Source organism: Bacillus cereus group sp. RP43 (assembly GCF_040459645.1).
GTDB classification, from domain to species: Bacteria; Bacillota; Bacilli; order Bacillales; family Bacillaceae_G; genus Bacillus_A; species Bacillus_A mycoides_C.
Genome location: NZ_JARVHQ010000002.1, coordinates 1 through 230,686 on the forward strand (window position 1 = coordinate 1; position 230,686 = coordinate 230,686).

Below are 230,686 nucleotides of genomic sequence, written 5' to 3' on the forward strand. Positions count from 1 at the left end.
CTTAAATTTGAGTTAGAATACCTCTCTTTTTTTATACACTTCTATACAAAATTCCTAAAATATAATCAGTAATTCACAATTTCACTTTTCTTTTTTCTGAACATTCGTTCCATTACTGGCATTTAATCTACTAAAAATCGTAAATATATATATTAATTCAGTGGATATCTTAATAATATTGTCCAAATGTGTACAATAAAATAGCTCAAAGCTTTATATATAAACGTTTTATATATAAAGCTACTTAAAATCAGAATGTTTTTTGTTAATAATGTTGATTTACTGAATTATGTCTATAACTTACTTCTAAATGTTAATAAAATGTGGATTATTTTATAGCGTATGTGGAAATCATATTATTAATTTAAGCTAGACTACCATTAATCATATATACACTTTTACGCATCAAAATGATGCTGATTATATGTAGGTTAAGTAATTCAACTTTATGATATTTTGTATATTTAGAGCGACGTAAAACGCAATAAATACATTTCCAATAAGTGTTTTTTTCGATTTTTTATGGTTCTATAACTTTGCAGACACTGTTATTACTGAGTTTGTAGGCCATTTTTCATAAGTATAATAGTTTTATCTTTATATTCTTTTTATATAAAAGATATATATTATATTAGGTTTTAACGTACTGTCTGAAAAATGCGCATCTCTTGATTATCTAAAAGGTAAAAGTCTTTCACTAAGTAAAAAATAAATTTAAATACTTGAAGATATTGATGGTGTTATTTTACAAAAGATGTGTAATCAGTATGAAAAGGAAAATTAGCTCAAATAGAAGCACTATCAGTATGAACTAAAGGGAGGAGATGTATTAATTGCTCAGACAACAATTATACGCTGAGTTTATCCATATAGGCCTTAATTAGAAGAGACAATACAAATATCATCTTAAATGAACAAACAACTCGTGAGGAGTCGATAAAGCCTATATTAGAGTAAAAAGAAAACTTATTTTGTCGAACAAGTCTGTCTAAGATCAAAAACACTTTATGAATAAAGTGTTTGGTTTAGCTTCATGAGCTAGAAATTTACAGGATTCTTTTTATATATTTAGAATATGCTAAGCTTCCTGAAAAAATGACAAAAAATATAGAATACTATATTTAATAAATCTTGTTTTAGAAATTAAAATAAATAAAAACATTAGAATTAATTTTTGATCTTTCATACTTACTACAACAAGCTATTGAAGATTTAAGCTTAGTAAATTTCAAAGTTAATCCATTGGTAAATAAATGAACATTCAGTATCTATTAAATGTAATTTCTATAGTAGAGTTACCTGGAAACTGATAACAGTTCACAGAAAACGAGTACGGCTATTGAAGATTTTTGTGTTGAAAAATACTAAGATTCTAGAAAACTATAAGAGGACATGACAAATAACGGTTCTGGTGCAAAAACTTCAGGACAATTGCAATGAATCTATAAATCTTGGACATACTGTTACTATTACTTTAGAAAGTGTGCGTGATTGGTATGGAAAAGGAAAATGTATTCAAATGGAAGCATTATCAGCCTGATATTATTTTGTTAACGGTAAGATGGTACCTACGGTACAACCTCAGTTTTCGTGATTTGGTGGAAATGCTAGAAGAACGGGGTTTATCCATTTCTCATACAACGATTATGCGTTGGGTTCATCAGTATGGTCCTGAATTGGATAAACGAATCCGTCGTCACCTCAAACAAACAAATGATTCTTGGAGAGTCGATGAAACCTATATGAAAGTAAAAGGTCAATGGATGTATCTGTATCGTGCTGTTGATTCGAAAGGAAACACAATTGATTTTTTCCTAAACAAAACAAGAGACCAGAAGGCAGCAAAGCGCTTTTTCAAAAAAGCTTTGCGGTCTTTTCATGTTTCAAAGCACGTGTTATAACAGTCGATAAGAACCCGGCTTATCCTATAGCAATTGAACAGTTAAAAAAAGAAAAAAGCATACCTGATGGTATGCAACTTAGACAACAAAAGTACTTGAATAACATAGTAGAACAAGATCAGCGCTTTATAAAGAAGCGAATCCGTTCCATGCTAGGGTTCAAATGTTTTGACACAGCTACATCCATTCTTTCTGGAGTAGAAGCCATGCATATGATTAAAAAAGAACAGCTTAATTTACGGGACCAGTCTGTCCAAAATCAGAAAGAATTCATCCATCAATTGTTTGGACTTTCAGCATAAGATACGATTTCGTTAGGAATATATGCGCTTTATTCTCTTTTGTTTTATTTTTGCACCAGAACCAGTTTGTGTACAAATAAATTCCCGCCTCTTTCCTTTTTACTCTATGATTTAATATCTATAGATATATGACTTCTATAGTGCAGTATGCACAAGCAGAAAACATGATAAATATAAGATGTTTAAAGAAATAAAAGCTGACTAATTAAAATCAGCTAATCATTAAAGAAATAGTAGATATCAAATATAAATAATTTGTACATACTATCTCATGGTTAACAAGTTAATATTTGACTTATAATATTCTGCTTGTGTAAATTTTACTTTTCATACTGATTACGTTATCTAGAATATTAATATCAGTATGTCGAAGATTTAGAGGTTATATGCAAATGTTTACTAACCAACTTTGTTACTTTAGCTTTGCTCTATGAGTTTATTCGATGAAAGGATAGATATAATTCTATTTAGGACTTCTAATTCATCTTCACGAATAAAAAAGTGACCGCCTTCAAAAACGTGTTCTTCAAATTTTCCAGTTGTATGTCGTGACCACTCTTTTCTGAGATAGTAGACTGGGTGATCATTCTTCCCCGTAAATATATGCAAATCAGTTTTCGTTCTATCTGCAGGCTGGTATTCATAGTTAAAGACAGCTTTATAGTCACAATATAAGATCGGAATGAAAAGGTTGTACAAGTTGGAATCTTCAAAAATTGAGGTGGGAATATTTCCGTTTTGCGCCATTCTTTTAGCAAATTCATCAATTGGTAAAAGGTGAATGTTGCCTTTCAATTTAATATCAGGAGGTTGAAATCCTGAAACAATTAGGCTGTTCGGTTGCGGCAAATTCAATTCATTAATTTTTCGACAGAATTGGTATGCTAATAGTCCCCCCATACTGTGGCCAAATATAGCATACGGTCGCCCCTCGTTTAACATATGGGATGTTTTTTCGATAAGGTCTGTCACCATTTCGTCAACTGACTGCAATAAGGGTTCTTTGATTCTTTTTCCCCGGCCAGCTAATTCAAGAGGAATAACTTCCACTTGTTCCTTCAATTTTCTTTTCCACGGCAAGTAAATGGAGGCTGCAGATCCTCCTGCATAAGGTAAGCATAAAAGTCTCATTTTTTCCATGTTTTCACCTTCCTAATTTTTGATTACTAAATTGATTAACTTAAGTTTTAATCTATTTAAAGATTTATGAGGTATTTCTAGGTGAAAGTTATATAAACTCTTTTGTTAGACATTAAATGATTAGCTCATTTTGTAGAGAATTTACAAAGAGTCTATACAGATGCTGACTTGTTAATATGGTTACATCTTGGGCCAGTTGAGTGTTATAAGAACCCAGTGCCATTTTGTATTGAGGGTCTATGTTATATGTTTGGAAAAAAACCGATTTTTTTCCTGTTAAAGATTGATATTGGTTTTCTTTCGATTTTTCAAAAGTAAAAGAGTTAAGGGGTATGGAAAGCCCTTTTCCGATGGTCTTTATATAACTTTCCTTTAGTGTCCAAAGTTCATAAAATAAATTAGCTCTAGCCTCACCTTCTAGTTGCATTAGTTCTAAATATTCTCTTTGTAAAAAGAAGTTTTTAGCTACATTCATGTCAACTTTTCCAATTTCCTGTACATCAATTCCATTTTCCTTGTGATCTATTACAGCTACTACCCATTTCCCTGAATGTGAAAGGTTGAAAAAGGCGGGATCCTCCTCTATGTAAGGCTTCCCATATGTATTACATTGGAGTATTACCCTATCAGGCTTTATATTCAAATAATGACTAATCATATAGCGTATCAAGATTTCCCCAATTAGGGTTCTTTCTTTATCATCATCATGATGGAAAGACTGAATCCTATACTGTTTTTGCGAGCCTAAACATTCAAATAGATGTTGAAAATATTTTCTATCTAGATGATTACTAACATCCACTGCATATATTTTCAATTATTCACCTCCTTGTATACTCTATTTTAAGAAATATTTTTAAGTATTTTATCAAAGTTGATTACAGAGGATTTAATGTTTTGTCCTCATATTAATACAAAAAATAGTTGACGGAAAATTATTCACCCCCTAAAATTTTAAATGCATAGGGTTTCAATTAATCCCCTTAATCGGTAATTATTACAAAAACAATGAGGAAAGGAAAGATAATTTTTAAAATTTAAAAAATAAGAATACAAAATTATTTTTCTAGCAACAGACTAATGCGAATTTAATAACAGGTACCCTACCACTTTGTAACTAAGACTACGACTTCTATGTAAATGCATCTTTATCCGAATCTTTATAATTAAGAGATTATTGAAATAAAAGCACTTATAACGTTATCATTCTATTACAATGTCATATATCTATTCATGTTCTTAGGTAATACTTTCAACCATTAAAATTTCTTACTATCCATTAAGGAGGAAGCTTATCACCATGCTAAAAAATAAAATTAAGCCATTTTGTAACTCTGAGAATGGGACTTTAAAAGAGGTCTTATTATGTGCACCAACAAAATATAATGTCTTGGGATCCGAAGTGCCAGCTGTTGGATTTGTACATGATTTTATAGCTGAATTAGCACTTGAACAGCATCATCTTTTGAAAACGAAGTTAGAAAATTTTGGCTGTAAAGTACATGATGTAAGTAACGAGTCAAAGGATTCGTTGTGGGACAGGCTCGTGAATCGTATCTTCGTAAGGGATGTAGGAGCTGTATATGGTGACAAACTATTGATAGGAGTCTCAGGCAACGAAATTAGGCAAGCAGACTTCTTTTATACTCAGTCTGCTTTAGTGGATTGGTTTGATGCGGATCATACCTATTTTGTTCCTTCTTGTGTTTCATTAGAGTTTGGTGACTTTTTAATTGTTAGTCCGGAATGCGTTTTGATTAATACAGGACATCGTTCCAATAATAAAAAGGAATTGGCACTTTTTTTATTTGAGCTAGGAGTAGAAGAAGTTGGTTTTGTTTCTCTTCCTAGAACTATGGAATCCCTTCATCTAGATGTGGTATGTAACATTCTAGGCGAAAATTTATTTTTGGCTGCTCCATTCCTGAAATTTACTACTGTTTCGGTTTATAGAAATTCAAATGAGTCTGAAAAGTTGGAATTAAACACGATTGATGAGTTCGTAGGCCGTCACGGTTACTCTATTTATTGGCTTCCTGATAAAAACTACTTAATTGATTATACTAATTTTATTAACCTGGATAAAAATACGGCTTTAGTCAATGAGGAAGTAGTTTCGTTTTATCAAAGGCAGTTCACGGATATGAATTTTATAGGCGTTCAAGTAGATCATCTACAACACGGTGCGGGGAGTATTCGTTGTATGACTATGCCCTTTGTTAGAGATTCTGAATAATATATAATACACTATTCTATGAGATTTATATTAATAGAATTATGGAGTGTACACCTTTTTCTATACTACTGCCTTATATATATATTGATCTAAGAAAGGGTCTTTACCAATTATGGTAAAGATCTTTTTATTTTAGTGAAAACAAGCTGTCATATTGAGAAAATTTCGTCTTAACTTTCTGATTAAGAGACCAAAAAACAATAGATTTTCTCAATAGACGATAACTGAAAATTCTATTAATATAAAAATAGGATAAGGATATAGGACTACGATAACAGACAATCCTCTTTATAAACTTATAAGGAGGAGAAGAAGGAACTTAGTACACGCTAAGAAAGAAGTCAGTGTAGTGAAAGGTATAGGTTTTTTTTCAAAAATGAAAATGAATTATTTGATTATAAAGAAAGAAAGTGTTTTTTTATTGTTGAAACCGTCAAGGAAAAACAAGCTAACACGGTAATATTTATATGTAAAGAACAATCCTATGTAGATGTAAAAGGCTATAGAAAGCTGCCTTCAATAGGCACAGATTATATTTACTTTAAAGAAGACAAAGTGGGTGACGCAAAATGAAAAAATACGATGCTATTTTCATAGGAGCAGGCTTAGGAAGCCTTTCAGCTGCAGGGAAATTAGTGCATTCGGGAAAGAAAGTGTTGGTAATAGATCAGCATTATGTAATAGGAGGCTGTGCCAGCACGTTTAGAAGAAAGAAATTTATTTTTGATGCAGCCGTACACTTAATGGGTGGGTGTGAAGAAGGTGGATTAATTGAAAATTTCCTATCCAGCCTTGGGTTAAATCAGAAAATCAATTTTATTGAAATAAATCCAATGTACGTTGCAAGTATTGGGGAAGATAGGTACAGTATCCCCTCAAACCTTTATGAATTAGAAGAAAAGATGTGTGAATGGTTTCCAGACGAAAAGGAGGGAATCAAGCAGGTCATTTCCAAAATTATAAGAATTGGTGGACTTCTGCTTCAAGTAAGCTCAACCCAAACGCAGGAAGAGGTTGCTCGAAAAGAAATTATTAAAGAACTATCTGGCATTCGTAATGTTTCTTTTACGGAATTTTTAGAACGTTACTTAAATAATCCAAAAGCTATCGCAGTATTAAGTACATTGTTTTTATATGCTGGAGAATCGCCAGATAAATTATCCGCACAGTATATTATAAGTGTTCTCATGTCTTACCACAACGGTGCGTTTTATCCAAAAGGTAGCACACAAGCTTTTGCTAATCTCTTGGGAGACTATATTAAAGCGAACGGATCAGACATCGTTTTACGTAGGAAAGTTGAAAAAATTCGGATGTCTAACGGACAAGTAACCGGGATTATAGACCATAAAGGTAATGAATATTATTCCGATGTTATTGTATCAAACGCTGACATGAAAAGTACCTATATGGATTTGTTGGGAGAGGAGCATCTCTCTTCATTGTATAAAAAGAAATTTGAAAGATTGACACCATCATGCTCTGCTATTGTTTTGTATGCAGGAATAAAAGACGATGATAATTGGAGCAAGAATATACCACATGAACTATTTGTTTTTCCACAACATGTGCACCATAATCCTCATTATTTATATCATCCTCAAGAGAAGTCAGTTACACCAATGTCTATTTGCTGTCCAAGTCATGTTGATCCCAGTCTAGCACCTCCTGAACATGCAATAGTAACGGTCACAGCACTTTGTAATTACGATGAGATAGAAAATATTCGTTTAGAACGAGGTAAAGATTTTCTATTGGATGATTTCTTAAATCGAATCGAAATGCAACTTCCGGGCTTCAAGGAACGAATCGTCCTACATGAACTAGCTACACCTAGTACAATACTAAGATATACGCGAAACCAGAATGGAGCGATGTATGGGTGGAGTAAAGTGAAAGAGCAGCCATGGCTTGCAAAAATGGGTCCAAAATCTCCTGTAAAGGGGCTTTATTTTACAGGCCACTGGACAAATAATATACACGGCGTTTATGGAGTTATCAAGTCCGGTTTGATGACATCACAGCAAATTATTAATGACGTAGGCTAAAGTCCATAAATAAATGAATTAAAAGGAGAATATTTATGATCGAAGAAGCAGGTAACCATAATCCTTTATCACCAAATCAAGAGGATTTGTGGCGATCTCATTACTTATCGCAAAATCAGAACCATCTAAACATGTTTTCAGCCTGGATACTACCCGAAGACGCCAATATCAAAGTAATAAAGGAAGCCTTCCAAGGAGTTATGGATCAGTATGAAACTTTAAGGACAAATTACACATTAGTAGATGGACAACCTAAACAGTATATTCATCCTGAAAAGACTCTTGATTTTAAGTTTTATGATTTTTCCTTACTATCAAAAGAGGCATTTGATCAAAGATTAGCAGATGAAGCTCATGCACCTTTCGAACTGGAGAGAGGGGCGGTTATAAAGATTAGAATCTACCAAAATAGCTGTAATCAAAAGATTCTCCTTTTCATTGTCCATCATTTAGCAATCGATGGATGGTCCATTATGGTGATGATGAAAGAATTTGGACGAATGTATGATGAGCTATTGAGGGGAGAAAAACCAAAAATTCACGCATCCACGGGATACTATGCAGCTTTTGCTCGAGAGCAAAGACAAAAAAATAGGGGTGTTAGGAGTGAAAAGGAGCGGAGCTATTGGTCTGAGAGATTAGTAAACGGAGAGGGTATTCATCCTGTTAGCCTTCCGGCAAAGAATTCTTTACCGCATTCTTTTAACGGTGAATCTTCGTTTTTAGTTATTGACGAAATACTGAAAAGCAAATTGTTAGAAATAGCTAAAACAAATAACACAACTTTATATACTGTGTTATTAACAGGTTTTAAGCTCTTGTTACATAGATATAGCAACCAAAAGCATATATGGATAGCTACTCCTGTTTCGAGAAGAAATACCAAGATACTGAATCATGTAGGCTTCTATGCGAATACCTTATATATTGATGGTGATTTTGAAGAACATAATGTATTTACAGATCTTTTAAAGCAAGTTTCTGAGACACTCCAAGAGAGCATTGAAAACCAGGATATTTCCTTTTCTCAATTAACAAAACTTATGCAAGAAAACGGGCTGCATGATGCTCAAAACCACACCAATGTAATGTTCAGCTTTCAAAATATGAGAAGCATAACAAAGAACAATCTTGGTGCCGCTTTTCTAGGGATGGGAGGGGCAAAAGGGAAACTAGGTTCATTAGAAATTGAAGTCTACCCTCTTAACAGAAGCATTACCCAATTTGAAATAGAACTAGAAGGCGTGGAATATAACAAAGAATTACACTTTCGATGGCTTTACGACCCTGAGAAATATGACGCTGAACTTATTAATAGGTTTATCGGTCATTATCAACAATTGTTAAAACAAATTGCTAGAAATAACCAACTTAGAATAAGAGATTATATCCTTTTGCCGGAAAACGAAATAACAGAACAATTGACTATTCTAAACCGTTCTCAGTTGGTAAAAGAAAGCCAAGCCCCATTTATTATTAATGAAATTGAAAAGTGTGCGAAGAAGAATCCGGACGCAATAGCTGTGTCTATGGGCAGAGAATCATTGACATATGCTGAGCTTTTAAAGAAGTCTACGATGCTGGCTGCAAATTTGCAGATATTGGGTATTGCGCCGGAAGAAAGAATTGGGTTAGCGGTCAAGCAAGGAGTAGAAACAATTGCAGGGATCCTAGGAATTTTAAAAGCAGGAGCTGTATATGTTCCTTTAGATCTCAATTATCCAATGGAACGCATTAAATATATGATTAATGATGCAGGTATCTCGTATATATTAACCGACGAAAAGCTTAAACTCAATCAGTCAGAGGCTAAGGTAATTGAATTAAAAGATCTCTTTACTGAAACAGGTGAAATAGATAAACCGATTCTTCCTAAGCAGCTTGCCTATATTATCTACACCTCGGGTTCTACAGGTAGACCAAAAGGAGTCATGGTGACTCATGAAAATATTTATTATTCTATGATGGCCAGAAAAGAATCATTCGAATTTTCTGGTTGTTGCAACTTTCTTTTACTTTCATCCATTTCATTTGACAGTTCAATGGTAGGGATTTTCTGGACGTTGGCTGTTGGAGGGAAAATTGTTCTAACAGAGGTAAGTAAACGATTGGATGTCAAACAGCTCATAGAGATAATGGAGAATCAGCAAGTTACTCACATCTTAAGTGTACCATCGTTTGTTCAATTGCTGCTGAATCAAGCAAATAAAAAGCAAATTAGATATTTACAAACTGTAATTGTAGCTGGAGAGCAGTTCCCGCAAAGTTTACATTCTTTTCAGAATGAGCATTTTCCATCTCTTACTATGTTTAATGAATATGGCCCGACGGAAGGTACGGTTTGGGCTAGTTGTTATCAATTAGAAGATGGACAGCATTCGGTAGTACCAATTGGTTTTCCTTCTGCACACGCAAGGATATTTATACTTGATAGCTCATTAAATCTTGTACCGAAAGGGACAGTAGGAGAGATTTATATAGCAGGTCAAGGGATAACTCGCGGATATAATAATCAGCCGACAATGACAGCCGAACGCTTTATACCTAATCCATTTGGGAACGGAGACAGATTGTATAAAACTGGTGATTTGGCTAGATACAATGAAGATGGTAGTATCCAATTTTTAGGTAGGATGGATGGCCAAGTAAAAGTAAACGGTTTTCGTATTGAAGTGGCAGAGATTGAGGCTGCAATTGAAGGGCACCAAGAAGTTTTTAAATCAGTAGTATTAGTTAAACAAGAAAATAAAAAAGGGGCCCGACTGGTTGCTTATATTGCCACTTCATCTATAGATTTTTCAATAGGAGAACTGAAAGTGGAACTAACAGATAAGTTGCCTCATTATATGGTGCCACATCAATTTGTCGTTTTGCCTGAACTTCCATTGACTCAAAATGGAAAGGTGGATACAAAAAAACTGCAGGAAATGAAAAATGAAATTTCATCCAAGACGTTCACAGCTCCGAGAACAAGCCGTGAGATTGAACTTACTACTATTTTTCAAGAAGTATTGGGCGAATCAGTTGGGATAGAGGATAGTTTTTTTGAAATGGGTGGAGACTCTATACTTGCCATTCAAATTTCCTCCAAAGCTATGGAAAAAGGATGGAATTTAAAGCCAAAGGACATCTTTGATAAAAGGACCATTGCTAATATGGCCATTTGTATGGAAAAGGTTAAAGAACAACATTTGAAAAGAGGGAAAGCGGAAGGTGTAGTACCGTTAACACCAATTCAAGAATGGTTCTTTGAACAACAATTTTTATACCCTAATCATTGGAATCAGGCTCTTCGCCTGAAGGTCCGCCATTCTGTAACTTTTAATTTCTTTAAGCAGGCCATGGAATGTCTCGTGGAGACTCATGAGTCTTTGCAATTGAGATTTTCAAGGGGAGAAACGGGCTGGATACAGGAGTACATGAATGACAACCAATCCTTGGATGTGACGTACATAGACTTCAGTAAAACACAGGAACAAAATAAAAAGGTTATAGAATATGCAACGAATTTACAGAAATCTCTGGACATTACAAAAGGGCCACTGATATCGGCAGCTTACTTTAATATGGGGAATTACCTTGATAATGAAGTGGTCATTATCGCACACCATCTTGTTGTGGATATGGTTTCTTGGCAGATATTGCTGCAAGATTTAGATGTGCTCATGGATCAGCTTTTATCCGGACATGAATTGAAGCTTCTTCATGAAGCTACTTCCTATAAAGAATGGTCTAATTCTTTATCTAGTGTGCCTCAAGAGATACTAGATAAAGAGAAAAATTACTGGATTCAACAGAAAAGCATGAAATTCAATCACTTATCTCATTTAGAAAAAGGAACAGAAGGGACCAGGAAGCAACTAGAGAGCTTCTTAGATGAAAAGGAAACTAGAGGGCTCCTGAAAGAAGTACCTAAGTATTATGGGACGAAAGTAAACGAGACAGTTTTAGCCGCTATTGCTTTAGCATTGAAGAAGTTCACTCAAGATGATGGTGTTCTAATAGATATAGAATCACATGGTCGTAAGCCGTTTCAGCAAGAAATCGATCTTTCTAGAACTGTTGGATGGTTCACATCTGTTTATCCTGTGTTTTTAAGGGATTCTAATCTTTTAGCACCGGATGGAGACCTATTAAAGTATGTCAAAAATATAATACGAGAACTGCCGAACGAAGGTATTGGATATGGTATAGCTAGGTGGATAAACAAAAGTCCGGCCGTGATGTTTCCTGATGCATTATTCAGTTATAACTACTTGGGGAAAATTGATCAATCTTTCTTTCAGTCAGAGTTTTTCTCTTTTCATAGCTATCTCAGTGAAACAGTTAAAGACTATCGAGAAAAAAGAATTTATTTATTGGAATTTGAACCGTATATATTTAGAAACAGATTTTGTCTAAGAGTCAATTACAGCTCAGTTTTTTCAATGATAGAAATTCAAGGTCTTATAGATAACATTTTGGATAATATTAAAGCCCTCATCTCGTTTTGTTCTGAAACAGAAGAGGTAGGATTTGTAGCAAGTGATTTTCCAGAAGCGAAATTAGACCAAGAGTCTTTAGAAAAATTCTTATCAACTCTAAAACACAGTTAGAAGTAAGGAGCATCCTAAATGGATATTAAAAATATAGAAAATATTTATGAATGTTCTCCTTTACAAAAGGGAATGTTGTTTCATGCCATACATCAGCCTGATACTAGTCTGTACATAGAGCAGATAAAGTTTAAGCTATCTGAAAGTTTGGATGTTCACTGTTTTCAGGAGGCGTGGGAAAGAACCATAAATAGGCATTCTGCATTACGAACAACCTTTCATTGGAAAGAGTCGGAGAAGCTATTGCAGGTGGTTCATAAAAAAATGGGCATCGTTTGGAAAAATGAAGAATGGAACCAGCACGCTGAACATTCTGGCCTGACGATTGACCAATATGCGGAGAAACTGCAAAAAGAAGGATTTGATGTCTCGAAGGAATCTCCGATGAAATTTCATTTAATTCATCGGAATAATGGTTACCAGTTTATTTGGACTTTTCACCATCTTTTAATGGATGGTTGGTCAATGCCATTAGTTCTCAGAGACGTAATTCTTTGCTATCAATCTTTAAAAAGAAATGAATTGCCTGTACTTCTTGAAGCGCCTCAATTCCATGAGTACATATCTTGGATTGGTAGGCAGAATATGGAGCATTCAAAGGTGTTTTTTAAAGAGAAGCTAAAAGGTTTTGTGGAACCGAGTTACCTATGCGGAAGTCATTATCAGCATAGACAGGTTACACAGGATCGACATAAAGATATCATCATTTCAGGTGAAAAGAGAAAAGCATTGGAGGAACTAGCCCGTAAGCAGGATGTAACTCTTTTTTCAATCTTGCAGGGTTTATGGGCAATTTTAATAAACAGTTACACAGATCAAGAGGATGTGGTTCTTGGAAGTGTAATGTCTGGCAGACAGCCGGAAATAAGAGGAGCAGAAAGTATTGTGGGTCCGTTCATTAATACCTTACCAATTCGAGTTAGAATGAAATCCAGCAATACTCTGTTGTCGGTAATTAAAGATGTCCAAAAGGAACAATCGGAATTGTCTCAATTTCAGTATACTCCATTGTATGAAGTACAAAAGGTAAGCGAATTAGATTCAAATAAACCACTCTTTGACAGTATTATTGTTTTTGAGAATTACCCATTTGATTTTAATATGTTCAAAGAAGGAAATATTGGATTTTCTATTAGTGATTTTCAAGTTGAAGAAAAGTCGAATTTCCCTTTAAGTCTAGCCATTATTCCTTTTGAAGATGCTCTTGTTTTACGATTGCATTTTGATTCTTCAGTTATCACAGTAACAGAAATAGAAAAAATGCTGGACAGGATGGCGATATTTGTGGAGGCGGCTCTGCAGAACATCCACCAAACTTTGGATTCCCTAAACCTATTAAATGAAAGGGAGCAAAAGGATGTTGAAGCCTGGGGAAATGGTAAGGTGCCTTCTCTAGTCACTTCGGCGGGCACTTTACACGGCAAGTTTGAACAACAGGTTCAATTATGTGAAGAGAAGGTAGCGGTCCGAAACGAAACGGTAACCTATACATATAAAGAGCTTGATGAACAGGCAAACCAATTAGCCAGTCATTTGCAACTGTTAGGTCTGAAACGAAAACAGAGTGTTGCTGTTATGATGGAAAAATCTCCAAATTTCATCATAGCGATGCTAGGGATTCTAAAAGCAGGGGGAGTTTACGTTCCGCTCGACACACATATGCCAGAAGAACGTATACAATACATTCTTAATGATTCAGAGGTTCAGTTTATTATAGTGGATGAAAATATACCAGAAATCCCCTTTGGAGATGTGGACATAGTTAATATTGATGCTATTCCTGATGGGAAAATGCACTCTAGTCTTGTTATCTCTCCTGAACAGCCAGCATATATCATGTATACATCGGGATCTACCGGCTTGCCAAAAGGGGTAGCGGTTTCTCATAAAGCAGCTTTTCTACATTATGTGTCCTTTATGGAGAAATTCCATCTTAGCGAAACTGACCGAGTCTTACAGTTCGGGACTATAACATTTGATCCGTCTCTTGAACAAATATTCCCGACACTATTTAGTGGTGGAGAAGTGTTTGTAAGGGGAGGAGGCCTATGGGATTCGGAGGAATTTGTTGAAAATATCAATAACTATGGAATTACGATTGCTAATCTTCCCACTCCGTATTGGAATGAGATCGTCAATCATTACAGTGTTGTTGGACAGCCTATTATAATGAATAGCTTGAGAATACTTGCGGTAGGAGGAGATAAGCTTTCTACTGTTCATGCGAATAAATGGAATGACGTACATAAAGGGAAAACGAGTTTATATAACTTTTACGGACCTACCGAAATTGTGACGACTTGTACCCATTACCTAGTCCAAAATCAGCTGCATGATACAACGTCTGTTTCCATTGGATACCCTTTTTCAAATAGAAGGCTTTATATTTTAGATTCAATGGATAGACCTGTGCCCCCTGGAGGAAAAGGTGAATTGCATATCGGCGGACCCATACTTGCAAGAGGATATATTAATAAACCGGGTCCAACGGCAGAAAAATTTGTTCCAGATCCATTCAGCAGTGAACCTGGAGCAAGAATGTACAGAACAGGAGATATTGTCCGTTATTCCCCTGACGGTGACATTCAATTCCTTGGTAGAAATGATGATCAATTTAAAATACGCGGGTTCCGTGTGGAGACTGGGGAAATCGAAAAGGCATTATTGTCACTTCCTGAAGTAAATCAGGCATTGGTTATGGTAGATTCTACTTCTGAAACTAAAGTTTTAATTGCTTATATTACAGTTATAGGTGAAACATCATCAAAAGAAATAAAAGTTGCACTTGAGAGCAAGTTACCTAATTATATGATTCCAAAATTTATTCACGTTATGGAAGAACTGCCTCTGATGACGAATGGAAAAGTTGATAGAAAGGCATTACCTAGATTTGAAAGTTTTGAAAATGCAGATTTTTATCACCCTCCTATTAATGACACGCAAAAGAAGCTAGTCACAATATGGGAACAGGTACTGCAAGTAGAAAAGTTGGGGATACAGGATAATTACTTTGAATTGGGTGGGGATTCAATCCTGGCTTTACAGATTATAGCAAAATCCCAAGAGGTTTCCATTGATATAACTACAAGAGATTTATTTGAACATCAAACAATTAAAAAGATTGATGACTTCCTCTCACACAAAACATCTCAGTCAACAGTAGACTTACTAGAAGAAAATGATGAAGAATCCTTGATATGGGATATAGTCCCATTCACACCTATACAACAATGGTTTTTTGAGAAAGAGTTTAATAACCCACATCATTGGAACCAATCCATCCTGTTAAAGGTAAAAGAAGACTTGGATATTAGTTCGTTGGATAAATCTATAGAAGCAATAACTAAGTATCACGAAGTCTTTAATATTTCTTTCGTTCATGAGGAAGGAAAGTGGGGACAAACGGAAGAACTGGAAAACCGGTACGTATTAGATGTGATGGAATTTGATAACCAATCGAGTCACGATCAGGAGCGTAAGAGGCAAGTTATTCTACAGGCACAAAAATCATTGGACATTGAATGTGGCCCTTTACTAAAGGTTGTATACTTCAGAAACAAAAAAAATGGGGAGAACCAGCTGTTTTTAACCATTCATCATCTAATTGTAGACGGTGTGTCCTGGCGAATCCTGTTAGAAGATTTACAAATAGCATATAACCGAATTCAAGAAAGAAAGCCGTTGAAATTTCTACCGCAAACTACTTTGTATAAAGAATGGTCCTTTGCTCTACAACATTATGCAAAAGGGGAAGAAATACTTAAAAACCTTCCTTACTGGAAGAGAATCAGTAAAGTAGAAATGAGAATACCAGTTGACGGGGAAAAAAATGAAGCTGTTAACACTGAAAGTTCTCTGAAAAAGAAGACTGCTAGATTCTCAAAAAAAGAGACTGAATTTTTGCTTACTAAGGTGAACCGAACTCTCAATGCTAAAATTCAGGAAGTCCTCATCTCCTCATTAATGATTGCTATGAAGAGATGGACCCATGGCCAAAACATCAAAATTGATATAGAGGGTCATGGTAGGGAGGCTATTAGAAGGGGAATCAATTTAAGCAGAACAGTGGGGTGGTTTACAACCTTATTTCCTTTCTCAGTTAAGCTTCAAGAACGCTCTTCGCTGTTAGAGGATGTAAATGAAATCATTAGGGCCATGCAATCCATTCCTGATAACGGAATAGAGTTTGGAGTTCTTAAGTATTTAAGAGGCGTTGCATTTGAAGAGCATCCTTCGGAGGTTAGTTTTAATTATCTAGGTCAAATAAACACAACTTTTGAAAATTCCATTTTTGAGATAGCAGATGAGAGCGTTGAGCCAATTAGAGATGCAGCTGCTCCACGGGCTTACCTTCTAGATGTAGAAGGAGCCGTTTACAACGGTGAGCTTTCTTTAGATTGGATGTACAGTTCTCACCTTCATAAAGATGAAACTATAGAACTGCTGGTATCAGAGTTTTGTAGCATTGTGAGGGAAATCATTAAGCTAGGGATGGATTTCGAAGGGAAACCATATTTACCTAAGAATTTTAATAAAGTTAATTTGAACGAAACCGAATGGAAATTGATTAACCAACATACTGCTACCATCGAAGACATGTATCCTCTTTCTCCAGTACAGGAAGGAATCTTGTTCCATACTCTAATGCATCCTGAAACAGGAATATATATGGAACAGATGGCCATTGGAATAAAAGGAGAGTTTTCCATTGAGGCTTTTTGTCAAGCTTGGCAGCATATGCTGGACAGAAATAGTATCTTGAGAGCTAATTTTTTATGGGAGGGTTTTACAAAGCCAATCCATATTATCCACCAATCCAGAAAAGTAAATGTAAATGTTTTGGACTGGACCGATAGAGGTTATGATTTTGATGATCTTAGACAAAATCTAGAAAGAATAAATGAATCTCAACGTTTAACCGGATTTGATTTGGAACATGATTCTCTCATACGGTTGACACTTGTGAAAATAGAAAAAAACACGTATCACTTTATTTGGACTTACCATCATCTGCTTCTAGATGGATGGTCTATGCCGATGGTATTGATGCAATTGTCCGAAGCCTATGCAAAGATAACAAAAGGAGAAAAGCTCGACGTTACAATTACAAGGTCGTTTGGAGAGTACATTGATTGGCAAACAAATCAGGATTTTTCCAAGGATCGTGATTTTTGGATAGAGTCTCTAGAAGGCTATCAGGATAGAGCTATGTTAACAATGGATAGCGGACGTATAAGTGATCGAGAGCAGTCACATCTCGAAATTAAAAGAAAATTACCAAAGGTATTGACTGAAAAATTAAAAGTAGTAGCTGCCGAGAAAAAAACGACGTTAAATACGATGGTGCAAACAGCGTGGGCTATTTTTCTAAACTTTGTAAGTGAAAAAGAGAAGGTGATATTTGGTTCTGTCTTTTCAGGAAGATCTGCACCTGTTGAGGGAATTGAGGAAATGATCGGTATGTTCATCAATACCTTGCCGATGAGTCTAAAGGTTTCAAGTGATAAGAAATTAAGGGAACTTCTTTTAGAGATGCATTCTTTCCAGCTAAGGGTAAGTGCAATTGAAAGCACCCCACTTACAGAAATTAAAGAGTGGATTGGATATAAATCAAAAGAATCTCTGTTTGACACTTGTTTGATCTTTGCCAACTTCCCTAACTTGATTTCTCCCGAGGGTAATCAAGCGTTTTTTGAGAAGGCAACCATTTTCGATGTAGACGTAACCGAACAGACCAACTTTCCTTTAACGCTGTCTATAGCTCCAGGTGAGCGGCTCTCTCTTGATATCAATTACAGCTGTGTAGCGTTTAGCAGTGAAACCATTGAGTGTTATCTACATCTCCTTGAAAACATCTTAACAGAAATGACAGTCTCTCATGAACAGTCTGTGAAGGAGATTCATCAAAAGCTGCAACGTGTCTTGATTAAACACAACCAAGAAATGTTTAATAGGCAAAAAGAGATTAATAGAAATCAGCTTAACGGAAGGATTCGAAAGTCGGTGAATGTTCCAAATTAGGTAAGGAGGATATGTAAAATGGTTAAATCACTAAAAATGGATCGAATAAGAAGAAAGTCTGTTCAAGTGAACCAAGAGTTAACTAAAACAAGGTTACTAGAGGAAGGCAAAAACCTTCCCCTAGTAATTGAACCCAATATGGATGGGGTTAATATCTGTGAGTGGGCCAAAGGGAACCGAGAGGAATTAAATGCTTTACTTTCTAAACATGGCGGTATCTTATTCCGAGGTTTTAAAGTGGAAGATACAAAAGACTTTCACTCATTTATACGCCAGGTATCTGGCGAGTTATTGGAATATAAAGATCATGCTACTCCAAGGAGTGCGGTGCAAAATCAGATTTATACCTCGACCGACTTTGCAGCAGATCAATGGATTGAATTGCATAATGAAATGGCCTACGGTCAAGAATGGCCTATGAAAATATTTTTTTACTGTGATATACCTGCTTTTTCTGGCGGTGAGACACCGATTGCAGATAGTCGCCGCATCTATGAAAGAATGGATCCAACAATCAGGGAGAAGTTTACTGAGAAAGGGGTCATGTATGTAAGAAATTTAGGGCTTTCTCTAGGGATGAAATGGCAAGATGTTTTTCAAACAAATGATAAAGGTCTGGTAGAAGAAATTTGTCAAAAGAATGGGATGAACTATATATGGAAGTCAGATGAGCATCTAAGAATTGAGCAAGTCCGTCCTGCTGTTTCATTACATCCTATTACAGGAGAAAACATTTGGTTTAACCAGATTACAGCTTTTCATATTACGACTTTGGCAAGAGAAATCAGAGAGGAAATACTTCATCAATATGATGAGCAAGACGTTCCTAAAAATTCTTATTATGGGGATGGGACCTCCATTGAACCAGAGGTATTGGATCAAATTAGAAAAGTATATGAGGAAGAAATGGTTACATTCCCTTGGGAAAAGGGAGATATCCTCATGCTTGATAACATGATGACGGCTCATGCGAGAACCCCATACGAAGGAGAACGAAAAATACTAGTCGGCATGACAGAGTCAAATAGCTGGAAAATATAATTTTGGGGGAGTTGTTTGTGAAAACGGTAGAAGGATTTTCTTTATCTAGCCATCAGAAAAGAATTTGGGAATTACAAGATGTCTATAATATCCCGTTTTATAATCATTTAACTTTGAAAATACAAGGGAAACTGTCAATCCCAGATTTAACGGACTGTTTTATTAATACTATCAATCAATATGAAATTTTACGCTCTAGACTTCAAAAAGTGGAAGGAATGGAATACCCGATTCAGGTTATTCTCGAAAAAGCTTACTTTAGTTTTTCATACAACTCAAACCTTCAGGATGAGGAAGAGCTACAAGTTGAAGCTTTGGATATTGTACGTCAAAAGCTCCAAGCCGAAAATGGTGGAACAGTTCATATTAATATAAGTAAAATCAGTGAATACGAACATGAACTAAATATATATGGCCTTAGTCTCAATACGGATTTTATCTCTCTTCAGTTAATTGTTAATCATGCTTTTAAATTATATACCACTAATCAATCGGTAGCAGAAGAGGAAATTATTCAATATGTGGACTTTAGTCAGTGGCAGAATGAGCTTTTGGAAAATGATCGTATTTCCTATAAAACTCAGATAGTGAGAAAAGCCCTTCCTTTTGAAAGGCTAAAGGAATCTTCAACAGAAAGTAATAGACAATCTATTCGAAATTTATTACCTGAAGAGCTGTCGATGAAGATAAGAGAGCTAGCGCAATTATATAATCTTGATGTCCCTACATTCTTTTTTGCAAGTTGGAAGGCCTTCCTATCAAAAGTGGCTTGTCACAATCTTCCGGTAGGTCTAGTAGTAGATGGAAGAAACTATGAAGAATTAAAATTAAGTATAGGTCAATTTGAGAAAGTCATTCCAATTGAAGTTTATGATGCTCAACAAACTTTTATACAATACAATAAGCAAGTCCAAGAGCATCTAACAAAATCTATGGAGAAAGTGGAGTATGTTGACATCTCAACTCTTTTTTCAGGGAGTGAGGATTATATTCCATACCAATTTCGATATCTGGATAACCAAGTAATAGCTCAGCAGGGAGATATTACTCTGACAATGAAGGACTTCAGATCGGAAAATGAAAAGTATAAGCTCTTACTATCGGTACTGTGCACAAATGGAAATTTCGAACTATTCCTTCAATTTGATGGCTCCATGTATCTAATGGACGATGTAGAAAGGTTATTTAGTCAGTTTCTATTTTTCTTGAATCAATGTATAAAAAAACCACATAAAGAATTAATGCATCTTTCTTTTCTTACTAAACAAGAGGAAGAAAGATTAATAGTCAAATTGAACACTGACCGTTACAGCCAACTAGAGTCTCTGCAAAAAAATAATATCCTTGATTATATTGAGGAACAAGCTGAATTAAACGGAGACCTTTTAGCTATCGTTTCGGAAGACAAGTCTATTACTTATCGGGAATTACAGTCAAAGACTAACCAGCTCACTCGCTATTTAAAGCGTTTTTTGGAACCAGAAGACCGTGTTGTCTTGTGTATGCCAAGATCAGCAGAAGCTATCATTTCTATGCTTGCTGTTCTAAAATCAGGAGCTAGTTTTGTTCCGGTTGATAGTAAGTGGCCTATAAATAGGATTCGTTACGCTATTGAAGATAGTGCAGCTAAGATGGTTCTTACTAATAAGCAAAGTATATTGGATGAACTAAAGCAGATTCCAGTCCAGCAAGTTAATCTGAGTAAAGAATGGAAAGTAATCGAGAAGGAAAATGAAAGTTGCCTGCCTTCCGTTTCTCTTTTACCTCAACAATTAGCTTATGTTCTTTATACTTCGGGTTCGACCGGTTTGCCAAAGGGTGTCTGCATCCAACACAACAGCTTACTGAACTACCTCCTATGGTTTGATCAGCAATTTTTAGATAAAGAAATAGAATTGCCTTTCATGGCAGAATTAGGGTTTGATGCGTTCTTAAAACAGGTATTTTACCCTTTGATGAAAGGAAAACGAGTTACTTTATTTTCAGAGGATGAGGTATTGCAGCCACTGACTTTTCTAAATAGATTTTTAAAACATCAATTAAATGCTATAAATTGTGTTCCTTCACTTTGGGCAGCATTTATCGAAGAAATCCGAAAAGATGACCGAGTAATAGAAAGTGTGAAAGCACAATTAAGGCTATTGTTAATTGGTGGAGAGAAGATTAGTAACGAGCTTCTTCAAATGACGTGGAATATTTTCCCGGATTTAGAGGTAGTAAATCTGTATGGACCAACGGAAACGACTTCTAATGCAACATATGCGTATATCAAAAATGAATTGTTTATCCCTATCGGTATTCCTGTCCGTGAGACTCAAACCTATGTATTTGATGAAGAAATGCATACAGTAGCTATTGGTCAAATTGGAGAGCTGTATATCGGTGGAATTGGTGTAGCGCGCGGATACTTTGGTAATTCAGGGATGACAGCGGAGAGGTTTATTCCTAATCCATTTGAATCTGGAGAACGACTTTATAAAACAGGTGACCTTGTACGTCTTATGGCGAACGGCGAACTTGAGTTTATAGGACGCAAAGATGAACAGATAAAAATGAATGGAAAGAGGGTTGACCTCAACGAAATTGAGACAGTTATTCGGAAGCATCCGTCTATAAAAGATACTGTAATTATACCTATGGATGATCAAGGACTTTCCTTATTAGCCTTTTGTGTAGGGGAGATAGTAGAAGAAGACATTAGGGAGTTTACGAAAAAATGGCTTCCGCAATATATGATTCCTACAAAATTCATTCGGTTGAATGAGATTCCCCTAAATAGTAATAGAAAAATTAATCGAGCATCTTTAATTCAGTTTTATGAAAAGTTAGAGGTAGAAAAGTATGTGGCTCCTCGTAATGAATTTGAAGAAGTCATTGTAGGAATCTGGAAAGAAGTATTAAAGAAGAAACAGGTATCAGTAGCGGATAGCTTTTTTGAACTTGGGGGGCACTCTTTAAATGCCACTCAAATAATCTCAAGAATCCGAAAAATTTATGAACTGGAGATACCGGTAAGTTTACTTTTCGAAGCAGAGACAACTGAAAAGCTATGTCAAGGAATAAATAGGTTGTATCCGCAAGAGAGTGATTATATAGATCTAGTTTCTAAGGCTTATTTGGAGGCAGAAAAATTAGCGATGGAAGAAGTAAGTTTTTGAAAGGGGGTTGAAATGTGAGTTTGGATAAAAAGTTAGAGATATTAGAGAGATTAAAAAAAGAAATGGGATTAAAGGCGACTAATAGTATTCCTAAACGAACAAATCAGCAAGAGTACCCACTCTCTTATGCACAAGAAAGAATGTGGTTTGCAAGTGAACTTAACCCAACGAGTGCAGCCTATAATATTCCATTGGCTATTAGAATAGTGGGAAATGTTGATTTAGAAAAACTAAGCCATGCTTTCAACTCTGTCCTTGAAAAGCACGAGGTACTAAGAGCTCAATTTATGAATGAAAGTGGGGTACCAATTCAGCGTATCTTCCCTTTTCAGTCGGTAAATATGAATGTCGTGTCTATGGTGGATAAGTCAGTAGCAGATCGAGAAATAATTGTGAAAGAACTAGTAAATAAAACAGCATCTACTCCTATCAATCTACAATCAGAGCAGTTATTTAATATAACTGTGTTCAAATTGTCTGAGGAAGAACATATTCTGTTGATCGTAATGCATCACATTATTTTTGACGGTTGGTCAACTGGATTGTTGATGAAGGAACTATCTGAAGTGTATCGCACTGGAAAAACTACGGAGGATGATCTCGTTATTCAATATGCAGATTATTCTGCGTGGCAAAAAGAGAAGATGGAAAACGGAGGTTATCAGAGACAGGTGGAGTATTGGAAGAATAAAATTGGTTCTAACCCACCAGATCTCAATCTTCCCTTAGATTATTCAAGGCCTAAAAACCAGATGTTTGAGGGAGATATCTACCGATTTGAATTACCTGGTATTTTGGTAGACGCTGTTAAACAAATGAGTAGGGAGAAAAGAGTATCACCATTTGTCATCCTTTTGTCAGCTTATTACATATTTCTATATAAATACACAGGTCAAAAGGAACTTATTTTAGGTGTACCTGTTTCAAATCGTCAGCATGTTGAAATTGAACCCTTAATAGGATGTATAGCTAATACGATTCCACTCAAAGTGATTATCGGGTCTCAAAAAACAGTAGCTGAATTAATTCAGCAAGTGAATAAAGCAACGCTTGAAGCTCAGGATAATCAAGAACTGCCTTTTGACAAGCTAGTGGACGAATTAAAAATTAATCGTACGTTATCACTCAGTCCAGTTTTTCAATCGATGTTTGTCTATCAGCAGAATCAACAGTCCATTTTAGAACTTGATGACTGTGTATTTATCCCATACGATGTGGAAACTAAAACGAGTAAATTTGATTTATCAGTTTCTATTATGGAAACAGACGAACGAATTGAGGGGTTTTTTGAATACAGCGAGCTATTTGAGCAGACAACGATAGAAAGAATGGTACGTAATTATATTTACATTCTAGAAGAATTAATTTATAAACCGAATGAGTTAGTATCGAAAATAAAAGGAATGATACCAGAAGAGGAGCAGAAAATTATCAGTTCTTCGGAGCCTATGAGCTTTGAAAAAGCAGAATCCATCCATCAACGTTTTGAACAGCAGGTACGTCAATTTCCTGACGCTGTCGCCCTGGTAAGTGAAGGAACGCAGATTACTTACAGTGAATTGGATAAAAGGGCTAATCAGTTAGCTCGATACTTGAGGGGAAATGGAGTGGAAACAGAAACTAAAGTAGCTGTTAAGATGGATCGTTCCAGTCATTTTATCATTAGTATTTTAGCGGTTCTAAAAGCGGGAGGCACATATGTCCCATTGGATCCTGAACAACCGCGTAGCAGAATAGCTTATATAATAGAAGATTCTAGTTGTGAAGTGTTGTTGACCCAAGAAAAATATATAGATGCCCTTTATCCAGGATTAAAATGTACCATTATACAATATGAAGAAAATCAATGGGCGCAGGAGAAAGATGAGGCACTAAATGTTCCAGTTTATCCCGACCAGGTAGCTTACATTATTTATACTTCTGGTTCAACGGGAAAACCAAAAGGCGTCTTGAATACCCATCATAACGTTAGACGTTTATTTGAGAGTTCCGAAAAGCATTTTCAATTTACAGAAAAGGATGCTTGGACATTATTTCACTCCACGGCATTTGATTTTACTGTATGGGAGATATGGGGTGCCCTTTTATACGGCGGTAAGTTGTTTATTATTCCTGCTGAAATGAGACGTAAACCGGAGTTGTTTTGCCGCTTTTTACATGATGAAGGAATTACAGTGTTAAACCAGACACCGTCTGCTTTTAAAGAATTGTTGAATTCCATGGATCAACACAAGTATTCACTTAAGCTGAGATACATTATTTTTGGTGGAGAGGCCTTGCATTTTCAAGATCTTTCGAGGTGGTTTGAGAAGTATGGAGACCAAACCAAGCTTATTAACATGTATGGTATTACCGAAACAACTGTTCATGTTACTTGGCGGGAGGTAAAAAAGGAAGAAATAAAAACAGCTGCCCGAAGTTTGATTGGGAAACCGCTTCAGGATTTGAACATTTATATATTAGATGAGGACTTAAACCCAGTACCTATCGGAGTTCCAGGAGAGATTTATGTAGGTGGAGAGGGACTTGCACGTGGCTATAACGAGCGATACGCCCTTACAGCAGAGCGATTTATTCCGAATCCTTTCTCGGTAAATGGAAATAGGCTGTATAAAACAGGAGATGTCGGAAAATACATTTCTGATGGGGATATCGAGTATGTCGGAAGAATGGACGATCAAGTGAAGATTAAAGGACATCGGATTGAACTGGGGGAAGTAAAAAGTTTTATTGCACAGTACCCAACAGTCAAAGACTGTACGGTTCTAGTCAGAACAAACGAGAAAAAGGAAAATGAATTGGCTGTATTTGTTGTATTCAGTGAAGAAGACGAGTTGAAAAAGCTAAGAAAAAGCCTTCTTTCTAATTTGCCGAAGTACATGTATCCATCACATTTTATAGCGGTTGAAGCTATTCCCGTGACGTCGAACGGTAAAGTAGATAAATCTTTATTGCTGAAGCTTTGTGAAAATACTAGAGTAGGAGAAAAGCGAGAGCCTGAGACGCAAATTGAAAAAGATTTAACAGCAATATGGAAGACAGTACTAAACAATCAGGAAATTTATCTTAATGATAATTTTTTCTCGCTTGGAGGGGACAGTATCCGCAGCTTAAAAATAATTTCTGAAGCTGAGGAAAAAGGATATTTCTTTACTCTTGAGGAGTTATTTCAACATCAAACGATAGAAGATCTTGTACAGCTTCTTGAGCAAAAAGTTTTGCCGACTGAACGTGAGGGCACGTTAAGTCCGTTTGCTTTAGTGCCAGAGGAAGACCGCATTTGGATTAAAGAAGGAGTAGAAGATGCTTATCCTTTAACAAAGGCACAGGAGGGTATGTTCTACCATATGGAACAGTATCCGGAGGAGCCACTCTATCACAATATTGATAGTGTGCTGCTAAAAGGGAAGTTCGATTATGGATTGTTTAGAAACGCTGTTGAGAAAGTGGTAGCTCGTAATGTGATGCTACGTACCTCGTTTGATTTAAAGAATTTTAGAGTGCCAATGCAATTAGTTCATCAGACAGCAAACCTGTTTGTTGGCTATTCGGATATAAGGCATTTAGAGCATAATAAGCAAGAAGAGATTATTGATCAGTACATTCAACAAGAGAAAAAGAATACATTTGATTTAAAAAGTCCAAGTTTACTGAGATTTTTTGTGCATCAGAGGAGCGATGAAACGTTCCAATTTAGTTTAACAGAATGTCACCTCATTTTTGATGGATGGAGTTTGACCTCTACCCTTGCAGAGATTTTTGATGTGTATTTCCAATTACTTGAAGGGAAGTATAAAAAATCTGAAAAGGTATTATCAGTTGACTTTAGGGATTTTGTAAAACTAGAACAAGAGGCCATTCAAAGTGAGGAACATATAGCTTTTTGGAAAAGCTTTTTATTAGATTGCCAAGCTTTACAGCTTCCAATCTATGAATCTAAAAAAGCGTTGGATCAAGCATTTAGGGTCCGTAGAAGAATTGTAGAACTCTCGAATGAAACATCGAGGCAGCTAAAACAAATATCGGCCTCTTACCAAGTTCCGGTTAAAAGTATCTTGCTTGCTGCTCATATAAAAGCTCTTCAGGCGATAACTGGTCAATCGGATGTGGTTACGGGTATGGTTTCAAATGGAAGAATGGAGACAAAAGATGGTGAGAAAGTCAAAGGTTTGTTTATTAATACATTGCCTTTCAGGCAGAGTGTGAGTCCTGGAGAATGGATAGAATTTATTAATAAAACATTTGAAATAGAACAGGATATTCTTCCGTATCGGAGACTACCTTTACCGGAAATTCAACGACACGTAAATCAGTCGACATTATTTGAAACAGCCTTTAATTATGTGTATTTCCATTCCATGGAACCTTTGCTTACATCTAATAAAATAGAATTTTTAGGTTTCAATCGGAATTCTGCAAATGATACACACTTTAAGTTAATGGCGACGTTCTCAAATCATCCGCCGGATTACGAAATTAGATTGACGCTGTCTTATGATGAGGGAACATTTACAGAAGAACAAATGGATATCATCGTGGATATTTATCATAATATTTTGAAATCAGTAACTGATAATCCATTGGCTAGTCATGATGATCAGTCTTATTTACCGGAACAGGTTTACACGCAATTGGTTCATAAATGGAATAATCATCGTGAATCCTTCTTAGATGAGTCCTTGTTGCTACATGAACTAATTGAAAAAGAAGCAGAGAAATCTCCAAATTCAATCGCTCTCATTGAGGGATCAAACAAAATAACGTATGAATCCTTGAATAAGGAAGCAGAAAAAGTAGCAAGTTTCCTTAGGAGAGAAAGAATAAATGGTGATTTTGTCGGTATCTATATGGACCGTTCAGCTGAAATGATAATTGGATTACTTGGAATTCTTAAAGCAGGGTGTGCTTATGTACCTCTAGATACTTCTTACCCTTCAGAAAGAATTCAATTTATGATCAGAGACTCAAAAGTGGAATGCATTTTAACCTCTAAAGAGCAATATTATGACCTTGATGACCTTTGTGAAAATCGTTATGTAGTAAAGGAGATTTTAGATACTGGCTCAGTAGAAATTGATAGAATTCGAGAAAAATCTGCAGACCAGCTTGCTTATATGATCTATACATCAGGGTCCACCGGCAGGCCGAAAGGCGTGATGGTTCCACATAAAGGAGTAGTAAATCGTATTCTTTGGATGAAAAATTACTATGGAAAAATTAAGAATGAGCACGGTTTGCATAAAACACCGCTAAGTTTTGATTATTCCGTGTTTGAAATTTTTAGTGCTTTGTGTACAGGTGCTTCACTGGTGATTGCGAAGCCGGAAGGACATAAAGATAGCTACTATCTTGCCGACCTTATCAAGCAACATGATATCACGACTCTTTATTTTGTACCAACTATGCTTCAGGAGTTCTTAAATGTATCCGGTGTGGATTCGTGCACATCGATTCAGAGAGTGATGTGCAGTGGTGAACCTCTTACATCTCAAATTAAGGAGAAGTTTTTCGCTCTTTTTAGTGGAGAGCTTTATAACCAGTATGGTCCAACGGAAGCATCAGTTGAGGTCACTTCTTATAGGTGTGAAAGCCGGGAATCCAATGTTCGAATTGGAAGGCCTATGGCGAACACAGAAATTTATATTTTAAATGAGGACCTCCAGCCTGCTGGAATTGAGGTAGTGGGAGAACTCTATATTGGGGGAACAGGACTAGCAACAGCATACCATGGAAATGCGAGTTTAACCGCCAAGCACTTCATCCCAAATCCTTTTTCTAAAGTAGAAGGGGCCCGTTTATATAAAACAGGAGACTTGGCAAAATTTAACTCAGAAGGTGAAATTCAATACATTGGTAGAAAAGACAGTCAAATTAAAATGAGAGGCATCCGGGTTGAATTAAGAGAAATTGAGTCTGCTATTCGGGAGAATCCTCAGCTTAAAGATGGGATTGTTATCTATAAAAAAGATGAAAAAACGCCTCAAGGTTTGCTTGTAGGCTATGTGATTCCAGAACACGGGACTCTATTAACAGAGAAAGAGGTAAAGAATCTTTTGAGGGAGCGCCTGCCGAGGTTCATGATACCGGAGTTCATTGTGCTAATGCAAGAATTCCCTGTTAGTCCAAATGGTAAGCTTGATAAAAAAGCTTTACCTGAACCGAGATTCACTCGAGAGAGAATGCAAAGTGCATACGTACCGCCAGTGACAACTTTGGAGAAAAAGGTCGCGAGGATTTATCAGGATGTCCTTAACTTGGATCGAGTAGGAATAGATGATGACTTTTTTGACTTGGGCGGGGATTCGCTTTCCGCTGTACATCTAATGAACAGAATTGAAAAAGTACTTGGACAGAAGGTTTCATTGGATGTCATTTACGACAAACCAACCATTAAACTTATTCTGGACTATATTAGTGAAGAACCAGGCATGGAGGCTGTGCTTTTCAAGAAGAATCGAGAGTGATATCAAGCTTTTTTCCATAGAAAATCGAGAGTTTTCTCACTGGTTACAGGTAACGAAGGGACAAGTTAATATTAAAACTTTTCCAAAAAATAAGAGAGCTAGCTCTTTTCTCATCTGTTCATTATGAGGCCATAAGAGAAAAAATCGCCGAAATAAATAATACTGAAGAGGGATTGATGAGGTGACATGAAAATCTTTGAATTTTTGTTTAAGAGCTCCAAGACAAATGTTATTTTTGCCATTATGGCAGGGATTATTAGTGGAGCATGTAGCACTGCTGTGATTGCAATGATTAACTATATTTTGAACCTGGATAATTCAAGAACTTACCAAACAATTTTAGCGTTTGTCGGGCTTTGTTTAATGACGCTTCTGAGCAGCTTGTTATCAGGATATCTTCTCATTCGTCTCGCACAAGGGTCCATTATCCAGTTAAGGTTAGATCTCAGCAAGAGAATTTTATCTACTCCATTGAGAAAGTTGGAAGAACAGGGTGCTCCACGTTTACTGGCTGTTTTGACGGACGATGTAATGTCTATTATGAATGCCATCACGGTGAGTCCTATGCTCATTATTAACCTTGTTATCGTTTTAGGCTGTTTAGGATACATGAGTTATCTTTCGCTTCCTGTCTTGGGGATTGGGCTCGCTTTTATGATGATTGCCTTTCTAACCTATCAACTATTGATGAAATTTGCTAACAAACATTTGCTTAACGCTAGAGAGAAGCAAGATGAGCTATTTGGACATTTTAATGCTTTGACCAGAGGAACAAAGGAATTGAAGACCAACAGTAGGAGAAGGAAAGCTTTTTTTGATAACCAACTAAATCCGACTGTACGGGGATTGTATCAAAGTACTGTCAAAGGAATGACGATTTATACATTTGCTGGGAATTGGGGCCAGCTACTATTCCTTTTCTTTATTGGAATTGTCCTTTTTCTGGGTCCGACAATGAGTATGGTGAATTCTAAGATATTGGTAGGATATACATTGGCAATTTTATACATGATAACCCCACTGGTCACTATCTTGAATATTCTACCGAGCTTTGGAAGAGCCAATATCTCACTGAAAAAGATAGATAGTATTGGGCTGTCTTTAGCTGAGAATGAATTAAATGAAGAAGAATCATATGAAACTCGTTTTCAAAAGCTAGAATTTCAGCAACTTACACATCAATATTATCGGGAAAAAGAGGATCTTAATTTTACACTTTCTATTGATAACCTAGTCTTTAAGCCAGGGGAACTGATTTTTTTAGTAGGTGGAAATGGAAGTGGTAAAACGACTATGGCCAAAATGTTAACAGGATTATACCCTCCAGACAGTGGAGTTATCTTATTAGACGGTAAGGAAATAAATAGCAGTAATTTGGATCAATATCGACAACTATTTTCCATTGTATTCAGTGACTTTTATCTATTCGATAATCTTCTAGGGATTGAAGAGTCCAAACAGGAAGCGGAGGCTAAACAGTATCTGGAACTATTGCAGCTTAACCACAAAGTCAAATTGGAAGATGGGAAATTTTCTACTACGGACTTGTCACAGGGGCAAAGGAAAAGGCTTGCTCTCTTAACTGCTTATTTAGAAGACCGACCTTTTTATGTGTTTGATGAATGGGCAGCAGATCAAGATCCAATCTTTAAAGAGATTTTTTATACCAAGTTACTACCTGATTTAAAAAAGAGAGGGAAAACAGTTCTTGTTATCTCGCATGATGATCAATATTTCCATCTAGCTGAAAGGGTTATAAAAGTGGATTATGGTCGTATTGCTAGTGATATTAGAAGAGTGGAGGTTCCTTCACAAACGAAAGAACTAGTTAGAGAACATTAAAGATAAAATAGAACCTTTAAAGGAGGTGAGAATATGAGTCAAGATAAGCTTCTATACAAAGTAGTTTTTAATCATGAGGAGCAGTATTCCATTTGGCCTGCACACAAGGAGGTACCAGCCGGATGGAATGAAGAGGGAACCATTGGTGAAAAAGAAGAATGCCTTCAACAAATTGATAAAATTTGGACTGATATGAGACCTCTAAGTTTACGACAACAGCTTTCTCTACAGTAAGCTAATGTTAAGAATATGATAGTTGATTATATGGGGGATCATGTATGTTCAAAAAACAGAAAATCATTGTCACTGGAGGGTCTAGGGGAATAGGAAGGGCAACGGTTGAAGCACTGGCGAGAGAAGGTGCGGATGTTGCTTTTACTTATCACAGTAACCACCAGGCAGCGGAAGAAGTGTATGAAGCAACAAAAGGTTGTACAGGAAAAGTTCAAGGGTTTCAGTCTAATGCGAAATCATTAATTGAAACCAAAGAGGCCGTTGCGGAAATGAAAGCATTCTTAGGGGGGATTGACTCATTAGTCATTAATGCAGGAATTGTCAGGGATGCCCCCCTCCTGATGATGAAAGAAGAAGACTGGGATGACGTCATCACGACAAACTTAGGAGGTACGTTTAACTACGCCAAATCTGTAATTTTTGAAATGATGAAACAAAAACGAGGAAAGATTGTCTGTATAACATCTGTTAGCGGGCTTAAAGGGATTCAAGGGCAAACTAATTACGCCTCGTCAAAATCAGCACAGATTGGATTCGTACGCTCTTTATCTAAAGAAGTTGCTAGATATAACATTCTAGTTAATGCTGTGGCGCCTGGATTTGTTGAAACTGATATGTGGTACCACATTGAACAGGCTAAGAGGGAAGAACTACTCAAAGAAATTCCTCTTGGAAGACCAGGAACACTTGAGGAGATTTCAGGCACTATCAAATTTTTGTTATCTCCTGCTGCTGGATACATGACAGGAAGTATCCTAGTTATGGATGGTGGAATTAGTTCGTAACCACTTTTGTAAAAAACGAACATTTTAAACTAAAAAATTGGAGGAATTGTAAATGAAAAACTTAAAAGAAGAATTAAGAACGATTATTGCAGAGGTCATTGAAGAGGAGGATTTCCAAGATACTGATGATTTTGTAATGAATTTAGGAGTCGATAGTATGATGGCTTTGGAAATTATCGCACAAATTGAACAGAACTATCAAATTACAGTAAATGAGGAGTACTTAACAAGAATCCGCTCTCTAGATGCAGTTCATGAACTGGTCGTGCAACTGTTAGAATCACAAGCGAAAGAAGGAGCGACTAATGTCTAAAAAGGTGGTTGTAACGGGTATTGGAGTTATTTCACCAATCGGTTCCACGAAGGATGAGTTTTGGTCTAATCTATGTGAAGGAAAGATTGGAACAAAAGAAAATATTGAGACTTTTAACACAGACAAATTCGATGTGCATATTGGAGGAGAAGTAAAGGATTTTGATCCTTCTCCATTTTTTGAACATCTAGATCCCAAGCAATTTGGACGGACCACACAGTTAGTAGTGGCAGCCGCGAAAATGGCAGTGCAGGATTCGGACATGGATCTCCATTCCTTAGGAGAAGAGACAGCGGTTTGTATTGGTACAACTATAGGGAATAACTCCGTTTTGGAGACACATCATGACATGATGTATCAAGAGAATAAAACAGCTAACCCTGAATTTATTTCTCATTATCCTTTAAATATGATTTCAGCAACAGTAGCAGAAGAACTGGGTTGTGAGGGGTCATGTACTGTCATTCCAACTGCATGTGCAGCTGGAAATTATGCGATTGGTTTTGGGAAAGATTTAATCGAGGATGGTCAAGCAAAAGTGGCCATTGTAGGGGGGGCAGATGCAATATCGAGGGTAATTTACTCGACTTTTCATCGCTTAGGTGCCCTGTCTCAGGAGCCCTCAAGACCTTTTGATAAAAATCGAACTGGAATTAATGTCAGTGAAGGAGCAGGGATACTAGTACTGGAAGATTATGAACATGCAGTGAGTAGAGGGGCAAGAATTTATGCAGAATTGAAAGGTTACGGTCTGGCTTGTGATGCTCACCATCCAACAGCTCCGCATCCGGAAGGAGAAGGAGCTGTTCATGCCATTAAGGAAGCCCTTAGGGATGCACGAATTTCAGAAGAGGATATTTCCTATATTAATGCCCACGGTACTGGGACGAAAGCAAACGACTACACAGAATCAATTGCTATTAGAAGAGTATTCGGTGAAAAAGTTGAAGAGATTCCAGTTAGTTCTATAAAATCGATGCTCGGTCACACAATGGGAGCAGCCAGTGCTATTGAAGCGGCGTGCTGTACATTGGCTATCTATCATTCGGTAATTCCTCCTACTATGAATTTTGAGGAAAGGGATCCAGAATGTTTGCAAAATGTTGTTCCTAATGAAAAAATTTCCATTCCAGTAGATTATGCACTAAGTAATTCTTTCGCGTTTGGAGGAAATATAGCGAATATCATCCTAGGGAGGTGCAGTCATGATTGAAAAAGATCCGATTGTCGTTACGGGGATAGGGACGGTTACGCCCTTTGGTTTTAATGTTAATCAATTTTGGGATATGTTACTTCACGATAAGGGTGGAGAAGTAGAACTACAGAAGATTCGAGAACAAAAAGCATGGATGTTAGGTGATGAGTGGGATCCAAAGGAAATCCTAGGCCAGCGGGGATTACGGTATATGATTCCGGGTACTAAATATCTTTTAGGAGCTACAAAATCGGCCTTAGCGCATGCAAAATTACTTGATTCTATGCCGGATCCAACTGAAGTTGGGATTGTGGTAGGTTGTAACTTTACAGCAATGAATTCAGCTATGGATTATGATCTCATTACGGTTTCAAAGGGACCACGATATGTTAGTCCGATGCAAGCACCTAACGCTCTTATGAATTCACCGGCATCTCAGCTTGGTATCAAGCTAGGGGCAAAAGCTTGCAACACTACTATTTCTACAGGGCAAAATGCAGGACTAGATGCACTAGGTTACGGGATGAATTTGATTAAAAAGAACAGAGCGAACTATGTGATTGTAGGTGGAGTAGAGCATCTAGATGAACATATCATTTGGCTTTATGAACAAACTGGATTGTTTCCTTCCAAATACAGTGATCAGCAGGGGCGACCTTTTTCACCGGATTCACACGGCATAATTGCAAGTGAAGGAGCTGGCGCAGTAATTCTGGAAAGAAAATCAAATGCTTTAGCTAGAGGCGCAGTCATTTGGGGAGAGATAGAGGGATGGGAAAACCGGTTTTCACTCAATCGGAAAAAAGATCATCGCGCACAAACATTTAAGAAAACAATCTCTAAACTCCTTAATAAAGGTTCACTTTCTAAGGAAGAGGTACACTTCATTGTTTCAGGGGCAAATGGATGTAAGGAATTTGACTTAGTTGAAGAAGAAGTGTTGGAAGAAATGTTCGGCCATGAACAGATACCTGTGTATCCTGTCAAACAAAAGATTGGTGAATCTTTTGGAGCAGGTGGAGTACTTCAATTTATAACTGCCCTAGGAATAATGGCGAAACAAAAAATTCCAGAGGGAATGAATGTGAAGGAATTGCAGGCGCAATCTGCGTTTGGTTTGAGAGTTAATAACAACTGTAAACAAACGATGAACAGAGCTCTCCTAACTTCTCAGAATTATTCAGGAGAATTGAGTGTGGTTCTTGTACGTAATGTCTAACCAAGGGGGAAACAATGAATTATATTTTAAACTATGACCAAATTAAAGAACTATTACCGCAAAAATACCCTTTTATCTTTATTGATCAAGTCAAAGAATATGAGACTGGTAAAAAGGTAGTGTGCGTGAAAAATCTAACAGGGAATGAACACTTTTTTCAGGGTCATTTTCCGAATAATTCGATATTTCCGGGTGTTTTAATCATTGAAGCTATGGCTCAATCAGCTATATTACTTTCTAAACTGAGTATGTCTAAAGAAGATGGAGATCAAACTTTTATGTTAGCGGGGGCTAAGAGCCGATTTTTTCATCCGGCCTATCCAGGAGATCAAATCAGGTTTGAAACGGAATTAATTAAGAGTACCAGTAATGGTGGAATTGTGAATTCTTCAGCATGGGTCGGAGAAGTGATGATTGCAAAAGCCGACCTTACATTCTCGATTACCAACCAAGAAAAAATATCTGTCTAAAGGAGGAGTAGTATGAGTTTTGTTAAGATTAAAACTGAATTGCCAGGTCCAAAATCTATTAAAATACTTGAAAAACAGGATTCTGTCGCACGAGCTTTTGGAACGTTCGTTCCCTCGATTGTGGACTACGCAAAGGGATCACGAGTTTGGGATATGGATGGAAATGTATTTTTGGATTTAGCTGGAGGAGTAGGATGCCTAAATGTAGGACACAGCCATCCAAAAGTAGTGGAAGCAATAAAAAGAGAAGCTGAACGCTTTACTCATACGGACTTTACAGTGATTCCCTATGAATCTTATATTAACTTGGCAGATCGATTATGTTCCCTAATGCCGGGTAAGGAAACAAAAAGAGCTGCTTTCTTTAACTCTGGCACAGAAGCTGTGGAAAATGCAATTAAGATTGCCAGAAAGGCTACTGGGAAAAGAGGCATCATTTGTTTTGACGGGGCGTTCCATGGTAGAACGATGCTCGCGCTTTCCCTAACAAGCAAAGTGAAGCCATACAAGGAGAATATGGGGCCTTTTTTCAATGATATTTACCGAATTCCTTTTCCAAATATGTACCGTTGGAATGGAATAAAGAATCCTGAGATAATTTTAGAACAAGCAATTGAAAACCTTCGTAATCTATTTTTAACTCAAATACCTCCAAGCGAAGTGGCAGCTTTAATTATTGAACCGATTCAAGGAGAAGCAGGGTTTATTGTGCCTCCGAACAATTATTTGAAAGCTGTGCAGGAAATTTGTAATGAAAATAACATTATTTTTATTGTCGATGAAGTTCAAACTGGTTATGGACGAACAGGAGAGTTCCTTGCATCGGATTATTTCGGTATTGAGCCTGATATTATTACTTTAGGAAAATCTATTGCAGCTGGCCTTCCTTTATCTGCTGTTATTGGAAGAAAAAGTGTTATGGATAGTGCTGGTGATGGAGCAGTGGGTGGAACATTTGTCGGTAATCCAATTTCATGTGCTGCAGGAATTGCGGTATTGGATATTTACAAAGAAGAGAGACTAGGAGAGAAAGCCCAGCAGATTGGCCTCCAAATTGGGCAGAAAGTACGTGCTTTAAAGGAAAAATCTAAACTAATTGGGGACATCCGGGGAGCTGGAGCAATGCTAGCGTTTGAGCTTGTTAGGGACCATGAGACTTTGGAGCCTGCTGATACTGAGACATTGGAAATTATACAGCGTTGTTTACAAAAAGGTGTCATTCTCTTTAAAGCAGGTCTTTACAACAATGTCATTCGATTTTTAGTACCCCTTGTGATTTCAGAAGAGGAGCTGACGGAGGCCCTAAATATTATTGAAGAGTGTGTAATAGAAGTGACAGAAAAATATGAAACACAAAATCTAGTTGGAGCAGAGAGGTAAGATATGATGATAGAATGCCAAAATTATATAGGTGGAAAATGGTTAAAAGGAACTGGTGGAACAACCTTTGAGAATCACAACCCAGCTACTTGTGAACAAGTATCAAAAACGGAAACTTCCTCGCATGAAGATGTTTTGGATGCAATTGAGCAAGCACAAACTGCTTTTTATAAGTGGAAAAGCATCCCTGCTCCCAAAAGAGGAGAAATTATATTCAAGATTGGAGATGTCATCAAAAATAGAAAACAAAGTCTTGCAGAACTCCTTACAAAGGAGGTTGGAAAGACCAGAATAGAGGCAGAAGGAGAAGTGCAGGAAGCTATTGATATGGCCTATTACATGGCCGGTGAAGGAAGAAGAATGTTTGGTCATACAATTCCATCTGAGCTTCCGAATAAATGGGCCATGTCGGTTCGGGAACCAGTTGGGGTAGTCGGAGCCATAAGTGCTTTCAATTTTCCAGTTGCAGTCCCTTCTTGGAAGATCCTTCCGTCCCTTATTTTAGGGAATACAGTGATTTGGAAACCATCTCCAGAAACATCAGCGATTGCTAATGAATTTGTTCGTTGTTTTGAAGACGGTGGTCTACCTTCGGGTGTGTTGAATCTAATTTTAGGAGACAAAGAAGTGGGGGAAATACTTGTGAAAGACCCTAGGGTTACCCACATTTCATTTACAGGTTCAACAGAAAGCGGTAGAAAGGTTTACGAGCTTGCAGCTAGGAATTTAAAAAGAGTTTCACTTGAACTTGGAGGGAAAAATGCTGTTATCGTGCTGAAAGATGCCAACCTGGACCTTGCCACAGATGGTGTAGTATGGGCGGCATTTGGAACAAGTGGACAACGTTGTACATCAGCAAGCAGAGTAATTGTAGAAGAAGAAGTATATGATAGCTTTATTGAAAAACTTTTAGAAAAGACTAAGAATTTGAATGTTGGAGATGGAAGTGTAGAAGGAGTGAACGTTGGACCGCTAATTAGCGAAAGCGCCGTACAAAAAATGGAAGCATACATTTCCCTGGCAAGGAAAGCTGGTTCACAAATTCTTTGTGGAGGAGAGAGGTACAAAGATAAGGAAGGACATTTCTTTCAGCCTACTATCATTGGGCCTGTAGATCCTCAAAATACACTGGTTACAGAAGAAATTTTCGGTCCCATCCTTTGTGTGATTAAAGCGGAGAATTTTGAACATGCGCTACATATTAATAATTCCAGCAAATATGGGTTGTCAACTGCATTATTTACCCAAAATGTAAATAAGTCATTTAAGGGGATACGTGATGTGGATACAGGGATTGTTTATGTCAACCATGGAACCACAGGCGCCGAAATACAGTTACCATTTGGTGGTACAAAAGATACAGGAAATGGGCTCAGGGAAGCTGGCCAAGCGGCACTAGATGCTTTTAGTGAATGGAAAAGTATATATATAGATTACAGTGACCAACTTCAACGAGCGCAAATAGATACAGATAATCTCTTTAGCGATTTAATTGAAACTAATTAAGGAAAGAAGGGGTGTCATTCTGACACCCCTTTAAAGAAATAATGTTTAGGATAATCGATAGCGCTTACTAAGTAATTTCATTGTTAAACCACTTAGAATTAAAGCTACAGTAACATTAATAGAAATGAACAACAAATTCCACCACAAGTAATTAGAAATATTAAATAGATGGAAATCAAATCCATAGTCCGGAGCGAGTACCGGTGTAAAAAGTAAAACAGTAAGAAATTGCAAACCAGCATAATATATGCTTGAAAGAAAAACAAACGCAAGAGGACCCTTAAAAGAAAATATCTTTTTATTCTGATGAGTGATCTCTGCATGGTCTATTCTTTGAGCTATACTATCTTCTTTTGTAACAGCAGTGTCCATAAAGTGAAGGGCAAAATTCTCTGGTGTACCAAGATCAGCCTGGAAGTCTTCATTACGGATTCTTGCTTCATTAATATGTTCAATAAGCTGGATTTTTGCGTCTTCTCGATAAGATGGATTGACCCCACTTGCTTTTAAGATATCCATTATTTGATTTAGATATTGTTGTTCTTTGTGAGTTAAATCAGATTTCATCTTTTAATTCTACCTCCTTAAGGTCCATGGCATTGTCCGTTAAAAGGGTGTGAATATCGTGCTGAATCTCATACCATTGTTTAATTTCTTGTTTTAAAAACTGAATTCCTTCTTCATTTAATTCATAGTAGATACGTGGGCGCTCATCTATACCAAACTCTTTTGTTACATTAACAAGCTGTTTTTCTTTGATTCGAGTTAGTATAGGATAAATACTTCCTAATCCTTTCAATTTAATATTGTATTTTTCTAGCTCTTTCATGATTTCATAGCCATAACTTCGCTTTTTGTACAAAATACTTAAAACACATATTTCGAGACTGCCTTTAATAATTGTTATTCTATCCATGATTTGATTATATCGAGCGCTTATACTTAAGTCAAATATATATTTCTAAAAAAAATATATTTTTTTGAAAAATATAATTGTTTTGAGTATTATAAAAGGTGTAATATATTTACATAACATTAAATTTTTTGAACGGAGGAAGGGGAAATATGGGTTGGCTTAAACTTTTATTAGAAAGAAAATTGATTGTAGGTTTTTCATTGTTGCTGTTACTTGCGATGAGTCTTGTTTTTATTGATAAGCTTGAAAATCAGTTTTATCCAGAAGTTAATTACGACACAGCTACCATTTCCGCATATGCTCAAAGCATGCCCGCAGTAGACGTGGAGGAGAAGGTAACATATCCAATTGAAGAAAAGTTAGCTGGTCTTGAAGGAATCGCGTCTTATGAATCGACTTCGACTGAAGGATTGAGCTCAATAAAAGTAACATTCCAAGAGAAAAATGGTGATCAAGCCTATGAAAAGTTAAAAGAAGCGATGGGAGAAATTAAAAATGATCTTCCCATTATTGATGAGGTGAAAACGCTTAGGAGTACAACTTCACAGCTTTACGAAATGTTCTTAGATCTTCATGATGGTGAACTTAGTACGATGACTTCTTTCGTTGAAAACACATTAAAGCCAAGACTAGAGTCGTTACGGGAAGTGCGAGAAGTAAGGGTTGTCGGTCAAAATGAAAAAAGAGCTTTGATTGAATTAGATTATGAAAAGTTGAACCAATACGGGATAAAGTTTAGCCAAATTGAAGACATTCTTAACCAACAAAATTCAAATGTTTCCGTTGGGAAAGTTGATGATAGTGGTAATCAGTCTTCTATAAGATGGAATACTAGATTAGACAGCGTGGAAGAAATTAAAAATATTACAATCCCAGCTAATGGAAATTTGGTCCTTCTTTCAGATCTTGCAGATATAAGTATTGTAGAAAGTCGCAATAATCAAGAGTTATGGCGAGATGGCGACAGTAATTATATATGGGTATCCATCGGCCGTACAAATGATGTGACGCAGGCTGAAATGACCAAAGCAGTTCGTGCAGAGTTAGATAAGATAAAAAAAGAGGGCCTTAACAAAGGCTTCACAATGGAAGAAACTATTGTGCAGTCAGATTTTGTAAAAGATTCTATTGGTAGCTTGCAAGACAATGTAGTATATGGAGGAATTTTGGTTGTTATCGTTCTTTTCGCCCTGCTCCGGAACTTTGGTGCAACAGCTATTATTGGTGTATCTATTCCGATAACTGTACTGCTTACTTTTATGTTGATGGCTCTTTTTGACATGAGCATGAACTTAATTAGTATTCTGGCACTTGGTATTGGACTTGGAATGATTGTAGACTCGTCCATCGTTATACTTGAATCTATCTATAAGAAAAAAGAAATGGGCCTTGATGACAGAACTGCTACACTGCAGGGGACAAAAGAGGTGTTTACGCCAGTCTTAGCTTCGACGCTAACGACTATGACAGTCTTCTTACCAATTGGTCTTATTAGCGGTCAGATTGGGGAGTTTGCGAAAGTATTGTCTATCGTCATTGTATTCAGTCAGATCACCTCAGTCATCATATCTTTTACATTTATCCCGGTTTTATCGGAAAAGATGCTTAAGGTGAAAAAGAAGAAAAAGATAGAAAAACCAAACAAAATACTGACTAAATATAATCAGTATATAGATTGGATGTCCAAGAATACACGAAGAAAATTAGGTGTGATGGCTATATTCCTTACAGTTGCAGCAGCTTCTCTCTTGTTATCGTTTGCTGTACCTGCGAGTTTGATTCCGGATTTTTACAATCGACAGGCGGAATTTTATGTGGGACTTGAACAAAACACAACAGTTAAAGATAGAGAGAATGTTGCGAAAGGGATATCAGAATTTTTATCTAAAACACAGGATGTAGAAGCATATAACGTCCGCAAGCTTGATGGAAACCGCATGTATGTTTATGTGAAAATGACGCCTGAAGATAAAGCGACTAAGACACAAGATGAAATCAATGCTATGATTCATGAAAATTTACAAAAAATGTCTAAAGATTACCCAGTCACAGCTTCAGGATCTGTTACTTATCCAATACAGGTTTCCATTAAAGGGAAAGAATTTGATCAAATTGAAAACATAACCGAGAATTTGAGCAAGGAAATCTCTAAAATTGAAGGTGTCCAAGGGATTACTAATACACTCAATAATAGCAAAAAGGAAAATATTGTAACGGTGAAAAGGAACCAATTGATTCAAGATGCTCTCACGCCTTCGGATATTAAGAGTCAATTAGATTTACTTTCTCTCAATAAACAACTTGGTAACATAAAGGGAAAAGAAGGAGTACTACCAATCTATCTATCTTTTGGAGCCAACCTGCAAGATCCTGCTACACTTGAGAAATTGACCATCAATACACCTAGCGGCAATAAACCGTTAAGTAAGTATGTAACATATGATGAGTATACATCTCCTTCTGAAATAAAGCATCAAGATGGGGAACGTACTATTCAAATCCTGGGGGATATTAAAGGGAGAGACTTAGGAGCGGTCAGCAATGAAATTCAAAAAGTCGTCGATCGTTATAAATTAGATCCAGGGTATTCTATTGCTGTAGGTGGTGACATAGAGCAGCAACAAAATACATCTAACGAGATGTATCTCGTTCTACTAATTGCCCTGTTGCTAGTGTTTGCTATTATGTCTATCCAATTTAATAGTCTTATTCATCCGGTTGTCGTGATGTTTGTAATACCATTAACATTAACAGGTGTGTTAATAGGCCTTTTTGTTACAAATACAGAACTGAATCTGTTGTCAGCCATGGGTATGCTTATCTTAATTGGGATTGTAGTAAATAATGGAATCTTGTTAATCGATAGAGTTAAGCAGCTTCGCCTATTACAACAGCCACGCTATGAAGCGATTAAAAGAGCTTGTAAGGAACGTATTCGCCCAATCCTTATTACCTATATCACTACTGTATTTGGGGCAATACCTTTAGCAATTACAACTGGACATGCAGGACAGTATCAAAAGCCAATGGCGATTGCCCTTATCTTTGGCTTATCATTCTCTGTATTAGTGACACTTTTGTTTGTGCCAGTGGTATATGTGCTCTTTGAGGATGCCGCTAATAAGCTGAAACGTATGTTTAAGAAAAAAAATGCTAATCTTGATGAGGATGAGCGATCATCCTTCTAAAAAACACCCACCTTACTTTTGAAAATAAGGTGGGTGTTTTTGATTACATAAGCTAAGAAGTTCTTCATTTCCAATCTTGAACTATTGTTTCGCATAAATTACGGTTAAATTCGCTATAAAATCATACTTAAATAGAAGGAGGATTCTACTCTACAGACCTGGCCATGTTGATAAAATATCAAAAAATAAACTTAGTATTTCACGCTTTTTTGTTATCGGTTTTTCAATATCTCTCCAGAATGAAGCCTTGTAGAATATAAGTAGATGAGTTAGTTATATTTATAACTTCCTTAATTAATGAAATAAAAAGAAATGGGGGACAGGGAATGTTCAAAAAGAAAATGTTGAATGTAGCTATGACAGCAGGTTTATTAGCAGGTGGATTTGTTCCTATGACAGCATATGCTGAAAAATCAGAGGTTGAAATCTATCTTGAGGAAATCGTGAAACTGCAGCCTGATGTGGCTTCTGAACAAGTATTAAAAGAAGCGGAAACATTGGCCGAATCTCAAAATATGAAAGTTGAGGAAGTTCTAAAGGCATATCTTAAAGAAGCGACAAATAATACGATACAAGGACAAAAAGAGACTGAAAAGACAAATGAAAAATCAGATTTCCAAACACTTGGTGGTTCAGGAGGGGTGTATACCATCACCAATAGTACAAAAGGAAATATTTATTACACACCTTCACAAACAGCTTATTTAGACCATGGACATGTTGGGATGTATTACTTGCCGGATACAATTGTTGAATCTGTGCCCTCTACAGGGGTACGGACCATTAAAACATCTAATCGATTAGTCGATGCCGGTGCCGTAATTCAAACTGTCAGTACATCTACTCAGAATAAAGAAAATGCTGTAAATTGGGCTTATAGTGAAGTAGGGGAACCGTATTCCTATAATTTTATGAACAACCGAAATACTGGTCATGATGGAGCAAAAAACTGTTCGAAATTAGTATGGTCTGCCTTCTTGTTAAAAGCAAATATTGATTTAGATAAAGACGGTGGTTTAGGGGTGTACCCACGTGATATTAGAGATTCAAGTTATACGTCCACAATAAAGACATTTTAATGAAATAAACAGTAGAGAGATAGGTAAAACTATTCGCAGTTTTATCTGTCTCTTCATTTTATTTAACTAATTAAAAAGGTTATCAAAGGTGTGATAAGGAGGAGTCCTTTTGAAAAAGGCTATGTTAGTTATAATTGGTGCAGTAAGTGTAATAGTGTTCTTTATCTTTGTTGTAAACCATATGTTTGGGCCAGAGTATGAACGTATGAGTTCCGAAATTAAGAAAGAAGAGTTGGCAGGAGAGTCTATTAAGGATGTATGGTCTGTTGTTTATTTTTCTACCACTGCAGATCAGGATACAGGAAAAGGTGAAGGAACGAGCTACGCAGTCTTTATCGATAAGGACGGTAAGGCAAAGAGTATGAAAATGAAGGGATTGGAGCTTGGAAAAGTAGCTAAAAGTAAGGGGCGAGTTTTCCTAGAGGAAAAAGACAAGATACATATTGTCGGGGAGAGGCATAAGGAATTTAAACTGGAGAAAGAGCAACATACTGGTGAATATTCAGGATACTTGGAAAGTGAGGGAGTATTCTTTAGCATTTTTAATTCTGGATTCACGAAAAACGGTAAGTATAGTTCCGATGTATACTGGGGGAATGAAAAAGGCTTTAAGAATGATAGTATCCCTTACTATATAGATTCATCTAATCTGGTTAACGATCGAATAATAATGGTGACAAGGAATCTGGAAAATACCAAAACTGATGAATATCAATTGATGGAGGGAAAGTTAAGCGACAATACTCTTAAAATCAGCCAACTTACTGAATGGAAACAACCAGAAAATATAATTATGACTACCTCATCAATTGAAGCAGATGAAAACTATTACTACTTAATTATTAGTGACATGAAAGATGAAAAAAACATGGATGTCTCGCTTATGAGAATTGATAAGAATACATTAAAGAGAGAAGTATTTCCATTCATACAATATACTAATGTAGAAGAATTGGGTCCGGAAAGACCATTCAGCAAAAAACCCATGAATATTTTTGAGGGTAGTCTGTATTACATAGATGGACTAGGAGACGTCTATACGTTTGATACTCGAACAACAAAAGTCGAGAAGGCTTTTTCTTTTATTGATACCGACAAGTCCACCAAGTATTTTGATGAACAAATTTATTTTAAGGACGACAAAGTGTATTTTTTTAGATACAATCATTTGAAAAATAAATATATGATACAGTCGTATCATCTTGGTACGGGGAGACAAGAAAAGAATCTAGAAATTAAAGGTTTAGAAAAAATAAAGCAGGACATTAAAACCAAAGGAAAGTATGCTCCTTCATATGATTTTATTATCGTAGATGACCAATAAAAAATGATAAATCTAACTATTTATAACTATTATTTCTATGTATTCCAGATCTCGTTGCATTGGATTTTTATATTCATTATATATCGTTTTATTTTTTAATATCATACACGGTACTTCTTTTTCAATGTGTGTGACTTGTTGGTTCATTTTTTAGCCACTATATGTCACATGAATATATAGAAAAGTAAAAAAATTATGAATTCAAACAAAAATACATAGAAAAAACACACTGTATTTGCTAATATGGGAATATGGTGATTATAAGGAAATATATTGTAATTTGTGTTGAAGGGGGAAAGTGGTGAGAATCCAAAGCAACAAAGTCGACTATGGAAAACTATTATTTTATTTCCGAACGAAAAAAAAAATGACCCAACAAGAACTCTCTGCTGGTATATGCTCAATTCCATACCTTAGTAAAGTTGAAAATTCCAAAATTACTCCTAGTAAAGAAATTCTTGCCTTGCTTTTAAAAAGAGTCAATATTTGTATTGATAATCTGAATTTAGATAAGGAAAATATTATAATTAATTTAGAGAGATGGTATCAAGCAATAATCAAGCGTGAGGAAAGCATAGTTATCGACGAATTAAAAAATACTATTGACTCTAAGATAGATAACGTTTACTTAACAGATATAATTTTTTACTACGATCTTATCAGCCTTCGATACTTCATTCATAAAAAGTGCAAAAAAAATATTGTATCTATAATAGATACGTTACTTAAAAACAAAGATAAGTTAAATAATTACCAAAGAACATATCTAGAATATTTTTTGGGACTCTATCATTGCACTATTAACTACGACTTTCTTCAGGGGATAGAGAATTTTGAAAAGGTTATCCATTTCTTTAATAATCCTGAGAACGAAGATCCCGAATTTTTTTTTCATCTAGCCTTAACTTACACTAACATTTTCAATACTAAGATGGCACTAGTTTATGTGAAAAAATCTTTGACTATATTTAATAATAAATTATTTTTTAATAGGAGTCTTGAATGTCATCTTCTTTTAGGTGTCAATTATGGACGACTTAAGGAATATTCAAAAGCCATTGAAATTTATAATCGAATAATTAATGTAGCAAGTAGTTTAGAATATCGGACCATTTATATTAAAACTCTTCACAATCTTGGATATATCTATAGTAAGTTAAAGAATTACGAGGAATCAATAAGCTATTATACTCAAACTCTAAATTACTTAGATTCTACCTCTGAATCATATTTAAATGTGTTAGTAGAACTCGCTACGGTATTAAAAGAGCATGGACAATTACAGACTGCATTGAAATGGATTAATATTGGTCTTGAACAATCTAGTAAGAACTGTTGGACATCAAACAAAGTTATACAACTAGAAATAATTAAGTATCAAATTGAGAAAACAGATGTTGAATTCATAGAATTTTTAGAAAAAAATGCAATTCCTCGTTTTATCGAAACAAATGATATAAAATTGCTATCACACTTTTATGAAGTTATCGGAAAGGAATCCAAAAAAATACACCAATATAAAAAGAGTAGTTATTATTATGAACTATGCTTTGATTTAAGAAAAAAAATGCATTAGGAGGCATATTTATGAAAAAATTAGTAAGTGGTCTTTTATTATCCACAGTATTTATTTTTAATGTTTTAGTAGGTACATATGATAATATTGATTTTTTTGCAGAAGAACTACCTGATTACGCACAGCAATCAACTACGTACGCAGAAGAACTACCTGACTACGCACAGCAATCAACTACGTACGCAGAAGAACTACCTGACTACGCACAGCAATCAACTACGTACGCAGAAGAACTACCTGACTACGCACAGCAATCAACTACATACGCAGAAGAACTACCTGACTATAAAAACGTTTATTAAAGTACATAAAGCTAAAAAACAAAAAAGGGCTTCTATCTCGAGGTCCTTATATTAAAGTGAAAATAAGATTATTGCTATTCGTTTAAGGGTTCTGGTAAAAATATTTAACAAGGAACAAACTAACAGCAGATTTCTAATGAAATCATACCTTATGTTATTAGTCCAAACACTTGATGAATGAAATTCTTCTAATTTTGGACAAACTGGTTTTGTAAATCAATCTGTCCCCTTTTCATCATATGCATATCTCCAATATTAGAGGGAACGAAGATACATGACAATTGATTAAAATATTATACTAGATCATGAACTATGAAATAAATGTTTAGATAAACCAAAATAGCAGGAGAAAAGTCCCTTTAAATGTTTGAAGTGCACGCCAATTGTGAGACACAGTCTAACAATTGGAGGTGCACTTTTTTTGACTAAATTTTCTTCAAATGACAAAATACAAGCAGTCAAACGATATGAAATTTCAGGTGAAAAAGCTTTTGAAAAACGCTATACATCCTACTCTTTCGAGTTTAAACTAGATGTACTTCATTCTATGAATGAGCAAGGAACATCTATCAGGGAAACGGCGGCACTTTTCAATATTCCTTCTTGCGAAACACTTCGAAAATGGAAAGTAGCTTATGAAACAGGAGGATTGAATGCCCTAAAATAAAAGAAAAAGGGGCGTCCATCCATGGAAAAGAAAAAAACAAGTACAACTAAAGGACAAAATCTAGTAGAAGGTTCAATAGAGGCACTACAAGCGGAAAATGAACGTTTACGCATGGAAAATGCATATTTAAAAAAGTTGAATGCCATAGTTCAAAACAAGAGGAAATCACAAAACAAAACAAAACAAAGCACAAGTAGTCTACGAGTTAAGGCATGACTTTCCTGTAAAGGAACTACTTCAACTAGCAGATATTCCACGTAGCACGTACTACTATTGGGTAAAATAATTTAATCGTCCGGATAAAAACGCCGGAGCTCAAAGAGCTCATTCAAGCTATTTACGAGGAACATGAGGGTCTTTATGGTTATCGTCGTATTCGCGGTGAGCTGATAAACCGAGGGCATAAAGTAAATCATAAAAAAGTATATCGTTTGATGAACGAATTAGGTTTAAAATGCCTCGTTCGTATGAAAAAATATCGTTCTTATAAAGGCACAGAATGAAGAAAGTAATTTCTTAATACAAAAGATTTACAGAGCATAGTAAAGAAATAAGGAAGTCCTCACATTTTTTTCGTAAGCTAATTTAGGTTATTGTGACATAAACATGATGACTTCTCCGATAGGTAAGGCATTTTAAAATATCTAATAGGGATTCAAAGGGACAACTCCTAATTAACTTTGAGGAATTGTCCCTTGGGTTATTGAGTTCACTTAGGATTGTTTAAATGAAATATATATTGATAATAAACCATTCAAAGTTAAGAAGGTAACCATGATTCTAATAAGTAGTGCAATATCAGCAGCAAATATCTTTATTGAATACCATGGAGATCCTGTACTATAAATTAGTAATGGAATGATAGTAATAGATATAACTAAAAATATAATTCCGGAGATACGCCATAAGCTTCTATTACGAATCTTTCCTGATTTGACCTTTACTAATTGATAAATAAACTTTATAAAAAGTAAGCATAATATTCCTATCATAGTCAGTTGTATAATAGGGGGGGATTTAGGTACATTAACAGGCTCTTTCCCAGTTAAAATATTGATAATCCCTTGCTTCAGGTGTATAAGTGGCTCTTCCTCTAAAATATGATTTTTATTAGTAAGAATCACACCTCCCCAACCCGTTTCTGGTATAAAGAATACTTCTGCATGTGAATCAGAAGTTGATCCTGAATGCCATATTATTTCTTCTTTAGAATTTGGACTTGAGATTCTTACACCAAGACCATAATATCGATTTTCACCAGTTTGAACATAAGGCGATAAATAAAGATTCATAGTATTTTCACTTAAAAAATTGTTACTCTTGCGCTGACTAAGTAATTTAATATACTGGAACATATCTGTCGTACTTGCAGTTATGTATCCATATGGTGCGCCTCCATTATCATATGTTACTGAACTTTTTCGAGGAATCCCTAACCAAGACTGATATCCGGCTAAATATCCTTTTTCATATGCGGCATCATTTTCAGCTGCGGCACTCCTCATACCTAATGGCAGAAACACTTTTTGTTTCATATATTCAGAATACGGTTGATTGGAAACCTCTTCCATTAGAGCACCAAGAATCAAGTAATTGGCATTACTATATTGATGCTTTTCTCCTGGTATGGCAGTCAGCTTAACTTTCGATAAACTTTCTACATTTTTCTTTATAGCACCCAAATCTTTAGATTCTCTATCTGATATAGATAAGCCAGAATAAGTACTTATCCCGCTTGTTTGCGTAAGTAAATGTTTAATTGTTATTTGGGATGCTGCTTTTTTATCTTTAAGCGTAAACCACGGAATATACTTTTGGACAGGATCATCTAAATGAACGGTACCTTCTTCAATTAATCTCATTATGGCTAAGCCTGTTAATGATTTACTTATCGATCCTATTGTAAAGGGAGTTTCAGCGGTTACTTTTTCTTCAGATTCTCCCGTTACACCCCATGACTTAGAATAAAAAATATCATTCTTATGAACAATAGCAATAGAAGCTCCTGGAATCCGATGTTCTTCTAAAAAATTTTCGACATAGCTGTCTATGGTACTTTTAATATCTTGTTCGGCGAATACATGCGAGGTTGGTAAAAACAAAATAAACACATTAAATAATAAGCACACAATTGTAGCTTTTATCATTTTCATTTTATTTCACCTGTTTAAATTTATTTTTCGTATATAAAACATTACAAATATGGAGACTAACAAGGAAGTAGAAAAGCTAATGAACATTAGTAAGAAGTTCCACCATGAATTATCTGATATCTGATAAAAGATATTATAATCGAACGAACTGTTAGTATTTAGTGGATTAAAGGACTCTGTTAAAAACATTGATAGTATTAGTTGCAAACCGTGATAAGTAACAATTGAAGTAAATAACCCTATTAGAAATAAAATTCCCGTTCCATCTTTGGATTTCCGGATGTTTTTTATTTCAGAATGAAGGTCTATTCCAATAATCTCAAAAAAAACTTTGAAAATTGTTTTTTTGATGGTCGATTGGATATTTGTTTCAAATCTTCTCCTTTCGAACTATTTTGAAGTAAGGATTTTATATCCTTTTGTAATTCTAACCACGCTCTGATTATTTTTTGAAGATACATTTTTAAAATTTATTTCATAATAAACTCTAACCTTGCCGTTTTTCGTCATTTCACGATAAGTATTAACGCACTCTTGGTCTTTGAGATTAATTAGAATAGGATAAATGTTGCTCATTCCTTTCAATTTTAAATTGTGTTCTTCTAATTCCTTAATAATTTCATAACCATCGCTTTTTTCCTTTGACAAAATAGATAATACAAACATTTCTAAATGACTTTTAATTAAACTTGTTCTATCTATAGGTTAAATTTAACAAAAGTATATATTTATTTCAAGTATATACTTTGAATAAAAGTAAAATAGAATAAGTACCAAATTCTAACAAAAGAGTTAAAAACTCATCCATTACATATTTAATAGAGGTAAAGAATGGTGTATACAAGCCAAAAGTTATGCATAATTGGAAAATTACTGGTGTAGATACACATTCTTCAGAGCATAAGGCTGTAGTGAATCTTATAAATAAAGAAATTTTAGAAATTCCAAAAACAGAAGATGGAAAATATACAAATATAGCATCTATAAATACTAAAGATTCAATTACAAAAGAAGAGATTGTAGCACTCTCTCAAAAAGCTAATATTAATCTGAATCAGTTTAATCATGTAAAAACAAAAGGTGAATTTTACAAAAAACTTAATAAGATTATTAAAAAAAATAAGAAAAATGGTTTTGGTGCAAAAAATCTATCAACCTTAGACATACTGCTACTCTACAAAGGTGTGTGATCGGTATGGAAACAAGTTGGGTTCTGGTGCAAAAACTTCAGGACAATTGCAATGAATCTATAAATCTTGGACATACTGTTACTATTACTTTAGAAAGTGTGCGTGATTGGTATGGAAAAGGAAAATGTATTCAAATGGAAGCATTATCAGCCTGATATTATTTTGTTAACGGTAAGATGGTACCTACGGTACAACCTCAGTTTTCGTGATTTGGTGGAAATGCTAGAAGAACGGGGTTTATCCATTTCTCATACAACGATTATGCGTTGGGTTCATCAGTATGGTTCTGAATTGGATAAACGAATCCGTCGTCACCCCAAACAAACAAATGATTCTTGGAGAATCGATGAAACCTATATGAAAGTAAAAGGTCAATGGATGTATCTGTATCGTGCTGTTGATTCGAAAGGAAACACAATTGATTTTTTCCTAAACAAAACAAGAGACCAGAAGGCAGCAAAGCGCTTTTTCAAGAAAGCTTTGCGGTCTTTTCATGTTTCAAAGCCACGTGTTATAACAGTCGATAAGAACCCGGCTTATCCTATAGCAATTGAACAGTTAAAAAAAGAAAAAAGCATACCTGATGGTATGCAACTTAGACAACAAAAGTACTTGAATAACATAGTAGAACAAGATCAGCGCTTTATAAAGAAGCGAATCCGTTCCATGCTAGGGTTCAAATGTTTTGACACAGCTACATCCATTCTTTCTGGAGTAGAAGCCATGCATATGATTAAAAAAGAACAGCTTAATTTACGGGACCAGTCTGTCCAAAATCAGAAAGAATTCATCCATCAATTGTTTGGACTTTCAGCATAAGATACGATTTCGTTAGGAATATATGCGCTTTATTCTCTTTTGTTTTATTTTTGCACCAGAACCCAAATAACCTTGCTGTATATGATTATTTTGAGCAAGGCTATTTGTCATTGGATTTTTTTAAAAATTTAGCTGTTCTCTTCTAAAAAGTTAAAGAAAATAAACTTACGATTATTATTTGCACCCAAAAGCGAGCTTGTCCTTTGGGTATTACGTTTTCTACGTTCTTGATTCTGTTTAGATTTTTGATTAAACATCTTTATGAAATGCGCAGGATTGCTGATTTCAGCTTTATTAAATTGAAACCATTGCATGCATTCTTCTATATCCCATCTTGTGTAGCGATCGATATCAGGTGGCAGTCTTAAAGCAATAATATATGCATCATTTTCGGAAAGATATGTTAGTTCTTGACTCAAAATGTAATAATATGCTTTTTTCTGATCATCACTTAAGTAATCGTTTAAGTCATTTAATCTGTTATTATCTTCTTTTGATTCAATACTTGAATTTGGTTTGACTTGCTTTTCTATGCTGAAAAGGTCTATAGAAGATGAAGATTTTATAATTTTCTTGATATCTTTATGATTAGATACAACACGCTTCTTACTGTACTTGTTTTTTAAAAAGTTAATAAAAGTAGAGCAGACATCAATTGTTAAAGCCCATTTTACCTTAAAGTATTCAATAATCTTCAAATAATTATTATGTATGGTTAAAATGTAAATGGAAGGGGCAATCCTACCATGACGTCTTACTTTAATTTGCTGGCATATATCAAAATCTTGCAGCCAATTTAACACATAGTTAATAAGGGGCTTTGAAATACCCGATTTTTTGCTGATATAATCTTGCTTTACCTGAGAATACCCTTCTTGTACTAAATATGATAAAACTGTTTCTAAAGCTTCATACTTACGTTTGGTGAGGTAATCCTTTGTAGTGACACCTTTATATTCTAGGACTATACTATCAATATAAGTAATAACTTTCTTAATTGATTCATTAATAGCTCCAGTTTTTTTAGATAAGTGTTTGATATGGGGACTTAGTTCCACTTTTGCTCGACTGAGCAAAAAGTTGTGTAATAACACAGAAAAACCCTCCTAAATTCCCACCACAAATAAAAAGGAAAACGGAGGTTTTATATTCACATTGTATGTACCTTATGATATAATTTTTACATCAAGTATGGCATTAAAGAAAAATACATACATGTATAATGTGAATTAAAAACCCTATCCAGAAGAGTTTTTAATTAGTTCGAAGTTTGCCGACCTAGACTAATTAAAAACCGTGAGGTGGGGTTTTATTTTTTTATATAAATTTAATATTGGTATCATTAATTGAAGCAACTTTGTTATAAGTAATTTATCATGTCTCTGTTAACTATTTTACACATATTTTTTGGTATTTCAACTGAATTTAGGTTAGAAATCCGGAAAGGGAATGCGTTTAATTAATTGATAATTCAGAAAAATATATATAAATATAGAAAAGTATATATTGGAACGAAAGTTTCACTAGTATCTGGTAGAATGTATTTACAGAATATTCTACATATATAGGTTTTCCTATATATTAGCATTTCAAGAGGATGTGAGAATATACCATGATTTTAGAAAAAATCCATAAAGATCTAAATAATAGGGGTATTACTAATAGACAACTTGCAGCAATGTTTGATACCAGTCATTCTAAAATAAATGAGTCATTTACTAGGAAACGAGAGTTTGATTTTTACATTTACACTGAAATATTGAATATGCTATATCCACATGATTACGATTTTAGGAAAACAGAAGTACTGAAATATTGCGAAGAAGCAAAGCGTAAGGTGAATTTGAGAGTTGCCTTTGAATATTTAGATATGTGTGGAGAATTAGATGTACTACAGTATTTAGTTGATAAGGAGAAAGAATCTAATAACATACTGAATCGTAAATTTGCAAATGCTTATGAACTACTTCATTTAAGAAATGCTGGAAAGATAAATCCGCAAGATTTTTTGAAAATAGTAAAAAAGAAAATGGAACAAAAAAAGAGTACAGATGATATAAGCAAAATTCCAATGGATTTTTCACTAATCTATGCTTTTTTTGATTATCGAAATTACGATTTGGTAAGTGAATATACAAATGATTTGTTATCACAAATAAAAAAATTAAAAAATCCATTTTTACGTTCTTCTTATGAATTACGAACTATGGAATTGCTGGCTACAAGTTTTCATAGGAATAATGAGCTAGAAAAGGCAAGAGAATTATGTAATGAAATGATCGCTAGGCAAGGAAGAGTGGCTTTATTACCAAAAGCAACAGCATATTGTATCATGGGTGAGACATATATACTAAGCGATTATGAATTATCTAAGTATTACCTAGATAAAGGATTGCAACTAATGATATCACCAAACAACAAAAAGATGTTCAAGAAAAAACAAATGATACAAACAACTCTAGATTTTCTAAACATACATTTTGAAAAGAATCTAGATAATATAGAACCAAAAAACCCCGCAGAACTTGCATACTTGTATGTCAACAGGGGGCTGAATCAACAAGCAGTTAATCTTATTGAAGAAATCAAAAGGAAAAATGGTTTCTTGACACCTTTACAAGTTTTTATTCAGGCTCTTGCAAGAGATGACATGAATTTAATGAGAGAAGCATTATTGGCGTTTGAGAGAAATAATGACTTGTTCTATGCAGAACTTCCTAAAAATGTACTAAAATTGAAGTAGGGGTGGTGCAAGTGAAGAATTGGATAAAGGAAACTTATTTGTTAATTACAATAACAGCATTAGTAATGCTTCCGATGCAAGAGAGTATTGCTAAAATTATTCAATATATGATGGTAGATCCTGGTGGAGGTGCTGGGTGATAGGCTTGTTAAAAGATGACACTACAAAAAGTTGTAGTGTCATTTGTTATTTAAGGGGTGGAACATTTGTTGGTAATTTGTAATGTTTCGTTCCATTGATGCGCAAAAATAGGAATTTATAAAAGAAAATTCATTTTACAGGAGAGTGCCTATTTAATGAAAAAGAAAAATATATGTAAACGAGTTGATTATGATTTCTTTGTATCAGTGTTATCACAAGCAAGTAATTATGTTGAACTACATAGTAAATTACAAACTTATATACAACAAAATAAAAATTTAAAGTCTAGTTTAAGAAAGAGAGCAAATTAAAAGAAAAGAAGTTATTTCTTTGTTTTTTTAACTTTATATCCAAGGAATTCTATGTATTCTAGTAATCCTTTTTCTATTTCTTGACGTTCATCTTCGGAAACTGAATTCAGGTCTTCATATAACTCTTTTGCTAATCTATTTATTTCATTTTTATTAGAATCATGGTCATTTCCAATTAAATAGTCAACTGATACACCAAAAAAACGTGAGATTTTTACTAGCATTTCATAATTTGGCTCAGCTCCTGAATTTTCCCAGTTGGAAATTGTTGTTTGAGCAATCCCTAATACTTTTCCCAAAGCGGTAGCACTTATGTTTTTTTTGCTTCTTAATTCTTTTAATCTTTGTCCAAACATGGTTTTTAGCTCCTCGTAACTGTATTTATGTTAATTTCCTATATAAATAACACATATAATGTTGACTTTCGGCTTGAGGACGAATAGACTGCAAATAAGGGGGTGAGATATTTGACAGTTCTAAGGGAAATTCGTGAGTCAAAGGGTTATACAATTAAAGAAGTTTCAAGAGGTTCCAAAATTCCCATAAGTACTTTATACGATGTAGAATCAGGGAGAAAAGGTTTGATTTTTAACAGAGCAAAAAGTATTTCAGATTTTTTTGAAGAACCAATTGAGAACCTTTTTTTTGCAACTTATTATCGAGCAAAGTTTAAATAAACAATTTTCACAAAAAATAATTATACATTTATATTGTAAATGAACTATGTAGAAAAGGTACAATTTTATTGTTATTATTTCAAATTTTTCAATCTGAAATTTCAACCTGATCATATTGCATGAATAACCAGATGAAGAATATTTGTATCAGATGGATGCTTAGTTAACGAAAAAACTTTTTTGAAATTTAAGAGGTTAGTTAAATTATTAAGCATAGTGAAGGGCAAAAGAAGCAGATACGACATCAACCGGAACAACCACAAAAACAAGAAATACCACAACCACAGGTAACGGACCAAACGAGAGTAATCGAAAAATCTGTTATTCCACAACTAGAGAAACCACAACGAATTGTTACTAAACCATAACAAGAACAAACACCTAAAAAGTAGAAGATAACCGTCTAACAACAGGCGATAAAGCTGAAAATCCATACATCAAATAGAAGTAAATTGAAAAGCAGTTGTGTATATGAGTGTAGAAACGGAAGTAAGCACATACCAAGATAGAGGAGAAGAATTATCAAACTTTCTTCAATATTTAACAGAATGTAAGAATATAAGAACGATTCACCTTGTATTTCATCAATATGATTTGTACCCGATCCCTCATATGGAGCAATTTTTAAAAGAGAGCGCAACGTACGACATTCATAATTCAATTGTAGTTGAATCTCAATCCACATTACAGTACATATACGGAAAAGAGGCCGCACAACGCATCATAAGCTCGTATAACACAACAATTCTAGCATGATATTAAGCACTCAACCACTACTTCTCCCTATATAGATGGCTAGAAAACTATACAAGAGAGGAGCGTTTTTCTCCTTTCTTTATCAAAAATAGGAGGAAATCGTATGGGAAAGGAAAAAAGACTCACATTTTATGATATTGCAGCATCACAAGCTCATAGTATCAAAACCTTTGATGGGAAAACATATGAACTGAAAGGTGCCATTGCAATTGAAAATGGAACAAGAAGTATCAAAAAGGTGGCTCAAATTTATTATCAAGTTCGCTCAGTCAGGGATGAACATCAAAATATAATTGCAAAACGAAAACATAAACAAGCTGAATTAGTAGCTGTAAAACAAAAGTGTAAATAAAAAAAGCGATTTTGAAGTGTGCTGAGAAAATGGCGCAAAGTAACTTGCTCTTTGACAAAGTAAGATCTATTTAGCGTGCCTCCCTTGAAACGGTCACTAGAGGGGTTAGGTATACGATGATCGTTGGATGAGTGAGATCGTAAAACTTATCTGTGACTATTGGGAAATGTAATGTATCAAAGATCTGTATGTGCCAGTAATCGTGAGGAATATCCCATTTTGACATTCTAAAGAAGCGGTGAACAACACCAATAGTAGATACATAAGGTTCTACGTTCACACCAAAATACGTAGTGCGGTATTGGGCTAAAGAGACTAAGTCGGGGTTAGTCTCTTTATGCATGCCAATACAGGGTTCGTCATTCCAGCCATAAATGACATTTTTGTTTTCGATCTTACTTTCCTTTAAATATTTTGAAATAAAGACAGATGATGAAGTATAAATATGTCTCACCACACTTGAAAATCGCTTATAAAAATATAGTAATAGCAAAGGGAGGGATATGTATGAGTCGTAAAGGGTGGATCATTTCAGCTGTTGTTGGCCTATTAATTGCAATTGGTATTGGTTCAACATTTGTCTTTAGCTCTGGAAAAGGGGAAGTAATGGAACTTAGTCCGTTAGAAATGAAGAAGTTCATGAGTGAGGATGGCACAGGTTTTGTTATGCTAAATTCCACCAAGAAAAAAAGAGAGGATTGGCTTCATGCTGTAAAAAAAGTAGCACAACAAGAAAAAGTCCAGGTACAAGAATTAGATGAAGAGGGTAAAGATATACCGGGTTCAAGTAACCCGTATGATTGGGGATTATCTCAAAAAAGAGATTCACTAGCATATTATGAAAAAGGAAAATTAAAAAAAGATATTAAAATCCCACAAATTAAACCATCAGAACTTGAAAGTGAACTTAGTTTTTTTGTTAAAAATTGCAAAGAGCAATATCAGAAGTAATCACATAACCATTGAAAGGTGGTGATACAGTGGCGATTACACAGAAGGAATTAAAAAAAGAAAAAGATATGGTAGCAAACCTATTAAGAGCCAATGGTCAGGATTATAACCATTGGCTTCATTTACATCATCAGAAATACATTGAAGAAAATCAAGATCTAGTAATGAAAGCTTTACAAGCTTATAAAGCAACATCAACAGAAGTAAAAGAAGACAGCAAGCCAAATGAGTCAAGTCAGCTTAGTAACGTGTAAGCATCTAAAAATGAAAAGGGAGTGAATGTATATGTCTATGTTGGAAACAGTAGCTCAAATGTTAGTGTTAGGTGATGCGATGGATGGTCTAATTAATACGGGTAATTCATTTATTACTTGGATGCAAAGAGGAGCAATGGTTAGTACAGCGATTGTATTTTGCTGGGGCGCTTATCTCTTAATTTGGGGCGGTGAACGAGGAAGACATAAATGTATTTGGTGGTTTCTTGGTGGGGCAGCCGGACTTGTTATCGTAATGGGATGCCAATACTTAGCAGAGAGTGTAAATAGTAATGTTAAATTTGGTCAAATCGTATTTCCATTTCTTTGGATGAAATAGTGAATAAATATGAATAGGGCAATGAGGAAGCTATGCAAAGGGTATGGCTTTTTTTGTTGCCTTTTTTCATGGAATTTAAAGTAAATGTGAGGAAGGAGAAGCCATGTTTGTCATTTTTAATAGTAGTAATGGAACAGAAATTGAGTCGGGTAAGCAATATTCGTTTCATGAAGCTTACATCTTAACCAAACGATTAGAACGTGTTTATAGAGAAGCAGGACACCAAGAACATATTGATTTTGATTTGTTAGATGGTCATTCTAATGAAATTTATAACGGTACGCTATCACTTGGTTCGAGATATGCAGAGCATATTTTTGATCACATTTCTAAAAAAATGAATGTGATGCAATTAGATCCAGAACAAGAGGAACAAAAAAAGGAGCTGTTAGAAACGTTAGAAAGGGAAATCAATGATTCTCCTTTTCATGAAGAATATGAATATCAAGAAGAATTATCAGAAAGAAATGAGGAATCCTCCTATAGTCCATCGGATGAAGTGAAAACACAAGTAAAGCCTGAAAAGGAAAATAGAAAAGGATTCAAAATTATTGCGAGTGTTATAGGAAGTGTGGTGTTAATTGGAGCTGGTGCCATATTTGCCTTTAAGTTATTCTCTTCCGAACCAGTTTCGAGTGCAAATGCTGGTTCGGAACAATATGTGGTAAAAGGATTACAACAGGCAGCCATTCAACAGTATGGAGAAGCCGTTAAATACTTTGATAAGGTCAATTACACAGAACTAGATAAAGATAGTCAAAAGGCAGTTTTATTTACTTATTTATTAAATGGAAAGGCAAATAAGGCATTACAGTATGAGCCGAAATTTGCAGAAAGTGTGGTTGCTTATTTTATCGGGATAGACAACATGAATAAAATCAATGAAATAGATGTCAAAAATGATGTGATCGACTTTGAAAAGGCAGCGCTTGATAAAAAATATGAAGAGGTAATCAAGCTCAAAGGGAAAGTCAATATGGATGGTAGGCGTGAAAAACTCATTGTTGAAGCCTTTGTAAATCTAAAAAAATATGAAGATTGTTATTCTTTTGCCAAAACGCAAGGAAACAAAACCTTGATGAAAGAGGTCAAAGAATTAGAAAAACGGGATATTCAACAATCTACGATAAGCGAAGAGGAAAAGAAAACCAAGATTGAAAAGATTGATAAAGATCTAAAGGACATCTAAGGGGGAAAAAATAACATGCCATTAAATTATGAGAATCTGTATAAAAAAATGGGAATTGTTTTTCTTGGTGGTTCATTGATATTGGGAACTACAGGGTGCAGTTGGTTTGGAAGTAAGGAATCTTCAAAAAATAAGTCAGCTATTACAAAAAAAGTAGATAAAAATAAGCCGGAGGAAAAGAAAGAAAATCTGAACAAACAAGATTTTGAAGCAATTACAGAAAACGCAATTCAAAGTAAAGATAATGAAGTTGCTTATGTACTCGAAGAATTGGATAAATCAAAAATTAATTTTAAAGAAAAATCTATTGTAAGTAATCTTCAAAATGGGGATGAAACCACTTCTCGTGTTCTAGTACTCTTTGATAAAGAAACAACAGATAAATCAATTCAAGATACAGCAAAGGATAATGTGATTGCAGCTATTACAGATAATAAGCCACAAGTCACCGTGAATGGAGATCATTTTGCATTTGGCGATCAAAATATTGATTCTTCAGTAGCGAGTATAGGAGATATTCTTCCACCAGAGAAGAAACCAGATGCAATTGTGAACCCACCAATTACACCGGAGGGTGAGAATGGTAATACGGAAAATATAGGGATAGAAAAACCAAAACCACCAATAGAGCCGGAGAAACCAACAAATCCAGAGAAACCGACAGAACCAGAGAAACCAACAGAACCAGAGAAACCAACAAATCCAGAGAAACCAACAAATCCAGAGAAACCGACAGAACCGGAAAAACCAACAGACCCAGAAAAACCAACAGAACCAGAGAAACCAACAGAACCAGAGAAACCAACAGATCCAGAAAAACCAACAGAACCAGAGAAACCAACAGATCCAGAAAAACCAACAGAACCAGAGAAACCAACAGATCCAGAAAAGCCAACAGATCCAGAAAAGCCAACAGATCCAGAAAAGCCAACAGATCCAGAGAAACCAACAGATCCAGAGAAACCAACAGATCCAGAGAAACCAACAGAACCAGAGAAACCAACAGATCCAGAAAAGCCAACAGATCCAGAGAAACCAACAGATCCAGAAAAGCCAACAGATCCAGAAAAGCCAACAGATCCAGAGAAACCAACAGATCCAGAAAAGCCAACAGATCCAGAAAAGCCAACAGATCCAGAGAAACCAACAGATCCAGAAAAGCCAACAGATCTAGAGAAACCAACAGATCCAGAAAAGCCAACAGATCCAGAGAAACCAACAGAACCAGAGAAACCAACAGATCCAGAAAAACCAACAGAACCAGAGAAACCAACAGATCCAGAAAAGCCAACAGATCCAGAAAAACCAACAGATCCAGAGAAACCAACAGAACCAGAGAAACCAACAGAACCGGAAAAACCAACAGAACCAGAGAAACCGACAGATCCAGGTAAACCAACAGAACCGGAAAAACCTACAGAACCAGAAAAGCCAACAAATCCAGAGAAACCAACAGAATTAAATAAACAAGAATCAAAATCAGATATAACGGTTTAAAGGGGGATTTACTTACCCATGTATAAAGATGAAATATCAATTAAATATAAGTTAGCTGAAAAAAAAGTACTCATTCCATTGAGTACTTTTTTGTTTGTTGGAATGTTTTTAGTCGCTAATTTTTTACTCAATTTGACTTTAGAGTTAATAAGAACAACATTTAGTGATTTATTACATCCAAAACCATTTCATATGGATATAGGATTTCTTTTTCGAATGCCGATTGCAGAGCATCCGATTTATTACATGCTTGTTTTCCTTGTAGTAATTGGAACCATAGTAAGAACAGTGTACAAATTGAAATCTTCCTTTAAAAACTTAAATAATCATCAGAAAGGATCTAGTCGTTTTACAACAGTTGAAGAGCTGAAAAAGCAATATCGAGCCGTACCAGATCGAGAGAAATCATTTAAAGGTGGCGGTGGTGTTGTTATCTCTCGACTAGGTGACAAAGTATTCATTGATGATAGTCCTGTAAACAATTTAATCATTGGTACAACTCGCTCTGGTAAAGGGGAAACATTTGTTTTTCCAACGATAGATGTTTATTCCAGAGCGGAGCATCAGCCTTCTTTAATTATTAATACACCAAAAGGGGAACTATTTACGGCATCGAAAGATACCCTGGAAGAAAGAGGGTATCACTTTGAAGTTTTGAACTTGTTAAACCCGCTTGATTCTATGAGTTATAACTTATTGCAGCTTGTAAAAGATGCTTATAAAGATGGAGATTATTCAACAGCTCAAGCACTATGTAAAACACTTTCTCACACTTTGTATTACAACCCAACTGTCAAAGATCCTTTTTGGCAACAGTGCGCTATGAGCTTGTGCAATGCCATGATATTAGCTGTTACGGATAAATGTATTGCAGAAGGAACAGAAGAAAAAATCACAATGTATGCAGTAGCAAATATGTTATCAGAACTTGGTTCAAAAGAGGTAATCGTAGATCCGGAAGCAGATCCACAAAATGCATTAGATTTATACTTTGAAGGTTTGCCAGCAGATAGTGTTGCGAAAATGCAATATGCAACCTCAAACTTCTCGAAAGGAACGACACGAGGCGGAATCTTCACCCAAACAATGAACGGACTCTCAATCTTTACGTTCGATGAAATTGCAAAAATGACAGCAAAAAACAGTGTAGACTTAAAGCGTGTAGGTTTTGGGAAAACCATTAAAGGAAAAGCAATACCTAGAAAACGAGTGGAAATTATATTCCCGGATGGTTCAAAAGAATCTGTAAAAACAGATGTTATAGGACGTTTTGTATTGGATTTCAAACAAAAAATAAAAGTGAAGGACACAATACAAATTATTGAAAAAGGGAGTGATAAAGAAATAATAGTTTCTATTACGAAAATAGATGATAAGACAGGGGATACAGAGTTTCAATTGTTAAAGAAACATGAAGATATACAGGTAACAAAGATTGACTTCTTTGATAAACCAATTGCTATCTTTATGATTACACCAGACTATGATTCTTCGAATCATGTCATTGCTTCTATTTTTGTAAGACAGCTCTATTTCATATTAGCGAAGGGGGCATCGCTTGCTCGAGGGGGAGAATGCCACCGTGAAGTAGTATTTTTACTTGATGAATTTGGCAACATGCCGAGTATTGAAGGAATGGCGAATATTATTACGGTTTGTCTCGGTAGAAATATACGCTTTAACCTTGTTGTTCAAGCGTATGCACAAATAAAAAATAAATATGGAGATGATGCAGATACCATTGATGGAAACTGTGGGAATACCATCTACATTCTAACAAACGATCAAGAAACAGCCGAAAAAGTGTCCAAAAAGCTTGGGAATCAGACAATTAACCTACCTTCCCGAAGTGGAAAAGGTCTTTCTACTGATAAAAATAAAACGGAAGGTCTAGATCAACGACCGTTGTTAATATCAAATGAACTGATGAGTTTTAAAGAAGGAGAAAGTGCTGTTATTCGTGTTATAAAACGTCAAGATAATGAGCGGAAACGAATTAGACCACGACCAATTTATAATACAGAAGAAACAGCCTTAAAATACAGATGGGAGTACTTGGGAGTAGAGTTCGATACAGATAAATCTATTTTAGATATAGATATTGATTCCCTACATGATGATGTAGATCCGAAAAAACTCATTGTAGATTTTTTAGGAGAGAGAAAGGCAGAACAAACCAAGAAAGAAGCACCAGAGCCAGAACAGGAAACTTCTTCACCAGTAGAGCCACCGCAGCCAACAGAAGAACATAAAATGATGGGGATTGATGAAGACATTCCAGAAGAGGCGTTTCAGCAAGAAGATAATCCATTTGATTCACTCACTATTGAAAATTGGAAATCGAAAACGGTTATTGAATTTTTTGAAACTGATTTAGCGGTTTTGAAACTGGTTGATAAGTTCTTTTTAGCACAGTTAGGGAAAGCCATAGATGAGGTTGAAAATCAAAAAATGGGCGAGTTTTACAATGAATTTCAAATGTTGGCTCACAATGACCATATCGACAAAGGTGTTTATCAAGCAGTTGAAAATAAGATGAATCGAATTTTACGTGATTTAGAAGAAAAAGAGCACGTAACAAGTTAGAAAAGCACTCAATTATTTGAGTGCTTTTTTGAATCCAAACATAAAGGAGGAAGAGAGAATGAGTGTACCGATAATAACGGATAAAATGCAATTGATTTTAGATAGTTACTCGCCATTCGTAACAGAAGAAAATGAGGTCATTCTTGGGCTAGAAGATGCGGTTCTTTTCCTTTCAGTAGATCGGGAACAAAAAGGGAAACTGATTATTCGTATTGACAGACTGAATGAAAGGGTGAATTGGACAGCAAAGGAAGTATTAGGGCAGTAATAAACAAGAGAGGAGGATAAATGGTGAAAGATGAAGAGATTTTAAAAACTATAGAAGCGTTCTCGGATTATCTTCAAGTAGGAGACATCGTGAATTATGTATTTCGTTGGATAGGATGGTTCCTAATTGTAGGCTTATCTTTAGTTGTAGATGCTTTAGAAGGTGTCACAGATGCCATACTGGGGATTAAAGGATTCTTTAATTTACCAGAAATACAAAATTTTGTTGATATGTTATATCCATTGTTTGTCGTTCTTTTAGCCATATCGTTTTTATATATTGGCTACATGTTCATTATGAACAAACAAATGAACCGTTCTCAAATTATCATTAATATTTTCATTACTTTGTGTGTACTTTGCTTGCTAAGTACTGGTATGACAAAGGTCGATAAGTTCACAGATGATGCAATTGCGTTTGTGAAATCAGAGCAAAAAGGCTCTTTGAGCGATGAGATTATTAAGAAAAATATAACGGATGTTGCAGTAATAGATCAAAATAATTGGAAAAAGAAAGAAGATATGAGCCCGAAAAATCATATTCCGGAAAAAAATATTAGGTGGATAGATATTACCGAAAAAATTGACTCGGATTTTGAATTCGCAAAAGATAAAAAGTTAACAGATGATGGACAGAAAATATTGAAAAATAAAAGGGTAATGGATGGGTTAGGAGTTGCATCTTTAGCTGAATTGAAAGATGGCTGGTTTGATTTCTTTCCAGAAAAGTATTATCGCTGGCATTGGAACTTTTGGAATATCTTCTTTACTTTACTGATAACAGGTGCAACTTTGTTATTAGTAAGTATTAAGTTAGCTAGATTATTTTATGAGTTGGCATTTAACTACTTGTTAGCCAATATTTTAGCGCCAGCAGATATTGCAAATGGTCAAAAATTGAAAGCAGTACTATCGAATATCCTCAATATATTTATAGCAACAATTATGATATTCCTATCTTTAAAGCTATATATAATGGGAACGGCGTTTCTCCATGACAAATTAAATGGTGTACCTTATCTTATTGCATTAGCGGCATTTAGTATGGCAGTTCTAGATGGCCCGGCAGTTGTAGAAAGGTTATTCGGTATAGATATTGGATTGAAAAGCAGTTGGGGCTTGTTAGCAGGTGGTTTAGCAGGTGGTTTCGCACTTGGTAAAGGAATTGGTAGTCTTGCAAATTCAAAACCAATGAAAGGTCTAGGAAATATGATTGGAAAAGGAGCAAAAGGTGCAGCAAAAGGGGCTGGTGTTGCAGCAACAAAAACCGCAAATGCGGCTGGAGATATGGCAGGTATCATAGGGGGCTTGAAAAAAGGGAATGAATCCGGAAATAAAGAGTCTTTGCAAGATCAGATGAAAAAAGCGGATCAAAAGAAAACACAAGGCAATGATGTAGCGAATAAAGAAAAGGAAAAAGGTAACTTAAATAAGGAAGAAGATAAAAAGAATGGTGGTAATCCATCTATTCAAGAAGATATGAAAAAAGAAGGGAATGAAAAACCAGAGGTAGCAAGTGGGCAAGAATCAGGAACAACAAGTCTTCAAGATGAAATGAAGGAAGCTGGAAAAGTAAGTGGAGCAAGTGAAGAAAATCAAGCAGCAGGAGGAGTAAGACAAGGAGCGAGTGAAGGAAGTCAAACAGCAGGAGGAGCAAGTGAAGGAAGTCAAACAGCAGAAGGAGTAAGACAAGGAGCAAGTGAAGGAAGACAAGGAGCAAGTGAAGGAAGTCAAACAGCAGGAGGAGTAAGACAAGGAGCAAGTGAAGGAAGTCAAACGGCAGGAACAGTAAGACCAGTAGCAAGTGAAGGAAGTCAAACGGCAGGAACAGTAAGACAAGGAACAAGTGAAGGAAGTCAAACGGCAGGAACAGTAAGACCAGTAGCAAGTGAAGGAAGTCAAACGGCACCAATGGAAACATCAAGACCAGTAGCAAGTGGAAGTAGCCCGACACCAATGGAAACATCAAGACCAGTAACAGGTGGAGGAAGCCCGGCACCAATGGAAACATCAAGACCAGTAACAGGTGGAGGAAGCCCGGCACCAATGGAAACATCAAGACCAGTAACAGGTGGAAGTAGCCCGGCACCAATGGAAACATCAAGACCAGTAGCAAGTGGAAGTAGCCCGGCACCAATGGAAACATCAAGACCAGTAACAGGTGGAGGAAGCCCGGCACCAATGGAAACATCAAGACCAGTAACAGGTGGAAGTAGCCCGACACCAATGGAAACATCAAGACCAGTAACAGGTGGAGGAAGCCCGGCACCAATGGAAACATCAAGACCAGTAACAGGTGGAAGTAGCCCGGCACCAATGGAAACATCAAGACCAGTAGCAAGTGGAAGTAGTCCGGCACCAGCCGATATCGTAACGGTGACACACAGTAGCCCGATTATTCCTTATGAAAGTGATAGAGAAGTGGCAGCAAGTAGTAGTCATGAAACACGGACATTAGGACAATATACAACGGATAAAGTTAAAAATACGACATCATCCATGAAACAAAAAGTAAAAGGAGTGCAAGAACGAATTAATAATACTGAAACGGTACAAAATACAAAGCGTTTTTATCAGATGGGTCAGAATACAGGTAAAAGTTGGAGAGATATTGTAAGCAAAAATAAAAATAATACAGATAAAAAATAAGCGTAATCGTACGCTTATTTTTTATTGTCGAAAAGGAGGAAATCCCGATGAGAAGCTATCGGATTCCGAAGGAAATCAGTACAGAATTACGGATTAATAAAGTGCTTTATTTAATAGACTTCTTTTTATTAATTGGTTTATTAGTTGTAACGATGATTCTTAGGAATTTCGTACATGATTCCTTTCAGTTACCATTTGTTATTTTCATGGCAGCTATTGCAATAATTATGATTTGGCGACCAAGTACGAATCCTCAAAAACGAATGTATGAAGTGTTGATTATTACATTGTTAAGAAGAAAAGGTGCATATTGTGCCATTGATAACGATCAATAAGGGAGGGATCACATATGGCGTTATTCAGTGAAAAAGATGTGGAAAAAGAGAAGCCAAAACAAATAGAAAGACCGGTTAAAAAGGCATTTCATTTTAACGAAAAAAATGTAGAAAAAACACTTTCCGAACCCAAAGAAATTGTTAAAGTGTTACCTACAAAAAAGAAAGAGGAAGAACAAACAAAGGCAGAAAGCAAAGTGAAAAAGCAGAAGAAAGAAAAGCCAAAGAAAGATGTTGTGAAAAAGAAAAATCCAAAACTTTTAGGCTTTTTATCTAGAAAAAAGAAAGAAGCACCACCAAAGGTGAAGAAAAGTATTGTGGATATTATGCAAATCGTAGATATGACGGAGGATGGCATATTTGAACTGAAAAATGAGGAGTTTTTAGAAATCCTTCAAGTCGAAGGTGACGATATGTTCTCTAAGAATAGCGAAGAACAAGCATTTGTTATTTTCTCACATGCTTATTTTTATCAAGCCTACAAACAGTCAATTAAACTCGTTTTTTTAAACTTCCCATGTCAAACAACCGAACAACAACGGTATATAGAGAAAAAAATCAAAGAATGTACCAGCCCTTTGTATGAACGGATTTTAAATCAGAAGTTAAAAGAACTTCAATTTTTAGAATGGGGACGAACAAATCGTGAAGCTTTCTTATTTATTTACGGAGAAACGGAATTAATCGTAAAAGAACGTGTGGATGCGGCTAAACGGTATATTAAACGCTCTACCGAACTATTGGAGGTGGATGAAGAGAAAAAGTTAGAACTTATGTTTAAATTGTTTAATCAAAATGCGAAATTGGGAACGAAAAATATATGGTAGTGAGGGGGAAATAAGATGTTTGCGTTCAAAAATAAAAAATCCAAAAAGGAAAAACAAAAAGAAATAAAAAAGAAGAAAGGTTACAATCCTTATTTAGTAGCTAGGGTTCAGCCGCAAGGGGGTGTAAGTTTTAAAGAAAGTTATGTGCAAACAGGTGATGGATTTGCTACTTGCATTCATATCTATGATTATCCAACAGAGGTAAATGATTTTTGGTTAGAACAAATTATGAATATGCCTAATGTGATTACAACACTAGATGTAATGAGTGATGACCGAAAAGAGGTCGTTGAATCCATTAATAAATCCATGAGTGAACAAAGTGTTCGTCATGATACAGCGAAAGATAATATAGATCGGATTGATGCGAAAAATGAATTCTTAGAGCTGGAAGCTCTTTATACGGACTTAAAACAAGGTGAAGTCATGAAGCGTATTCACATCCGTATCTATGTTTCCGCTAGAACATTAGATGAGTTAGAAAAACAAGTAAAAGAAATCATGGAAACATTAGAATCCTATAACTTTCGAGGAGCTGTCTTTTTAAATGAACAAGAGTATGAATGGGATGCACTTGTAACGAGCTTTGATACACAAAAAAATTATGTAAACCGAAGAAAAGGGAAAGAAATTCCGGCAGTCAGTTTGGCTGGTGGATGTCCATTTCACTATTCTTATTTGCACGATCCATACGGTACGTATTATGGAACAACGAAAACAAAAGGAAATGTTATTTTTGATATTTTTCATAAAGACAAACAAAGAAAGAGTTATAACGGTGTAATGGTTGGAAAGCCTGGTGCTGGAAAATCAACCTTACTCAAAAAGAAAGCCGTGGATTATGCAAGTAAAGGACATTTTATCCGTATTTTTGATATTGTAGGTGAATTTGAGGAAACAGTACGTGACTTGAATGGAAAAACAATTGCATTAGATGGATCACAAGGTCAAATTAACCCACTTCAAGTATATAAGACAGCAGAAAGTGAGGAAGTTAGTTTCATTCAGCATTTATCTAAAATGACAACTTTTTATCGCTTTATTGCACCAGAAGCAAAAGATGATGAAATTAAAGAGTATGAAAATTTGCTTCGAAAATTATATATTCGTATGGGATTATGGAATGATAAAAAGGGAGCAATAAATGAAATTACAACAAGAAAACCAAAAGAATATCCTATTTTCTCTGATTTTTTAAATTTTGTTCGTAAAGAGTTATATCAAGATGTAGTAAGTAAAAAGCACCATGAAAATTTAGGAGACAGTAGAATCCATCGTTTAGAATTAATTGAATTAAATCTTATGAATCTAGTAGAAGTGTATGCACAATTATTCGATGGGCATTCTACAATTGAAGATTTCAAGAAAGAACAAGTTGTATCTTTTTCTTTACGGAATATATCCAGTTCTAAAGCAGAAGTGTTTCAAGCGCAAATCTTTAATGTGTTAAATCTCCTATGGGATGAAATGATATCAAATGGTGCACCTCAATTAAGAGCCTTTAACAAAAAGCAAATTGCTTTTGAAGATGTCATTCGATATTTCATTATTATTGACGAAGCACATCATATAATTAACACACGAAAAGAAAGTGCTCACGCTTTACAATTTTTAATTAAATTTAGTCGAGAAGACCGAAAATATTTTGCAGGTCTTTTATATGCAAGTCATACGATCCGAGATTTTGTACCGGAAGGATCTTCACAAGAAATGATTGATGAAATCAAAAAGCTCTTTGAACTTACACAGTACAAATTCATCATGCAACAAGATAACAATAGTTTAGATATGTTACGAAAAGTATTTGCAGGACAGTTAAGTGAAAGTGAAATTGCAGCGATTCCACATTTGCCAACAGGGGATGTCATCTTAAGTATTGGGGCTGTAAAAAACATTCATTTTCATGTAGAAGTAACAGACGAAGAATTGATGTTATTCGGGGGAGGTGCTTAATACCATGCATCTAGTTTTGAAGGTTATACCAAAGAAATGGCTCATCACTTTAGCGCTACTTGTGATGGGTCTTTTTTCTTTTCTTTTACTTGGAGTTATGAGTATTTTTATTGCGGCAATGGGTGGCGAAAGTGGAACAGATGCAGGGGATATTACGTATACAGGTGAAGGGCAAGTCATGAATGTTTCGCCTGAAGTTTTAAAATGGGAGCCAACGATTCGGAAGCATGCGAAAGCCTTTGGTGTGGAACCATTTGTTGCTTTAATGCTTGCTCAAATGATGCAAGAAAGTGGAGGTCGAGGTAGCGATCCGATGCAAAGTTCGGAAGGTGCATTTAATACGAAATATTGTAAGTCACCAAACTGTATTACTGATCCAGATTATAGTATTTGGGCTGGTGTACAGGAATTTAAACATGCGATAGAAAGAGCTGGTGTAACGAGTCCAGGTGACATGGATCATATTAAAACAGCACTTCAAGCCTACAATTTTGGAACAGGATTTTTTGATTTTGTTAACTCAAATGGTGGTAAATATACAAAGGAATTAGCGATAAAATTCTCACAGGAGCAATACAAAAAAGTAGCCCACACGGGTATGTATCATTGCCTTAGACCAGAAGCCGTACCGTATCAAGCGTGTTATGGCGATATATTGTACGTTGATGCGGTTTTAAAATATTATCAGCCGGGTTCTGTTGTTTCTGGTGGAGGAGGAAATCCAGGAAGTGGAGGAAGTAGTGGTTCAAAAGTTGCCGATGTAGGTCGTCAATGGATAGGGCGTTCTACCTATGTATTTGGTGGAGGACGTAACACAAATGACATTGCAAGAGGGATTTTTGATTGTTCAAGTTTTGTACGTTGGGCATTCGAACAAGTAGGGATGTATACCAGTCCAATTGGAGCTGTAAGTACGGAAACATTAAATAAAATCGGTACAAAAGTATCAGCAAATGATATGAAACCGGGTGATGTTATTTTCTTTGATACCTACAAACATGACGGACACGTTGGCATTGTAATTGATAAAAATACTTTCATAGGATGCCAAACAAATAAAGGTGTTTCTATTGAAGATTTAAATAATCCGTATTGGAAAAAAGTCTTTTCTGGTCACGTAAGGCGATTCTAGAAGAATAGGAGTGTGAAAAAATGTTGTCATTAGATAGATCGAAAGTATATCTGTTCTTAGTGGTTATGGCTGTCAATTTAGTATTAGGTCTTGTAAGTGTAGATATTGATTTAATCGTTGCGGTTCCGTTCTTAGCATTTACGGTATTTATTGCAGTGAATGATGAAATTTTAGAGGAAGCTACAAAAGGTAAAGTAACCACATTATTTAAAAAGAAGACAGAACTAATACTATTAATCTTGTTATGCCTTCTTTGTTTTTGTTCAGGGTTTTTAATTTATAGAATCATGTAAAGGAGGAATTGATATGAAGGATAAACGAAAATTCTTGTTTATTGTGTTTGTCATTTTAGTTGTAGGTGTGACAGCTTTTAATATCTATTTGAGCAAAAAATCAATGAGTGATGGCAAAGAAAAACAGTTGAAACTTTCAAATGAATTACTAACAAAACAAAATGAAGACTTAAAAAAACGACTGGATAAGGTGCTTCCTTCCGCACAAGAACAACAGAGAAGGGCGTACTTATCGACAGCCGAAACGTTCATTCAATTATCATTTCACCGAGAAAAAGAAGGATACAGTGAGCGAAAAGAAAAAGCAAAATCCATTATGAGTGAAGAACTTTTACAACAATTTTATCCAACTGGTAAATACGAATTAGGAGATACGTATAAAACGAAACCAATAGAAATGAAATTTTATTTACAAGAAAATGAACCCGATAAAGAGGAGGTAAATGTGCTAGCTGAATTTATAAATGTCACGACAGATTCATCGCAAAATCGAGAAGAAAAAGTAAACAATGTGTTGCGAATCATCATAAAAAAAGAAAAAGAAACATGGCGAGTTACGAGTGTAGAAGAACTCAATATGAAAGTCTTATAACGAAAAAAGGTGGGGTGAGAGTGTGATAGGTGCGATTGGTAAGAAAAGTGAAAGAATCAATCTAAGAAAAAATAAGTCGTGGGTCTACCTAACAATTATCAGCTTTCTATTTTTGGGTTTTTTCGCTTTCTTGACATCTAAAATTTACATGCCAAACGATGAAAAACTATTCCATACAGAAACAAATAAAGTAATTAAGTTGTCGGGTATGGGGAAATTGATTGTAGAACAAAGGGAATACAATCCACACAAAAACTTTATACAAATTCGTTTTCGAATAGAAGGGTATGAGGAAACAGGATTTACGTTTAAAGCACAAGAAAAAGTAAAGTCTGGTGTTCAATTACCTGTCAAAGTGTTGTATGAAGAGAACGGGAATTATGTGGTGGAAGTAACAGAGTTATCTCCGAATTGGGGAGCATTAGCTTTCGATATTTACAATAAAAACGGTGAAAAAGAACAAATGGATATTCGTAAATTCACGCAAGATGTTAACGAATATGAAGAAGAAAATGCATCAACAAAAAGTCCGAATAAATTAGTTCAGACGATTTTTACCGATCAAAGAAAAACAAAAGCAAATGATGAATTGTTAGCTGAAGATAAAAAAACATATGAGCTAGATTTTATAGAAAGAGACAAAAAAGATATCGAAACAAAAATAAAAAATTATGGAAAAGCAATCAAAATGGAAGAAGAAAATGCGAAGACAGTTTATGAAAAAGTAAAAGAATTAAAAGATGAAATGAAGTATCAAACTGAAGCGGAAAAAACGGAAACACAATCAAAAATAGCATCCTTAGAATCTAAAATAAAATCATCAGAAAAGAACGTTGAATTGTTTAAAGGAGAACAAAAAATTGCACGAGATAAGATCAAAAAATTAGAAGAAAAGTCACTAGAAATTAATAAAAAGTGAAAAAAGTCATGTCGTGAGTGAGTCTACATCAAGGGATTTCGTATCGTGAGTGAGTCCACATCACGAAAAAATGAGTCGTGAGTGAGTCTACATTAGAGAGTTTTGGGTCGTGAGTGAGTCTACACCTAGAAGCTTTTCTTGCCCCCATCGTTTCGCTAGGCTCCGCCTAGCCCCACACCCTCGGTGGGGGCAGAAACCCCTTATGCTCTTCTCACTATTTTTGGTTCTCTACCCACAATTGCAGAAAGGAGCGGAAATTGTGCATCTAAAAATAAGAGATATAGATCCAGTTGCCTTAAAGAAAATAGATGAAATTGCAAAGGAAAAGGGAATATCCAGGCAAAAGTTTTTGAAAGCACAAATTGAAATGTTGGCGTTTTTTCAGCAACAAAATAAAAGGGAAATGGAATTAGAAAATCTTATTGAAAAGAACATCCATATGATGAGTGATTGTTATAGCGCAATGGAAAAAATGAATGAGTTTATTCAAATGATGATGCAGGATGTTGAAAATGAGTAATGCGGTTCCTGTTCAGTCTTCAGTCACACCGGGTGTTGTTTTAAAAACGAAATTTGTGTTGCCAAGTTCGGATGCTTTTCAAAACTATATTGATTATGTAGATCGGGAGGAAGCGAAAAGTGAAGTGAAGCTGAATCCGAAAATGTTCGAAACGTATCAAGACTATATGGGAAATTCAGAAAAGACATCGGCACTATTTACGGAACACGCAAATCGTTTAACAGAAAGTGAAAAAAAGTCCTTAAAGGAAATGTTTAAAACCGCTCATGAGAATGGAAGTATCATGTGGCAAGATGTCATTTCTTTTCATAATCCCTGGTTAGAGAAACAAGGAATTTATGATGAGAAAACAAAAACGTTGGATGAAAAAAAGTTAATGGATGTAACACGGCTTGCGATGAAGGAAATGCAAAAAAGAGAGGGGTTGGAAAAAAGCTCTATCTGGTCAGCAGCGATTCACTTTAATACGGATAATATTCATATTCATGTAGCAACTGTTGAACCATTCCCAACGAGAGAACGTGGTAAAAGAAAACCCAAAACATTAGATGCGATGAAGGGTAAAGTCGTAAATAATTTGTTAGATCGTAAGCAGGAACAAAAACAAATTAATGATCTGATTCGAAAGAATATGGTGGGAAGGAAAAAAGAGGATTCGGTTTTTGATTGGCGTAATCAACATCTGAAACCGTTGTTTTTACAAATCTATAAACAGTTACCAAGTGATAAAAGACAGTGGCAATATAGCTACAATACGATTCAACCATTAAAGCCGGAAATTGATAAATTAAGCAGTCGATATATTCAACATCATCATAAAAAAGATTACGATCAGTTTCTCCAAAAGTTAGATAAAGAAGTGCAAGTTTTTAAAGAAGCATATGGGGAAGGAAAGTATGATAAGAAGCAATATGAAAATTACAAGACGAATAAAATTAATGACTTATATAAAAGAATGGGGAACGCCTTTTTACAAGAAATGAAGGCATATGATAAGGAACAAAAGAGAATCCATCACATGAAGAAGTCAAAGCCGTTTCAAAAATTTCAACAGAATGTATCTATTCAGTATTCTATGAGAAAAGTGGAACGTGCTTTTAAAAGTGAATATGAGAGTTGGAAGAACCAAAAGTATTATGAGCGTATGCAAAAAGAAAGTGCATATCAAAATGAGAGGGGTTATTAAATGAAGGACTTTCGCATGCAAATTACATTGGATGAGGAAACAGATACGTATATTAAAGATTACATGGAAGAACACAACATAAGATATAACGGTGAAGCAATTGTTAGGATTTGTAGAGAACATCAAGCATCAAAAATTTCAGAATGGTCATTGAATTATATTTCTGAAGTTGTATCAAAAAACTTACACGATGTATTGAAAAGTGAACTAACAAAAATTCGTCTTGGTGCAAATAGTGCGGATAGAAATACGCAAATTTTAATTGAGTTATTAAATGGTTATTTCTTTTTAGAGGGCGTAGATAGCCTTATTACGACTGATAAACAAGAGATGGGAAGTGTGAAGATAGCAAAAGAAGTCGTAGCGGAACGAATTAGTCATGCAAGACAAAAACGTATAGATCATGAGGCATCAAAGAACAATGTAACGTAAGCTACATTGTTTCTTTTTATAAAAAAACAGGAGGTTATTAGGATGTTATTATTTCGTGATGATATCGCATTAGGAGTCATTAAAGAAATTGGAGAAGATGATATTGTGTTACTTGTAAAAGATGAAGAACTAACAATCAAAATTACACGAGAACAAGTGAGAGAACTAGCAATTCATGTCATGAATCAAGAAAATATGTTAGTTCCGGTTAATGTAAAAACTCATGAGCTTTTCTTTGATACAGCGGAGAGATGGAATGAAGAAGAAATGGAGGAATTGCAAAGAGCGAGTGACAGAGTAGGAGAAGATCATGAATAAAAATTATAAGAAAAAGTATCAAACAAAATCACCAGAAGAAAAGAAAGAAGCGGTGCAAGCTTTAACAAAAAAGATGGAAAAAAGCGTAGAAGGTTATTTTCGTACACCGGGTGATTTAAAAGAGTACTTAACGTTTATGGCAAAGTTTTATCACTATTCACCATCTAATATTTCATTAATACAGAGTCAATTCCAGGGAGCCAGTGCAGTTGGTTCCTTTTCTTTTTGGAAAGAAAAAGGCTTTCCGGTTAAGAAGGGTGAGAAAGGAATTAAAATTCTTGTTCCAAACCGAACTGTAGCAAAATTTAAAGACAAGGAAGGCACTTGGAAAACAGTAACTAAAGCAAATGAGGAAGAGAAGAAACAAATTGAATCTAAAAGCGTAGAAGTGATACCAGGTCGCTTATATTTTGCTGTCGGTCATGTGTTTGATGCGGCTCAAACAAGTGCAACAGCAAAAGATCTACCTCGTATTTTTCCGAATCGTTGGCTAGAAGGGAGCGTTACAGATTACCAGAGTTTGTATAAAGGAATGGAAGCCATTGCGGAAAAAAATGGTGTAAAAATTATTGAGCCGAAGCAAGAACTTGGGGTCGCAAAAGGGGTTAGTTACACCTTAACAAAAGAGGTTGCTTTGAATCCTAGAAACAGTGAATTACAAAATGTAAAAACACTTCTTCACGAATTGGCGCATGCCAAACTTCATACAGCAGAGACACATATGAATTACACAACACCAGAAAAAGAGTTTCAAGCAGAAATGACGGCTTATGCCGTATCTTCTTATTTTGGGATTGATACAAGTGAATATTCCTTAGGCTATTTAGCAAACTGGACACAAGGAAAAGAAATGAAAGATAAAACGAAGTTGTTGAAAGAAGTACATGAAACTTCCATTGAATTCATCGAAACGATTGAAAGTAGTTTAGAAAAAGAAAAACAACAAATAAATGAAAAAGAGGTGGGAAGTATGGCAAAAGGAAATGAAAAACAGGATGAAAAAAATATCTTATTGGTGGAATACATGAGTTTAAGTAACACGACACAAGAACTCGTTTCTGTTAACCATTTAAGAGAACAAGCAGATAAAAATCGAGCGTTTGAGCCTGTAGAAGGTGCAGAAAAATTGAGTGATAAAGAATTTATTGAAGCATTTAACAAGGCGAATCAAGAAAAGTATGCAGCATTAAATCAGGATGAAATTACTCGTCCAACTATGTTAATTCAATGGAGTGAAAATGAAAATTTTACAGGTAATCAATTGATCCCATTTGGAGAAGCCAATGAAAAAATGTCTGAAGTCATTTCAAATATTGAAAAAGCAAAAGAGGAAGCAAAAGAAAGAGATGATTACGTACCATATGATAAAACCCGTTATCATATAGCTATTCCCAAAGAAGTAGATAGAGATTTTGGGAGAATGGAGCTTGTGAGTATGGATCGTTTGGATATGGGGGATGGAGATTACAAGACACCATATGAACAAGTATTAAACGAGAAAAGGTATCTATCGGATGAAGTAAAACAAGCGTTACGAAATGAGGTAGTGAATCATAGAAATAACAAAGAAATACCGATGGAAAAAGTACAAGAAAATACATTAGAAAAATCGAAAGAGACACCCAACCATTTAGTAACAATTGAAGTATTAGCAAACGGTATACAAAATGAAGAACTGGCAAGAATCCACATGATGGATGCTGTTACGAAAGATATCAATTATTTGTCTGTATGGAATCAAGATAAAACAGATCGGGACGATTTATATGTTTCCTTAATGGAAAAGAACGGGAAACGAGAAAATGTCTATCTAGATAACATTTTGAAACCAGATTTATATGAAAAGGTGCAAAGTTCTATATTTGATGGAAGAGGAAATTTGTCATTTGTTGTTTATGAAAAAGATGCAAATATGAGTCTAGATGAAATCGTAAAAGATGAACGATATGGACTCTTAGTTGATAAAGCGGAGGCGCAAAAAGATTACTCATTTAATGAAAAAGAAGTGGAAATATATAAAGAAATGAAGACGGAGGGATATGCACCTATTGCTTCTCTAGATCAACAAATTCAGCCTTTAAAAGAAAAGGAGCCAACTACGTTAGATAAGGATTTAAGCCGAAAATTCGAGGCATACAGACGTTCACAATATGAAGAAACACCAGATAATATTGATAGTATTGTCACTCGTGTAAAAGCTGAAGAACGGTATTATACAACGAAATATGTTTCGATTGATAATGAGCTGGTAAGCCAGGAACACGTAGTAAAATTAGAAAATCAGGTGGATGAGAAGCTTGGGAAAGAAGGTATAGCGATGAATCAGTCTATAACTTCAAAAGAAATAGATGTAGATAAAAAATTTCAGCCATTAACCGGAAAACAAACGAATGGTAAAGAAAAAGACAAGGAGCCAGATCCTATTACTTCAGGTAATGTAGACCAGTCAAAGGCTACAAAGAAATCAAGTAGAAAAAAAGAAACAATGGAAATGGAACTATGAAAAATTTTATAACAGGAAAACCAGATTAAATCATTTTTTGTTACTCAATTGAGAAAACGGAAAGTGATTTTTTTTATATCTAAAAAAGAAAGAGGGTAAAAGGAAAAGCCCTCTTTCTTTTTTGTAGAAAGAAAGGAGTGAACGTCATGAATGTATGGCTGTTTGCAGGCTGTATGTTCCTTGTAGCAGTCTTTTTGAACATGTTGTTATTATTTGGTCACAGAATGGTGAAAAAGCGGAGAAATAAGAAATGGAAGCGTGAAACTGAAATTGCAGATTAATAGGAGGTATTACGTATGGGAAAAACATTGTTTATTGCAGAAAAGCCGAAGGTAGCTGTTGAATTATTAAAATCACCTAGATTTAGAAACTCGCAAAAGCATCCAGGAAGTAAGCCATATTATGGCTACTATGAAAATGAAAATTACATTATTAGTTGGTGCCGAGGGCATTTATTAGAACTAAAACATCCAGAAGAGATGGACGAGAGATACAAAGAATTTAAATTTGAACATTTACCAATTATTTTGGAGCCGGAATATAAAGTGAAATCGGATAGTCTCGAACAAGTTCAAATATTGGTTAAGTTGTTAAATCGCCCCGATGTAGACCATGTGGTCAACTCCTGTGATGCAGATAAAGAGGGTGAGCTTATCTATCGAGAGATATATCAACATGCAAGTGTTAACAAGCGAGAATCCCGTCTTTTTATCTCTTCTTATGAGGCCGCAGAATTAGAGGGGGCTTTGAACCGATTAGAACCAGGAGCAGACTATGAAGGACTTGCTCAATCCGCTAAAGCAAGGCAATACCTAGATTACATTCTAGGAATTAATGTTACGAGAGGTTGTACATCCAGACTAGCAAAAAATCAATTTTTATTGGCTTCTGGTCGTGTTCAAATGTGTATCTTAAATGAAATCCGTCAAAGGGAACTTGCTATCCAAAATTATAAAGAACAAACCTACTACAATTTGAAGCTACTAACCGAAAACGGTTTATCACCGGTGATGAAAACAGAAGAACAACTTATAGATCCATCCCCACTCCAAAAACTTGGAGATAGTTTGAAAGAAACCAATGTAATCGTAACGGAATTTAAAGAAAGTACGAGAAAAAAGAAACCAAAATTATTATATAACTTAACAGACATCTACAAAGATGCTCACGCCAAATTGAAGATAAATGCGGAAACAGCAAAAAAACATATTCAGAGTTTGTATGAAGAAGGCTTTATCACATATCCTCGTTCTTCATCCAGGCATTTACCTACAGAACAAGTGGAACGAGTGAAAGAAGTAATGGGAACACTAGAAAAAAGCGCCTATGCAAATCTCGTACAACAAGTAATCCCATCTTCTATTACAAAAAAACACACTACATTTAATGATGAATTAGTCAGTAGTCACTTTGCCATCATCCCAACAACAAAATTATATGTCGGGACCAGCCGAGATCTATTAGAAAAACAGTTATATGACTTAATTGTAAAACGATTTATCGGGAACTTTATGAAACCAGCAATCTACCTGGTAAGAGAAGTACATTTTATAGATCAAGAGGGCAACACATACAGTACAAAAGAAAAGATCCTACAAGAGAAAGGGTTTCTAAGTGTGTTTCAAGAGGATATAGAAGAGGGATCGGTTGAAGCATTTCAGATACCTATTTTACGAGAAGGAGATTCTTTCAGAATCGTTCAGTATGACTTGATTGAGTCCCGAACAAAGAAACCAGCCTTTCATACGGAAAGCTCCATTTTAACCTTTATGGAGACAGCAGGACGTAAATTAGATGATGAACATTTGAAAGAACTTATGAAAGGAAAACGGATTGGGACAGTCGCAACGGAAGAAACGTTTATTCCGAAACTGTTAGAGCGAAGCTATATTGATGTTACCAACAGTCAGATTCGAACCACTAATATTGGTCGTGCGTTTATAGATGCTTTTCCGGTAGATGAAATCAAAAATCCATCTTATACGGCTGAAATGGAAGGGATGATCTACATGATCGAAAAGAATGAAATGAAATATGAGGAATTTGTAGAGAAAACAAATACGTTTGTAAAGGATACGGTAGAGCAATTAGGCGCAATGGATGATAAGGTGTCCGATATTATCATTAATACCTGGAATCAGCAGATTGAGGTGTGCAAATGCCCTTGTAGAAAAGGAAAAATCCTTCATAAAGGTAATTTCTATGGGTGCAGTAATTATCCAGAATGTAAAATTTCCTTACCAAAGAAAATTAAAGAAAAAGCGATTCCGGAGGCGCAAGCGAAAAAGCTGTTTGAGGATAAGAAAACAGATCTTTTAAAAGGGTTTAAGTCCAATGAGAAAGAGTTTTCCGCTTATCTAGTATTACATGAGGGAAATATCAAATTTCAGTTCCCCACACAAGAGGAGCTATCATTTGGTAAATGCCCAAAATGTAAAAAAGGTGAGATCCTTCATCGTAAAACATTTTATGGATGCACGGAGCATAAAAACGGATGTGATTTTATGTTACCAGCAAAGATGAAAGGGAAAGCGATCCCTGGTAATCAAATGAAAAAGCTGATTCAGTATAAAACGACTGATTTTATAAATGGCTTTGAAGGGGAAAAGGGAGAATTTACAGCAGCTATCTATATGGAAGCGGACGGAAGTTTAAAATTCCGTTTTCCAACGACTGAAGATCGTACCATTGGCAAATGTCCATTATGTAAAAGTAGAGTTCTTGTAGGGAAAAGTAATTACTTATGTGAGAAATACAAAAAAGGCTGTGACTTCATTATTTTTGGTACATTCTCTGGTAAAAATCTAAGTAGTAACCATGTGAAAAAGTTATTAGAAAAGAATGTAACGGATCAGATTAAAGGGTTTATCTCGAACAAAAACGGGAAAAAATTTGATGCTCGTTTATCATACAGCGTACAGGAGAAGCGATTAAAATTCTTATTCGGCAAATAAAAATTGAATGTATGTAAAAGAGGACTAGGAAACGGAATAGTCCTCTTTTTTATTTCATTTTATAGAGTAAAGGGGGGATTCCGTAATGGCACGTGTCAGTACGGAGGATGCGATGAAAGCAAGAAAAGTTGACTTGATTTCATATCTGGAAGCAAAAGGAGAAACGTTTAAGAAAGAAGGAAACTATTATCGTCATACGGAGCATGACAGCCTCATCATTAAAGGGAATCAATACGCCTGGAATAGTCGAGGGGAAAAAGGATATGGAGCGATTAGCTTTGCGATGATGTACTATGACATGACATTCCCACAAGCCGTGATGGACATTCAGAAGGGGGACTATAAAGAGCTTGATCGTTCTAAAGCTGAAGAGGAACGCAAAAAAGAGCAGCAGCCCTTCATCTATCCCAAACACTTAGAAGTAAATAAGCAAACAGAGACTAAAGAATATCTAATTCATGAACGGAAAATAGATCCTCGCTTGGTGAACTGGCTGATTAAAAAGGATCTCATCGCCCAGGATAAGAAAAATAATGTGGTGTTCAAATGGAGAGAAGAGGGTGGCAAAGGGCAAGTAATTGGAATGAACCGTCAAGGTACTGTGAAAATGGAGAATAAAAGAGGCAGCTTTAAACAAATCGTCCCGAATTATGAAAAAATCAATGCAGGTTTTACGGTTGATGTGGGTAAGCCGGATAAGATCTATTTTTATGAAGATCCAATCGACATGTTATCACATTGGAGTATCAAGCAAAATAAAATACAAAACGCTCGCCTGGTCTCTATGCATGGATTGAAGTCAAAAACGGTGATTCAATCTTTAATGGATGCGAAAAAAGAAGGGTACGATATTAAAGAGGTCATAATGGCAGTTGATAATGATAAGGCTGGGAAAGACTTCATTCAGACGATGAAATGCTTTGTAGATCTTAAAGAGGATATCCCAACGCATGAAAAAGATTGGAACGATGTCCGGAAGAAACAAGTGAATGAACAACAGCCAAAAGAAACAGCACAACCAAAGAAAATGAAGCCAATCAAAGAGGTGGAAAGAAGTGTCTAATATACCATCTATGCCAAACATACTACAGGTTTTGATTTACGGTTTTATCATTTATGTTCTTTTACGTATTTGTAAATTTGTGTACCGAAAGATCCAGGAGCGAAGAATACTGAAGCGAATAGCTAAGTCCGGTATTCGCTATATAGACAAAATGGACGGAAATCAATTCGAAGTATATCTAAAAGCTCTCTTTCGAGAGTTGGGTTATTCTCCAACAGTAACAAAGCAGTCAAATGATTTCGGAGCGGATCTGGTATTGAAGGGGAAAAATCGTATTGTAATCCAGGCGAAACGCTACGGGATGAAAAATAGAGTTGGCATCAGTGCCGTACAAGAGATATATGCAGCACAAGCCTATTACGAAGCACATGAGGGCTGGGTTGTAACAAACAGTGTATATACAAGACAAGCAAAGGAATTAGCGGAAGCTTGTAATGTAAAACTAATAGATCGTGTAGAACTTCAGAAATTGATTAATAAAATTAATCCCGAATATTCGGCTGAAGATGTATATCAAGGGGTAACACCTGCAGAACGGAAATGTCCAACATGTAAACATGATTTAGTCATTCGAAATTCGAATAAAGCAGGAAATAAGTTTTTTGGCTGTTCTCAATATCCCACATGTACACATACAGAACCAATTAATACATGAGCTGTGATGAAAATCCGGCTCTTTTTCATTTGTTTAAAGAATACATGAGAAAAATCAGTTTAACACAAAAATGACTCTTCAGATTTGATTGTATGAGACTTTTAATTAGTTGTTAATATAATAAGTCGTATTTGTCATAAAAACGTATGTAAAGGGAGAAACGGACTTTACATGCGTTTTTAGGTTTTTTAGGGAAAATAAAAAGGGCAGTCATTATTTACGACTTAACCCTTTGTCTACGATCTGACGAATTGCTTCATTTCGATTCTTCAGCTTATTTTCATGCCAATAATTTTCTATTTGTTCTACTTGTTCTTTTGTAAAAGTAACTAAAATTTGAGTGTACTTGTCTTTATTAACAGCCATATAACAACCTCCTCTATAAAAAATATTATAAGTTATATAACTTATATTGACAACCAGAAAAATGAGTAATAGAATAGTTATATAAGTTATATAACTTTATTGAGGAGGTTATTACATGGAACGAAAAGTTAAAAAGATGATGGCTGATCTTCAATTTATTATGAATCATGGTCAAATCAGTGTAGATTTTATGGATATAGGATATAAAAGAATGCTTTTTAGTGCATTAGAAGCTACCGGAAAAAGGTTTAATGTGCATACCAATGAACATAATGAAACAGCCTTGTTCTTAGAGTTAGTTTAGTAAATTTACGCAATGAGGAGCTGTTAATGATGGAGCAGTTAACTATTTTTGACGTAATGGATGAAACTAAAAATAAGCTTTATGAGGTATTAGAGAAAAATGGATTAGATTATAAAATTCATAAATACTATTTATATTCAAATTATGAGGGAGCTGTTCAATATTACTATATAAGAACAACTGATAATACAATTATTGATTTGTGTATCTCTGATTTTCCAGAAATCTTCGCTGTCCATGAAGGGTTTAGCGATAAACAAATTAGAAAGATTTACAACTGGAACTTATAAGCTATATAAATAACAAATTTAATTATTGGAGGAATGAAAAATGAAAATTGGTGTATCTGAGTGGAAAGCATTGAAAAAAGAGACAAAGTTAAAGCTATTGCGCTATGCGATGTTAGAAAGCAAGTATAAGTATGCAAAATAAAAGCTCTTCATTTGCAAAAGCAAACAAAGAGCAAAGTCATGAGTGACCGTCTGGGAAAGAAATTGGCAGGTTTCTTTCCTCTATATTTTAACATATAAAAAGTTGTAGAGAAAAGGGGCATGTAGAATGGAAGAAGGGCGTATTTCCTTTCAGCAAGGGTTTAAAGAATTTCTTATTATGATGGTCTGTTTTTGGTTCATTATGTTTCTCATGTATGGTGAAAGCCTGTTACAATAGAATGGAGTCGAAAGTCTAAATACCCTTAGGTAGTTCTCATAGGTGTACGATCTATGGGGGCTTTTATAATAAAGAAATATAAAATTTCACGTACCGTAATGTTTAATAAAAAATAAAATACATAATCAATAGTCTACATTTAATTTTGTGCTTAGTTAATCCGCTTAATGGATTCGGTCTCGTTTGTTTTGGATACTATCTTATGTGAAATGGCGATATTATTTTTATATCGGATAGATTTCTTGCGAAATATGTACCAAGAGCCGTATTTCAATTTAAATATGATAGTATTACACTTAGTATGAGCCTTATATTTTATTATTTTGTACTAATCATGGGGGTATGTATATGCGTAAATTGTTCAGTGGAAAACGTGTACTAGAAAGAGAAACAAACGAAGGTTCATCTTATTTTGTAGTACCAGAAGAGAAATTTCAGAAGTATGTGGTGCTATGGGGATATTTAATCCCACACGGAGTTTTCAATCAGCCTAATAAATGGGTAAATACATATACGATAAACCCTTTGGATACATATGTTTTAGTAACAGAATTCAATCCTAAAGAGTATGAATATATGATTTATGAAGAAACAAGGGTTGCTAGACAATTGCATCAAATATTAGAACCTTATGGAATAGATATTAATAATGAATTCGAAAAGTTCGTAGAGTTAGAAGAGATTCCTGAAGCAGCCATAAGCAAAGTAAAGGATTGCTTAATGGAAAAAAGGTGTATGAATGATTATCCAGAAGACTTTCCAGTAGTCGACGGCTATGAATATATAATTGAGGGCGAGAAAAAGAAACTCATTATTGAAACTGAAACTTATCATGATGATGATACACTATATGACCAAACGGGGAATTTTGATCGCAGTTATATCGTTGAAACTTATCGTAAGACAGTTACAAATGAATTTATTTATGTATTTAAAACGCATGACAATAGCTGGTATCAATATTATGCAGAAGGCGCAAGTAAAGACTGTTGGATCATGAAAGAAATATATGATGATGAATTAGACGATTTACCAATTTCATCTTATGAACTTATTGAAACAGAGAAACGTGAAATTCCAGAAGAAGATTTAAAGGCTAATATTAGTTGGGAAGAATTACTCGATCCGAATAGAGAATGTGATTTCTATTACTCGGATAAAATGTTTGCAATGAGTTTCTTAGCAAATGAGGGAAGATATAATGTAGTGAACATTAATGGGGAATGGAAAAGATATAGTGAAATGGTTTTTAAAGGAGAAGCACCGTTTTCCAAATGGGATGATTTAGTATTTATTGGGACGGCTAAACAAGGGGAAACTCAAGGAAAACAATTTACCCAAGAAGAAATGATGCAATTTGCAGTGTATATGCGAGAAAAGAGAGGGAATTCATCATTGCATTAATTAAAAGAAAAGCTATTATAAGGGTACAGCCGATATACATGTAATTTTGAGTCATAGGCTTACTTTTACAAGTATCTCGGTCGAACCCCAATTACACATAAAGTATTAATAATTTCTGGTGTAATCCTGTGTTGTATTTCTAGTGTAATCCTGTGACGCATTTCTGGTGTAATCCTGTGTTGTATTTCTAGTGTAATCCTGTGTTGTATTTCTAGTGTAATCCTGTGACGCATTTCTGGTGTAATCCTGTGTTGTATTTCTAGTGTAATCCTGTGTTGTATTTCTAGTGTAATCCTGTGACGCATTTTTGGTGTAATCCTATGACACATAATTATTGTTATTTATTAACGTGTATGATAATATTGGTTATGTAGAATAATTAGTATATAAGTAAAAACCCCTTCCCAGCCAAGGAAGGAGTTAATCGTGCAAAAAGGTCAGCCAACCTTAAGCACTTAACTTGTTACTATTAGTGTTTTCTTCTCTTTTCTTTTGGAAATAGCCAGCCAGCTGTCCCAAAAGAAATAACCCAAATTGACATAGAAATAAAAAAAGTTGAATCATTAACGTAGCAGGCATACTCAAATACACATAAAGACTTAAAAGTAACACTATTGTTAAAGAAAATATCACAGCTGAAATTTGGAATCTTGCGTTTTTCCAAATTAGAAAAGATGTAATCGGAATCCCTGCATTCAAAGAGGGACATAATACTATGAATATATTAAGAAGCAGTCCTGGGATTGCATTCTTAAGAAGAAATGTAATTATACTTGTAGTTAACATTTTAATCTATCCTTTCGTTTTTCATTTTTAAATGACTACGTTCTTACATAAGTTAGTGAATTATTGTCTTACACATCCTTTCCGTATGTAAAGTATTTATATTAAACGGGAGCCACCCGTGAATTTTAGCAAAACAAAAAGCACTTAAGAGAACTAGTATTTCTAAAGAGTGGTTTTTGAATATATTTAAAAACCAATATACATCTACTTAATTAGCAATATTGAGTATGTAGAATTTAGCTAATCCTGGTTAGGATTATTTTTTTTGGTTAAGTAATACCCCATATATTAATTATACCATATAACCGAAATACACCCGGTCTAGGAGCCCATATATGTTTAAAGCAAGATCCAATGCCTCTACTTCTTTACGGACAATCCTGGTCTAGGTTAAGTAATACCCCATATATTAATTATACCATATAATTGAAATACACCTGGTCTAGGAGCGCATATATGTTCAGAGTAAGAAAATTCCTCTACTTATTTACGGACATAAACAGGGGGTTAATCGAGAAGCGTGTAAAAACGTCCATATTTTAGATTTCATCTCTTCTAATCAAACTTACCATCTTTTCCTTAAAATATTCTACATCATTATTTGTTCCAGATAACTCAAATTTTGATACAATAGGCACTTCATATTTAGCAGAAATTTTGTCAGCACTTGCACCAAACATGTCTCCCCAATTACGATTGCCACTTGCAGATACGCCTTTTAATTTTTCATTATTGCGTTCTAAAAAGTCTAAAACACGTTCCGGTACATTTCCAAAACCTGTTGTATACGTAATAAGAATAAAGTCTTCATCTAATACTAGAGCTTCATCAATTTGAACGGCCGGCATATTTAATTTGTGAATGAAACGCTTCACGTTTCCTGTCATAGAATCATATGCAACTAACATTTCCGACCCTCCCTCTCCAATCTATATTCTCTGTATGTCGTTTCTTGATTTCTCTATATATTGTATTACGTTTCAAAATAAGACACAAGATATATGTATAAATTCTTTCTTTTTTTAACTTTTACTTTTCGACATGACCGTCGATTTTTTTCAATACAAAGACTATGAAACAACATTCTAAAACTCATGTCAATAAAGTGCTTTTCAAAAAAGTTGTCAACGAACTTAACCTTATTTTTAAAAAAGTTACCAATATTTTTTGTCATAAAACAGTAAATGCTGGAGTAATATATTTCTCCAGCATCACGCAAAAAAGAACAGATATTAAACGATAATCTGTTCTAACAAACGATTACATTTATCAATTTTACTTTATTAAATATTATACATATACTTTCGTTGCTCGTTACATACAAAAAGATAACTATTATAGAAAAAGATTATTATTATGGAGTTTCAATTTATGTATGAAAAGTTTATTCAGAGTGTTCAATACGAAAAATATCTTTTACAAATTTATCAATTATCGTGCATACCAGAGCTACAATTGTTTATATTTTGTTATTTCCTGTTGCAGAATCCTTATACTAAGGATTCTATTTTTTTGCATTAAATTTCTACAAACAAAAAAAGATAAGATCGAAGAATACGATCTTATCCTCAGCACAAGGAGTAAACATAAGTGATAACCATCATATTTTTATTATACTTTATTTTTTGTTAATTTTGAGTATTAAAACCATAATTAACAAGTATATCTATATTGAGAAATTTATTACAAAAATTAGCTATAAATGATTCAAAATCCGAATGTAAACTTTTAGCCAAAAGTTTACATTCATTTCCCCTTAAACATTGACTTTTAGCTAATTCCATTGATATTATAAAAATATACAAAAAAGTATACATTCAAATCATTGAAAATAAAGGGATTGAAAAGCAGGTGGATAAAAAGCAACATTTAATTGATGTACAACCAATTCGGAGCATTGAACAGATTAATGACATGAAATGGTCACTTAAACGTCATTGTTCAGATCGTGATTACATTTTATTCCTGATTGGGATCAATACAGGATTACGTGTCAGTGATTTACTTAAAATGGAAACAGGGGAAATTTTAAAACTGAAGCGAAAAAAACGAAAAGAATTTAAAGTAAGAGAAGGAAAAACAGAAAAGGAGCGTATCATAAATATTACATCTATTTTTGAAGAAGTATTTCCATACGCTGAGGGTTTAAAAAGTACCTGGTTGTTTCCTTCTCGAAAAGGTGATAAACCTATTAGTAAAATTCAAGCATATCGACAGTTACAAAAAGCTGGGGATTTTGCCGGAGTAGAATCTTTAGGTACTCATACCATGCGTAAAACATTTGGATATTGGTTTTACAAGCAAACAAAAGATATTGCTATGTTACAAGAAATATTGAATCATAGTACACCACAAATTACACTAAGATACATTGGAATTAATAAAGAAGAAAAAGATAATGTACTTGATACATTCCGAATCTAATTTGAATTTGGGTGTTTTTGCTTATCCTCCGAAAAAGGGGAATAAGACAAAATGTAATAAAGCTATTCTATCTCTATGGCTTCTTCAATAAATGGACATTATTTTTGAAGAGGAAATTTCTGGAGTGACAAAGGATCGCGAACAACTCAAAAAAATGCTAGGAGAACTACGAGAAGATGATACCACTTCTGCCCATCAGGTAACATAGCGAAAAATTTGAAACCCGTCAGGGTTTATTTGATGTACCTACTTTTATGCTATCTATAAAAGATAATAAAAGACTACGTGAAAAAACCACATTTTGTATAAAAAGATACCTTAAGTTGATGGATGTGGGGTAGCACCACATGCACATCAAGCTAATATTGTAACGTCCCCCCAAAACGACAAAAATACTACTTTTATCTTAAAACCACTAGGAAATTCGGTTTTTATAAGAATATAGAATGTATCTTCGTTCGATGATAACGGGGAAGCACCTCAATCCGGTATTTAAAAATGGAGATTTGGTATATAATGTTATTGTATTATTTTAAAAGTGAGTGATCCACCATGACAATCAGTTTTTTCCATTCATCAATTAAATTCGAGGTACGGAAGGATTAATGAACAGTAGAGATTTCTTTTATTAAAAATCTTCCGTGCATAAAAATTGAGGAAGAAAATATATGTTTAGTTATTACAGTACACTTTGTACCAAATTCTATGATTTTACAAAAACTGTGGGATATGCTTTAAGGAGTATTATATAATAAAGTATCAATAATGGAGGTTTAAATTGTTATGGCAGAAAGAACTAAGATGGTTGTAATTGAAAAATACAATCCAAAGTGGAAAGATGATTTTTTTCAAATATCCAAAATGATAAAGAATTATATTGGCGATTTAATTACAGATATTGAACATGTTGGTTCCACATCAGTTGAAGGACTACCAGCTAAGCCAATAATTGATATTGATGTGGTTGTTGAAGATATTAAGTTACTTCCACAAATTATAGAAAGATTAGAAAGTTTCGAATATATTTATCAAGGTGAATGTGGTGTTCCAGGTAGACACGCTTTTCAAAGGGAATTTGAAGAAGATATAAAATATCATTTATATGTTTGCCCTAAAGATGGTATTGGCTATATAGAACATATTGCACTTCGTAATTGTTTAAGGCAAAATAATAAGTTAAGAAATGAATATGCACAATTAAAAATAGATTTATCTGAGAAGTTTAAATTTGATGTTGATAGCTATTGCGAACATAAATCACCATTTATAGATAAGGTATTAAAGAAATGTGGTGTGCGATAAGCTATATGCACACCACTAGGTTAAATGTGCATAATCTGTAGTTGTGAATATTTTTTTGAATTGTGTACTTAATTATACTTATAAAACAAATAAAATATAGACTACATAGATTATTATGTAGTGCAAGAGTCCAATGCGCTAGTTGAAGAACGAAGGACATTACATATTAGTCATATAAAATATGTAATGTCCTTTAGTTTGTCAATCTTTTTTTATTTTTGGGGTGATTACTTTTCTTAAGTTGATGGCCATGTGGCGTGACCCTATCGCTATCAAACTAACAAAATAAAATATCCCCTAAAATGAAAAAATACGCTATTCTTTCTGTAGAATCATAGGAAAGGATGGCGTTTTTTATGTCTGTTTCTGTGTCTGATGAATTACAACTATTTGCTCAAGAGATTCAAAGTTTTTTATCTCCAAATACCTTACGGAATCTTGCTAGAGATGTTGGTTTCGTACAACGAACCAGTAAGTACCAAGCAAAAGATTTAGTCGCTTTATGTGTATGGGTGAGCCAAAATGTAGCTATGACTTCTTTAACTCAATTATCTAGCTGTTTAGAAGCAGCAACAGCAGTACTTATTAGTCCTGAGGGACTGAATCAACGATTTAATAAGGCGGCCGTCCAACTTTTACAACACCTACTAGCCGAACTATTAAGCAAAAAATTGACCTCATCTATGCCGATTTCTTCTCCATATACTTCTGTTTTCAAGCGTATTCGTATTTTAGATTCGACTGCATTTCAACTTCCAGATCCTTTTTCATCCGTTTATCCAGGTGCAGGGGGATGCAGCCATACAGCGGGAGTAAAGATTCAGCTTGAGTATGATTTATTAAGTGGACAGTTCCTTCATATTCATACGGTTCCAGGGAAACAACATGATCGAACCTACGGTTCCCTGTGTGTTCCAACTGTGACAGCGAATGATTTATGTATCCGAGATTTAGGGTATTTTCATTTGAAAGATCTTCAACACATACAAGATAAAAAGGCTTACTATATCTCTCGTATTAAATCAAATACACGTATTTATCAAAAAAATCCCACCCCTGATTATTTTCAAGATGGAAGAATCAAGAAAGGTACAGAGTATATACAGATAGATATGGAGGCCTTAATGAACTCTCTTCAACCCGGACAAACATGTGAAATATCCGACGCTTATGTAGGAATGACTGATAAAGTACCAACTCGCGTGATTGTTCATCAGCTAACAAAAGAACAACAACAAAAACGATTACAAGATCAAGCTGTAAGAGAGAAAAAGAAGGGAATGAAGTATTCCCCTCGTAGTAAACGTCTCAATGGTATCAATGTATATATGACAAACACCCCTACAGATATTGTCCCGATGGGACAAGTACATGATTGGTATTCTTTACGTTGGCAAATCGAGATTTTATTTAAAACGTGGAAATCATTCTTTCATATTCAGTATTGTAAAAAGATAAAACGAGAAAGATTGGAATGCCATTTATATGGGCAACTGATCGCCATTCTACTCTGTTCTTCTACTATGTTTCAAATGCGACAATTACTTCTTATGAAAAAGAAACGAGAACTGAGTGAATATAAGGCCATATATATGATTAAAGATTATTTTCTTCTTATTTATCAAGCCATACAGAAAGACACCCAAGAACTATCAAAAATTCTCATTCGCCTGTTCAACCTCCTACAGCAAAACGGGAGAAAATCTCATCGGTATGAGAAAAAAACAGTCTTTGATATATTAGGTGTCGTTTACACTTGTACCGTGTCTGATGATCAAGCGGCCTAATTCAAAAAATGACACCCGATAGGGTTTATTTCGTATGCAAATCTTTCAAGTCCCTACACCTAGCCTTTAGAAAAAAGAAACACCTTTTACTATAATTGACGTTGTATGAGCTTAGCTTGATAGCGATGGGGTAGCACCACATGTCCATCAACTTAAGAAAAGTAATCATCCCCAAAAAGAAAAAATGAGCTGAATTCTCAAAATAACTAACTGTAGAGAAAGAGAATTTCCATTTAAGGTGTACTTGGGGTACAGCCGAGATACGTGTAAAAATAGGTTATAGACTTACTTTTATTTCCAAATAAACTTAAACTCGGGTCTTCTCTATTATTTTTCAACTTAATGTCATACAACCTAATCATACAATTGAAACGAAGTGTTTTCAGTAGCTAACCAATGGATGATTAGGGTTAACCCATAGTAGACAAATGTAGCCTTGAATTAAAGTTTGATTAAAAAGTGTGCTCAAACCCTCACTTCACAATAAACAAATAGAAGCCATTTTGAAAAAAGATTTATTAAAATGACTTCTATATTTGTGCATACATATTGTGTTTTTTTAAAAAATTTTGATAATTTTAGCAAGCGAATAGTGACGATTCGCTCTTATTTCAGCATTATCTACATTTACTACATAAAATTTCGTTTGCTCTCTTAGCTAATACTTTATCTAATTGTCCAACAGGCATAGTTTTTTCTTCAGGTAATACTAAAGAAACTGTAAATCGTTCACCATGTTCGACTGTTTTACCACATTGTGAACATACTAAATTTACATCTTTAAAATGCTCTTTTAATTTATCTAACATATCATTCATTCCTCCTATTTGATTGTTTAATATAAAATATATAAATATCATTATATTTATTATACAAGATTAAAAAGAAAACATGGAGTAGAATTCCAATTCACACCATGTTTAGCAACAACTATTTTATAAATCCGCTATAAAACTTTTTTCAAAACTTCGCGATTTTATTACAAACCAACAACAAAGGCAGATTTTTCATTGCAAATAAACGAATTGATACCTAGTTATAAGGGGTCACCATATCAAAAAAAGAAAATTGTACGTTTAGACACATTTTAGAAGTAAATAAGGGCTCTTTAACCTTTTGTAAAATAATAGGAATCAGAAAAAACAAAGCAGTGTGTCCATGCTATACGGATGTCTTATTTACTAACATCGGTTGCACCTCACTTTTTAGTATGATGATATTCAATGTGGCTATCATACATTTTTTAAATTGATCCTACTCTGTAGTTCTAGCTGTTTTATTATCATATAATCTGTAAGTGTTTTGCACCCACACTATTGCATATAAATATTTTTTAAATTTTGTCCGATCTATATTTGTTAGACATAAAATTTGATATTTTCGCACCAAAACTGGAAAAAAACCTATTTATCAACTTGTTTCTATTTTTTTAACCTTTACACAAGAACCAGATTAACTCCATATCACCTACAGATTACTACTTTAGGATAAATCTTAAGGAGGTTAAAAAGCATGAATTTTATCAAGCGATCATTTTTAAGTTTAAAATCAAGAAAGGGAAAGTCACTTATATTACTTGCTATTTTTCTAGTTGTAATTAATTTGGTGTTTGCTGGTTTTACCATTCAAAGTGCATCAAGTAAAGCTACCGACTTGGCCAGACAACAATTAGGAGCGAATGTTAACTTAAAAATAGATATAAACAAATATATAAACAGTGATCAAAATACTGGTGGAGCAAGAACGGTACCTGCTATCGAAGAGAAAGAAGCTGATAAATTAAAGAACTCTAAGTATTTAGACCACTATAATTATCTAAAAAGTGCTAATGCTGAGCTGAAAGAGCTCCATTATGTCGAATCACTTGGAGGAGCTCAATCATTTGGCCCAAATAATAATTTAAATTTCACTTTACAGGGTGTTAGAGATTTTTCTTTATTAGAAGCTGCTCAAGACAGAAAATTAAAACTAGTTGAAGGAAAGGGAATTACGCCAAAAACAGTAGGGAAAAACGTTGCTATGATTGAAAAAAGGCTAGCTGAAAAAAACAATTTAAAAGTGGGTGATAAACTGCAAATAGGTGAAGTAATGGAAGAGGAACTTACCACGAAAGATCTGGAAATTATAGGAATATATAAGTCTGAAGAAGACTCCTCATCTTTTGGAGGACAATCTTTTGCTTTATTAGAGCCTGCTAATCAAATATATGTACCGTATTCTGTTATGAATTCATTGGAAAATGCAATGTATTCATTAAAGGACCCTAAGGATATTGCTGCATTTAAGGAGGAAGCAAAAAAATTAGGATTACCAGATTACTATGAATTGGATGCACAAGATATGGTATATAAACAAATGATTGGTCCAATCGAAAATATTGCATCTTTTTCGAAAATGATTGTAATTATAGCCTCCATTGCAGGTGCAACTATTTTAGGATTAATTATCATGTTATCTATTAAGGAACGAAGAAAAGAAATGGGAATTTTGTTATCTATAGGCGAGAAAAAGTGGAAGCTAATGGGCCAATTACTAGTTGAGATAGTGTGTATTGCTATATTAGCATTTGGTTTATCTTTATCAACAGGAGAGAAAATTTCTCAAAAAATCGGTGATAATCTATTATCTAATGAAATAGCAAAGAATGAATATAAATCGGAAGACCCTATAGCACTACTTAGTGGTAATCCTACTGTAGAAGTAGATCCAGTAGATAATATCGATATAAGTATTTCAACTGAGGGTATAGGAAAAATAGGGGGGCTTGGATTAGGGATCGCTATGCTGGCAACGCTTCTTCCAGCATTATCTATTCTACGCTTAAATCCAAAACAGATCCTTTTAAAAGATGAATAAGGAGGCCCGATATGGAGACGATTTTACAATTTAAAAACTTAAATTATTATTATGAAAGTAACGGAAAAAAAGTAACAATACTAGATAATGTTGATTTTTCTTTTCAAACAGGACATTTCTATACCATTTTAGGTCCATCTGGATCTGGTAAAACCACAACGCTTAGCTTAGGTTGTGGGCTGGATATACCTAAAAATGGTTATGTACTGTATAAGGGCAAGGATATTCGGAAAATTGGTTTGGATCGATACCGTAATCAATATGTATCTGTGATTTTCCAATCTTATAATTTGATTACCTATATGACGGCTCTTCAGAATGTACTAACGGCAATGGAAATTACAGGTGTTAAAGTACAGAATAAAAAAGCAAAAGCATTAGAACTATTAGAGAAAGTAGGACTCACAGAAATAGAAGCGAAACGAAATGTCCTGCAACTAAGTGGTGGACAACAACAACGTGTAGCAATTGCTCGAGCACTATCCTGCAATGTTGAATTGCTTATTGCTGATGAGCCCACAGGAAACCTTGATGGAGAAACAGCAAAAGAGATTATTGAGTTGTTTCAGGAGCTCGCCCATCAAGAGAATAAATGTGTAATTGTTGTTACGCATTCACAAGAAGTTGCAAAAAAATCGGATCGAGCAGTTTATTTAAGTAAAAAGAAGTTAGTAGTAAAAGATATTAATAATAATGTGATTCCTGTCATGTAGTCAGAATTCAAAAAACACAACTAAGCGACCTGGGTCCTATATTGAAATGGACTCAGGTTATTAAATTTTTTTTGCAACCTTTGATGATTATACAAGGGGGATGATATCATGTTTCATTTATGGAGGCCTTCCACTTCATTGCTAATGGTCAGGCAGAATCTCCAAGGTTTTTAGAGAGGAATATGAGATATGAGACTGGTTCAGCTCTTGAATTAAGCGTGGATAAAGCAAATATTCCATGGAAAGAAGCTATTGAAGATAGTGGAACTAAACAAGGAAAGACACCATATGAAGTATTAAATACGTACTTTAATATAAATAATACGCCCACAATTGAAAATAAAAGAAAAGAAATTAAAGAGAACAATGACTATGAAACACTTTTAGAACAAGGAGAAAAACTGGTGAAAATAAGTAACGAGTAAAGAAAACTTGGTTTTGATAATTTATTTTGAACCTAACGTGCAGGTAACTAATTAATTTGTGTCCAAAATGTGTCTAAACGTACAATTTTCTTTTTTTGATATGGTGACCCCATGCCCATCAACTTAAGAACAGAAACAAAATGAACTTTCGTTCATATGAATGAAAAAACTCTTAAAACACTTTGTACCCTTAAAAATGAACATGCCAAATAAACCTCAATCGGCCAAATTTCAAAAATTATGCAGATTTCTTTTGTCTTCTTAATCCATTATACTCATAGACAACACCCAAAATATCAAAGACTGTTTTCTTCTCATATCGGTGAGACTTTCGTCCATTCTTCTGTAGAAGGTGGAACAGACGGATAAGAGTCTTTGTTACTTCTTGGGTGTTTTGTTGTATGGCTTGATACAAAATGTATAAATGATCTTGAATCATTCCAATTGCTTTATATTCGCTTAATTCCTTTTGTTTCTTTTCCAAAATCAATTGTCGCATCTTAAACATAGTAGAAGAACATAGAAAAATGGCAATGAGCTTTCCATAAACATGGCATTCTAATCGCTCTTGTTTGATATTTTGCCAATGATGAATTTGAAATAAGGATTTCCAAGTTTTAAAAATGATTTCAATTTGCCAGCGGAGAGAGTAAAAATCATGTATTTGTTCCATCGGAACCCATTCCAAAGGTGTATTAGTAACATAAATGTTCATACCAGTTAATCGTTTGCTTTTCTCTGAATACGTAATACCCTTTTTACTTTCCGTATACACTTGTTTTTTCTTACGTTCTCGAAGTTGCTTTTCAGTTAATCGATATATAATAACTCGTGTAAATAGTTTTTTATCCTTTCCAATATAAGCTTCTGTTATTTCATGGACCTGTCCTGGTTTTAACGTATTCATAATGTGTTCTAAATCAACTTTGATGTACTGAGATTGTTTTTTTACTGTCCCATTTCGAAAGTATTCAGGAAACTCATTTTTGATATACACCATATTATTTAGTTTAAGCCGCGATATATAATACACGCCACGTTGGTCCATTTGATCTAAATCATCCAGTGAATAATAGCCTAAATCCCGAATACATAGATCGCCAGGTCGTAATGTCGCTAAACATTCTGTTCCAAAGGTCTTATCATTGTTCTTCCCCGGTTCAACTTGAAAATTTAAAAACTGTCCGCTATGTAAATCATATTCTAATTGAATCTTTATACCCGCTGTTTGTGCACAACCACCTGACCCAGGATACACATTAGCTAAATGTTTTGGTACTTGAAAAATCGTTGCATCTAAAATACGAATCTGTTGAAAATAGGTGGTTGAAGAGCTTGGAATCAATGATGTTTCACAAATTTTATTTTTTAATAATGTGGAAAAAATATGCTTTAAAAAGCAAACTGCCTTCTTATTGAAACGTTTATTGAGTCCTTCTGGACTCATAAGAGTTCCTGTAACAGCATGCAGTTGACTACACAGTCGAACTAATGAATCACTCGCAACACGTTGACTAACCCAGACACAGATAATAGCTAAATCATGACCTGAAAATTTACGCTTTCGTTTTACAAAATTTAGTTCCCTAGCAAGATTCTCTAAAAATGAAGGAGTAAGATGTTGATGCAACTCTTCAGCAAATAATTGTAATTCATCAGAAATTGATAGATACATACAAAGACGCCATCCTCTCTTTTTGAATTTATACTGAAAGAATAGCGTTTTTTTTCACTTTTAAATAGTCTATTAAGAGATACAGCCGAGATATAATAAGGATTATGAAGCATTGTACTTAAAGTAACCTTAGTTCGGGTATTCGCTGAGCTAAGGTTTTTTTATTTAAAGTTTCTTGCAACCATTTTAAGGCATATACAGTCTAATAGTTATATAAAACATAAATGGTAGATTTCTAAGGGGGAATTTAAAATGGAGCTGCTCATAAAGCGAGCTCAAAAAGGTGATGAGGAAGCCTTTATTGAAGCAATTGATATATTAATGCCACAAATGTATAAGGTGGCAAAAGCACGCTTGAAAAATGAAGAAGATATAGGTGATGCAATACAGGAAACGATTTTGTCTGCTTTTACAAATTTAAAAAAGGTAAAAGAACCAGGGTATTTTAAAACATGGATTACAAAAATATTAATGAATAAATGTAATGATATAGTACGAAAAAATAAGGTTTTATATGTGGACGATTATGGGAAAGTGCAGGGAGAACAAATCGTAAAAGAAAATATCGAACAAAAGCTTGAATTTGATAATATGCTTAGTTATTTAAGTGTGGAGTATCGTTTAGTAATCGTACTCTATTATGTAAATAAATTTAAAACAAAAGAAATTGCAGAGATTTTAAATGAAAAAGAAGGAACGATTAAATCAAGACTACATAGAGCAAGGCAACAGTTAAAAGAACAATATTTAAAAGAAGACTGGGAGAATGTAAATAATGGGGGGAATTTAAAATGAATGAACAATTCGAGCATAAATTAGAAGAAGCATTAAATGATACTGTAACAATTCCTACTAGTGTTTTGAAGAAAAAAGAACTTGCTTTTGAAGAAATTAGAAAAAGTAAGAAACAAAAACAAACATCTTCTCATAAAAAAATAATTGCAGCGATGATAGCAGGGTTAACGATTGTTGGAGCAAGTGTTGGAGTTGGCGTGTATGGTGATTCAGCATTAGCTGTAGTAAAGAAATTCTTCTTTGCGAAAGATCAGGGAGTTCAAAAGGCGGCAGATAATGGATATATGCAAAAAGTAGATGAAAATAATGTGATGAAAGATAATGGTGTTACAATCCAAATTAAAAATATACTCTATGATAAATCTAAAATAGCAGTTTCTTTAAAATTAAAATTTGAAGATAAAAGTCTAATAAGTAAAGTGACAGATATAAGAATGAAGTATGATTTAACGGATGATAAAGGACGATATATAGAGAAGGCGGAATACACAGAAGGATTAACAAGTGAAAATAATAAGATTTTAGCAGGTAGCGAATGGAGTATTCAAGCAGGTGAAGAAGAGGGAGAAATAACTTATAATTTAATATTCCATCCTATGAATTCAATTGATAACATTGATAGTCTAAACTTTAATATTAGTTCTATATCTTTGTTTGCGCCATTAGAAAATAAAGATATTTCTTACAGGACAGAAGCAGAATCTCAATCAAATACTGTAAAAGAAGATATAGAAGTTTTGCATAAGAATGGTATGCAACTTAATAAGGAAATTCAAGGGAAGTGGCAAGGGGGAATAAAATTAGACTCGAAGTTTAAAGGAAATCAAGAGATTCATTTTGTGCCTAAACAACAACCTGAGTCTGTAAAAATAGTGTCTGCTGAAGTACTACCAACAGGGACGAATATCACATTTGAACGTGATTCTTCTGGTGATGATGAAGAAATAAAACGTCAGATAAAAACAATTGATAGTGTAATTCTTATGGATGAAAAAGGGAAAACATATAAGTCAACGTTGAAGGGGTACTCAAGTGCTGGGGATAATGGGAAAACAATTAAAGTAAAAACGTTTGATGTTACTACTTTTGATAATGTGAATCATTTTAAAATATTATTAAAAGATGTTGATGGAAAAGATATTGTAATCGATTTAGCTCGTGAAGAGAAAAAATAAAGTATATGTTAAAAAACGCAAACTTCTAATCAAAAGAGGCTTGCGTTTTTTTAACTAACATTTTTCCACTTTTCCTCATTAACCAATAGAAAGAAAACCGTTTTTTCGTTTTGGGGTGTTATAAAATGCTTAAGTTGATGGGCATGGGGTCACCATATCATTGCGGGAAAATTGTACGTTTAGACACATTTTAGACACAAAAAACAAGTGTGTAAATTTAGATGATGGTTATAATTTCAAAAGTGGATCAGATTTTTTATTATAACTAAAAAATCTGATCCACTTATTTGTGTCCTTAAAAATAATCATATTTGAAAAAAGTAATAAATGAACTTTCATTCATCGTTTAATAGATTTTAACTTTTTCTATTCTATATAGAAATATTTGTTTACTTTTCTGTAATATTTACAAAATTAACAGCTCTTTTGTTCTCTATGCCTAAAGCTGTTTTTACTTTATCTATTTCCTTACTTAATTCTGGTGCTTTCCCTTGATTGACTAAATTAAGATTGCCAAAAGATTTATTAAAAGATAGAATCTGTCTAGTTTTTTCTTTCCCATTTATTTCTTTAAATAATGTATCATCTACAATTAATAGGATTACGTTGGATCCACCACGATATGGAGATAGCCATACATCCCCTTTATATTGAACATTCATTTTTTTCTCATCAAATGTTAGTTCTTTCAAGTCTTTATATTCTTTATTTGCAAATATGATAGTTTCATCTTTTTCTATTTTTGGTAACGAATCAAGAGGGACTGAAGATAGGAGCCCCTCGTTATTATCCCTTTCACGAATAAGTCCCTTTTTATTCATTTTTTCAGCAGTTGTTCTACTAATAAATAGTAAATTACTAGTAGCAGTATCCATAGAATCCCCAAATTTAGTCGGTAGCTTTATGTCAAGCTTATTATTATCTATAGTCCCTTCTTTTAATTGATATAGGTCTTGTGAGGTTGTTATATCTTTGTATGAGTCAATTATAGAATTTCTTGTTTGTTCATTTAACTGCTCTACCTCTATTGAAAGCCCATTTGCTGGAGAGTCTTTTGTACCAAATAATGAACATGCTCCTAACATGGTAATCGAAATGCCAGCTACTATTAATAATCCAAGTCTTTTTTTCAACCTATATTCTCCTTCTTTTAATTATATTTGAATTAAAAAATCGTTTTATACATTTTTTTCAAGTATTGAGAACGAACAAAGTAAAAGTATATAATTTGCAAAATTAAGAAACAAATTAATACCATAACTGAACTACCCAAGACTGAAAAATCGGCTAACTCTTGTAAGGCCGTAAAAGCTACTGCACTATGTGTAATTGCTATTACAATGGGTAAAAAGAATAGTAATGCAAGTTGACGTGACACAATTTTCTTTAATTCAGGTTTACTTAAACCAACTTTTGCTATCATTTTATATTGTTGCTGATTTCGTTCTAAGTCTGTGTATAATCGGAAATATAAAAAGCTTGCGGCAAACGTAAAGAAAACAATGCCTATTAATACACTCATAATGGATGCAAGTCCAAAACCTTGTTTCATCATTAACCATGTAGAGATTAAAGAAGAAAAATTATATTGTTCGTTATATAATACAGGCTCATGTATACCTTCATTATCTTTCTGAAGAGTAGTCACAATTTTTTCAGCAACTTTTTTTGTTTTCTCCATGAATTAATACTTCTCCTGATGTTGGAGCATCTATAGTAGAAACCATATTTAATAGCGTTGTTTTACCACTCCCAGATGGTCCCATAATTCCTACAAATTCACCTTTGTTTATTTTTAAATCAATATGGGATAATGCTGTATAAGAAATTTTCCCAGGATAAACTTTCCCTAAATCTGAAACATGTAGTATCTCCACAAGTATTTCACCTTCCATTTCTCTTTTCGATACATGAAGTGTAACCTATACTTAGTATGTCTCATATCGATTTCCCTAACATTTATCTAACAAGTTTGTAAGATTCAAAAGAAAAAACCGATGAAAAGTATACCTTTCATCGGTTAACGAGATGCATACGGGAATACGATTCTAACTTTTGTTCCCTTACCTACCTCAGATTCTAGCTCAATCTTATGATTTAATTTTTCACATACTTCTTTAACAGGTTTTGTTTTCTTTAAAATTAGAATCTTTCGCGAATGAATCTACAATTCGAACTTTCTTCCAATATATCCCCATACGCCATATCCATTCTAAAGGTCCCATTCTGAAGTACTTTAACCATATGTTACTATAAATAATTTGTATAACAATAATGGATAGACCGATACCTAAATAGGTTAAGAATGCGAATTTCCCATTTTCTAAATAGTCAAAAACAATCGATGTGTGCACAATAAAGTTTGACATAGACATTCGGCCAAATGCGATTAAACATGAGAACATACTTCTTACCATGGGAATCATACTTAAAATGGTAAAGCATACAATATAAAATAGGGGCAGTACGAAAGAACTAAAATTATTCATCCAGCCATAAAAATAGTATGTTAAAAAGAATAGGAGGACTAAACCTGTTACAAGTAATACCTTACATCTTTGTAGGTTATTGAAAAAAGATACTTGTCCTAAAAATATCCCTAAAATAACCATTGAAAATCCGCTTAACGTGCTTACTAAAGATACAATTTGATTATTAGTTGATTCACCTTCAATTAAAACCATGTCACGTGTGAACCAAATCAATATTGCAATAGCGATAAAAACGACAATGTTAATCATCGGTGGTATATACTGAAATACAAATCCTATTAGCCCATAAATTGCATACATAATAAATAATCCACCGGCAGGGACCCCTACAAATGTACATGTAACACCAATTAATAACAGGATAATAAAACGCCGGATATATATTAAATTTGCCCTTTCACCCCTCTTCTTTAAATTTGACATTAATAATGCAGAAGATAAGCCTAGAAGGAACATAAATATATAAATAAATTTGGATACCATGAAAGTGTAAACGAAAGTGCTAAAATAAGGATGGGCATCAGTGCTCACCATACTCGTGTTTTGAAATATATTTGTAAAAGTAATGCCTATAAGCGCAAATCCCCGTAAATAATCAACTATTTCTATACGTTGCTTTTGTATCATAATTCCTTTCTCCTTTCAGTTTTGATTCTACATACAATGTACATATTGCATAGGATTTTTCCTATCGATTTCCCTAACATTTATCTAACAAGTTTGTAAGATTCAAAAGAAAAAACCGATGATTAATTATTCTTTCATCGGTTAACGAGATGCATACGGGAATACGATTCTAACTTTCGTTCCCTTACCTACCTCAGATTCTAGCTCAATCTTATGATTTAATTTTTCACATACTTCTTTAACAAGGTATAATCCCATTCCCGTAGACTCTTTAAATTTCCTACCATTTTCTCCAGTATAAAATGGATTGAAAACACGTGGTAAATCAGCAGTAGGAATGCCCACTCCATAAGCTCTTACTTCCAAAATAATTGCTCGTCCTTTTGATATGTGGGTTGTAGGAAGTAAACAATATAAGGATTTTGAAGAGTATCTCTTACCACAAGAAAAATGGTATGAATTGAAGAATAAAAAACAAGTTCCCTTAACAATCTCAACAAATATCGATCAGTATTTACAGGAACGATTTCAGTTAATGGAAGAGCAACTTTCTAAGGTGACTCATTTAATTCAGAATCAGTTACTGCGAGATGTTGAAATCTATGCAGATAAAATACAAATTGCATCTTTAAAGAAAATGATCCCAGATGAGGTCGAAGATCTAACTAGACTTATTTATAGTGTATTACCACGTATTAAATTAACAGAACTATTGGTAGAAGTAGATAGCTGGATACATTTTAGCAAACATTTTGTTCATCTTCATACTCAAACTGAGCCGAAGGATAAATCCGTATTGTTCGCAGCTATTTTGGCTGATGGTATTAATCTAGGTCTCTCTAAAATGGCAGATGCTTGTCCAAATATATCTTATACACAATTGGCTTGGATATCGGATTGGTATATAAGGGATGAAAATTACTCCAAATCCCTTGGAGCAATCACTGATTTTCAGCATAAATACCCGTTCTCTTCTCATTGGGGAGATGGTTCGGCTTCATCTTCTGATGGACAATTCTTTAGAGCCGGTGGTCAGTCTAGTCCGTTGGCACAAGTAAATGCAAAGCATGGTAGGGATCCAGGATTAAGTTTTTATACACATATCTCAGATCAATACGCCCCATTTTATGTACAAGTGATTAGTTCTTCAGAAGAAGCACCACATATTATTGATGGCCTTCTGTATCATGAAACAGATTTGAAAATTGAAGAACATTATAAGGATGCAGCAGGCTTTGTTGATCACGTTTTTGCCATGTGTCATATGTTAGGATTTCGATTTGCTCCTAGAATTAAAACGTTTAGTAAAAATAAAATTTATACTTTTGAAAAACCCGTAAATCATCCAAACCTAGAATTCATGATTAGTGGAACAATTCAGACAAAGAAAATAAGAGAAAATTGGGATGACTTATTACGATTAACTAGCTCTGTTCGTAATGGAACCGTCACGGCTTCTCTTATTCTCAAAAAGCTTGCGGCCTACCCAAGGCAGAATAGCTTATCTGTAACTTTACGCGAAATAGGAAGGATTGAAAGAACTTTATATACGTTAGAATGGTTGCAGAGTCCTGAACTTAGAAGACGGGTACAAATTGGTTTAAACAAAGGTGAAGCAAAACATGCTCTTGCTCGAGCGGTATTTTTCAATCGATTAGGAGAAATTCGTGACCGTTCTTATGAGGACCAATTACATAGAGCGAGCGGTTTGCAACTTCTTATTTCAGCAATTTTATTATGGAATACGGTATATATATCACGTGCAGTAGATGCTTTACGTGCAAAAGGAGTGGATATTCCAGAGGAATATTTACAACATATATCTCCACTTGGTTGGGAACATATCACATTGACAGGTGATTATGTGTGGAATTTAAACCAAAAAACAAATTTCAATAATCTAAGACCATTACGAGAAAAAAACTCTATAAAAAAGCGATAAAATGAATAACCGATTCCTTAACGTACAGGGAATCGGTTATTCATTTTACTGTTTAATGATTGTGATTTAGTCTCTTTCTAATCCCAAAATTATACCTATACCGTCAGTGGAAAATTTAAGGTCCTTACGTTTGAACTCATTCATCTCGTATTTCATCCCACTTTTAAGCGACTTCTTCCATTGAATAGAAGCGGTAAAAGGATAAATAGACTAATCAATGTGATTATCATGAAAAAGACTACTGCAACAAGATTTATTATTAGTGGAAGTAAGTAAACTATAATTGATATACACGAACCGTATAGAAAAATCCCTATTCCTAAAATATAACGTCTCGCACGAGCTTTATTCATTGCAAAACGTTTGCTTGTCTCTTTTATTAATAATCTATAAATAGTTAACAACACAGCTGGAACAGTGAAAAGGAAAAAGGTAATCAAAAATAATCTTGATCCAAATAAATAATATACTATTGAGGGTGTGAATATCCCAAATAGAAATAATAATATTCCACCAATCATTCCTTTTGTTGAAATATGTTGCGCTTCTTTAGAATCAATAGATTGGTTCATTTTATCTCGCCCATACAATTGCATTTCTTCCACTAGGTCACTCAAATCTCCTATTGAAATGACTCCCTTTTTAAAGGCATCTTCTTCCGTATAACCCTCTTTAATCATATCTGAAATTCGTTCTTTTAAATTTATAAACAACTCTACTTTCATATCAAATAGTTGTTGTGTTTCTTTTACATTCATAAACTGCTTATCGATGTATTCTTCTATTCTTTTATCTAATTTTTTATTTCTCATTAACACTTGTAATCACTCCTTTAATTAGACGATCTATAATCTCTTTCGCAATATTCCACTCTTTTTTACCATTTTCGTAAAAACGTACACCAGATTCTGTAATGTGGTAATATTTTCGTCTTCCTCCTTGAGTTTCATCTCCCCAATAAGAAAAGATATAGCCTTCTTTCTCTAATCGACGAAAAGCTGTATATAAAGTAGCTTCTTTTAATTCATATTGCTTGTCACTTAATTCAATAATTTTTTTGTATAATTCATATCCATAACTATCACCTTGACGAAGAACATTTAAGATAATCATATCCGTATGTCCACGGATTAAGTCTGTAGATATAATACTCATTTCATATCACCTCTTGAATTACACAATACAGCAAATTACTTTGTCTGTCAAAGTAATTTGCTGTGAATAGTAGTAAGCTTTAATGAATGATTAACGCCAACATTTCGATAGAATATATATGATTATCTATGTTTCATGTTCATCAAGTTAAGTTTTAACATTATAGTCTTTTATATGTGTCCAGAAAATTGTATGTTTCTGGACACGTTAATATGGAACAAAAAATTATAGGATTTCTCCTTTTTTCATGTTCAAAAACCCTGTAAACTTATCTATGTTCAGATAAATATATAGAATTAAGTTATTGAACAAAAGGAGAGAAAAAGGAATGAAGGTTGGATATGTTCGAGTATCTAGGGGTACGGAAACGATTCGAGGAATGAAGTGCCACTCTGGGGTTTTATTACAAATAATAAAAGAGTAGAAGTAAATTCTACTCTTTTAGAAATGGAGTTCCAAAATGGAACTTTGTAATATTGAATTAGCTTATTGGTGATGATTTCCTGTTGCAGAATCCTTATTATAAGGATTCCTTTTTTTGTATCAAAAATCTACAAAGAAAAAAGATAAGATCGGGAACACAATCTTATCTTTAGCACAAGGAGTAAACAAATGTGATAACCATCATATTTTTATTATAATTTAATTTTTTCTAATTTTGAATATTAATACCATAATTAACAAGTATATTTATATTGAGAAATTTATTACAAAATTAGCTATAAATGATTCAAAAGCCGAAAGTAAACCTTTATCCAGTAGTTTACTTTCATACTATTGATTTTTATACGTGTTTGGTAAAAAAACAATGAGTTGAAAATAAAAACTATACGGAAATCTAGTTCAGTATAGTAAAGTTCATATGATAAATCCCTCTTTGCTATCTTCCCCAAAAAAGAATTATTGCTTCGAACCTTATAAACTGTATTTTCAGAAATATTGCAAGCGTGTAAGCAAAATGTAAGGCAATTCAATATGAGAAAAATAATCTTACTACTACAATGAATAACAGATACATTCATGAAGAATCTGTGGGGCTATATGAAGTTATTTTAGTGCTTATAACATTCTACCAAGTATTACAGTTTAAATAAGGAAATACGAAACTATACCATCAATTGTGACAAGACAAATGATGATACTATTTTTCTTACCGATTGTAGTGGCTATGATTCACAGTAGTTTTGCATTTCTAACTTTGCACCAATTAGGACAAAAAACAAAAAGGGAAATGTCCGTTATTCAAAGCTCAATTGTTGTATTATTAAGCTTAATTTGCATGCAAATTATTTACTTTCTTATTATTAGAAATCAATATATAAAACGCATATATACAAAATTATATTCATAAAAAAGATAACCCCAAAAATGAAAGTGCATACGTATTCAATAGAACATGGATACCAATATATAATCCTATGTTAATTATTATTAGGAGTAACAATCTATCTAGAATAGTATATAAAAACTATTAAATATTTAATTCATAAAAACAGAGGTGTAAAATGAACTTTATTTTCAATCTAATCGCTAGTTATGCGATTCCTGCGATACTACTCACATTCTTGTTACTACTTGTATTTGTTTTTAGCTATTTTGTAGTATACAAAAAGATATGTAAAGGAGAAAAAAATCTTACTGTACAACAAATTATATTGTTTGTATTAATAACAGGATACTATTCCTTTGCATTATCAGCTACTTCATTTGGTCGTTCAGATGATATGGTTTTTGCAAGAACGTTTGACTTCGATGTACTTAGTGTTTATAAAAAAGCATGGAATATCTATTCGTTTTCTTCTTTTTTCCATATTATTTTAAATATAGGTATGCTTTTTCCGTTAGGAATTTTATTCCCTTTATTTAGTAAGGTTTTTCAAAAAACAAAATGGATGTTCATCATCTCAATTATAGCAAGTTTATTGATTGAAATTCTTGAATTCACACTGCAACGCGGAAGTATGGAACTAGCCGATTTACTTCATAATACTTTAGGCATGATGCTAGGATATTCTGTGTTAAACATAGTTCTTATATTTTTGAAAAAAAATGAAACAGATACAAAAATAATCAAATATTTATACCTTCCCATTACAGTAAGTTTCGTCGCAATCGGGATAATGATTTCGTATCAAATGAAGGAATTTGGGAATTTGCCTATTGATCCCATTACAAAAACTGATATGTCTCAAGTTACTATAAAAACATCAATAGAGTTAAAAGACGAAGGGAAAAAAATGCCTGTTTACAAAGATTACGTTACAAAAAAATCACCTGTTCGAGATGTTGAAATTCTTTCTCCAAAGGAAGCAATTCAAAAACTGAAACAAGGAGAATTTGATCCTATAGGATCTTTCAAAGCAGGTGATACATTATTCATTACAAAATATAATATAGATTACTACACTGATACAAAAGGTTTCTCTCAACCTATATATGTTTTTGAAGTACATTTAAATGATAATGACGAATATATTTGGTCTCAACCTATTTCCGCAAGGAAATAACGTAAATTTGGTTCTGGTTCAAAATTTTTCAAGAAATAAACAGAGACATGAATGTATGAGGAAATATTATGAGGAGGAATAGTACTTGCTATAATTCATGATACATCGAAAAGGCGGAGTCCGTTTGAAGACTTCGCCTTTGTTTGTATAGTGCATGCACAGGGGATAAGGGGCATTATCCATCAACTCTCATACTTAGTTTGTAAATTTGGAGGGGATTTCTCATATGAAAATAGTAAAAATAAAAGATCTTAGTAAAGAATACAAAGGGAAAGTTTCACATACAGCACTTTCAAATATTAATTTAACAATGACAGAGGGGGAATTCGTTGGGATTATGGTCCCTTCAGGTAGTGGGAAAACAACATTATGGAATATGATTTCTACAATTGACTCGCCAGCATCAGGCAGTGTGTTCATTGATAATCAAAATCCGAATCAACTTTCAGCCAATGATTTGGCTTTATTTCGTAGACAGGAATTAGGGTTCGTCTTTCAATCCTTTAACCTACTGCATACATTAACAGAAAAGAGAATATGGTTCTTCCGCTTACATTAGATGGCATGAATGTGAAAAGAATAAATAAACGAGTAGAATCTATTTTGAAAAAATTAGGAATCAACGAAATTTTAAATAAGCGAACATATGAAATATCAGGAGGGTAAGCACAGCGAACAGCGATTGCCCGTGCACTCATTCACTCTCCTAAATTGGTTCTTGCCGATGAGCCGACAGGCAACTTAGATTCTAAAGCCTTTCAGGACGTAATGGAGATATTAACACTATTAAATAAAGAAGAAAAGGCAACAATGATGTTAGTAACGCACGATCCAGTTGCTACAAGTTACTGTGATCGTATTATTTTTATTAAAGATGGGCAGTTATACAATGAAGTTTGCTACAATGACTATCGTCCAGTATTTTATAAAAATATTATGGACAGTCTTTCTATATTAGGGGGGAATAAACATGACTTTTCGACAGCTCGCATTTAATAATGTTATACGGAATCAACGAATATATCTTGGTCATTTTTTTAGTAGCACATTTGCTGTAATGATTTTTTTCACCTATGGACTACTTATCTTTCATCCGAACCTACAAGGCGAGCTGACTAATGCAAGCACCATCATGAGTACATTTGGGAAAATAGGCTTCCTATTATCGTATTACTTAATCTTTCTTTTCTCTTTCTTTTTGATTTTCTATTCTGTTAGTGCATTTTTAAAAAATAGAAAAAAAGAGTTTGGATTATTAATGTTACATGGAATGTCTTATAAGCAGCTTCATCAATTAATTTTTCTCGAAAACATGCTGATTGGAATCCCTTCTATACTAGCAGGCATCGGGCTTGGGATGGTTTTTTCTAAATTAGTTTTACTAATTAGTGGCTCCTTATTGGCAACAAAGCATACTTTAGCATTTTACTTCCCATTAAAGTCTATGGGGATAACAGCTATTTCCTTTTTTGTTTTATTTCTACTCATTTCATTGTTTACATCAAAAATGGTGAAAATGAATGTGCTTGTAGAACTCATTAAATCAGAGGAAAAACCAAAACCTGCACCCAAAGTGTCCGTTTGGATATCCTTTTTGGCAATTATCTTAATTGGAACAGGTTACTTTTTCGTCCACCACAGTATCGTCGCGTTGGATTACATGAGTTGGAATCAATTATTCCTACTCGTAGGAGTAGGTGTCTTATTAATTGTATGTGGAACCTATTTTTTCTTTACTCAATTGTGTGTATATGTGTTATCCGCTTTAAAAAATAGAGAAGCTACATTCTTTAAAAGAATTAATCTACTTGTTATTTCAGAATTGATGTATCGAATGAAAGATAATGCGAGAACGTTCTTTATCGTTACAATTATATCAGCAGTATCTTTTACAGCAATTGGAGTTTGTACGGCTATCGCAAATCCTGAATTGGCAAAACATGAGACCCCATATGCATTTACCTATCAATCGGATAAGGGGAATACACTAGAAGAATCCCATATTGAAGAGATAAAAAAACAATTAAAAGAATCTGGATTTTCTTATAAACTTGTAGCAACAAAATTTAAAAGGGCACAAAATGGGCCGAGTTTAATTAATCTTTCTACGTATAATGAATACGCTAAAAAATTAGGGTATGAAATAGAGAAATTAACAAATGAAAATGAAAGTATCATTATAATATCACAGAAAAATCAAAAAACTGCAGAGTATCTAAATCCTTTTGAATTAAAATATGGTGAACTAGAAGTATCACTTTCTGTTCAAAAAACAGTTTATATCCCAGAATTAACGACTACATTGGAAAGCCCTTATATTGTCTCTGATGCTGTTTACAATAAGGTCCTAAATGTTCAACAAGAAGGCGTACTCCGAGATTACACCATATACGGTTTTATCGTTAAAAATTGGCCTGAAACAACTGCAATTTCTACAAAACTTATGAAGTTCATTGGTACGAGTCAAGATGATTATTATACCTTTTCATCTTTGAATTTAAAATGGCTTGAACTGAAACAACAAAACGGATTATTTTCTATTACAAGTGTATTGGTGGGAATTTTATTTTTCGTATTTACACTAAGTTTTTTATATTTTCGTCTATTTACTGATCTAGAACGTGATCAAGAGCAATATCAAATGATTTCAAAATTAGGTTTAAGCCAAAAAGAGTTAAAGCAAATTGTGACAAAACAAATGATGATTCTATTTTTCTTACCGATTGTAGTGGCTATGGTTCACAGCAGTTTTGCATTTCTAACTTTTCACCAATTAGGACAAAGAGTAAGTAAGGAAATGTCCGTTATTCAAAGTTCAATTGTTGTATTAGTAAGCTTTACTTGTATGCAAATTATTTACTTCCTTATTATTAGAAGTAACTATATAAAACGCATATGTACAAAAATATATTTATAAAAAAGATAATCTAAAAATTGAAGGTGCAGACTCAATCACTAAATATGATTGAGTCTGCACCTTCAGTATGTTGAAAAATATAACAAGATTAATCTGTGTTTGTTCCGATTTTTCTTGACTTAATAATTTATGAGTGGATCCAAAAAGAAGGAATGGTTGCTGTACCCATTATATTTAAAATACAATATTTATTTTAAAATCCAAAAATTGTCATTCTTATATTATTTACTTTTATATTCGGAATTTCATTCCAGATGTAAAATTCCAATCATAATAACAAGGCATTGAAAAACAAAAAAGGAACGTATCATAAATATTATATCTATTTTTGAGGAAGTATTTCCATACGCTGAAAATCTAAAAAGTACCTGGTTATTTCCTTCTCGAAAAGGTGATAAACCCATTAGTAAAATTCAAGCCTATCGACAGTTACAAAAAGCTGGAGATTTTGCCGGAGTAGAATCATTAGGTACTCATACTATGCGTAAAACATTTGGATATTGGTTTTACAAGCAAACAAATGATATTGCTATGCTACAAGAAATATTGAATCATAGTACACCACAAATCACATTAAGGTACATTGGAATCAATAAGGAAGAAAAAGATAATATACTCGATACATTTCGCATCTAATTTAATTTAGTGTTTAGTAATACTAAATAGGTTCTCCAATAATATATGAGTAGGTTATGTTTTTGATATTTGGTGAAAGCTTGCTACCTGTTGAAGAATACGTGGAGATAGATATCGCTGCAGTTCTTCAGCGTGTCCAGAGATAATATAGTTGTTTAATTTACAATAAAGTTGTTTAAAAAGCGCCAGTCATGTTATTCAACAATTGGGCCATTTTCTGGAATAAAGCGATTGCTAAAAATACAGAATTTTGAAATAATTGTTATTAAGTTAAATGGCAGGATTTTAGAATATGACCGAAACATATTGTATATAAAAAAATTAACATTAGTTTCTTAATTCTTTTTATGGGGAGGAAGAGTCGGATGGAAATAAAATGGATAGGTGTTAGCGTCCTCACCGGATTCTTTCTACTGGAGCTTGGTGCAATGGCTGCGTTCAGTTACTGGGGTTATCATATCAAGACAGGGGCAGCGGTCAAAATTATACTCGCGGTTGCCACGCCACTAGTCATAGCCACTCTATGGGGGATGTTTCTCTCCCCGAAGGCGTCGCTCCCCATCTTCTCCTTCCCCATTCGAACTACGCTTAAGCTGGTTGTGTTCATTGTTGCTTCCGCAGCTTTGTACGCAAGTGGGCAAAGCGCGTTCGCAGTTACTTTTCTGACGGTGTCCCTTCTTATCGTGGCAGCAGTCTTCATCTTGAAGCTTCATAAAGTAAATATGTGAAGTGGATTAGCCTAAAACCGAACTTCAATAATCGGGCGCTTTAATTGAGCAAGGATCACAAAAATCAACAAACTTTATTCAAAAGCTACAACAAAGCATATAAATTTCGTATCTATCCAACGAAGGAACAAAAAATATTTATTGTTAAAACCATTGGGTGCAATCACTTTGTATTCAATTTCTTATTGAGCGAATGGGGCAGTTTATTTAAAGAAGTAAATCAAATTGTATAGGCTACAAAAAAGAAAGCAAACTAAAATCGTGGGTGCTGATGACGAAAAAACACAACTCCGCTATCTGTATATAGTGTATTTATTATAGTTGGCATCCTTGAAGGAATAACTAAATCAAGCTACAAAGGTGGTGAAAAAATGGCTAAAAATAAGAATAATCAATTGAAGAACAATAAAAATGCTGTACCAAAAGCAGATGTAGAATTTGCGGGAGAAAATGGACTTGAAAAAATCGCATTAAGAGCCCAAAAAAAATCAAAATAAGTAAACAATAGGGGGCAGTAAATCTGTCCCTTTGTTCCTCAAAATTAACATAGTTCTTCAAAAAAATAAGCATCTTTTGTTAGCATAAAACCAATGTATTGCAAACCTGGAAAGTCCCCTCAGAAGTTCTGAAAGTACTTTCCATTCACATAATTAGTGTTATCGTAAGTCAATGTTATTGTTAGTTTGGATTCGACTTTTGTATAGTTGACGAAATTTGATGAAAGAGATAATTCTCCAAGGTAAGATATATCCCAGTGCTACAGTCATAAATAGTGCTGCTTCTGTTTGTGGACCTAGCCATTTTAAATAATCACGAAGTAAAAAACGGATAATAAGTACGATGAGAAAGGTAATAATAAAGCTCTTGTTTCTTACAGCATAAATATGCTGATCGAATCGGAGTTCATAGTGAGTGGTCCAAATAAGTGGAATTGACAAAAGAAATCCAAAGATAGCTGCACAAATCCATTCCCAGCCAGCGGCATGTGCTTTTGGATTTAAGATGATGTGAATGCAGGGGAGTAACAAAAATAGTATGGGTAAGAGAATGCGGGTTCCGTTCCCTTTAATAGGGCGATACATTGCCAAAGTTCTACGCCATATGACTAACGCAGCAATTATGATCACAATAGAGTAAAACGAAGAAGAATCCATGATTTCACCTCGACACATAGAATATTTCAATTATATGGAAAGTACAGATGGTTGGATAGTGGTATTCATCCTGATTGGGGAAATATAACATTAATTTATGATATCATATATAGGTATTTGCCATTACATACTATCGCAAGAGGTAAGCAAAGAGGCTTATCCCTTATGTATCAAGGATTACGCCTTTTTTTCTTTTGAAAGATTTATAGAAAAAAACATACTTGTTTTATTAAGTATGCAGTCTCAGAATTGTCCTTATTTCCAATATGAAAATCGCATATTTGCTAGTTAGTTTAATACTTTTTGTAATGGAACAGCTGTAATCTAAAATTATGATTTGAGTATATACAATACCCCTGGCATATAGCTAATAGCATATAGCGCGCTTATAGCTAAACAACAAGTCCACTGCCAAAATAGGGCTATTTTTTTCTGCCTTTTGTGATAATATCGGTGTTGCCGTTTCACGCATTAGTTTATATTCAAGCTGTGCAGTGATAATAAAGCTGTTTAATTGTAAACGTAAAAGAGCGATATCCTAAAAACTACGATAGACGGTATAATAAAAGCAATATATATAGAAATACGTTTGCTTTCGAAAGGGAGTACATATAGGAAAATAAAAAAGGGCAAGTTGAAAAGGAAGCTGTCTTTTATTCGAATCCATTATTTGATCCTGTTTATCATAAAATAGTTTTATATAAGTGGAAAAAGGATTCTGTTGCAAAGTAGTTGAAATGTAAGAAATCTGTGGTTAATGAAGACGAATTTTATGCCAGCATTAACAATCTATGTAATTCATTATACGCTGAAAAAAAAGCTTGGTTGCAAACTTCGTTTTTTTTATAGGGCATGAATGGTTTCTGTCCCTTTTGTTGTAACAATATTAAATTTGAACCTTTTGTTACAACAAACATAATTATTGAGGATTAGATATAACCTATAATACAAAATTACATGTATTTTGCTCGAATCCCATGCTCATCAACTTAAGAAATTAATTGTTCCCCGAAATGAAAAAGTGAACTGAATTTTCATAGACAACTATGAAGGGATAAAACTTTCATTTTGGAGATACTCTAAAATATCAGCTTGATAGTGATGTAGTGAGCCACTGTATACAAATTATAAATAGATAGGATTTTATACCAAATCTATATAATTAATGTGAAAAGATCTTCCTTTATCTTTGAATGTAAGTTCTTATATTAGAGTTTAAAGTGGTTAATAGAAGTAATAAAAAGGAACTTGTAGTTTTCTATAAGTTCCTTTTTTAGAATCTATGTAGAGTCTCATAATAGTAAAAAACAATATTTCTTTTTAACTAAACGTGACATTCAGCCTGAAATGATAGGAAGGCAAGGAACATACAACAAAAACGAATAGAAAGAAAAGGGCCTAGGCTTTCAAAGTCTTTACGAGTTAGTAAACCATTTGTAAAAGGAGCACCTGAGTTTTTATATCATAGAGATGGTCTAGGAGAACATTGGGTAGAGATGGATTATAGGGTTCTGTTGCAAAGTTTCTCAAGAGATAAACAAAGGCGAAGACATCAAACAGACTCCGCCTTTTCGGTGTATTATGAATTGCAACAATTACTAGAAGTTTCTTGTCTTTTCTATTCAAATGTTCCCTTCGCTATCGGAACTTTATTTTCTACCATAAACTTGCCTTTTGCAATGACGCTGTGAATATCCAACGTTTCTTTTTCCAACAATACGATGTCAGCATCCTTCCCGGTTTGGATACAGCCCTTACTTGAAAGCTTCAGCAATTGTGCGGGATTCATGGTAATGACTTCCAGTGCCGTTTCTAACGGAATACCTTCCACTAAAACAGATTCTCGTACTTCGTGAAATAGCGAAGATACTTTTCCGACTTGAAGGCCTGCATACTCTCCATTATTGTCAAAGAAAGGGAGGCTGGCCTGTCCATCTGAGGAGAAGGTGATGTGTCCGACTGGGACCCCATCTTCAAGCATTATACGTAATGCCTCACTGCATTTCACTTCTCCGTTCTCCAAAAATTGAGGAGTAGTACTTGTGGTAAAGTCTACGTAACCGCCTCGTTTTGCGTAATCAATACCCGCTCTGAATAATTCTTCGTTTCGGTTTATATGTGTTGGATGGAAGTGCCGAATCGGAATGTTGGTTTTATCTGCAATTTCATGCAACAATGAAAGTTTTCCCTCTCCGTCCCCTACATGAACTTCTAATAGGCCAGCTTTTCCTGACAGAATGCCGCCATTGCGTGCGGCAGTGGCGACTTTAACTATCTCCTCAAATGTAGGTTCTGATGATCTATGGTCGGAGATAGCAATCTCTCCAACACCGATAATTTTGTCAATTAAAATAATATCATCTTCGATTTTTCCCGTCAGCGTTTTTACTGGCACTTGATAGGAGCCTGTGTGAATGAAACAAGAAACTCCCTCTTCTTCAAGTGCCCGCGCCTTGGCAAGCAGACTTTCCATTTTACGTGTTGTCCCGTCAGTACCGAGTAAACCGACTAGTGTTGTAATACCTGCAGTTGTAATATCAGTGAGCATCAGCTCAGGTGTGCGGGTTTTGAATCCGCCTTCTCCGCCTCCACCAATAATATGAACGTGTGAATCGATAAATCCTGGAACAACCAAAAGATTTGCCGCATCAATGACTAGAATAGGAGCAAAGTTGTTAGGAATTGCGATTCTATCATCTATGAATGCGATTTTATCATCTGCAATTAATATGTCTTTCCGTCCTAGGTAGTTGGGTCCGTATACTTCTCCATTTTTTATTAAGGTAATCAATTCTTTTTTCCTCCTGTCAATACTTTTCGTTTCATATCAGAATGGACCATATCCTATGAAGTGAGCTATGATAACAGCTACTAATCCGATGAGATAGTGAATGAACACAAGTGGCAGAATCCACTTTGCCCACTTTGTCCAAGAAATTCCTGCAATCGCCAAGCCTGCCATTAAGGTCGTAGCGGTCGGAAAAATCATATTTCCGATTCCATCAGCAAAAGAGAAAGATAACACTGCAGTTTGGCGTGTAATACCCAATAAGTCTGCAAGTGGCACCATAATCGGCATTGTCAGCATCGCATGACCGGTGCCAGATGCTAGAACAAAATGAATAAGAGCTTGGAAATTGTACATGCCAACAACGCTTAAATAGTCCGGAATATGCTTGATTGATACAGATAATTGATGCAGCATAGGGTCAACGATATGTCCCTCATTCAATACAACAAGAATGGCGCGCGATACACCAATAATCAAAGCACCGCCGAGCAAGGATGCAGATCCGTTTATAAAGGAGTTAACAATCTGATCTGCAGATAGTTTGCCGATGAGTCCAATTATTATTGTCAATAAAAGGAATAAAGATGTAATTTCTGTAATATACCATTGGAATTTGATTACACCAAACGCCAAAACGATATAATTAATTACAAAAGCTCCTAAGATGAACTTATGTCTTGTTGTTAACTTCCCACTTGATTGCAGTAACTTTTTCGCGTCTTCTTTTGTATACTTTCCGTAGATTCCTATAGAAGGGTTTTTCTTTACCTTCATTGCGTAACGATAGATATAAAGAACTGAAACAAGGTAGACGATAACAAATAAAATAAGGCGAAACACTATGCCTGAGAACATCGGTAATTCTGCGATTCCTTGGGCAAGTCCTACTGTGAAAGGATTCATGATGGCAGTTGTAAAGCCTGACAATGCTCCTACTATGACGATAGCAGTTCCTGTAATTGCATCAAATCCCAGAGCCAACGCCAGCGGAATGATAAGAGGAAGATAAGCCAGTGTTTCTTCCGCCATTCCCATTAAAGAGCCACCTACAGCGAAAAACAGCGTCACGACAGGAATCAATAGTTTTTCACGCGTCGCCAACTTCCTAGCCATTGTAGCGATAAGCATATCAACCGTACCTGTTGCTCTTAAGACGCCAAAAAATCCTCCGATAATCAATAAGAAAAATATAATATTGCCGGCTTCTACCATTCCTGTATGAACAGCTTTTATCATATCGAAAAATCCGACCGGAGCTGATTCTATCAATTTAAAAGAATTTGGGTCTACAGTTGTTCGGTCATTCACTTCAATCCGTGCATATTCTCCGGTCGGCAAAAAATAAGTTAATAGAGTCGCTATTACGAGAATGCCGAATAACAATACAAAAACATTAATTTTTTTCTCTTTTTTTCTAAGCGAAACAGCCTGTTCTTGTAGTTGGCTCATATGTGTTCCTCCTTTGTATTTTAAATAAATGGATTGAAATAGAATACTTACAAAAATACCGCTAATAGACTATGTTCTTTTTCTCGTATTCTGCTGTTTACCTCCTTTTCATAACCTTGGACACTTCATCGATTTATATATGCAATATCTGTGCCAGTATTAATAGATTGATTTTTAAGGGGATTTTTATGATAAGATTCGAGTTTTTGGTTTTTATTGTTCTTTTTTGGCGATATAATAGAACCAATTTAAACGTAGGCAGGTGTTTTAATGTCAAAATTTTCACTTACACTCATAGCTGGAAGCTCAAAAACAAAGCAAGCCTTACAGGAGCAACTGGAACAATTGCTTGGGGACTATGTTCATATTAAAAGCTATGCTGCGGATGAGGGAATACCGCAGTCCCTTGAAGATACAATTATCTTGTATTCATCAGCTTCTGTTTATGATCAAACAAATGATATGTATAGTGTGAATGCTGAGGAAATAATTGTGGGAAAGAGAACAGTTCATCATGAATATATTGATAAACTTTTAAGAATACCTGAAGATTCATCAGTTCTGGTGGTGAATGATAATGATGATGCAACTATAAATCTTATTGAATCCTTATATCAACTTGGTATCGATCATATTCAATTTATCCCTTTTCGGAAGGGGGTATTGTTTTATGATGATGTTCGAATTGCCGTTTCGCCAGGAGAAACACATCTGTGCCCTTCTTACATAAAAGAAGTAATCGATATAGGCGTACGTCTTTTTGATATGACAACAATCCTGGAGGTTGTAGAATGTTGCGGTTTGAACAAGGATATATCCTCGAAGGTTTCAGAAAGGTATATTAGCAATATCATTGAATTACAACGTAAGCTATTACATGCAGAGCGGGATGCTAAGCAGATGAGCGAGCATATCCAAAATGTGTTGGGAACTGTCGATGATGGAATATTGGTCGTTAACCAAGAAGGACGGATTACGGTAATCAATGAACGTCTTACGGCATTGTTTCATATTGTGGCACAAGATGTGGTTAATGAGTATATAGAACATGTGATGAGTCGTCGGGATATTACCGATTTCATCATGAATGGAAAGGATGAAAGCAAGTTCTTCAATATAGATGGCGTGGATGTCGTAATTTTTCGATTGCAAATGGTGCAAGAAAATACAATTGTCGCAACTTTTAAGAGTGTACATCAAGCCTTTGAAATTAAAAAAACAGCGCAAAGAGAAATGCGTAATAAAGGATTTCATACAAAATACGGATTTCAGGATATTATCGGCGAACATATTGTAATGAAAGAGCGTAAGCGAATCGCCAAGAAACTTGCCTTATCAGAACATCCGATTTTAATTCAGGGTGATACAGGAACAGGAAAAGAACTGTTTGCCCATGCTATTCATGAGCATTCATTGCGAAAAAAAGGACCGTTTCTGGCTGTAAACTGTAGCGCATTAACAGAGAACCTACTTGAAAGTGAATTGTTCGGTTACGAAGAAGGGACATTTACAGGAGCACAAAAGGGGGGCAAGAAAGGTCTGTTTGAATTAGCCGATAATGGAACTATCTTTTTGGATGAAATCGGCGACATAAGCCTTACAGTTCAATCACATCTGCTGCGCGTTCTGCAGGAGGGAGAAATCCGAAGAATCGGCGGTGTAAGAATTATACCTGTTAATGTTCGAGTGATTACCGCAACAAATAAAGATCTTCAAGGAAAGATACGTGCCGGTTCATTCAAAGCCGATTTATTTTACCGACTGAATGTACTTAATCTCTGTATTCCACCACTCATTGAGAGAAGGGCGGATATACCAATTTTGATTAAGCATTTCATCACAAAAAGCGGAAAATGGGTAAAGATAGAACAAGATGTACTGGAGTATTTCATGCAATATGAATGGCCTGGAAATATACGAGAACTAAAAAGCACAATTGATTATATGCTAACGATTTGTGAGGGAAATATCGTGACGAAAGGAGATCTTCCGTCAATGCTGGGACAAGAGGGGGGGAGCATGACATCCGAATATTCCATATGTGGAAGTATACTGGAAATGAAGGAGCATATTTTTATCTTGGAAGTAATCAAGCAATGCAACGAAAAAGGAAAAGCGGCAAGCAGAGATCTGCTTTCAAGTAAAAGCAAAGAATCAGACTTTGTTTTATCCCCGCAGCAAATCCGTCGTCGCCTGGATATTTTAGAAAGTGAAGGATTCGTCGTAAAAGGCAGAGGACGGGCAGGTACAAAAATCACTAATGCCGGAATAGAGTATTTGTATTTTCTTAAGTCAAAGTACGCTGTGTATTGCTAAAGAAATCATTCCTATATTTTAATTGTGAATGGAAATGATGGAGGAACGGGGCTTATCCGTTGCTCATACAACGATTATGCGTTGGGTTCATCAGTATGGTCCTGAATTAGACAAAAGAATCCGTCGTCATCTCAAGCAAACCAATGACTCTTGGAGAGTCGATGAAACATATATCAAAGTAAAAAGTCAATGGATGTACCTGTATCGTGCTGTCGATTCGAAAGGAAATACCATCGATTTTTACCTAAGCAAAGCAAGAAATCACAAGGCTGCAAAGCGATTCTTCAAGAAAGCTTTGCAGTCTTTTCATATTTCTGATCCTCGTGTCGTGACAGTCGATAAGAATCCAGCTTATCCTATAGCAGGTGAAGGATTGAGAAAAGAAAAAAAGATGCCATTAGGCATCCAACTAAGGCAAGTGAAATATCTCAATAACATAGTGGAACAAGATCATCGATTTATTAAAAAGCGAGTTCGTTCGATGTTAGGATTGAAATCCTTTCGCACAGCTACATCCATTATTTCTGGAATAAAAGCTATGCATATAGTAAAAAAAGGTAACTTATTTTACTGGACAAGTCTGTCCAAAATCAAGTGAAGTTCATCCATCAACTATTTGGAATTGTTGCTTAAGACTAGATTCCACTAGGAAACTTTTCGCCTCTTTATATCTTTCCTAAGTATTTGCACCAGAACCAATAGCAGCTAGAGATAAAAAGTTTCCGTAATTCGAGTGGGGGGAAGAATTTGAAAGTGTAAAAGGATTTTATTTTCTTTTGTGGAATGTTATTCATATTTATCTTATTAAAATTTAGAAAGGAGAATATTTATGAAACATTCCTTATTGGAGACAAATACAGATCCAGGAAAGAAAGAATCATTGCTTACACGGTGTGCAAATGTATTTTCGAGATGGTCTCAGAAATATGTCCCGGATGCTTTTGTAATAGCTGTGCTGCTCACTTTATTTACTTTCATTATAGCTTTGCTGATGAATCCCTCAAATCCGTACAAAATCGTAAAATCCTGGGGGGATGGGTTTTGGACTTATTTAACTTTTACAATGCAAATGGTATTGCTAATGGTTACAGGGATGACGTTAGCTTCCGTCCCATTTGTTAATAGAGGCTTGCAGTCAGTTGCTAAGCTAGCCGATACACCTCAAAAGGCTTATACGATGACATTTTTGATTAGTGCAATTGCATACTATATCAATTGGGGACTCGCGGTAGTTGTGGGAGCGATCATTGCGAAGGAAGTAGCGAAAAAGAATCCGAATGCACATTTTCCATTACTTGTCGCAGCTGCTTATGCTCCGACTGCCTTATATAGCGCGGGTCTCTCCAGTTCTATTGGCTTGACAATTGCCACAAAGGATCATTTTCTTGTAGATATGATTGGAATTATTCCTACCTCACAAACAATCTTTAGTTACTCTACTCTAATTATTTTTTTCACTCTATTCATCACGATGCCAATTATTATTGTACTTATGGCTCCAAAAAGCGGGATTATTAGGTATAAAGCACTCGAAACAGATACAAATTCTTTTGCAAAACCTCCTCAAAAGGATTTAACTGCTGCGGAAAAACTGGAATGGACACCGGTTCTAGGAATAGTATTAGGTGCAATCGGCACGTTGTATTGTGTGTATGAATTCATGAACGGTCATAGTTTAGATTTAAATATTATTAATTTGTTTTTTTTATCACTTGGCTTGCTCCTGCATGGTTCTCTTGGAAACTTTGCACAAGGATTCAAAGAATCTGCGCAATCCATTTCTCCAATTATCCTACAGTTTCCGTTTTATGCGGGGATTATCGCTGTTTTAGGCAGTTCAGGATTGGGAAGCTCAATCATTGAATGGATGGCATCCATTGCGTCAAAGGATACATTTGATATATTTACATATTGGTCAGCGGGATTGGTGAACTTATTGGCGCCATCTGGTGGGGGGCAATGGGCTTTACAAGGGCCACTGCAGGTCCCGGCAGGATTGAAGTTAGGTGTAGATCCGGCTACTATCGCAATGGCGGTAGGCTGGGGGGACGCATGGACAAATTTGATTCAGCCGTTCTGGGCACTACCTCTTTTAGGAGTGCTGGGATTGAAAATTAAAGATATCATGGGTTATTGTTTCATTCTCTGTATTTGGGTCGGGATTGTTACCAGTTTATTGATGTTATTTGTATATTAGCTTTCATAGGAATACGCATCACTATCAAGTCAAGAGCTTGAAATACCCTCCTTAAAATGAAAGTAAAACGGATCTAGAAGTACAGACGGAGTATTTATGAACACCCTAGATTTCAGTATCAACTTTCCAGATATCTATGGTATTCCATGTAGGAAAGGCGATTTTTAATTTCAAGGAGGTTATTTAGGTGGAATCTAGTAAAGCCATAGTGTGGATTAATGTATTTAATGCCAAACCAAGTAAATTAGATGAATCAGTTGCTATCCAAGCTGAAGAACTACTTAACTTTAAGAGAAAAGGTGCAGCTTCAGAACAGAAGAAATCGTTTATTTGGTAAATAAATTAAAAATTGAAGATTAGAAAAAGCTAACTCTTTTAAATAAAGGGTTAGCTTTTTTACCGATAATGACGGATTACTGTAATTGAACATGAGTTTTTTTACTTTTAATCTTTTGATTTTGATATTATGCAGGAGTAATAAGTGATGTGCCTGTTGTTACTTATAGCGCTCCTGGTATTTATGATATGTTACCAAAAGATATACAAAAGAAAATAGATGAAGGAGAATATAAAGGTAAAATAACGAATTAAATAAATCCACAAAATTCAATTAGTAGTGGTGCTTTAAGAGTAGATAAAAAACAAATTGGTGATACATATATGGTAATTGACATCACTCCAACCGGTTCTGGTGCAAAGATTGTATTTATTTGAAAGAGGTAAATAGATTCCTAATAGTATCAGTATGTCCAAGTCTGAAAGACTTTTTTTAGATATTTTGAAGTTTTTGCACCAGAACCTGGGAGGGTAGGTCCAATCGAACCCGGATTAAGTGCAGCGGAAGATAAAAACTCGTCCAATATAATTCACCTCTAAAAAACTCGTATTGCTAATAGTAAATGCAGGATTAGAGCGAAGTGAAATGGACAAGCGAGGAAATAGATAATGGAATTTTAATAAAAGCGTTATTTTAACTAAAAGAGTATCCAACCTCTAGTTAAACGCTCTTTGATCTTAATTTCAGATGTGTCTCTAATTGAATAGTTTTCACTAAAATTTACAACAGCAGAAACTTTTTGCTTTTTATTATCTGCGGCATGTCCGTATAGATGAATTTCATGTGTTCTATATTCTTTTGATGGATTAATTTCGTCAACTACAATATCAAGGTTCATATTTTTTTTAAAGTAACCAATAGTTACTAATTCAGCAGTTGTACTTACTTCCGGCCATTCTTCACTATATTCTTTTGGAACGAATTGGGATGAAACCAAGTGTATAAAGAGGATGGGGAAAGTAATAAAAGCTATACTCACAATGCCATAACGTATTAAGGATCTTCTCATAAAGTATCACCTACCAATGATGTTTTGTTTAATCAAGTTAACAATTTACATATTAAACCAATATTAACCAAGCGACTATTCATTTAGGTGACACCAGCATTACAAATTTGTAAGGTTTATTTAAAAAATAGCTTAATAGAAAGTCGAACAAAATAGTTATTTTAGTAGAAAGCGAGGTGGTGATATGATCCGGTGGGACAAGCAGATATTCGCCTTTTACCAAGGTGATAACTTCATTGCGGAAGGGACGATTTTAGAAATCAGCAAGAAAACAAATAAGGCATTATCTTTTCTTAGATGGATGAAGACACCAAGCTATTCAAAAATACGTGGGGATAGCAAAAGATGCCTCCGATTAATTCTGTTGGATGAGGAAGATTAATATAAAAATTTCATTTTTTATGTATTTGAAAAACAAAAAGAGCACTTCATAAAAGTGCTCTCGTGGCGAGTTTCGTTTTCTCAAAGAAAGGAATACACCGTATTATACGAAGCTTTTCTGAAATATGCTTGTGTTAATTAATTAGTATTTGTAAAAGAGCAGTTAGCAAAAGCTAACTGCTCGGTTCTCCAAGGGGGAACAAGGAGAAAGTAACTTAATGGGTTGTCTACAGTATTGACGGAATATTGAGTTTTATTCAGTGGATTTACTAAATATGTAGGTTACATGAGAAGCCCTATTAACATCCAAGCTGCTCCGATTAGAATTAAAGTTTCAAATGTAATCCAAAATTTTCTTTTTTCTGGTTTTTGAAATTCTTTAATTACAGAGAATACGGCACTGATTCCTACAAGAGTGAATAGAACAATTCGAATTGTATCAGTCATGTGTATCACCACCTAAGATTTGAATAGTTTAATTATATATTAATTACCATTTTGTAGAAACTTAATAAAATAATCCTTTGAATAGAAAGCGAGGAATAACAATGGGACAAGGAAACCGTAGAATGGCTTTTGAAAAGCTTATTAATCTAGTGAATGAAATGTATCAAAGAGGAGGAGTAGCGCTTATAAACAAGCATCCTACTCCCGTGAAGGTGTTAAAAAGTAAAGGTGGCCGTGTATTAAATGGATTCTATGAAGCTAAAAGTACAGTAGACTATGATGGCGTGTATAAGGGACGAGCTATAGCATTTGAAGCGAAATTTACAGAGAATCCTACACGATTTGATCTGAAGAATATTGCGCAACACCAATTGGATTACCCGGAGAAAGCAGAGAAGATGGGAGCGATTTGTTTCTTCCTTATTGAGTTGAGTAAGGACAAGTCAGTATTCGTGATACCACTGGCAGTTATTCAATCTTACGTAAGGATGTCGCAACAGCCAAAAGGCAAAGAAGTCGATACCAAGAGCAAACTTTGATATTTATGGGCACTTAGTAGCTCAGACAGAACGAGCGCCAGTGGATTACTTACAATACATCGATGAGACTGAATTAATTCCAGTAATAGAGGGCATGATTCAGATAGATCAGGACCATAGAAGGATAGCGGACAACATTGAAGTAGCGAAAGAAAAAATGAATAACAAGAAACGTAAATTATTAAAGGCTTAATGGATAAGGGCACCATGCAGAGTGGATGGTTCCCTTATTCAAAAATGAGATAATAAAATTTCGCGTACTTAATGTGAATATAAAAATCAAAATGCAGAAATAGGGGATTTCTTCATGGGGAGACAACTAACTTTATTACCGGATATCGATGATCAGAAAGTACAAAAGGAAGTAGTAAGCGTATTAAAGGAGTACAGAGCACTTAAGATGCGATTCAGCAATGACGTGGGGCAAGAAGGGATCAGTTTGTTTCCTGAGTTACGCGATTCAAGGAATATGAGTAAATGGAAGGTGCAGCAGGTTGAAAAGGCACTTAATAACTTATTAGATGAGGATGAACGTAAAATCGTTGAGCGTAAGTTCCTGACAAATGAGAGAGTAAAAGACTCCGATGTTTATCATGATCTACTACTCAAGAAAACATACTTCTATGAGAAGAAGCAAAGTGCGGTTAAATTGAGTGCTACAGCGCTTGGGATCATCTAAAAAACGCGAACTTTTTGTGGGACTAAATAATAACGTTACTCGGTGACGCGGAGGCTAGAGGGAATAAGAGCTTCCCGAAATTATTTATATTTACTATTCAGCTCGGAATGCGTCCTCTGGGTTGATAGTAAATATAAGTCTATTTCTCTGTTAAGTCGTCTCTTGAAAATGGAATGGGGGTGGTTGCTCATGATTGAGTGACACTTGCGTTCTAAAATTCTAAAAATGTATACGTAATCTTGTTCATTAGTAATTACTCACGATTCTTATTAATGACCAAAACGAGAGCAAAGAGCTTCCGCTCTTTGTTTGAGCCAATACAGCTGAACCTTCCCCTTCAGGAGCTGTCACCTTTCGGTGATGGCTTTTTGTTTTGTAGGATATTTTTCTATTCTGTCAAATAGATAGATTGAGAGAGGTGGAGAATAAGAAAATGAAAAAATTTATAATAAGCATAGAAGCAATCGATGGTAAACAACACGAATTTGAAATTGAGTATAAAAAGACAGTAACAGTTATTGCTATAGAAAATTCTATACAAGCTAGAGAAGCTAGATTCTTCAGATTTGGAGATCGTATGATTAATTTGGATAATGTATTCTCTTTGGTGGTAAAAGAGAAGAAAGATTAAATAAAAAAAAAGCATCCATAACGGGTGCTTTTTTCTTTGTTATATAGAAATTACACATTAAACGTATTTAAAGAACGTTCTAGGTATAAAGATAATCGATAATCATCATATAATGATATGGAAGGGTCTTTTCTAACGTGTTAGTTACCTCAAAGTATATATATCTTTTGGCGCCTGGGTGAGGGTGCTTTTTTTATTGCACATTATGATAGGGACAAGCATATGTTAAAGTGTAGGACAAGTTCACTCGCTTGTATCCTATTTCAATACTCATTAGAAACTCCTTATCACACATTTTAGCATCTACTGACGTGGATGCTCTTTTTTATTGAACAAAATGGACATTTGAATAGATAATGCCTTCCTTAAAATAACCTTAATTAAAACATAGTTTTGATAATATATGGAAAATAAATGGTACAATTTTCTGGTATAACCTAAATAAAATTTATTTTAGAAAAGGGGTAGAAGGGAAATGTTCCAGAAGTTCAAGTTTTATTTAATGAGCATTTTAATTAGTTCAATGTTAGGCGGAATTATTATAGGTGTTAATTTCTTGGTCCATAACATATATAATTTAGTTGCAGGTAAAGAATATCATTTTAATATGTGGTCTTCTATTATTATATTTAGTGTTGTATTTATTTCGGGTTTCTCGTACGCGTTGAAGAAGGGGCCAGATATATTTGTTAATGATTAAACCAATAGCAATTATCGTAGGCGCTGCCGTGATCTGGGTGGCGTCTTGTTTGTTGTTAAGGGATGATAATTGGTGAAATAGACTTGCAATTTGAAGAGTAACTACGAGTATTATTATTCTAAAATGCAAAACATAGACTAGTAAACAAGCTGTTTTTGTTTTTTAGCATAGAATATGATGAATCCTAGAGTTGAGAGGAGGTAATCATATTTATGGGATGTAATTGTAATTTCAGACATTGCAGAGATTGTAATAGATTTTGGGATGATTTAATGTTTTGCAGACGCAGACATAGAGATTGTGATGACCGTCGTTGTAGACGTGACCGTGACTGCGATTGTGATGAATGTCGTCGCAGACGTAATCATGATCGTGACTGCGATCGCGATAATCGTCGAGATTGGTAAAGTCCTTTGAATGAGTGCGTTTCTTTACAGCGCTCTTTTTTTTGTTTATGGGTTTTCTAAATTAATACTTATTAAATAAGAAGGGTTCTGGTGCAAAAAATCTATAAAACTTGAACATACTGATATTACTACTCTAGAAAAGGTGTGTGATCAGTATGAAAAAGGAAAATTTGTTCAAATGGAAGCATTATCATCATGATATTATTTTGCAAACAGTAAGATGGTATCTACGGTACAACTTGAGCTTTCGTGATTTGGTGGAAATGATGGAGGAACGGGGCTTATCCGTTGCTCATACAACGATTATGCGTTGGGTTCATCAGTATGGTCCTGAATTAGACAAAAGAATCCGTCGTCATCTCAAGCAAACCAATGACTCTTGGAGAGTCGATGAAGCATATATCAAAGTAAAAAGTCAATGGATGTACCTGTATCATGCTGTCGATTCGAAAGAAAATACCATCAATTTTTACCTAAGCAAAGCAAGAAACCACAAGGCTGCAAAGCGATTCTTCAAGAAAGCTTTGCAGTCTTTTCATATTTCTGATCCTCGTGTCGTGACAGTCGATAAGAATCCAGCTTATCCTATAGCAGTTGAAGAATTGAGAAAAGAAAAAAAGATGCCATTAGGCATCCAACTAAGGAAAGTGAAATATCTCAATAATATAGTGGAACAAGATCATCGATTTATTAAAAAGCGAGTTCGTTCGATGTTAGGATTGAAATCCTTTCGCACAGCTACATCCATTATTTCTGGAATAGAAGCTATGTATATGGTAAAAAAAGGTAACTTTTTTTTACTGGACAAGTCTGTCCAAAATCAAGTGAAGTTCATCCATCAACTATTTGGAATTGTTGCTTAAGACTAGATTCCACTAGGAAACTTTTCGCCTCTTTATATCTTTCCTAAGTATTTGCACCAGAACCTTAAAGTTTGTGCGCCAAAAAAAATTTTAAAATATTTTAAAATTTTTTTTGTGAAAACCTGTACTTTTTGGTCAGATTCTGTACTTTTGATTATAAATTAAAGATACGTTTCTATTAGTTTAGGCTTGAAAGCGCTTTAAAGGATGGTTTTTGAATTTTTTACCTAGCCTATATTATTTTACTTACAGGCTATTTATATATATTAGTAGTGAGAAAGGGAATATATTCATGTTCTTAAGAAGATTAGCAAAAATTTGTAGACAAGTGAAGAGAAAGAAATCTACTAATCTTATGTGTTAATTTAGAAGGGAGTACGAGAGCAGTCCAGTGCTTTTCTAAGAAGCATTAATTATGAACTAAAGAAACTATATTATAGAACAAATGTGAGAGAGTATATAATCGTTTTCGTTTTTTGATAATTCAATTTATATACCTGTGCAAATAATAAAAAGAGACAAAAAGGATTAATATAATTTCAATTTAAAATTCCGGCAAACGAAACAAGCATGATGGTGCAACCACATTGCTGGATAAAGACTATTTGTTTGCAGGAGGAATTAGAGCATCCATATGTAGAAGCGTCAGGTCCTTCAAAATATCAATTGTACGGTTACATGTTGTGGATATTCGTGTAAACGAGGAAATAGCATTATTATAGAAAATTTTTGTCTTTGTTGCATGTGTATATGAAATGAAGTTATTAATATCAGAAAATATAGGTGATTTTATATAGATTATGTTATATGAATTTATGATATGAGGTGATAATATGGAAAAACTTTTAATGGATTTAGTCGGATCAATGAATGATTTTTTATGGTCTAAATTGTTAATTATTATGCTTGTTGTTTGCGGAATTTATTTCACATTTAAATCGAAATTTGTACAGTTTCGAATGCTAAAGGAAATGGTCCGTGTGTTAATGGAAGGGAAGGATAGTTCTAAAGACCAAATTTCACCTTTTCAAGCGTTTTGTATTGGTATGGCAGCTCGCGTTGGAACAGGAAATATCACAGGAATTGCGATCGCGATTGCACTAGGTGGTCCTGGAGCGGTATTCTGGATGTGGATTATTTCTATTATTAGCTCAGCATCCAGCTTTGTTGAAAGCACATTAGCACAAATATATAAAGTAAAAGATAAAGCTGGTTTCCGCGGCGGTCCATCCTATTATATGGAAAAAGGATTGAACAAACGTTGGATGGGAGTATTATTCTCTATTTTAATCACGATTACTTTCGGTCTTATATTCAATTCTGTACAATCAAATACCGTTACAATTGCTTTTGAGAACGCATTTGGGACAGATCGTTTAACTCTTGGAATTATCATGGCAATTGCTTTCGCCGCAATTATCTTTGGCGGTGTACAGCGTATTGCAAAAATGGCTGAGTACAAGGTGATGTTTCTAGCGGTGTTATACATTGGAGTTGCATTATTTGTTGTAGTTACCAATATAACAAAAATGCCGGAGGTTATTTCACTTATTGTCCAAAACGCATTTGGTTTTAATCAAATAGCAGGCGGTTCCATTGGCGCAGCACTCATGCATGGAGTTAAACGTGGTTTATTCTCAAATGAGGCAGGTATGGGAAGTGCGCCAAACGTTGCTGCAACGGCAACAACAAGTCATCCGGTGAAACAAGGACTTATCCAAGCATTTGGTGTATTAACGGATACACTGATTATTTGTACTAGTACCGCATTTATTATTTTACTCTCTGATGCATACAAACAACCGGGGTTAAATGGAATTGCACTTACACAAGCAGCATTAAGTGAACACATCGGTTCTTGGGCATCGGGTTGTCTAGCTATCTTTGTTTTCCTATTTGGATTCGGTGCATTAATTGGTAACTATTATTATGGAGAAACAAATATTCGATTCTTACACACAAGTAAAATATGGTTAATGGTATACCGAATTGGTGTGTTAGCTATGATTGTATTCGGTTCAGTTGCAAAAATCCAGCTTGTATGGGATTTAGCAGATTTATTCATGGGCTTTATGGTTATTATTAATTTAATTGCTATTACCTTACTATCAAAAATAGCTTTTGCTGCGCTACAGGATTATATGAAACAGAAAAAAGCTGGTAAAGATCCTACTTTTTATAAAGGAAGCATTAAAGGACTTGAGAATATTGAATGTTGGGAGCAGTATCAGGATACTTCAACTTCAAAAAAGAAAAGTATGTAACAAAATAGATATTCGGACTGTAATATGTCTGAATATCTTTCTTGGTTCTAGTGCAAAAATAATTGATTACATTAAAAAATAGTTTCGTAACTTAAGAACTTTGGAACAGGTTCTTTCTCAACTAATTGTTGCAGGATAATAAAATATTTTAATATATATCAACTATATTTAGAGGTTACAAAGTGAGGGCTGAACAATAGCAAAAGTAATGGCATATTTCCGTGAACTACTCGCCACTTAGCAACGCTTGAAGTGAGAGCTTCTCGGTTCCACAATGAAAGCAACCTTTCGTCTCCCTGAGCGTTACTTCGGGGTGTTCCATCCCTAGATGCCCAATGCTTAGACGCTCTTTTGGTACGGTTGATATTTTACGCAGGAACCGAATGGCTTGGTTTTAGCACTCTATTTTCTTCCTGCAACCTCATATATCAAATTATCAAAGAACTTTATATAGCTTATAACTAATTAGGCTATGGGATGAAAATCAAAAACTTGAATATGTTATATCTGTAGAACATTGTCTATTAATCTATAGGAAAAGAGAATAGCCTTGACGATATTTTTTCACTTTATTGTCTATTATCCATTAAGAAAAATTCATACTGTATTAAATTAATGGGATGGAGGAATATGGTTAAATGATAAAGGAGTATAGCTTTCAGGTTAAGAGTGAAGAAAAAACTTGCTTAGATCTAGATCAATGGGTAACTCAGTATAGATCTTATGCTGCAAAAGGGCAAAGCGCCAGGTATATCCCCGCTTTGGAAAAGATAAATTTATTTCAATTAGGGATTTGTATAATAGAACCGAATGGAACAATGATAAAATCAGGGGATTCGGAGGTGCTTTTTACTCTACAAAGTATATCAAAAGTACTCGGTTTTATAGCCGCTTGTTTAAACAGGGGTATTTCTTATGTATTAGAGCGAGTTGATGTTGAGCCAACTGGAGATGCCTTTAATTCGATTATTCGTTTAGAAATGCATAAACCAGGAAAACCTTTTAACCCTATGATTAATGCTGGAGCAATTACAGTAGCTTCCCTTCTACCTGGAACGTCGGCACAAGAAAAATTAGAATCTATTTACGCATTAATCGGAAAAATGATTAATAAACGCCCCGCCATTAATGAAAAAGTATTTCAGTCTGAATGGCAAACCGCACATCGAAATAGAGCTTTAGCATACTATTTAAAGGAAAATGGTTTTTTAGAGTCTAATGTGGAGGAAGCACTGGAGGTTTACTTGAAACAATGTTCTATAGAAATGAATACAGAGGATATAGCCCTAATAGGACTCATACTTGCCCATGATGGATATCATCCTATTCGTAAAGAACAAGTTCTCCCAAAGGAGGTTGCTAGATTAACCAAAGCCCTAATGCTTACATGTGGTATGTACAATGCTTCTGGCAAATTTGCTGCTTTCATTGGATTGCCAGCTAAAAGTGGGGTGTCCGGAGGGATTATGACACTCGTTCCATCAAGGTCCGGGGGAGAACTTATGTTTCAAGGTGGGTGTGGTATTGGTATTTTTGGACCAGCTATTGATGAATGCGGTAATAGTTTAGCAGGATCTATGTTATTGGAACGTATTGCACAAGAATGGGATTTAAGTATATTCTAAATAGTATCATGGATGTTTTAGTGTCAGAGCGAATACAAAAATGTTCAGACCAAATAATGTGTCTGAACATTTTTGTATTGCATAGCATTTTCCTGTTTAAAGTAGAGTAATATCGAGAATAATCGCAATATTCTATGCTTTCGTTTATATCTTGTGAAAAAAATAAAGCAAGTATTGTATTAGTGTTAATAGATTTGTATACTGACTTTTAGGCGAAAGTGGGAAGTGATTATTTTGAATCTTAGTAATTTAGTAAAAAAAGACATCTATATTCTCGTTTTGATGGTATTTACAGTACCCTTAGTAGGTGAAATAAAGTCTTTTCCCTTAAATGAGACGTTTCGAATGAGCTTTGGTGCACCAACATTTTTCTTTTTTTTGTTATTATTTCGGCGAATGCCAGCATTTTTACCGGGTCTTTTAACTGCAATAGTGGTTGTAATATTTCGTATTCTGATAGAAGTCGTCAAACAGGAAAATATGGATTGGACAGCTGCTTTCCATATCCACTATCCTAGTTTTTTCTTTTATTTTACTTATTCTTGTCTCTTTTATTTAGCGAAAATCAAACGATATCATCATCAACCATTGATGATTGGGTTTATTGGCTTCATTATTGAAATATTATCGGATTGTGTGGAATTAATGATTCAATATTTTGTTTTAAAAACTACTATTACACCAGTGGCAATAAATGAAATAATCGTTATCGCATTTTCCCACAGTTTTATAGTACTAAGCTTTTTCAATATGATGAAACTATATGAAGCACAGTCAAGGGAGAGACACATAAAAAAACAAAATGAACACATGCTTATGCTTATCTCCAATTTATATGAAGATGCTGTTCATTTAAAAAAAACGTTACAAAATGCTGAAAATATAACAAAAAAATCTTATGATTTATATAAGAGTTTAGACTCTTTAGAGTACAAGCAGTTAAACTTTCAGGTTGAGGATTTACGGCAGCAGGCATTGAGAATTGCTGGTGAAGTCCATGACGTTAAAAAAGATAACCAACGAATTTTTTCTGGACTTTCAAAGCTGATTTCTGATGAAAGTTTTACAGATTATATGTCCGTATATAAACTGGTAAACATCATTGTACGAGCAAACGAGAAATATGCCCGGTTACTAAAGAAAGATATTCAATTTGTGTATAAGATTGATGGTGTGCATCCTCAATATCATATTTACACAATTTTATCAATTATAAACAATGTCGTTGCAAACGCTGTAGAAGCTATCAAAGATAGGGGAACCATTACGATTGACATAAATAAAAACCTTCATTCCGTTGAATTTCGAATAGGAGATAATGGTCCCGGTATCTCTTCGAAGTATAAAGAGGCAATTTTCGAACCTGGGTTTACTTCTAAATATGATGATGCAGGTAACCCTTCGACAGGTATCGGACTATCGTATGTAAAAGAAATGGTCGAACAATTTGAGGGTGTTGTTACGTTTGAGGACAGAACCGAAGGAAAAGGATCAATTTTTATAATCAGATTAGGGATTGATCATATAATTGCGAAAGGGTGATTCTATGTATTTTTATATAGTAGACGATGAGAAAGCGGTTCGCTCAATGTTGGCTCAAATTATCGAGGATGAGGATCTTGGAGAGGTTGTAGGAGAAGCTGAGGATGGCTCGTTGTTAGATCAACAAATACTCATTCTCAAAAACATAGACATTTTATTTATCGATTTGTTAATGCCGATTCAAGATGGAATAAAAACAATTCGTCAAATAAAACCATCCTTTAAAGGGAAAATCATCATGGTTTCTCAAGTAGAATCAAAAGAATTGATTGCTGAAGCGTATTCACTTGGTGTGGAATATTATATTATTAAACCGATTAATCGGATTGAAGTATTAACAGTTGTTCAGAAAGTCATCGAACGAATCCGATTGGAAAAATCGATAAAAAACATTCAAGAATCGCTCAACATGGTACTTAAATTGGATAGTGATCAAAGTGAACAGGAAAAACATGGTAATGAAAAATATATAAGAACTTCCAACCATTTTCGAAATTCCATTCATTTTCTTCTATCCGAATTAGGGATAGCCAGTGAAAGCGGAAGTAAAGATTTAATGGACATGCTGGATTATTTATATAAATATGAACAAGATAAAACGTTTGAACAAGGTGTTCCCTCTCTAAAGGAAATTTTTATGAATTTAGCGCAAAAAAGACTTGGAGAATCAACCGAAGATGTCGAATTAAAAAGATCGATTGAAGCCTCCAAACAACGGATCCGAAGGGCGATTTATCAATCATTAAACCATTTAGCATCCCTTGGACTTACTGACTTTTTAAACCCGAAGTTCGAAAATTATGCGTCTAGGTTTTTTGATTTTACTGCAGTAAGGAGAAAGATGACAGAGTTGAATAATGAGCCAACACTACCTGCTCGTATCGATACGAAAAGATTTATTCAGGTTCTTTATTTTGAAGCAAAACGAATACACTCGGAATTGCGATGACGAACGCTAACTAACTCTCAATCTCAAATGATGGATTTATCATTGCTTTTAATACAATTTAGCGTATATATTCTGCCTAAGAGAGTGTACCTTTCGTTCACTCTAACTTAATATCTGATTAAAAATCAGAAAATTCCGTATCAAGTGACCAAGATTTAACTAACTTAGAGTAAGAAATGGGTATTTTGTATTTTTTACATAAATATTAATTGATGAATTTATCATTTTAGCCAAGAAGACTCCTTCCTCAAGGAACGTGAAGGGTGAGTAGGTGGGAGATGAATTGGCTTCGGACAAGGGGTGGCAGAAAGCCATCTTAATTTTTCGACAGGTAGTAAAGTGTTGCTTGAAAAATTGTCATGATCACTTCACTATCTATCGAATGTACGTTCGGTGTATAATAGACATATATCGAAATGGAGGTGAAACTTATGATTATCAATAAAGCATATAAATTTCGTATCTATCCAAATAAAGCACAAGCAACTCTAATCAATAAAACGATTGGTTGTTCTCGTTTTGTATTCAATCATTTCCTATCTCTATGGGATAACGCGTACCAAGAAACAGGAAAAGGTTTGACATATGGTACATGCTCTGCCAAACTTCCTGCCATGAAGAAAGAATTTTTTTGGCTAAAAGAAGTGGATAGTATTGCTATTCAGTCGTCTGTTCGCAACCTTGCGGATGCTTATACACGTTTTTTCAAAAAACAAAACAGTGCCCCACGTTTCAAATCTAAGAAGAATATTGTACAATCTTACACCACAAAACAAACAAATGAAAACATTGCAGTTGTAGGAAACAAAATTAAATTGCCAAAACTAGGTCTTGTTCGATTTGCCAAAAGTCGTGAAGTAAACGGACGTATTTTAAACGCTACGGTTAGACGGAACCCTTCTTGTCGTACACACCATGATAGGGATATTAACGCAAGTATCAATCTAAAGAATGAAGCGATAAGGCTTCTAACCGCAAGGACTGCGGATATAGCCTAATAAATTAGAGTTCGATAGAACTCTTTACTTAGGAATCTCTCACTTCTAAACGAAGTGAAAGTGGGGGTAGTTCAAGAACTATTAATACTTCATAAAAGTTATTGTGAATTTTGTGAATGAGTGTTTTTGGCTTTCTACTTTAATAAATCCATGATGAGCTTCGATAATTGATTTTGCTAGTGCTAAGCCAATTCCAATGGACCCTTCTTTATTAGAATTTTTTGTTTTGTAAAATCTATCGAATATATATGGCAAATCTTCTGATGCAATACCTTCACCAAAATCTTGAATTATAATTTCAGTATGAATAGGAGAGTTTGTGACTTCAATATAAATGGACCCTTTCTCATTTGAATGTTCAATAGAATTCTTTAAAATATTTAATAAAGCTTCTTGCATCCAAATACTGTCATGGAAAAGTGATATTTTTTCATTGGTTTTTAAATGTATGTTCATATTTTTTTTATTTAATTTACTGTTCAAACTAGCAATGACCTCATAAATTGTATCAATAATATCAGAGTTTTCTTTTTCAAATAGTATTGCCCTAGCATCTATTTTTGAAACTTTTAATAAATTATGTATTAAAAAGCTGATTCTTGAAATTTGAACATCATTATTGTGTAAAAAATGATGTTGCTGTTCATTTAATTTACCTTGTAATAAGATATCGTTGTTCACTGTTAGTGTTGAGAGTGGTGTTTTAAGTTGATGAGAAATATCTTGTAAAGTTTGAATTAAAAATTGTTTCTCTTCCAATAAATTATGCATACTTTTTCTAATAACATTTTTCAGTTTATGAAAAGAATTAGCAAGTTTAGCTAAATCTCCTTCTCTATTTTCCTTGATATCAATGGTGTAATCACCTTCAATAATTTTATTCGCTGCAGCTGTTACATTTCTAATTTTTAAGAAAAAAGATTTATATTGTAAGTAATTTAGAAAAATTAGGATTAAACTGAACCCTATTACTCCAAGGAGCATGTATATATTGTTTTGGGATATATGTTTATTTAAATAAGGAAAAAGTCTTGAATCCAATTCAGCAGATAGACCATATTGATTTAATAGCATTTCTCCATCACTGGAATAATCTTTTTTATTCGCTGTATCATTTGTAAGTGCTTGTATTATTTCGTATTCATTTTCTGGGTTTTGTGCAATAAGTTTCCCGGTAATTTCACTCCAAATAGTAATATAATCATTTTTTAAATGGTCATATAGAATGTGAACTGTTATAACTTGATATATAATAAATAAAAAAGAGATTAATGCTAATGTAAGTATATTAATTTTTATTTCTCGATTTATCATTAAATTACTCCTTACTGACGTCTTTATTCCAATAATATCCGAGACCTCTTTGTGTGATTATGCAGTTAGGGTTTTGTGGAGTATCCTCAATTTTACTTCTTAATCTTTTTACATAAACAGAAAGAGTATTTTCATCGAAAAACACTTCACTTTCATCTGCTATTTTTTTCAATATCTCATTTCTTTGTAATACTTTATGAGGATTTAGCATTAACGTTAATAAGAGTTTGTATTCTAAATGCGTTAAATTTATACTTTTCTCATGCTTAAAAGCTCTGGCCGCTTCAACTTCAAGCTGTATATTTCCAGACCTCAATATAGTATTAGAAGCTGTTTTAATTTTTTTTCTTAATTGTACCTTTACTCTAGATAATAGCTCTTTTACCCTGAAGGGTTTTGTTATATAATCATCTCCACCAATTTCAAGGCCCATTACTACATTTGCCTCCTCATCTAGTGCTGTGAGAAAAATAATAGGTATATCACCTTTTCTTTTAAGATAGGTACATAAATCATACCCATTTCCATCTGGGAGTCCAACATCCAATATAGCTAAATCAAATTTATTATTTTCGTATTGCTCTTTTGCATCTTGTACAGTAGAAACTCTTATAACCTCAAGTCCTTCTCCTTTTAGAGTAAACTCAATAGCCATTCCTAGATCGTTATCGTCTTCAACGAATAATAATTTATTCACAGTCTCTCTCCTCATTTGTCTTAGATTATGACAGTTATTTTACACGTTGATTGGCTAATTTAAAATAGTTTAGTATGGAAATGGACTTTTAGAGGCTTTTCTGAGTATAAGCATAATACCCAAATCGGCTTTCAGCTTTTCAGCACATAATTAGATACAACAATTACTTAAAGCATAATATTTACGTAATTCATACATATTCTTGCTTATATTTTAAAAAACCTTGTAATAGAGTCCTGTTGAATTTGTACGTCTTTTTGAACTACCCCCACTTTCACTTCGTTTAGAAGAGGGGGATTCCTAAGTAAAGAGTTCTATCGAACTCTAATTTATTAGGCTATCTCCACAGTCCTTGCGGTTAGAAGCCTTATCGCTTCATTCTTTAGATTGATACTTGCGTTAATATCCCTATCATGGTGTGTACGACAAGAAGGGCAGTCCCATTTACGTAGGTTTAGATTTTTAACGTCTTTGTTTTGATATCCACAACAAGAACATAATTGGCTTGAAGCAAATGTTTTCGATACAACAATGATTTGTTTGCCGTACCATTTTGCCTTATATTCCAACATAGTTCGAAACTGAGACCATGATACCTCACTAATTGCTTTTGCTAACTTATGATTCTTTAACATATTCGATACTTGCAAATCCTCTATACCGATAACATCGTGGTTTTTGATGATTTCAGTCGAGATTTTGTCCAAGTAATCTTTTCTAGTATTCGTCATGTATTCATGAATTCTAGCTACTTTTACTCGTTGTTTATTCCAGCGAGAAGATCCTTTCATTCTTCTAGAAAGAACACGCTGTGCTTTTGCCAACTTCTCTTCTAATGATCGAAAAAACTTCGGATTTTTATAGGTAGTTCCATCTGACAAAATGGCGAAATCTTTTAGTCCCACATCCATTCCAATGTAAGAGTTTGTTTTCGGAAGTTCTTGCACTTCTGTTTCAACTAACAATGACACAAAGTATCTGCCAGAAGGGTTCCGTCTAACTGTAGCATTTAAAATACGTCCTGTTACTTCACGACTTTTGGCAAATCGAACAAGACCTAATTTTGGCAATTTTATTTTGTTTCCTACAACGGCAATGTTTTCATTTGTTTGTTTTGTGGTATAAGATTGTACGTTGTTCTTCTTAGATTTGAAACGCGGGGCATTGTTTTGTTTTTTGAAAAGGCGTGTATAAGCATCCGCAAGGTTGCGAACAGACGACTGAATAGCGATACTATCCACTTCTTTTAGCCAAACAAACTCTTTCTTCATGGCAGGGAGTTTGGCAGAGCATGTACCATATGTCAAACCTTTCCCTGTTTCTTTGTATGCATTATCCCATAGAGATAGGAAATGATTGAATACAAAACGAGAACAGCCAATCGTTTTATTGATTAGGGTTGCTTGTGCTTTATTTGGATAGATACGAAATTTATATGCTTTATTAATCATCATTCATTTCACCTCCATTTCGGTATGTTTCTATTATACAACAAACATACATTCGATAGGTAGTGAAGTAACAGTTTATGTATGTCGAACAATTAAGATGGCTTCCTGCCATCCCTTGTCCGAAGCCAATTCATCTCCCACCTACTCACTAAGCGTTCCTTGAGGAAGGAGTCTTCTTGGCTAAAATGATAAAATCAGTAATGTTTTATTTAAGTTATCTTATACAAAAATGTTAAATAAAAATTGGATTCGCATTAATTATGTATATGAATTTTAAAAAACAGATTATTGAGAATAAGAGCTGAATGGCAGTGGATTTTCGAGAATTTGAAAAGTATGTGTGTACTTAAATAAGTGTATAAAAGCCATTTAATTGTAAAATTTTAAAATATATCTTGATCAGAGTTACGAGTATATAAAAAGTTAGATTTAGTAATCTTACTAAACTGTAAGATTAAAGTATATATAGTAAGACAGGAGTTATTCAATTAGCAATTAAAGACGTCTATACTGAAGGTAATCATTCTTTATTAAGACTTGTAGCATTTTAGCCACTGTTTATATAAAGAAAAAACCTACTGTTCTAATCCCAGATTAAACATAGTATATGAGGAGGAAGAAAATGAAAAAGATAATAGGATTTCTAGTAGTAACAGCAATTTTTATAGGTATAGGGTTTGCTGTAAATCGTTATATAAATGGTCCCTCACAACCAGTAAACGGTATCATGGTATCGGGAACGAAAGAAAATATATCAGCTGTTAAAAATCTGTATAAAGATCAAAACGTACAAACAGCAGATTATAGTTATAAATTGGTCACAGAATTAATAAAACAAGAACTCACTACCGAACAGAAAGAAGAGATTAAGAAAGAATGGAAAGAAAAAGAAGAAAATATGACTGAAGAAGAGATGGACAAGGAACTTGATAAATCATCTGTTAGAAAGAAACAATATGCGGTAATTACAAAATCTACAGCTGAAAAATTCTTAAAAAAAGGAATTGTAAGAACGCCCTTATCAAAAGAAGACAGTTCAATGACTTCAGCCCCGGTAAAAGAAATAAAAGAATTAGCAAGTGAAAAAAACTTATTTTATAGGAAAAATGTAGAAGATGAGGAAATAAAGGATGGGAATTTAAATTTAAATGGACAAATGATACCTGTTCAACATATTGAACAAAATAATTGGATTGGTTATTTTTCATCACCGATAGTAATTGTTAATGAGGAAACATATAAACAATTAAAAGAAAAAGAAGTAAGCCTTTCGTTAATTCAGTTTGTAAAAGAAAATTTTGATTATAAAAATAAAAACAAGGTAAAAAAGGTGGTTGAAAACATTTCAAAAGTGTATGAAGTGAAAGACGAGAATGGTGACTACGATAGGGATAAAATCTATTTTGTAGAGATTCAAAATTAATCTGTGAAAAGGATGGGTTGTATGGAGGTTGTTAGATTAGAAAATGTAGTAAAAACATATGGAGAGGGAGAAACGCAAGTACAGGCGTTAAAAGGAATTAATCTTTCCATTCATAGGGGAGAATTCGTAACCATAGTTGGAGCGTCAGGTTCTGGTAAAAGTACGTTATTGCATATTTTAGGAGGTCTGGATCGTCCGAGTTCAGGAAATGTGTTTATAGGAGGTGAAAATATCTACAATTATAAAGATAATGAACTTTCTATTTTTCGCCGAAGAAAAGTTGGCTTTATATTTCAGTTTTTTAATTTGATTCCTGTATTGAATGTACAAGAAAATATTGCTTTGCCAGCTCTATTGGACGAGGAACAGGTAGATGATCATTACCTGGATGAAATTATACGAACTCTAGGGTTAAATGAAAGACGAGATCATTTGCCTTCTGAATTATCGGGTGGTCAACAACAAAGGGTATCTATTGGTAGATCTCTTATAAATAAACCGGATATTATCTTAGCGGATGAACCAACCGGAAATCTAGATACAAAAAATACAAAAGAAGTTCTGAATTTATTAAAAGTAACGGCTAAAAAATATAATCAGACGGTGATTTTAATTACCCATGACCCTGCTATCGCATCAAACTCTGATCGAATTATAACCATTGCAGATGGCATGATTATTTCAGATAAACAATTAGTGCAAAATCAAGCAAAATGTGGAGGGGAGGAGTATTGATTCGTAGTTACAAACAGTTAAGTCAAAAATATCTCAGAAGTAATATAAAACGTACACTGCTAACATTAACAGGTATTATTCTAGCATTGGCGCTAATAACAACGATTGGACTGTTTTTTAATAGCGGATACACTTCGGGAATTGAAAATGCTAAAAAAGGTCCTATGGGTTCCGCAAATATTTCAGTTGAAAATTATAATCAAAAGCTTTTCAATATGATAAAAAGTAATCCGAATATATCTTCTTATGGCATCATAACTCCAGGAGAGACGCTCCATGTTGATGAGATAGCTGTCTCTTATATGTATGCAGATCAACAAGCATTAAAGCTGTTGAATTCTGATATTCTTGTACAAGGTAAGCTACCTTCAAATGAAAACGAGGCTGTTTTGGAAAAATGGATGCTACCTTACTTCGGGCCCAATCTTAAATTAGGCGGTATGTTTACTATTCATGAAAAAAAATATAAACTTGTTGGTTTGCTAAATAAGTCTAGTAGTACTCAGGAAAATAAAACAGGTCAATTATTGACATATAAAAATAAGTTTAAAGTTGGAGAAGGTAGCGTATTGATTGAATTCCATAAGTACGCAAACTTTGATGAAGTTGAAAATCAATTTAAATTATTGACGAATAAAGAAAATATCAAAGTGAATGTCGAATTAAAGAGAGCTTTAAAGCCTAATGTGGAGATCATGGTGGCAGCCGCTATTAGTATTGGGATTGTTGTGATTTCTACGATTGTTATTATTTACAATGCATTTCAAATTAGTATAGTAGAGCGAATGAAACAGTTTGGGTTATTGAGAAGTATAGGAGCTACCAAAAAACAAATTAGAAAAATTGTGATAAGAGAAGCAACATTTCTTTCTATTATTGCTATCTTTTTTGGGATTTTGTGCAGTATATTAGTAGTCTTTTTACTTAATCAAGTACTGATAAACGTACTTAAAAACTCTATGGGATATACAATTAAATTAGATTGGTTAATTATATGTGTAAGTTCTTTAATCACATTGATAACTGTCTATATTTCAAGCTATTTTCCTGCTTTTTTTGCAGGTAGAATTTCACCGTTACTGGCCGTAAGTAGCCGATTAGCCATAAAAAAAGATAAAATAAAGAAAAAAAAGGGAACAAAGCTAAAGAAACCACTATCTTTTCCGTTAAGTATGGCATTAAAAAATATCCAAAGGAATCCCAATAGATATACAGTTACAATCTTGTCTATTATTATAAGTAGTGTACTGTATATCACGTTTACGTTTCTCATAGATACTGTCATTCAGCGTAAACAACCGGAAATTCAAGCTCTAAAGTCGGACATATCAGTTACGGTTAATTCGAATTTAGACAGGCCTAGCATAGATCGTATGAGTCGAAATATTTATAAAGTTAATAACGTAGAGAATCTGTACAAGCAATATCAGGCAAATGATTTTTATACGAAAGTACCAAAAAATAAACAAATTAAAGAATTACAAGGAAATGAATCGCTGTATCAAAAAGTACAATATAATAATCAAACTGTAGAAATTATGAAAACACAAATAAAAGCATATGATGAGAATAGTTTAAAGAAACTAGCTGAAAATGTAACTAGTGGAAGAATTGATATTTCAAAATTAAATCGTGAAAAAGAGGTTATTTTAGTAAAACAAGCTGCATCAAATGATATGAATACAAGTAAAAAATATATAGGTTCTCTAAGCACTTTTCAGGTAGGGGATGAAATCCAAATAACAAGTCAGCAGGAAAGAAAATCTACAGAGGAAATCTCCTACAATGAAGAAAAACTAGAAACTTTAAAAATAGCTGCAATTGTAGAATTGGATATTTTTAATATGAGCAGAGTGATGGATACCATAACTTTTATTACTAGTGAACAAATAGCCGAATATATTACACCATCTCCACAAAAATTAACAGGTTTTGAAATTGATTTACGGAATCAATCTCAGGCTGATGCTACAATTTTAGATATACAAAAGAAACTCGGTGGAGATGCATCTATAGATGTAAAAAATAATATTGTTCATAGTAATTTCCATAAAGACAATATACTTTATATAAAAATATTAGGGTACGGATTTATAGCTGTTATTACACTAATTGGTTGTGTAAATATTTTAAATACCATTACAGTCAGCATCATTATGAGAAGAAAAGAATTAGCTGCTTTAAAATCGATTGGTATGTCGCAAAAGGATTTGAAAAAGATGGTTATATATGAAGGACTCCTGTACGGTTTCTTTGGAAGCATACAAGGGATCTTTTTCGGCTGTATGCTGTCGTATATTCTTTATGTAGCACTGTCAAATACGGTGTCGTTTGAATGGATTATTCCTTATCAATCTAGCTTTATCACATTTATAACTGCACTGTTGATTAGTTATGTATCGGTACTAATTCCGCTTCGGAAAATTAAGAGGGATAACGTTATAGATGTAATTAGAGAAGAATAGCAGTAGTCATAACAATATGTGATTCTGAGATTCAGCCGAGATACGTGTAAAACGGTTCGTAATCTGTATTATATTTCTATTATTGGTTTTTTAGCTAAAAATATCTGCCTCACGATTAACGAATAGCTGATTACCTAAATGCTATAAGGCCCGACACGACCGAAAAAAGAAAATTGTACGTTTAGGGGTTCAGCCACATCGCTATCAAGCTAACAAGACAAAATACCCCCTAAAATGAAAAAGACGTTATTCTTTCTGAGAAATCATAGGAAAGGATAACGTCTTTTTATCAATGTGACGGTATCCTATATGAAAAATTAACATCGTCAAAATGTATATATTGTATATATTGTGCATAGTGTGTATAATGTGTTCATAAGCATTTAAGACGCAAGGAGTTGAATCATGAGAATCTTACTATCTAATAAGTCTAAGTCTCCTATTTATCAACAAATCATTGACCAAATTATATTACAAGTATCAAATGGGACATTGAAAGAAGATGATGCATTACCTTCCATGCGTTCATTAGCTAGAGACTTGAAGGTAAGTGTTATTACTTCAAAAAGAGCATACGAAGAACTTGAAAAAGCAGGTTACATCTACTCTATAGTGGGGAAAGGCTCCTTTGTTGCAAAAGAAACAAAAAAGCAACAAGTAGATGAACCAAGTGATCCAATACGTGAAAAGTTCAGTATAATCGTTCGAGAGAGTAAGGCTAATCATTTATTTAAGGATGAGTTAATACAGATTATTCATCGTATTTATGAGGAGGAATAGAAGTGGAAAACATTGTAGAACTGAAAAATGTTTCAAAAACATATAATGGATTTTCTTTAAAAAATGTATCGTTCAACATAAAAAAGGGGTTTGTAACGGGATTTGTTGGCGGAAATGGCTCAGGAAAAAGTACAACAATTAAACTAATTATGGATCTTATTAGTAAGGATAGTGGAGATATCAAAGTTTTTGGTAAGGATTATCAAAAGGATCAAGTTTCTATTAAAGAACGTATTGGATTCGTATATGATGACAATATCTTTTATGAAGATATGACAGTTCATCAACTAAAAAAATTTATTGCTCCAGCTTATAAAAAATGGGATGAAAATCGCTTTCAATCCTACATACGAAACTTTGAGTTACCGACTAACATAAAAATGAAAAAGATGTCTAAAGGGATGAAAATGAAGACTTCCCTAGCGTTTGCACTTTCACACCATGCCGAATTTATTATTATGGATGAACCGACTTCTGGGCTTGACCCTGTATTTCGAAGAGAAATTTTAGACATTCTTTATGATTTAATGGTCGATCAAGATAAAACAATCTTTTTTTCTACGCACATTACAACGGATTTAGACCGTATAGCTGATTATATTGTATTTATTCATAATGGAGAAATTGTGTTCGAAAAAGATATGCATAGTATTTCTGAAGAATATGCAATTGTAAAAGGGGATACAGCTTTACTTACACCAAAAATCAGGGAACAATTGATTGGGATTCGTGAAACAAACATTGGATTTGAAGCACTTACAAGTAATGCACTCCATACACATACTAAACTAGGGAATGATTTTTTAATTGAAGAAGCGACATTAGAAGATATTATGTACTATACAAAAAAGGGGAATATTCAATATGTATAATTTAATATTAAAGGACTTTCGATTGCAAAAATTAATTATATTATTGTATTTGATTATCATATGCTTTTTTATTATGACATTTGGAAGCTTTTACTTAATGGTCGTTTTACCAGTTGGCTCTTATGTGATAAATCTACATTATTATGACGCAAAGAATAATAGTCACAAGTTTATTAACAGCCTTCCTTATAGTAGAAATTCAATTATTATGTCAAAATATATAGGTACAATGATTTTTATGCTTATAGTGGTGTCATTTTCTTTATCGATTCAAGCGATAATTCAGTTTGTATCTCCCACTTATGTTCAAATTGCAACTCCACAGGAAATTGTGATTAGTATTCTTACTGCAATGTTGTTTACATCTCTCTACTTACCATTTTTCTATCGCTTTACCAATAAATATTTGATAGCCGCTGTCAGCATTATTTTTCCCGTATTTGTTGTTTTATGGAGAACAATTGAGGCATATGTAAATATTACTGACCTTGCATATAGCGTGACTACACAATTTACTATTAATCAACTCATTATACTTGTTTCAATCGTTACCATTCTTATATTTATCGGTTCTTACTTCTTAACGGTGAGAATTTATAAACGCACTGATTTTTAGGAGTCTTGTTTAGCAGAAATATAGAATATCTAATGAGTCACTGTTATACAGATGTGCTCTTAAACGCTGTGGTGCTACTCAATCGCTATCAAACTAATAAAACAAAGTTCTCCCCCAAAATGAAAAAATGCGCTATTCTTTCTGTAGAATCATAGGAAAGGATGGCGATTTTTTATGGGTTCTGGTGCAAAAACTTCAGGGAAATTGCAATAAATCTACAAATCTTGGACATACTGATACTACTAATCTAAAGAAGGTGCGTGATTGGTATGGAAAAGGAAAATGTATTCAAATGGAAACATTATCAGCCTGATATTATTTTGTTAACGGTACAACCTCAGTTTTCGTGATTTAGTGGAAATGATGGAGGAATGGGGCTTATCTATTTCTCATACTACGATTATGCGTTGGGTTCATCAGTACGGTCCTGAATTGGACAAACGAATCCGACGTCACCTTAAACAAACAAATGATTCCTGGAGAGTCGATGAAACATATATCAAAGTAAAAGGCCAATGGATGTACCTGTATCGTGCTGTTGATTCAAAAGGAAATACAATCGATTTTTACCTAAGCAAAACAAGAGACCAGAAGGCTGCAAAGCGCTTTTTCAGGAAGGCCTTGCAGTCTTTTCATGTTTCAAAACCTCGTGTTATAACAGTCGATAAAAATCCAGCTTATCCTATAGCAATTGAACAGTTGAAAAAAGAAAAAAGCATACCTGGTGGTATGCGACTTAGACCACAAAAGTACTTGAATAACATAGTAGAACAAGATCATCGTTTTATAAAGAAGCGAATTCGTTCTATGCTAGGGTTCAAATGTTTTGACACAGCTACATCCATTCTTTCTGGAGTAGAAGTCATGCATATGATTAAAAAAGAACAGGTTGATTTACGGGACCAGTCTGTCCAAAATCAGAAAGAATTCATCCATCAATTGTTTGGGCTTGCGGCATAAGATACGATTCCGTTAGGAGTCTATGCGCTTTATTATCTTTTATTCTATTTTTGCACCAGAACCTAAAAAGGTATATCGTCTTTTAAGAACCAAATAAAAATAGTAGCTCAAGCTAAACAATCAGCTCATGCTACTATTTTTATTTATATTGAATCTCTTAAGAATCTTAGTGTATGGATTAAATCATCTGTCGCAAATGATTTTTTCGAATAATTAAATATAAAGCATTTACAGTAAAACATCACATTCTAATTACTTTTTCAGGAAGAACAATTCTTTTATATAATTGAACTGTAATAAAGTAATAAATCGAATAGATAACTACGAAAATCAAGATTGGTAACCAAATACGGAAATATGGGTCAATTAAGATGAAACCAAAAATCTTCATACCCAATAATACATGAATTATACCTACTATCCCTGGAAATAAAAAGACTAAAAATAGCTCTTTATAAATGGATTTTGCTAATAATTCATGACGGACTCCAATTTTTCGAAGCATTTCGTAGCGTACAATATCTTTTGATGCACCAGAAAGAATCTTAAACATTAAGCAGCTTGCCATCATCGCAAGGAAAGCAATACCTAAGAAGAAACCCATAAATACTGTTCCGCTGGCACTGGCGTAAATCATAGTGTATATTTGATATTTGCTGAAGATATCTTCAGCTGTGACATTTTTATATTTAACTAGTTGCAACTCGTCAATTTTTTTCCATTTATCTAAATATGTTACAAAATCCTCAGTTTTTCCAATTACAACAATGTTTTCTTTTTCTTGTATGCCATCGTACATTTTTTGATCTATTATTTTTTTTACTTTTTCCATGTAATTTAAATAGGTTGGTTGAAGAGAGCGTAAAGCGTCATCCCACTCTTCTGGGATAATATTTGTATCCTCCATATTCTCCTCACCATATTTTGAAAGTGCTCCTACAGGAAGATTTTCAGAAACTCGTTTTACTTTCCCTCTATCTTTTTTTTCTGTTACAGCTTGCATAAGTGGACGGTTTTTCTCTAGATCTTCTTTCAAGTAGTAAACATATTTGCCATCAACTTTATAGTGATATTCATTCTTTTCTTTAAATGTAATACCATCTAGAATATTCTTTTCTTCTGCTGTTGGATTATGAATGACTGTATCGTATATTTCAAGTTGATCCGTCGATTGAATTACGTTATTTTTGAAAGCCATCCCACCTGAAATCGCCCCCGCACCAAGTGCTACTAACATTGCTACTGTTGCGAGCACCTTTGTTAAACTATTAATACGAAAGTTTAATTGAGCAAATGTAAAAGCATTAAGACCTTTCTCACTACGCTTTTTATTAGTTTTTAATTTTTTAATAATAAGCGGAAGGACAGAATTAAATAACATATACGTTCCCGCTGTAGTTGTAAGCATCGCAATCATAGGACCCTGTTCTTTTAACTTATTCATATAAATCATTGAAGCATATCCAATTCCTAATAAAATAATAGCTAAAAATGAAACAATCCCGGTCCACTTACCTCTAATCATTGTACGTTCTGCTGAAGCATCTGCATGTACAAGTTGCAGAACGGAGATACGTGATAATTTCAAACTATTCATAATGGCAGATAACACAAATAATACCAAGAAGAACATACAAGTAACTAACATCGATGGTACATAAAACCCTTGGTAACCACTCGCAGTAAAATCTAGTTGCTTCATGAGGAGTTTACCAATCCCTTGTGAAAGTCCTATTCCTACTGTAATTCCAATTACTAAGGATACTGCGCCAATAATAATCGTTTCCAGAAACATAAGTAATGTAACCTTATGTTTTTTTGCACCTAACATCATATACATCCCAAATTCTTTTTGTCGAAGAGACATCAAAAAAGAATTTGCATATAGAACATAGAAGAATGTAATGATTGCTAATAGAGCTGAACCTGTTTGAAAAACAGGCGCAATTGACCGAATAGTAGTATTTGCTTCAACAAATGCTTTATTTAATGCTAGCGTTTGAAACATGTAAAAAATTGAAATTGACATAACAAGACCAACTAGTAAGACAATATAATCTTTTAGCTTACTTTTTAGCCCTGAAATAGAGAGTTTAAATATCATGGTGAACGTCCTTTCCTATCCTTTTTGTGTACCTAAATCCGCAAGTACATCTAAAATTTCTTTATAGAACGCTTCACGTATACCACTACGATGAATTTCTTTGTATAGCTCACCATCTTGAATGAATAAAATACGCTGACAGTAACTTGCACTATATGGATCATGAGTAACCATCATAATCGATACACCTTGTTCTTTATTTAAGTTTGTCATCGCATCCAGTAAACTTGTTGCATTTTTAGAATCAAGAGCTCCTGTTGGCTCGTCCCCTAAAATAATTGCTGGTTCATGTACAAGTGCGCGTGCTGCTGCGGTACGTTGTTTTTGTCCACCAGATACCTCAGATGGATATTTTTGAAGTATTTCCGAAATCCTTAACATGTTGGCTACTTTTTTTACTTTTGGACCAATCTTACGCGAGGGGACTCCTTGAAGTGAAAGTGGGAGTGCAATATTTTCATAAATAGATAGATTTTCTAATAAATTGAAATCTTGAAAGATAAATCCTAATTTTTGAGAGCGAAAATCTGAAAGCTCTCCTTGCTTCATTTTAGTTATATCGATACCAGCAATTTCAACAATGCCGCCAGTTGCTACATCTAATGTTGAAATTACATTTAATAATGTTGTTTTTCCTGAACCAGACGGTCCCATGATTCCAACAAATTCTCCCTCTCGAATCGAGAACGATACATCTCTTAAAGCGTGTGACTGATTTTCACCTTTTTTACCGTACACTTTTTGAACATTTTTTACATTTACAACTGAGTGGTTCATAATATTCTCCTACCTTTGTTTTTAACTCGATAAATTCATTATTTATTTTTTTAGTTTTTCTTTTGTTTTCTCAGGAACTTCTTTTTCCTGCACTTCCTCAAATTTGTAAACGTACTTTCCTTTTACATGAACCTTTAAATAAGAATCTGGAAAATCATCCTTACCAGAAACCCCTACTTTAATGGTATTTTCATCGCCTGATTCATCAACTCCGTTTAACATGTAAAAATATCTCTTACCATCAGGTTGTGCTTCCCCTTTTGTAAGGACATACACATCTTTTTCTTTCACTAACGGATTAAATCTATCTACTATATCTCCTCCTGCATAAGTTAATAATCCACCTCCTACAACAACTAATCCTGAAACTGCAATCAATGTTTTTTTCATCTTTCATTTCCACCTTTCTTTTTCTTATATGACTAAGTGTGATTTTATTCATTTTTTAAGTTTAAATAAGAATGACCTTTAACACATTTCCAAGTATAAAGAGCATTTCTTAATAAAAAGCGGGGGAGCTTCTTAAGATTTTCTTAACAAACAGTTTCACATTGTAAAAAAGACCCCTTCCTTTAAGAGAAAGACTTATATCCCTATATAAATCATAGGGGATTGTTTGCATATGGACTTTAGTTTTATGTACAATAAAGGTAAATATATAGTCTGAAACAGGAAGAGGAAAACCATGTCCAATTCATTAGTAAATTTACGTATCGATTTTGCATTTAAGCAGTTATTTGGCACAAATGGGAATGAAGATATTTTAGTTGCCTTTTTAAATGCCATATTAAAAGATTCTTTAGAATCACCTATTGTTGCCCTACAATTAGAAGATCCACATTTGCATCGAGAATATGAAGAAGATAAATTATCGATTTTAGATATTTCGGCTACATTAAATACAGGAACAAAGGTAAATGTAGAAATACAATTGAATAATAATCACGATATGATCAAACGCAGCTTGTATTATTGGGGAAGGTTATACACCTCTCAATTGCAAAAAGGAATGCCTTATAGTTCGCTTCATAAAACCATTACCATAAACTTGTTAAACTTTGTGATGTTTCCAGAATATGAATCATTTCATACAACAGGAATCCTTTGGAATCAGCAACAACAAAAGTTATTAAGTGACGATATAGAAGTTCATATTGTAGAGATTCCAAAGTTACTACAGCAATGGCGTGAAGAGAAAGTTAATCCGTGGGAAGACTCGTTTGTTCGTTGGTTATTATTATTACCAGCGAATGAAGATGAGTATCTCACACAAACATTGGAGGACATTGCCATGAACCAAGATCCGATTTTACAAAAAGCAATGAATAAGTGGGAACGTATGAGTCAAGATTCTTCTTTCCGTCAAGCATATGAAGCAAGAGAAAAGGCCTTAATGGATGAGGCTGCAAAGTTTGCTCATGCTCGTAATGAGGGAAAAAAAGAAGGCATTCAAGAAGGGGTTCAGCAAGGGGAAATACAGATGATTAAAGGTATGCATGAACTTGGTGTACCACTTGAAACGATTGCTAAAGCCAGTAAATTAGGAATAGATGAGGTTGAACGTATTTTAGAACAAAAATAATCAACATCAAAAAAAGAACCTCTTAATTTTAAAAGAGTAATCCCAACCGTTATAAAAACAACAAATTAAATTTTTACAAAAGAAAACAACCTGTATAAAAACAGGTTGTTTTCTTTTATAGGGGTGCCGCCACATGCCCATCAACTTAAAAATCTTGGTTCTGTTTCAAAGTTTTCTAAACGAAATTAAAATGGAAAAAATGATTCGAGGAGCATGATGCATGAGTTATTTTAAAGGAAAATAGTTCAAGAAAGATATTATTTTGGTAGCCATCGGCTACGACTGTCGTTTTTCTTTAAGCTATCGTGATGTATCTGAAGTCTTGAAAGAGCGTGGAATATCAGTTCATCCAACAACTATCATGCGTTGGTTTCATGAATATGGCAATCTTATTTATCAAATCTGGAAAAAGAAAAATAAAACTGCTCAATTATCATGGCATTTAGATGAAACTTATATCAAAGTCAAGGGGGAGTTGCGTTATCTGTATCGTGCGATTGATCGAGACGGATACACCTTGGATATCCAACTCCGTAAAACAAGAAATCATCAGGCTGCCTATATGTTTATGAAACGATTAGTCGAAATTTTCGGAGAACCAATGGTTCTTACAACAGACAAAGCCCCAACGCTACTTTGCACGTTTAATAAATTAAAAGAACAAGGTCTTTATAAATGTACAACTCATTGTACCGTCAAGAATTTGAACAATCTCATCGAACAAGACCATAGGCATGTCAAACGACGTTTTTCTAAATCCGCAGGATTTCAAAGTCTTCGTCATGCTTCACGTAACTTGAAAGGAATTGAAACCATTCATGCTCTATATAAACGAAAACGAAGTTTGCAGCCAAACTTCGTTTTTTCGATATACAATGAATTACATCAATTACTAACGATTGCATAAAATCCACCTGCAATCATGCCAATTTTTTATCTGTGAAGAAACTTTGCAACAGAACCTAAAAAAAGATAAACAATGGAACAAATGAAACTTGTATCATGTCTATATATTGAAACTATATTAAAAGTGAGGGCAGTTTTATGTTTATTCAAATAAGTTCGAGGTGTGGAAATGGAACAAAAGTTTATTGAAAAATGTAATCATGATGAGCTTGACTATGTTATAAAAGACTATTGGCAAGATGTATGGAATTATTCATTTATTATTACGAAAGATCCACACTTATCAGATGATATCACACAAGATGTCTTTATAAAGGTTTTTAAACATTGGCATTCGTTTCGAAAGGAGTCATCTATTAAAACGTGGATATTAAAAATCACAAGAAATACGGCAATAAACTATTTGAAATCCTCTTATTTTAAAAGGATATCTTTAGTGGGATTTTTTAGTGACGACAAGCAGTCTTCCTCGGCAGAACAAGAGTTTTTTAAGCAAGAGGAACTGAATGAAGTGTGGGATGTTGTATTAAAACTACCTAAAAAACACCGTGAAATACTAATATTGGACGCGAAATATGAATTATCTTATGAAGAAATGGCTGAAACATTAGGTGTATCAATTGGAACAGTCAAATCTAGATTAAGCCGAGCGAGAAGTAAAGTTTCAAAACTAATAGGGGAGGGTAGAAGTGATGAACAGTAAAAAGAATCCTGACTGGTATAGTAAATTGAAAAAAGGCCCAATGGAGCGTCGTAAAGATGAAGAAGAATTTATTAATAAAATAAAGCAATCGGTATACCAAAATAGTGAAGTAGATTCTGTAATATATAAGAGACCACCTCGTAAAAAAGCATTGCCTGTTGTAGTTGTGTTGGTTTGTACAATGTTATTTTTTATTGTTCAACAACCTGGGCTTGATGATAATAAATCACCGGTACAAAGTAGTACACAAATTAAGCTGAAAACAAAAGATGAGTCTGCTCAAGAGCCATCATTAAAACAGTTTATGAATGATTTATCTCGAAGTACAAATTCAAGAAATGAAAATGATTTGTATAAAGCATTAAATGATGAAGTTCTATTTAAAGGGAATAGTTATAAGAAGGATGAATTGAAATTTGATGAAGATTTGTTTCATGAGTTGCAAGTCGCTCTTACAATGGGGGGAGAATTTGCAAATGATACAAAGAAAGTGTATAAAGTACCAAGTGGAATGACAGAAAGTAACCAATCAAAGCGAGAACATTTTATATATGTAACTGTTACTGGAAATAAAACGAAAATTTTAGCTGAACCAAAACGAGAATCACAAGTTTTATATGAAGTATCTAATGAAATGGTAAAAGCTTGGATCCCGGAAAAAGTGCAAAATGATGGATATATAAAAATATCGACTATTAACGGTAATACTACTGGATATGTACAAAAAAAGTATGTTTTAACTGATATTAAATATTCTTTCATGTTCGAAAAGAATCATGAAGGTATATGGAAAATAACGAATATAGAATCTATATGGTAAAAGAGGAAGGTTCACTTTAATGAACCTTCCTCTTTATCTTTATCCTCCTTTTGAAGTGTATTCCAAGACTTTAAAATTTCTGATGTAACGAGAGCAGCGATGTTTTTTTCTGAATTACTACCAGGAATAACGACAGAAATGGCGATTTGTGGATCTTCGGTAGGAGCATATGCAATGAAAAGAGAATGATTTATCATTCTTTCTTGCTCATTCGGAGAACCTGTACTACCCGTTTTACCTGCGACATGAAAGGGGAAATTTTTAATCTCCTCTATATTTTGACTCATTCCACCGTGCACGACACTCCAAAATTCTATAGGATAACGATTTGAACTTTCTAAAATTGGTTTAAACTTTTTTGTTTCCTTACCGTCCTGACTCATAATAGCACTTACGATTTGAGGTTTATATTTATCACCTTTACTTGCCAAAGTTGCTGCATATTGAGCGAGTTGAAGAGGGGTATGCACTTCATTTCCTCCCCAAGAGGCATTTAATAAAGCGGAGATTCCATTTTCAAACTTATTAGATGGATGGAATTCATATTGTCCGTCTTCTTCAAAGGGTAAATCAATCCCGGTTTTAGAACGTAGGCCGAATTGCATTAAATAATCTGTCCATATATGTGCCACTTTTTCTATATTCCCATTATTTTGGTTGAATAAGGGCAGAGCTACTTTTGCTGTCATAAATGTGTTAGATGAATTAATGATAGCCTGACTCGGTGTAATCTCACCTGTTGGCGTTCCAGGTGCATTAGCAATGTTATTTTGATTATCATACTGAAAAGTACCCTTATCTAAATAAGTATCTTCAGGCTGAAAAAGCTTTTCGTTTAATCCAATTAAAATAGTAAGTGGCTTTATAATAGAGGCTATATTTACATAAGATTCACCATATTTTAATTTTTGAATTGCTTTATTTTGCGAAAGTGATTTAATGTTTTCATTTTTAGATGATACATGTGTATGTAATGTATTTGGATTAAAAACTGCCGAGTTGGCCATAGTTAAAATTGCGCCAGTTTTTACATCGGTTACTACAGCATAACCAGCTTTAGCATCACGTATTTGCTTAATTTGAGATCTTAATGCTTCCTCTGTTTTTTGCTGCAATTTCGAGTCTAAAGCTAGCTGGATATCTTTTCCTTTTTGTGCTTTTTGAATGTTCCATAAGAACTTTTTATTATTCATTTTAAAAATCAGAGTTTTTCCGGGTTTTCCTTTTAAATCATTTTCATATTGAAGCTCAATCCCACTTTTCCCAACAGGTCCATACTTAGAATTAAGATCATTTTCTACATATCCAATTACTTGTGAAGCAATTTCGTTCTTTGGATAATATCGAATCCATTCATCTTTAATTATTACATTATTGGGTTTGTTTTTGTTTATGAATGTAAGTTCACTCTCATTTATTTCAGAGTATAACGGTATATCATTCATAGTCTGCTTTTTACAAGATTGTTGTAATTGTGATTTTACGTCCTCTGTAGAAAAATCATGTTGAAACTCGTTTGAAAATTGATTGAAAAAAGCTAATGTGTTTGATGTATCTTGATTCGATAGCTTTTCATCATTAGAAGTGCAATATAGAGACTTAACTTGCTTATTTGTAGCTAGTATGACACCATTTTGATCAAAAATTTTTCCTCTTTCAGCTGAAGAAGTTGCGATAGTAATTGAAATGAAGTTGATTTTTACTAAAATTAGTAAAATCAAACCTACAATAGAAAGAACCGCAAAAAATCTCCATTTTTTTATATGTAACATATAACCCTCCCTTATGTAGCCTATTTCATCTTATAGTTAATTATTTTTTTTGTAAATGTGGAACAACTTTATTACTTAGGTTGTCTATTAAGTATTACAGCATGAAGAAAGGAATAATTAGCATGAAAAGTTACTAGCAAGTCTATGTGTAAGTTTAATATGGGTCAGTATACAGTTTAGTATTTCTAATATAAGCGACAAAAAAATAGAGAGAACAACAGGAAAGGAGGGTTATTAATTACGTGGCTAACCAAAAGGAATGCATTTAGTATTTGTATTTACTAAATATTGATAGCAATTTCTGAAAGAATTAAATGGAGGATTTATGGAAAAACAAAAAGGAAAGAACAAGACATATATATCTATTCGATTAAATATAATGTTCCTTTGCATATTTGTACTATTCTCAGCTATTATTATGCAGCTAGGAAAAGTACAAATCGTTGAGGGGGAGGATTATAAGAACCAAGTGGAAAACAGTCAAAATGAAACAACTAGTATACCAGTTCCACGTGGACAAATTCTAGATCGAGAAGGGAAAACGGTCGTTAATAATAAATCTCTTCGCACAATTACGTATACAAGGGTGAAGGGGATAAAGAGTGAAGATATTTTAAAAACAGCAAAAGACTTGGCGAAAGTACTTGAAATGCCTGAACAAGATATAAATAAGTTAACAGATATCGATAAAAAGGATTTCTGGATGCAATTGAATACGAAACGTGCGGAATCAAAGATTACTAAAAAAGATATAGAAAAGTTTAAAGAAAAGGGAATAGAGGGAAAAGAGTTAGATAAAAAAATTGATGACTTAAGACGAAGTCGCGTTACAGAAGTAGAATTGGCAGAATTAACAGCACAAGATTTAAAGGTGTTAGCTATTAAAAGTAAAATGAGTTCAGGTTATCAACTGACACCACAAATTATAAAAAAAGATGTAACAGATCAAGAATATGCAAGGATAAGTGAAAACCTTGCAGAGTTTCCAGGAGTAGATACAACAGTTGATTGGGAACGTAATTATGTAAATGGTAATTTATTTCGTTCCGTGATAGGTAATATTACAAGTAGTGAAGAAGGACTACCGAAAGAAAACTTAGATTCTTATTTGGTACGTGGATATAACCGTAATGATCGTGTAGGAAAAAGTTATATTGAACAACGATATGAAGATGTATTACACGGCACAAAAGAAGAAGTGAAAAACATTACTGATAAATCAGGAAACATTATAAACACAGAAATAATCTCTAAAGGAAAAAGTGGTAATAGTTTAATATTAACGATTGATATGGAATTACAAAAGAAAGTGGAAGAAAGTATTGAGAAAAATTTGAGAGCTTTTAAGAGTTCAGAGCCACTGTTGGACCGAGCTTTTGTCGTCATGACGAATCCAAATAATGGGCAGATTTTATCTATGGCAGGCAAAAAGATTGTAGAAAAAGAAGGGAAAATAGAGATTGAGGATTTAGCATTAGGTAACATGACAACTTCGTATGAGCTAGGATCAGCTGTAAAAGGTGCTACTTTATTAACTGGATATGAGACAGGGGCAATACATCCAGGAGATCAATTTTATGATGCACCGATGAAATTTAAAGGTACACAAGCTAAGAAATCGTGGAATGTATCCGGATTTGGTAATGTAAATGATTTAAGAGCTTTACAAGTATCTTCGAATGTATACATGTTCCAGACAGCTTTACAAATCGCAGGGGTTAATTACGTACCAAATGGTAAGTTGGATATTAAACAAGAAGCATTTGATACGATGCGCTATTATTTCAAGCAATTTGGTTTAGGTGTCCCAACAGGTATTGATTTACCGAATGAAATAATTGGACAAACGAGAAAAATAGATAGTCAACCAGGGTTTTTATTAGATTTTTCTATCGGTCAGTATGATACGTATACACCACTGCAATTGGCGCAATATATTTCAACGATTGCTAATGGCGGTTATAGAATGCAACCGAAGATTGTACAAGAAATACGAGAGCAATCAATAAAAGAAGAGGTTGGCAAAGTTATACGCTCCATAGAGCCTGTCGTATTAAATCGAATTGATATGAAGACAGAACATATTGATCGAATAAAAGAAGGGTTTAGATGGGTATTTCAAGAAGGTGATGGAACTGGCGTGAAGTATTTCAAAAATGCTCCATATAAACCAGCAGGAAAAACAGGGACAGCTCAAACTGTATATGGTGGAGATGATCCAATTGGTAGAAATGCAAAAGGAGAACGTATGGAATGTTACAACTTAACATTAGTTGGATATGCTCCATATGATAATCCAGAAGTAGCATTTTCTATAGTAGTCCCGTGGCTTCATGATGATCATAATGGAATTAATTCTATAATTGGAAAGGAAGTTTTAGATGTATACTTTGATTTAAAACAGCAACGTATACATGGTGAAGCTACTAGTACAGATAGTTCGAATCAAAATTAGGAAAATTGGTGCACTTTTCTCAGGGGAAGAGACCCTGTTTATATAAAAGTCTTTATAAGCGAAAGAGAAAGTAAGATTGGAAATAAGAGATAGCAGCTATCATAGTGATATGATCCCCTTATATTAGACAGGAAAATGAAAGCACATTAACCTGTTTACTATGGAGGGGGTTTTTTTATGGGGAAAATTAGAGTCACTTACGATGTAGAATTTAAGAAAAAAGCTATAGATTTATACTTAAAAAGAATTTTTAAAAATCAGTACGTTTATAAATTCTCACCGTTAAGAAGTAAGAACCAATAAATATAAGCATGGTAACGATTGAAACAAGTATAATGAGTTGATTAATAGTAAATTGTGTAGTAACGCTATATACAAGGTCGGTAATATTTACATATGCCTCAATTGGTCTCCATAAAACAACACATACAGGGAAAATAATGCTGACAGCAGCCATCAAATATTTATTGGTGAAGCGATAGAAAAATGGTAAGTAGATAGACGTAAACAACATGACAGTAAGAACACTAACCACAATTGTGTGTGGAGTTTCAATTTCAACTCCATAAGTCGGGGATGCAACTTGAATTACTGCTTGTATCAATAATGAGAATAGAACTACTAGAATTGTAAACAACACTGTACCAATATATTTTGACATAATAATTTTATTTCTACTATAAGGCAGGCTATTAATAAATTTGTGACTATTATTCTTTTCGTCGTAATAATGTAGATTTATCATATAAGAACCAGCCACCAAAACGACTATGAACCCAAAACTTCCAAACGTCCCTATAAAAAAGCATATACCAAGTAGATAGAGTAAGATCAATAATTTTTGCAATCTAAAATCCTTTAATATTAAATTATACATATTGAACATTCCCCTTTTTTGTATAGTACATAATATCTTCTAATGTCGCTTCTTCAATTAATACATCATTCCCTAATTGCGTACGTGAACGGCTGGCGTTACTTGTGAGTGCTTCAAACCCCATGTTTGTTTCACGAATCCCGATTAATTGTTCTCTGATTTTAGGCGTAAGCAAGGATTTATCCCCTTTTACAGTTGCATATTCTTCAGAAATACTATGTATATCTTTTTCAAACACAATCTCACCATTATGAATAAATACAATATAATCAGCAATACGATCTAAATCAGTGGTAATATGTGTAGAGAAAAAAATTGTTTTATCTTGATCGACCATTAAATCATAAAGGATGTCTAAAAGTTCTCTTCGAAATACAGGATCGAGTCCAGATGTCGGTTCATCCATAAGTATAAAATTGGCATGGTGTGAAAGTGCAAACGCTAGGGAAGTCTTCATTTTCATCCCTGTAGACATCTCTTTCATTTTTATGTTAGTCGGTAACTCAAAACGCTGTAAGTAGGATTGGAACTGATTTTCATCCCATTTTTTATACGCTGGAGCAATGAATTTTTTCAGTTGATGAATTGTCATATCTTCATAATAGATATTGTCATCGTATACGAATCCTATACGCTCTTTAATAGAAACTTGGTCCTTTTGATGATCTTTACCGAAAACTGTGATATCTCCGCTATCCTTGCTAATAAGATCCATAATAAGTTTAATTGTCGTACTTTTCCCAGCACCATTTGCGCCAATAAATCCCGTTACAAACCCCTTTTTGATGTTGAACGATGCATTTTTTAAAGAAAATCCCTTATATGTTTTTGAAACATTTTTCACTTCTACAATGTTCTCCATTTTTATTCCTCCTCATAAATATGATTAATAATTTGTATTAACTCATCCCTTAATAAATGATTAGCCTTACTCTCTCGAACGATTGTACTGAACTTTTCACGTATTGGATCACTTGGTTCATCCGCTCGTTGTTTCTTTGTTTGTTTTGCAACAAACGAGCCTTTCCCTACTATAGAGTAGATGTAACCCGCCTTTTCAAGTTCTTCGTACGCTCTTTTTGAAGTAATAACACTTACCTTCAAGTCTCTTGCTAATGAACGCATAGAAGGTAACGAATCATCTACTTTCAATGTTTCATTTGATATTTGTAATATAATCTGATCAATGATTTGTTGATAAATAGGAGACTTAGACTTATTAGATAGTAAGATTTTCATGATTCAACTCCTTGCCTTTTAAATGCATATGAACACAATATATACATTTGAAACGATGTTAATTTTTCATATAGGATACCGTCATATTGATATAAAGGCGTTATCCTTTCCTATGATTTCTCAGAAAGAATAACGCCTTTTTCATTTTAGGGGGTATTTTGTCTTGTTAGCTTGATAGCGATGTGGTGCTACCCCAAATACAGGCATGTCTTACAGCAACCTGCCAAAACATGAAAAAGTAGCCCTCCACCTGGCCAAAAAGGATAAGATGAAGGGCTATTCTTTATACTTCTATCATTTCTTACTATCTTGTACGAATTTCAGTATTCATACATTACAGAGTGCTTGATTAATCGTATGCTTTTACATCTGTTAATGATGGAAGGGAAGCAATTGCTCCGTAATTTGTACATGTTACAGCACCTACTTTATTTGCAAATGAGATAAACTCTTTTAAATCTTTGAAGTTATGAATAAGAGTTTGTTCACTTTTTGCAATTTGGTATAACATCGCTCCGACGAAAGCATCACCAGCACCAGTTGCATCTACTTGTTTAATGGAAACAGAAGGTACAATGATTTGAGAGTCTTGTGTTGCGAGAAGGGTGCCGTCTTTTCCGAGTGTAATAGCTACAACTTTAGCCCCGTATTGTAGTAATTTCAGTGCTGATTGTTGTAAATCAGTTTCTTTAGAAAGCATTGTGGCTTCTTCTCGGCTTACCTTTACGAAATGTGCGTGTTTTATAATGGATAGGCAATCTTGAGAAAATTGCTCTATATCTGTAATCAGTGCATCTCGATAATTTGGATCAAAAGAAATAAAATGATTATTGTCTTTCGCAAATTGTAATAGTTGAAAGTATGTTTCCTTTAATGGACTTGATAATAAGGCAGTTGCCGAACCGAAATGTATTAGATCATTACGTTTTATTTTCGATAAATCAATTTTATTAAAAGTGTATTCACCATCAGCTCCGCGCATAAAAATAAAATCTCGTTCGCCATCTTTATCGATGGATACGAAAGCAAGCGTGGTTTGTTTATCTTTTATGAGCATTGAAATATCAACATGTGCACGCTGTAAAGTTTGCTCTAGAAAATCACCGAATGGATCATTTCCTACTTGTCCCATAAATGTAGCGTGTCCACCTAATTTTGTAATAGCGGCGGCAACATTAGCTGGAGCCCCACCAGCTTTTTTTTCGAAATCTGCACCATCTACTAAAGAAACATTGGAATTTCGACAAACGAAATCAATTAATAATTCACCTATACAAAATACATTTCTCATACAATCCCTCTTTTAAGTTTATATTGTGTAATTGTAAAATGTAGTTTTGCATCTGAAAAGATTGCGATATGCTGTTTCATGTCTTTTCGCGGAAATACTCTAGACGTAAAGACAGTGGAACCATCATATAAGAAAATTTCTACGATGCTATTATCTACAAATATTCGCAGTTCTATCGTATCGCGAATATCAATTTTTTTACAACGTTCGCACCCATATTCTCCGCCGAATTGGTGATGGAAATTGCGTCGATCTACGGAAACAGTTCCTTTTTCGCGGTTAAATGTAATCGGTAAAGATTCCTCTTCATTATGGAAGAGGGAAAGGCCAAATTTGTTCGCATCATCTGTTTTAAGAGTGACAATTAATTCATATGAGTATTCATGGCCAAGAGTGGTTAATACGTTTAGCCCAGTTAGTATGTCACCTGAAATCTCTTTTTTGGTTGTTCTTAGCTTGGTTAGTTCTGAAACTGGTTTTTGTTTTAATATATTATTTTCTAACGCTAGTTCTCGCGGAAGTGTTAAACAATGAGCCCACATATAATCGTCAGAAGGATATGTTATTTCGCTTGAGCCCGCCCAAGCAAATAAAAGGCGGCGCCCAGACGGATCTTCTAAAGTTTGAGGGGCATAAAAGTCGAATCCTTTATCAACTTCGTAATACGCATCAATATGGAAATATAAATTTTCGATATCAAAATGTCCAATTGCATATACGACATTATATACATTTTGAAAACTTTCCTTGTCTCTTTCGATTCCTTGTGGCGAAAAGAGTAACACATCTTTTCCTGATAGTTGGAAGTAGTCGGGGCATTCCCACATAAATCCAAATTCTTTTAAATTTGTTTGAACCTCACCTTGGAAATGCCAACTGTATAGGTCTAGTGACTTATATAATAATAGAGTCCCCGTTTTATTTTCACGTTGTGCTCCGAGTAACATATAGTACGTATCGTTATTTTTCCATACTTTTGGGTCACGTACATGCTTCGTATATCCATCAGGGATCATATCAATAACAGGATTATTACTATATTTAGTCATCGTATATTGAGAATCCATCGTTACCATACATTGTTTAGCATCGCGAGAATCATCAGTTTTTTTTATATTTCCTGTATACAATAAGTGAAGGAGCCCATCTTTTATAATAGAACTACCGGAATATGCGCCATGCGATTCATAGCTTTCAGTCGGGATGATGGCGACTGGCATGCGCTCCCAGTTAATAAGGTCTTTTGATTTTACATGTCCCCAATGTTTCATCCCGTGTATCGGGCCAAATGGATACCACTGATAAAAAACGTGATATTCATCATTGTAGTATGATACACCGTTAGGGTCATTCATTAATCCATATGGTGGATGGATATGATAAATAGGTTTCCATGAATCTTGATTTGCAATTTCATTTAAAGAATGTAATTCTTCTTTATTAGATTGCAGTATTGTTTTATATTTCGACATAGGTTTTCACCTCGTTGTTATTTACTTTCTTTATATAAAATGAATGTGGCAACAAAAGCAGTGATAACTGCAATAGCGAAGCCGATTACATAGTGAATCACATTCATCATGCCAAGAGGTGCAACAATTGTAAGCATTGGAATACCTGTTAAACCATATGCATTTGCTGCAACTTGCATCCAAACAACGTAAGCGCCTCCAATTGCGCCTCCAATTGCTGCTGCAATAAATGGTTTACCAAGTTTTAAATTGACACCAAAAATAGCTGGTTCTGTAATTCCTAAAAATGCTGAAGCTGCTGCTGGAATTGCAATTTCTTTCGTTTTTTTGTTTTTTGTTTTGAAATAAACTGCTAAAGTAGCCCCACCTTGAGCAACGTTCGCCATTGACCAAATAGGGAGTAAGAAATTGACACCGATATCTTTATTAGCGAGTAAGCCCGCTTCAATAGCATGGAAGCTATGGTGTAAGCCAGTAAGAACGATTGTTGAATATAGCCCACCGAATATAAGGCCAGCTACTGGTCCTGCAAATTGATAAATAGTATTTAAAAGGTACGTAATACCGTCACCGATTTTATATCCAATTGGTCCGATAATAATAAGTGATAAAAAGCCAGTTATAATAATTGTTAAGAACGGTGTAACTAATAAATCTAAAGAGTTCGGAACGCGTTTTCGGAGTTCCTTTTCAATTGTACTCATAACATATACGCATAATAAAATAGGTAGAACAGTGCCTTGATAGCCAATCATATCAATATCCATACCAAGGAAATGTAAAACAGTTGGTTTTGCATTTGAAAGAGTCCAAGGATTCGTTAAGCTTGGGTGAGTTAATATGCCGCCAATAACTGCACCTAAGAAAATATTTCCGCCAAATTCTTTAGCAGCACTAACCCCGATTAAAATAGGTAAAATAATGAAAGCTGCACTTGAGAACATATCAAGCAATTGGATAAGTGAGTGATCGCCAGGAACTAATTTAAACGCTTTCAACATTCCGAGTAGACCCATAAGTAAACCGCTTGCGACAATAGCTGGAATAATTGGAACGAAAATATTGGATAATGTCTTTGCAAGTCGAGCGAACGGATTCATTTTTTTCTTAGGAATATCGTTTGATACTGGGGAATCAAACGATATTCCAATTAGTTTTGAAAATTCATCATATACTTTGTTTACTACACCAGTTCCAAAAATAATTTGATATTGCTCAGACGTTGCAAAAGCACCTTTAACCCCATCGATGTTTTCGATTTCTGCTGCATTTATTCTTGTTTCATCTTTGAGTATAAGACGAAGGCGAGTAGCGCAATGTGTAGCGCGAATAATGTTTTCTTTTCCGCCGATGTTCTGTAAAACTTGCGTTGCGATTTCTTTCATATTCATAAAAATTCCTCCTTACTAAAACACTTTCTATTTATGGAACCGGTTCCGTTTTTGGTTAAAATAAAAAACAGGGTGTGATGTAAAAATCCTGTTTTTAAAATGTGGAACCGGTTTTATCTTTATTATAGAGCGTCTTTAAATTTTGTCAACGCTTTCTTGGATTTTTAATGTATAGCGAGAATGTAATATTTTAGGTATTGTTTTGTTTTCAACAAGCTGTGAAAGGGAAGTAGCAGCAAGCTTACCAGCATACTCATAGTCAAATGCGATTGTCGTTAAGCTAGGGTGTACCATTTCCGAAATATCATATCCACCGAATCCTGCTACAGAGATATGATTTGGAATAGAAAGATGATTAGAATGAATTACTTTCATTGCTCCAAGGGCGATATTATCTGTAGCACATACGACAATAGTAGGGCGGTTGTGATCTAAAATATGCTGTACTTGTTTCATCGCATCTTCTATTTTGAAAGTTGTTTCGTAATAAGAAACGGTACAAGTAGGATCTAAATTTTCAATCGCTTTTTGAAAACCATTTTTTCGATTTAAACCAACAGAAATATCATCTTTTTCTACTCCTAAATAGGCGATATGACGGTGGCCTTGTGATAATATGTATGCTCCTAGCTCATAAGCAGCATCAAAATCATCATGAACGAGGCAATATTGATCCTCATATTCTTGACCAACAAATAAAATAGGAGTAGTAGAATTAGCGATAATGTGTTTATGCTCTTTTGTTAAAGTTTTTGTTAATAAAATTATGCCAGCTACTTTTTGTTTTATAAAGTTTTCCATTGCTTGAATTTCCGTTTCGATTTTTTGATTCGCATTTGCAACAAGCATTTGATAGTTATTTTCTCGCAAAGTATTATCAATCCCGATAAGTGTTTTTGTTGTAGCGAAGGAATCTAATCGGGGGATAATGACACCAATTAAATTTGTTGTTTTTGCTTTTAAACTTTGTGCAAATGTATTGGGAGAGAAATTAGTCATTTCAATAATACTTTCAATTTTTTGTTTTGTTTTATCACTTACATATCCACCATTTAAGTAACGGGATACAGTACTTTTTGCAACACCTGCTAATTTAGCGATATCTGCAATTGTCTTAGCCATAGTATTCCACCTTTGTATTTAAAAGAAATGTTAATTTTATTATATGAAGAATTGAAGGTTACGTAAACAAGACAAAGAAATTAAAAAGTCTATTTCATTTTACTGGGTTCTGGTGCAAAAAACTGAAGATGCTTGCAAGGAATCTCTGAACTTTGGACATACTGATATGTACTGGACCCAAAATTTGGACATATATTTAAGCAACGAATAAGGATTGTACTCTGTATTTCACAGGGGGAAATCCTTTTAATTTTTTTTTGATTCTTTTGTGGCCGTAATAATGAATATAATTTTCTAATTCACTCTTAAAGTGTTCGATACTTTCAAATTCTTTAAGATAAAGTAATTCAGACTTTAATAAGCCAAAGAAATTTTCAATGACTGCATTATCTAAGCAATTTTCCTAACGGGACATACTTTGATTTATATTGTATTCTTTTAAGATATGGTGGTATTTATCCATTTGATAGTGCCAACCTTGGTCTGAGTGAAGAATAGGGATATCCCCTTTCTTCAAGCGTTTTCAGGCTTTATCTATCCTTTTTTCTCATAAGAAAAAACAAAAAGAATTAAGTGAATATAAAGCAATTTATATGATTCAAGATCATCTATACTTAGTATATGGAGCTATATAAAAAGACACCCAAGAAGTATCAAAAATTTCCCTTCGTCTGTTTGACCTATTACAGAAAAATGGACGAAAATCCCATCGATATGGGAAAAAGACAGTCTTTGATATTTCGAGTGTCGTCTATTAGTGTACTATATCCAATCTCAAGCAGAAAACTGCATAATCTTTATAAATACACCGTATCAAGGTTTAATTGGTATGCACATCTTTAATGTGGTCGTAGAAATTTCAAAAACACATTCAAATATACTCTCATGGCACCCTTAGCTTGATAGCGATGGGGTAGCACCACATGCCCATCAAGTTAAGATTATACAAGTTTAATTTTTGGTGAAGTAAATGTGCTAAGAGTTGTTGTAACAACTGTACAGCTCGAGAATTAAAGCGTTGATTGAGTCCTTCTGGACTCATAGAAATACCTGTGTTAGCTTCTAATCGACTACATAGGGATACAGCCGAGATACGTGTGAAAATAGGTCATAGGCTTACTTTTATTTCTAAATACGACCTATTGAGCTTATAGAGGGATCGTTTCTTCTATTGATTGGGGTGGGGGATTGTCTGTAAATCAATTACAAAATAACCAAAGGGTTCTGTTGCAAAGTTTCTTAACAGCCAGAAAGTTGGATTGATTACAGTTAAATTTTATGCAACCAGTACTAATTGTTGTAATTCATTGTACGTTTTTGTTTATATAGAGCATGAATGGTTTCGATTCCTTTCCTAACTAGCTTGTTTAGAAAGAATAATGTTTTTTGACACTTGAGGGTAGTGAAGATTTTTAAGTTGATGGGTATGTCGGGTGCCCCTATATGAATAAAATATGGAGCATGGATAGCTCTCCATACTCCGTTTTTCTTACTTTGCGTTATTGCTACGAATGCGAGCTTCAGTAGCTGAATCGAAGAAATGGACTTTGTTCATATCTAAAGCAAAGGTAGCAGTTTGAGCTGACTTGAAGCCAGAACGTGCATCTACACGAGCTACAAAGCTTTGTCCATTAATTTGAGAATATAGCATAGAATCAGCACCTAATAATTCAGCTACTTCAACTGTTACATTAATTGTAGAGTCTAGTGCAGATTGGATAAATATTGGTTCATCATGAAAATCTTCTGGACGAATACCCATAATAATGTCTTTTCCTACATAGTGTTGTTCGCGTAAATATTTCATTTTTCCTTCTGGAACCTTCACTTTTGCATCACCAATTATGAAAGTATCGTCCATTAATTTACCTCGTAGGAAGTTCATTGCTGGAGATCCGATGAATCCGCCAACGAATACATTCTCAGGTTTTTCATATACTTCTTTTGGTGTACCCACTTGTTGGATTATGCCACCTTTCATAACAACAAGACGTGTTGCCATTGTCATTGCTTCTGTTTGGTCATGTGTTACGTAAATTGTTGTTGTTCCTAAGCGTTGGTGAAGTTTAGAAATTTCTGCACGCATCGATACACGTAGCTTTGCATCAAGGTTAGATAATGGTTCATCCATTAAGAATACCTTTGCATCACGAACGATTGCACGACCTAACGCTACACGCTGACGCTGACCGCCTGAAAGGGCCTTTGGCTTACGAGTTAAGTATTGTTCAAGACCTAGGATACGAGCTGCATCGTTTACGCGACGATTAATTTCGTCTTTTTGAAACTTACGAATCTTTAATCCGAAAGCCATATTATCATATACACTCATATGAGGGTATAATGCGTAGTTTTGGAATACCATTGCGATATCACGGTCTTTTGGAGCTGCATCGTTTACTCGCTTTCCATCGATATAGAAATCTCCCTTTGAAATTTCTTCTAATCCTGCAATCATGCGAAGTGTAGTTGATTTGCCACAACCTGATGGCCCTACAAATACAATAAATTCTTTGTCTTGAATATGAAGGTTAAAGTCGTGAACTGCTGTTACGTTGCTATCATAAATCTTATAAATATGATCTAATTTTAATTCAGCCATGAAAGTGTTCCTCCTACCAAAATATGGATTCGTTTCTTTCCGCAAATGCACTCCATAAGAACTAAATGGCAAATGTAAAGAGTGAATAGAAAGTGATTTCATTTGTTTAATACGTACAAAATTACTATATTGGTTGTGAAATAATGGTGTAAGAAAAACAGTGCGGTTCCTTTATAGTTTTTAATATCACTTTCTGTTTTTTTGCTAAACTTATTAACTCAATGAGGGTGGATGTTGCAAATTTAACATACACATGAAATGTTAAATTTGTCTATTAAGCTAGCATAAATTGTTCTTTAATAGTCTCTGTATTTAACTCAGCAGTAGATGAAAGCACGAGGTTGGCATGTCCTAAAATACTAGGATCGCCAATTGCGACAGAGAACATATTTGCTGAATTTATTGCTTCCACGCCAGCAGCGGCATCTTCAACACCTATACAGAATTCAGGAAAGACATGGATAGCTTCCGCGGCTTTTAGGAATACTTCTGGATCTGGTTTAGAGTTAGTTACTGTGCCTGCATCTACAATATGGTTAAAGTAATGACTGATTCCAAGAGAATTGGCCACCATAAGCGCATTTTTAGAGGCAGATGCCATTGCAATTTTAAGACCAGCTTGTTTGATTTGTTGTAAAAAGGCTTCGACACCTGGTAATAAATCTTTTGCTGTAATATCTTGAATTAAATCGACATAGTGAGCATTTTTCTTCGTTGCTAATTTGATTTTTTCTTCAGAAGTGAAGTCGTGTTGGCGATTTCCGAGTTGTAAAATTCTTTCTAAAGATTCTGTGCGACTAACCCCTTTTAAGGTTTCGTTAAACTCACGCTCAAAGGGAATACCTAAGTCTTCGCCAAGCTTTTTCCAAGCAAGGTAATGGTATTCTGCTGTATCTGTAATGACTCCGTCTAGATCAAAAATGAAAGCTTCAATTTTTTTTGTCATGTGAAATCCCCCTTTTATTTGTCGCCACCAATTCTAAAGCCTTGCATAAAGTAGCGGTTTAAGACGATGTAAATGATAATAATAGGAATAATAGAGATGACCGAAGCGGCCATAATATAATTCCATTGAGTAGCGTTTTGACTTTGGAACGATTGAAGACCGAGTGTTAAGGTATACTTCTCTGGAGAAGTAATATAGAGTAATGGTTTTAAGAATTCATTCCAAAATGCTAGAAATACAAATACGGCTTGTGTAGCAACAGATGCTCTTGCCATTGGGAAAACAACTTTCCAAAACGTTTTAAATCGACTGAGTCCCTCAACTTGAGCAGCTTCTTCAATTTCTTTCGGGAAGTTAACAAAGAATTGCCGCATCATAAATATATAGGCAAAGTTAATAGCGCCAGGCAAAATTAATGCTGCATATGTGTCAAGGAATCCTAATGATTTCATAATAAGGAAATTAGGAATTAATAAAATTTGTCCCGGTACCATCATTACAGTTAGGATTAATAAGAATACATAGTTACGTCCAGGAAAACGTAGTCTAGCAAGAGCGTATCCTGACATCGTATTTAGAATAACGTTTACAATTGTTCCTAATGTAGCAATGATAAATGAGTTAATAATCCACTTTGTAAATAATGGATCTCGAGTGAAGATATATTTAAAGTTATCGAGCGTTGGTTCCTGTGGTAGTAAGGATAATCCGCCACTTACAATTTCTTTATATGGTTTGAATGCCGCAAGTACTGCCCAAAGGAATGGATAGAGTGTAACGAGACCGTACGTAATAAGCACAATATACATAATGACTCGTGGCCATTTTTTTTGTTTCATCGATAAATCACTCCCTTAATAATTTGCTTCTTCTTTGTTCAGTTTGCGGGCGATCATAGAAACAATGAAGATAATAATTGTTAAAAGAATCGCAAGTGCAGATGCATATCCCATTGTTCCAAGTGTTTTAAAAGCATATTGATAGATGATTAGTGAGAAAGTAAGTGTTGCATTACTAGGTCCTCCTGTACCACCTGAAATGATATAAGCTTGATCGAATAATTGGAAGCTTCCGATAATACCCATTAATAATACGTAATTCGTAATAGGTGTTAGGTTAGGAACAGTAATCTTTATTAATTTTTGCCATGCATTTGCACCGTCTAAATCTGCTGCCTCGTATAAGGAGTGGGGAATGTCTTGAAGCCCCGCGAGATAAATCGTCATGAAATAAGGAACCGTTGACCAAATGTTCATTACCATAATGGTTGTCAAAGCAAAGTTTGTCTCATTAATAAAGTTAATTGGTTCAATTAATATTCCAATGTTAACAAGAAAATTATTTAACGGTCCATTAAGACTAAACAGGAACATAAAAATCATGGTTAAGGCAGAACTAGATGTTAATGTTGGTAAAAAATAAATAGTCCTGAATGTCGATTGGAATTTCACTCCTGAATTAAGTACGGCTGCAATAACGAGTGCAATAGCTGTTTGAATCGGAACAACAAAAATTACGTATCGGAATGTATTTTTGAAAGCCGTCCAAAGTCGCTCATCTTGAAAAGCATTTATATAATTCTTAAGCCCAACCCACTCATAACTTATGCCGCCGAATAGATTTACTTTTGTAAAAGATAAGAATAAAGAATATAGAACTGGTACCAAAGTGAAAATGAATAAGATTATAAGTGTTGGTAACATGAAACCATACCCTTGAATGGCTTCGCGAATATGTGATTTAGATTTTGTTTTTTTCAATGGACTACTAGGAGGCATTGATTGTTTCGGTGAATTGAACTGAGTTGTATCCACCATTTCTCACTCCTTTTTATAAAAGCAGAATGTTTTAAAAATGAAAGAAATAACTCGATGAAAAGGGCTGATTCCAAGAAGAGTTATTGTTCCTTGAGCGAAATGTTTCTTTAGATACCAATCGCCTGCCCCTTGCAAGTTGAGCTATTGGTTTAGGTTATTATTTATTTAATTGTGTTTTAATATCTTTGTTAGCTGCATTTTCTGCTTTTTTCATAGCTTCTTCAAGAGAAATATCTCCTTTTAAAGCAGATGGAAGAAAATTATTATATTCACGTGCCACGATTGAAAGGGTATCACCTTTTTGCCAAGGAGTTGCATATGAACCAGCTGCAACAAATGGGGCAAGTAGTTCGTTATCGTTAAGCTTTAATTCATTTGAAACTGATTTGCGGGATGGTAAAGTGCCCGATCCTTCAGCCCATGTCTTCATTCCTGTTTTTCCAGACGCATATGTAATGAATTCCCAAGCGGTGCCTTTTACTTTTGAATTAGTATTTATGGAATAGCTCACTGTAAACATCGTAGATCCTTGACTTCCGTTAATTGTAGGCGTTTCCTTCGTACCAAATTTTACATCAGGGAAGTTTTGTTTCAGGTGTGCAATTGCCCAGTTACCTTCAATCATAATCGCTGCTTTTTGTGCGCCGAATGAATCTCCAGACCAATCTTGTCCAAGATCAGCTGGACGTTTGATAAGGCCGTCTTTGTATGCATCAACAAGTGGCTGTAAAGCAGAAATTTGGTCAATTTGACTTAGTACAGCATAGCCTTTGTCATTCGTGATGCTTGTTCCGTTTGCTTGCAGAATAAACAAATGACGAGCTAACTCTGAGCTTGTAATCCCAGCTGTTACCCCATTAGGTAGTTTATCTTGTAAGTTTTTTAGAAATGCTGGAAGTTTTTCTGCTTCAGTCGGAATATCATTTGGTGTAAAGCCCGCTTTAGATAATAGATCCTCATTATAGAAGAGACCTAAAGTAGAAAAATCCTTGGGTATGCCATATTGTTTACCATCTTCACCCGTAAATGCGTTGTAAGCAGGTTTAAAGAAGTCGTCTTTATTAAAGCCCTGTGTATCCCCGATATAGTCATCAAGTGGTTCTAAAATTCCTAGTTTTGATAGCTCTGGAGTTATCAAAGCATCTACATAAAATACATCAGGTGCAGTGCCTCCAATAAGGTCTGTTTGTAATTGAGTCGCGTAGTCGTTGTATACTTTCTTTTTCACTTTAATACCAGTATCTTTCTCGAAGTCTTTAAGAAGCTTGTCCCATGTTGTAACCTCAGCCTCTGTTCCTTTCCAAGAACCTACAGTAATCGTTTTTCCGTTTAAATCATCACTACCTTGGTTTTTATCATTTTTGCTACACCCTGCAGCTAGTATAAGCATAGAGGATAGAAGTACGGTTGTTGCAGGTTTCCAAAATTTCATTAAGAATCCCTCCTAAATTGTCATGTTACATAGTAATGGTAAATAGCCATTAAGATGTTCTTTTGAAATCGCTATCATTTTTCTTTTGCATTCTCATTTTAAACCCGAAACGTTTCGGAATCAAGTTGTTTTTTTTTTTACTATTTTCCCAATGAAAATATAAATGATTGAATAGTCTTATTAAATCCTATATTCTATAGGTGTGAATAAGAAGTGGAATATTATCGAAACCTTTAAGTTTTTGTTCAGAAAGGGAAGTAAAAGAATAGGCTGACATTGCAATTCGATATCTTAAGAGTTTGCTTTCTAGAACGATCAAGAGGAATTTGTGTTTTTAGGAGCATTCACTTGGTTTTTTGAACAACTTCTTTTAGTACATTATATAAGTGAAAGAAGAGTGATGAATTGTGGCAGTTACTTTAAAAGACATTTCAAAAGCTACGGGTTTTTCTGTAACAACAGTTTCTCGTGCGTTAAACGGATATTCTGATGTAAGTGAGCAAACAAAAACAAAAATTTTTCAAGTTGCTAATGATTTAGGGTATAGTCCGAATATCCTTGCACGTAGCTTGGTGATGAAGCAATCGAAGACAATAGGGTTGATTGTGACAGATCTGACACGAGAAAGTGTAAAGGATAATTTTATGTTTGAAACATTATGTGGTATATCTGGTTATTTAGCGGAAACAGACTATGAAGTAATCGTCCTAAGTATGACAACATCTAAGCAACGCAATAAAACTTATAAGCAAATTTGTGCCGAGAGGCAGTTGGATGGTGTGATTATCCAAGGATTGAAAATGGATGATCTCTATTTACAAGAAGTGGTGAATAGTGAAACGCCTTGTATTCTTATTGATATTCCGATAGAGGGAAAAAAACTCGGTTATGTTACTTCTGATCAATTTGAAAGTGCAAAAAATGCTGTGAAATATTTAAGACGGATTGGTCATGAGAACATAGCTTATCTAAATGGTACAGAACACGCCCATGTTAGCAAAGAACGAGAGAAAGCATACAAAGCTGCCTTGAAAGAAACAGGTATCGAATGTCGCGAAGATTATATAATAGCTGGAAACTTCGTCGAAGAGGATGCGAAACAAGCGATGATTCCTTTGCTTTTGAATTATCCAGAGATTACAGCTGTTTTCTGCGCAAGTGATGTAATGGCACTTGGAGCATTACAAGCAGCGCACGAATTAAAGCTACAAGTTCCTGACCAATTATCTATAATTGGTTTCGATAACATTCTGTTATCGAAATATGTCGCACCTAAATTAACAACAGTGGGGCAATTTCCTTATGAAATGGGGAGGAGAGCTACAAAAATGCTCATCGAAATCATTGAAGGAAAAGAAACGCTAAGAGTGGTGGAAATAAAGAATGAATTAATTTTACGAGATTCTGTTGCACCTGTCATAAAGAGAGGGTTGCAAAACCCATAATTATTCAAAAATAGATGCATAAAAAAATCCGTTTTCTTGGAAGAATGATAGTAAATAGGATTTGGTGAAGGTAGATGTCCCTTGTTGTTTTGAGTCATCCTATTACTAAAAGTTGTTCGAAAAAAAATCGTGAAAATAGCTTTCGGATAAGTATTTAGCTATTTTTTAGTATAACCCATCTTACTGCGCGGTTAAAAACCAAATCATGCAGTAAGATGGGTTATTTACGTGAGGCTAATCAAAGTAGGTTCACTTTTTAAGTGAGTTTGCTCCTTTGCTTTTCGTGCATTCATTGTATACACTTCAGGTTTGGAGGTTGCGTTTCTCTTGAATTTTTTAGCTCTTTTCGTCCAAACACTACTATTAGGAACTTAATTTTGCGCTGCAATTGTTATATAACGAATGGTCCAAATAGAAAAGAAGGCAATGACCATCCAATAAAGTATTGTTAAACTAGGAATTGTAATACCTAGAAGTTCTATTAGCGTACGAACGAGTATTGGTGCAGTGATTCCAAAAGAGGTAATAATCCAGGCCTCTTTATACGTAATCGAAAGCATTTTCTTAAAACTCAGTCCCGCCAGAGCCAATAAGCTTATCAAGACGGTATGTACAATTAGATCGAGCAAGACACGAACGTATTGATAGAAAGGACTAAACATTGTGATTGTTTCATCGATTTCTTCACTTAATTGAAGAAGTTTGTTTTTAGATAGAGCTTTGCTCTCATTAAAGAAGGGGAAACTTGCATAATCAAATTGTTTCGCTGGGTATCCCACTCTACCGAAAGACCATTTTGCTTCGCCTAATCCAATAATATTCTTTAAACCTTGTGTCGCCCCTTCTGGTGGTTCAGTTGCTCCGACAATAAGAATTGTATCAACTTGTGGTAGGCGGATTGCTAGTGTTTCTTTTAAAGGTGTTGCACCATTGGTACTGATCGAGTAGTTGTCAGGCAATGAAGATAGTTGTTTTGATATAGATCCTGAATTTGAAAGTTTAAAGGCGCTGACAATAACGCCGGTTAGTAAAATTAGCATCACCATATAAAAAATGGATTTCCAAACACTTTGTGAACGAAAGGTTGCTATTTTTTTAAATTGAAAACCTAGACTAGCCATGAATTGATCGATAAAGTTCATATTAAACCACCTTTTCCCATAACGTTAAACTTAAGTACGGAACTAGTATATCACGTGTTTAAATGAAAAATATTATATTTTTTTATTGATTATCCGAAACGTTTCGTATAAAATGAGCTTGTCATTGAAAACGGTTTATATTTTGAAGCGGAAGGAAGATTCCAACTATGAAAAATCAAATCATGAAATATGATGTAGACTCTGATCAATTTAAAAATTGGCTAGTAAGTGAAACACAGTTTAATCCTGAATTATTAGGGAAATGTGAAACTATTTTTTGTTTAGGGAATGGCTACATGGGGCAACGTGCTGCAATGGAAGAACGATATGTGAAAGAAACACGTAATTTGTTTGTTGCAGGAACGTTTAATAAATTTGCAGCAAATGAAGTTACAGAACTTCCAAATGCAGCAGATGTCCTTTGGATTGATTTAAAGCTAAATAATGAATTGTTTAATTTAGATCATGGGAAAATCCTTGATTATAATCGTACATTGCATTTAAAAAATGCGGAATTAACGCGTAAAGTGACCTGGGAATCGCCATCTGGTGATTTATTTGAATTAATATTTAGACGCTTTATTTCTTTAGATGACCGTCATGTAATTGCTCAGCAAGTTGAAGTAACACCTTTAAGTGATAGCGCTGAGATTGAAGTAACTTCTGGGATTAATGCACAGATGACAAACAGCGGTGTGCAGCACTTTATTGAAGGTGAGAAGCGTCTGTTTGATGGGAAATTCATGCAGCTCGTTCAAACAACAACAGAATCTGAGGTGGATTTCGTCTTCAATACTGTACATGCTGCTAAAAAGGACAATCAAGCAATTGAAACGGAAGGGTTAATTTTAATGGACCGCCGTACGATTTACTTTAATTATAAGCCAATTAAGATAGAAAAAGGTGAAACGCTTGTTTTTGAAAAATTAACAAATGTATTCACTAGTCGTGACAATGATTATAAAGGAGACGCGTACAGTTTAGAACAATTACGTGAAAATTCTCTTAGCCATATAAAGCAATTATCAACAAAAAACTATGATGAATTATTCACTGCACATGTGAAGGCTTGGGGGGATAAAGTATGGAATTTCTCACCGATAACGATTGAATCGGAAAATGATTTCGATCAATTAGCGATTCGCTTTGCTCAATACCATATGACTGTGATGACTCCGGCGCATGATAATCGTATGAATATTGGGGCGAAAGGTTTATCAGGAGAAGGGTATAAAGGACATACATTCTGGGATACAGAAATCTTCTTATTACCTCATTTTATTTATACGAATCCGAAGACAGCCCGCAGCTTGCTTGAGTACCGATATAACACGTTAGAAGGTGCACATCAAAAAGCGAAGGATAATGGGTATGAAGGTGCAATGTTTCCTTGGGAATCAGCTTGGTTAGAGGATGGTGAGGTAACACCCGTTTGGGGTGCTGCAGACATCATCACTGGTAAAGCAACGAAGATTTGGTCAGGTTTTATTGAGCAGCACATAACTTCTGATATTGCATTTGCAACATGGCAATACTTCCAAATCACAAACGATAACGACTTCATGTTGAAATATGGATATGAATTGCTATTAGATACAGCAAAGTTTTGGGCTTCTCGTCTTGAATGGAATGAAGAGAAGCAAGAATATCATATTAACGAAGTAGTAGGACCGGATGAATATAAAGAGCATGTCGATAATAATGCGTTTACGAATTACACTGCTTATTGGAATATTAAAAAAGCAATGGAATACCACCATCTGATTAAAACGGAGCACCCACAATTATTCCGTGAGCTTGATCACAAACTAGAATTAGAAAGAACGTATAAAAATTGGGAACAAAAAGTAGATAAGATTTATCTACCGCAACCGCGTAAAGAAGACCTAGTTATTCCTCAAGATGATACATATCTTTCATTAGAAATCATCGATTTAACGAAATACAAAAACCAAGAGCATGTTGGTTCAATGTTTAAAGATTATAATTTAGAGCAAGTAAATAAAATTCAAGTATCTAAACAAGCAGATATCATGGTTCTATTTTACTTACTAGAAGATATGTTTAATGATGAGGTAAAACGTGCGAACTGGGAATATTATGAACCAAAAACACTTCATGATTCATCTCTTTCTTTATCAACACACTGTGTACTTGCTTGTGATATGGGTGACTATGAAATGGCTTATGATTTATTCACTCGTGCAGCAAAAATTGATCTCGGTCCTAATATGAAAACAAGTGACCATGGAATTCACGCTGCTTCACTTGGTGGGATCTGGCAATGTATTGTAAACGGATTTGGAGGAGTGCGTATGCTTAATGGTGAATTACGTATATCTCCACATCTCCCATCAAAATGGTCAGAGCTACAATTCGAAATTAATTGGCACGGAGATTTGATCAATGTAATTGCAACAAAAGAAGAAATTACATTAGAGAAATTAACTTCTATAAATGATTCGATTTCACTGGTTATTTATGATCAAAAAGTGAAACTAGTAGATAAAATCTGTATGTCAGCAAAACGTTAGTACTGGATAAAATTTTCGAGTTGTTCTGATATTTAAGGCGCTATCGGCTAAAGGTTATAAGCATGCCTTAGCGCCTTTGGTAGCTTGTACTTTTCTTAGAAGGAGGGATAAATAATGACTTGGTATATTTCTTCAACTACATTTAAGGAAAAAGAATTAACAAAAGAAGAAAGTCTATATATGCTAGGAAATGGGTATGTAGGTGTTAGAGGGAATTTTGAAGAGGAATATCCTGAATCTCTAACATCAATTCGAGGTACTTATTTAAATGCCTTTCATGATATTACAAAAATTTCGTATGGGGAAAAACTTCATGCATTTCCAGAAACGCAACAGAAGCTCGTTAACGTAATTGATACACAAACAGTTCAGATTTATTTAGGTGAGGAACGAGAGAAGTTTTCGTTATGGACAGGTGAAATTCTTTCTTACAACAGATTATTGAATATGAAAACTGGTTATAGTGATCGAACGATACATTGGCGCTCACCACGTGGTAAAGAAGTACGTATTACGTTTCAACGATTAGTATCCATGATTCATAAGGAATTATTTACAATCCATGTAAAAGTAGAACCTGTTAATTTTCATGGGAAAATTGAATTTGTTTCTTCAATTAACGGGGACGTTTCTAATTTTGTTGATAAAAACGATCCACGTGTTGCGTCCGGACATGCTAAGCGATTATCAACGATTGTAGCAAGGACAGAAGATTGTGGACAGGTAGTTATCAATCAAACATTAGAATCTAAGCTTCAGGTTTGCTGTGTTTCAGATACGATCTTACATACAGAGTATCAACGGGATGTACATGTACAAGCAGATCGGATTGATGTCCATGCAAGCTGTGATTTAATAGAGACAGTTAAATTGACGAAATGGAATGTTTTTACTGATACACTTCGGCACGGTGAACACCTTGTTGAAGTGGGAATCAAGCAATTAGAAAAGCTTTCAAAATTATCATTTGTTACTCTGTTAGAAGAACAGCAAAAGTATTTAGAACATTTCTGGGAATCAGCTGATATCCGTATTGATGGGGATTCTTCTCTACAAGAAGGAATCCGCTTTAATATATTTCAATTATTGCAATCTGCTGGTCGAGATCGTTATTCTAATATTGCCGCCAAAGGCTTATCCGGTGAAGGGTACGAAGGACATTACTTCTGGGATACGGAAATCTATATGTTTCCAGTATTCTTAATGACGAATCCGGAGCTTGCGAAACAGCTTCTCATATATCGCCATTCAATATTAGATCATGCGAGAGCACGAGCAAAAGAAATGGGGCATAGCCGAGGTGCGCTCTTTCCTTGGCGTACGATCTCCGGAACAGAGTGTTCAGCCTACTATCCTGCTGGTACTGCCCAATATCATATTAGCGGTGATGTTGCATATAGCTATATTCAATATTATTTAATCACACAAGATAAACAATTCCTTGTTGAATATGGTGCAGAAGTACTGATAGAAACAGCTCGATTATGGATGGATACTGGTCATTACCATGATGATTTTTTCAAAATTGATGCTGTTACAGGTCCAGATGAATACACTTGTATCGTGAATAATAATTATTATACAAACCTACTTGCAAAATATAATCTTAAATGGGCAGCAAAGGTATATCACATCCTAGAAGCTGAAAATACTAAAAAACTATCAGAGTTAAAAGGAAAACTAGCTTTAACAGCAGGTGAGGTTGATACCTGGATTGAGGCAAGCAAGAAGGTGTACCTCCCGTACGATGAAAAACGAGATATCTCGCTCCAAGATGATACATTTCTACAAAAGGATGTTTGGGATTTTGCGGTGACACCAAAAGAGAAGTATCCATTACTGCTGCATTATCATCCACTAACCTTATATCGCTACCAAGTTTGCAAGCAACCAGATACTGTTCTCGGACATTTTTTACTGGAGGATGAGCAAGAATTTTCAACAATAAAAAACTCATACGATTATTATGAAAGATTAACTACTCATGATTCATCCTTATCTTCTTGTATTTTTAGTATTATGGCCTCTAAAGTGGGGTATCAAGAAAAAGCTTATGAATATTTTATGGAAACAGCCCGTCTAGATTTGGATAATACTCACAAAAATACAAAAGATGGTCTCCATATGGCGAATATGGGAGGGACATGGATGGCAATTATCTATGGGTTTGCTGGTTTACGAGTAAAGGAATCGGGTTTATCTTTTGCTCCTTCTATTCCAAAGGATTGGAAGGAGTATACATTTAGATTGAAGTATCAGGAGCGATTTATTGAAATAACAATAGATCAGAACAAGGTAACTCTAACCCTTTTATCTGGAGTACCAATTGAAGTAAAAGTATATGAAAAAAGGGTAATTTTCTCTGATGAATTTTCTCAAAGAATCTTGTAAACAATTTTGAAAACAAATCCATAGTTTTAAATAATAAAATATTGGTTCTGTTGCAAAGCTTCTCATCATCAAATTAAATGCGGGATTTATCACTAACTATGATGCAACTATAAATAATTTTTGTAATTCACTGCACTTCGAAAAACATGAGTCTGATTTAAGACTCGTGTTTTGTTTATATATAGCATGAGATTCTGTTGCAAAGTTTTTAAAAAGTATAAAAAAGTTGATATATAAGAGGTAGGATTTAAGCAATCGCCACTAACTGTTGTAATTCTTGGTATGCCGAAAAAATGGAGTCTTGTAAAAGGGGTCACACGACCCAAAAAAGAAAATTATAAGTTAAGGTAATATTTTAAATAATAAAACCAATTCTTATATGTGAAAAGAATCGGTTTTATTATTATTTTTTTATATTGGATGTTTTTGCCCCCCTCGAAAAGGGGGAATACGGGATTCAGCCCAGCAAATTAAGATTTTGAGGTTCCCCTTTAACGAAAGTTTTGTGTTTTTTATAGCAACGAAGTTCATTTTTATCGTTTTGGGGGCAACCTGTTCTGTTAGGTTGATGGGCATGTGGTGCTACCCCACATCCATCAACTTAAGGATTTGGGCTATTCTTGAAGTTAAAAGCACGTTACTATTCTCTTATGTTAATGAGAAAGGGTGACGTGCTTTTTATGAATATGCATCAAAAACAAGAGCTGTCTTTATTTGCCGAAGAGTTATATCGATATATGTCCCCCGCTACACTGAATCAATTAGCCATAGAAGCAGGTGGAATGAAACGAAAACGTAAGTGCCATGGGCACCATTTTTTATCTTTGTGTGTATGGTTAAATCAACAAATCGCTACAACCTCTCTTACTCAACTTTGTAGTCAATTAGAAACTTCAATAGGAATTTTATTAAGTCCTGAGGGACTTAATCGACAATTTAACTCGGCTTCTGTAGCCTTCTTTCGAAATGTATTTACTACACTTCTACAAGCTAAAATTGGAGGGTCATCTACAATTTCTCATTCTCTTTCTGCTTACTTTGAGCGGATTCGCATCCTTGATTCTACAACCTTTCAAGTTCCAAATCGATTCGCAGCTACTTATCCTGGTGCCGGAGGATGTAGTCATACAGCTGGTGTGAAAATTCAATTAGAGTATGACTTGTTGAGTGGTGAGTTTTCTGATGTGAAAATTGAACCAGGAAAACGAAGTGATCAGGCATATGGTGCGACTCGAACAGGTATGACACAAAAGAATGAACTATATATTCGTGACTTAGGGTATTTTCGTTTACAAGACTTTAAGTCTATTCAAGATAAGGAAGGATATTATTTATCACGCCTTAAATTACCAACTAAAATATATAGAAAAGAATTCGAAACAGTGGTATTTAAAACAAAACCTGCTCAATTGAGACCGGTATATATACAAATTCATTTGGAAGACATCATGAAACAATTACAACCTGGCCAAGTGTGTGAATTACATGATGTATATGTAGGGAGCAAAGACAAACTACCCACTCGCATTGTGGTTTATAGATGTACAGAGGAGCAAAAACAGAAACGCCTACATGATCGAGCTATTTGTGAAAAGAAAAAAGGGATTACATATACAGAGCGTACGAAACTTTTACAAGGAATTACGGTATATATGACAAACATTCCTACGGAATGGGTACCAAAAGAGAAAATCTATGATTTATATTCACTGCGTTGGCAAATTGAGCTGTTTTTTAAAATATGGAAATCTTGGTTTCGAATTCATCGTTGTAAATCTATTAAACAAGAGCGATTAGAATGCCACCTTTATGGACAACTCATTAGTATCCTATTATGTTCTTCTACTATGTTTAAAATGAGAGAACTCCTGTTACGTAAGAAACAGAAAGAGCTAAGCGAATATAAAGCGATGTACATAATTAAAGATTATTTCTTACTTTTTCATCAAGCACTACATAAAAACACCCAAGAATTATCAAAGATTCTCCTTCGTCTGTTTAACCTCCTACAGCGAAATGGACGAAAATCTCACAGATATGAGAAAAAAACAGTCTTTGATATTTTAGGTGTTGTGTATGAGTATACCACTTCTGCCCATCAGGTAGCGTAGTGAAAAAATTCAAACCCGTCAGGGTTTATTTGATATGCCTACTTTTATAACATCTATAAACGATAATAAAATACTACGTGAAAAGACCGCATTTTGTATAAAAATATACCTTAAGTTGATGGATGTGGGGTGCCGCCACATGCCCATCAACCTAACAGAACAGGTTGCCCCAAAAACGATAAAAATGAACTTCATTGCTATAAAAGACTCTAATTTTTCGTTATGGGGCAAATATTATATAAAATGATATCGAAAATAATAGATATGTCTGAATCACTTGGATGAAATCACTAGTTTCAAAAAAGCCTTCACGCAATGATGATTGCATGAAGGCTTTTGATGTTATCTTATTTTTTTGTCTCGTTGACCCATGTAATAATGTCCTGGATGACGTACTCGGGAACACTAGCAGGGATTTCGTATTCACTAGGAAGTCTTAATTCTCCATCTCCCTCCGTGAAGAAATGATTCAATTTCGGGTATTCTTTGAATTGAACATTCCTGCGGTTTGAAAGTCCTTCCTGCCATTTTGTATATTCATCTCTTACTGTTACTTGATAATTGCGTGCCCCTTGCAGAATCAGTAAAGGCTCTTTTCGTGATTTTGCCTCTTCAACTGGACGCCACCTAGAAACATCATACATAAAATGGGGCGATCCAAAATTGTAGCCAGCTGGAGGATGGTCTGGATCAAAAGTAGGCTCCTGGATAAATGCGACCTGTCTTTTTAGTTCATCGATTACTTCCTTTGGCGCCCCAAGGTATTGATTCTGATCAATGGCAATGTCAGTCAAAGGGCGTGCAGGTGGTGCGAGTAAGATACTTCCTCTGACAAGTGAGGAAGGTGCTTTGCTCAGTATACGCGGCATTGTGCCAGCTCCTAGGCTATGTCCAAGAATAAAAATATTATTTGGATCAATACCTTCCTGCTGCGCTGCTGATTTTGCTGCATATATGGCATCATCTGTAGTATCACGGTCTAACGTACCAGGTTCTGCACTCATCTTTAATGCGTGTTCTAAGGTGCGTTTTTCATAGCGTAACACTGCAATTCCTTTGGATGAAAGGCCCACCGCAAGGTCTCGTAAAATTTTTGTTCCGAGATATGTACTATCGCGATCATGGATGCCAGCACCATGAACAAGAACAACTACGGGTACTTTTTCTCCAGGCTTATGTTTCGGAACCGTTAATGTGGCTGGTAACGGATAGGTAGAATTTCCAATGACGATTTCACGTTCTTGATAGGAAGCAGGTGGATCATAGCTAGGATGCGGGATGGGATAAGATTCTGGAGGCATCCTTACCCCAACTTCATCTACTTTTCCGCCAGGTGTAAATTTAAGGAGTAGCGGCATGGTAGTTCCTTGGGTAGTTCCTGGAACTTCCACCGTCTGATGGACCAAGTTTCGTTCTTTTATCACGGGGGTTCCCATGCTTTTTATCCCGCTCCAGTCACTGTGTGTCCCAACTGTAACAGCAAATGATTTATGTATCCGAGATATAGGTTGTTTTCATTTAAAAGACCTTCAATACATACAATATAAAGAGGCAAACAAGTATGGAGAATAAAATTAACCCAGAATTATTGGAATCATGAAATGAGGCTTTTAAAAGGAATGCTTATTTCTTCAATCACTATCAATTTTGTTTTTGAAATATCCCTATTTAATCAAAGGGTTATTAAAAATCATATAACAGGAGGATTTATATGAAAAAAAATAAAATTTTGATATTATTGATATTTATTTTTTTTATTTCCCTTACAAACCATCCCCTTGCAGCCGAAACTTTAAACAAACTTGAGTTTATAAAAGAACAACAGATTAAAAATGAAAATCTTATTCTTATTGATATAAGAGGAAATAATGTGGAAGAATATCAAGAGGCACAACATATGGTTGATAGAATAAAAAAAATAAAAAGCGGCATACTTGATAAATTAGTGGCAGACGGAACATATGTAAAACTTGTTAATTATCCTATCACTGAGTCTGACGAGTACAGGGACCTAAAGGGATTAATTCCACGAGGATGGGAAGGGCAAACCAATGCCGAAGGAAAACAATTGACCTGGGATGATGTACCAGGTGTGGGATCTGATATTGGTGGAAAACCTGTAATGGCTAGAATAGGTTTTAGTGAAAGAGGAAAGGGGCATGGTTCCATTAATTTAGAACTTCATGAAATAGCGCATGCAATTGATCGAGTGGTTTTTTTAAATATAAGTCATACTGATTGGTTTGATGTTCCTTTCAGTAAAGAAAGACAGAAATTTTTCCCGGATAAATATTACGAAAATAAGGAAGAATATTTTGCGGAATGTTTTACATATTATTATTTTAGCAAATCATCCAAGCAAGAGCTAAAAGATAAGGCCCCATTGACTTATAGTTACATAGATTTATTAATTAAAAAATATTCAAGGGGATTCCAATTCAACGGAACCTATTAATGAACTATTAGAAGGAAATCAATTTGCATGGTCCTTAAAAGGATATAGTGATCGAGAATTCGCAAAAGTAGATTATCACAAGAAGGCAGAATTAACTATGGTTTCAAAATAAAGTCGCGATGTTTATAAAAAAGATACGATGCTCTATCCCTTTAGGTGGTTATCTAAAGGGGTATTTTTATACTAAAAAGGAAAAGAACATCTGAATTGAAGGATAGACTAGGGAACTGTTGTGTGGCAATAAGTTATTCCTTTAGAGGATGCTATTATTAGACATTCCCGAAAAAAATGTACAAGAAAAGTATTTCCTATCAGAAGAAAAATTGGAAAAAATCGTATTTAAATAATAGGGAATATTAATTCTAGTGGTTGGAGAAGGGGTGGAGAGATGTGTAATCCTATGGGGATATCCCCTACGATTACATGCAAAGATGATCCCAGGGTTTTACTTCCTAATAAAAAGGCAGCTAAATTAGAAATGAATTAAATGGAGAGTGTAAATGATGAAAAGCTATAAAATCCATATTAAAGAAGCTACAAAAAAAAGGATATGCAGTAGCTGAAGTGGGGATAGTGTTAATTATACTGTTCCAGGGAGTAAAACTAGAAGGGGAAGAGGAGGGAAAGGTGTTGCTCAGACATTAGATGCTGCTTGTAATATGAACGTTATTACATGCACCGTGATGGCGATGTCACTGAGGGGACTGCATTTCCAACCTATTGGCTTGGTGCTCAGCCAGCGAAATTAAAGCTCGTAAAAAATGTAACACATTAAATGCTTGTAAAAATTAATAGATGTACTCCGATTCAAAAAAAGGTTCTGCAGTAAGTGTCAGGTCCGTTTTGTTATGTATCTATTATTTAACGAATTGAAGCGACGTAGTAAATAAAGGAGTTATTATTCATCAAGATGGAATAGTTGAAAAATTTCAAATCTAATAAAGTATACAAAGAAAAGACACTCTTCATAGAGTGTCTTTTCTCCTACTTGAACCATCTTAATTTTAATAACATCCAGTTCTTCTTACAATTACAAATATATCAGCTATCTTTCACATCACATTTATTTTACCATATTTATCTATGGAAATTATTGAGAAATATGTTTTATAACTATTTATGTTAAAATCCATCAAAAAAACGAACGTATTCTCGTAAAATAGGTTGAATATTTGGGTTAAGTAGGAAAATGTTAAGAACGAACGTTTTGTAGCGGGGATAATGCAGTGTATGACTATACACTTTGCCCAAACAATACAGTATTTTACCTAGATCTTGTGTCATTTTTCGGATCCGTTTCTTGCTTGAAATTAGGTTATGATCCACTACAAACAAAGTTAGCAGTAGTTATCGATACAGCAAGACCAGGTTCTGTTGTTTTAGCTGCTACTAAACCACTAAAACAATTAGTTTTGAACTACCCCCACTTTCACTTCGTTTAGAAGAGGGGGATTCCTAAGTAAAGAGTTCTATCGAACTCTAATTTATTAGGCTATCTCCAAAGTCCTTGCGGTTAGAAGCCTTATCGCTTCATCCTTTAGATTGATACTTGCGTTAATATCCCTATCATGGTGTGTACGACAAGAAGGGCAGCCTCACCTACTCACTAAGCGTTCCTTGAGGAAGGAGTCTTCTTGACTAAAATGATAAAATTACGGTTTGGTTTTATGTACCTCCATCAACTACAAATTCACAATGGATTTTGCATTTTCATATCTCTGCATTTTATCTTTACATCAGCATGTTATTCTCCTCATGTAAGTATCTTACATTTAATAATAATGGAAATAGTGAAAGACTTTTAATTGGTTAAACTAGAAAAGAAAGTATTTTTTCGTGAAAATAAATCGTGGGGAAGATAGAATATGGAAAGAACAATTTTAATTGTGGAAGATGAAGATATTTTACGTGAAATTATGAAGGATTATTTACTAAACGAAGGATATAAGGTGTTAGAGGCGATTGATGGGAAAGAAGCATTGTCTACATTTGAAGAACATGAGGTACATTTAATTATTCTAGACATTATGTTACCAGAATTAGATGGTTGGACGGTCTGTCGACGAATTCGTAAAACATCTAATGTGCCTATTATTATGTTAACGGCTCGGGTTGATGAGGATGATACCCTGCTTGGATTTGAACTAGGAGCAGATGATTATGTTACAAAACCATACAGTCCCCCTATTCTATTAGCGAGAGCCAAAAGATTAATTGAAAGTCGACATTCTTCGAAAGTTAATATATCAATTGAGGACACATTAACTAGAAGTAGCATCCATGTACATTATCCCTCCCGTACAGTAACTGTCGATGAAAAAGATATAAATCTGACGCACACAGAATTTGAAATACTAACATATTTAATGAAAAATCAAGGAATTATTATTTCTAGAGAACAATTAATAACTAAAATATGGGGGTATGAATTTACAGGGGATGATCGTACAGTCAATAGTCATATCCGTAATTTGCGTCATAAATTAGGAAATAGAGCAACTTGTATTGTAACAGTTGTCCGAGCTGGTTATAAATTTGAGGATCAGATATGAAAAAAGGAATTGTATTAAAATTATTTATATTAACAACGGCATTATGCACACTTATTTTAGTAACTATTTTTATTGGACAAACCATATTTTTCAAGCAATACTACGCAAATCGAAAAGTTAATGATATTAAAACGAATATTCAATCCTTTGAAAAAGCATATGTAAAATCTGGAGATGATGCGAAAGTAATTCAAGAATTGGAACAAAATTTCTATCAAGAGAATGCGACATGGATTAAAACGCTAGACAGTGTAGGCAATATAAAATATGCAAATGGATTTACTTTAGAAATTCAATTAGATCCTAATAAAAATAATTTTTTTTCTAATCGTGTAATTCATATTCCAATGTATAGTTTTGTTGATTTAGAGGATATGCAAAGGATGCAGTTTCGTTTAGAACCGGGGAATCGTATTATTATTGATGGATTACAACAAGGTGATACAGTAATACCTGCGATATTAACGGTAAAAAATGGGAATTTGGTATTGGAGAATAAGCAACTTTCAGAAAGGTTATATGGAAGAGAAGACACAACGGAACCGTCATCAAAAGAAAGCTCAAATTTAGACTTATTAGGAAGCATTAAGAAAGTACAATTCCCAGAGGGAACTATAGGGCCAAGCTTTATTTATACAAATCGTGTATTTATAGAAAGGATAAAACAATTTCAGATAAATCTAATATTAGATGGAAAAGATAAAAAATTAACTTCTATGGAAATAATGGATTATGAGCAAAATGATATTAAATATAAAATATTCATTAAACCAATAAAAGATGTAAATGGTAAGATAAATTATTTTTTTGCTATGACATCATTACAACCAGTGGATGAAGCTGTACAAATGATAAAAGATTATTATATTTATTTAGTTATATTAGTGCTAATTCTTATTGTTTTAGTATCGTTCTATTACTCAAAAAAAATCGCTAAACCATTGTTACAAATAAATGATACTACAAAAAGAATTGCGGATTTGGATTTTTCAGAGAGTATACCTATTACTACAAGAGATGAAATAGGTGATTTATCAAACAGTATTAATACACTTTCTATGACTTTGCATTCGTATATTAACCAACTGCAGCAAGACATAGAGAAAGAAAAGCAATTAGAAAGTACACGTAAAGAATTTATCTCTGGTGTTTCACATGAGTTAAAGACGCCTTTAAGTATAATGAAGAGCTGTATTTCAATTTTGGAAGACGGTGTTGCAAGTAATAAAAAAGAGTATTACTTTAAAGCAATGTCAAAAGAAGTGGATAAAATGGATATGCTCATTATTGATATGCTAGAACTAGCAAAGTTTGAATCCGGTACGTATAAAATGGAAATGGATGTTTTCCATATTGATGAGATAATTGATTATATATGCGAGCAATTATCCTCGGATATAAAGGCTAAGCAATTACATGTCCATAAGCACCTTTCTAAAATTGAAGTTGTTGCAAACCAGCATCGAATAGAACAAGTTATTACTAACTTTATTACCAATGCGATTCGTTACACACCAGAAAATGAGAATATTATTATTTCTACAATAGAAGAAAATGAACGTGTCAAAGTATGTATAGAAAATAAAGGAGCTCATATCGCACCAGAACATTTAGAGAAAATATGGGATCGTTTTTATCGAGGAGATACGTCTCGTCAACGATCCAAAGGTGGAACAGGGCTGGGGCTTGCTATTTCAAAGAATATTTTAGAATTGCATAGTGTACAATATGGTGTATCAAATACTGAAGATGGTGTATTATTTTTCTTCTATTTAAATAAAAGCTTGTAGAATTTGAGTTCTACGAGCTTTTATTATTTTTAAACAAAATTGACCTTATCTGCACTTTATCTTTATCAGCGTTCATTAATTATTTTACTCTCTAACAAAATAGGTAAATAGAAAAATACTATTCTTTCTTTATCTTAATCAGGAAGAATAGTATTTTTTATTTTGGGTGTACAGGGCTAATACTGGTGATATTATACATATTTATTCACCAGCAATTGAATGTTTGTTCACTATTTATTTGGTGTATAACCAGTTCTCGAATTCGGGAATTAACTTAACTTTAGTAGAGAGGCAAATACTTTTCTAAAGAGGGAATTAAAGTATTCTTTAACTAATTTCGACATTATCTGCATTTTATCTTTATCCCTCTCTATTAATCTATTTATTGTAAGAACCGGTTGAAAATACTGAGTCAACCAAATAAAGGTTCGGATTTATAAATAATTGATATAAAAATCAATAGAGAAAGGATAGATAAATAATGAAAAAATCAAAAAATAAAAATAAAACAGGTGTAATAACTAAGGCAATAATATCGCTAGGAGCTGTTCTAGCAACGGCTTGTTTCATGTTCTTATTAATTGGAAAATTTAATTCCACTCCTGCGAAAGGGGTAGCTCAAGAAAGTATTAAACAAGTTAACACGCAGCAACAAGAAAAGAAAAGTGAAACACCACCGACAAAACAAAAAAGGCCGGATGGAAAACCTGTAGGAAAAGTAGTCTACTTAACATTTGATGACGGTCCGAGCGCATTAACTGGTCAATTTTTGGATGTATTAAAAGAGGAAAATGTAAAATCAACATTTTTCATGCAAGGAAGTAATTTGCAAAATACCAGTCTTCAGGAAAATGTAAAACGAGCAATAAAAGAGGGGCATTATATTGGTGCACATAGTATGACACATAATAGCAATAAGTTATATAAAAATGGGCAATTTGTACCAGAGATGAAAGAAACTCTAGCTCTTATACATGAAATTACAGGTACAAACCCTAAATTAGTTCGCCCACCATATGGTTCCGCACCAGGTCTAAAAAGCGAAGAAATTCGTAAGCAAATTGTAGAATCTGGAATAAAAGTCTGGGATTGGACGATTGATTCTCATGACTGGGAATTAAAAGATAATTCAACTCAGATTGCAGAAAATGTAAAAAAACAAACGACAGAAGATATAGAAGTTGTTTTGATGCATGAAAAACCACAGACATTACAAGCTCTTCCTGAAATTATTAAATTTTATAAAGAGAAAGGATATGAATTTGGTGTATACAATGATGCAGACCATTTCCACCTGAATTTCCAGAAAGATCAACGTTTATAGTATTTGACACTCCCCCCTAAAGGGTCAAGCTGACAAACGTCAGTGGGATTCTAGCTACCAAAGGCGAAGTCCATTTCTGGTATCGCTGACGTGTAAGATTGCGGTGTGCCATCACCACTCTCACGACAGACCGTATAGGTTCGTGAGCTACGGTACTATCACCATACCATACCGTACAGGTTCGTGTTCATTTGTTTTAGCGTCTAGTTCTTGACGACACATTTCATTTTACCGATAGCATGAATTCGGCTACCGAACTCCATATGACATCTTGTTTTCAAGGAACACATTGTCGTTTTAAAGACTTGTGCTTGTCTAAAGTTTCAGTATAACCAAAACACAACTGTTTTTCTATGAAAAAGCGATACTTCATCCCATTCCTAAAGTCCGATATGGGTTTCCTGTATCGCAAAATCTGTAATTATCTTTGAAAATTGGCTTTTATCAGTAAAACGTTACCTAATTTCATTAATAAAAGCACTGTAAGAAAGGAAATTGGATGAAAATTAGTAGAAATCATAAGGCAATATCCGTATCTTATACTTTCAGAATAACATACCTTAGTATCATACTATCAACATCTAAATATTTTTGAAGAATATCAACATGATAACTGTATTTAAGAACTACAATTATCTATAACTATAATTATATATTGGGTTCCAGCATAACGTATCAAGTTAAAAAACTAATTAGCCCCCAAAACGAAAAAAGTGACCTGACTTCTCAAAGTAACTCCCTGTAAAGAAAGAAAATTTTCGTTTAGGGAGTACTTCAAGACCTTAGCTTGATGGTGATATTGCCGTACTCCTATTACCATTTTTGTTCCGTTACTATACAAACCAAAGATTTTATTTTATCTTGAATTTAATTTATTTGTAAATCTGGAACAAATTTATTACTTAGATTGTCTATTAAGTGTAATCCTAAAAACTTAGTGCTCAAACTCAATACACTGAACCTGATTTGACATCTATTTTAAGTACTGCAAAATACGAAAGGACTGATTATCTTGAAAAGTACAAGAATGTTAAAAATAGGGATGTGTGTTGGAATACTAAGTTTAAGTCTTGCAAGTGTAAAACTTTTTATAGGTGAACCATTGTAGGTGGGAGCAAAAGAAAAAGTTTGACGCTCGACTGGGTGTCTATGAAATCGACACCGGTACAAACTGGGCAGTTACTTATCGATCACCTAATGAATGGTTTGTTTACGTATCTACCTTTAAGGCTCTGGTTGCATGGGCATTGTTACTACAATACCTAATTGACAAATTAGATGAAGTTATCACTTATACAAAATATGATTTAGTAGAGTATTTACCAGTTACAGAGAAACACGTGGATACCGGCATGACTCTTGGGGAAATTGCAGAGGCTGCTATTCGTTACAGTGATAACACTGCGGGGAATATTTTATTCAAGAAATTAGACGGACCTAAAGGATTTGAAAAAGTACTTAGACAGAATGGTAATAAGGTTACCTTGGCTGATTGCTTTGAGCCGGATATGAAAGAAGCTATTCAGGGAGACATTTGTGATACAAGTACAGCAAAAACACTTGCTACCAATCTTAAGGCTTTCACGGTCAGAGATGCACTCCAAACTGATAAACGTAAAATCCCTACGGATTGGATGCGCGGAAACGCTACAGGAGACGAACTCATCCATGCTGGTGTACCAAAAGATTGGGAAGTCGATGATAAATCTGGAGCCAGAAGCTACGGAACACCTAATGAAATTGCCATCGTTTAGCCACCGAATAGAGAACCAGAGAGCCGATTATCATTGCAATTCTGTCCGGTCAAGATGCTATATATAATACTGAGCTAATCGCGCAGATTGCCAAGGTTACAATAGATGCTCTCAAGTGAGGGCGTTGATTTTACCTTTGCTTTCTGATTCCCTATATTCCATACCATCTATAGGATAAAATTAGAAGTCGATTCTTTTTTACATCAAAAGAATCGTTTTTTACATTCTTTTCATTTCATTACCATTATGCTAACAAGAACCACTATATTAGACGAGTGGTCCAAGAACTCACTATTACAAATATTAGATATAGTACAAAGAGATGAGGAACAGCTCACAATTTCCTTGCTTAAAGGGGCAGCATTATTATAAAGAATAGAGATGAAAATAGTTTGTTCAAGAGTTAATCTTAGTTTTATAAACTATAGATTAGGAAAATATTGACTGATTCCGGTTAACACACTTTTTAAATATAAGTATATTTCTGAAAGTGACCTCAATAATTTCAAGTAAATCAACGGGAGAATTGAAAGGCAGGAGAAAGTAGCATGTCAGAAAATTATCGTTCTCGAGAGGAGCGAAGACAAGTTAAAAAGAAAAAACAACCAGCTTCTAAAAAACAACAAGGTAAAACATCGTTTTTTCGCAAATTTTTAATCAGTTGCTTACTACTTGGTATTGTAGGATTAGTCGCAGGGGTTGCTACCTTTTTCGTTATGATCAAGGATGCGCCAAAACTTGAGAAAGCAAAACTTGTTAATCCGTTATCCTCAAAAATTTATGATAAAGATGGAAAATTGATATATGAATATGGGAAAGAAAAACGAACGAATATTATGTATAATCAAATTCCTAAATTAGTAGAAAATGCATTTTTAGCGACAGAAGATGCACGTTTTTACGAGCACAGTGGCGTAGACTTTAAAGGTACTGCACGTGCAGTTTTAGTCAGCCTAAAAGGGGATTACGGCTCTCAAGGTGGAAGTACGATTACGCAGCAAGTTATTAAAAATTACTTCTTATCGATGGAAAAAACGTCAAAGCGTAAGGTTCAGGAAATATATTTGGCGTATAAACTAGAACAACAATATTCAAAACATGAAATATTAGAGATGTATTTAAATAAAATTAATTTAGGTAACCGTTCATATGGAATCGCAACAGCAGCACAAAACTACTACGGTAAAGAATTGAAAGATTTAACATTACCAGAAGTTGCAATGTTGGCCGGTTTACCAAAAGCACCAAATAACTATGATCCAACGAAAAAAGAAAATGTTCAAAGGGCAACAGAAAGAAGAAACGTTGTACTAGAATTAATGAATCGACATGGTTATATAACAAAAGAAGAAATGGAAAAAGCCTCACAGGTTAAAGTAACAGATGGGCTTAAATCTGCAACAGAACTTCAAGCAATGCCATATCCTGCATTTATGGATGCGGTTGTGAAAGAAGTAGAAAAAGAATTACCAGATGCTAATATTGGATCTGACGGTTTAGAAATTTATACAACATTAGACTCAAAGGCACAGGATTTTGCGGACAAGCTTTTAAATGAAAATATTATTAATTATCCAAATGAGAAATTTCAAGGGGCTTTCACATTTATGGATACGAAAACAGGAGAAGTTCGTGCAATTGGTAGCGGACGCGGTGAAAATAAAGCTGTATTTAAAGGACATAATATAGCGATTGAATTAGATCGATCAGCAGGTTCAACAATGAAACCAATTTTTGATTACGCTCCTGCAATTGAATATTTAAAATGGGCTACTTACCATCAAATTGATGACTCTCCATTTAAGTATTCAACAGGACAAGAAGTTAGAAATGCAGATAGAAAGCATTTAGGACCAATTACAATGCGTGATGCATTGAAAACATCCCGAAATATCCCGGCTATTAAAACTGCAAAAGAAGTAGGAATTAATAAATCAAAAGCTTTCTCTGAAAAGTTAGGTATTACCTTTAATGTAGCACCGACCGAGTCAACAGCGATTGGTACAAATGAAGCGTCACCAACTGAAATTGCAGGTGCTTACGCGGCATTTGGTAATGATGGTAAGTATACGAAGCCGCATTTTGTTAAGAAAGTAGTTTATCCAGATGGTAAATCAAAAAGCTTTGAGCAAAAGCCAAAACGAGTTATGAAGGATTCTACAGCATATATGATTACTGATATGCTTCGTACTTTTGTTTCATCTGGATTGGGTACAGCAGCTAATATAGATTCTTTAGATGTAGCGGGTAAAACAGGTACAACAAACTATTCTTTAGAACAAATAGCACAATATAATTTACCAGAAAGTGCAACTCGTGATAGTTGGTTTGCTGGTTATACACCACAATATACGATGGCAGTATGGACTGGATATATAAAAGATAGTAAAGACGATTATATTAGTAGTAAAAATACGAAAATTTCTCAGTTGATTTTTAAAGAAATGATGAGCAAGATGGCTACAGATAAATCACGCTTTAAAATGCCGAACAGTGTAGTTCAAGAAGGTAGCGAATTACGTATTAAAGGTGAGAAACGTGATTCTTCTCCAAATACAACTGAACAGTCAAGTAATAATAATCAAATTAAGCAACAAGAAAAGCAAAAGAAACAAGAGGAATTAAAGAAGCCAGAAGAGCAAAAGCAAAGTAAGCCAAACAATGGTAGTGGCCAAGGAAATACAACGCCACCAAACAATGGTAGTGGCCAAGGGAATACAACACCGCCAAACAATGGTAGTGGCCAAGGAAATACAACACCGCCAAACAATGGTAGTGGCCAAGGAAATACAACACCGCCAAACAATGGTAGTGGCCAAGGAAATACAACGCCACCAAACAATGGTAGTGGCCAAAGAAATACAACGCCACCAAACAATGGTAGTGGCCAAGGGAATACAACGCCGCCAAACAATGGTAGTGGCCAAGGAAATACAACGCCGCCAAACAATGGGGATGACCAAGGAAATACAACGCCGCCAAACAATGGGGATGGCCATGGAACGCCAACGCAACCAAGTAATGATGGGAATACAGGAGAGGCTCCAGCCAATAATGGATAATAAGTAATATGAAGAAATTGTTGGTTCGGTGCAAATTTTAAAAAAAGCATAAACAGGTTGGTAAATGAGGATGGAACAATTTCCACAAAACAGTGCGATGAAATACCGAGGGACCTAGAAAAGTACGATTCGAAAGAAATTAATTTATTAGAAGAAAATATATAAATTGACAAGAGAAAAGCACTTTGTGTATATCACAGGTGCTTTTCATTTTGATATTGGACTTGAATTAAATAAACCTGAAAGTAAACTTTTATACTAAAATATTTGCGACGAATAGGGGGATGGATATGAAATACTTTGAGTTTATTAAACAAGAATATTGGGCGTTAGTAGTGGCGGAATCAGTTGAGAAGGCTTATGCAGTTTATGCAGAAGAATCAGCTTCAGAAGTTGCAAAAGAGGGGCCCGTCGATGAGATTTCTAGAGCGTTCGCCTTTGGGAAGTATTTAAATGCGGTGGCAGGTTTAGAAGAGAATCAGGGCAAGGAATTAAAAGAATATATATGTGAGTTTGCGGAAATGGAGAACATACCCATTTTAATTACTTCAGAATTAGCATAAAAGAGCAGCTAGCAAAAGCTAACTGCTCAGATCAAAAATGAAAATCTAGATGCATAGATAGTATATGACAAGTTATAGGTTACGTTCAAGGAGGAATGGATATGAGTAACGCTCTTTTAGAATCAACTAAATAAAAAACAGGATCTGATATTCATATATCAGGTCCTGTTTCACTATGTATAATTATTTTACTGCCTCTTTTAATTCTTTTCCCGCCTTAAAAGCAGGTGCCTTTGAAGCAGCGATTTGCATTTCTTCACCTGTTTGTGGGTTACGTCCTGTACGTGCAGATCTTTCACGCACTTCAAATGTACCAAAGCCAAGAATCTGTACTTTCTCTTCATTTGCAAGCGCATTTGTTATAGCATTTAATACAGCTTGTGTTGCTGCTGCTGCCTCTTTTTGTGTAAGTTCTGCTTTTTCTGCTACCATTTTTGTTAGTTCAGTTTTATTCATTTCTTGCACCTCTTTGAATGTAATTAGAGATTATTATAACGTGCCTATACTCTTGATGCAATCAGAAGCAATACCAATACCAATACCAATACCAATACCAATACCAATACCAATACCAATACCAATACCAATACCAATACCAATACCAATACCAGCATCTCCGTGTAAATCAGGTGTAATAAAAATTTTCCTTATTGTTAATTTAAATCTTTTATATACCACGCATTCATAGCAGAATGATCAGAACCTGATAATGGCTCATGTAAAAGCGTAAATCCAAATTTTTCATATAGTATACATGCAGTTTTTAATTCATGCTGTGTTTCTAAGTAGCACTTTGTATAATGTTTAGCAGCATATGATAAAGCTTTTTCCATTAACTTCTTTCCAAATCCTAAGCCCTGTGTTTGGGGACTTAAGTATAACTTCTGTAATTCGCAAACTTTTTCAGGTTCGTTAAACGGCGCTATACCAATTCCACCAACTACGTCTCCTTCCATTTCTACTATCCAATATTTTCCGTGTTTTAAATCAGTATAATATTGGTGAAGATCGTTAAGTTGAGGATCAAAATAAGCTGTTCCAGGAATCGCTAATCCAAGTGATTTTAATGAATTTTGTATTATTTTTTTAATTTTCACATTATCTTCTTTTTTAATTTCCCGAATAATCATATGATCTCTCCTTCAATTAGTTTCTTCACGAAAGTTCCAAGTATTTCGAAAATTGTACCCCTAAATGTTGACTGAGTCCACATTATAAGGATACAGTTATGTTAATGTTAAATGTGGATTAAGTCAACTAAAGGAGGAACTATGGATAAAGAATTTATTAATGATATTAGACAATTCAATCGTTTTTATACGAAGGTACTTGATTTATTTAATAATCAATTTCTAGATACAGAATATTCATTAACCGAAGCACGGATACTATTTGAGATAAGTGAAAAAACTAATTGTTTTGCGAATAATCTCGTGCAAGAACTTAATATTGATAGAAGCTATATGAGTAGAATTTTACGTAAATTAGAGAGGGAAGAATTAATAAAGAAGAAAAGCTCAGCAATAGATAGTAGAAAAAACTTTCTTTTTTTGACAAAAAAAGGTGAGGAATTGCTAGATAAAATCAATATTCAGTCAGATGAACAAATATATCAATTATTTAATGGATTAACTAATAGTGAAATTAATCAAATTCGTAATTCTATGATCGTAATACAAGAAAAATTAGATAAGAAAAAATTTTGAATGTCCGTACAATTTCTGATTGATTTTGGAGCAATGTAAAATGCGTTCAAATTGTACGTTTAGACATATCTTAATTAGCCCACTGTTCACTATGCATCTTATTTTGTTAAATATATTAAACCATCTCCCGATATTCGAGAGATGGTTCATGTTTATTTATTCACAATTCTATTATAGGAATTAATGGTTAACACGTAGTAAATAAGGTAGATTACACCATACGTTGTCATAGCATAAATAAATGAAATGATATTTTGCTGTATGTCCATGCTATATTGTAAGGATACTGACATTGTTAACATGGCTGCATTTAGTATCCCAATAATTAACGGAAGGAGAAATATAAATAATGTTTGTTTTGCTATCGTAGTTCGTACTTCTTTTCTATTTACACCGATTTTTCGTAAAATTTCATAACGATTTTTATCTGAATGTGCTTCTGTTAGCTGTTTGAAGTAAATAACACTTCCTGTTGCCACTAGTAAAACTAATGCTAAAGAGCTAACTACAAAGATTTTCATTCCTGTAAGTGCCTTTATTTTTTTATACTCTTCGTAGAATGTACGCATATGAGTATCGTTTCCTGCTAGTGTCATTACTATCTCAGATGTTTCTTTGGTTGTTTTTTCATCCTCTACTTTATAAGCTTTATATGTGATTGGACTGACTTGTTTTGCAACACTGTCAAACATTTCATTATCAATTACAATGTAAAGAAGCTCAGAACCAGATGTTAGTTGTATCGATTTTTTTTCTAATTTGTTGAGCTTAAAAGTATAATTTCTCTCGGGTAACAGAATGTTGACTTGGTGATTAATAAAATCAGTGGCTGGTTGATTAATGTATCGCTTAAATGCTATAGCATGCTCACCAGAAAGATTTGGTATATCTCCTAATTTTAGAATATTGTTCATTTTATGAAATACACTCTCTGAAATCAAATTAACAGAAAGATCAATTTTATCTTGGAATGGTGCTGAAGTATTCCCTTTTACTTGAATAATCGGGATATCTAGTTGCGCTGTAATCGGATGATCTTTGTCTTTTGAAATAACCCGTTTGATTTGATTGTCGGATGTTTCATCTTTTGAAAGATGAATATAGCTAAAAGGAGCTGTTTCATGAGCATCTTTTTCAGTGATTGAATATTCAGAGAAACTAGCTTGAAGATATGGTAGTGCTACAGAAATTAGTAATGCGATAACTGTAAGCATAAGGGCATTTCCTTTTATACGATACAACAAGTGAGATGTTCCAATGATGTTAATCCCTTTATAGTAGTTCGGTTTATTTTTTTGTGCACGCTTTAGTAAATACACAGTTAAAGAACGAAATAATAAATACGTTCCAATAGCAACAAGAGGCATAGAAAGCATTGCTGCCTCGTTAAACATAAGCCAATAACTACTTACGAGTAAAATGATCGAAACTACGGCAGAAACGATAGATGATTTTGGTACTTTCTCTCCTTTTTTCTCTGCTTGGAATAATTCAATTAATTTAAAGCGATAAATTAAAAGATACGATTGAAGGGATGTAAAAATTGTAATGACCGTAAATGTAATAGTGGTATTCATAATGGCTTCCATAGGAACGCTAAAACTTACTTCGACCGGAGCACCGACGAGTTTAAGGAGTAACATGATAAACAATCTGGATAAAATGACTCCTATTACGAGCCCGCATATTAAAGTGATAGCCCCGATAATTACATTTTCAAAAAATAGCATTCTTGCGATGATTTTTTTTCTCACGCCAAGTAGGGAGTACATACCTACTTCTTTTTTACGCTTTTTCGTAAAAAATGCATTAGAATATCCGATGAAAACCGCTACGAATCCTATTAAAACAAAAGAGGTTTGTGACATTGTACCTGCCATATTATTAACGGCATTTTTAATTTCTGGTGTATACAATAATGAGTTGAAAGTATAGCAAATCACGACACTAATCACCATAGAGAAAATGTAGAGAAGGTAGTTGTTTAAATTCCCTTTAATATTTTTTTTCGCTAAACTAAATAACGTCACTTGTACCACCTCCAAGAATGGACAATACATCTAATATTTTTTTGAAAAAATCTTTGCCGGAAGAATTCCCCTTTACGAGTTCGGTAAACAGCTTGCCATCTTTAATAAATAACACGCGTTTACAATAGCTAGCTGCAAATGCATCATGTGTTACCATGAGGATGGTTGCTTTATCTTCTTGGCTTAATTTTTGCAAGCTCTCCAATAAGTCTGCTGCCGATTTTGAATCGAGTGCGCCAGTCGGCTCGTCTGCTAATATTAAGCTGGGTTTAGATACCATCGCACGCGAAGCAGCTGTGCGCTGTTTCTGCCCACCTGAAATTTGATATGGGTATTTATCTAAAATGGAACGAATACCAAAACGCTCTGAAATCTCGTTAACTCTGTTTTCTATTTCTTGCACATCCATTTTTGCTAGTGCAAGTGGCAACAAAATATTATCTTTCACTGTTAACGTATCTAATAAATTGTAATCTTGAAAAATGAAACCGAGTTTATCTCGCCTGAATGCGGATAATTGTTCTTCTTTCATGTTTAGTATGCTTGTCCCATCAATTAAGATCTCACCGGACGTTGGCTGATCTATGGTCGCCAAAATATTTAAAAGTGTGGACTTTCCGGCACCTGAAGGTCCCATAATTCCAACAAACTCACCTTCGCGAACAGTTAAATCAATATCATGTAATGCAGTAAATGTATTTCCTTTTGTTCCATACATTTTTTTGATTTGTTTTGCGTCTACTATTGATTTCATATATATAATTCCTCCATCAAAGAAGTTATTTTTTTCTTACAGGTTTTATTCTATATGATGTAACCCTTCGATAACCTTACAGTTGTGTAGGTTAACCTTACAGTTTTGTCACCTTACAATAAATATCCCTTTTTTCGTTATCTTTTCCACTATAATGTGATATAGACGATTATGCTATCGTAATTTAATGCAGAAGTATGAGCGCGTAACATATAACACAAATTATCTTTAATATAAGATTTTGGGGGAATAACCATGAAAATTATGATTGTAGAAGACGAAAAAACGATTCGAGATATGTTGGGAGAGACAATAGAAAAATGGGGATTTACTACAGTAAAGGTAGAAGATTTTGACCAAGTATTATCAGTGTTTTTTAAAAATAGTCCTCATCTTGTACTAATGGACATTAATTTACCATCATTTGATGGATTTTACTGGTGTAATAAAATTAGAGAAACTTCAAAAGCACCGATTATTTTTCTTTCGTCTCGTAATACACCAATGGATATGGTAATGGCGATGAATATGGGTGGGGATGATTTTATTAATAAACCGTTCCACACAGATGTTTTAATGGCAAAGGTTAATGCACTCCTGCGTAGGACGTATACGTATATAGAAGACATAGAGTTAAAAGTTATTGAGCATGATGGAATTGTGCTCAACCTTAAAACCTACAATGTGTCTTATGTGAATGAAGAGATCACGCTAACTAAAAATGAATTTATTATTTTAAAACTTCTCATGCAAAATAAAGGGACAGTTGTAAGCCGAACAAAGATAATGCGCAGTCTTTGGGCTGATGAAAGATTCGTGGACGAAAACACCTTAACGGTTAACATTGCACGGATACGCAAAAAAATTACTGACCTCGGTAAAGAAGGTTTCATTACCACTAAGAAAGGATACGGGTATATTATTTTATGAGTTTTTTTCAATATATAAAAGATAAACGATTCTTTTTCATACTGTACTTCATATTAATGTTGTTTGTTTCATTAATTATGGTTGTAAACGATAGTCGGCATCTCGTTATTCAAAATCTGCTCTATACTCACGTTATTTGTTTTCTCTCCGTAAGTCTGTATATTACTATTGGATATTATTACCGGAGGTCTTTTTACCTAGAACTAAATGATTTAATTGAGAATCAGAAGGAAGACTTTCCTGTAGAAATGCTTGAGCCACAAAATTATGAACAAGCTTTATATGTCAAAATGATAAAAATAGTACGGGACAAGCATTCTAAGCAACTTCAAAAGTTGATTCACGAGAAATTGGATCACCAAGATTTTATTATGTCCTGGGTTCACGAGGTAAAGCTTCCAATTGCCGCAAGTAGTTTACTTATTGAAAACAGTACGGGAAAAACAGTAGATTTTCTTATAGATAAGTTTGAAGACGAGCTGAACAAAATTGATAATTACGTGGAACAGGCTCTTTACTATTCACGGATTGACTCATTTTCTAAAGACTATTTCATTACAGATGTGCAGCTGGATCAAGTCATTAAACAAAGTGTAAAGAAATATGCCAAAATCTTTATCTCGAAACGAATTCACTTTCATATGGAGGAAGCTCAGAAATTCGTACAAAGCGATAGTAAATGGCTTGCATTTATCATAGACCAAATTACAGCAAATGCTTTAAAGTATGTAAATGAAGGTGGAGAAGTTTTTTTCCGTTTTGAGGAAGATAATGAAGAAAAACGATTGATCATTCAAGATACAGGCATTGGGATAAAGCAAGAAGATATACACCGTGTATTCGAAAGAGGATTCACAGGTTTTACTGGAAGAACCCATACAAAATCTACTGGGATGGGACTGTATCTTGCAAAACAAATGGTTTTGAAATTGGGACATGATATTTCTATTCAATCACAAGAAGGAAAGTATACAAGAGTTACCATCCATTTCCCCAAAATAAGAAATTACTATCAATTGCTGTGAAAAGTAGACAAGGAATACCTTTAGTATACTTTGTGAACTACTCGCCACTTAGCAAGGCTTGAAGTGGGAGATTCTCAGTTCCACAATGAAAGCAACTTTTCGTCTCCCTGAGCGTTACTTCGGGGTGTTCCATCCCTAGATGTCCAACGCTTGGACGCTCTTTTGGTACGGTTGATATTTTACGCAGGAACCGAATGGCTTGGTTTTCGCACTCAATTTTCTTCCTGCAACCTCATATATCAAGTTATCAAAGAACTTCAGTTAGCCAGTATTTTGCATGGAAACTAAATTGCTTTATCATGTCCAGAAAATTGTATGTTTCCGGACACGTTAATATTGAACAAAAATTATAGAATTTCGTCTTTTGTTTAAAAACCGTGTAAACTTATCTTTGTTCAGATTGTTAATGAATTGAATGAACGAGGAATTAGTTTTTATAGTGTTTATGAAAAGATTACAATGGATCGTTCAAGTGCTACTGGTCAATTTATGTTTCATTTATTTGTTTCTTTTGCGGAATTTGAACGTAACTTTATTCGCCTATTATGGGTTAGTACCACATATCCATCAATCTAACAGAACAGGTTGCCCCAAAAACGATAAAAATGAACTTCATTGCTATAAAAGACTCTAATTTTTCATTTTGGGGCATTATAAAATTTTAACTTGATGGTGATGTGGCTGTATCCCTATAAAAGTATAGTTTTCGTACTTTCATATACAATCATGTCACTTAAGTAATGTGAGCGTCGCTGCTATTACATTGTCGACAAATGAACGTTGGGGGCGAGATTTCATCATAACCGTTAGGCCGATTAACGCTACAATCAGTGCCTGTGCCAAAGACTTTGCATCTGTGTTGACTTCCAGCTCACCTGATTGGATTCCACGTTCGATCGTCTCCTGAAAAATGACGGCGAGGTACATTTGATGTTCTCTGGTCAAAATTTCAAATCGCTCATCATGAGGTGCTAGTTCAACCATTGTATTGATACAAAAACAACCTTTACTAAGATCTCCTGCGTATTCTTCATTGACGACATCGGCAAAGAAAATAGAAAATGCCTCTTTTACAGAGGAGTGACTTTGAAGCCTAGTTCGTGTATCAGAGGCCCGAGACATTGTATATCTGCGAAGTGCGGCTTCAAACAATTCTTTCTTATCTCCAAAAGCCGAATAAATACTAGGGCGTTGAATGCCCATTCTAGAAGTAAGATCACTTAATGAGGTAGCCTCATAGCCCTTCTCCCAAAATAACTGCATTGCTAAATCTAAAACTTGATCCTCATCAAATTCGCGGGTTCTTGCCATTAAGAATTCTCCTCCTCAAACTTTAATTTTATTAATTGTTTTAGGATAGGTGTGTAGGTAATTACAATTGTTGTTTTTATTACCAAACAGTATGTAATTATTATATAGTTAGCCATTATCTATGTCAAACCAATCTCCATTCATTTAATATAACATTAACTTTAGTGCAAATAAATCGTTGACATCATGAATAAGATTAAGTTATATTTACCAGTAATTATATTGTACCAAACGGTATGTTATAATGAAAAATCTAAAATGATTGGAGGTTAAGGTATGTGCAAAACAGAGACAAATCTAGAAAATGATCCACTCTACACTAAGATAAGTGATAAATCTTCCATAACAAAACCTAATTTGAATCAACAGCCATCCATGTCTCATGCTTTGGCATTATTGTTTGCGACTGCCTGTGGAATGTCTGTTGCCAATATTTACTTTGCACAGCCGTTGCTTGATCAACTATCTAATGAGTTTGGTATTGACCATTCCATTATTGGTGTTGTTATTACCATTACACAGATTTTTTATGGATTGGGCTTACTACTACTCGTACCGCTTGGAGATTTGTTAAACCAGCGACGTCTAATTGTTGGTCAGATGCTATTATCTACAACAGCTCTGGTTATAGTTGGTACTGCCTTCTCTAGCATGGTACTTTTCGCAGGTATGGCTTTGGTGGGTCTGCTTGCCGTTGTGACACAGACTCTCGTGGCGTTTGCAGCGACCATCGCTTCCCCTACAGAACGAGGACGTGTCGTTGGCGTTGTAACAAGTGGGATAGTCATTGGCATACTTCTCGCACGGACTTTTGCTGGTATATTAACAGATCTTGCGGGGTGGCGTTCCGTATATCTATTTTCTGCTGCGCTCATGCTTTTGATGGTTTTTATGTTTTTAAAGTTGTTGCCCAATGTTGAGCGCGAGGTAAAATCGCTATCCTATCCTCAGTTGATTAGATCGGTGCTTGCTTTGTTTATTCAAGAACGAACGTTACGCGTTCGCTCCGTTCTAGCCATGCTGATTTTTGCTGATTTCAGCATTTTGTGGACTTCATTAGTACTGCCACTTAGCACACCGCCAATTGCTCTATCTCATAGTGCAATTGGCGCATTCGGTCTTGTAGGTGTGGCTGGAGCCTTAGCTGCGGCACGGGCAGGGAAATTGGCCGATCAAGGTTACGGACAACGAACGACAGGTATTGCTTTAGCTCTATTATTGATTTCATGGTTGTTCATCAGTTATATAGAGCAGTCATTAATCGCATTAGTGATAGGGATAGTTCTACTTGATTTGGCCGTACAGGCAATACATGTCACGAATCAAACCATGATCCTTCCATTGCATACAGAAGCACGGAGTCGACTTACTGCTGGATATATGGTGTTTTATTCTATCGGCAGTGCTGGTGGTTCAATTGCTTCGACTCAAATATACGCATACTTTGGCTGGGGAGGGGTTTCCTTACTCGGAGCATCTGTCAGTGCTTTCGCTCTTCTTTTTTGGGCTATGACCAGACGGGTTAAGATTTAATGAAATAAACGTGTGTTAGCCAATATGAGAAACACGTTACTACCATAAAGGAAATGATTAATTTTTTCGACTTAAAATCTAATTGGACTAGGAGAGATAACAAATGGAAATAGGTATTACGTCTTTTGTAGAAACGAAACCAGATGTACATAGTGGTGAAGTGATAAGTCACGCACAGCGATTGCGTGAAGTTGTTGAAGAAATCGTTCTTGCTGATCAAGTAGGACTTGATGTGTTTGGTGTTGGTGAGCACCATAGGAAGGATTATGCAGCATCCTCTCCAGCGATGGTTCTATCAGCGGCGGCACCACAAACGAAAAAGATACGGCTTGCGAGTGCAGTAACCGTGCTTTCTTCAGCTGATCCTGTGCGCGTTTTTCAGGATTTTTCTACACTGGATGGCATTTCAAATGGACGCGCAGAGATTATGGCGGGTCGTGGTTCCTTTATCGAATCTTTTCCATTGTTTGGCTATAACTTGAAGGACTATGAAGAACTTTTTGAAGAACATTTGGACCTACTGCTCAAAATACGTCAGTCCGAAAAAGTGACTTGGGAAGGCGGACATCGACCAGCAATCAATAATTTAGGTGTGTATCCAAGACCTGTTCAAAATCCTTTACCGATATGGGTTGGTAGCGGTGGAAATCAGGAGTCTGCTATCCGTGCCGGTTTTCTGGGATTACCACTTATGCTGGCGATTATTGGTGGTAGCCCAATGCACTTTGCACGAATTGTACAGCTATATAAGAAAGCGGCGGCTCACGCTGGTCATGATGTATCAAAACTTCAGGTGGGATCTCATTCGATTGGATTTGTTGGAGAGAATACGGAATTGGCAGCAGATACATTTTTCCCGTCCACTCAGGCAGGCATGAATAAACTTGGCAAAGAGCGGGGTTGGCCTTATTATGATCGTTCCAGCTTTGATGCTGCACGAAGTTTTGAAGGGGCGTTGTATGTTGGTGATCCAGATACAGTCGCCGAAAAAATCATACATCTTCGTAAGCATGTAGGGATTACACGCTTTATGATGTATGTACCATTAAGTACCATGCCACATGATCAAGTCATGCGTTCCATAGAATTGCTTGGAACAGAAGTTGCCCCTCGTGTACGAGAGGAAATTGCCAAATGGGAAGCTGAAGGAGAACCGGAGACACATCTATTCCGTTAATCATTCCATAAGAATTGAATCAAGTCTCATTATTTACCTGGAGGAATTTATATGAAAATTGACAGTCGAGTATTACCAGAATTAAAACAGGCTTTCTCACAATTTCCAGGCTTTCAATTAGAGGAGAATTTAGAGTCGAGTCGAAGTCTCTTGTCGAATCCACATTTAGAAAAATCAGAACTTGTACACATGACCAAGCGAATGATTCCTCGCGCTGCCGGCGAGATGTTAGTTAAAGTTTACGAACCCGTTGAGAACAATCTTGATAAACTTCCAGCTATGCTGTGGATTCACGGTGGCGGATACGTAATGGGACACCCCGATATGGACGATGTTTTGTGTGAACGCTTTGTTCAGACTGCTAAATGCGTTGTTGTGTCTGTCGATTATCGACTTGCTCCCGAACATCCTTATCCAGCGGCTATCGAAGATTGTTATGCAGGCTTGGTTTGGATGACAAATGAGGCAGACTCGCTAGGCATTGATGTGAATCGAGTTGCGATCGCCGGTGCAAGTGGAGGCGGTGGACTAACAGCAGCGCTTGCGTTAATGGCTCGGGATAAAGGAGGTCCGTCTATTATATTCCAGATGCCGCTGTATCCGATGCTTGACAACCGCAACATAACACCATCAAGCTATGAGATTACAGAAGACCACGCAACATGGAATAGAGCAAACAATTTGACGGCTTGGAGTATGTACTTGGGCAAGGAGAAAGATTCCAACGAGCTATCTCCCTATGCTGTACCTTCGAGAGCAGAAAACTTAGCCGGGCTACCGCCAACTTATACATGTGTAGGTCAACTCGATTTATTTCGAGATGAAACCATTGAATATGTAACACGACTTGCACAAGCAGGAGTAGACGTTGAATTTCACCTCTACCCCGGCTGCTTCCATTGCTTTGAAGTATTTGTGCCTGAAGCCGTAGTAAGTCAGCGTGCCAGTCAGAATTATTTTGATGCTATGGCACGGGCACTTCATCCATAATTTATCTTAGCTCAGTCATCAGGGTGTTCAACTGAAGGCATGGGTGATAGCTCTAGGTTTATTCGATGAGCAAAGATTACAGGACGAAGTACAAATAGTGCCACCATATACTTTGAATTTTGCCCCTTACTCATTGATTAAAAAACAGTAAATACTTCAAAGTTTGAATAGCTAACCAAGGTTTCAAAATAGTGTGCCAGCAATTCAACCTTTTTACTGCGGTTACAATCATAAGCACAATCAAAACTTTGGAGCGGGTTTTTTTCGTAAGGCGAGTTACTTTTTTAATCGTATTCGTACTAAACAGTAGCAGGAAACGGCGATAGACTGCATCCTTAGCTGGATATTCATTTCAAGCTCAAAAAAAATAGAATTAAGTTCTTTTGGTAGTTGATGATATTGGTTATTTTGATTTATCGTTGTTAAGGCACCTCTTCTGTGGTAGTGATTTCTAGGCAATCTCACTATACCAAAGATCGAGGTGTTTTTTTCATTTTACTCAAGTTGTCAAGTACACAATTGATAGACTCTAAATTCAATATAGCTAAAGCTTCCCACTTATTTTATAGGTGCGAAAGTTGATTCTGTTGCAAAGTTTTTTACAGATAGAAAGTTAGGATAGGATATAGCTGAATTCTATACAATTGTGAGTAATTGCTGTAATTCATTGGGTTTTGGTGCAAAAAATCTCTTAAAATTGGACATACTGATAGTACTACTCTATAAAAGGTGGGTGATCAGTATGGAAAAGGAGAATTTGTTTAAATAGAAGCATTATCAGCCTGAACTAATCTTATTAACAGTAAGGTGGTACCTACGGTACAATTTGAGCTTTCGTAACCTGGTGGAAATGATGGAGGAAAGAGGATTATCAATTGCTCACACAACGATTATGCGCTGGGTTCATCAATATGGACCTCAATTAGAAGAGAAACATATGCCTGAAGGCATACAACTAAGACAAGTTAGATATCTCAATAATATAGTGGAACAGGATCATCGTTTTATTAAGAAACGCGTGTGTTCTATGTTGGGGTTCAAGTCATTTAAAACAGCAACCTCTATATTGAGTGGTGTTGAAGCCATGCATATGATGAAAAAAGGACAACTTCACCGACAGGTGAAGTCTATCCAAAACGAAGTTGAATTTGTACATAACTTGTTTGGAATTACATCATAATCTGGAATTGAACAGAATGTGTAGGCTCTATGTCTCTATTAAATGATTTTTGCACCAGAACCCAAAAAAGTGAACAAAAGCATTATTTGATATTAAAATTCTGCATGCATAAAAAGAGAAATTTATATATGAACTATTAAAAAGATTAACATGGCCTTACTGATTGGGATCAAGTGTATGTAGACATTTTAAATAAAGTCCCTTTGAAAAATTAAGAGGGACTTCATGTTTGGATAATCAGAGTTATCGGTTGCTAATTAAGTGCTATTTCTTCGGCAGTGAGGATAACAGATACTATACCTTCAATAAGCGTATTAGGAGGATTAGTTCTACGTACCAAGTTTCCTTCTAATACATAGAAAAAGGTTCCAACTCCAGGTTTATCAAAAGCTGTAAAAGTAGTAGTTAATTCATCAAAATCCGTATTTTGAACAGATTGGATAGTTGCAGCTGGTGCTATGCGTCTAATTCGAAAGCCAACAACAGTTCCGTTAAGTGGAGTGGAACTTACAGATGAGAAAAGAGTTTGCGATTGTATTGTTGCCATGAATCTGATGATATCGTTAGGACTATTAATAGTGATGCTTACTGTTGAAAGAGGAACAAATATTGGACTTGTTAAATTTGGAAGTGAAGCGCTGTTAACTCCGACTTTAAACTGTCGTAATCCATTTGGTCCTTCAGGTAAAGGGAAGGCACATTGGAATGGTATATGTGGGTCTTTTTTAAATTGGCTCATAAATTTCACCCCTATTATTTGATTCATTATTAATATATTCATTGAGTATTTAAGGGGAATATGGCAATTATCTAATATCACTAATAATAGTGGTAAATATTTAAATAAAATAGTTATCTTGTAGAAAAGAGGGTCTTAAATTAAATTACAGGATATAAGAGAAGATAAAACGCTTTGGGAGAAGAAGTATCTTGAAGGTGTAGGCAAGGTACTACTTGTTGAAGAGAGTTATTACGACAATATCGTTGAATTGGTAACTAATTTGAAGCAAGAAAATAAAAGAGCAGCTAGCAAAAGCTAACTGCTCGGTTGATTAAACGTAGAGATTTTAATATTTATATTTTCATAGTGGGATGAGTAATTACTATTTTTTATTAAATTGGATCAGGGGGAAGTTTTAAAGCGGAAAACCCACGATTTCCGACTTGAACTGATGTTACAGTCTCACTAAATCCTCCTATATTCGCCACAATACGATAAGGAATTGGGTCACCAGGTATTATAGGGTCCGGTGGGGTATCTATCCATGTAAATGTGGAGTTAAAAGGATATAGAAAATCACCATTACTGCCGGTAGCACCAGTAGCACCCGTTGAACCAGTGGGACCTGTAGGGAATTGAAAAGGTTGCATGGGTGGGAGTGTAGGTCCGATTGAACCCGGATTTAATGCAGCGGAAGATAAAAACTCGTCCATTATATTTTCACCTCTAAAAATTCGTATTACTAATAGTAGATACAATGATAGAGCAAAGTGAAATGGACAAGCGGTTGTATTTTATTAATTTAACAAAATAGTTATTTGAAACTGTTTATGAAAAAAGAGCACTATCGAAAGTGCTCTTAGAAAATACATTTTATATTCTGTTTTGAGCTACGATTTTAATATTCTCTGGTGGAATGATATCTTGGATTTTTTCTTTTAAATCTACTTGGACCATTTCTTCAAGATGTTCAAGTGAAACTTCAAAGTTTATACATTCCGTAGTTGCGATATTTAATAAAGAATAATTTTCATTCTTTTTAACAACAAGATATTGTGATTGATCTGTTATTACTATACATCCTTGTTGAATTCCTAATTTACGATTGTCTTCAAAAGTCATAAATAAATCTCCTAACATTTTTCTGATAGAAATTGTACTACATAAAAATGTTAGTGTCTAGTCGGTCTTATGTAGAAACTGAAGTCAAATAAAATCCTTATTTAAAAACAAGAGTCCCTAGAGTTAGGGCTCTAGGGACTCTTGTTTTGGTATATCTCACACGGTTTTATAAAAAGGATTGAACATTCTGAAGATAACATATGAATGTTTCATAAATGTATCGAAAAAGTGAACAAAATTGCTATTGCAGAAGTAGCAGAAATGAAGTTTCTAATAGTTAAGTACGTAAAAGGTGTTATTTCCAGTGGATAAAATGCGCATGGGGCACCTAATCATTATTTTACCAGAGGAAAAGAATATGTTATGAACTTGGGTGAATGAAAAAATGAATATTTTACTTTAAGCGAAGTTAATGAAATATATTTTTGGGGGTTATATCAATGATTGTTATCTCGATGGACACTTTAACTTTATAAAAGTCCTAGAAGAAAAACAAAACTATGAGGAATAGCAAGCTATAAAAGTGAACAAAATCGTTACTTAAATAAAAGAAACCCCGATTGTCTGCGGGGCTTCTAAGGGTAATCGTCAAGTAATGACGTACTCGACTAAATAACCATATCATGAATTTTTTGGTAAAAATACTGGTAAATGCGTCCAAATTAATGGGGCGTCATTTTGAACAAAAACGCTATTTGATTTCAAATAAAAGAGCAGTTAGCAAAAACTAACTGCTCGGCTGGTTCTCCAAGGGGGAAAGGAGAAAGGTTAGGGACTTCATTAAATGAGTTCTGGCTATCGCCTATCTATATTATTGACGGAATATTGAGTTTTATTCAGGTTGGGACTTATAATCTACAAATTAGATTATGATATTCGCTATTATCCGTATCGCCCAGAAAAGAACTGCAAATTCTATGGAAATTCCAAGTGTTCTTTTCCTAGTTTTTTGAAATTCTTTTATTAAATAGCCAACAGCACTAATTGCTATAAGAATGAAAAGAATAAGTTCTAGTGTAACTGGCATTTGATCTACTCCTAATACTTTAATTTATTATATAACGATTATAAGATATTTTTTGTGGTTAGTGGTAAAAAATTAAACAAAACCGTCTCTTTACGAAAAAAGGTCCTGTTGTCTCCAACAGAACCTTTCCTAAAATGGCAAAGAGTAACTCTTACCTTACTCTTTGTTTATATACTACAGGAGTGTTAATGAAAATCCAAGGCTCCTTATATTGAGAAATAAAGAATAATCATTCTAAAGAATCTTATCTTTGTTATAAATATAAGAGCAGTTAGCAAAAACTAACTGCTCATCTCCAAGGGGGAACAAGGAGAAAATCTAATGTCATATACAGTATTGACAGAATGTTTAGTTTTATTTAGGGCTGGTTCCAAAAAAGTGACATGCCGCCAAAATATAAAATTATTAAAAGGACAATTACTATGAAAGCAATTAAAGAAACTTTTTTCCATAAAGTTTTCATCAGTAGACCTCCTTTATGAAGAATATTAACATTCTTTCACAATCTGAACAGAATAATTTTTTTAATAGGAAGCGAGGAATAACAATGGGACAAGGAAACCGCGGGATGGCATTTGAAATGCTTATCAATCTAGCAAACGAAATGTATCAAAGAGGAGGAGTGGCGCTTATAAACAAGCGTCCGACTCCTGTGAAGGTGTTAAAAATTAAGGGTAGCCGTGTGCTAAATGGATTCTATGAAGCTAAAAGCACAGTAGACTATGACGGCGTGTATAAAGGACGAGCTATCGCATTTGAAGCGAAATCTACAGAGAATGCTGGACGATTTGATTTAAAGAATATTGCACAGCACCAATTGGATTGCCCGGAGAAAGCAGAAAAGATGGTAGCGATTTGTTTCTTCCTAATTGAATTCAGCAAGGACAAGTCAGTATTCGTGGTACCACTATCAATTATTCAATCTTATGTAAGGATGTCGCAAAAGCCAAAAGGTAAGAAGTCGATACCAAGAGCAGATTTTGATATTTATGGGTACTTAGTAGATCAGACAGAACGAGCGCCAGTTGATTACCTGCAATACATTGATGAAGCAGTAGCACCAGTTATGTTTGATAGCATGATTCAATTTGATCAGGACCATAAAAAGGTAGCAAATAACATAGAAGCAGCAAAAGAGAAGATGACCAACAAGAAACGTAAATTATTAAAAGCTTAATGGATAACGGAACCATGCAGAGTGGATGGTGATGGCTACTTGCTATGCATGTTTCCCTTATTCAACAATGAGATGTCAAAATTTCACGTACCTAATGTGAATGTAAAAACCAAAATTTGAAATAGGGGGATTCCGACTTGGAGAGACAATTGACTTTGTTACCGGATATCGATGATAAGAAAGTACAGAAGGGGGTACCGTCACATGCCCATCAAGCTAATATTTTGAGGCACCCCCAAAACAAAATTTTTATCTCTTGATAGCTATTTATGTTAATTTAGCTCGTTTTTTTGAAGATTATCGGTTTCTTTAACGGCATTGACGATTTTATCTTATTCAGCCCTGTTTAAATTTACTCGCAGGACGAATAAACCCTACATCTTTTGCGAACCTTTGAAGAATCTGAGCAGATAAATGATGGTGTAATTCCTGAGAGAATAGTTGAAACCCTTTTGCTAGTGAAATATCCATAAAAACACCATCCTTTTCATTGACTCTACTAAAGGGAGAGTGTAAATGTTCTTTAGGAAATATATACTTAAGTAAATTAGCACTTATATTTTATTTGATAGTTATAGAAAAGAAAAAATAAAGATAAATTCCACATTAAAAGAAGGATATTATTTTTTGTGTCGAATCAACTTATATAAGTATATAGTATTAGGTGACATAGGACAGTAGGAACCCATGTTGGCGTCATTTGTTAAATGTAATTCTTTTTGCAGCGCAGTGCCTCCTTATACAAGGGGGCTTTTTTGTTGTAAATATATATGGAGGCATAAGAGTGATGACAGACGAATATAAACACTTAATTTCGTATGTAGATAAAATAAAAGAGCTTAATTATAGTACAGCTTCGGCATTAATAGTTATTCATAATGATAAAATTGTAGTAAACCATTATAACGGAAGGCATTCAAATGTTGCTTCATCAAAAAAGATCTCGCAATCATCACAATTCCATGTTGCTTCTGCACGTAAAAGTTACCTGGGTCTAGCAGTTGCTTATGCCCTCTATGAGGGGAAAATTAAAAGTTTAGATGATTACGCAAGAAATTATTTTGATGAATATGATTGGGATGTTCTTGGGGATACCACTTTAAGACATTTAGTGACATATTCTCATGGAATCGATGACAATGATGGAGCAATTTTTAGAGAATTTGAACCAGGAGAGCGTTGGGCGTATAAAGGGATGGGGGTCATCATGATGACGCAACTCATTAACAACTTATATAAAAAGCCTTTTACACAATTACTTAAAGAAAGAATTTTTGAGCCTCTTAATTTCAAAGAGACTGCTTGGAGGACAATAGAGATCGATGAGCTTGTTAAAGTAATTACCGATCCCAGTAGGGATGCGATACTACCAATCAATCATTCAACAAGTGGGTTGGAAGGGAATCTCTTTGTTTCTACAAGAGAGTTTGCATATTGGGGATATCTTCATTTAAAGAAAGGATTCATGAATGGAAAGCAAATAGTTCCTAAAGAAGTAATTGAAATTGCGACAAAAGTACAAAGTCCAATCTATAAAGACAGAACGCTCCCTGAAAATGGCCTATTTTGGTATGTCCAAAATGACCATACTTTAAAAAGTGAAATGGGTGAAAGGGTACCCGTAGGTTCATTCCAAATACTTGGGAACACAGGCCCGACTATCTTGGTAATTCCTAAATATAACGTGGTTGTAGTAAAAATGTATAATAAAAAATACAATTATGGAGGGGATAATTATCTTTATTACTTAAGAGAATTTAGCAATTTAGTTGCAGATACTTTTGCAAAATAATCTCATTTATTCAATTACCACTTAAAAACACAAAAAACGTAATTACTTATTGTTTTACTGTTTTGGAGATACTTCAAAATCTGAGATTGATGGCTATTGGGTCACCATACATCATTATCAACCTCAGATAAATCTATATCCATAATTCACAGAAAACGTTATTCTTTTTGTAGAAATATACAGAAAGGATGGCGTTTTTGTATGAATCTATCGATTCAGGATGAGTTTCATTTGTTCGCTGAAGAGTTACAGCGATATCTATCTCCACATATTCTTCAACAACTCGCACAAGAGACAGGTTTTGTAAAACGTAAAAGTAAGTATGGCGCACAAGGTTTGTTTTCAATCTTTCGATTGATTATAAGTTTATAGATAATATCGGAGGCATTGGAGATTACTGTATAAAATAAAGTGTAGGAATATATCTGAAAATAAAAGCACATTCTCCGTCTTCTTTAAAATAATAAAAAGGAGAATATGCCAAAATAGAGGACTAAATCGGTTCAGCTGCTTGTAATATTGCGTCTAATAAACCTGGAAAACGTTTATTCAAGTCATCTGTACGAAGGGAATTGAATCGCTGAGTGCCCTCTATTCTCGTATAGGTAATTCCTGATTCCCTCAATACTTTATAATGATGTGAAAGAGTAGATTTGGGAATAGGAATATTAACATTCCCGCATGATTGCTCTCCTATCTTTGCAATTTCCCGAACGATTTGGATTCTGATTTGATCACTAAGAGCATCTAAAACGGTTGTTAAACGAATATCGTTTGTTTCTGGATGAAATAATTTTCTCATTTTAATTCTCCTGTTTTTGAAAATGTCTTATTGGTATTATACTACAAAATATATCCTTGCTCTATTTTCTTATTATGAGCAGGATGTAGTATGTGAGAATCCCGAAACATATATTGTAATGTTATATTTGCAACGCAATATAATTTATGTTAGGATTCATATTGTTCCATCGTACTCGAAATATGAAACTTATTATACGCTTTAAAAACTTAGTTAACGTACAACTTTTAATAGGTTGGCACTATTTTCTTAAATAAGCAGCTAACTATATGAAAAGAATACAAACTAAAAGCCTTACTTATTTTACCTTATTTAAATTCATTCTTTTTCAAGTATTATAATGAGAAACACTTATCGGGGATATGGAATATTTGTATTATCAATCCGGAAATAACAACTTTGAACTTCGGAAAGAATTTCAATTACAAGGAGATAACATCATGAATAATAATTATCCATCTATATTTAAACCTTTCAAATTACCATCGGGGATAGAATTAAAGAACCGTATTCTCATGGCACCAATGACAACTTCAGCATCTACACCACATGGTGACCTGACAGAAGAAGAACTAATATATTATGCTCGCCGTGCGAAAGGCGGAATTGGTGCAGTAATTACATCTTGTGCACATGTAGAACTACTTGGAGTAGGGTTTGAAAATTCGATGGGAGTAGAATCTGATGCTCGTATTCCTAGCTTAACAAAATTAGCGAATACAATTAAAGAGAATGGTGCAAAGGCTATTTTACAAATTTTTCATGCAGGGCGAATGACAAACTCTACATTATTAAAAGGTGAGAAGCCTGTATCAGCTAGTGCAATTCCATCGTTACGACAAAATGCTGAAACACCACGTGAAATGAGTAACGATGAAATTGAAACGACGATAAAAGCGTTTGGAGAAGCAACACGCCGTGCAATAGAAGCTGGATTTGATGGCGTAGAAATTCATGGTGCAAATACATTTTTAATCCAACAATTTTTCTCTCCACATTCAAACCGACGAACAGATAAATGGGGTGGCAGTGTAGAAAAACGTATGGCATTTCCTTTAGCGGTAGTGGAGTCAGTGAAAAAAGCTGTTAAAAATCATGCGAAAGAACCATTTATTGTAGGATATCGTCTTAGTCCAGAAGAGCGTGAACAACCAGGTATCACAATGGATGATACAATTAAACTAGTAAAAGTATTAGCGACGAAAGAATTAGATTATATCCATGCATCGGTTGGGAATTTCTTCGGCGGATCTTTACGTAACTCAGAAGATACAGTTTCTCGTGTACAATTAATTCAAGAAACGGTTGGTAATGAAGTACCTGTTATGGGTGTAGGAGCACTTCAAACACCTGAACAAGTCGAAAAAGCACTTTCGATAACTTCATTAGTTTCATTAGGACATGCTTTAATTATGGATCCAGAATGGATGGAAAAGACTCAGAATAGTGAAGAGAAAACTATTTTTGATGCATTATATGTTAGCAAAAAGGAGGAGTTAGATATTCCAGAAGCACTTTGGAATAAGCTTGTAAATACTTCAGGTTGGTTTAATATTCAGGATTGAAGTTTAAGTAATAAAGATCCTATATCATACAATTGAAATGATTCAGTATTATATTTAGAAGAATAAATTAGTCCTGAAATGGTTTGTAAATATTCTTGATAAAGAGGGTAGTCCCATCACTTGTGATTCATATATTGTAGAAGAGGTGATGGATTATGGCTACCAAAACATCTCCACTTAAACTAGGCAATGAAATATATGGTACGATAAAAATTGAAGAAGCGTTTCTAACAGCTTTAAAGATGTACTTTATAAAGCAGCAAGAAAAAAAAACTCCTGGTTAATCAGGAGTTTTTTTGTTGAAGATGATAACATGGTAGAAATGGTTATTCAGTTTTGTAGATCCATACATACTCTTCACCAATATAAGCATCCCAATACTTCCATTGCCAAGCCGGGGGAGGTGTATCTTGATAATATAATTGGTAAAAGATATTTAACCACTTTAGGGAATAATGGTTAATTTTTAAAGAATGGTATAACGTACTGGGAATCGAAAAAGCCTCCTGATACCCACCACTACCTTTGCTTGAATGGTGGTAAATATGAAAATATTCATTTAGGTTAGGGGTACCGCCACATGCCCATCAACCTAAGAATTCAGAATTACCCCAAAACGAAAAAATGAGCTTTTTGTTACAAGTTAGCACAAATTTTCATTCTAGGGGGTACTATAAAATTTTAGCTTGATGGCCATACCCTCCAAGGTGCCATTTATTTCACTTATGCTTTGCTAAAAATTCTGTTATGCGACGATATACATATATTTCATTTTCTTTTTTTGAAAATCCATGTCCTTCATCGTCTAGTACTAGGTATTCTACATCTACTTCTTTTTCTTGCAGCGCTCGAAAAATTTGATCCGATTCTGTCTTTACAACTCGTGGATCATTTGCCCCCTGAATTATAAGGAGTGGTTTATTCATTTGATTTAAATATGTAATTGGTGAATCATTTATAAGCTTATCTTTATCATTCTTAATATCACCTATTAAATTAACTGCAAGCGGTTTCCAATTTTCAGGCATAGATTCGATAAAACTAAATAAATTGCTAGGCCCAAAAATATCAATAGCTGCACGGAAATACTCTGAATGACGCCCATAGAGCAATAAGGCCATATACCCTCCATAACTACCACCCATAACAAATAATTTATCAGGAGTTGATATACCCTGTTCAAATAACCATTCTATTCCTGCTACACAATCTAAGCGTGGGGCTTCTCCCCAATCACCTTCAATCATTTTTGTAAATGTTGAACCATATCTTGTACTTCCTCTAAAGTTTGGTGCAAAAATATTATATCCCTGCCTTAATAAATATTGAAATAATGCCCCGAAATCTTTTGTCTCAGCACTTTGTGGACCACCATGAGGCCAGAATATTGTATATCCGTTTTGCACTTCTCCTTTCGCCCGGAATAATAATGCTTCTATGTTTAATCCATCAAAGGAGGCATATGTTATAACATCCGGTTCAACAAAAGAAGATTCAGATAAACCAATAACATAGTTTTTTGTTAATGCTGACCATTCTGTATCTCCATTTTTCTTGTAATAGATGTTTGCTGTTTTCTTCGCACTTTCACCTAATAGATATAAATTTTCAGATTTGGTAATTTCTATTTGACGTATCGTATCTACCGGAGAATTTAATAGAATTAATTCCTTTGTATCCCATACAAATTTATATAACCTATCTGTAACACCTTTCGACGAAACAATGTAGCCATTTTTTGTTTCAGTATGCCATTTTATATCGGATATATCTTCCTTCTCTATTTTACAGATTGGTTTGAATTCCTGTTTATTTAAATCAAAAGAAGCTACATAAGAAAACTCTTCTTCATAATTCGTAACAAAAATCACTGTATTTTCATCAATATAACAAATGGACTCTATGGTATGTTCTTTCTCACTGGAAGGTACTATACAAATGAGTTCTTCTCCCTTTTTCACATATCCTACATTATATGTATTACTATATGACTTTAAAACAATGTAACTTGATTCATTCGGACTCACTGCCCCCACATATGTAGGTGTCTCCACACCAGTTAACAGAAGCGTATCTTCTTTTGTACGTATATTATAACAACGTGAGTTGAAGAACCTTGGGTTATCTTTACTTGTGACATAGTATAATCGTTCCCCATCCTCTGTTAAATGCACATAATAATCCTTTTCTGTCTCTCCTGCTGGAATCAATTCAAGCAATCCGCCACCCTCTGGTTTTAATGCATAAATATGATAATTTTCATCGCCATCTTTATCAAATCCAGCTAAAATAAATCTATTTAAAGAATCCACTTTAATAAAATTACTTGCTTGATTACAATATGTTAACGGATACGGGGATAAGTTTGGTAAATCCATCGCCCATAAATTAGAATGCCCATTTAAGTTTGTACTAAAAATTAACCTTCCTTCATCTTCACTGACTGTAAACTTACCCATACTATATGATCTAAAAAATTGTTCGGCATCTTCTCTAGGAAATTGAATCATCTTTCTTCCTCCATTCTATTTAATATCTAAAAATTCAGAACACCACATATATAAAGATTCTATATTTCCCTACTTATCCCTTTTTTGTTTTATTTAGATTTACTTCTACCTTCTAATTCCCTTATTAACATTACAAGTAGAGAGGTAAAAGTTTCGTTCTGGAGGTACTTTAAAATCTTAGCTTGATGGACATAGGGTAGCACCACATCGCTATCAACCTAAGCTTCTTAATTACCCCCATAATGAAAATTCTATATCTTTGCCAATTGTATTTCTCTACACCTGGAGGACAAGTTTTATTATCATTATGACAAGTTAACTTGTCGTAATGATAATAAAACTGTACAATAAATATATAATTAATAAGGGGTGGTTACAAATCATGCAAAAAGAAGAGATATTAAGAAAATACAAAAAAATGGGGAGAGATGAACGTAAAGAACTTATAGAATTAGATTCATCTAGTTACGGTTTAATAGCTGTACTTGTTTTAGTCCTATTTTTTGGTTCTTGGAAATTGATGCATGGTATTAAAAGTTACGAATTAATTTCAATTTTTTCTGGTTATATAGCTAGTACAAGTTTTTATAAGTTTAAAAAGTTGAAAGAACAAAAATTTCTTATTGCAAGCATTTTAGCAATAATGAGTACAATTGCAAGTGCCATAGTTTTCTTTCTGGAGGGATGATAATTGAAAGATGAATTAGTACTGCAAAATCGTTTGAAAGTAGCAAGAGCTGAGAAAAAAATATCACAGGGAGAATTAGCTGAAATGGTAGGAGTATCTAGGCAAACAATTAGTTCTATTGAAACAGGACAATTTTGTCCAACTGCAAAGTTAGCATTAGTACTCTGTATAGCGCTAGATAAAAAATTTGAAGAATTATTTTATTTTTGATTAATTGGTGTACTAGAGATCAAAACAAATCTCTTTCAATCTAGTTTTTTATTATCCATAAAACAAAAAATACGCTATCCTTGCTGTATCATCATAGGAAAGGGTGGCGTTTTTGTATGTCTATTTCTGTATCTGATGAATTACAACTATTTGCTCAAGAAATTCAAAACCTCTTATCTCCAGATTTCTTAAGAAATCTTGCTAGAGATGTTGGCTTTGTACAACGAACCAGTAAGTACCAAGCAAAAGATTTAGTAGCTCTATGTGTATGGATGAGTCAAAATGTTGCTAAAACCTCTTTAACTCAGTTATGTAGCTGTTTAGAAGTATCAACAGAGGTTCTCATCAGTCCTGAAGGACTGAATCAACGATTTAATGCCACAGCCGTGCGATTTCTACACCAAGTGTTAGCTGAACTTCTCAGCCAAAAGTTATCTTCAACCAAGCTGCTCTCTTCTCCTTACACTTCTAATTTCAAGCGTATTCGTATCCTAGATTCAACTGCATTTCAACTTCCCGATGTATTTTCATCTGTTTATCCAGGTGCAGGAGGGTGCAGTCATACAGCGGGGGTGAAGATTCAGCTTGAGTATGACCTATTAAGTGGACAGTTCCTACATATTCATACAGGTCCAGGTAAACAACATGATCGAACCTATGGTTCTCTGTGTGTCCCAACTGTGACAGCGAATGACTTATGTATCCGTGATTTAGGTTATTTTCACTTGAAAGATCTTCAGCATATACAAAATGAAAAGGCTTACTATATCTCTCGTATTAAATCAAATACACGTATTTATCAAAAAAATCCCAGCCCTAATTATTTTCAAGATGGAAGAATCAAGAAAGGTACAGAGTATATCCAGATAGATATGGAGGTTTTAATGAACTCACTTCAACCGGGACAAATATGCGAAATACCTGACGCTTATGTAGGAATGATTGATAAAGTACCAACTCGTGTGATTGTTCATCGGCTAACAAAAGAACAACAACAAAAACGATTACAAGATCAAACTGTGAGAGAAAAAAAGAAAAGAATGAAGTATTCTTCTCGTAGTAAACGACTCAGTGGTATCAATGTATATATGACAAACACGCCGACAGATATTGTCCCGATGGGACAAGTACATGATTGGTACTCTTTGCGTTGGCAAATTGAAATTTTATTTAAAACGTGGAAATCATTCTTTCAAATTCATCAGTGTAAAAAGATAAAATCAGAAAGATGGGAGTGCCATTTGTATGGACAATTGATTGCCATTCTACTCTGTTCTTCTATCATGTTTCAAATGCGGCAATTACTTCTTATAAAAAAGAAACGAGAACTGAGTGAGTATAAGGCCATATATATGATTAAAGATTATTTTCTACTTCTTTTCCAAGCTATACAGAAAGACACCCAAGAGCTATCAAAGATTCTACTTCGCCTGTTCAATCTCCTACATCAAAACAGGCGAAAATCTCACAGATATGAGAAGAAAACAGTCTTTGATATTTTAGGTGTCGTTTACAATTGTACCATGTCTGATAATCAAGCGGCTTAATTCAAAAAATGAAACCCGTTAGGGTTTATTTCGTATGCGAATCTTTCAATCACCTACACTTTCCCTTTAGAAAAAAGAAATAACCTCTACTATAATTGACGTTGTATAAGCTTAGCTTGATAGCGATGGGGTACCGCCACATCTCCATCAAGCTAACAAATAAAAATACCCCCAAAATGAAAAAAACGATATTCTTTCTATCTAAATTGTAGAAGGATTATCGTTTTTTTACTTTTATAAATGTAAAAAACTTTTGACATTTATGATGGATTTATATAAACTGGAAATGTAAAAAGTTTTTTACAAAATTAGAGGTGATGTTCATAAAAATGGAGAACATAATTCGTATTTTACGTAAAGAGCAAAAGCTTTCCCAAGAAGATTTAGCTAAATTATGTCGTGTTTCAAGACAAACGATTAATGCGATTGAGAATAACAAATATGATCCTACATTGGAACTTGCTTTTAATTTAGCTAAATCCCTTGGTGTAACAGTTGATCAATTATTTATTTATTAAATCTAGATAAGGAGAAGAAACAAATGAAAAATGGAATTAATATCTTATTTACTTGTTTTTACATTGTGATTATGGGTTTACTTGCTTTTGAATGGTATGAGAAGCAACAGCTCTCTATAACTTCGTTATTTGTAGCAACAATCATTTTGCAATCATTATTTATGAAGAGAATTTTGAAAGGGAAAAAAGAGAGTGAGAATTTTATTGATGAAATGTTTTTACATATCAGACAGAAAAGCTTATCAATTTGTTGTTTTGTAATGTATGTATTAACTTTAGGTACTTTATTTTTATCAGAAGGAACATGGAATTTTAACCATATGCATAATAAACCGTTAATCTTTCTGGTTTTCTTATATCCTATCGTTTACCAAATAAGTCATATATTCGTTTCAAGAAACAACTCTTAATAGACTATCTAAAAGTAGAAAAAAACGCTATTCTTTCCTATGATTCTACAGAAAGAATAGCGTCTTTTTTGCTTTATGGATAGTGAAAAACTTAAGTTCATAGTCATATGGAGGGACCCTTATATAAAAAAATCAATAAATTTCTTAATCATTTGCATTTTTTTCTGAATAAATATATAATAACGTCTAATTAATCGAATTTGATTTAAATTCTATGAAGAGAAAGAGTAAGTTATTGTTTCTGTTCCAAAGAGAGCTGGTGTTTTGCTGAAAACCAGCGTTCAGATAATAACCGAAGATCATCTCCGAGAAGTAAAGCCGAATGTTTAGTAAGCTTTATCGGTTTCCTCCGTTAGAAGGGACAACGTATGATTGTACGTTTGTAAAGGGTAGTAAAATGTTATTTAAACATTTTATTAAACAAGAGTGGTACCGCGAGTTTCAATCTCGTCTCTTACTGAGACGGGATTTTTTGTTTTTTTAAGGGGATATTTTCACAATAAAAATTTAAGAAAAGCAGGTGAAGGCGTAATGAAGACGCTACTATTTGTAACAAATTTATATTATGAAGCAAAAGGAAGAAATTATTATGAAGAGGATTTATTCCTAACTTCTAAACTTAGAGAAGCATTTAATTTGGTCATCTGTCATCCTGAAGATATTGAAGCATTTGAAGATAATGCTAATTTGATTGTTTTCCGAAATGCAGGTCCAGTTGCAAATTTTAAAGACAAATATGAGGATTTTCGTAAACGAATTGTTTCTAAACATTTAAAAACATATAATGCGTTTAATGGGAAGGGTGATATGAATGGAAAAGAATATTTAATCGAACTAACAAATGCTCATTTTCCTGTTATTCCGACGATTGATACTCTTGATTCCCTAAGTAAACTCCCTAGTGTAGACAGATATATCGTAAAGCCGAAAAATGGAGCAGACTCTATCGGGATGGAATTTGTTACAAAAGATGAATTGAGTGAAAAAGTTAATTCAGAGTCAAAAGATACATTGGTACAACCATTTATCAATTTTGAATATGAAGTCTCATTTTATTTTATTGACAAAGAATTTCAGTATGCTCTTTATGCACCAAATAAAGATAAAAGATGGGAATTGAAAGAGTATGTACCTACGGAAGAAGATGTAGCTTTTGCTAAACGTTTCATCGACTGGAATAATCTTGACTGGGGGATTCAACGAGTTGATGCTTGCCGTAGCGAACAAGGGGGGCTTTTATTAGTCGAGTTAGAAGATTTAAACCCTTATCTTTCCTTATTAGAATTACCTGAAGAAACACGTCATAACTTTATAGAAGCAATGAAAAAATCATTACAAAAAGCTCTTCAGAATTAAATTTCCACTGTTCTTATAGAATCATATCAGCTAATATAAGCAGTTTAGTTATTCCACTAAAGGGCGCTTAAAAGAAGTAATTAAAGCCTAATTTCTCACTTATAACACCGAGAAATTAGGCTTTTTATATTTTAATTTCCTTAAATTTGTAAATATGCATTTTTCTTACTCTACTCCTATAAGTAAGTGCAACTGAAGTCTCACCATACGCCCCCATCGCTATCAAATTAAGAAATACATTCTTCCCCAAAACGATAAAAATGAATTTCGGTCCTATAAAAAACACAAAATTTCCATTTAGGGGGTACTTTAAAATCTTAGCTTGATGGCAATGGGGTACCGCCAAAATTTCGGAAAAAACCACGCTAAGCAAATTTCGACAGAAAAAGAGCCGGGTTTTACCCCGTTAGGAGTAAAACGGCTCTTTTTTATGTAATGGACACAAGTTACGTAAGCTTGAATTATATTCACCTAGAAAGTTTATATGCTCCCAACCTAATGTAGACACGTGGGGTATTGAAACTTCCCTAAATCCGCCCTTTTTTTTGAGTTCTTCAATAGCTTTCTCTAAAAAAAACGTGTTCCAAACACTAAGAGCATTGATTATGATATTGAGTGCACTTGCCCGTTATAATTGGTCTTGGATAGCGTGTTCTCTAAAATTCACTAAGTTTTCCAAATAAAAGGATAGATAAAGCATCATGGCTTTATCTATCCTTTTTTCTCATATATTATGTGCAATGTTTTATCGTATTTTGGGAAACCAGTTATGTTAAGTTGATGGGCATGTATAGCGGCCACCTAGTAGGAAAAGTTACACTATTACTGCTCAACGAAAAGAAATTCTTCTAACTAGTTAATATTGTTAGTTTGTACATAAAATTAGAATTTAACTTAATAAGATAATTGGTTAACAATATCCTGAATCAGTTGTTCCTGTTCTAATTTCTTACTTGTTTTAAACTTAGCAAGAGGAGATACTTCAAGATGCTCCTTTGAAGCGGCATAATATATATAATATTTACTATTATCAACAATCGTGATCATTCCTATTAAAGAGTGGATAAGAGAAATACAAAAGAGCAGCCAGCAAAAGCTAACTGCCCATCTCCAAGGGGGAACAAGGAAAAAAATCTAATGTCATCTATATTGTTGACGGAATATTGAGTTTTATTCAAGGGGGATTATATTTTACAAATTAGATTATGATGGTCGATATTCTCCATATTGACCAGAAAAGAACCAAAAATTCTATTGATATTCCAAGTGTTCTTTTCCTAGTTTTTTGAAATTCTTTTATTAAATAGCCAACAGCACTAATTGCTATAAGAATGAAAAGAATAAGTTCTAGTGTAACTGGCATTTGATCCACTCTAATACTTTAATTTATTATATAACGATTGTAAGATATTTTTGTGGTTAGTGGTGAAAAATTAAACAAAACTATCTCTTTACGAAAAAAAGGTCCTGTTGTCTCCAACAGAACCTCTCCTAAAATGGCAAAGAGTAACTCTTACCTTACTCTTTGTTCATATACTACAGGAGTGTTAATAAAAATCCAAGGCTCCTTATATTGAGAAATAAAGAAGAATCATTCTAAATAATCTTATCTTTGTTATAAATATAAGAGCAGTTAGCAAAAACTAACTGCTCATCTCCAAGGGGGAACAAGGAGAAAATCTAATGTCATATACAGTATTGACGGAATGTTTAGTTTTATTCAGGGCTGGTTCCAAAAAAGTGACATGCCGCCAAAATATAAAATTATTAAAAGGACAATTACTATGAAAGCAATTAAAGAAACTTTTTTCCATAAAGTTTTCATCAGTAGACCTCCTTTATGAAGAATATTAACATTCTTTCAGAATCTGAACAAAATAATTTTTTTAATAGGAAGCGAGGAATAACAATGGGACTAGGAAACAGAGGAATGGCATTTGAAATGCTTATCAATCTAGCGAATGAAATGTATCAAAGAGGGGGAGTGGCGCTTATAAACAAGCGTCCTACTCCAGTAATGGTGGCCGTGTATTAAATGGATTCTATGAAGCTAAAAGTACAGTAGACTATGATGGCGTGTATAAGGGACGAGCTTTAGCAATTGAAGCGAAGTCTACAGAGAGTCTTACACGATTTGATTTGAAGAACATTGCGCAGCACCAATTGGATTACCTGGAGAAAGCATAGAAGATGGGAGCGATTTGTTTCTTGCTTATTGAGTTTAGTAAGGACAATTTAGTATTCGTGGTACCACTATCAGTCATTCAATCTTACGTAAGGATGTCGCAACAGCCAAAAGGCAAGAAGTCGATACCAAGAGCAGACTTTGATATTTATGGGCACTTTGTAGATCAGACAGAACGAGCGCCAGTGGATTACTTACAATACATTGATGAGCAAGGAGTTACACCGGTAATAGATGGCATGATTCAATTTGATCAGGACCATAAAAAGGTAGCAAATAACATAGAAGCAGCAAAAGAGAAAATGGCTAATAAGAAACGTAAATTGCTAAAGGCTTAATGGATAGCGGAACAACGTGCAATAGTGTGGTGGGGGCTATGTTAATGCGCGATGTTCTCTTATTCAGTAGTTAGATAGTAAAATTTCACGTACCTAATGTGAATGTAAAAACCAAAGTTAGAAATAGGGGGATTCCTTCATGGAACAATTAACTTTATTACCAGCAATCGATGACAAGAAAGTACAAAAGGAAGTAGTCAGCATCTTAAAGGAATACCGTGCATTAAAGATGCTATTCAATAATGAAGTGGAACAAGAAGGAATCAGTTTGTTTCCAGAGATACGAAATTCAAGAAGAATAAGCGAATTAAAGGTGAAACAGATAGAGAAGACTTTGGACCATATCTTAGATGAGGATGAAAGAAACATTATTACTATGAAGTTTCTAGATAATAAACCAGTTAAAGATTCATTCATACAGAACGAATTGATGATGAAGAACTCATACTTTTACGAGAAAAAGAAGAGTGCCATTAAATTGATCGCTACTAAATTAGGAATCATTTGAAAATGGCAGAGAAATAGCATATTTTTTGGGGATAGCGTTCCCATTATAATAACGTTACTCGGTGACGCGGAGGCTAGAGGGAATAAGAGCTTCCCAAAATTATTTATATTTTACTTCTCATTGAGTGTATAAGCGTTCCGCCTTTCGTTTGTGGACCCATAGGTAGTAAAATCACATCTGTCATGTGGATTCTTGATTTCTATGTTAAAACTGGATCGTTTTACAAATGGGGATGTTGGTCTGTTCGATTGAATGGACCGCATCTCCTAGCAAGAAGAAATAACTCAATTATATTAGTAATTACTCACAACAATAACTAATGTAAGTCAGGTTGTTCTTCTTAAATGATTAAACGAACAGAGAGCTTCCGCTTTTTGTTTGAGGCAATACAGCTGAACATTCCCCTCAGTCTTGTGTATTGGTTCAAACAAGGTGCAGGAAGAAACGTACGCGTCTTGATATAAATCCTTTATCATTTTAGCCAAGAAGACTCCTTCCTCAAGGAACGCTTAGTGAGTAGGTGGGAGATGAATTGGCTTCGGACAAGGGATGGCAGGAAGCCATCTTAATTGTTCGACATACATAAACTGTTACTTTACTACCTATCGAATGTACGTTTGTTGTACAATAGAAACATACCGAAATGGAGGTGAAATGAATGATAATTAATAAAGCATATAAATTTCGTATCTATCCAAATAAAGCACAAGCAAACCTAATCAATAAAACGATTGGCTGTTCTCGTTTTGTATTCAATCATTTCCTATCTCTATGGGATAGTGCATACAAAGAAACAGGGAAAGGTTTGACATATGGTACATGCTCTGCGAAACTCCCTGCCATGAAGAAAGAATTTGTTTGGCTAAAAGAAGTGGATAGTATCGCGATTCAGTCGTCTGTTCGCAACCTTGCGGATGCTTATACACGCCTTTTCAAAAAACAAAACAATGCCCCGCGTTTCAAATCTAAGAAGAACAACGTACAATCTTATACCACAAAACAAACAAATGAAAACATTGCCGTTGTAGGAAACAAAATGAAATTGCCAAAACTAGGTCTTGTTCGATTTGCCAAAAGTCGTGAAGTAATTGGACGTATTTTAAATGCTACAGTTAGACGGAACCCTTCTGGCAGATACTTTGTGTCATTGTTAGTTGAAACAGAAGTGCAAGAACTTCCGAAAACAAACTCTTACATTGGAATGGATGTGGGACTAAAAGATTTCGCCATTTTGTCAGATGGAACTACCTATAAAAATCCGAAGTTTTTTCGATCATTAGAAGAGAAGTTGGCAAAAGCACAGCGTGTTCTTTCTAGAAGAATGAAAGGATCTTCTCGCTGGAATAAACAACGAGTAAAAGTAGCTAGAATTCATGAATACATGACGAATGCTAGAAAAGATTACTTGGACAAAATCTCGACTGAAATCATCAAAAACCACGATGTTATCGGTATAGAGGATTTGCAAGTATCGAATATGTTAAAGAATCATAAGTTAGCAAAAGCAATTAGTGAGGTATCATGGTCTCAGTTTCGAACTATGTTGGAATATAAGGCAAAATGGTACGGCAAACAAATCATTGTCGTATCGAAAACATTTGCTTCAAGCCAATTATGTTCTTGTTGTGGATATCAAAACAAAGACGTTAAAAATCTAAACCTACGTAAATGGGACTGCCCTTCTTGCCTTACACACCATGATAGGGATATTAACGCAAGTATCAATCTAAAGAATGAAGCGATAAGGCTTCTAACCGCAAGGACTGTGGAGATAGCCTAATAAATTAGAGTTCGATAGAACTCTTTACTTAGGAATCCCCCTCTTCTAAACGAAGTGAAAGTGGGGGTAGTTCAAAATTCGATATTGGCGAAAATGACATTAAGTAGCCGACTCTACGGAGTATAAACGAGAAGAGGAATATAAAGTTGAGAATATGAATTCTCACTCTTCTCCCAGTCACTGACACAGGGCGTGTAGCCATACTATTGATGCGGTGGCTTGGAGAATCCTGAGAGTATCTAGAATACCAGAGGCTTAAAGAGATACTCATTGCCATTTGTTATCTCTCTTCCCCTTTAGGAACTGTCACCTTTCGTGATGGATTTTTGTTTTGTAGAATATTTTTCTATTCTGTCGAATAGATATATTGGGAGAGGTGGAGAATAAGAAAATGAAAAAATTTATAATAAGCATAGAAGCAATCGATGGTAAACAACACGAATTTGAAATTGAGTATAAAAAGACAGTAACAGTTACTGCTATAGAAAATTCTATACAAGCAAGAGAAGCTAGATTCTTCAGATTTGGAGATCGTATGGTTAATTTGGACAATGTATTCTCTTTGGTGGTAAAAGAGAAGAAGGATTAAATACAAAAAAAGCATCCATAACGGGTGCTTTTTTCTTTGTTATATAGAAATTACACATTAAACCAGTGAACATTCTAATAAGACAAGCATATGATGAATTCGTGGGACGAGTTATCATATGAGGTGAAACTTGGGGCGCCATACTTATTTGTTGAAGGGTACCTAATGACGGGTACTCTTTTTATTTTGCACCTTTTAATAAGGACAAGCATATATTGGAGTATGGGGTTGCCCCACTTCATATATTTGAGCACCTATCGATTATGGGTGCTCTTTTATTTTGTACAAAATGGACATTTGAATTAAATAATTATATAAATAGATAGAATCTAATTATATGATGTGCATATTAATCCAAGGGGTACAAATTCGATGCGACGTGAAAAGGATTTGTTGAAACAATGGAAGGCGGACTTGCAAGCTGTTCAAGAAGAGAAGAGGCTGAAGAAGAAGGCTAAGAAAAACAATAAGAAATATAGCATTACTGGTAATACAGCTGACTTCATGAATGGCAAGAATACTTATCATAAAGAGAATGGGGTATGGAAGCAAAGAAATAAATAATATGAGAATAAATGAGTTTGATGAAGTGTATAGCAATTATCGTAGGCGCTGCCGTGATCTGGGTGGCGTCTTGTTTGTTGTTAAGGGATGATAAGGGGTGAAATAGATTTGAAACTTAAAGATTAGATAATAATATTATTACTTTAAATGTAGAAAATAGACTAGTAAACAAGCTTCTTTTGTTTTTAAACATAGAATATGATGAATCTTAAAGTTAAGAGGAGGTAATCATATTTATGGGATGTAATTGTAATTTCAGACATTGCAGAGAGTGTAATAGATTTTGGGATGATTTAATGTTTTGCAGACGCAGACATAGAGATTGTGATGACCGTCGTTGTAGACGTGACCGTGACTGTGATTGTGATGAGTGTCGTCGCAGACGTAATGATGATCATGACCGTGATCATGATGATCATCGGGATTGGTAAAGTCTATTGAAAGAGTGCATTTCTTCATAGCACTCTTTTTTTGTTTATGGATTTTCTAAATTAATACTTATTAACGTGACTTTACCCATAAAGTTGCCGCTAAAGGAAGCATATCCTTGCCGGAAATTACATGTTTTTGAGGAGATTTAGTTGATTGTTCGAGGGAAAAGGAAGCATATCTTTGCCGTGGATAAATTATTAACCCATAAGCTTGCCGTGAATGCTGTCGGTTTGTAATAAAGTGTGATCAAAAGCATGCTACAAAAATTGATTTTTCAACAGAAGAAACCCAAACATTTTGAAAAAAGTGTGATCAAAATGCTTGGGTTATTTGTTGCTAGTGAATAATTTTTTATAAAAAGTTTAATCATTTTTCTACCTGTGTTTGCTCCACGATCGCGCCCGATTCTGAAAGATTTCAAAAACGTTTATTTTTCTTTTAACAATGAATACTTTCGATAATTTTTATAGAAACTGCTACCCAAAAAAACAAACAGAAGTGTGGGAGACAACTTCACAAGGACAAATGGAGTTTCAAATAAAAATGCCTTCCAAAATAATGAATCTTTCATACTCCAAAGACCTTCATGATATAATCCCGAACCCTTGTAAAACATATAAGAATAAGCTAAACACAGCGTACCAAACCAAAATGAATAACCCATTAATCTTTTATAATAATTATCCGTTGATTGGCGATCCGAGAAGATTTCATTTTGATCATCATCTTCTTTTTGCCAATACCGTATTCCACTAAACCAGGACCCCTTTATATAGTTCCAACCGAAATCCTTATATATCTCTTTGTATTCAACCAACTTTTTCTTAGGTAAATAATCTTGATAATCAAGTCGCATAACATATCTCTTGTCAGTTTTTTCGAAAGTGTATATTCCTAATCCACTAATATTTGTACAACGATAGCCTTTTTGTAATTGCTCGTTCAACCATTGCTCCTCTTTTTCAATATCAAAAAACATCTTAAATATCTTCATTGGATTCACTTCCTTCGTACAGGGATAAAATATGCAATAACCTGTTTTGTTCCATTTTCAAAATGGCGCTTCCTTCTGCAGTTATCATATAAACTTTTCTTCGACCTAACTCTCCAACAGGTTCAATCCAACCATGCTTACTCAAGTTTTCAATCGCACCGTATAATGTGCCAGCTGCTAAAATAACAGTACCGTTACTTATCGTTTCTATCTTCTGCATTACGGCATAGCCATGGAGTGGCTCACGCAAAGCTAATAAAATATAATGCATGGTTTCAGACAACGGTAATAATTTATGTTTCATATCCTCACCCTTTATTCAGTTCGACTATATAGTTCAACTTAATAACAATTTAATACAGTTCAACTGAATAGTCAACAACATTTTCAAAATTAGTCAAATGAACTTAAAGTAAATAGCTTGATAACAAGGGGAAAATTAATCTAAAAAGTTACTTTCCTTACGTAAGGGAAAGTGACTTTTTTGTAGTCTTATTCAATTAAATGGCCTTTTAGTGGAGTAACTTTATTGCCGCTCAACAGTTCCTTAATCCGCCTTTCAGTTCGGATTTTCTTTTCACTATAAAAACATCCCTTTAGATAAACAGATCCAAAGGGACAAAACATCGCGTCTTTTTTATAAACGCCGTGACTTTATTTAAAAGCGACATTAAAAATATTTTTCAAATCCTGGAAGCATAAGTTTGCCTCAAACAAAAAGCATCATAAGCTTGCCGAAGCGGCAAACTTATGGTTCATATCACAATTAAATACGAAGAATGTAGTTGCAGTTCGATTTAAGGTCCAACAAAACAAACGAGCATAACTAACGAAAATAAATGTCTTGTTTATATGTCTAAAAGTTGACGGTTTGAAACTCTATGAGCGCAATGAAAGCAACGATGTAAGTTAAGATTGGGCAACAAATAAATTTGTGTTACCGAGCGAATTGTACTTACTATGTGGCATCGATTATAGTATTTTGTCTCAAAACTTCTGTTACAACAAGTTTAACAACAAGCCTAATCTGTTGTTTGAATTATCCTCTC

The 230,686-nt window shown here is 34.5% G+C and carries 175 protein-coding genes, 36 pseudogenes and 1 other annotated feature (1 of these 212 cut by a window edge); of the genes and pseudogenes, 146 read left to right on the forward strand and 65 right to left on the reverse strand.

What is annotated here, in order from left to right; genetic code table 11:
- Positions 1-1,496: 1,496 nt before the first annotated feature.
- Positions 1,497-2,203: pseudogene (locus QCI75_RS26805) on the forward strand (IS6 family transposase).
- A 417-nt stretch (positions 2,204-2,620) separates the two neighbouring features.
- On the opposite strand, the gene QCI75_RS26810 reads toward QCI75_RS26805, so the two are convergent.
- Both QCI75_RS26810 and QCI75_RS26815 read right to left on the reverse strand, forming a co-directional pair.
- Entirely contained in the window at positions 2,621-3,343 is a 723-nt protein-coding gene (locus tag QCI75_RS26810) for a thioesterase II family protein (protein ID WP_353761591.1), read from the reverse strand.
- Between the two features lie 112 nt (positions 3,344-3,455).
- Complete coding sequence (locus QCI75_RS26815) at positions 3,456-4,160, reverse strand: 4'-phosphopantetheinyl transferase family protein (RefSeq protein ID WP_353761592.1); 705 nt, start codon at positions 4,158-4,160, stop codon at positions 3,456-3,458.
- Between the two features lie 483 nt (positions 4,161-4,643).
- Here QCI75_RS26815 and QCI75_RS26820 point away from each other — a divergent pair, with 483 nt between their 5' ends.
- The 16 genes from QCI75_RS26820 to QCI75_RS26895 all read left to right on the forward strand — a co-directional run bounded on the left by QCI75_RS26820 (position 4,644) and on the right by QCI75_RS26895 (position 37,850).
- Entirely contained in the window at positions 4,644-5,579 is a 936-nt protein-coding gene (locus QCI75_RS26820; RefSeq protein ID WP_353761593.1) for an arginine deiminase family protein, read from the forward strand.
- 569 nt (positions 5,580-6,148) lie between these two features.
- Complete coding sequence (locus tag QCI75_RS26825) at positions 6,149-7,627, forward strand: phytoene desaturase family protein (protein ID WP_353761595.1); 1,479 nt, start codon at positions 6,149-6,151, stop codon at positions 7,625-7,627.
- A gap of 35 nt (positions 7,628-7,662) precedes the next feature.
- Complete coding sequence (locus QCI75_RS26830; protein WP_353761596.1) at positions 7,663-12,222, forward strand: amino acid adenylation domain-containing protein; 4,560 nt, start codon at positions 7,663-7,665, stop codon at positions 12,220-12,222.
- An 18-nt stretch (positions 12,223-12,240) separates the two neighbouring features.
- A complete protein-coding gene (locus tag QCI75_RS26835) occupies positions 12,241-18,243 on the forward strand; it encodes an amino acid adenylation domain-containing protein (RefSeq protein ID WP_353761597.1) in 6,003 nt (2,000 codons plus the stop codon).
- Positions 18,244-18,261: 18 nt separating this feature from the next.
- Positions 18,262-19,284, forward strand: coding sequence for a TauD/TfdA family dioxygenase (locus QCI75_RS26840; RefSeq protein WP_353761598.1), 1,023 nt, complete (start codon positions 18,262-18,264; stop codon positions 19,282-19,284).
- A gap of 17 nt (positions 19,285-19,301) precedes the next feature.
- The gene (locus tag QCI75_RS26845) at positions 19,302-22,442 is read left to right on the forward strand and encodes an amino acid adenylation domain-containing protein (protein ID WP_353761599.1); all 3,141 of its coding nucleotides are present in this window, start codon (positions 19,302-19,304) and stop codon (positions 22,440-22,442) included.
- Positions 22,443-22,456: 14 nt separating this feature from the next.
- Complete coding sequence (locus tag QCI75_RS26850; RefSeq protein ID WP_353761601.1) at positions 22,457-28,906, forward strand: amino acid adenylation domain-containing protein; 6,450 nt, start codon at positions 22,457-22,459, stop codon at positions 28,904-28,906.
- 186 nt (positions 28,907-29,092) lie between these two features.
- Complete coding sequence (locus QCI75_RS26855) at positions 29,093-30,748, forward strand: cyclic peptide export ABC transporter (protein WP_353761602.1); 1,656 nt, start codon at positions 29,093-29,095, stop codon at positions 30,746-30,748.
- Between the two features lie 33 nt (positions 30,749-30,781).
- The gene (locus tag QCI75_RS26860) at positions 30,782-30,982 is read left to right on the forward strand and encodes an MbtH family protein (RefSeq protein ID WP_081143559.1); all 201 of its coding nucleotides are present in this window, start codon (positions 30,782-30,784) and stop codon (positions 30,980-30,982) included.
- Positions 30,983-31,026: 44 nt separating this feature from the next.
- A complete protein-coding gene (locus QCI75_RS26865; RefSeq protein WP_353761603.1) occupies positions 31,027-31,767 on the forward strand; it encodes an SDR family oxidoreductase in 741 nt (246 codons plus the stop codon).
- A gap of 52 nt (positions 31,768-31,819) precedes the next feature.
- Entirely contained in the window at positions 31,820-32,080 is a 261-nt protein-coding gene (locus tag QCI75_RS26870) for an acyl carrier protein (RefSeq protein WP_081143557.1), read from the forward strand.
- The gene (locus QCI75_RS26875; RefSeq protein ID WP_060751835.1) at positions 32,073-33,293 is read left to right on the forward strand and encodes a beta-ketoacyl-[acyl-carrier-protein] synthase family protein; all 1,221 of its coding nucleotides are present in this window, start codon (positions 32,073-32,075) and stop codon (positions 33,291-33,293) included. Before QCI75_RS26870 ends, QCI75_RS26875 begins: the two co-directional genes overlap by 8 nt.
- Positions 33,286-34,494 carry a beta-ketoacyl synthase N-terminal-like domain-containing protein gene (locus tag QCI75_RS26880; protein ID WP_060751836.1) on the forward strand — a complete coding sequence of 403 codons (1,209 nt, stop codon included), beginning with the start codon at positions 33,286-33,288 and terminating at the stop codon, positions 34,492-34,494. Before QCI75_RS26875 ends, QCI75_RS26880 begins: the two co-directional genes overlap by 8 nt.
- Before the next feature lie 14 nt (positions 34,495-34,508).
- Positions 34,509-34,964 (forward strand): 3-hydroxyacyl-ACP dehydratase FabZ, encoded by a 456-nt coding sequence (gene fabZ / locus QCI75_RS26885; protein WP_353761604.1) that lies wholly within the window; start codon positions 34,509-34,511, stop codon positions 34,962-34,964.
- 12 nt (positions 34,965-34,976) lie between these two features.
- Positions 34,977-36,344, forward strand: coding sequence for a 4-aminobutyrate--2-oxoglutarate transaminase (gene gabT, locus QCI75_RS26890; RefSeq protein WP_353761606.1), 1,368 nt, complete (start codon positions 34,977-34,979; stop codon positions 36,342-36,344).
- Positions 36,345-36,350: 6 nt separating this feature from the next.
- Positions 36,351-37,850: an aldehyde dehydrogenase family protein gene (locus QCI75_RS26895; RefSeq protein ID WP_483299484.1), complete on the forward strand. Its 1,500-nt coding sequence runs from the start codon at positions 36,351-36,353 to the stop codon at positions 37,848-37,850.
- Between the two features lie 45 nt (positions 37,851-37,895).
- Here the strand turns inward: QCI75_RS26895 and QCI75_RS26900 are convergent, their stop codons facing one another.
- Both QCI75_RS26900 and QCI75_RS26905 read right to left on the reverse strand, forming a co-directional pair.
- Complete coding sequence (locus QCI75_RS26900) at positions 37,896-38,417, reverse strand: hypothetical protein (RefSeq protein WP_353761609.1); 522 nt, start codon at positions 38,415-38,417, stop codon at positions 37,896-37,898.
- Positions 38,407-38,766 carry a PadR family transcriptional regulator gene (locus QCI75_RS26905; RefSeq protein WP_060751841.1) on the reverse strand — a complete coding sequence of 120 codons (360 nt, stop codon included), beginning with the start codon at positions 38,764-38,766 and terminating at the stop codon, positions 38,407-38,409. Before QCI75_RS26905 ends, QCI75_RS26900 begins: the two co-directional genes overlap by 11 nt.
- 149 nt (positions 38,767-38,915) lie before the next feature.
- On the opposite strand from QCI75_RS26905, the gene QCI75_RS26910 reads away from it, so the two are divergent.
- The 6 genes and pseudogenes from QCI75_RS26910 to QCI75_RS26935 form a co-directional block, all read left to right on the forward strand.
- Positions 38,916-41,954 (forward strand): efflux RND transporter permease subunit, encoded by a 3,039-nt coding sequence (locus tag QCI75_RS26910; RefSeq protein ID WP_353761610.1) that lies wholly within the window; start codon positions 38,916-38,918, stop codon positions 41,952-41,954.
- Between the two features lie 326 nt (positions 41,955-42,280).
- Positions 42,281-43,033, forward strand: a complete 753-nt coding sequence (locus QCI75_RS26915) for a YiiX/YebB-like N1pC/P60 family cysteine hydrolase (protein ID WP_353761612.1) — start codon at positions 42,281-42,283, stop codon at positions 43,031-43,033.
- Positions 43,034-43,142: 109 nt separating this feature from the next.
- A complete protein-coding gene (locus QCI75_RS26920; RefSeq protein WP_353761613.1) occupies positions 43,143-44,357 on the forward strand; it encodes a hypothetical protein in 1,215 nt (404 codons plus the stop codon).
- 301 nt (positions 44,358-44,658) lie between these two features.
- Positions 44,659-45,933 carry a tetratricopeptide repeat protein gene (locus QCI75_RS26925; RefSeq protein WP_353761615.1) on the forward strand — a complete coding sequence of 425 codons (1,275 nt, stop codon included), beginning with the start codon at positions 44,659-44,661 and terminating at the stop codon, positions 45,931-45,933.
- Between the two features lie 11 nt (positions 45,934-45,944).
- Positions 45,945-46,235, forward strand: a complete 291-nt coding sequence (locus tag QCI75_RS26930; protein ID WP_353761616.1) for a hypothetical protein — start codon at positions 45,945-45,947, stop codon at positions 46,233-46,235.
- A 421-nt stretch (positions 46,236-46,656) separates the two neighbouring features.
- Positions 46,657-47,399 (forward strand): annotated as a pseudogene (locus QCI75_RS26935) (IS3 family transposase); the annotation flags it as partial.
- 216 nt (positions 47,400-47,615) lie between these two features.
- Here QCI75_RS26935 and QCI75_RS26940 read toward each other — a convergent pair.
- On the reverse strand, positions 47,616-49,055 hold the full coding sequence (locus QCI75_RS26940) for a serine hydrolase domain-containing protein (protein WP_353761617.1): 1,440 nt from the start codon (positions 49,053-49,055) through the stop codon (positions 47,616-47,618).
- Between the two features lie 368 nt (positions 49,056-49,423).
- Positions 49,424-49,757 (reverse strand): annotated as a pseudogene (locus tag QCI75_RS26945) (PadR family transcriptional regulator); the annotation flags it as partial.
- A gap of 89 nt (positions 49,758-49,846) precedes the next feature.
- Here QCI75_RS26945 and QCI75_RS26950 point away from each other — a divergent pair.
- Positions 49,847-50,245, forward strand: a pseudogene (locus QCI75_RS26950) (bifunctional metallophosphatase/5'-nucleotidase); the annotation flags it as partial.
- Between the two features lie 111 nt (positions 50,246-50,356).
- Positions 50,357-51,064 (forward strand): IS6 family transposase, encoded by a 708-nt coding sequence (locus tag QCI75_RS26955; protein ID WP_353761618.1) that lies wholly within the window; start codon positions 50,357-50,359, stop codon positions 51,062-51,064.
- Positions 51,065-51,192: 128 nt separating this feature from the next.
- On the opposite strand, the gene QCI75_RS26960 is transcribed toward QCI75_RS26955, so the two are convergent.
- A complete protein-coding gene (locus QCI75_RS26960) occupies positions 51,193-52,158 on the reverse strand; it encodes a Replicase RepFR55 (RefSeq protein WP_353761620.1) in 966 nt (321 codons plus the stop codon).
- Between the two features lie 518 nt (positions 52,159-52,676).
- Here QCI75_RS26960 and QCI75_RS26965 point away from each other — a divergent pair.
- The gene (locus tag QCI75_RS26965) at positions 52,677-53,807 is read left to right on the forward strand and encodes an AimR family lysis-lysogeny pheromone receptor (protein ID WP_002204189.1); all 1,131 of its coding nucleotides are present in this window, start codon (positions 52,677-52,679) and stop codon (positions 53,805-53,807) included.
- Positions 53,808-53,818: 11 nt separating this feature from the next.
- Positions 53,819-53,947, forward strand: coding sequence for a hypothetical protein (locus QCI75_RS26970; RefSeq protein ID WP_002204190.1), 129 nt, complete (start codon positions 53,819-53,821; stop codon positions 53,945-53,947).
- Between the two features lie 323 nt (positions 53,948-54,270).
- Here the strand turns inward: QCI75_RS26970 and QCI75_RS26975 are convergent, their stop codons facing one another.
- Positions 54,271-54,615 (reverse strand): helix-turn-helix domain-containing protein, encoded by a 345-nt coding sequence (locus QCI75_RS26975; protein WP_002204192.1) that lies wholly within the window; start codon positions 54,613-54,615, stop codon positions 54,271-54,273.
- 111 nt (positions 54,616-54,726) lie between these two features.
- On the opposite strand from QCI75_RS26975, the gene QCI75_RS26980 reads away from it, so the two are divergent.
- The 27 genes and pseudogenes from QCI75_RS26980 to QCI75_RS27115 all read left to right on the forward strand — a co-directional run bounded on the left by QCI75_RS26980 (position 54,727) and on the right by QCI75_RS27115 (position 81,459).
- On the forward strand, positions 54,727-54,936 hold the full coding sequence (locus QCI75_RS26980) for a helix-turn-helix domain-containing protein (RefSeq protein WP_002204193.1): 210 nt from the start codon (positions 54,727-54,729) through the stop codon (positions 54,934-54,936).
- 456 nt (positions 54,937-55,392) lie between these two features.
- Positions 55,393-55,692, forward strand: a pseudogene (locus QCI75_RS26990) (TraM recognition domain-containing protein); the annotation flags it as partial.
- Positions 55,693-55,795: 103 nt separating this feature from the next.
- A complete protein-coding gene (locus QCI75_RS26995) occupies positions 55,796-56,044 on the forward strand; it encodes a hypothetical protein (RefSeq protein WP_353761621.1) in 249 nt (82 codons plus the stop codon).
- A gap of 507 nt (positions 56,045-56,551) precedes the next feature.
- The gene (locus QCI75_RS27000) at positions 56,552-56,995 is read left to right on the forward strand and encodes a hypothetical protein (protein WP_016103743.1); all 444 of its coding nucleotides are present in this window, start codon (positions 56,552-56,554) and stop codon (positions 56,993-56,995) included.
- Positions 56,996-57,024: 29 nt separating this feature from the next.
- Complete coding sequence (locus tag QCI75_RS27005; RefSeq protein ID WP_353761622.1) at positions 57,025-57,249, forward strand: hypothetical protein; 225 nt, start codon at positions 57,025-57,027, stop codon at positions 57,247-57,249.
- 31 nt (positions 57,250-57,280) lie between these two features.
- Positions 57,281-57,589 carry a hypothetical protein gene (locus QCI75_RS27010; protein ID WP_353761624.1) on the forward strand — a complete coding sequence of 103 codons (309 nt, stop codon included), beginning with the start codon at positions 57,281-57,283 and terminating at the stop codon, positions 57,587-57,589.
- Positions 57,590-57,692: 103 nt separating this feature from the next.
- Complete coding sequence (locus QCI75_RS27015; RefSeq protein ID WP_353761625.1) at positions 57,693-58,778, forward strand: hypothetical protein; 1,086 nt, start codon at positions 57,693-57,695, stop codon at positions 58,776-58,778.
- Between the two features lie 15 nt (positions 58,779-58,793).
- Positions 58,794-60,275: a hypothetical protein gene (locus QCI75_RS27020; protein ID WP_353761626.1), complete on the forward strand. Its 1,482-nt coding sequence runs from the start codon at positions 58,794-58,796 to the stop codon at positions 60,273-60,275.
- Between the two features lie 18 nt (positions 60,276-60,293).
- Positions 60,294-62,861 carry a VirD4-like conjugal transfer protein, CD1115 family gene (locus QCI75_RS27025; RefSeq protein WP_353761627.1) on the forward strand — a complete coding sequence of 856 codons (2,568 nt, stop codon included), beginning with the start codon at positions 60,294-60,296 and terminating at the stop codon, positions 62,859-62,861.
- A 58-nt stretch (positions 62,862-62,919) separates the two neighbouring features.
- Complete coding sequence (locus tag QCI75_RS27030; RefSeq protein WP_002166624.1) at positions 62,920-63,129, forward strand: hypothetical protein; 210 nt, start codon at positions 62,920-62,922, stop codon at positions 63,127-63,129.
- Positions 63,130-63,152: 23 nt separating this feature from the next.
- Positions 63,153-65,777, forward strand: a complete 2,625-nt coding sequence (locus QCI75_RS27035; RefSeq protein WP_353761628.1) for a pLS20_p028 family conjugation system transmembrane protein — start codon at positions 63,153-63,155, stop codon at positions 65,775-65,777.
- Between the two features lie 47 nt (positions 65,778-65,824).
- Positions 65,825-66,112, forward strand: coding sequence for a DUF5592 family protein (locus QCI75_RS27040; RefSeq protein ID WP_002130425.1), 288 nt, complete (start codon positions 65,825-65,827; stop codon positions 66,110-66,112).
- A gap of 14 nt (positions 66,113-66,126) precedes the next feature.
- Positions 66,127-66,939 carry a hypothetical protein gene (locus QCI75_RS27045; RefSeq protein ID WP_353761629.1) on the forward strand — a complete coding sequence of 271 codons (813 nt, stop codon included), beginning with the start codon at positions 66,127-66,129 and terminating at the stop codon, positions 66,937-66,939.
- Between the two features lie 15 nt (positions 66,940-66,954).
- Positions 66,955-68,892, forward strand: coding sequence for a VirB4 family type IV secretion system protein (locus tag QCI75_RS27050; protein WP_353761630.1), 1,938 nt, complete (start codon positions 66,955-66,957; stop codon positions 68,890-68,892).
- 4 nt (positions 68,893-68,896) lie between these two features.
- Entirely contained in the window at positions 68,897-70,024 is a 1,128-nt protein-coding gene (locus QCI75_RS27055) for a bifunctional lytic transglycosylase/C40 family peptidase (protein WP_353761631.1), read from the forward strand.
- Positions 70,025-70,044: 20 nt separating this feature from the next.
- Complete coding sequence (locus tag QCI75_RS27060; RefSeq protein WP_353761632.1) at positions 70,045-70,317, forward strand: hypothetical protein; 273 nt, start codon at positions 70,045-70,047, stop codon at positions 70,315-70,317.
- A 13-nt stretch (positions 70,318-70,330) separates the two neighbouring features.
- On the forward strand, positions 70,331-70,909 hold the full coding sequence (locus tag QCI75_RS27065; protein WP_353761633.1) for a MerR family transcriptional regulator: 579 nt from the start codon (positions 70,331-70,333) through the stop codon (positions 70,907-70,909).
- A 22-nt stretch (positions 70,910-70,931) separates the two neighbouring features.
- Positions 70,932-71,828 carry a hypothetical protein gene (locus QCI75_RS27070; protein WP_353761634.1) on the forward strand — a complete coding sequence of 299 codons (897 nt, stop codon included), beginning with the start codon at positions 70,932-70,934 and terminating at the stop codon, positions 71,826-71,828.
- Between the two features lie 259 nt (positions 71,829-72,087).
- Complete coding sequence (locus tag QCI75_RS27075) at positions 72,088-72,348, forward strand: hypothetical protein (RefSeq protein ID WP_098289353.1); 261 nt, start codon at positions 72,088-72,090, stop codon at positions 72,346-72,348.
- Positions 72,341-73,534 carry a MobP2 family relaxase gene (gene mobP2, locus QCI75_RS27080; protein ID WP_353761635.1) on the forward strand — a complete coding sequence of 398 codons (1,194 nt, stop codon included), beginning with the start codon at positions 72,341-72,343 and terminating at the stop codon, positions 73,532-73,534. Before QCI75_RS27075 ends, mobP2 begins: the two co-directional genes overlap by 8 nt.
- Entirely contained in the window at positions 73,535-73,966 is a 432-nt protein-coding gene (locus QCI75_RS27085) for a hypothetical protein (RefSeq protein WP_353761637.1), read from the forward strand.
- Positions 73,967-74,008: 42 nt separating this feature from the next.
- On the forward strand, positions 74,009-74,284 hold the full coding sequence (locus QCI75_RS27090; protein ID WP_353761638.1) for a hypothetical protein: 276 nt from the start codon (positions 74,009-74,011) through the stop codon (positions 74,282-74,284).
- Entirely contained in the window at positions 74,277-76,787 is a 2,511-nt protein-coding gene (locus QCI75_RS27095) for an LPD25 domain-containing protein (RefSeq protein ID WP_353761640.1), read from the forward strand. The genes QCI75_RS27090 and QCI75_RS27095 overlap by 8 nt, the downstream gene beginning before the upstream one ends.
- A gap of 146 nt (positions 76,788-76,933) precedes the next feature.
- Positions 76,934-77,068 carry a hypothetical protein gene (locus QCI75_RS27100; protein ID WP_002193615.1) on the forward strand — a complete coding sequence of 45 codons (135 nt, stop codon included), beginning with the start codon at positions 76,934-76,936 and terminating at the stop codon, positions 77,066-77,068.
- Positions 77,069-77,083: 15 nt separating this feature from the next.
- Positions 77,084-79,741, forward strand: coding sequence for a type IA DNA topoisomerase (locus QCI75_RS27105; RefSeq protein ID WP_353761642.1), 2,658 nt, complete (start codon positions 77,084-77,086; stop codon positions 79,739-79,741).
- A gap of 85 nt (positions 79,742-79,826) precedes the next feature.
- On the forward strand, positions 79,827-80,804 hold the full coding sequence (locus QCI75_RS27110; RefSeq protein WP_353761643.1) for a DUF3991 domain-containing protein: 978 nt from the start codon (positions 79,827-79,829) through the stop codon (positions 80,802-80,804).
- A complete protein-coding gene (locus QCI75_RS27115; RefSeq protein WP_353761645.1) occupies positions 80,797-81,459 on the forward strand; it encodes a restriction endonuclease in 663 nt (220 codons plus the stop codon). The genes QCI75_RS27110 and QCI75_RS27115 overlap by 8 nt, the downstream gene beginning before the upstream one ends.
- 213 nt (positions 81,460-81,672) lie before the next feature.
- Here the strand turns inward: QCI75_RS27115 and QCI75_RS27120 are convergent, their stop codons facing one another.
- On the reverse strand, positions 81,673-81,825 hold the full coding sequence (locus tag QCI75_RS27120) for a ribbon-helix-helix domain-containing protein (protein WP_000290205.1): 153 nt from the start codon (positions 81,823-81,825) through the stop codon (positions 81,673-81,675).
- Positions 81,826-81,940: 115 nt separating this feature from the next.
- On the opposite strand from QCI75_RS27120, the gene QCI75_RS27125 reads away from it, so the two are divergent.
- The 3 genes from QCI75_RS27125 (at position 81,941) to QCI75_RS27135 (ending at position 84,202) form a co-directional block, all read left to right on the forward strand.
- The gene (locus QCI75_RS27125) at positions 81,941-82,129 is read left to right on the forward strand and encodes a hypothetical protein (protein ID WP_353761647.1); all 189 of its coding nucleotides are present in this window, start codon (positions 81,941-81,943) and stop codon (positions 82,127-82,129) included.
- A gap of 26 nt (positions 82,130-82,155) precedes the next feature.
- A complete protein-coding gene (locus QCI75_RS27130; RefSeq protein WP_074594694.1) occupies positions 82,156-82,419 on the forward strand; it encodes a hypothetical protein in 264 nt (87 codons plus the stop codon).
- Between the two features lie 727 nt (positions 82,420-83,146).
- Positions 83,147-84,202 (forward strand): hypothetical protein, encoded by a 1,056-nt coding sequence (locus QCI75_RS27135; protein WP_353761648.1) that lies wholly within the window; start codon positions 83,147-83,149, stop codon positions 84,200-84,202.
- Positions 84,203-85,527: 1,325 nt separating this feature from the next.
- On the opposite strand, the gene nrdI is transcribed toward QCI75_RS27135, so the two are convergent.
- Complete coding sequence (gene nrdI / locus QCI75_RS27140) at positions 85,528-85,896, reverse strand: class Ib ribonucleoside-diphosphate reductase assembly flavoprotein NrdI (RefSeq protein WP_353761649.1); 369 nt, start codon at positions 85,894-85,896, stop codon at positions 85,528-85,530.
- 943 nt (positions 85,897-86,839) lie between these two features.
- Here nrdI and QCI75_RS27145 point away from each other — a divergent pair.
- From QCI75_RS27145 to QCI75_RS27160, 4 genes are all read left to right on the forward strand, one after another.
- Complete coding sequence (locus QCI75_RS27145) at positions 86,840-87,412, forward strand: tyrosine-type recombinase/integrase (protein ID WP_353761651.1); 573 nt, start codon at positions 86,840-86,842, stop codon at positions 87,410-87,412.
- 91 nt (positions 87,413-87,503) lie between these two features.
- Positions 87,504-87,620 carry a resolvase gene (locus tag QCI75_RS27150; RefSeq protein ID WP_483299480.1) on the forward strand — a complete coding sequence of 39 codons (117 nt, stop codon included), beginning with the start codon at positions 87,504-87,506 and terminating at the stop codon, positions 87,618-87,620.
- Positions 87,621-88,195: 575 nt separating this feature from the next.
- The gene (locus tag QCI75_RS27155) at positions 88,196-88,714 is read left to right on the forward strand and encodes a GrpB family protein (RefSeq protein WP_353761652.1); all 519 of its coding nucleotides are present in this window, start codon (positions 88,196-88,198) and stop codon (positions 88,712-88,714) included.
- A 356-nt stretch (positions 88,715-89,070) separates the two neighbouring features.
- Positions 89,071-90,501: an IS4 family transposase gene (locus tag QCI75_RS27160; RefSeq protein WP_353761654.1), complete on the forward strand. Its 1,431-nt coding sequence runs from the start codon at positions 89,071-89,073 to the stop codon at positions 90,499-90,501.
- A 617-nt stretch (positions 90,502-91,118) separates the two neighbouring features.
- Here the strand turns inward: QCI75_RS27160 and QCI75_RS27165 are convergent.
- Positions 91,119-91,310, reverse strand: coding sequence for a hypothetical protein (locus tag QCI75_RS27165; protein WP_353761655.1), 192 nt, complete (start codon positions 91,308-91,310; stop codon positions 91,119-91,121).
- Positions 91,311-92,013: 703 nt separating this feature from the next.
- Here QCI75_RS27165 and QCI75_RS27170 point away from each other — a divergent pair.
- The 3 genes and pseudogenes from QCI75_RS27170 to QCI75_RS27185 form a co-directional block, all read left to right on the forward strand.
- On the forward strand, positions 92,014-93,357 hold the full coding sequence (locus QCI75_RS27170; RefSeq protein ID WP_353761656.1) for an ABC transporter permease: 1,344 nt from the start codon (positions 92,014-92,016) through the stop codon (positions 93,355-93,357).
- Positions 93,358-93,368: 11 nt separating this feature from the next.
- Positions 93,369-94,070 carry an ABC transporter ATP-binding protein gene (locus tag QCI75_RS27175; protein ID WP_353761657.1) on the forward strand — a complete coding sequence of 234 codons (702 nt, stop codon included), beginning with the start codon at positions 93,369-93,371 and terminating at the stop codon, positions 94,068-94,070.
- 104 nt (positions 94,071-94,174) lie between these two features.
- Positions 94,175-94,495, forward strand: a pseudogene (locus QCI75_RS27185) (hypothetical protein); the annotation flags it as partial.
- Positions 94,496-94,733: 238 nt separating this feature from the next.
- Here the strand turns inward: QCI75_RS27185 and QCI75_RS27190 are convergent.
- Positions 94,734-96,170: an IS4 family transposase gene (locus QCI75_RS27190; RefSeq protein WP_353760891.1), complete on the reverse strand. Its 1,437-nt coding sequence runs from the start codon at positions 96,168-96,170 to the stop codon at positions 94,734-94,736.
- A 252-nt stretch (positions 96,171-96,422) separates the two neighbouring features.
- Between QCI75_RS27190 and QCI75_RS27195 the strand changes: the two genes are divergently transcribed.
- Both QCI75_RS27195 and QCI75_RS27200 read left to right on the forward strand, forming a co-directional pair.
- Positions 96,423-96,965: an RNA polymerase sigma factor gene (locus tag QCI75_RS27195; protein WP_000421570.1), complete on the forward strand. Its 543-nt coding sequence runs from the start codon at positions 96,423-96,425 to the stop codon at positions 96,963-96,965.
- On the forward strand, positions 96,962-98,140 hold the full coding sequence (locus QCI75_RS27200) for a DUF4179 domain-containing protein (protein WP_353760892.1): 1,179 nt from the start codon (positions 96,962-96,964) through the stop codon (positions 98,138-98,140). The genes QCI75_RS27195 and QCI75_RS27200 overlap by 4 nt, the downstream gene beginning before the upstream one ends.
- 389 nt (positions 98,141-98,529) lie before the next feature.
- Here QCI75_RS27200 and QCI75_RS27205 read toward each other — a convergent pair whose 3' ends face one another.
- The 6 genes and pseudogenes from QCI75_RS27205 to QCI75_RS27230 form a co-directional block, all read right to left on the reverse strand.
- Positions 98,530-99,273 carry a lipoprotein BA_5634 family protein gene (locus QCI75_RS27205; RefSeq protein WP_098277443.1) on the reverse strand — a complete coding sequence of 248 codons (744 nt, stop codon included), beginning with the start codon at positions 99,271-99,273 and terminating at the stop codon, positions 98,530-98,532.
- A 32-nt stretch (positions 99,274-99,305) separates the two neighbouring features.
- Positions 99,306-99,818 (reverse strand): annotated as a pseudogene (locus QCI75_RS27210) (ABC transporter permease); the annotation flags it as partial.
- Positions 99,811-100,017, reverse strand: a pseudogene (locus tag QCI75_RS27215) (ATP-binding cassette domain-containing protein); the annotation flags it as partial. The pseudogenes QCI75_RS27215 and QCI75_RS27210, both read right to left, overlap by 8 nt.
- 143 nt (positions 100,018-100,160) lie before the next feature.
- Positions 100,161-100,262 (reverse strand): annotated as a pseudogene (locus QCI75_RS27220) (sensor histidine kinase); the annotation flags it as partial.
- Positions 100,258-101,259: a DUF418 domain-containing protein gene (locus tag QCI75_RS27225; RefSeq protein WP_353761659.1), complete on the reverse strand. Its 1,002-nt coding sequence runs from the start codon at positions 101,257-101,259 to the stop codon at positions 100,258-100,260. The gene QCI75_RS27225 and the pseudogene QCI75_RS27220, both read right to left, overlap by 5 nt.
- Positions 101,260-101,400: 141 nt before the next feature.
- Positions 101,401-101,646, reverse strand: a pseudogene (locus QCI75_RS27230) (ATP-binding protein); the annotation flags it as partial.
- Between QCI75_RS27230 and QCI75_RS27235 the strand changes: the two are divergent.
- Positions 101,636-103,201: pseudogene (locus tag QCI75_RS27235) on the forward strand (Tn3 family transposase); the annotation flags it as partial. The pseudogenes QCI75_RS27230 and QCI75_RS27235 sit on opposite strands and share 11 nt — an antisense overlap.
- 152 nt (positions 103,202-103,353) lie before the next feature.
- On the opposite strand, the gene QCI75_RS27240 reads toward QCI75_RS27235, so the two are convergent.
- Positions 103,354-104,013, reverse strand: a complete 660-nt coding sequence (locus tag QCI75_RS27240) for a permease prefix domain 1-containing protein (RefSeq protein WP_353761965.1) — start codon at positions 104,011-104,013, stop codon at positions 103,354-103,356.
- Positions 104,003-104,356, reverse strand: coding sequence for a PadR family transcriptional regulator (locus QCI75_RS27245; protein ID WP_002166598.1), 354 nt, complete (start codon positions 104,354-104,356; stop codon positions 104,003-104,005). Before QCI75_RS27245 ends, QCI75_RS27240 begins: the two co-directional genes overlap by 11 nt.
- 1,108 nt (positions 104,357-105,464) lie before the next feature.
- Between QCI75_RS27245 and QCI75_RS27250 the strand changes: the two are divergent.
- Together QCI75_RS27250 and QCI75_RS27255 are read left to right on the forward strand one after the other, a co-directional pair.
- A pseudogene (locus QCI75_RS27250) lies at positions 105,465-105,707 on the forward strand (ABC transporter permease); the annotation flags it as partial.
- A 154-nt stretch (positions 105,708-105,861) separates the two neighbouring features.
- Positions 105,862-106,863: a VanZ family protein gene (locus tag QCI75_RS27255; protein ID WP_353761661.1), complete on the forward strand. Its 1,002-nt coding sequence runs from the start codon at positions 105,862-105,864 to the stop codon at positions 106,861-106,863.
- 88 nt (positions 106,864-106,951) lie between these two features.
- Here the strand turns inward: QCI75_RS27255 and QCI75_RS27260 are convergent.
- Positions 106,952-107,032: pseudogene (locus tag QCI75_RS27260) on the reverse strand (IS6 family transposase); the annotation flags it as partial.
- Between the two features lie 57 nt (positions 107,033-107,089).
- Between QCI75_RS27260 and QCI75_RS27265 the strand changes: the two are divergent.
- The 6 genes and pseudogenes from QCI75_RS27265 to QCI75_RS27290 all read left to right on the forward strand — a co-directional run bounded on the left by QCI75_RS27265 (position 107,090) and on the right by QCI75_RS27290 (position 111,641).
- A pseudogene (locus QCI75_RS27265) lies at positions 107,090-107,859 on the forward strand (ABC transporter ATP-binding protein).
- Positions 107,834-109,780: an FtsX-like permease family protein gene (locus tag QCI75_RS27270; RefSeq protein WP_353761663.1), complete on the forward strand. Its 1,947-nt coding sequence runs from the start codon at positions 107,834-107,836 to the stop codon at positions 109,778-109,780. Before QCI75_RS27265 ends, QCI75_RS27270 begins: the two are co-directional and overlap by 26 nt.
- A gap of 288 nt (positions 109,781-110,068) precedes the next feature.
- Positions 110,069-110,416, forward strand: a pseudogene (locus tag QCI75_RS27275) (tyrosine-type recombinase/integrase); the annotation flags it as partial.
- A 365-nt stretch (positions 110,417-110,781) separates the two neighbouring features.
- Positions 110,782-111,144: a YrdB family protein gene (locus tag QCI75_RS27280; RefSeq protein WP_002144369.1), complete on the forward strand. Its 363-nt coding sequence runs from the start codon at positions 110,782-110,784 to the stop codon at positions 111,142-111,144.
- Between the two features lie 44 nt (positions 111,145-111,188).
- Positions 111,189-111,368: pseudogene (locus QCI75_RS27285) on the forward strand (helix-turn-helix domain-containing protein); the annotation flags it as partial.
- Between the two features lie 147 nt (positions 111,369-111,515).
- A complete protein-coding gene (locus QCI75_RS27290) occupies positions 111,516-111,641 on the forward strand; it encodes a hypothetical protein (protein WP_001107285.1) in 126 nt (41 codons plus the stop codon).
- A gap of 159 nt (positions 111,642-111,800) precedes the next feature.
- On the opposite strand, the gene QCI75_RS27295 is transcribed toward QCI75_RS27290, so the two are convergent.
- A complete protein-coding gene (locus QCI75_RS27295) occupies positions 111,801-112,298 on the reverse strand; it encodes a CcdC protein domain-containing protein (RefSeq protein ID WP_353761664.1) in 498 nt (165 codons plus the stop codon).
- 1,332 nt (positions 112,299-113,630) lie between these two features.
- Here QCI75_RS27295 and QCI75_RS27300 point away from each other — a divergent pair.
- Positions 113,631-113,806, forward strand: a pseudogene (locus QCI75_RS27300) (2-isopropylmalate synthase); the annotation flags it as partial.
- Between the two features lie 27 nt (positions 113,807-113,833).
- Positions 113,834-113,908: pseudogene (locus QCI75_RS30615) on the forward strand (IS6 family transposase); the annotation flags it as partial.
- A gap of 8 nt (positions 113,909-113,916) precedes the next feature.
- Here the strand turns inward: QCI75_RS30615 and iadA are convergent.
- Together iadA and QCI75_RS27310 are read right to left on the reverse strand one after the other, a co-directional pair.
- A complete protein-coding gene (gene iadA, locus QCI75_RS27305; protein ID WP_353761665.1) occupies positions 113,917-115,089 on the reverse strand; it encodes a beta-aspartyl-peptidase in 1,173 nt (390 codons plus the stop codon).
- A 36-nt stretch (positions 115,090-115,125) separates the two neighbouring features.
- Complete coding sequence (locus tag QCI75_RS27310) at positions 115,126-116,538, reverse strand: YfcC family protein (RefSeq protein ID WP_353761666.1); 1,413 nt, start codon at positions 116,536-116,538, stop codon at positions 115,126-115,128.
- Positions 116,539-116,808: 270 nt separating this feature from the next.
- Here QCI75_RS27310 and QCI75_RS27315 point away from each other — a divergent pair, with 270 nt between their 5' ends.
- From QCI75_RS27315 to QCI75_RS30620, 5 genes and pseudogenes are all read left to right on the forward strand, one after another.
- Positions 116,809-118,854: a sigma-54 interaction domain-containing protein gene (locus tag QCI75_RS27315; RefSeq protein WP_353761667.1), complete on the forward strand. Its 2,046-nt coding sequence runs from the start codon at positions 116,809-116,811 to the stop codon at positions 118,852-118,854.
- 28 nt (positions 118,855-118,882) lie between these two features.
- Positions 118,883-119,487, forward strand: a pseudogene (locus QCI75_RS27320) (IS6 family transposase); the annotation flags it as partial.
- 196 nt (positions 119,488-119,683) lie between these two features.
- The gene (locus tag QCI75_RS27325; RefSeq protein WP_353761668.1) at positions 119,684-121,051 is read left to right on the forward strand and encodes a short-chain fatty acid transporter; all 1,368 of its coding nucleotides are present in this window, start codon (positions 119,684-119,686) and stop codon (positions 121,049-121,051) included.
- Between the two features lie 187 nt (positions 121,052-121,238).
- Positions 121,239-121,388: a hypothetical protein gene (locus tag QCI75_RS27330; protein WP_353761669.1), complete on the forward strand. Its 150-nt coding sequence runs from the start codon at positions 121,239-121,241 to the stop codon at positions 121,386-121,388.
- A gap of 140 nt (positions 121,389-121,528) precedes the next feature.
- Positions 121,529-121,717: pseudogene (locus QCI75_RS30620) on the forward strand (lipase family protein); the annotation flags it as partial.
- A gap of 74 nt (positions 121,718-121,791) precedes the next feature.
- Here QCI75_RS30620 and QCI75_RS27335 read toward each other — a convergent pair.
- From QCI75_RS27335 to QCI75_RS27345, 3 genes are all read right to left on the reverse strand, one after another.
- The gene (locus QCI75_RS27335) at positions 121,792-121,911 is read right to left on the reverse strand and encodes an exosporium leader peptide-containing protein (RefSeq protein ID WP_353761670.1); all 120 of its coding nucleotides are present in this window, start codon (positions 121,909-121,911) and stop codon (positions 121,792-121,794) included.
- 114 nt (positions 121,912-122,025) lie between these two features.
- Positions 122,026-122,397 carry a phosphoglycolate phosphatase gene (locus QCI75_RS27340; protein WP_353761671.1) on the reverse strand — a complete coding sequence of 124 codons (372 nt, stop codon included), beginning with the start codon at positions 122,395-122,397 and terminating at the stop codon, positions 122,026-122,028.
- A 663-nt stretch (positions 122,398-123,060) separates the two neighbouring features.
- Positions 123,061-123,225, reverse strand: a complete 165-nt coding sequence (locus QCI75_RS27345; RefSeq protein WP_000132662.1) for a hypothetical protein — start codon at positions 123,223-123,225, stop codon at positions 123,061-123,063.
- Between the two features lie 101 nt (positions 123,226-123,326).
- On the opposite strand from QCI75_RS27345, the pseudogene QCI75_RS27350 reads away from it, so the two are divergent.
- The 11 genes and pseudogenes from QCI75_RS27350 to QCI75_RS27400 all read left to right on the forward strand — a co-directional run.
- A pseudogene (locus tag QCI75_RS27350) lies at positions 123,327-123,957 on the forward strand (Holliday junction resolvase RecU).
- Between the two features lie 114 nt (positions 123,958-124,071).
- Positions 124,072-124,443 (forward strand): ArpU family phage packaging/lysis transcriptional regulator, encoded by a 372-nt coding sequence (locus QCI75_RS27355; RefSeq protein WP_353761673.1) that lies wholly within the window; start codon positions 124,072-124,074, stop codon positions 124,441-124,443.
- Between the two features lie 433 nt (positions 124,444-124,876).
- Entirely contained in the window at positions 124,877-125,074 is a 198-nt protein-coding gene (locus QCI75_RS27360; RefSeq protein WP_353761675.1) for a hypothetical protein, read from the forward strand.
- A 475-nt stretch (positions 125,075-125,549) separates the two neighbouring features.
- On the forward strand, positions 125,550-125,774 hold the full coding sequence (locus QCI75_RS27365) for a hypothetical protein (RefSeq protein WP_353761677.1): 225 nt from the start codon (positions 125,550-125,552) through the stop codon (positions 125,772-125,774).
- A 212-nt stretch (positions 125,775-125,986) separates the two neighbouring features.
- The gene (locus tag QCI75_RS27370; protein WP_080017270.1) at positions 125,987-126,181 is read left to right on the forward strand and encodes a hypothetical protein; all 195 of its coding nucleotides are present in this window, start codon (positions 125,987-125,989) and stop codon (positions 126,179-126,181) included.
- Between the two features lie 155 nt (positions 126,182-126,336).
- Positions 126,337-127,044, forward strand: coding sequence for an IS6 family transposase (locus tag QCI75_RS27375; protein ID WP_353761679.1), 708 nt, complete (start codon positions 126,337-126,339; stop codon positions 127,042-127,044).
- Positions 127,045-127,877: 833 nt separating this feature from the next.
- On the forward strand, positions 127,878-129,308 hold the full coding sequence (locus QCI75_RS27380) for an alanine/glycine:cation symporter family protein (protein WP_353761681.1): 1,431 nt from the start codon (positions 127,878-127,880) through the stop codon (positions 129,306-129,308).
- A gap of 638 nt (positions 129,309-129,946) precedes the next feature.
- A complete protein-coding gene (locus QCI75_RS27385; RefSeq protein WP_353761682.1) occupies positions 129,947-130,933 on the forward strand; it encodes a glutaminase in 987 nt (328 codons plus the stop codon).
- 225 nt (positions 130,934-131,158) lie between these two features.
- Positions 131,159-132,475, forward strand: coding sequence for an ATP-binding protein (locus QCI75_RS27390; protein WP_353761683.1), 1,317 nt, complete (start codon positions 131,159-131,161; stop codon positions 132,473-132,475).
- 4 nt (positions 132,476-132,479) lie between these two features.
- On the forward strand, positions 132,480-133,424 hold the full coding sequence (locus QCI75_RS27395; protein ID WP_353761684.1) for a response regulator: 945 nt from the start codon (positions 132,480-132,482) through the stop codon (positions 133,422-133,424).
- 431 nt (positions 133,425-133,855) lie between these two features.
- A pseudogene (locus QCI75_RS27400) lies at positions 133,856-134,332 on the forward strand (RNA-guided endonuclease TnpB family protein); the annotation flags it as partial.
- Positions 134,333-134,503: 171 nt separating this feature from the next.
- On the opposite strand, the gene QCI75_RS27405 reads toward QCI75_RS27400, so the two are convergent.
- The 3 genes from QCI75_RS27405 to tnpB (QCI75_RS27415) form a co-directional block, all read right to left on the reverse strand.
- A complete protein-coding gene (locus QCI75_RS27405; RefSeq protein ID WP_353761685.1) occupies positions 134,504-135,736 on the reverse strand; it encodes a sensor histidine kinase in 1,233 nt (410 codons plus the stop codon).
- Between the two features lie 4 nt (positions 135,737-135,740).
- On the reverse strand, positions 135,741-136,433 hold the full coding sequence (locus QCI75_RS27410) for a response regulator transcription factor (protein ID WP_353761686.1): 693 nt from the start codon (positions 136,431-136,433) through the stop codon (positions 135,741-135,743).
- Positions 136,434-136,765: 332 nt separating this feature from the next.
- The gene (gene tnpB / locus QCI75_RS27415) at positions 136,766-137,887 is read right to left on the reverse strand and encodes an IS200/IS605 family element RNA-guided endonuclease TnpB (RefSeq protein WP_353761688.1); all 1,122 of its coding nucleotides are present in this window, start codon (positions 137,885-137,887) and stop codon (positions 136,766-136,768) included.
- A gap of 619 nt (positions 137,888-138,506) precedes the next feature.
- On the opposite strand from tnpB (QCI75_RS27415), the gene QCI75_RS27420 reads away from it, so the two are divergent.
- The 7 genes and pseudogenes from QCI75_RS27420 to QCI75_RS27450 all read left to right on the forward strand — a co-directional run bounded on the left by QCI75_RS27420 (position 138,507) and on the right by QCI75_RS27450 (position 145,735).
- Positions 138,507-139,307 (forward strand): lipoprotein BA_5634 family protein, encoded by an 801-nt coding sequence (locus tag QCI75_RS27420; protein WP_353761689.1) that lies wholly within the window; start codon positions 138,507-138,509, stop codon positions 139,305-139,307.
- 21 nt (positions 139,308-139,328) lie between these two features.
- Positions 139,329-140,042, forward strand: coding sequence for an ABC transporter ATP-binding protein (locus tag QCI75_RS27425; protein ID WP_098271549.1), 714 nt, complete (start codon positions 139,329-139,331; stop codon positions 140,040-140,042).
- Positions 140,039-142,507, forward strand: a complete 2,469-nt coding sequence (locus QCI75_RS27430; protein ID WP_353761690.1) for an ABC transporter permease — start codon at positions 140,039-140,041, stop codon at positions 142,505-142,507. Before QCI75_RS27425 ends, QCI75_RS27430 begins: the two co-directional genes overlap by 4 nt.
- 405 nt (positions 142,508-142,912) lie before the next feature.
- On the forward strand, positions 142,913-143,287 hold the full coding sequence (locus QCI75_RS27435; RefSeq protein ID WP_353761691.1) for a GntR family transcriptional regulator: 375 nt from the start codon (positions 142,913-142,915) through the stop codon (positions 143,285-143,287).
- Between the two features lie 2 nt (positions 143,288-143,289).
- Positions 143,290-144,159, forward strand: coding sequence for an ABC transporter ATP-binding protein (locus QCI75_RS27440; protein ID WP_353761693.1), 870 nt, complete (start codon positions 143,290-143,292; stop codon positions 144,157-144,159).
- The gene (locus QCI75_RS27445) at positions 144,152-144,775 is read left to right on the forward strand and encodes an ABC-2 transporter permease (RefSeq protein ID WP_353761694.1); all 624 of its coding nucleotides are present in this window, start codon (positions 144,152-144,154) and stop codon (positions 144,773-144,775) included. Before QCI75_RS27440 ends, QCI75_RS27445 begins: the two co-directional genes overlap by 8 nt.
- 269 nt (positions 144,776-145,044) lie before the next feature.
- A pseudogene (locus tag QCI75_RS27450) lies at positions 145,045-145,735 on the forward strand (IS6 family transposase).
- A gap of 241 nt (positions 145,736-145,976) precedes the next feature.
- Here the strand turns inward: QCI75_RS27450 and QCI75_RS27455 are convergent.
- The 3 genes from QCI75_RS27455 to QCI75_RS27465 are packed head-to-tail and all read right to left on the reverse strand — an operon-like array spanning position 145,977 to position 149,006.
- Positions 145,977-147,839: an FtsX-like permease family protein gene (locus QCI75_RS27455; RefSeq protein WP_353761696.1), complete on the reverse strand. Its 1,863-nt coding sequence runs from the start codon at positions 147,837-147,839 to the stop codon at positions 145,977-145,979.
- 15 nt (positions 147,840-147,854) lie between these two features.
- A complete protein-coding gene (locus tag QCI75_RS27460; protein WP_353761697.1) occupies positions 147,855-148,616 on the reverse strand; it encodes an ABC transporter ATP-binding protein in 762 nt (253 codons plus the stop codon).
- A 42-nt stretch (positions 148,617-148,658) separates the two neighbouring features.
- Positions 148,659-149,006 (reverse strand): YxeA family protein, encoded by a 348-nt coding sequence (locus tag QCI75_RS27465; protein ID WP_353761698.1) that lies wholly within the window; start codon positions 149,004-149,006, stop codon positions 148,659-148,661.
- A gap of 295 nt (positions 149,007-149,301) precedes the next feature.
- Here QCI75_RS27465 and QCI75_RS27470 point away from each other — a divergent pair, with 295 nt between their 5' ends.
- From QCI75_RS27470 to QCI75_RS27485, 4 genes are all read left to right on the forward strand, one after another.
- A complete protein-coding gene (locus QCI75_RS27470) occupies positions 149,302-150,198 on the forward strand; it encodes an Rpn family recombination-promoting nuclease/putative transposase (protein ID WP_353761699.1) in 897 nt (298 codons plus the stop codon).
- Positions 150,199-150,454: 256 nt separating this feature from the next.
- Positions 150,455-151,105 (forward strand): IS6 family transposase, encoded by a 651-nt coding sequence (locus QCI75_RS27475; protein ID WP_353761966.1) that lies wholly within the window; start codon positions 150,455-150,457, stop codon positions 151,103-151,105.
- A gap of 168 nt (positions 151,106-151,273) precedes the next feature.
- Positions 151,274-151,807: an RNA polymerase sigma factor gene (locus QCI75_RS27480; RefSeq protein WP_000435493.1), complete on the forward strand. Its 534-nt coding sequence runs from the start codon at positions 151,274-151,276 to the stop codon at positions 151,805-151,807.
- Positions 151,797-152,627 carry an SH3 domain-containing protein gene (locus QCI75_RS27485; RefSeq protein ID WP_353761700.1) on the forward strand — a complete coding sequence of 277 codons (831 nt, stop codon included), beginning with the start codon at positions 151,797-151,799 and terminating at the stop codon, positions 152,625-152,627. The genes QCI75_RS27480 and QCI75_RS27485 overlap by 11 nt, the downstream gene beginning before the upstream one ends.
- An 11-nt stretch (positions 152,628-152,638) precedes the next feature.
- Here the strand turns inward: QCI75_RS27485 and QCI75_RS27490 are convergent, their stop codons facing one another.
- Positions 152,639-154,399: a peptidoglycan D,D-transpeptidase FtsI family protein gene (locus QCI75_RS27490; RefSeq protein WP_353761702.1), complete on the reverse strand. Its 1,761-nt coding sequence runs from the start codon at positions 154,397-154,399 to the stop codon at positions 152,639-152,641.
- A 325-nt stretch (positions 154,400-154,724) separates the two neighbouring features.
- Between QCI75_RS27490 and QCI75_RS27495 the strand changes: the two genes are divergently transcribed.
- Positions 154,725-156,854, forward strand: coding sequence for a peptidoglycan D,D-transpeptidase FtsI family protein (locus QCI75_RS27495; protein WP_353761703.1), 2,130 nt, complete (start codon positions 154,725-154,727; stop codon positions 156,852-156,854).
- 250 nt (positions 156,855-157,104) lie between these two features.
- Here QCI75_RS27495 and QCI75_RS27500 read toward each other — a convergent pair whose 3' ends face one another.
- From QCI75_RS27500 to QCI75_RS27535, 8 genes and pseudogenes are all read right to left on the reverse strand, one after another.
- Positions 157,105-157,740, reverse strand: a complete 636-nt coding sequence (locus QCI75_RS27500) for an ABC-2 transporter permease (protein ID WP_353761705.1) — start codon at positions 157,738-157,740, stop codon at positions 157,105-157,107.
- Positions 157,724-158,593, reverse strand: coding sequence for an ABC transporter ATP-binding protein (locus QCI75_RS27505; RefSeq protein ID WP_353761706.1), 870 nt, complete (start codon positions 158,591-158,593; stop codon positions 157,724-157,726). The genes QCI75_RS27500 and QCI75_RS27505 overlap by 17 nt, the downstream gene beginning before the upstream one ends.
- 2 nt (positions 158,594-158,595) lie before the next feature.
- Positions 158,596-158,970 carry a GntR family transcriptional regulator gene (locus QCI75_RS27510; protein ID WP_016128586.1) on the reverse strand — a complete coding sequence of 125 codons (375 nt, stop codon included), beginning with the start codon at positions 158,968-158,970 and terminating at the stop codon, positions 158,596-158,598.
- 349 nt (positions 158,971-159,319) lie between these two features.
- Positions 159,320-160,261, reverse strand: coding sequence for a carbohydrate kinase family protein (locus QCI75_RS27515; RefSeq protein ID WP_353761707.1), 942 nt, complete (start codon positions 160,259-160,261; stop codon positions 159,320-159,322).
- The gene (locus tag QCI75_RS27520) at positions 160,258-161,733 is read right to left on the reverse strand and encodes a glycoside hydrolase family 32 protein (protein ID WP_353761709.1); all 1,476 of its coding nucleotides are present in this window, start codon (positions 161,731-161,733) and stop codon (positions 160,258-160,260) included. The genes QCI75_RS27515 and QCI75_RS27520 overlap by 4 nt, the downstream gene beginning before the upstream one ends.
- Before the next feature lie 17 nt (positions 161,734-161,750).
- A complete protein-coding gene (locus QCI75_RS27525; protein ID WP_353761711.1) occupies positions 161,751-163,124 on the reverse strand; it encodes a sucrose-specific PTS transporter subunit IIBC in 1,374 nt (457 codons plus the stop codon).
- Positions 163,125-163,259: 135 nt separating this feature from the next.
- Positions 163,260-164,246, reverse strand: a complete 987-nt coding sequence (locus QCI75_RS27530) for a LacI family DNA-binding transcriptional regulator (protein WP_098912530.1) — start codon at positions 164,244-164,246, stop codon at positions 163,260-163,262.
- 196 nt (positions 164,247-164,442) lie between these two features.
- Positions 164,443-164,769: pseudogene (locus QCI75_RS27535) on the reverse strand (IS3 family transposase); the annotation flags it as partial.
- 31 nt (positions 164,770-164,800) lie between these two features.
- Here QCI75_RS27535 and QCI75_RS27540 point away from each other — a divergent pair.
- A pseudogene (locus QCI75_RS27540) lies at positions 164,801-165,004 on the forward strand (IS4 family transposase); the annotation flags it as partial.
- Between the two features lie 731 nt (positions 165,005-165,735).
- On the opposite strand, the gene QCI75_RS27545 reads toward QCI75_RS27540, so the two are convergent.
- The 5 genes from QCI75_RS27545 to QCI75_RS27565 form a co-directional block, all read right to left on the reverse strand.
- A complete protein-coding gene (locus QCI75_RS27545) occupies positions 165,736-166,848 on the reverse strand; it encodes an ABC transporter ATP-binding protein (RefSeq protein WP_353761712.1) in 1,113 nt (370 codons plus the stop codon).
- A 274-nt stretch (positions 166,849-167,122) separates the two neighbouring features.
- Positions 167,123-167,794 carry a beta-phosphoglucomutase gene (pgmB, locus tag QCI75_RS27550; RefSeq protein ID WP_353761713.1) on the reverse strand — a complete coding sequence of 224 codons (672 nt, stop codon included), beginning with the start codon at positions 167,792-167,794 and terminating at the stop codon, positions 167,123-167,125.
- Between the two features lie 14 nt (positions 167,795-167,808).
- A complete protein-coding gene (locus QCI75_RS27555; RefSeq protein WP_215575239.1) occupies positions 167,809-168,633 on the reverse strand; it encodes a carbohydrate ABC transporter permease in 825 nt (274 codons plus the stop codon).
- Positions 168,634-168,648: 15 nt separating this feature from the next.
- A complete protein-coding gene (locus QCI75_RS27560; RefSeq protein WP_353761714.1) occupies positions 168,649-169,611 on the reverse strand; it encodes a carbohydrate ABC transporter permease in 963 nt (320 codons plus the stop codon).
- A gap of 157 nt (positions 169,612-169,768) precedes the next feature.
- Complete coding sequence (locus QCI75_RS27565) at positions 169,769-171,043, reverse strand: ABC transporter substrate-binding protein (RefSeq protein WP_002151098.1); 1,275 nt, start codon at positions 171,041-171,043, stop codon at positions 169,769-169,771.
- A gap of 407 nt (positions 171,044-171,450) precedes the next feature.
- Between QCI75_RS27565 and QCI75_RS27570 the strand changes: the two genes are divergently transcribed.
- On the forward strand, positions 171,451-172,488 hold the full coding sequence (locus tag QCI75_RS27570) for a LacI family DNA-binding transcriptional regulator (RefSeq protein ID WP_353761715.1): 1,038 nt from the start codon (positions 171,451-171,453) through the stop codon (positions 172,486-172,488).
- A gap of 371 nt (positions 172,489-172,859) precedes the next feature.
- On the opposite strand, the gene QCI75_RS27575 is transcribed toward QCI75_RS27570, so the two are convergent.
- Positions 172,860-173,630, reverse strand: a complete 771-nt coding sequence (locus QCI75_RS27575; protein ID WP_353761716.1) for a DUF1189 family protein — start codon at positions 173,628-173,630, stop codon at positions 172,860-172,862.
- A gap of 167 nt (positions 173,631-173,797) precedes the next feature.
- On the opposite strand from QCI75_RS27575, the gene QCI75_RS27580 reads away from it, so the two are divergent.
- The 3 genes from QCI75_RS27580 (at position 173,798) to QCI75_RS27590 (ending at position 180,666) form a co-directional block, all read left to right on the forward strand.
- Positions 173,798-176,164, forward strand: a complete 2,367-nt coding sequence (locus QCI75_RS27580; protein ID WP_353761717.1) for a glycoside hydrolase family 65 protein — start codon at positions 173,798-173,800, stop codon at positions 176,162-176,164.
- Positions 176,165-176,278: 114 nt separating this feature from the next.
- Positions 176,279-178,555: a glycoside hydrolase family 65 protein gene (locus QCI75_RS27585; RefSeq protein ID WP_353761718.1), complete on the forward strand. Its 2,277-nt coding sequence runs from the start codon at positions 176,279-176,281 to the stop codon at positions 178,553-178,555.
- A gap of 680 nt (positions 178,556-179,235) precedes the next feature.
- A complete protein-coding gene (locus QCI75_RS27590) occupies positions 179,236-180,666 on the forward strand; it encodes an IS4 family transposase (protein ID WP_353761719.1) in 1,431 nt (476 codons plus the stop codon).
- 347 nt (positions 180,667-181,013) lie between these two features.
- Here QCI75_RS27590 and QCI75_RS27595 read toward each other — a convergent pair.
- Positions 181,014-182,132 (reverse strand): annotated as a pseudogene (locus QCI75_RS27595) (alpha/beta hydrolase family protein); the annotation flags it as partial.
- 245 nt (positions 182,133-182,377) lie between these two features.
- Between QCI75_RS27595 and QCI75_RS27600 the strand changes: the two are divergent.
- The 10 genes and pseudogenes from QCI75_RS27600 to QCI75_RS27650 all read left to right on the forward strand — a co-directional run.
- Positions 182,378-183,212, forward strand: a pseudogene (locus QCI75_RS27600) (anthrax toxin lethal factor-related metalloendopeptidase); the annotation flags it as partial.
- 412 nt (positions 183,213-183,624) lie between these two features.
- Positions 183,625-183,795 (forward strand): annotated as a pseudogene (locus tag QCI75_RS27605) (DNA cytosine methyltransferase); the annotation flags it as partial.
- Positions 183,783-183,913, forward strand: a pseudogene (locus QCI75_RS27610) (dipeptidyl aminopeptidase); the annotation flags it as partial. The pseudogenes QCI75_RS27605 and QCI75_RS27610, both read left to right, overlap by 13 nt.
- Positions 183,914-184,347: 434 nt before the next feature.
- Positions 184,348-184,530 (forward strand): annotated as a pseudogene (locus QCI75_RS27615) (Y-family DNA polymerase); the annotation flags it as partial.
- A 456-nt stretch (positions 184,531-184,986) separates the two neighbouring features.
- Positions 184,987-185,673, forward strand: a complete 687-nt coding sequence (locus tag QCI75_RS27625; RefSeq protein WP_353761720.1) for a response regulator transcription factor — start codon at positions 184,987-184,989, stop codon at positions 185,671-185,673.
- Positions 185,670-187,463, forward strand: a complete 1,794-nt coding sequence (locus QCI75_RS27630; protein WP_353761721.1) for a HAMP domain-containing sensor histidine kinase — start codon at positions 185,670-185,672, stop codon at positions 187,461-187,463. Before QCI75_RS27625 ends, QCI75_RS27630 begins: the two co-directional genes overlap by 4 nt.
- A gap of 481 nt (positions 187,464-187,944) precedes the next feature.
- Positions 187,945-188,787, forward strand: a complete 843-nt coding sequence (locus QCI75_RS27635) for a polysaccharide deacetylase family protein (RefSeq protein ID WP_353761723.1) — start codon at positions 187,945-187,947, stop codon at positions 188,785-188,787.
- A gap of 1,027 nt (positions 188,788-189,814) precedes the next feature.
- Positions 189,815-190,660, forward strand: a pseudogene (bla, locus tag QCI75_RS27640) (class A beta-lactamase).
- Positions 190,661-191,089: 429 nt separating this feature from the next.
- Positions 191,090-193,603, forward strand: a complete 2,514-nt coding sequence (locus QCI75_RS27645; protein WP_353761724.1) for a PBP1A family penicillin-binding protein — start codon at positions 191,090-191,092, stop codon at positions 193,601-193,603.
- 290 nt (positions 193,604-193,893) lie between these two features.
- The gene (locus tag QCI75_RS27650) at positions 193,894-194,166 is read left to right on the forward strand and encodes a hypothetical protein (RefSeq protein ID WP_353761726.1); all 273 of its coding nucleotides are present in this window, start codon (positions 193,894-193,896) and stop codon (positions 194,164-194,166) included.
- A gap of 183 nt (positions 194,167-194,349) precedes the next feature.
- Here the strand turns inward: QCI75_RS27650 and QCI75_RS27655 are convergent, their stop codons facing one another.
- The 3 genes from QCI75_RS27655 to QCI75_RS27665 are packed head-to-tail and all read right to left on the reverse strand — an operon-like array spanning position 194,350 to position 195,296.
- Positions 194,350-194,622 (reverse strand): HU family DNA-binding protein, encoded by a 273-nt coding sequence (locus tag QCI75_RS27655; RefSeq protein ID WP_002150757.1) that lies wholly within the window; start codon positions 194,620-194,622, stop codon positions 194,350-194,352.
- Between the two features lie 33 nt (positions 194,623-194,655).
- Entirely contained in the window at positions 194,656-194,844 is a 189-nt protein-coding gene (locus QCI75_RS27660) for a hypothetical protein (RefSeq protein WP_353761727.1), read from the reverse strand.
- Positions 194,820-195,296: a GNAT family N-acetyltransferase gene (locus QCI75_RS27665; protein WP_353761728.1), complete on the reverse strand. Its 477-nt coding sequence runs from the start codon at positions 195,294-195,296 to the stop codon at positions 194,820-194,822. The genes QCI75_RS27660 and QCI75_RS27665 overlap by 25 nt, the downstream gene beginning before the upstream one ends.
- 141 nt (positions 195,297-195,437) lie before the next feature.
- Between QCI75_RS27665 and QCI75_RS27670 the strand changes: the two genes are divergently transcribed.
- Complete coding sequence (locus QCI75_RS27670) at positions 195,438-195,872, forward strand: MarR family winged helix-turn-helix transcriptional regulator (RefSeq protein ID WP_353761729.1); 435 nt, start codon at positions 195,438-195,440, stop codon at positions 195,870-195,872.
- A gap of 152 nt (positions 195,873-196,024) precedes the next feature.
- Here the strand turns inward: QCI75_RS27670 and QCI75_RS27675 are convergent, their stop codons facing one another.
- Together QCI75_RS27675 and QCI75_RS27680 are read right to left on the reverse strand one after the other, a co-directional pair.
- Positions 196,025-197,902, reverse strand: a complete 1,878-nt coding sequence (locus tag QCI75_RS27675; RefSeq protein ID WP_353761731.1) for an ABC transporter permease — start codon at positions 197,900-197,902, stop codon at positions 196,025-196,027.
- Positions 197,889-198,656: an ABC transporter ATP-binding protein gene (locus QCI75_RS27680; RefSeq protein WP_353761732.1), complete on the reverse strand. Its 768-nt coding sequence runs from the start codon at positions 198,654-198,656 to the stop codon at positions 197,889-197,891. Before QCI75_RS27680 ends, QCI75_RS27675 begins: the two co-directional genes overlap by 14 nt.
- Positions 198,657-198,911: 255 nt before the next feature.
- On the opposite strand from QCI75_RS27680, the gene QCI75_RS27685 reads away from it, so the two are divergent.
- The 3 genes and pseudogenes from QCI75_RS27685 to QCI75_RS27695 all read left to right on the forward strand — a co-directional run.
- Complete coding sequence (locus tag QCI75_RS27685; protein ID WP_002150747.1) at positions 198,912-199,586, forward strand: response regulator transcription factor; 675 nt, start codon at positions 198,912-198,914, stop codon at positions 199,584-199,586.
- Positions 199,583-200,611, forward strand: coding sequence for a sensor histidine kinase (locus QCI75_RS27690; RefSeq protein ID WP_353761733.1), 1,029 nt, complete (start codon positions 199,583-199,585; stop codon positions 200,609-200,611). Before QCI75_RS27685 ends, QCI75_RS27690 begins: the two co-directional genes overlap by 4 nt.
- A 393-nt stretch (positions 200,612-201,004) precedes the next feature.
- Positions 201,005-201,148: pseudogene (locus tag QCI75_RS27695) on the forward strand (recombinase family protein); the annotation flags it as partial.
- Between the two features lie 192 nt (positions 201,149-201,340).
- Here QCI75_RS27695 and QCI75_RS27700 read toward each other — a convergent pair.
- Entirely contained in the window at positions 201,341-201,922 is a 582-nt protein-coding gene (locus tag QCI75_RS27700; RefSeq protein WP_353761735.1) for a TetR/AcrR family transcriptional regulator, read from the reverse strand.
- A 276-nt stretch (positions 201,923-202,198) separates the two neighbouring features.
- Here QCI75_RS27700 and QCI75_RS27705 point away from each other — a divergent pair, with 276 nt between their 5' ends.
- The 4 genes from QCI75_RS27705 (at position 202,199) to QCI75_RS27720 (ending at position 206,802) form a co-directional block, all read left to right on the forward strand.
- Positions 202,199-203,455 (forward strand): MFS transporter, encoded by a 1,257-nt coding sequence (locus QCI75_RS27705; protein ID WP_353761737.1) that lies wholly within the window; start codon positions 202,199-202,201, stop codon positions 203,453-203,455.
- 103 nt (positions 203,456-203,558) lie between these two features.
- On the forward strand, positions 203,559-204,632 hold the full coding sequence (locus QCI75_RS27710) for an LLM class flavin-dependent oxidoreductase (protein WP_353761738.1): 1,074 nt from the start codon (positions 203,559-203,561) through the stop codon (positions 204,630-204,632).
- 51 nt (positions 204,633-204,683) lie between these two features.
- Positions 204,684-205,622: an alpha/beta hydrolase gene (locus QCI75_RS27715; RefSeq protein WP_353761740.1), complete on the forward strand. Its 939-nt coding sequence runs from the start codon at positions 204,684-204,686 to the stop codon at positions 205,620-205,622.
- 790 nt (positions 205,623-206,412) lie between these two features.
- A complete protein-coding gene (locus tag QCI75_RS27720) occupies positions 206,413-206,802 on the forward strand; it encodes a DDE-type integrase/transposase/recombinase (RefSeq protein WP_353761967.1) in 390 nt (129 codons plus the stop codon).
- 253 nt (positions 206,803-207,055) lie between these two features.
- On the opposite strand, the gene QCI75_RS27725 is transcribed toward QCI75_RS27720, so the two are convergent.
- The 4 genes and pseudogenes from QCI75_RS27725 to QCI75_RS27740 all read right to left on the reverse strand — a co-directional run bounded on the left by QCI75_RS27725 (position 207,056) and on the right by QCI75_RS27740 (position 209,672).
- The gene (locus tag QCI75_RS27725; RefSeq protein ID WP_151304466.1) at positions 207,056-207,541 is read right to left on the reverse strand and encodes a hypothetical protein; all 486 of its coding nucleotides are present in this window, start codon (positions 207,539-207,541) and stop codon (positions 207,056-207,058) included.
- A gap of 560 nt (positions 207,542-208,101) precedes the next feature.
- Positions 208,102-208,236 (reverse strand): annotated as a pseudogene (locus QCI75_RS27730) (exosporium leader peptide-containing protein); the annotation flags it as partial.
- 160 nt (positions 208,237-208,396) lie between these two features.
- Entirely contained in the window at positions 208,397-208,645 is a 249-nt protein-coding gene (locus QCI75_RS27735; RefSeq protein WP_097881108.1) for a hypothetical protein, read from the reverse strand.
- An 862-nt stretch (positions 208,646-209,507) separates the two neighbouring features.
- The gene (locus QCI75_RS27740) at positions 209,508-209,672 is read right to left on the reverse strand and encodes a hypothetical protein (protein WP_353761741.1); all 165 of its coding nucleotides are present in this window, start codon (positions 209,670-209,672) and stop codon (positions 209,508-209,510) included.
- A 547-nt stretch (positions 209,673-210,219) separates the two neighbouring features.
- On the opposite strand from QCI75_RS27740, the gene QCI75_RS27745 reads away from it, so the two are divergent.
- The gene (locus tag QCI75_RS27745; protein ID WP_353761742.1) at positions 210,220-210,849 is read left to right on the forward strand and encodes a Holliday junction resolvase RecU; all 630 of its coding nucleotides are present in this window, start codon (positions 210,220-210,222) and stop codon (positions 210,847-210,849) included.
- Between the two features lie 336 nt (positions 210,850-211,185).
- On the opposite strand, the gene QCI75_RS27750 is transcribed toward QCI75_RS27745, so the two are convergent.
- Positions 211,186-211,320: a hypothetical protein gene (locus tag QCI75_RS27750; protein WP_353761743.1), complete on the reverse strand. Its 135-nt coding sequence runs from the start codon at positions 211,318-211,320 to the stop codon at positions 211,186-211,188.
- 316 nt (positions 211,321-211,636) lie between these two features.
- Here QCI75_RS27750 and QCI75_RS27755 point away from each other — a divergent pair, with 316 nt between their 5' ends.
- Positions 211,637-212,641, forward strand: coding sequence for a serine hydrolase domain-containing protein (locus QCI75_RS27755; RefSeq protein ID WP_353761968.1), 1,005 nt, complete (start codon positions 211,637-211,639; stop codon positions 212,639-212,641).
- A gap of 201 nt (positions 212,642-212,842) precedes the next feature.
- Positions 212,843-212,989, forward strand: a pseudogene (locus tag QCI75_RS27760) (IS4 family transposase); the annotation flags it as partial.
- A 145-nt stretch (positions 212,990-213,134) separates the two neighbouring features.
- Here QCI75_RS27760 and QCI75_RS27765 read toward each other — a convergent pair.
- Positions 213,135-213,443 carry an ArsR/SmtB family transcription factor gene (locus tag QCI75_RS27765; RefSeq protein WP_098911730.1) on the reverse strand — a complete coding sequence of 103 codons (309 nt, stop codon included), beginning with the start codon at positions 213,441-213,443 and terminating at the stop codon, positions 213,135-213,137.
- Positions 213,444-213,883: 440 nt separating this feature from the next.
- Here QCI75_RS27765 and QCI75_RS27770 point away from each other — a divergent pair, with 440 nt between their 5' ends.
- Positions 213,884-215,008, forward strand: a complete 1,125-nt coding sequence (locus QCI75_RS27770; protein WP_353761744.1) for an NADH-dependent flavin oxidoreductase — start codon at positions 213,884-213,886, stop codon at positions 215,006-215,008.
- 155 nt (positions 215,009-215,163) lie between these two features.
- Positions 215,164-215,292 carry a hypothetical protein gene (locus QCI75_RS27775; RefSeq protein ID WP_353761745.1) on the forward strand — a complete coding sequence of 43 codons (129 nt, stop codon included), beginning with the start codon at positions 215,164-215,166 and terminating at the stop codon, positions 215,290-215,292.
- 435 nt (positions 215,293-215,727) lie between these two features.
- On the opposite strand, the gene QCI75_RS27780 is transcribed toward QCI75_RS27775, so the two are convergent.
- Positions 215,728-217,518 carry a S9 family peptidase gene (locus QCI75_RS27780; RefSeq protein WP_353761746.1) on the reverse strand — a complete coding sequence of 597 codons (1,791 nt, stop codon included), beginning with the start codon at positions 217,516-217,518 and terminating at the stop codon, positions 215,728-215,730.
- A 382-nt stretch (positions 217,519-217,900) separates the two neighbouring features.
- Between QCI75_RS27780 and QCI75_RS27785 the strand changes: the two genes are divergently transcribed.
- From QCI75_RS27785 to QCI75_RS27810, 6 genes are all read left to right on the forward strand, one after another.
- A complete protein-coding gene (locus QCI75_RS27785; RefSeq protein WP_060489046.1) occupies positions 217,901-218,206 on the forward strand; it encodes a DUF6442 family protein in 306 nt (101 codons plus the stop codon).
- A gap of 3 nt (positions 218,207-218,209) precedes the next feature.
- Positions 218,210-218,416 carry a helix-turn-helix transcriptional regulator gene (locus tag QCI75_RS27790; protein WP_000651002.1) on the forward strand — a complete coding sequence of 69 codons (207 nt, stop codon included), beginning with the start codon at positions 218,210-218,212 and terminating at the stop codon, positions 218,414-218,416.
- 116 nt (positions 218,417-218,532) lie between these two features.
- The gene (locus QCI75_RS27795) at positions 218,533-219,963 is read left to right on the forward strand and encodes an IS4 family transposase (RefSeq protein ID WP_353761748.1); all 1,431 of its coding nucleotides are present in this window, start codon (positions 218,533-218,535) and stop codon (positions 219,961-219,963) included.
- Positions 219,964-220,292: 329 nt separating this feature from the next.
- The gene (locus tag QCI75_RS27800; RefSeq protein WP_002165486.1) at positions 220,293-220,481 is read left to right on the forward strand and encodes a helix-turn-helix transcriptional regulator; all 189 of its coding nucleotides are present in this window, start codon (positions 220,293-220,295) and stop codon (positions 220,479-220,481) included.
- A gap of 23 nt (positions 220,482-220,504) precedes the next feature.
- Complete coding sequence (locus tag QCI75_RS27805) at positions 220,505-220,891, forward strand: hypothetical protein (protein WP_016135620.1); 387 nt, start codon at positions 220,505-220,507, stop codon at positions 220,889-220,891.
- Positions 220,892-221,096: 205 nt separating this feature from the next.
- Positions 221,097-221,349: a binding site (T-box leader), on the forward strand.
- Positions 221,350-221,422: 73 nt separating this feature from the next.
- A complete protein-coding gene (locus tag QCI75_RS27810; protein ID WP_353761750.1) occupies positions 221,423-222,247 on the forward strand; it encodes an ATP-grasp domain-containing protein in 825 nt (274 codons plus the stop codon).
- Between the two features lie 406 nt (positions 222,248-222,653).
- Here the strand turns inward: QCI75_RS27810 and QCI75_RS27815 are convergent.
- A pseudogene (locus QCI75_RS27815) lies at positions 222,654-222,908 on the reverse strand (Tn3 family transposase); the annotation flags it as partial.
- A 1,248-nt stretch (positions 222,909-224,156) separates the two neighbouring features.
- Here QCI75_RS27815 and QCI75_RS27820 point away from each other — a divergent pair.
- From QCI75_RS27820 to QCI75_RS27845, 6 genes and pseudogenes are all read left to right on the forward strand, one after another.
- A pseudogene (locus QCI75_RS27820) lies at positions 224,157-224,770 on the forward strand (Holliday junction resolvase RecU).
- A gap of 139 nt (positions 224,771-224,909) precedes the next feature.
- Positions 224,910-225,278 (forward strand): ArpU family phage packaging/lysis transcriptional regulator, encoded by a 369-nt coding sequence (locus QCI75_RS27825; RefSeq protein ID WP_353761752.1) that lies wholly within the window; start codon positions 224,910-224,912, stop codon positions 225,276-225,278.
- A gap of 658 nt (positions 225,279-225,936) precedes the next feature.
- The gene (gene tnpB / locus QCI75_RS27830) at positions 225,937-227,058 is read left to right on the forward strand and encodes an IS200/IS605 family element RNA-guided endonuclease TnpB (protein WP_353761753.1); all 1,122 of its coding nucleotides are present in this window, start codon (positions 225,937-225,939) and stop codon (positions 227,056-227,058) included.
- 391 nt (positions 227,059-227,449) lie between these two features.
- Positions 227,450-227,647, forward strand: a complete 198-nt coding sequence (locus tag QCI75_RS27835) for a hypothetical protein (RefSeq protein ID WP_353761755.1) — start codon at positions 227,450-227,452, stop codon at positions 227,645-227,647.
- A 372-nt stretch (positions 227,648-228,019) separates the two neighbouring features.
- Entirely contained in the window at positions 228,020-228,211 is a 192-nt protein-coding gene (locus tag QCI75_RS27840) for a hypothetical protein (protein ID WP_353761756.1), read from the forward strand.
- Positions 228,212-228,447: 236 nt separating this feature from the next.
- On the forward strand, positions 228,448-228,642 hold the full coding sequence (locus QCI75_RS27845; RefSeq protein WP_353761757.1) for a hypothetical protein: 195 nt from the start codon (positions 228,448-228,450) through the stop codon (positions 228,640-228,642).
- A 428-nt stretch (positions 228,643-229,070) separates the two neighbouring features.
- Here the strand turns inward: QCI75_RS27845 and QCI75_RS27850 are convergent, their stop codons facing one another.
- Together QCI75_RS27850 and QCI75_RS27855 are read right to left on the reverse strand one after the other, a co-directional pair.
- Positions 229,071-229,637: a DUF2812 domain-containing protein gene (locus QCI75_RS27850; protein WP_353761758.1), complete on the reverse strand. Its 567-nt coding sequence runs from the start codon at positions 229,635-229,637 to the stop codon at positions 229,071-229,073.
- Positions 229,624-229,941 (reverse strand): PadR family transcriptional regulator, encoded by a 318-nt coding sequence (locus tag QCI75_RS27855; protein WP_353761760.1) that lies wholly within the window; start codon positions 229,939-229,941, stop codon positions 229,624-229,626. The genes QCI75_RS27850 and QCI75_RS27855 overlap by 14 nt, the downstream gene beginning before the upstream one ends.
- A gap of 726 nt (positions 229,942-230,667) precedes the next feature.
- Here QCI75_RS27855 and QCI75_RS27860 point away from each other — a divergent pair.
- On the forward strand, positions 230,668-230,686 hold the start of the coding sequence (locus QCI75_RS27860) for a hypothetical protein (RefSeq protein WP_353761762.1). It continues 314 nt past the right edge of the window; only the first 19 of its 333 coding nucleotides appear in the window; it begins with the start codon at positions 230,668-230,670; its stop codon lies beyond the right edge, outside the window.

What these genes read in the sequence shown, in the direction of transcription:
- QCI75_RS26810 (WP_353761591.1), bottom strand. Translation starts at nt 3,343, where the DNA reads ATGGAAAAAATGAGACTTTTATGCTTACCTTATGCAGGAGGATCTGCA.
- QCI75_RS26820 (WP_353761593.1), top strand. Translation starts at nt 4,644, where the DNA reads ATGCTAAAAAATAAAATTAAGCCATTTTGTAACTCTGAGAATGGGACT.
- QCI75_RS26825 (WP_353761595.1), top strand. Translation starts at nt 6,149, where the DNA reads ATGAAAAAATACGATGCTATTTTCATAGGAGCAGGCTTAGGAAGCCTT.
- QCI75_RS26830 (WP_353761596.1), top strand. Translation starts at nt 7,663, where the DNA reads ATGATCGAAGAAGCAGGTAACCATAATCCTTTATCACCAAATCAAGAG.
- QCI75_RS26835 (WP_353761597.1), top strand. Translation starts at nt 12,241, where the DNA reads ATGGATATTAAAAATATAGAAAATATTTATGAATGTTCTCCTTTACAA.
- QCI75_RS26840 (WP_353761598.1), top strand. Translation starts at nt 18,262, where the DNA reads ATGGTTAAATCACTAAAAATGGATCGAATAAGAAGAAAGTCTGTTCAA.
- QCI75_RS26855 (WP_353761602.1), top strand. Translation starts at nt 29,093, where the DNA reads ATGAAAATCTTTGAATTTTTGTTTAAGAGCTCCAAGACAAATGTTATT.
- QCI75_RS26860 (WP_081143559.1), top strand. Translation starts at nt 30,782, where the DNA reads ATGAGTCAAGATAAGCTTCTATACAAAGTAGTTTTTAATCATGAGGAG.
- QCI75_RS26865 (WP_353761603.1), top strand. Translation starts at nt 31,027, where the DNA reads ATGTTCAAAAAACAGAAAATCATTGTCACTGGAGGGTCTAGGGGAATA.
- QCI75_RS26870 (WP_081143557.1), top strand. Translation starts at nt 31,820, where the DNA reads ATGAAAAACTTAAAAGAAGAATTAAGAACGATTATTGCAGAGGTCATT.
- QCI75_RS26875 (WP_060751835.1), top strand. Translation starts at nt 32,073, where the DNA reads ATGTCTAAAAAGGTGGTTGTAACGGGTATTGGAGTTATTTCACCAATC.
- QCI75_RS26880 (WP_060751836.1), top strand. Translation starts at nt 33,286, where the DNA reads ATGATTGAAAAAGATCCGATTGTCGTTACGGGGATAGGGACGGTTACG.
- fabZ (WP_353761604.1), top strand. Translation starts at nt 34,509, where the DNA reads ATGAATTATATTTTAAACTATGACCAAATTAAAGAACTATTACCGCAA.
- gabT (WP_353761606.1), top strand. Translation starts at nt 34,977, where the DNA reads ATGAGTTTTGTTAAGATTAAAACTGAATTGCCAGGTCCAAAATCTATT.
- QCI75_RS26895 (WP_483299484.1), top strand. Translation starts at nt 36,351, where the DNA reads ATGATAGAATGCCAAAATTATATAGGTGGAAAATGGTTAAAAGGAACT.
- QCI75_RS26900 (WP_353761609.1), bottom strand. Translation starts at nt 38,417, where the DNA reads ATGAAATCTGATTTAACTCACAAAGAACAACAATATCTAAATCAAATA.
- QCI75_RS26905 (WP_060751841.1), bottom strand. Translation starts at nt 38,766, where the DNA reads ATGGATAGAATAACAATTATTAAAGGCAGTCTCGAAATATGTGTTTTA.
- QCI75_RS26910 (WP_353761610.1), top strand. Translation starts at nt 38,916, where the DNA reads ATGGGTTGGCTTAAACTTTTATTAGAAAGAAAATTGATTGTAGGTTTT.
- QCI75_RS26915 (WP_353761612.1), top strand. Translation starts at nt 42,281, where the DNA reads ATGTTCAAAAAGAAAATGTTGAATGTAGCTATGACAGCAGGTTTATTA.
- QCI75_RS26930 (WP_353761616.1), top strand. Translation starts at nt 45,945, where the DNA reads ATGAAAAAATTAGTAAGTGGTCTTTTATTATCCACAGTATTTATTTTT.
- QCI75_RS26940 (WP_353761617.1), bottom strand. Translation starts at nt 49,055, where the DNA reads ATGAAAATGATAAAAGCTACAATTGTGTGCTTATTATTTAATGTGTTT.
- QCI75_RS26955 (WP_353761618.1), top strand. Translation starts at nt 50,357, where the DNA reads ATGGAAAAGGAAAATGTATTCAAATGGAAGCATTATCAGCCTGATATT.
- QCI75_RS26965 (WP_002204189.1), top strand. Translation starts at nt 52,677, where the DNA reads ATGATTTTAGAAAAAATCCATAAAGATCTAAATAATAGGGGTATTACT.
- QCI75_RS26975 (WP_002204192.1), bottom strand. Translation starts at nt 54,615, where the DNA reads ATGTTTGGACAAAGATTAAAAGAATTAAGAAGCAAAAAAAACATAAGT.
- QCI75_RS26995 (WP_353761621.1), top strand. Translation starts at nt 55,796, where the DNA reads ATGGGAAAGGAAAAAAGACTCACATTTTATGATATTGCAGCATCACAA.
- QCI75_RS27000 (WP_016103743.1), top strand. Translation starts at nt 56,552, where the DNA reads ATGAGTCGTAAAGGGTGGATCATTTCAGCTGTTGTTGGCCTATTAATT.
- QCI75_RS27010 (WP_353761624.1), top strand. Translation starts at nt 57,281, where the DNA reads ATGTCTATGTTGGAAACAGTAGCTCAAATGTTAGTGTTAGGTGATGCG.
- QCI75_RS27015 (WP_353761625.1), top strand. Translation starts at nt 57,693, where the DNA reads ATGTTTGTCATTTTTAATAGTAGTAATGGAACAGAAATTGAGTCGGGT.
- QCI75_RS27020 (WP_353761626.1), top strand. Translation starts at nt 58,794, where the DNA reads ATGCCATTAAATTATGAGAATCTGTATAAAAAAATGGGAATTGTTTTT.
- QCI75_RS27025 (WP_353761627.1), top strand. Translation starts at nt 60,294, where the DNA reads ATGTATAAAGATGAAATATCAATTAAATATAAGTTAGCTGAAAAAAAA.
- QCI75_RS27030 (WP_002166624.1), top strand. Translation starts at nt 62,920, where the DNA reads ATGAGTGTACCGATAATAACGGATAAAATGCAATTGATTTTAGATAGT.
- QCI75_RS27040 (WP_002130425.1), top strand. Translation starts at nt 65,825, where the DNA reads ATGAGAAGCTATCGGATTCCGAAGGAAATCAGTACAGAATTACGGATT.
- QCI75_RS27045 (WP_353761629.1), top strand. Translation starts at nt 66,127, where the DNA reads ATGGCGTTATTCAGTGAAAAAGATGTGGAAAAAGAGAAGCCAAAACAA.
- QCI75_RS27050 (WP_353761630.1), top strand. Translation starts at nt 66,955, where the DNA reads ATGTTTGCGTTCAAAAATAAAAAATCCAAAAAGGAAAAACAAAAAGAA.
- QCI75_RS27055 (WP_353761631.1), top strand. Translation starts at nt 68,897, where the DNA reads ATGCATCTAGTTTTGAAGGTTATACCAAAGAAATGGCTCATCACTTTA.
- QCI75_RS27060 (WP_353761632.1), top strand. Translation starts at nt 70,045, where the DNA reads ATGTTGTCATTAGATAGATCGAAAGTATATCTGTTCTTAGTGGTTATG.
- QCI75_RS27065 (WP_353761633.1), top strand. Translation starts at nt 70,331, where the DNA reads ATGAAGGATAAACGAAAATTCTTGTTTATTGTGTTTGTCATTTTAGTT.
- mobP2 (WP_353761635.1), top strand. Translation starts at nt 72,341, where the DNA reads ATGAGTAATGCGGTTCCTGTTCAGTCTTCAGTCACACCGGGTGTTGTT.
- QCI75_RS27085 (WP_353761637.1), top strand. Translation starts at nt 73,535, where the DNA reads ATGAAGGACTTTCGCATGCAAATTACATTGGATGAGGAAACAGATACG.
- QCI75_RS27090 (WP_353761638.1), top strand. Translation starts at nt 74,009, where the DNA reads ATGTTATTATTTCGTGATGATATCGCATTAGGAGTCATTAAAGAAATT.
- QCI75_RS27095 (WP_353761640.1), top strand. Translation starts at nt 74,277, where the DNA reads ATGAATAAAAATTATAAGAAAAAGTATCAAACAAAATCACCAGAAGAA.
- QCI75_RS27100 (WP_002193615.1), top strand. Translation starts at nt 76,934, where the DNA reads ATGAATGTATGGCTGTTTGCAGGCTGTATGTTCCTTGTAGCAGTCTTT.
- QCI75_RS27105 (WP_353761642.1), top strand. Translation starts at nt 77,084, where the DNA reads ATGGGAAAAACATTGTTTATTGCAGAAAAGCCGAAGGTAGCTGTTGAA.
- QCI75_RS27110 (WP_353761643.1), top strand. Translation starts at nt 79,827, where the DNA reads ATGGCACGTGTCAGTACGGAGGATGCGATGAAAGCAAGAAAAGTTGAC.
- QCI75_RS27120 (WP_000290205.1), bottom strand. Translation starts at nt 81,825, where the DNA reads ATGGCTGTTAATAAAGACAAGTACACTCAAATTTTAGTTACTTTTACA.
- QCI75_RS27125 (WP_353761647.1), top strand. Translation starts at nt 81,941, where the DNA reads ATGGAACGAAAAGTTAAAAAGATGATGGCTGATCTTCAATTTATTATG.
- QCI75_RS27130 (WP_074594694.1), top strand. Translation starts at nt 82,156, where the DNA reads ATGATGGAGCAGTTAACTATTTTTGACGTAATGGATGAAACTAAAAAT.
- QCI75_RS27135 (WP_353761648.1), top strand. Translation starts at nt 83,147, where the DNA reads ATGCGTAAATTGTTCAGTGGAAAACGTGTACTAGAAAGAGAAACAAAC.
- nrdI (WP_353761649.1), bottom strand. Translation starts at nt 85,896, where the DNA reads ATGTTAGTTGCATATGATTCTATGACAGGAAACGTGAAGCGTTTCATT.
- QCI75_RS27150 (WP_483299480.1), top strand. Translation starts at nt 87,504, where the DNA reads ATGGACATTATTTTTGAAGAGGAAATTTCTGGAGTGACAAAGGATCGC.
- QCI75_RS27155 (WP_353761652.1), top strand. Translation starts at nt 88,196, where the DNA reads ATGGCAGAAAGAACTAAGATGGTTGTAATTGAAAAATACAATCCAAAG.
- QCI75_RS27160 (WP_353761654.1), top strand. Translation starts at nt 89,071, where the DNA reads ATGTCTGTTTCTGTGTCTGATGAATTACAACTATTTGCTCAAGAGATT.
- QCI75_RS27165 (WP_353761655.1), bottom strand. Translation starts at nt 91,310, where the DNA reads ATGTTAGATAAATTAAAAGAGCATTTTAAAGATGTAAATTTAGTATGT.
- QCI75_RS27170 (WP_353761656.1), top strand. Translation starts at nt 92,014, where the DNA reads ATGAATTTTATCAAGCGATCATTTTTAAGTTTAAAATCAAGAAAGGGA.
- QCI75_RS27175 (WP_353761657.1), top strand. Translation starts at nt 93,369, where the DNA reads ATGGAGACGATTTTACAATTTAAAAACTTAAATTATTATTATGAAAGT.
- QCI75_RS27190 (WP_353760891.1), bottom strand. Translation starts at nt 96,170, where the DNA reads ATGTATCTATCAATTTCTGATGAATTACAATTATTTGCTGAAGAGTTG.
- QCI75_RS27195 (WP_000421570.1), top strand. Translation starts at nt 96,423, where the DNA reads ATGGAGCTGCTCATAAAGCGAGCTCAAAAAGGTGATGAGGAAGCCTTT.
- QCI75_RS27200 (WP_353760892.1), top strand. Translation starts at nt 96,962, where the DNA reads ATGAATGAACAATTCGAGCATAAATTAGAAGAAGCATTAAATGATACT.
- QCI75_RS27225 (WP_353761659.1), bottom strand. Translation starts at nt 101,259, where the DNA reads ATGATACAAAAGCAACGTATAGAAATAGTTGATTATTTACGGGGATTT.
- QCI75_RS27240 (WP_353761965.1), bottom strand. Translation starts at nt 104,013, where the DNA reads ATGAGAAATAAAAAATTAGATAAAAGAATAGAAGAATACATCGATAAG.
- QCI75_RS27245 (WP_002166598.1), bottom strand. Translation starts at nt 104,356, where the DNA reads ATGAGTATTATATCTACAGACTTAATCCGTGGACATACGGATATGATT.
- QCI75_RS27255 (WP_353761661.1), top strand. Translation starts at nt 105,862, where the DNA reads ATGAACTTTATTTTCAATCTAATCGCTAGTTATGCGATTCCTGCGATA.
- QCI75_RS27270 (WP_353761663.1), top strand. Translation starts at nt 107,834, where the DNA reads ATGACTTTTCGACAGCTCGCATTTAATAATGTTATACGGAATCAACGA.
- QCI75_RS27280 (WP_002144369.1), top strand. Translation starts at nt 110,782, where the DNA reads ATGGAAATAAAATGGATAGGTGTTAGCGTCCTCACCGGATTCTTTCTA.
- QCI75_RS27290 (WP_001107285.1), top strand. Translation starts at nt 111,516, where the DNA reads ATGGCTAAAAATAAGAATAATCAATTGAAGAACAATAAAAATGCTGTA.
- QCI75_RS27295 (WP_353761664.1), bottom strand. Translation starts at nt 112,298, where the DNA reads ATGGATTCTTCTTCGTTTTACTCTATTGTGATCATAATTGCTGCGTTA.
- QCI75_RS27310 (WP_353761666.1), bottom strand. Translation starts at nt 116,538, where the DNA reads ATGAGCCAACTACAAGAACAGGCTGTTTCGCTTAGAAAAAAAGAGAAA.
- QCI75_RS27315 (WP_353761667.1), top strand. Translation starts at nt 116,809, where the DNA reads ATGTCAAAATTTTCACTTACACTCATAGCTGGAAGCTCAAAAACAAAG.
- QCI75_RS27325 (WP_353761668.1), top strand. Translation starts at nt 119,684, where the DNA reads ATGAAACATTCCTTATTGGAGACAAATACAGATCCAGGAAAGAAAGAA.
- QCI75_RS27340 (WP_353761671.1), bottom strand. Translation starts at nt 122,397, where the DNA reads ATGAGAAGATCCTTAATACGTTATGGCATTGTGAGTATAGCTTTTATT.
- QCI75_RS27345 (WP_000132662.1), bottom strand. Translation starts at nt 123,225, where the DNA reads ATGACTGATACAATTCGAATTGTTCTATTCACTCTTGTAGGAATCAGT.
- QCI75_RS27355 (WP_353761673.1), top strand. Translation starts at nt 124,072, where the DNA reads ATGGGGAGACAACTAACTTTATTACCGGATATCGATGATCAGAAAGTA.
- QCI75_RS27360 (WP_353761675.1), top strand. Translation starts at nt 124,877, where the DNA reads ATGAAAAAATTTATAATAAGCATAGAAGCAATCGATGGTAAACAACAC.
- QCI75_RS27365 (WP_353761677.1), top strand. Translation starts at nt 125,550, where the DNA reads ATGTTCCAGAAGTTCAAGTTTTATTTAATGAGCATTTTAATTAGTTCA.
- QCI75_RS27370 (WP_080017270.1), top strand. Translation starts at nt 125,987, where the DNA reads ATGGGATGTAATTGTAATTTCAGACATTGCAGAGATTGTAATAGATTT.
- QCI75_RS27375 (WP_353761679.1), top strand. Translation starts at nt 126,337, where the DNA reads ATGAAAAAGGAAAATTTGTTCAAATGGAAGCATTATCATCATGATATT.
- QCI75_RS27380 (WP_353761681.1), top strand. Translation starts at nt 127,878, where the DNA reads ATGGAAAAACTTTTAATGGATTTAGTCGGATCAATGAATGATTTTTTA.
- QCI75_RS27385 (WP_353761682.1), top strand. Translation starts at nt 129,947, where the DNA reads ATGATAAAGGAGTATAGCTTTCAGGTTAAGAGTGAAGAAAAAACTTGC.
- QCI75_RS27395 (WP_353761684.1), top strand. Translation starts at nt 132,480, where the DNA reads ATGTATTTTTATATAGTAGACGATGAGAAAGCGGTTCGCTCAATGTTG.
- QCI75_RS27405 (WP_353761685.1), bottom strand. Translation starts at nt 135,736, where the DNA reads ATGATAAATCGAGAAATAAAAATTAATATACTTACATTAGCATTAATC.
- tnpB (WP_353761688.1), bottom strand. Translation starts at nt 137,887, where the DNA reads ATGATGATTAATAAAGCATATAAATTTCGTATCTATCCAAATAAAGCA.
- QCI75_RS27420 (WP_353761689.1), top strand. Translation starts at nt 138,507, where the DNA reads ATGAAAAAGATAATAGGATTTCTAGTAGTAACAGCAATTTTTATAGGT.
- QCI75_RS27425 (WP_098271549.1), top strand. Translation starts at nt 139,329, where the DNA reads ATGGAGGTTGTTAGATTAGAAAATGTAGTAAAAACATATGGAGAGGGA.
- QCI75_RS27435 (WP_353761691.1), top strand. Translation starts at nt 142,913, where the DNA reads ATGAGAATCTTACTATCTAATAAGTCTAAGTCTCCTATTTATCAACAA.
- QCI75_RS27445 (WP_353761694.1), top strand. Translation starts at nt 144,152, where the DNA reads ATGTATAATTTAATATTAAAGGACTTTCGATTGCAAAAATTAATTATA.
- QCI75_RS27455 (WP_353761696.1), bottom strand. Translation starts at nt 147,839, where the DNA reads ATGATATTTAAACTCTCTATTTCAGGGCTAAAAAGTAAGCTAAAAGAT.
- QCI75_RS27460 (WP_353761697.1), bottom strand. Translation starts at nt 148,616, where the DNA reads ATGAACCACTCAGTTGTAAATGTAAAAAATGTTCAAAAAGTGTACGGT.
- QCI75_RS27465 (WP_353761698.1), bottom strand. Translation starts at nt 149,006, where the DNA reads ATGAAAAAAACATTGATTGCAGTTTCAGGATTAGTTGTTGTAGGAGGT.
- QCI75_RS27470 (WP_353761699.1), top strand. Translation starts at nt 149,302, where the DNA reads ATGTCCAATTCATTAGTAAATTTACGTATCGATTTTGCATTTAAGCAG.
- QCI75_RS27480 (WP_000435493.1), top strand. Translation starts at nt 151,274, where the DNA reads ATGGAACAAAAGTTTATTGAAAAATGTAATCATGATGAGCTTGACTAT.
- QCI75_RS27485 (WP_353761700.1), top strand. Translation starts at nt 151,797, where the DNA reads ATGAACAGTAAAAAGAATCCTGACTGGTATAGTAAATTGAAAAAAGGC.
- QCI75_RS27490 (WP_353761702.1), bottom strand. Translation starts at nt 154,399, where the DNA reads ATGTTACATATAAAAAAATGGAGATTTTTTGCGGTTCTTTCTATTGTA.
- QCI75_RS27495 (WP_353761703.1), top strand. Translation starts at nt 154,725, where the DNA reads ATGGAAAAACAAAAAGGAAAGAACAAGACATATATATCTATTCGATTA.
- QCI75_RS27500 (WP_353761705.1), bottom strand. Translation starts at nt 157,740, where the DNA reads ATGTTCAATATGTATAATTTAATATTAAAGGATTTTAGATTGCAAAAA.
- QCI75_RS27505 (WP_353761706.1), bottom strand. Translation starts at nt 158,593, where the DNA reads ATGGAGAACATTGTAGAAGTGAAAAATGTTTCAAAAACATATAAGGGA.
- QCI75_RS27510 (WP_016128586.1), bottom strand. Translation starts at nt 158,970, where the DNA reads ATGAAAATCTTACTATCTAATAAGTCTAAGTCTCCTATTTATCAACAA.
- QCI75_RS27515 (WP_353761707.1), bottom strand. Translation starts at nt 160,261, where the DNA reads ATGAGAAATGTATTTTGTATAGGTGAATTATTAATTGATTTCGTTTGT.
- QCI75_RS27520 (WP_353761709.1), bottom strand. Translation starts at nt 161,733, where the DNA reads ATGTCGAAATATAAAACAATACTGCAATCTAATAAAGAAGAATTACAT.
- QCI75_RS27525 (WP_353761711.1), bottom strand. Translation starts at nt 163,124, where the DNA reads ATGAATATGAAAGAAATCGCAACGCAAGTTTTACAGAACATCGGCGGA.
- QCI75_RS27530 (WP_098912530.1), bottom strand. Translation starts at nt 164,246, where the DNA reads ATGGCTAAGACAATTGCAGATATCGCTAAATTAGCAGGTGTTGCAAAA.
- QCI75_RS27545 (WP_353761712.1), bottom strand. Translation starts at nt 166,848, where the DNA reads ATGGCTGAATTAAAATTAGATCATATTTATAAGATTTATGATAGCAAC.
- pgmB (WP_353761713.1), bottom strand. Translation starts at nt 167,794, where the DNA reads ATGACAAAAAAAATTGAAGCTTTCATTTTTGATCTAGACGGAGTCATT.
- QCI75_RS27555 (WP_215575239.1), bottom strand. Translation starts at nt 168,633, where the DNA reads ATGAAACAAAAAAAATGGCCACGAGTCATTATGTATATTGTGCTTATT.
- QCI75_RS27560 (WP_353761714.1), bottom strand. Translation starts at nt 169,611, where the DNA reads ATGGTGGATACAACTCAGTTCAATTCACCGAAACAATCAATGCCTCCT.
- QCI75_RS27565 (WP_002151098.1), bottom strand. Translation starts at nt 171,043, where the DNA reads ATGAAATTTTGGAAACCTGCAACAACCGTACTTCTATCCTCTATGCTT.
- QCI75_RS27575 (WP_353761716.1), bottom strand. Translation starts at nt 173,630, where the DNA reads ATGAACTTTATCGATCAATTCATGGCTAGTCTAGGTTTTCAATTTAAA.
- QCI75_RS27580 (WP_353761717.1), top strand. Translation starts at nt 173,798, where the DNA reads ATGAAAAATCAAATCATGAAATATGATGTAGACTCTGATCAATTTAAA.
- QCI75_RS27585 (WP_353761718.1), top strand. Translation starts at nt 176,279, where the DNA reads ATGACTTGGTATATTTCTTCAACTACATTTAAGGAAAAAGAATTAACA.
- QCI75_RS27590 (WP_353761719.1), top strand. Translation starts at nt 179,236, where the DNA reads ATGAATATGCATCAAAAACAAGAGCTGTCTTTATTTGCCGAAGAGTTA.
- QCI75_RS27625 (WP_353761720.1), top strand. Translation starts at nt 184,987, where the DNA reads ATGGAAAGAACAATTTTAATTGTGGAAGATGAAGATATTTTACGTGAA.
- QCI75_RS27630 (WP_353761721.1), top strand. Translation starts at nt 185,670, where the DNA reads ATGAAAAAAGGAATTGTATTAAAATTATTTATATTAACAACGGCATTA.
- QCI75_RS27635 (WP_353761723.1), top strand. Translation starts at nt 187,945, where the DNA reads ATGAAAAAATCAAAAAATAAAAATAAAACAGGTGTAATAACTAAGGCA.
- QCI75_RS27645 (WP_353761724.1), top strand. Translation starts at nt 191,090, where the DNA reads ATGTCAGAAAATTATCGTTCTCGAGAGGAGCGAAGACAAGTTAAAAAG.
- QCI75_RS27650 (WP_353761726.1), top strand. Translation starts at nt 193,894, where the DNA reads ATGAAATACTTTGAGTTTATTAAACAAGAATATTGGGCGTTAGTAGTG.
- QCI75_RS27655 (WP_002150757.1), bottom strand. Translation starts at nt 194,622, where the DNA reads ATGAATAAAACTGAACTAACAAAAATGGTAGCAGAAAAAGCAGAACTT.
- QCI75_RS27665 (WP_353761728.1), bottom strand. Translation starts at nt 195,296, where the DNA reads ATGATTATTCGGGAAATTAAAAAAGAAGATAATGTGAAAATTAAAAAA.
- QCI75_RS27670 (WP_353761729.1), top strand. Translation starts at nt 195,438, where the DNA reads ATGGATAAAGAATTTATTAATGATATTAGACAATTCAATCGTTTTTAT.
- QCI75_RS27680 (WP_353761732.1), bottom strand. Translation starts at nt 198,656, where the DNA reads ATGAAATCAATAGTAGACGCAAAACAAATCAAAAAAATGTATGGAACA.
- QCI75_RS27685 (WP_002150747.1), top strand. Translation starts at nt 198,912, where the DNA reads ATGAAAATTATGATTGTAGAAGACGAAAAAACGATTCGAGATATGTTG.
- QCI75_RS27690 (WP_353761733.1), top strand. Translation starts at nt 199,583, where the DNA reads ATGAGTTTTTTTCAATATATAAAAGATAAACGATTCTTTTTCATACTG.
- QCI75_RS27700 (WP_353761735.1), bottom strand. Translation starts at nt 201,922, where the DNA reads ATGGCAAGAACCCGCGAATTTGATGAGGATCAAGTTTTAGATTTAGCA.
- QCI75_RS27705 (WP_353761737.1), top strand. Translation starts at nt 202,199, where the DNA reads ATGTGCAAAACAGAGACAAATCTAGAAAATGATCCACTCTACACTAAG.
- QCI75_RS27710 (WP_353761738.1), top strand. Translation starts at nt 203,559, where the DNA reads ATGGAAATAGGTATTACGTCTTTTGTAGAAACGAAACCAGATGTACAT.
- QCI75_RS27715 (WP_353761740.1), top strand. Translation starts at nt 204,684, where the DNA reads ATGAAAATTGACAGTCGAGTATTACCAGAATTAAAACAGGCTTTCTCA.
- QCI75_RS27725 (WP_151304466.1), bottom strand. Translation starts at nt 207,541, where the DNA reads ATGAGCCAATTTAAAAAAGACCCACATATACCATTCCAATGTGCCTTC.
- QCI75_RS27735 (WP_097881108.1), bottom strand. Translation starts at nt 208,645, where the DNA reads ATGACTTTTGAAGACAATCGTAAATTAGGAATTCAACAAGGATGTATA.
- QCI75_RS27740 (WP_353761741.1), bottom strand. Translation starts at nt 209,672, where the DNA reads ATGCCAGTTACACTAGAACTTATTCTTTTCATTCTTATAGCAATTAGT.
- QCI75_RS27745 (WP_353761742.1), top strand. Translation starts at nt 210,220, where the DNA reads ATGGGACAAGGAAACCGCGGGATGGCATTTGAAATGCTTATCAATCTA.
- QCI75_RS27750 (WP_353761743.1), bottom strand. Translation starts at nt 211,320, where the DNA reads ATGGATATTTCACTAGCAAAAGGGTTTCAACTATTCTCTCAGGAATTA.
- QCI75_RS27755 (WP_353761968.1), top strand. Translation starts at nt 211,637, where the DNA reads ATGACAGACGAATATAAACACTTAATTTCGTATGTAGATAAAATAAAA.
- QCI75_RS27765 (WP_098911730.1), bottom strand. Translation starts at nt 213,443, where the DNA reads ATGAGAAAATTATTTCATCCAGAAACAAACGATATTCGTTTAACAACC.
- QCI75_RS27770 (WP_353761744.1), top strand. Translation starts at nt 213,884, where the DNA reads ATGAATAATAATTATCCATCTATATTTAAACCTTTCAAATTACCATCG.
- QCI75_RS27775 (WP_353761745.1), top strand. Translation starts at nt 215,164, where the DNA reads ATGGCTACCAAAACATCTCCACTTAAACTAGGCAATGAAATATATGGT.
- QCI75_RS27780 (WP_353761746.1), bottom strand. Translation starts at nt 217,518, where the DNA reads ATGATTCAATTTCCTAGAGAAGATGCCGAACAATTTTTTAGATCATAT.
- QCI75_RS27785 (WP_060489046.1), top strand. Translation starts at nt 217,901, where the DNA reads ATGCAAAAAGAAGAGATATTAAGAAAATACAAAAAAATGGGGAGAGAT.
- QCI75_RS27795 (WP_353761748.1), top strand. Translation starts at nt 218,533, where the DNA reads ATGTCTATTTCTGTATCTGATGAATTACAACTATTTGCTCAAGAAATT.
- QCI75_RS27800 (WP_002165486.1), top strand. Translation starts at nt 220,293, where the DNA reads ATGGAGAACATAATTCGTATTTTACGTAAAGAGCAAAAGCTTTCCCAA.
- QCI75_RS27805 (WP_016135620.1), top strand. Translation starts at nt 220,505, where the DNA reads ATGAAAAATGGAATTAATATCTTATTTACTTGTTTTTACATTGTGATT.
- QCI75_RS27810 (WP_353761750.1), top strand. Translation starts at nt 221,423, where the DNA reads ATGAAGACGCTACTATTTGTAACAAATTTATATTATGAAGCAAAAGGA.
- QCI75_RS27825 (WP_353761752.1), top strand. Translation starts at nt 224,910, where the DNA reads ATGGAACAATTAACTTTATTACCAGCAATCGATGACAAGAAAGTACAA.
- tnpB (WP_353761753.1), top strand. Translation starts at nt 225,937, where the DNA reads ATGATAATTAATAAAGCATATAAATTTCGTATCTATCCAAATAAAGCA.
- QCI75_RS27835 (WP_353761755.1), top strand. Translation starts at nt 227,450, where the DNA reads ATGAAAAAATTTATAATAAGCATAGAAGCAATCGATGGTAAACAACAC.
- QCI75_RS27840 (WP_353761756.1), top strand. Translation starts at nt 228,020, where the DNA reads ATGCGACGTGAAAAGGATTTGTTGAAACAATGGAAGGCGGACTTGCAA.
- QCI75_RS27845 (WP_353761757.1), top strand. Translation starts at nt 228,448, where the DNA reads ATGGGATGTAATTGTAATTTCAGACATTGCAGAGAGTGTAATAGATTT.
- QCI75_RS27850 (WP_353761758.1), bottom strand. Translation starts at nt 229,637, where the DNA reads ATGAAGATATTTAAGATGTTTTTTGATATTGAAAAAGAGGAGCAATGG.
- QCI75_RS27855 (WP_353761760.1), bottom strand. Translation starts at nt 229,941, where the DNA reads ATGAAACATAAATTATTACCGTTGTCTGAAACCATGCATTATATTTTA.